The 208,545-nt window shown below is 71.9% G+C and carries 173 protein-coding genes, 1 other RNA gene and 2 pseudogenes (1 of these 176 running past the window's edge); 97 read left to right on the top strand and 79 right to left on the bottom strand.

The window, feature by feature from the left end; all coding sequences use genetic code 11:
- Positions 1-343: cbb3-type cytochrome c oxidase subunit I (locus tag ACIRPU_RS04530; protein ID WP_403861504.1), on the bottom strand; the 343-nt coding region annotated here is incomplete at its 3' end.
- On the bottom strand, positions 340-1,299 hold the full coding sequence (coxB, locus tag ACIRPU_RS04525; RefSeq protein ID WP_403861501.1) for a cytochrome c oxidase subunit II: 960 nt from the start codon (positions 1,297-1,299) through the stop codon (positions 340-342). The genes coxB and ACIRPU_RS04530, both read right to left, overlap by 4 nt.
- A gap of 319 nt (positions 1,300-1,618) precedes the next feature.
- Here coxB and ACIRPU_RS04520 point away from each other — a divergent pair, with 319 nt between their 5' ends.
- The gene (locus ACIRPU_RS04520) at positions 1,619-3,001 is read left to right on the top strand and encodes a cysteine desulfurase/sulfurtransferase TusA family protein (RefSeq protein WP_403861498.1); all 1,383 of its coding nucleotides are present in this window, start codon (positions 1,619-1,621) and stop codon (positions 2,999-3,001) included.
- Between the two features lies 1 nt (position 3,002).
- On the opposite strand, the gene ACIRPU_RS04515 is transcribed toward ACIRPU_RS04520, so the two are convergent.
- On the bottom strand, positions 3,003-3,977 hold the full coding sequence (locus tag ACIRPU_RS04515; RefSeq protein WP_020130005.1) for a carbohydrate kinase family protein: 975 nt from the start codon (positions 3,975-3,977) through the stop codon (positions 3,003-3,005).
- Between the two features lie 130 nt (positions 3,978-4,107).
- Between ACIRPU_RS04515 and ACIRPU_RS04510 the strand changes: the two genes are divergently transcribed.
- A complete protein-coding gene (locus ACIRPU_RS04510) occupies positions 4,108-4,317 on the top strand; it encodes a hypothetical protein (protein WP_355703231.1) in 210 nt (69 codons plus the stop codon).
- 129 nt (positions 4,318-4,446) lie between these two features.
- Positions 4,447-6,270 carry a hypothetical protein gene (locus ACIRPU_RS04505; protein ID WP_403861494.1) on the top strand — a complete coding sequence of 608 codons (1,824 nt, stop codon included), beginning with the start codon at positions 4,447-4,449 and terminating at the stop codon, positions 6,268-6,270.
- A 100-nt stretch (positions 6,271-6,370) separates the two neighbouring features.
- On the opposite strand, the gene ACIRPU_RS04500 is transcribed toward ACIRPU_RS04505, so the two are convergent.
- The gene (locus ACIRPU_RS04500; RefSeq protein WP_351752758.1) at positions 6,371-6,727 is read right to left on the bottom strand and encodes an iron-sulfur cluster assembly accessory protein; all 357 of its coding nucleotides are present in this window, start codon (positions 6,725-6,727) and stop codon (positions 6,371-6,373) included.
- 277 nt (positions 6,728-7,004) lie between these two features.
- Between ACIRPU_RS04500 and nadA the strand changes: the two genes are divergently transcribed.
- Entirely contained in the window at positions 7,005-8,189 is a 1,185-nt protein-coding gene (gene nadA / locus ACIRPU_RS04495; protein ID WP_355703229.1) for a quinolinate synthase NadA, read from the top strand.
- 48 nt (positions 8,190-8,237) lie between these two features.
- Here the strand turns inward: nadA and ACIRPU_RS04490 are convergent, their stop codons facing one another.
- The 6 genes from ACIRPU_RS04490 to ACIRPU_RS04465 all read right to left on the bottom strand — a co-directional run bounded on the left by ACIRPU_RS04490 (position 8,238) and on the right by ACIRPU_RS04465 (position 17,073).
- The gene (locus ACIRPU_RS04490; protein ID WP_403861490.1) at positions 8,238-10,475 is read right to left on the bottom strand and encodes a PQQ-binding-like beta-propeller repeat protein; all 2,238 of its coding nucleotides are present in this window, start codon (positions 10,473-10,475) and stop codon (positions 8,238-8,240) included.
- 94 nt (positions 10,476-10,569) lie between these two features.
- The gene (locus tag ACIRPU_RS04485; protein WP_403861487.1) at positions 10,570-13,674 is read right to left on the bottom strand and encodes an efflux RND transporter permease subunit; all 3,105 of its coding nucleotides are present in this window, start codon (positions 13,672-13,674) and stop codon (positions 10,570-10,572) included.
- A gap of 202 nt (positions 13,675-13,876) precedes the next feature.
- A complete protein-coding gene (locus ACIRPU_RS04480) occupies positions 13,877-14,560 on the bottom strand; it encodes a response regulator (RefSeq protein WP_403861484.1) in 684 nt (227 codons plus the stop codon).
- Positions 14,557-15,780 (bottom strand): sensor histidine kinase, encoded by a 1,224-nt coding sequence (locus ACIRPU_RS04475; RefSeq protein WP_403861481.1) that lies wholly within the window; start codon positions 15,778-15,780, stop codon positions 14,557-14,559. The genes ACIRPU_RS04480 and ACIRPU_RS04475 overlap by 4 nt, the downstream gene beginning before the upstream one ends.
- Before the next feature lie 203 nt (positions 15,781-15,983).
- Positions 15,984-16,262, bottom strand: a complete 279-nt coding sequence (locus ACIRPU_RS04470) for a hypothetical protein (RefSeq protein ID WP_355703225.1) — start codon at positions 16,260-16,262, stop codon at positions 15,984-15,986.
- Positions 16,263-16,296: 34 nt separating this feature from the next.
- Complete coding sequence (locus ACIRPU_RS04465) at positions 16,297-17,073, bottom strand: PspA/IM30 family protein (RefSeq protein ID WP_384122541.1); 777 nt, start codon at positions 17,071-17,073, stop codon at positions 16,297-16,299.
- A gap of 318 nt (positions 17,074-17,391) precedes the next feature.
- On the opposite strand from ACIRPU_RS04465, the gene ACIRPU_RS04460 reads away from it, so the two are divergent.
- Positions 17,392-17,988, top strand: coding sequence for a DUF3043 domain-containing protein (locus ACIRPU_RS04460; RefSeq protein WP_384122514.1), 597 nt, complete (start codon positions 17,392-17,394; stop codon positions 17,986-17,988).
- Positions 17,989-18,071: 83 nt separating this feature from the next.
- The gene (locus ACIRPU_RS04455) at positions 18,072-18,782 is read left to right on the top strand and encodes a class I SAM-dependent methyltransferase (protein ID WP_403861621.1); all 711 of its coding nucleotides are present in this window, start codon (positions 18,072-18,074) and stop codon (positions 18,780-18,782) included.
- A gap of 87 nt (positions 18,783-18,869) precedes the next feature.
- Here ACIRPU_RS04455 and ACIRPU_RS04450 read toward each other — a convergent pair whose 3' ends face one another.
- Complete coding sequence (locus tag ACIRPU_RS04450; protein WP_351752783.1) at positions 18,870-19,082, bottom strand: hypothetical protein; 213 nt, start codon at positions 19,080-19,082, stop codon at positions 18,870-18,872.
- 114 nt (positions 19,083-19,196) lie between these two features.
- Between ACIRPU_RS04450 and ACIRPU_RS04445 the strand changes: the two genes are divergently transcribed.
- A complete protein-coding gene (locus tag ACIRPU_RS04445) occupies positions 19,197-20,423 on the top strand; it encodes a bifunctional adenosylcobinamide kinase/adenosylcobinamide-phosphate guanylyltransferase (protein WP_403861476.1) in 1,227 nt (408 codons plus the stop codon).
- A gap of 3 nt (positions 20,424-20,426) precedes the next feature.
- Here ACIRPU_RS04445 and ACIRPU_RS04440 read toward each other — a convergent pair whose 3' ends face one another.
- Positions 20,427-21,326 (bottom strand): class I SAM-dependent methyltransferase, encoded by a 900-nt coding sequence (locus ACIRPU_RS04440; RefSeq protein WP_403861473.1) that lies wholly within the window; start codon positions 21,324-21,326, stop codon positions 20,427-20,429.
- A gap of 149 nt (positions 21,327-21,475) precedes the next feature.
- Between ACIRPU_RS04440 and cobT the strand changes: the two genes are divergently transcribed.
- The 3 genes from cobT to ACIRPU_RS04425 all read left to right on the top strand — a co-directional run bounded on the left by cobT (position 21,476) and on the right by ACIRPU_RS04425 (position 25,338).
- The gene (gene cobT, locus ACIRPU_RS04435) at positions 21,476-22,642 is read left to right on the top strand and encodes a nicotinate-nucleotide--dimethylbenzimidazole phosphoribosyltransferase (RefSeq protein ID WP_403861470.1); all 1,167 of its coding nucleotides are present in this window, start codon (positions 21,476-21,478) and stop codon (positions 22,640-22,642) included.
- Positions 22,643-22,714: 72 nt separating this feature from the next.
- Entirely contained in the window at positions 22,715-24,505 is a 1,791-nt protein-coding gene (locus tag ACIRPU_RS04430) for a phosphatidylglycerol lysyltransferase domain-containing protein (protein ID WP_403861467.1), read from the top strand.
- Complete coding sequence (locus tag ACIRPU_RS04425) at positions 24,502-25,338, top strand: hypothetical protein (protein ID WP_403861464.1); 837 nt, start codon at positions 24,502-24,504, stop codon at positions 25,336-25,338. Before ACIRPU_RS04430 ends, ACIRPU_RS04425 begins: the two co-directional genes overlap by 4 nt.
- Here ACIRPU_RS04425 and ACIRPU_RS04420 read toward each other — a convergent pair.
- Entirely contained in the window at positions 25,317-26,081 is a 765-nt protein-coding gene (locus ACIRPU_RS04420) for a hypothetical protein (protein WP_403861461.1), read from the bottom strand. The two genes, ACIRPU_RS04425 and ACIRPU_RS04420, sit on opposite strands and share 22 nt — an antisense overlap.
- Before the next feature lie 67 nt (positions 26,082-26,148).
- Between ACIRPU_RS04420 and ACIRPU_RS04415 the strand changes: the two genes are divergently transcribed.
- Positions 26,149-26,994 carry an adenosylcobinamide-GDP ribazoletransferase gene (locus tag ACIRPU_RS04415; protein WP_403861458.1) on the top strand — a complete coding sequence of 282 codons (846 nt, stop codon included), beginning with the start codon at positions 26,149-26,151 and terminating at the stop codon, positions 26,992-26,994.
- 4 nt (positions 26,995-26,998) lie between these two features.
- Here the strand turns inward: ACIRPU_RS04415 and ACIRPU_RS04410 are convergent, their stop codons facing one another.
- Positions 26,999-27,820: an endo alpha-1,4 polygalactosaminidase gene (locus ACIRPU_RS04410; RefSeq protein ID WP_403861455.1), complete on the bottom strand. Its 822-nt coding sequence runs from the start codon at positions 27,818-27,820 to the stop codon at positions 26,999-27,001.
- 344 nt (positions 27,821-28,164) lie between these two features.
- Here ACIRPU_RS04410 and ACIRPU_RS04405 point away from each other — a divergent pair, with 344 nt between their 5' ends.
- The 7 genes from ACIRPU_RS04405 (at position 28,165) to ACIRPU_RS04375 (ending at position 38,895) form a co-directional block, all read left to right on the top strand.
- Positions 28,165-29,691, top strand: a complete 1,527-nt coding sequence (locus ACIRPU_RS04405; RefSeq protein ID WP_403861452.1) for a leucyl aminopeptidase — start codon at positions 28,165-28,167, stop codon at positions 29,689-29,691.
- Between the two features lie 304 nt (positions 29,692-29,995).
- Positions 29,996-31,384, top strand: coding sequence for a dihydrolipoyl dehydrogenase (gene lpdA, locus ACIRPU_RS04400; protein WP_020130028.1), 1,389 nt, complete (start codon positions 29,996-29,998; stop codon positions 31,382-31,384).
- 59 nt (positions 31,385-31,443) lie between these two features.
- Complete coding sequence (gene sucB, locus ACIRPU_RS04395) at positions 31,444-33,237, top strand: 2-oxoglutarate dehydrogenase, E2 component, dihydrolipoamide succinyltransferase (RefSeq protein ID WP_403861449.1); 1,794 nt, start codon at positions 31,444-31,446, stop codon at positions 33,235-33,237.
- A 245-nt stretch (positions 33,238-33,482) separates the two neighbouring features.
- Positions 33,483-34,106 carry a GntR family transcriptional regulator gene (locus ACIRPU_RS04390; protein WP_355703212.1) on the top strand — a complete coding sequence of 208 codons (624 nt, stop codon included), beginning with the start codon at positions 33,483-33,485 and terminating at the stop codon, positions 34,104-34,106.
- A gap of 306 nt (positions 34,107-34,412) precedes the next feature.
- Positions 34,413-37,118, top strand: coding sequence for a pyruvate dehydrogenase (acetyl-transferring), homodimeric type (gene aceE / locus ACIRPU_RS04385; RefSeq protein ID WP_403861446.1), 2,706 nt, complete (start codon positions 34,413-34,415; stop codon positions 37,116-37,118).
- 144 nt (positions 37,119-37,262) lie between these two features.
- Positions 37,263-38,306, top strand: a complete 1,044-nt coding sequence (locus tag ACIRPU_RS04380; RefSeq protein ID WP_403861443.1) for a helix-turn-helix transcriptional regulator — start codon at positions 37,263-37,265, stop codon at positions 38,304-38,306.
- Between the two features lie 67 nt (positions 38,307-38,373).
- Complete coding sequence (locus ACIRPU_RS04375) at positions 38,374-38,895, top strand: DUF4240 domain-containing protein (protein ID WP_355703290.1); 522 nt, start codon at positions 38,374-38,376, stop codon at positions 38,893-38,895.
- A gap of 28 nt (positions 38,896-38,923) precedes the next feature.
- Here ACIRPU_RS04375 and ACIRPU_RS04370 read toward each other — a convergent pair whose 3' ends face one another.
- Positions 38,924-39,217, bottom strand: a complete 294-nt coding sequence (locus ACIRPU_RS04370) for a hypothetical protein (RefSeq protein WP_403861624.1) — start codon at positions 39,215-39,217, stop codon at positions 38,924-38,926.
- Positions 39,218-39,291: 74 nt separating this feature from the next.
- Positions 39,292-40,110 (bottom strand): peptidoglycan recognition protein, encoded by an 819-nt coding sequence (locus ACIRPU_RS04365; protein ID WP_403861618.1) that lies wholly within the window; start codon positions 40,108-40,110, stop codon positions 39,292-39,294.
- A gap of 287 nt (positions 40,111-40,397) precedes the next feature.
- Between ACIRPU_RS04365 and ACIRPU_RS04360 the strand changes: the two genes are divergently transcribed.
- A complete protein-coding gene (locus tag ACIRPU_RS04360) occupies positions 40,398-41,582 on the top strand; it encodes a MarP family serine protease (RefSeq protein ID WP_403861440.1) in 1,185 nt (394 codons plus the stop codon).
- 15 nt (positions 41,583-41,597) lie between these two features.
- Here ACIRPU_RS04360 and ACIRPU_RS04355 read toward each other — a convergent pair whose 3' ends face one another.
- Positions 41,598-42,095: a GNAT family N-acetyltransferase gene (locus ACIRPU_RS04355; RefSeq protein ID WP_403861437.1), complete on the bottom strand. Its 498-nt coding sequence runs from the start codon at positions 42,093-42,095 to the stop codon at positions 41,598-41,600.
- A gap of 71 nt (positions 42,096-42,166) precedes the next feature.
- Here ACIRPU_RS04355 and ACIRPU_RS04350 point away from each other — a divergent pair, with 71 nt between their 5' ends.
- Positions 42,167-43,060: a TIGR01777 family oxidoreductase gene (locus ACIRPU_RS04350; RefSeq protein ID WP_384125305.1), complete on the top strand. Its 894-nt coding sequence runs from the start codon at positions 42,167-42,169 to the stop codon at positions 43,058-43,060.
- Positions 43,061-43,221: 161 nt separating this feature from the next.
- The gene (locus ACIRPU_RS04345; protein ID WP_403861434.1) at positions 43,222-44,640 is read left to right on the top strand and encodes an NAD(P)/FAD-dependent oxidoreductase; all 1,419 of its coding nucleotides are present in this window, start codon (positions 43,222-43,224) and stop codon (positions 44,638-44,640) included.
- 132 nt (positions 44,641-44,772) lie between these two features.
- Here ACIRPU_RS04345 and ACIRPU_RS04340 read toward each other — a convergent pair whose 3' ends face one another.
- Entirely contained in the window at positions 44,773-46,293 is a 1,521-nt protein-coding gene (locus tag ACIRPU_RS04340; RefSeq protein WP_403861431.1) for a regulator, read from the bottom strand.
- Positions 46,294-46,493: 200 nt separating this feature from the next.
- Between ACIRPU_RS04340 and lipB the strand changes: the two genes are divergently transcribed.
- The 4 genes from lipB to ACIRPU_RS04320 all read left to right on the top strand — a co-directional run bounded on the left by lipB (position 46,494) and on the right by ACIRPU_RS04320 (position 49,688).
- Positions 46,494-47,336 (top strand): lipoyl(octanoyl) transferase LipB, encoded by an 843-nt coding sequence (gene lipB, locus ACIRPU_RS04335; RefSeq protein ID WP_403861428.1) that lies wholly within the window; start codon positions 46,494-46,496, stop codon positions 47,334-47,336.
- A 116-nt stretch (positions 47,337-47,452) separates the two neighbouring features.
- Positions 47,453-48,418 carry a lipoyl synthase gene (gene lipA, locus ACIRPU_RS04330; protein ID WP_403861425.1) on the top strand — a complete coding sequence of 322 codons (966 nt, stop codon included), beginning with the start codon at positions 47,453-47,455 and terminating at the stop codon, positions 48,416-48,418.
- 289 nt (positions 48,419-48,707) lie between these two features.
- Positions 48,708-48,908: a hypothetical protein gene (locus ACIRPU_RS04325; RefSeq protein WP_171396819.1), complete on the top strand. Its 201-nt coding sequence runs from the start codon at positions 48,708-48,710 to the stop codon at positions 48,906-48,908.
- Between the two features lie 78 nt (positions 48,909-48,986).
- Positions 48,987-49,688 carry a DUF4191 domain-containing protein gene (locus tag ACIRPU_RS04320; RefSeq protein WP_355703201.1) on the top strand — a complete coding sequence of 234 codons (702 nt, stop codon included), beginning with the start codon at positions 48,987-48,989 and terminating at the stop codon, positions 49,686-49,688.
- A 100-nt stretch (positions 49,689-49,788) separates the two neighbouring features.
- Here ACIRPU_RS04320 and ACIRPU_RS04315 read toward each other — a convergent pair whose 3' ends face one another.
- Entirely contained in the window at positions 49,789-50,256 is a 468-nt protein-coding gene (locus tag ACIRPU_RS04315) for an RDD family protein (protein ID WP_355703200.1), read from the bottom strand.
- Positions 50,257-50,453: 197 nt separating this feature from the next.
- Here ACIRPU_RS04315 and glnA point away from each other — a divergent pair, with 197 nt between their 5' ends.
- From glnA to ACIRPU_RS04290, 5 genes are all read left to right on the top strand, one after another.
- Positions 50,454-51,863, top strand: coding sequence for a type I glutamate--ammonia ligase (gene glnA / locus ACIRPU_RS04310; protein ID WP_355703199.1), 1,410 nt, complete (start codon positions 50,454-50,456; stop codon positions 51,861-51,863).
- A gap of 153 nt (positions 51,864-52,016) precedes the next feature.
- Positions 52,017-52,274, top strand: coding sequence for a hypothetical protein (locus tag ACIRPU_RS04305; protein ID WP_355703198.1), 258 nt, complete (start codon positions 52,017-52,019; stop codon positions 52,272-52,274).
- Between the two features lie 10 nt (positions 52,275-52,284).
- Complete coding sequence (locus tag ACIRPU_RS04300; RefSeq protein ID WP_403861419.1) at positions 52,285-53,604, top strand: hypothetical protein; 1,320 nt, start codon at positions 52,285-52,287, stop codon at positions 53,602-53,604.
- A 171-nt stretch (positions 53,605-53,775) separates the two neighbouring features.
- The gene (htpX, locus tag ACIRPU_RS04295) at positions 53,776-54,696 is read left to right on the top strand and encodes a zinc metalloprotease HtpX (protein ID WP_384123313.1); all 921 of its coding nucleotides are present in this window, start codon (positions 53,776-53,778) and stop codon (positions 54,694-54,696) included.
- A 2-nt stretch (positions 54,697-54,698) separates the two neighbouring features.
- Positions 54,699-55,304 carry a hypothetical protein gene (locus ACIRPU_RS04290; protein WP_403861416.1) on the top strand — a complete coding sequence of 202 codons (606 nt, stop codon included), beginning with the start codon at positions 54,699-54,701 and terminating at the stop codon, positions 55,302-55,304.
- A 16-nt stretch (positions 55,305-55,320) separates the two neighbouring features.
- On the opposite strand, the gene ACIRPU_RS04285 is transcribed toward ACIRPU_RS04290, so the two are convergent.
- A complete protein-coding gene (locus tag ACIRPU_RS04285) occupies positions 55,321-55,602 on the bottom strand; it encodes a hypothetical protein (RefSeq protein ID WP_355703123.1) in 282 nt (93 codons plus the stop codon).
- 157 nt (positions 55,603-55,759) lie between these two features.
- On the opposite strand from ACIRPU_RS04285, the pseudogene ACIRPU_RS04280 reads away from it, so the two are divergent.
- Positions 55,760-56,509 (top strand): annotated as a pseudogene (locus ACIRPU_RS04280) (alpha/beta fold hydrolase); the annotation flags it as partial.
- A gap of 25 nt (positions 56,510-56,534) precedes the next feature.
- Here ACIRPU_RS04280 and ACIRPU_RS04275 read toward each other — a convergent pair.
- Positions 56,535-57,875 carry a DUF2252 domain-containing protein gene (locus tag ACIRPU_RS04275; protein ID WP_403861412.1) on the bottom strand — a complete coding sequence of 447 codons (1,341 nt, stop codon included), beginning with the start codon at positions 57,873-57,875 and terminating at the stop codon, positions 56,535-56,537.
- A gap of 255 nt (positions 57,876-58,130) precedes the next feature.
- Here ACIRPU_RS04275 and ACIRPU_RS04270 point away from each other — a divergent pair, with 255 nt between their 5' ends.
- Positions 58,131-59,345, top strand: a complete 1,215-nt coding sequence (locus ACIRPU_RS04270) for a winged helix DNA-binding domain-containing protein (protein ID WP_403861409.1) — start codon at positions 58,131-58,133, stop codon at positions 59,343-59,345.
- A gap of 130 nt (positions 59,346-59,475) precedes the next feature.
- Here the strand turns inward: ACIRPU_RS04270 and ACIRPU_RS04265 are convergent, their stop codons facing one another.
- Positions 59,476-59,790 (bottom strand): hypothetical protein, encoded by a 315-nt coding sequence (locus ACIRPU_RS04265; protein ID WP_384123321.1) that lies wholly within the window; start codon positions 59,788-59,790, stop codon positions 59,476-59,478.
- Positions 59,791-59,931: 141 nt separating this feature from the next.
- Here ACIRPU_RS04265 and ACIRPU_RS04260 point away from each other — a divergent pair, with 141 nt between their 5' ends.
- The 9 genes from ACIRPU_RS04260 (at position 59,932) to ACIRPU_RS04220 (ending at position 69,245) form a co-directional block, all read left to right on the top strand.
- Positions 59,932-60,291: an arsenate reductase family protein gene (locus ACIRPU_RS04260; protein ID WP_403861406.1), complete on the top strand. Its 360-nt coding sequence runs from the start codon at positions 59,932-59,934 to the stop codon at positions 60,289-60,291.
- 78 nt (positions 60,292-60,369) lie between these two features.
- Positions 60,370-61,191, top strand: coding sequence for a hypothetical protein (locus tag ACIRPU_RS04255; protein ID WP_403861403.1), 822 nt, complete (start codon positions 60,370-60,372; stop codon positions 61,189-61,191).
- Positions 61,192-61,318: 127 nt separating this feature from the next.
- Positions 61,319-62,014, top strand: a complete 696-nt coding sequence (locus tag ACIRPU_RS04250; protein WP_355703116.1) for a hypothetical protein — start codon at positions 61,319-61,321, stop codon at positions 62,012-62,014.
- A gap of 360 nt (positions 62,015-62,374) precedes the next feature.
- Entirely contained in the window at positions 62,375-63,406 is a 1,032-nt protein-coding gene (gene glnII / locus ACIRPU_RS04245; RefSeq protein ID WP_403861400.1) for a glutamine synthetase, read from the top strand.
- Positions 63,407-63,837: 431 nt separating this feature from the next.
- Positions 63,838-64,431 carry a winged helix-turn-helix domain-containing protein gene (locus tag ACIRPU_RS04240; RefSeq protein WP_355703114.1) on the top strand — a complete coding sequence of 198 codons (594 nt, stop codon included), beginning with the start codon at positions 63,838-63,840 and terminating at the stop codon, positions 64,429-64,431.
- Positions 64,432-64,497: 66 nt separating this feature from the next.
- Positions 64,498-65,499 (top strand): NAD-dependent epimerase/dehydratase family protein, encoded by a 1,002-nt coding sequence (locus tag ACIRPU_RS04235; RefSeq protein ID WP_403861397.1) that lies wholly within the window; start codon positions 64,498-64,500, stop codon positions 65,497-65,499.
- Between the two features lie 90 nt (positions 65,500-65,589).
- Entirely contained in the window at positions 65,590-66,870 is a 1,281-nt protein-coding gene (locus ACIRPU_RS04230) for a sensor histidine kinase (RefSeq protein WP_403861394.1), read from the top strand.
- Positions 66,855-67,511, top strand: coding sequence for a LuxR C-terminal-related transcriptional regulator (locus ACIRPU_RS04225; protein ID WP_384125353.1), 657 nt, complete (start codon positions 66,855-66,857; stop codon positions 67,509-67,511). The genes ACIRPU_RS04230 and ACIRPU_RS04225 overlap by 16 nt, the downstream gene beginning before the upstream one ends.
- 177 nt (positions 67,512-67,688) lie before the next feature.
- The gene (locus ACIRPU_RS04220; protein ID WP_403861391.1) at positions 67,689-69,245 is read left to right on the top strand and encodes a DUF1996 domain-containing protein; all 1,557 of its coding nucleotides are present in this window, start codon (positions 67,689-67,691) and stop codon (positions 69,243-69,245) included.
- Between the two features lie 126 nt (positions 69,246-69,371).
- Here ACIRPU_RS04220 and ACIRPU_RS04215 read toward each other — a convergent pair whose 3' ends face one another.
- Entirely contained in the window at positions 69,372-69,812 is a 441-nt protein-coding gene (locus ACIRPU_RS04215; RefSeq protein ID WP_403861388.1) for a hypothetical protein, read from the bottom strand.
- 124 nt (positions 69,813-69,936) lie between these two features.
- On the opposite strand from ACIRPU_RS04215, the gene ACIRPU_RS04210 reads away from it, so the two are divergent.
- The 5 genes from ACIRPU_RS04210 to ACIRPU_RS04190 all read left to right on the top strand — a co-directional run bounded on the left by ACIRPU_RS04210 (position 69,937) and on the right by ACIRPU_RS04190 (position 75,265).
- On the top strand, positions 69,937-70,416 hold the full coding sequence (locus ACIRPU_RS04210; protein ID WP_403861385.1) for a tetratricopeptide repeat protein: 480 nt from the start codon (positions 69,937-69,939) through the stop codon (positions 70,414-70,416).
- 44 nt (positions 70,417-70,460) lie between these two features.
- Positions 70,461-72,404, top strand: a complete 1,944-nt coding sequence (locus ACIRPU_RS04205) for a hypothetical protein (protein ID WP_403861382.1) — start codon at positions 70,461-70,463, stop codon at positions 72,402-72,404.
- Between the two features lie 78 nt (positions 72,405-72,482).
- Positions 72,483-73,385, top strand: coding sequence for a metal-dependent hydrolase (locus ACIRPU_RS04200; protein WP_403861379.1), 903 nt, complete (start codon positions 72,483-72,485; stop codon positions 73,383-73,385).
- On the top strand, positions 73,385-74,413 hold the full coding sequence (locus ACIRPU_RS04195; protein ID WP_403861376.1) for a PDR/VanB family oxidoreductase: 1,029 nt from the start codon (positions 73,385-73,387) through the stop codon (positions 74,411-74,413). Before ACIRPU_RS04200 ends, ACIRPU_RS04195 begins: the two co-directional genes overlap by 1 nt.
- Before the next feature lie 162 nt (positions 74,414-74,575).
- Positions 74,576-75,265 carry a TetR/AcrR family transcriptional regulator gene (locus ACIRPU_RS04190; RefSeq protein WP_355703104.1) on the top strand — a complete coding sequence of 230 codons (690 nt, stop codon included), beginning with the start codon at positions 74,576-74,578 and terminating at the stop codon, positions 75,263-75,265.
- Between the two features lie 18 nt (positions 75,266-75,283).
- On the opposite strand, the gene ACIRPU_RS04185 is transcribed toward ACIRPU_RS04190, so the two are convergent.
- From ACIRPU_RS04185 to ACIRPU_RS04125, 13 genes are all read right to left on the bottom strand, one after another.
- On the bottom strand, positions 75,284-75,643 hold the full coding sequence (locus tag ACIRPU_RS04185; protein WP_403861373.1) for a 5-carboxymethyl-2-hydroxymuconate Delta-isomerase: 360 nt from the start codon (positions 75,641-75,643) through the stop codon (positions 75,284-75,286).
- A 36-nt stretch (positions 75,644-75,679) separates the two neighbouring features.
- Positions 75,680-77,308: a SpoIIE family protein phosphatase gene (locus ACIRPU_RS04180; protein WP_403861370.1), complete on the bottom strand. Its 1,629-nt coding sequence runs from the start codon at positions 77,306-77,308 to the stop codon at positions 75,680-75,682.
- A 74-nt stretch (positions 77,309-77,382) separates the two neighbouring features.
- A complete protein-coding gene (pulA, locus tag ACIRPU_RS04175) occupies positions 77,383-82,827 on the bottom strand; it encodes a pullulanase-type alpha-1,6-glucosidase (RefSeq protein WP_403861367.1) in 5,445 nt (1,814 codons plus the stop codon).
- A gap of 317 nt (positions 82,828-83,144) precedes the next feature.
- Positions 83,145-84,521, bottom strand: coding sequence for an alpha-amylase family protein (locus ACIRPU_RS04170; protein WP_403861364.1), 1,377 nt, complete (start codon positions 84,519-84,521; stop codon positions 83,145-83,147).
- A 213-nt stretch (positions 84,522-84,734) separates the two neighbouring features.
- On the bottom strand, positions 84,735-87,113 hold the full coding sequence (locus ACIRPU_RS04165; RefSeq protein WP_403861361.1) for an ATP-binding protein: 2,379 nt from the start codon (positions 87,111-87,113) through the stop codon (positions 84,735-84,737).
- Entirely contained in the window at positions 87,110-90,325 is a 3,216-nt protein-coding gene (locus ACIRPU_RS04160; RefSeq protein WP_403861358.1) for a hypothetical protein, read from the bottom strand. Before ACIRPU_RS04160 ends, ACIRPU_RS04165 begins: the two co-directional genes overlap by 4 nt.
- Positions 90,325-94,014, bottom strand: coding sequence for an AAA domain-containing protein (locus tag ACIRPU_RS04155; RefSeq protein WP_403861355.1), 3,690 nt, complete (start codon positions 94,012-94,014; stop codon positions 90,325-90,327). Before ACIRPU_RS04155 ends, ACIRPU_RS04160 begins: the two co-directional genes overlap by 1 nt.
- A 45-nt stretch (positions 94,015-94,059) precedes the next feature.
- On the bottom strand, positions 94,060-98,319 hold the full coding sequence (locus ACIRPU_RS04150; protein WP_403861352.1) for a hypothetical protein: 4,260 nt from the start codon (positions 98,317-98,319) through the stop codon (positions 94,060-94,062).
- Positions 98,320-98,361: 42 nt separating this feature from the next.
- Complete coding sequence (locus ACIRPU_RS04145) at positions 98,362-99,801, bottom strand: esterase/lipase family protein (RefSeq protein WP_403861348.1); 1,440 nt, start codon at positions 99,799-99,801, stop codon at positions 98,362-98,364.
- Positions 99,802-99,929: 128 nt separating this feature from the next.
- Positions 99,930-101,621: a glycoside hydrolase family 13 protein gene (locus ACIRPU_RS04140; protein WP_403861345.1), complete on the bottom strand. Its 1,692-nt coding sequence runs from the start codon at positions 101,619-101,621 to the stop codon at positions 99,930-99,932.
- A 226-nt stretch (positions 101,622-101,847) separates the two neighbouring features.
- Complete coding sequence (locus tag ACIRPU_RS04135) at positions 101,848-102,753, bottom strand: sugar ABC transporter permease (RefSeq protein ID WP_355703099.1); 906 nt, start codon at positions 102,751-102,753, stop codon at positions 101,848-101,850.
- A 13-nt stretch (positions 102,754-102,766) separates the two neighbouring features.
- Positions 102,767-103,771, bottom strand: coding sequence for a carbohydrate ABC transporter permease (locus ACIRPU_RS04130; RefSeq protein WP_403861342.1), 1,005 nt, complete (start codon positions 103,769-103,771; stop codon positions 102,767-102,769).
- Between the two features lie 114 nt (positions 103,772-103,885).
- Positions 103,886-105,160 (bottom strand): extracellular solute-binding protein, encoded by a 1,275-nt coding sequence (locus ACIRPU_RS04125; protein WP_384123267.1) that lies wholly within the window; start codon positions 105,158-105,160, stop codon positions 103,886-103,888.
- A 398-nt stretch (positions 105,161-105,558) separates the two neighbouring features.
- On the opposite strand from ACIRPU_RS04125, the gene ACIRPU_RS04120 reads away from it, so the two are divergent.
- Together ACIRPU_RS04120 and ACIRPU_RS04115 are read left to right on the top strand one after the other, a co-directional pair.
- Positions 105,559-106,593 (top strand): LacI family DNA-binding transcriptional regulator, encoded by a 1,035-nt coding sequence (locus ACIRPU_RS04120; protein WP_403861339.1) that lies wholly within the window; start codon positions 105,559-105,561, stop codon positions 106,591-106,593.
- 155 nt (positions 106,594-106,748) lie between these two features.
- On the top strand, positions 106,749-107,609 hold the full coding sequence (locus ACIRPU_RS04115; protein WP_403861336.1) for a phosphatase PAP2 family protein: 861 nt from the start codon (positions 106,749-106,751) through the stop codon (positions 107,607-107,609).
- A 61-nt stretch (positions 107,610-107,670) separates the two neighbouring features.
- On the opposite strand, the gene ACIRPU_RS04110 is transcribed toward ACIRPU_RS04115, so the two are convergent.
- Positions 107,671-108,567 (bottom strand): LysR family transcriptional regulator, encoded by an 897-nt coding sequence (locus tag ACIRPU_RS04110; RefSeq protein ID WP_403861333.1) that lies wholly within the window; start codon positions 108,565-108,567, stop codon positions 107,671-107,673.
- Positions 108,568-108,638: 71 nt separating this feature from the next.
- On the opposite strand from ACIRPU_RS04110, the gene ACIRPU_RS04105 reads away from it, so the two are divergent.
- Positions 108,639-109,664, top strand: coding sequence for a DMT family transporter (locus ACIRPU_RS04105; protein ID WP_403861330.1), 1,026 nt, complete (start codon positions 108,639-108,641; stop codon positions 109,662-109,664).
- Positions 109,665-109,713: 49 nt separating this feature from the next.
- Here ACIRPU_RS04105 and ACIRPU_RS04100 read toward each other — a convergent pair whose 3' ends face one another.
- A complete protein-coding gene (locus ACIRPU_RS04100) occupies positions 109,714-112,710 on the bottom strand; it encodes a bifunctional [glutamine synthetase] adenylyltransferase/[glutamine synthetase]-adenylyl-L-tyrosine phosphorylase (RefSeq protein WP_403861327.1) in 2,997 nt (998 codons plus the stop codon).
- 161 nt (positions 112,711-112,871) lie between these two features.
- Here ACIRPU_RS04100 and ACIRPU_RS04095 point away from each other — a divergent pair, with 161 nt between their 5' ends.
- Positions 112,872-113,303, top strand: a complete 432-nt coding sequence (locus ACIRPU_RS04095) for a VOC family protein (protein ID WP_403861324.1) — start codon at positions 112,872-112,874, stop codon at positions 113,301-113,303.
- Positions 113,304-113,345: 42 nt separating this feature from the next.
- On the opposite strand, the gene ACIRPU_RS04090 is transcribed toward ACIRPU_RS04095, so the two are convergent.
- Both ACIRPU_RS04090 and ACIRPU_RS04085 read right to left on the bottom strand, forming a co-directional pair.
- On the bottom strand, positions 113,346-113,576 hold the full coding sequence (locus tag ACIRPU_RS04090) for a hypothetical protein (protein WP_403861321.1): 231 nt from the start codon (positions 113,574-113,576) through the stop codon (positions 113,346-113,348).
- A 333-nt stretch (positions 113,577-113,909) separates the two neighbouring features.
- On the bottom strand, positions 113,910-115,271 hold the full coding sequence (locus ACIRPU_RS04085) for a glutamine synthetase family protein (RefSeq protein ID WP_020126756.1): 1,362 nt from the start codon (positions 115,269-115,271) through the stop codon (positions 113,910-113,912).
- 328 nt (positions 115,272-115,599) lie between these two features.
- Between ACIRPU_RS04085 and ACIRPU_RS04080 the strand changes: the two genes are divergently transcribed.
- Complete coding sequence (locus tag ACIRPU_RS04080) at positions 115,600-116,823, top strand: globin domain-containing protein (protein WP_403861318.1); 1,224 nt, start codon at positions 115,600-115,602, stop codon at positions 116,821-116,823.
- 229 nt (positions 116,824-117,052) lie between these two features.
- Here ACIRPU_RS04080 and ACIRPU_RS04075 read toward each other — a convergent pair whose 3' ends face one another.
- Entirely contained in the window at positions 117,053-117,319 is a 267-nt protein-coding gene (locus ACIRPU_RS04075) for a DUF6959 family protein (protein ID WP_384123246.1), read from the bottom strand.
- Between the two features lie 127 nt (positions 117,320-117,446).
- Positions 117,447-117,890 (bottom strand): RrF2 family transcriptional regulator, encoded by a 444-nt coding sequence (locus ACIRPU_RS04070; RefSeq protein ID WP_403861314.1) that lies wholly within the window; start codon positions 117,888-117,890, stop codon positions 117,447-117,449.
- Positions 117,891-118,043: 153 nt separating this feature from the next.
- On the opposite strand from ACIRPU_RS04070, the gene ACIRPU_RS04065 reads away from it, so the two are divergent.
- From ACIRPU_RS04065 to ACIRPU_RS04050, 4 genes are all read left to right on the top strand, one after another.
- Positions 118,044-118,712, top strand: a complete 669-nt coding sequence (locus tag ACIRPU_RS04065) for a DUF3105 domain-containing protein (protein WP_403861311.1) — start codon at positions 118,044-118,046, stop codon at positions 118,710-118,712.
- An 11-nt stretch (positions 118,713-118,723) separates the two neighbouring features.
- A complete protein-coding gene (locus ACIRPU_RS04060; RefSeq protein WP_403861308.1) occupies positions 118,724-119,323 on the top strand; it encodes a DUF305 domain-containing protein in 600 nt (199 codons plus the stop codon).
- Positions 119,324-119,509: 186 nt separating this feature from the next.
- On the top strand, positions 119,510-121,450 hold the full coding sequence (locus ACIRPU_RS04055) for a protease pro-enzyme activation domain-containing protein (protein WP_403861305.1): 1,941 nt from the start codon (positions 119,510-119,512) through the stop codon (positions 121,448-121,450).
- Between the two features lie 105 nt (positions 121,451-121,555).
- Entirely contained in the window at positions 121,556-123,310 is a 1,755-nt protein-coding gene (locus tag ACIRPU_RS04050; protein WP_403861302.1) for an NAD+ synthase, read from the top strand.
- A gap of 76 nt (positions 123,311-123,386) precedes the next feature.
- On the opposite strand, the gene ACIRPU_RS04045 is transcribed toward ACIRPU_RS04050, so the two are convergent.
- The 6 genes from ACIRPU_RS04045 to ACIRPU_RS04020 all read right to left on the bottom strand — a co-directional run bounded on the left by ACIRPU_RS04045 (position 123,387) and on the right by ACIRPU_RS04020 (position 130,551).
- The gene (locus ACIRPU_RS04045) at positions 123,387-124,454 is read right to left on the bottom strand and encodes a chitinase (RefSeq protein WP_403861299.1); all 1,068 of its coding nucleotides are present in this window, start codon (positions 124,452-124,454) and stop codon (positions 123,387-123,389) included.
- Positions 124,455-124,671: 217 nt separating this feature from the next.
- Positions 124,672-125,280: a DJ-1/PfpI family protein gene (locus ACIRPU_RS04040; RefSeq protein WP_403861296.1), complete on the bottom strand. Its 609-nt coding sequence runs from the start codon at positions 125,278-125,280 to the stop codon at positions 124,672-124,674.
- 361 nt (positions 125,281-125,641) lie between these two features.
- A complete protein-coding gene (locus ACIRPU_RS04035) occupies positions 125,642-126,868 on the bottom strand; it encodes an MFS transporter (RefSeq protein WP_403861293.1) in 1,227 nt (408 codons plus the stop codon).
- Positions 126,869-126,976: 108 nt separating this feature from the next.
- A complete protein-coding gene (locus ACIRPU_RS04030; RefSeq protein WP_403861290.1) occupies positions 126,977-128,038 on the bottom strand; it encodes an endonuclease/exonuclease/phosphatase family protein in 1,062 nt (353 codons plus the stop codon).
- A gap of 181 nt (positions 128,039-128,219) precedes the next feature.
- On the bottom strand, positions 128,220-128,870 hold the full coding sequence (locus ACIRPU_RS04025) for a TetR/AcrR family transcriptional regulator (protein ID WP_403861287.1): 651 nt from the start codon (positions 128,868-128,870) through the stop codon (positions 128,220-128,222).
- A gap of 85 nt (positions 128,871-128,955) precedes the next feature.
- Complete coding sequence (locus tag ACIRPU_RS04020; protein ID WP_403861284.1) at positions 128,956-130,551, bottom strand: MFS transporter; 1,596 nt, start codon at positions 130,549-130,551, stop codon at positions 128,956-128,958.
- A gap of 180 nt (positions 130,552-130,731) precedes the next feature.
- Between ACIRPU_RS04020 and panB the strand changes: the two genes are divergently transcribed.
- The 3 genes from panB to ACIRPU_RS04005 all read left to right on the top strand — a co-directional run bounded on the left by panB (position 130,732) and on the right by ACIRPU_RS04005 (position 133,585).
- On the top strand, positions 130,732-131,598 hold the full coding sequence (gene panB / locus ACIRPU_RS04015) for a 3-methyl-2-oxobutanoate hydroxymethyltransferase (RefSeq protein WP_403861282.1): 867 nt from the start codon (positions 130,732-130,734) through the stop codon (positions 131,596-131,598).
- Between the two features lie 146 nt (positions 131,599-131,744).
- The gene (locus ACIRPU_RS04010) at positions 131,745-132,770 is read left to right on the top strand and encodes an ATP-binding cassette domain-containing protein (RefSeq protein WP_403861280.1); all 1,026 of its coding nucleotides are present in this window, start codon (positions 131,745-131,747) and stop codon (positions 132,768-132,770) included.
- Complete coding sequence (locus ACIRPU_RS04005) at positions 132,767-133,585, top strand: ABC transporter permease (protein WP_403861277.1); 819 nt, start codon at positions 132,767-132,769, stop codon at positions 133,583-133,585. Before ACIRPU_RS04010 ends, ACIRPU_RS04005 begins: the two co-directional genes overlap by 4 nt.
- A gap of 64 nt (positions 133,586-133,649) precedes the next feature.
- On the opposite strand, the gene ACIRPU_RS04000 is transcribed toward ACIRPU_RS04005, so the two are convergent.
- Complete coding sequence (locus ACIRPU_RS04000; protein WP_403861274.1) at positions 133,650-137,030, bottom strand: ATP-binding protein; 3,381 nt, start codon at positions 137,028-137,030, stop codon at positions 133,650-133,652.
- Positions 137,031-137,204: 174 nt separating this feature from the next.
- Between ACIRPU_RS04000 and ACIRPU_RS03995 the strand changes: the two genes are divergently transcribed.
- On the top strand, positions 137,205-138,005 hold the full coding sequence (locus ACIRPU_RS03995; protein WP_403861271.1) for a site-2 protease family protein: 801 nt from the start codon (positions 137,205-137,207) through the stop codon (positions 138,003-138,005).
- Here the strand turns inward: ACIRPU_RS03995 and ACIRPU_RS03990 are convergent.
- Positions 137,995-138,213, bottom strand: coding sequence for a hypothetical protein (locus tag ACIRPU_RS03990; RefSeq protein ID WP_403861268.1), 219 nt, complete (start codon positions 138,211-138,213; stop codon positions 137,995-137,997). The two genes, ACIRPU_RS03995 and ACIRPU_RS03990, sit on opposite strands and share 11 nt — an antisense overlap.
- A gap of 63 nt (positions 138,214-138,276) precedes the next feature.
- Complete coding sequence (gene npdG / locus ACIRPU_RS03985) at positions 138,277-139,005, bottom strand: NADPH-dependent F420 reductase (RefSeq protein ID WP_403861265.1); 729 nt, start codon at positions 139,003-139,005, stop codon at positions 138,277-138,279.
- Positions 139,006-139,108: 103 nt separating this feature from the next.
- Here npdG and ACIRPU_RS03980 point away from each other — a divergent pair, with 103 nt between their 5' ends.
- On the top strand, positions 139,109-139,705 hold the full coding sequence (locus ACIRPU_RS03980; protein ID WP_403861262.1) for a hypothetical protein: 597 nt from the start codon (positions 139,109-139,111) through the stop codon (positions 139,703-139,705).
- Between the two features lie 81 nt (positions 139,706-139,786).
- Positions 139,787-141,109 (top strand): MFS transporter, encoded by a 1,323-nt coding sequence (locus ACIRPU_RS03975; protein ID WP_403861615.1) that lies wholly within the window; start codon positions 139,787-139,789, stop codon positions 141,107-141,109.
- Positions 141,110-141,145: 36 nt separating this feature from the next.
- Here ACIRPU_RS03975 and ACIRPU_RS03970 read toward each other — a convergent pair whose 3' ends face one another.
- Positions 141,146-141,379 carry a hypothetical protein gene (locus tag ACIRPU_RS03970; RefSeq protein ID WP_403861259.1) on the bottom strand — a complete coding sequence of 78 codons (234 nt, stop codon included), beginning with the start codon at positions 141,377-141,379 and terminating at the stop codon, positions 141,146-141,148.
- Positions 141,380-141,436: 57 nt separating this feature from the next.
- Between ACIRPU_RS03970 and map the strand changes: the two genes are divergently transcribed.
- Both map and ACIRPU_RS03960 read left to right on the top strand, forming a co-directional pair.
- Positions 141,437-142,294, top strand: coding sequence for a type I methionyl aminopeptidase (gene map / locus ACIRPU_RS03965; protein WP_384117821.1), 858 nt, complete (start codon positions 141,437-141,439; stop codon positions 142,292-142,294).
- Between the two features lie 122 nt (positions 142,295-142,416).
- Positions 142,417-143,064 carry a heme oxygenase (biliverdin-producing) gene (locus tag ACIRPU_RS03960; protein ID WP_403861256.1) on the top strand — a complete coding sequence of 216 codons (648 nt, stop codon included), beginning with the start codon at positions 142,417-142,419 and terminating at the stop codon, positions 143,062-143,064.
- A 74-nt stretch (positions 143,065-143,138) separates the two neighbouring features.
- Here ACIRPU_RS03960 and ACIRPU_RS03955 read toward each other — a convergent pair whose 3' ends face one another.
- Both ACIRPU_RS03955 and ACIRPU_RS03950 read right to left on the bottom strand, forming a co-directional pair.
- Positions 143,139-143,363 (bottom strand): hypothetical protein, encoded by a 225-nt coding sequence (locus tag ACIRPU_RS03955; RefSeq protein WP_403861253.1) that lies wholly within the window; start codon positions 143,361-143,363, stop codon positions 143,139-143,141.
- A 123-nt stretch (positions 143,364-143,486) separates the two neighbouring features.
- A complete protein-coding gene (locus tag ACIRPU_RS03950; protein ID WP_385565454.1) occupies positions 143,487-144,131 on the bottom strand; it encodes a PhzF family phenazine biosynthesis protein in 645 nt (214 codons plus the stop codon).
- A 43-nt stretch (positions 144,132-144,174) separates the two neighbouring features.
- On the opposite strand from ACIRPU_RS03950, the gene ACIRPU_RS03945 reads away from it, so the two are divergent.
- The 5 genes from ACIRPU_RS03945 (at position 144,175) to ACIRPU_RS03925 (ending at position 148,825) form a co-directional block, all read left to right on the top strand.
- Entirely contained in the window at positions 144,175-144,372 is a 198-nt protein-coding gene (locus ACIRPU_RS03945; RefSeq protein ID WP_403861249.1) for a hypothetical protein, read from the top strand.
- 189 nt (positions 144,373-144,561) lie between these two features.
- Positions 144,562-145,701, top strand: coding sequence for an iron uptake system protein EfeO (efeO, locus tag ACIRPU_RS03940; protein ID WP_403861246.1), 1,140 nt, complete (start codon positions 144,562-144,564; stop codon positions 145,699-145,701).
- 15 nt (positions 145,702-145,716) lie between these two features.
- On the top strand, positions 145,717-146,964 hold the full coding sequence (gene efeB, locus ACIRPU_RS03935) for an iron uptake transporter deferrochelatase/peroxidase subunit (RefSeq protein ID WP_403861243.1): 1,248 nt from the start codon (positions 145,717-145,719) through the stop codon (positions 146,962-146,964).
- A gap of 3 nt (positions 146,965-146,967) precedes the next feature.
- Positions 146,968-147,861 (top strand): iron uptake transporter permease EfeU, encoded by an 894-nt coding sequence (gene efeU, locus ACIRPU_RS03930; protein WP_403861240.1) that lies wholly within the window; start codon positions 146,968-146,970, stop codon positions 147,859-147,861.
- On the top strand, positions 147,800-148,825 hold the full coding sequence (locus tag ACIRPU_RS03925; RefSeq protein ID WP_403861237.1) for a hypothetical protein: 1,026 nt from the start codon (positions 147,800-147,802) through the stop codon (positions 148,823-148,825). The genes efeU and ACIRPU_RS03925 overlap by 62 nt, the downstream gene beginning before the upstream one ends.
- Before the next feature lie 131 nt (positions 148,826-148,956).
- Here ACIRPU_RS03925 and ACIRPU_RS03920 read toward each other — a convergent pair whose 3' ends face one another.
- The 3 genes from ACIRPU_RS03920 to ACIRPU_RS03910 all read right to left on the bottom strand — a co-directional run bounded on the left by ACIRPU_RS03920 (position 148,957) and on the right by ACIRPU_RS03910 (position 151,504).
- A complete protein-coding gene (locus ACIRPU_RS03920; RefSeq protein ID WP_355703058.1) occupies positions 148,957-149,694 on the bottom strand; it encodes a bifunctional DNA primase/polymerase in 738 nt (245 codons plus the stop codon).
- A 130-nt stretch (positions 149,695-149,824) separates the two neighbouring features.
- The gene (locus ACIRPU_RS03915; RefSeq protein ID WP_403861234.1) at positions 149,825-150,457 is read right to left on the bottom strand and encodes a TetR/AcrR family transcriptional regulator; all 633 of its coding nucleotides are present in this window, start codon (positions 150,455-150,457) and stop codon (positions 149,825-149,827) included.
- Between the two features lie 45 nt (positions 150,458-150,502).
- Positions 150,503-151,504 (bottom strand): Gfo/Idh/MocA family oxidoreductase, encoded by a 1,002-nt coding sequence (locus tag ACIRPU_RS03910; protein ID WP_355703056.1) that lies wholly within the window; start codon positions 151,502-151,504, stop codon positions 150,503-150,505.
- Positions 151,505-151,591: 87 nt separating this feature from the next.
- On the opposite strand from ACIRPU_RS03910, the gene ACIRPU_RS03905 reads away from it, so the two are divergent.
- The 3 genes from ACIRPU_RS03905 (at position 151,592) to ACIRPU_RS03895 (ending at position 155,092) form a co-directional block, all read left to right on the top strand.
- On the top strand, positions 151,592-152,911 hold the full coding sequence (locus ACIRPU_RS03905; RefSeq protein WP_403861230.1) for a multidrug effflux MFS transporter: 1,320 nt from the start codon (positions 151,592-151,594) through the stop codon (positions 152,909-152,911).
- The gene (locus tag ACIRPU_RS03900; protein WP_403861227.1) at positions 152,866-154,032 is read left to right on the top strand and encodes a serine hydrolase domain-containing protein; all 1,167 of its coding nucleotides are present in this window, start codon (positions 152,866-152,868) and stop codon (positions 154,030-154,032) included. Before ACIRPU_RS03905 ends, ACIRPU_RS03900 begins: the two co-directional genes overlap by 46 nt.
- 73 nt (positions 154,033-154,105) lie before the next feature.
- Positions 154,106-155,092, top strand: coding sequence for a small ribosomal subunit Rsm22 family protein (locus tag ACIRPU_RS03895; RefSeq protein ID WP_403861224.1), 987 nt, complete (start codon positions 154,106-154,108; stop codon positions 155,090-155,092).
- 24 nt (positions 155,093-155,116) lie between these two features.
- Here the strand turns inward: ACIRPU_RS03895 and ACIRPU_RS03890 are convergent, their stop codons facing one another.
- Positions 155,117-156,757: an alkaline phosphatase D family protein gene (locus ACIRPU_RS03890; protein ID WP_403861221.1), complete on the bottom strand. Its 1,641-nt coding sequence runs from the start codon at positions 156,755-156,757 to the stop codon at positions 155,117-155,119.
- A 158-nt stretch (positions 156,758-156,915) separates the two neighbouring features.
- Here ACIRPU_RS03890 and ACIRPU_RS03885 point away from each other — a divergent pair, with 158 nt between their 5' ends.
- Positions 156,916-157,758: an SDR family oxidoreductase gene (locus tag ACIRPU_RS03885; protein ID WP_403861218.1), complete on the top strand. Its 843-nt coding sequence runs from the start codon at positions 156,916-156,918 to the stop codon at positions 157,756-157,758.
- A 344-nt stretch (positions 157,759-158,102) separates the two neighbouring features.
- On the opposite strand, the gene ACIRPU_RS03880 is transcribed toward ACIRPU_RS03885, so the two are convergent.
- Positions 158,103-159,299, bottom strand: a complete 1,197-nt coding sequence (locus tag ACIRPU_RS03880; protein WP_403861215.1) for a D-alanyl-D-alanine carboxypeptidase family protein — start codon at positions 159,297-159,299, stop codon at positions 158,103-158,105.
- Between the two features lie 223 nt (positions 159,300-159,522).
- Between ACIRPU_RS03880 and ACIRPU_RS03875 the strand changes: the two genes are divergently transcribed.
- Positions 159,523-161,001: an ABC transporter permease gene (locus tag ACIRPU_RS03875; RefSeq protein WP_403861212.1), complete on the top strand. Its 1,479-nt coding sequence runs from the start codon at positions 159,523-159,525 to the stop codon at positions 160,999-161,001.
- A gap of 102 nt (positions 161,002-161,103) precedes the next feature.
- Positions 161,104-161,796, top strand: coding sequence for an ABC transporter ATP-binding protein (locus ACIRPU_RS03870; protein ID WP_384117782.1), 693 nt, complete (start codon positions 161,104-161,106; stop codon positions 161,794-161,796).
- A 184-nt stretch (positions 161,797-161,980) separates the two neighbouring features.
- Here ACIRPU_RS03870 and ACIRPU_RS03865 read toward each other — a convergent pair whose 3' ends face one another.
- Complete coding sequence (locus ACIRPU_RS03865) at positions 161,981-162,307, bottom strand: nuclear transport factor 2 family protein (RefSeq protein ID WP_403861209.1); 327 nt, start codon at positions 162,305-162,307, stop codon at positions 161,981-161,983.
- Between the two features lie 273 nt (positions 162,308-162,580).
- On the opposite strand from ACIRPU_RS03865, the gene ACIRPU_RS03860 reads away from it, so the two are divergent.
- From ACIRPU_RS03860 to ACIRPU_RS03840, 5 genes are all read left to right on the top strand, one after another.
- Positions 162,581-163,126, top strand: a complete 546-nt coding sequence (locus tag ACIRPU_RS03860) for a DoxX family membrane protein (protein ID WP_403861206.1) — start codon at positions 162,581-162,583, stop codon at positions 163,124-163,126.
- A gap of 71 nt (positions 163,127-163,197) precedes the next feature.
- Positions 163,198-163,626: a MazG-like family protein gene (locus ACIRPU_RS03855; protein ID WP_403861203.1), complete on the top strand. Its 429-nt coding sequence runs from the start codon at positions 163,198-163,200 to the stop codon at positions 163,624-163,626.
- Between the two features lie 102 nt (positions 163,627-163,728).
- Positions 163,729-164,592 (top strand): hypothetical protein, encoded by an 864-nt coding sequence (locus ACIRPU_RS03850; RefSeq protein WP_403861200.1) that lies wholly within the window; start codon positions 163,729-163,731, stop codon positions 164,590-164,592.
- Positions 164,592-166,919 carry an ABC transporter substrate-binding protein gene (locus ACIRPU_RS03845; protein ID WP_403861197.1) on the top strand — a complete coding sequence of 776 codons (2,328 nt, stop codon included), beginning with the start codon at positions 164,592-164,594 and terminating at the stop codon, positions 166,917-166,919. The genes ACIRPU_RS03850 and ACIRPU_RS03845 overlap by 1 nt, the downstream gene beginning before the upstream one ends.
- Positions 166,919-169,141, top strand: coding sequence for a bifunctional serine/threonine-protein kinase/ABC transporter substrate-binding protein (locus ACIRPU_RS03840; protein WP_403861194.1), 2,223 nt, complete (start codon positions 166,919-166,921; stop codon positions 169,139-169,141). The genes ACIRPU_RS03845 and ACIRPU_RS03840 overlap by 1 nt, the downstream gene beginning before the upstream one ends.
- A gap of 79 nt (positions 169,142-169,220) precedes the next feature.
- Here the strand turns inward: ACIRPU_RS03840 and ACIRPU_RS03835 are convergent, their stop codons facing one another.
- Complete coding sequence (locus tag ACIRPU_RS03835; RefSeq protein WP_403861191.1) at positions 169,221-170,690, bottom strand: APC family permease; 1,470 nt, start codon at positions 170,688-170,690, stop codon at positions 169,221-169,223.
- Between the two features lie 87 nt (positions 170,691-170,777).
- Entirely contained in the window at positions 170,778-171,479 is a 702-nt protein-coding gene (locus tag ACIRPU_RS03830; protein ID WP_403861188.1) for a FadR/GntR family transcriptional regulator, read from the bottom strand.
- Between the two features lie 185 nt (positions 171,480-171,664).
- Between ACIRPU_RS03830 and ACIRPU_RS03825 the strand changes: the two genes are divergently transcribed.
- Positions 171,665-173,122, top strand: coding sequence for an amino acid permease (locus ACIRPU_RS03825; protein WP_403861185.1), 1,458 nt, complete (start codon positions 171,665-171,667; stop codon positions 173,120-173,122).
- Positions 173,123-173,414: 292 nt separating this feature from the next.
- On the opposite strand, the gene rnpB is transcribed toward ACIRPU_RS03825, so the two are convergent.
- The 3 genes and pseudogenes from rnpB to ACIRPU_RS03810 all read right to left on the bottom strand — a co-directional run bounded on the left by rnpB (position 173,415) and on the right by ACIRPU_RS03810 (position 175,581).
- Positions 173,415-173,821: RNase P RNA component class A (gene rnpB, locus ACIRPU_RS03820), an RNA gene on the bottom strand.
- 151 nt (positions 173,822-173,972) lie between these two features.
- Positions 173,973-174,752 (bottom strand): annotated as a pseudogene (locus ACIRPU_RS03815) (DMT family transporter); the annotation flags it as partial.
- A 25-nt stretch (positions 174,753-174,777) separates the two neighbouring features.
- Positions 174,778-175,581 carry a helix-turn-helix domain-containing protein gene (locus tag ACIRPU_RS03810; RefSeq protein WP_403861182.1) on the bottom strand — a complete coding sequence of 268 codons (804 nt, stop codon included), beginning with the start codon at positions 175,579-175,581 and terminating at the stop codon, positions 174,778-174,780.
- A gap of 329 nt (positions 175,582-175,910) precedes the next feature.
- On the opposite strand from ACIRPU_RS03810, the gene yaaA reads away from it, so the two are divergent.
- A complete protein-coding gene (yaaA, locus tag ACIRPU_RS03805; RefSeq protein WP_403861179.1) occupies positions 175,911-176,702 on the top strand; it encodes a peroxide stress protein YaaA in 792 nt (263 codons plus the stop codon).
- A gap of 133 nt (positions 176,703-176,835) precedes the next feature.
- On the top strand, positions 176,836-177,498 hold the full coding sequence (gene eda, locus ACIRPU_RS03800) for a bifunctional 4-hydroxy-2-oxoglutarate aldolase/2-dehydro-3-deoxy-phosphogluconate aldolase (RefSeq protein ID WP_403861176.1): 663 nt from the start codon (positions 176,836-176,838) through the stop codon (positions 177,496-177,498).
- On the opposite strand, the gene ACIRPU_RS03795 is transcribed toward eda, so the two are convergent.
- The 3 genes from ACIRPU_RS03795 to ACIRPU_RS03785 all read right to left on the bottom strand — a co-directional run bounded on the left by ACIRPU_RS03795 (position 177,470) and on the right by ACIRPU_RS03785 (position 180,829).
- The gene (locus ACIRPU_RS03795; RefSeq protein ID WP_403861173.1) at positions 177,470-178,930 is read right to left on the bottom strand and encodes a bifunctional RNase H/acid phosphatase; all 1,461 of its coding nucleotides are present in this window, start codon (positions 178,928-178,930) and stop codon (positions 177,470-177,472) included. The two genes, eda and ACIRPU_RS03795, sit on opposite strands and share 29 nt — an antisense overlap.
- A gap of 283 nt (positions 178,931-179,213) precedes the next feature.
- Positions 179,214-179,957 (bottom strand): zinc ribbon domain-containing protein, encoded by a 744-nt coding sequence (locus ACIRPU_RS03790; protein ID WP_385569756.1) that lies wholly within the window; start codon positions 179,955-179,957, stop codon positions 179,214-179,216.
- On the bottom strand, positions 179,954-180,829 hold the full coding sequence (locus tag ACIRPU_RS03785) for a Nif3-like dinuclear metal center hexameric protein (protein ID WP_403861170.1): 876 nt from the start codon (positions 180,827-180,829) through the stop codon (positions 179,954-179,956). The genes ACIRPU_RS03790 and ACIRPU_RS03785 overlap by 4 nt, the downstream gene beginning before the upstream one ends.
- Before the next feature lie 653 nt (positions 180,830-181,482).
- Here ACIRPU_RS03785 and ACIRPU_RS03780 point away from each other — a divergent pair.
- Positions 181,483-182,640, top strand: a complete 1,158-nt coding sequence (locus ACIRPU_RS03780; protein ID WP_403861612.1) for a hypothetical protein — start codon at positions 181,483-181,485, stop codon at positions 182,638-182,640.
- A gap of 97 nt (positions 182,641-182,737) precedes the next feature.
- A complete protein-coding gene (locus ACIRPU_RS03775) occupies positions 182,738-182,932 on the top strand; it encodes a hypothetical protein (protein ID WP_384123364.1) in 195 nt (64 codons plus the stop codon).
- 117 nt (positions 182,933-183,049) lie between these two features.
- Here the strand turns inward: ACIRPU_RS03775 and ACIRPU_RS03770 are convergent, their stop codons facing one another.
- The 3 genes from ACIRPU_RS03770 to ACIRPU_RS03760 form a co-directional block, all read right to left on the bottom strand.
- A complete protein-coding gene (locus ACIRPU_RS03770) occupies positions 183,050-183,997 on the bottom strand; it encodes a 3-oxoacyl-ACP reductase (protein ID WP_403861167.1) in 948 nt (315 codons plus the stop codon).
- Positions 183,998-184,012: 15 nt separating this feature from the next.
- On the bottom strand, positions 184,013-185,089 hold the full coding sequence (locus ACIRPU_RS03765; protein WP_403861164.1) for a Zn-dependent alcohol dehydrogenase: 1,077 nt from the start codon (positions 185,087-185,089) through the stop codon (positions 184,013-184,015).
- 151 nt (positions 185,090-185,240) lie between these two features.
- On the bottom strand, positions 185,241-186,098 hold the full coding sequence (locus ACIRPU_RS03760; RefSeq protein ID WP_384116111.1) for a MaoC/PaaZ C-terminal domain-containing protein: 858 nt from the start codon (positions 186,096-186,098) through the stop codon (positions 185,241-185,243).
- Between the two features lie 332 nt (positions 186,099-186,430).
- Between ACIRPU_RS03760 and ACIRPU_RS03755 the strand changes: the two genes are divergently transcribed.
- Genes ACIRPU_RS03755 through ACIRPU_RS03745 form a run of 3 tightly spaced genes read left to right on the top strand, consistent with a single transcriptional unit; the run spans position 186,431 to position 190,186 of the window.
- Entirely contained in the window at positions 186,431-187,975 is a 1,545-nt protein-coding gene (locus ACIRPU_RS03755; RefSeq protein ID WP_403861159.1) for a sensor histidine kinase, read from the top strand.
- Positions 187,976-188,004: 29 nt separating this feature from the next.
- On the top strand, positions 188,005-188,637 hold the full coding sequence (locus tag ACIRPU_RS03750) for a response regulator (RefSeq protein WP_403861609.1): 633 nt from the start codon (positions 188,005-188,007) through the stop codon (positions 188,635-188,637).
- A 31-nt stretch (positions 188,638-188,668) separates the two neighbouring features.
- Positions 188,669-190,186 carry a hypothetical protein gene (locus ACIRPU_RS03745; RefSeq protein WP_403861156.1) on the top strand — a complete coding sequence of 506 codons (1,518 nt, stop codon included), beginning with the start codon at positions 188,669-188,671 and terminating at the stop codon, positions 190,184-190,186.
- A gap of 90 nt (positions 190,187-190,276) precedes the next feature.
- Here ACIRPU_RS03745 and ACIRPU_RS03740 read toward each other — a convergent pair whose 3' ends face one another.
- From ACIRPU_RS03740 to ACIRPU_RS03730, 3 genes are all read right to left on the bottom strand, one after another.
- Entirely contained in the window at positions 190,277-190,927 is a 651-nt protein-coding gene (locus ACIRPU_RS03740) for a class I SAM-dependent methyltransferase (RefSeq protein WP_403861153.1), read from the bottom strand.
- Between the two features lie 191 nt (positions 190,928-191,118).
- A complete protein-coding gene (locus ACIRPU_RS03735) occupies positions 191,119-192,861 on the bottom strand; it encodes an MFS transporter (protein WP_403861150.1) in 1,743 nt (580 codons plus the stop codon).
- Positions 192,862-193,031: 170 nt separating this feature from the next.
- On the bottom strand, positions 193,032-193,697 hold the full coding sequence (locus ACIRPU_RS03730; protein WP_403861147.1) for a TetR/AcrR family transcriptional regulator: 666 nt from the start codon (positions 193,695-193,697) through the stop codon (positions 193,032-193,034).
- A 253-nt stretch (positions 193,698-193,950) separates the two neighbouring features.
- On the opposite strand from ACIRPU_RS03730, the gene ACIRPU_RS03725 reads away from it, so the two are divergent.
- From ACIRPU_RS03725 to ACIRPU_RS03700, 6 genes are all read left to right on the top strand, one after another.
- On the top strand, positions 193,951-194,805 hold the full coding sequence (locus ACIRPU_RS03725; protein ID WP_403861144.1) for an NAD(P)H-binding protein: 855 nt from the start codon (positions 193,951-193,953) through the stop codon (positions 194,803-194,805).
- A 105-nt stretch (positions 194,806-194,910) separates the two neighbouring features.
- On the top strand, positions 194,911-196,344 hold the full coding sequence (locus ACIRPU_RS03720) for an MFS transporter (RefSeq protein ID WP_403861141.1): 1,434 nt from the start codon (positions 194,911-194,913) through the stop codon (positions 196,342-196,344).
- Between the two features lie 221 nt (positions 196,345-196,565).
- On the top strand, positions 196,566-197,600 hold the full coding sequence (locus ACIRPU_RS03715; RefSeq protein ID WP_403861138.1) for an N-acetylmuramoyl-L-alanine amidase: 1,035 nt from the start codon (positions 196,566-196,568) through the stop codon (positions 197,598-197,600).
- 175 nt (positions 197,601-197,775) lie between these two features.
- On the top strand, positions 197,776-198,582 hold the full coding sequence (locus ACIRPU_RS03710) for a DUF5336 domain-containing protein (RefSeq protein ID WP_403861135.1): 807 nt from the start codon (positions 197,776-197,778) through the stop codon (positions 198,580-198,582).
- A 111-nt stretch (positions 198,583-198,693) separates the two neighbouring features.
- Complete coding sequence (locus ACIRPU_RS03705; protein ID WP_403861132.1) at positions 198,694-199,704, top strand: LLM class F420-dependent oxidoreductase; 1,011 nt, start codon at positions 198,694-198,696, stop codon at positions 199,702-199,704.
- Between the two features lie 64 nt (positions 199,705-199,768).
- Positions 199,769-200,059, top strand: coding sequence for a hypothetical protein (locus ACIRPU_RS03700; RefSeq protein ID WP_054238057.1), 291 nt, complete (start codon positions 199,769-199,771; stop codon positions 200,057-200,059).
- A gap of 42 nt (positions 200,060-200,101) precedes the next feature.
- Here the strand turns inward: ACIRPU_RS03700 and ACIRPU_RS03695 are convergent, their stop codons facing one another.
- From ACIRPU_RS03695 to ACIRPU_RS03685, 3 genes are read right to left on the bottom strand one after another with little or no spacing between them, the layout of a single operon-like run.
- Entirely contained in the window at positions 200,102-201,181 is a 1,080-nt protein-coding gene (locus tag ACIRPU_RS03695; RefSeq protein ID WP_403861129.1) for a prenyltransferase, read from the bottom strand.
- The gene (locus ACIRPU_RS03690; RefSeq protein WP_403861126.1) at positions 201,178-201,993 is read right to left on the bottom strand and encodes a class I SAM-dependent methyltransferase; all 816 of its coding nucleotides are present in this window, start codon (positions 201,991-201,993) and stop codon (positions 201,178-201,180) included. Before ACIRPU_RS03690 ends, ACIRPU_RS03695 begins: the two co-directional genes overlap by 4 nt.
- Positions 201,987-203,432, bottom strand: a complete 1,446-nt coding sequence (locus ACIRPU_RS03685) for a glycosyltransferase family 4 protein (RefSeq protein WP_403861123.1) — start codon at positions 203,430-203,432, stop codon at positions 201,987-201,989. The genes ACIRPU_RS03690 and ACIRPU_RS03685 overlap by 7 nt, the downstream gene beginning before the upstream one ends.
- A 209-nt stretch (positions 203,433-203,641) precedes the next feature.
- Here ACIRPU_RS03685 and ACIRPU_RS03680 point away from each other — a divergent pair, with 209 nt between their 5' ends.
- Entirely contained in the window at positions 203,642-204,262 is a 621-nt protein-coding gene (locus tag ACIRPU_RS03680; protein ID WP_355703019.1) for a TetR family transcriptional regulator, read from the top strand.
- Between the two features lie 204 nt (positions 204,263-204,466).
- Here the strand turns inward: ACIRPU_RS03680 and ACIRPU_RS03675 are convergent, their stop codons facing one another.
- Both ACIRPU_RS03675 and ACIRPU_RS03670 read right to left on the bottom strand, forming a co-directional pair.
- Entirely contained in the window at positions 204,467-204,748 is a 282-nt protein-coding gene (locus ACIRPU_RS03675; protein WP_403861120.1) for a ferredoxin, read from the bottom strand.
- Positions 204,745-206,202 (bottom strand): aldehyde dehydrogenase, encoded by a 1,458-nt coding sequence (locus ACIRPU_RS03670; protein ID WP_384116145.1) that lies wholly within the window; start codon positions 206,200-206,202, stop codon positions 204,745-204,747. The genes ACIRPU_RS03675 and ACIRPU_RS03670 overlap by 4 nt, the downstream gene beginning before the upstream one ends.
- Positions 206,203-206,299: 97 nt before the next feature.
- On the opposite strand from ACIRPU_RS03670, the gene ACIRPU_RS03665 reads away from it, so the two are divergent.
- From ACIRPU_RS03665 to ACIRPU_RS03655, 3 genes are all read left to right on the top strand, one after another.
- Positions 206,300-207,346: an MBL fold metallo-hydrolase gene (locus ACIRPU_RS03665; RefSeq protein WP_403861117.1), complete on the top strand. Its 1,047-nt coding sequence runs from the start codon at positions 206,300-206,302 to the stop codon at positions 207,344-207,346.
- Positions 207,347-207,388: 42 nt separating this feature from the next.
- Positions 207,389-207,835: a nuclear transport factor 2 family protein gene (locus ACIRPU_RS03660; protein WP_403861114.1), complete on the top strand. Its 447-nt coding sequence runs from the start codon at positions 207,389-207,391 to the stop codon at positions 207,833-207,835.
- A gap of 132 nt (positions 207,836-207,967) precedes the next feature.
- On the top strand, positions 207,968-208,545 hold the beginning of the coding sequence (locus ACIRPU_RS03655) for a serine/threonine-protein kinase (RefSeq protein ID WP_403861111.1). 1,135 nt of this gene lie beyond the right edge of the window; only the first 578 of its 1,713 coding nucleotides appear in the window; it begins with the start codon at positions 207,968-207,970; its stop codon lies off the right edge, out of view.

Below are 208,545 nucleotides of genomic sequence, written 5' to 3'. Positions count from 1 at the left end.
TCTGGAGCGGCATGATCCAGTTCGTGAAGCCGGCGAACAGCGGCGTCGCGAACATCAGCAGCATGATCGTGCCGTGCATCGTGAACGCCTGGTTGAACTGCTCGTTCGACATGATCTGCAAGCCCGGTCGGGCGAGCTCGGCGCGCATGAGGAGCGCCATCACGCCACCGATGCAGAAGAACGCGAACGACGTGACCAGGTACAACGTACCGATGGTCTTGTGGTCCGTGGTCGTCAGCCACTTCACCACGACATTGCCGGGTTGCTTGCGCCTGACCGGCAGCTCGTTCTCGTACGAGTCCTCAGCTGCGGCGGCACCCTGGGGTTCGTTGAGGATGCTCACAGGTTGTTCGTCTCCCGGTTCTTCTCGTGGCTCGTCTGCTCGATGCCCGCGGGAACGTAACCGGTCTGCCCCTTCTTCACGAGGTCCTTGAGGTGCTGCTCGTAGCGCTCCTGGGAGACGACCTTCACGTTGAAGAGCATCCGGGAGTGGTCGACGCCGCAGAGCTCGGCGCACTTGCCCAGGTAGGTGCCCTCCTTGTTGGGGGTCACCTGGAAGGAGTTGGTGTGGCCCGGGATGACGTCCTGCTTCATCAGGAACGGCACCACCCAGAAGGAGTGGATGACGTCACGCGAGGTGAGGACGAACCGGACCGTCTTGCCCTCAGGGAGCCAGAGGGTCGGGCCGGGGTTGTTGGTCTGCGGGTTCCGCTCACCGGGAGTACCGCAGGTGTAGACGCCGCCGGCGTTGTCGGGGAAGTCCGTCTTGAACCGGTCCGGGATCGCGGCCAGGTTCTTGTCGGTCTTCGCGTCCCCGTCGGAACCGTCGACGCTCTCGATGTAGTTGAAGCACCAGCTCCACTGGAAGCCGACCACGTTCACCGTGACATCGGGCCTCTTGTCGAGGCTGAGCAGCTTCGACTCGTCACGGGCTGTGAAGTAGAACAGCACCGAGACGATGATGATCGGAACCACCGTGTACAGCGCCTCGATGGGCATGTTGTACCGGGTCTGCGGAGGAACTTCGACCTTTGTGCGGCTGCGCCGGTGGAAGAAAGCACTCCACAGGATCAGGCCCCACACCAGCACGCCGGTGGCCAGCGCGGCTGCCCAGGAGCCCTGCCACAGGGAGAGGATCCGCGGAGCCTCTTCTGTGACGGGGGTGGGCATACCAAGGCGGGGGAAGTCCTTGTATGTGCAACCGGTGGCGGTCGCCAGGACCAGGCCCGCGGTCATTGCCTGGAGCAGCTTCCGCCGCATCGGGCGCCGCGGCGAGCGGTCGGAGCCGTTGGGACTCACGTAGCGCCTTCCCGAGAGTCTCGCCCGCGCGGTTGGCTGCGGCCTGCCTTCTCGCGGGTCGGTCGCCGCCCTGCGTCGGGCAGGGGTTTGGATGTTTATGCGGACCAAACCCTAGCCGACGCCCTCCGGGGGTTCGCGGGGAGGGTGGCATACGCGCCGCCGGTCACTCCGAAGGGGTGGGGACGGGCGCCTAATAGGTCGTCAATGCGGGTTGTGTGGCGACTCCGGGCCGGTGGGGGCCGCTCCCGCCCCGCGCCGGAGCCGCGTACCGGCACAGTCCCGCGCCCCGGACAGCCGGCCCACGTTCTACCGTTGACCCGTGTCCTACTTCGACGCCGCTTCGGCCGCTCCCCTGCATCCCGTCGCCCGTCAGGCGCTGTTGGCCTCGCTCGACGAGGGGTGGGCCGATCCCGGTCGGCTGTACCGGGAGGGGCGGCGGGCACGGATGCTGCTGGACGCCGCCCGGGAGGCGGCCGCCGATGCGGTGGGTTGCCGACCGGACGAACTGGTCTTCACCTCCTCGGGGACGCGAGCCGTGCACTCCGGGATCGCGGGCGCGCTGGCCGGACGTCGGCGGATCGGACGTCACCTGATCGTGTCAGCCGTCGAACACTCCTCGGTACTCCATTCGGCCGAGGCGTTCGAGGCGGAGGGCGGGACGGTGACCCGGGCGCCGGTCGCCCGGACCGGCGCGGTCACCGTCGAGTCGTACGCCGACGCCCTGCGGCCGGACACCGCGCTCGCCTGTCTCCAGTCGGCCAACCACGAGGTGGGGACCGAGCAGCCGGTGGCCGCCGTGGCCGAGCTGTGCCGGGAGGCGGGAGTGCCGTTGCTGGTGGACGCCACCCAGTCGCTGGGGTGGGGGGCCGTGGAGGGCCCCTGGTCGCTGCTGGCGGCCTCCGCCCACAAGTGGGGCGGGCCGGCCGGTGTCGGTCTGCTCGCGGTGCGCAAGGGGGTGCGGTTCGCCGTCCAAGGGCCGGTGGACGAGCGGGAGTCGGGACGCGCGGCCGGGTTCGAGAACATTCCGGCGATCGTGGCCGCGGCGGCCTCGCTGCGGGCGGTGCGGGCGGAGGCGGCGGCCGAGGCGGTACGGCTGCGGGAGCTGACGGCGCGGATCCGGGCGCGGGTGGGGACCGTCGTACCGGATGTGGAGGTCGTCGGGGATCCGCTGCGCCGGCTGCCGGGGATCGTCACCTTCTCCTGTCTGTACGTCGACGGGGAGGCGCTGCTGCACGAGTTGGACCGGGAGGGGTTCTCCGTCTCCTCCGGGTCGTCCTGCACCAGCAGCACGCTGACGCCCAGCCATGTGCTGAAGGCGATGGGGGTGCTGAGTGAGGGGAACGTGCGGGTCTCGTTGCCGACGGGCGTGGCCGAGGAGGACGTCGAGCGGTTCCTCGCCGTGCTGCCGGGGGCGGTGGCGGGGGTGCGGGAGAAGCTCGGGGCGCCCGCCGCCGCGGCCGACGCCGCCGTACGCGGCGACGTGCTCGTCGTGGACGCGCTGGGCAAGCGCTGTCCGATTCCCGTCATCGAGCTGGCGAAGGTCATCGGGGAGGTGCCGGTCGGGGGCACGGTGCGAGTGCTGTCCGACGACGAGGCGGCCCGCCTGGACATCCCCGCCTGGTGCGAGATGCGGGAGCAGGAGTACGTGGGTGAGGAGCCGGCGGACCGGGGCTCGGCCTATGTGGTCCGCCGACTGTCCTGAGTCACGCCAGGTGCTTGCGGACCTCGGTGGCGGCCTCGTCTCCGTAGGCCTTGGTGAAGCGGTCCATGAAGTGGGCGCGGCGCAGCTGGTACTCCTGGGTGCCGACCGTCTCGATCACGAGGGTGGCGAGCATGCAGCCGATCTGCGCGGCGCGCTCGTGGGAGACGCCCCAGGCCAGGCCGGAGAGGAAGCCGGCGCGGAAGGCGTCGCCGACGCCCGTGGGCTCGACCTTGGCCTCCTCCTCCGGGCAGCCGACCTCGATCGGGTCCTCGCCGGCCCGCTCGATACGGACGCCGCGCGAGCCGAGGGTGGTGACGCGGTGGCCGACCTTGGAGAGGATCTCGGCGTCCGTCCAGCCCGTCTTGGACTCGATGAGGCCCTTCTCGTACTCGTTGGAGAACAGGTACGTCGCGCCCTCCAGCAGTATCCGGATCTCGTCGCCGTTCATCCGGGCGATCTGCTGGGAGAAGTCGGCCGCGAAGGGGATCGACCGGGTACGGCACTCCTCGGTGTGGCGGAGCATCGCCTCCGGGTCGTCGGCGCCGATCAGGACCAGGTCCAGGCCGCCCACCCGGTCGGCGACGGTCTTCAGCTCGATGAGGCGGGCCTCGCTCATCGCGCCGGTGTAGAAGGAGCCGATCTGGTTGTGGTCGGCGTCGGTGGTGCACACGAAGCGGGCCGTGTGCAGGGTCTCGGAGATGCGGACCGACCCGGTGTCGACGCCGTGCCGGTCCAGCCAGGCCCGGTACTCGTCGAAGTCCGCGCCCGCGGCGCCGACCAGGATCGGGTCGGTTCCCAGCTGTCCCATGCCGAAGGCGATGTTCGCGCCCACCCCGCCCCGGCGCACGTCCAGGTTGTCGACCAGGAAGGAGAGCGAGACCGTGTGCAGCTGGTCCGCGACGAGCTGGTCGGCGAAGCGGCCGGGGAACGTCATGAGGTGGTCGGTGGCGATGGAGCCGGTGACTGCGATGCGCACGGCGTGGACTCTCCTGAGGGGAGGGGGATTGACAGTTCACGCTACCCGGTCGACCCGCGCCACTGAAGCAGCCGAAACTACCCGATAGTAGATCTTTCTTCACGGGCTCAGGCGTGCATACGGTTCGGCTATGACGAACCTCAAGGTCCACGCCCCCTCTCCGGCCGACCTCGACGGCGACCTGGCGTCGCTGCGCGGTGACGGCGCCCGGACGGCTCGGCACTGGGCCGCCCCGGAGAAGATCGCTTCCCGTCCGGTCTCCCCGTCACTCATCCTCGGCGTGACCGTTCCGGCCACGTCGGCGCGGCTGCTGGAGGCGATGCCGGACTACGGCAACTAGGGGTAATCCCTCGATTTCCTTCGGAACGGCGTGCGGAAGGGAACCGTGCGCTCCTCCGTCGCGTCCCATCGCCGTCCCCCGTAAAGGGGATGGGGGGTACGCCAGCAGGGCAGCCGAAGGAGCGATGCGGTGAACACCGAGCGACCCGAGAACGACGACGCCGCGCGCGAGCCGGAAGAGACGGGTTCGGAGACGACCGAGGCCGAGGAGGCCGAGGTCCGGGAGGCGCGGGCCGAGACCGAGGAGGCCGAGGTCCCGGAGGCGCGGGCCGCCGAGGACGCGCCCGCCGAGGTCCCCGAGGCGCGGGCCGAGGACGCGCCCGCCGAGGAGTCCGGCGTCCCGGAGAAGGAGGCCGGCCTTCCCGGCGCGCCCGCCGGCTCCGATGCCGAAGCTCCCGCCGTCTCCGGGACCGACGCCTCCGGCGACGCCGACGAGGCGGCCGTCGGGCCCGGCTCCGGTGCGGACGAGCATCTCGTCGGGCCGGTGGCCGAGAACGCGCCCCCGGCCGGCCCGCGGCGCCGCTCCCCCGTCCTCATCGCCTCCGTGGCGGCCGCCGTGCTGCTGGTGGGCGGGGGCGGGGCCTATCTGACCTCCAGTGCGGTCGGCGGCTCCGGTGGGGACGCCGGCTCCGGGTCGCCGTCCGGGGACGGCACGCCCGCGGCGCTGCTCCTGGACGACTACGCCGGGGGTACGGGTACCGGTGCCGATACCCCCGAGGGCGGGACGAGCGGCATCGCGCCCGGTGAGCCGAACCCCTACGGGGTGACCTACAAGGCCGACGGCACCCTTCCCGACGGCCCCGGCTCCGCGCCCGTCTACTGGGCGAAGGGCGAGGTCACGAAGGACGAGGTGGCCCGGCTGGCGAAGGCGCTGGGAGCAGAGGGGACGCCGGTCGTCGACGGGGATGCCTGGAAGGTCGGCGCGGGAAACGACGGTTCGGGCCCGGTGCTGCGGGTGAACCGGCAGGCGCCGGGGATGTGGACGTTCGCCCGGTACGCGCCCGGCACCGACAACTGCACCGCCGGCACCGACAAGTGCACCGTGACACCCTCTGCCGAGTCCGTCGCCCCGGTGAGCGAGGCGGCGGCGAAGAAGGCGGCGGCGCCGGTCCTGAAGGCCGTCGGACAAGGCGGCGCCGAGGTGGACGCGAGCCAGGTCATGGGCAGCCAACGGGTGGTGAACGCCGACCCGGTGTTCGGCGATCTGCCCACCTACGGCTGGACGACCGGGATCAGCGTCAGCGCCCAGGGCGAGGTGGTCGGCGGGAACGGGCAGCTCGAAACGCCGGTGAAGGGCGACACGTACCCGCTGCTGAGCGCGCGGGAGGCGCTGGACGCGTTGAACGCGGCGCCGGGGACGGACCACCGGATGGGCATCGGCGGCTGTGCCAGTCCGGTGCCGCTGAAGGACCGGCTGGAGAGTCCCTGCGGTGCGTCGACGGCCGCTCCCCAGGCGCAGACGGCGACGGTCGAGGACGCGGTGCTCGGACTCGCCCCGCACACCTCGGGCGGACAGCAGGTGCTCGTACCGTCCTGGCTGTTCGACGTGAAGGGCTCGGGGGCCGCGGACGGCTACACGGTGACGCAGCCGGCCGTCGAGCCTGCCTATCTGAAGTCCGCCACGACGCCCTCACCGGCGCCCACGCCGAGCGCCTCCTCGGGCACGCGGGACGTGAAGGTGGACGGCTACACCGCCGAGGGCGACGACCTGGTCGTGAGCTTCACCGGCGGGGTCTGCGGCGACTACGAGGCCACGGCGACCGAGAGCGGTGACGAGGTGAAGGTCACCGTGACCGAGACGCCCTGGAAGGACAAGGTCTGCATCCTGATCGCCAAGGAGTACCACCAGACCGTGCATCTGAACGAGTCGCTGGGCAGCCGGAAGGTCGTCGGGTCGGACGGCGGCGCGATCCCGCTGGAGAAGACGGGCGCGCGGCTGCCGCAGGTCCAGTAGCGCCCGGCGGCAGCGGTTCGCGCGGCGCGAACGCGAAGGCGGCAGCCCCGTTGGAGGGGGCCGCCGCCTTCGCGTTCGTTCAGCGGTGCGAACGGGCGACCTAGCTGAAGGAGTCGCCGCAGGCGCAGGAGCCCGTCGCGTTCGGGTTGTCGATCGTGAAGCCCTGCTTCTCGATGGTGTCGACGAAGTCGATGGAGGCGCCGCCCAGGTACGGGGCGCTCATGCGGTCGGTGACGACCTTGACGCCGTCGAAGTCCTTCAGCACGTCACCGTCGAGCGAACGCTCGTCGAAGAAGAGCTGGTAGCGCAGGCCGGAGCAGCCGCCGGGCTGAACGGCGACGCGCAGTGCCAGGTCCTCGCGGCCTTCCTGGTCGAGCAGGGCCTTGACCTTCGCCGCGGCGGCGTCGGACAGGAGGATGCCGTCGCTGACAGTGGTCTTCTCGTCCGATACGGACATCTACATCTCTCCCGGGTTGTACGGAGACTGCTTGCCGACGTTTCCAACCGTCGGGGCCGCGGATTCATTCCGGGCCGAGGAGTCGTGTTTCCACTTCTTTCCTCTTCTTGCCTTTCATGCTCGCACACGTGCGGTGCGGCGGACAGCGGCCCGCGGAGCGGCGCCGGCCGGGCCGCGGGATTCACGTCACATCGACGCGATGACCATCGTCAAAGTGACATGAAGCGGGTTATGATAGATAACGTCAGATCGACGAAAAGTAGAAAGGGTGCGTGTCGTGACCACCGCCCAGACCACGGAGCTCGACGTACAGCCGACTCCGCTCGCCCTGTTGCTGCTCGGCCGTGAGGCCGACCCGAGGAGCGAGCGGGGCGTCGAGTGCCCCGGCGACCTGCCCTCGCCCTCGGACCCGGACCTGGTCGCGCGGGCCCGCGCCGCCAAGGAGAAGCTCGGTGACAAGGTCTTCGTGCTCGGCCACCACTACCAGCGCGACGAGGTCATCCAGTTCGCCGACGTCACGGGCGACTCCTTCAAGCTGGCCAAGGACGCGGCCGCCCGCCCGGAGGCCGAGTACATCGTGTTCTGCGGTGTGCACTTCATGGCCGAGTCCGCGGACATCCTGACGTCCGATGACCAGAAGGTGGTCCTCCCCGACCTCGCCGCCGGGTGCTCGATGGCCGACATGGCCACCGCCGAGCAGGTAGCCGAGTGCTGGGACGTGCTGACCGAGGCCGGCATAGCCGAGCAGGTCGTGCCCGTCTCGTACATGAACTCGTCCGCGGACATCAAGGCGTTCACGGGCAAGCACGGCGGCACGATCTGCACCTCCTCCAACGCCCAGCGGGCCCTGGAGTGGGCCTTCGAGCAGGGCGAGAAGATCCTTTTCCTGCCCGACCAGCACCTCGGCCGCAACACCGCCGTCCGGGACATGGGCCTGTCCCTGGAGGACTGCGTCCTGTACAACCCGCACAAGCCCAACGGCGGGCTGACCGCCGAGCAGCTGCGCGACGCGAAGATGATCCTGTGGCGGGGCCACTGCTCGGTGCACGGCCGCTTCAGCCTGGAGTCGGTCGAGGACGTCCGCGCCCGGATCCCCGGCGTGAACGTGCTCGTGCACCCCGAGTGCCGGCACGAGGTCGTGGCCGCGGCGGACTACGTCGGCTCGACCGAGTACATCATCAAGGCGCTGGAGGCGGCCCCGGCCGGCTCGAAGTGGGCCATCGGCACGGAGCTGAACCTGGTGCGCCGGCTGGCGAACCGTTTCGCGCCCGAGGGCAAGGAGATCGTCTTCCTCGACAAGACGGTCTGCTTCTGCTCGACGATGAACCGGATCGATCTGCCCCACCTGGTCTGGACCCTGGAGTCCCTCGCCGAGGGCAAGCTGGTCAACCGGATCCAGGTCGACCAGGAGACCGAGACGTTCGCGAAGCTGGCGCTGGAGCGGATGCTGGCGCTGCCGTAGCCGCACCGCCCCGGCTCCCCCGACGTCGCCGGACGCCGTGGGCCCGGTTCACCCCGCCGACGGATCCTGGTCGGGGTGGGCCGGGTCCAGCGTGAAGACCGTCCCGTCGGGGCTGAGCACCACCAGGGCGCCCTCGACGAGGAACACCCGTGCCGTGGCATAGCCGACCCCGACGACCTGCTCGGCCCGCGCGGGCGACTCCCACAGCAGGTCGCCCGTCCCGATGTCGAGGGCGGCGACCCGTCCGGAGGCGCTGGCCGCGAACACCGCCTGCCCCTGCCCGTCGGCGACGGGTGTGCCGGGCTGCTGAAGGGTCGTCGAGGTCTGCCACAGCTGCTCGCCCGTCTCGGGCGAGTGGGCGGTCATCTGGCCGCTGGAGGAGGCGAAGCAGAGCACTCCGCCCACCAGCGCCACCTCGCCGCGCGGGTCGCCCGCCAGCTTCCTCGTGCGTACGGCCCCGGTGCCCGGGTCGATCAGCAGAACCTCGCGGTACGCCGACTCCGCGGAACGCCCGGCGTCCCGCGGGGTGTACATCACGAACGCCAGATCGCCGCCGACGGTGCCGACGTACTCGACGTCGCCGTCCGGCACGCTCACCTTCCGGGTCGAGCCGTCGGCCGGGTCGACGGCGTAGAACACGGTGCGCGACGGGGTACCCGCGTCGGAGCAGCCGGCGTACGGGACGCTGTCGACGTCGTAGAAGCGGCATCCGTAGCTGGACGCGACGGGCAGGGTGGCCGTCCAGCGCTCTCTGCCGTCGCGCAGCTCGCGGGCGGTCACGCGGTAGCCGTCCGCGGTCATCAGCAGATCGCCCACGACCGCGGGGTCGACACGGCCCGTCTGGTTCAACGTGCGCGACCAGATCCGCTTGCCGGTGGCGGAGTCGAGGGCTACGACGGTGCCGGTCGTGTCGTCGCCCGCGCTGTTCACGACCAACTGGGTCATGAGCAGCACGCCCTTGTGCACCCCGAGGAGCGCGCTGCCGTACTTCTCCTGTGTCACGCCCGAGGGCAGGGAGTCGGCCCGCCAGGCGAGCCGGCCCGTCGTCCCGTCGACCCTGACCGGGAGGGTGTCATTGCCGCCGCAGTACAGGGCCCCCTCGCCCATGACGCAGGACAACAAGGTGTTGCTGTCGGAGGCGCCGCTGCCCAGCGGCTTCGCCACCCCGCTGACGGCGGTGCCGTAGACCGACGTCCGCCAGGGCTTCCAGCCGTTGGGCAGGGGGTCCCAGGCCGTGGACTCGGAGCCCGTGCTGTCGGACTGCCCCGACCTCCCGCTGCCGGCGAACGGACCGAGGTCGAGCAGATAGCCGGTGAGGGTCACGGTCAGCAGGCCCGCCACTCCGGCGAGGACCGGCCACCGGCGCAGCCGGGAGCGCCGGCCGGTGCGGGGCGCGGCGACGGCCGGGCCCGGCTCCTCGTCCGCCGCGGGCGCGGGCGGCAGCCGCAGGGTCACCGTCTCCATGTCACCCGCCGCTGGTTCGGGCAGCGCCTCCGCGAACTCCCCGGCCAGCTCCTCGAGTCCGGGCCGGTCGGCGGCCTCCTTGGCCAGACAGCGGGTCAGGATCGCGCGCAGCGGCTCGGCGACCGCGTCCACCGTCGGTTCCTCGTGCATCACCCGCCACGCCGTCAGATACGGGCTGTCGGCGTCGAAGGGACCGCGACCGGTCACGGCGAACACCAGCAGCGCGCCGAGGGAGAAGACGTCCGAGGCGGGGCCGACCGACCGGGCGTCCTTGAACTGCTCCGGGGACATGAACGGCGGGGTGCCGATCGCGTGACCGGTCTCGGTGAGGGTCTGGTTCTCGGCGGCCCGGGAGATGCCGAAGTCGATGACCCGGGGGCCGTCCCCGGCCATCAGGACGTTGGAGGGCTTGAGGTCGCGGTGGACGACCCCGGCCCGGTGGATGTCCCGCAGCGCCTCCACCAGGCCCAGGGCCAGCAGGCGCAGCTCCGCTCCCTTCAGCGGGCCGTTGCTCCGGATCCGGGCGGAGAGCGCGGGTCCGGGCACGTACTGGGTGGCCATCCAGGGCCGTACGGCCTCCGCGTCGGCGTCCACGACCGGGGCGGTGAAGGCGCCGCTCACCTTGCGGACGGCGTCGATCTCCTGCCGGAAGCGGGCCCGGAAGACCTTGTCCTCCGCGTACTGGGCGTGCACCACCTTGACGGCGACCTCACGCCCCGAACGGGACCGGCCCAGGTAGACGACGCCCATGCCACCGGTTCCGATCCGGTCGACGATCCGGTATCCGCCGAGCGCCTTCGGGTCGTCCTTGTGCAGCGGCAACGCCCCGGTCCCCTTCCCCCGTCGAGCAGTGCGAGCAGTGCGAGCTCACAGGATATGTAACCCGTACGGAGGAAGGGGGTTCGGCGCGGCGCTGTCAGACCCCGGCCGGTTCCGGGGTCTTCTCGGGCTGCGCCGGCTGCCGCTTCGCGGCACGCTTCGTCGCCCGGCGCTCCTTGCGGAGCTCGAGCATCGCGTACAGCGTCGGGACGAGCAACAGGGTGAGCAGCGTCGAGGTGATCAGACCGCCGATCACGACCACCGCCAGCGGCTGGGCGATGAATCCGCCCTCGCCGGTGACGCCCAGGGCCATCGGGAGCAGGGCGAAGATGGTCGCCAGCGCCGTCATGAGGATCGGGCGCAGCCGGTGCCGGCCGCCCTCGATCACGGCCTCGACCACGCCGTACCCCTGCGTGCGGTACTGGTTGACGAGGTCGATCAGGACGATCGCGTTGGTCACCACGATGCCGATGAGCATCAGCATGCCGATCATCGCCGGGACGCCCATCGGGGTGCCGGTGACGAGCAGCAGGCCGATCGCGCCGGTCGCCGCGAAGGGGATGGAGACCAGCAGGATCAGCGGCTGGGCCAGCGACCGGAAGGTCGCCACCAGCAGCATGAAGACGATCGCGATCGCCGCGAGCATCGCCAGGGCGAGGTTCTTGAACGCGTCGTCCTGGTCCTGCGAGACCCCGCCGATCTCGGCCGTGGCGCCCGCCGGGAGCTTCAGCGCGTCGAGCTTCGAGGTGAGGTCGGCGCTGACCGCACCGGTGTTGTCGCCGGTCGGCTTCGCGGTGATGGTGGCCGCGCGCCGGCCGTCGATGCGGGTCATCGAGACCGGGCCGTCGACCAGTTCCACGGTGGCGATGTCACCGAGCTTCACCGCGCCCAGGGGCAGGGCCTTGAGCTGGGCGAGCGTCGCGGCGGGCTTCGCCGAGGTGATGACGACATCGCGCTCGGTGTCGTCCAGGACCGCCTTCGCGGCCGTCGTCCCGCGGACCGCCTGGGCGACCGCCGCGCCCAGCGTCTGGTCGTCGAAGCCGGCCGCGGCGGCCTTGGCGTTCGCCCTGACCGAGATGCGCGGCACGCTCTGCGAGAGGTCGCTGGTCACGTCGGTGACGTCGTCGAGGCCGGCCACGGCCCCGCGGACCTGCTCGGCGGCCGTGCGCAGCACATCCGCGTCGGCCGCCTTCACGACCACGCTCAGGTCCTGGCTGCCGAAGCCGTCGCCGGCGGCGACGGTGGTCGTGCCGATGCCGTCGAGCTTCTTCAGCCCGTCCTCGATCCGCTTCTGGACGTCCTTGTACGAGACGGAGTCCTTGAGCATCACCTGGTAGGAGGCCTGGTTGGTGTCGGTGCCGCCGCCGAAGGCCGCCATGAAGCCGGAGGAGCCGATGGTGACCTGATAGTCCTTCACGCCGTCGGTGCCGGCGAGCAGCCGCTCGACCTTCTTGGCCTGGGCGTCGGTCGCGGCCAGGCTCGTGCCCGGCTTCAGCTCCTGCTTGACCGTCAGGACCTGCTGCTCGCCCTGGTCGAAGAAGTTGGTCTTCAGCAGGGGCGCCATGGCGAAGGTGGCGATCAGCACGACTGCCGCGATCGCCACGCTGGTGAGGCGGCGCCGGGTGGCGAAGCGCAGCACGGGGACGTAGAAGCGCTGGAGGCGGCTCTTCGCCTCCTTCTCCTCGGCCGCGCGGCGGGCTTCCTCGGCGTCCTCGGGGGTGCCCTTGGGGGCGCGCAGGAACCAGTACGACAGGACCGGGACGACCGTCAGCGAGACCAGCAGGGAGGCCAGCAGAGCCGCCGTCACGGTGAGGGAGAACGCGCCGAACAGGGCGCCCACCATGCCGCCGACCAGGCCGATCGGCAGGAACACGGCGACCGTGGTGAGGGTGGAGGAGGTGACCGCCCCGGCCACCTCGCGGACGGCCGCGATGATCGCGGACTGCCGCTCCTCGCCGTAGCCGAGGTGGCGCTTGATGTTCTCCAGGACGACGATCGAGTCGTCGACGACCCGGCCGATCGCGATGGTCAGCGCGCCCAGCGTCAGCATGTTCAGCGAGAGGTCCCGCGTCCACAGGACGATCAGCGCCAGCACCACGGAGAGCGGGATGCTGACCGCCGTCACCAGCGTCGAGCGGATCGACGCCAGGAAGACCAGGATGACGAGGACGGCGAAGAGCAGACCGAGCGCGCCCTCCGTGGTCAGGCCCTCGATGGCCTTCGCGACGGCCGGACCGCTGTCGCTGACGACGGTGATCGTCGCGCCCGAGCCGAGGTCCTGGCGCAGGTCGGCCAGCTTGGCGTCGACGGCGTCGGAGATGGCGACCGCGCTGCCGTCGTGGTCCATGGTGACCATGACGGCGAGGCTGGGCCTGCCGTCGGTGCGGGTGAGGGAGTCGGCCGGGGCCTCCTCCTGCCGCACCGCGGCCACGTCACCGAGCCGGACCGGCTTCCGGCCGGCGAGCCCCACGATCCGCAGGTCCTCGATCTGGGCGACGGAGGTGTAGCCGCCGCCGACCCGGACCGTGCGGTTGCTGCCCGCCTCGTCGAAGGAGCCGGCCGGGACGGTCGCGCCGCCCGCCTGGAGCGCCTGGGCGAGGGACTGCGTGCTCAGTCCGGCCTTCGCCAGCTTCGCGTCGTCCGGGGTGACGGAGACCTGGAGATCCCGGACCCCGGTGACGGTGACCTGACCGACGCCGTCGATGTCCCGCAGCGCCGGGACGACGCTCCGGTCGAGCTGATCGGCGAGGGCCTGCTGGTCCTTGTCGGAGGTGACCGCGAGGACGACGGTCGGCATGTCGTCCGTGGAACCGGCGACGACCTGCGGGTCCACGGCGTCGGGGAGCTGGGCGCGGGCCCGGTTGACGGCCTGCTGGACGTCGGCGACGAGCTGCTTGGTGTCGTTGCCGTAGTCGAAGGACGCCACGATCAGGGCGTTGCCCTCGCTCGCCGTGGAGGTGACACCGGTGATGCCGTCGACACCCTCGAGGTTGTCCTCGATCGGCTCGATGACCTGCTTCTCGACGACGTCCGGGGAGGCGCCCTGGTAGGGCGCGAGGACGGAGACCATCGGGAGTTCGATGGTGGGCAGGAGCTGCTGTTTCAGTTGCGGGATCGCGATCGCGCCGAAGGCGATCGCGACGATGGACATGAGGCCTATCAGGGCCCGTTGCGCGAGGCTGAAGCGGGACAGCCAGGACATGGGTACGGGTCTCGTCTCTGTGAGCGGCAGAAGCGGTGCCAGGCGTGGCGGGTGTGGACCACGCGTGACAGGCGTGACACGCGTGACGGGTGTGACACGTGTGGCCTCTTCACCCTGGGCCATGCCGGTACGGCGATCCGTACGCTCCAGGTCTATTTACTTATCCCGCGCATACTCCGGGCGCAGTACGGGTGGGCCGGGCTCACTCCACCCTCGGACGTACCAGCCCCGACTCGTACGCGATCACCACGAGCTGTGCCCGGTCGCGGGCGCCCAGTTTGGCCATGGCCCGGTTGACGTGCGTCTTCACGGTGAGCGGGCTGACCTCGAGGCGTTCGGCGATCTCGTCGTTGGAGTGGCCGCCGGCGACCTGCACGAGGACCTCGCGCTCGCGCACGGTGAGCGCGTCCAGCCGGGCCGAGCGGGCCGGGTCGTGGTCGTCGTCCAGCGCGCCGCCCTGGGCCAGGAAGCGGGCGATCAGGCCCTTGGTGGCGGTCGGCGAGAGCAATGCCTCCCCGCCGGCGGCGACCCGTATCGCGCTCAGCAGCTCCTCCGGCTCACTGCCCTTGCCGAGGAAGCCGGAGGCGCCGGCCCGCAGCGACTGCACCACGTAGTCGTCGACCTCGAAGGTCGTCAGGATGACCACCCTGACGTGCGCGAGAGAGGGATCGGCGCTGATCAGCCGGGTCGCGGCGAGGCCGTCCGTGCCGGGCATGCGGATGTCCATCAGGACGACGTCGGCGCGCTCCTCCCTCGCCAGCCGGACCGCCTCGGCGCCGTCGGACGCCTCGCCGACCACTTCCATGTCGGACTCCGAGTCGACGAGCACGCGGAACGCGCTGCGCAGCAGTGCCTGGTCGTCGGCGAGCAGGACACGGATGGTCATGCGTTCTCCCCCGTGGTGGCCGTGCGGGTCTTGACCGGCAGGATCGCATGGACGCGGAAGCCGCCTCCGTAGCGGGGACCGGTGGTGAGGGTGCCGCGCAGGGCGGTGACGCGCTCGCGCATGCCGAGCAGGCCGTGGCCGCCACCGGCCGCCGGGGGCTCGTCGTCCGCGGGATGCCCGTCGTCGAGGACCGTGACCTCGATGTTCGGTCCCACGCGCACGACGCTGACCTCGGCCTTCGCCTCGGATCCCGCGTGCTTCTGGACGTTGGTGAGGGCTTCCTGGATGACCCGGTAGGCGGCCAGGTCGACGGCGGCCGGGAGCTTGGTCCCGTGGTCGGTGCGGGCCACCTCGACCTGGAGGCCCGCACTGCGGAACGTGCCGGCCAGTTCGTCGAGCCGGTCCAGGCCGGGTGCGGGTTCGGTGGGGGCCTCGGGGTCGCCGGACTGGCGCAGCAGGCCGACGGTGGCCCGCAGTTCGTTGAGCGCGGAGCGGCTGGCATCGCGGACGTGCGCGAGGGCCTCCTTGGCCTGGTCCGGCCTCTTGTCCATGACGTGCGCGGCGACTCCGGCCTGCACGTTGACCAGGGCGATGTGGTGGGCGACGACGTCGTGCAGGTCGCGGGCGATGCGCAGGCGCTCCTCGGCGACCCGGCGGCGGGCCTCCTCCTCCCGGGTGCGTTCCGCGCGCTCCGCGCGGTCCCGGATGGCCTGGACGACGGCCCGGCGGCTGCGGACCGCGTCGCCCGCGGTGGCGCCGATGCCGGTCCAGGCGAGGATCCCCAGGTTCTCCTGGGCGTACCAGGGCAGCGGTCCGGCGAGCATGGCCGCGCCGGTGAGGACCGTCATGGTGAGCAGGCCGGCGCGCAGGGTGGTGGAGCGGTCGGTGCTCGCGGCGACGGTGAAGAGGGCGATCACGGCGGACATGGCGACGGGGGCCCGGGGGTCGCCGGTGACGGACTCGGCCACGGAGGCGGCGCCGGTGAGGGCGAGGACCGTCATGGGGGCGCTGCGGCGGAAGACGAGGGCGACGGCGGAGAGGGTCATCAGCAGCAGGCTGAGCGGGTCCGGGCTGCGGATGCTCCAGCTGACGCTTTGCTCTCCGTGCGGGTCGACGAAGGAGCCGGCCAGCATGCAGAGCAGTACGCCTGCGGCGAGCGTCGCGTCCAGGGCCAGTGGGTGGGCCTTGAGCCGGCACTCGGCCCGGGAAAGGAGGGTCACTTTGTAGTTGCCGTCGCTTTCCTTGCCGTAGCTGGGGGCTGCCGCCCCCAGACCCCGCTATCGGCCCTGAACGGGCCTCGTCCTCAATCGCCGGACGGGCTGAAGTGACCGTGACCGGCACTGACAAGCCGCCGGCCTCAAGCCCCCGCCATCGGCCCAGAACAAAAATGACCGTGATCGGCGCTGCGGGGTCGGCTGAGGTCTCAGCCTGGGATCAGGCCGTCGTCGCTGAGCATGTCCCGGACCTCGTCCAGGCTCGCTTCCGGGGCCGGGAGGATCAGTTCCGACGGTTCCAGGGCGTCGTCCGGCAGGGGCTCGCCGAGGCGGCGGACCGCGTCCAGGAGGGCGCCGAGGGTGCGGTGGAAGCCGTCCTCGTCGCCGCTCTCCATCTCCGCGAGCAGTTCGTCGTCCAGCTTGTTCAGTTCGACGAGATGGGAGTCGGCCAGCGTCCACTGGCCCTCCCCCATGATCCGAACGATCATGTCGCCCTCCTCGGCTCCGGTCCCCGGCGCCGGGCTACTGCTTGTCGAAGCGCGGGGTGTCCTGCGGCTGCTGCTGGGACTGCGGCTGGTTCGTGCCGCCTTCGATGGCCTGCTGCCCGGCCGAGCTGCCTCCGGCGAGCTCGGCCTTCATGCGCTGCAGTTCCAGCTCTACATCCGTACCACCGGAGAGCCGGTCCAGCTCGGCCTGGAGGTCGTCCTTCGCGATGCCCGTCGGGTCGTCCAGGGCGCCGGACGCCATGAGCTCGTCGAGGGCGCCCGCGCGGGCCTGGAGCTGGGCGGTCTTGTCCTCGGCGCGCTGGATGGCGAGGCCGACGTCGCCCATCTCCTCGGAGATGCCGGAGAAGGCCTCGCCGATGCGGGTCTGGGCCTGGGCGGCGGTGTAGGTGGCCTTGATGGTCTCCTTCTTCGTACGGAAGGCGTCCACCTTGGCCTGGAGGCGCTGGGCCGCGAGGGTGAGCTTCTCCTCCTCGCCCTGGAGCGTGGAGTGCTGCGTCTCGAGGTCGGTGACCTGCTGCTGGAGGGCCGCACGGCGGGAGAGCGCCTCGCGGGCGAGGTCCTCACGGCCGAGCGCGAGCGCCTTGCGGCCCTGGTCCTCCAGCTTGGAGGACTGCGACTGCAACTGGTTCAGCTGGAGTTCCAGGCGCTTGCGCGAGGTCGCGACGTCGGCGACGCCGCGGCGGACCTTCTGGAGGAGCTCCAGTTGCTTCTGGTACGAGTAGTCGAGGGTTTCGCGCGGGTCCTCGGCCCGGTCAAGGGCCTTGTTCGCCTTCGCGCGGAAGATCATCCCCATACGCTTCATGACACCGCTCATGGGCTTCGCGCGCCCCCTTCTGACGTCCAGCTCCAGCTCTGCGACAGAACCCACAGTACGGGCCCTGCATCCATTGACGCACTGTTCGGGGACGGATGCGCTCATCCCCAAGGACGACTGACCAAGACCTTGCTCCGGCGTAGGGAGTAGGTGACCTTCAGGGTGAGCGATAGGTCACCCTGCGCCCACTCTTCCCCGCTCCTGTCCCGGTCTGTCCCCTGTACAGACGTCTGGTGTTGCCGGATCGTTCCCGTCCGGGCTGGGGTCCATGCCCGCGAGCGCTTACCCTTGGGTTTTGTGTTCCGTAGCCGTGCCAAGGAAGAGAAGGCCCCCGCCGACAAGGCCGTGGTGACCGACTCCATGCAGCCCCGTGACCCGCAGGCCAAGAAGGGCAGGCCCACGCCCAAGCGCAGTGAGGCCCAGTCCCAGCGCCGCAGCGTCGCCAACACCTCGACGTCCCGCAAGGACGCCGCCAAGCGTCAGCGCAGCGAGCGCCGTGCCCAGATGGACAGGCAGCGCCAGGCGCTGGCCGGCGGGGACGAGCGGTATCTGCCGGTCCGTGACAAGGGCCCCGTCCGCAAGTTCGCGCGCGAGTTCATCGACTCCCGGTTCAACGTGGCGGAGTTCTTCCTGCCGATGGCCGTGGTCATCCTCGTGCTGAGCATGGTGCGGGTGGGCTCGCTCCAGACCATCGCGTTGCTGCTGTGGCTGGTCGTGATCGTGCTGATCGTGCTGGACTCGTTCGTCACGAGCTTCCGGCTGCGCAAGCAGCTCGCCGAGCGCTTCCCCGACCAGAACAGGCGGGGCGCGGTGGCCTACGCGCTGATGCGTTCCCTCCAGATGCGTCGGCTCCGGCTGCCCAAGCCGCAGATCAAGCGCGGAGCGCGGCCCTGAGCACTGCTGCTTTCTCCGGGGGTGCGGCCGAGGCCTGGCTCAACAGGCTGGGTGGGCTGCGTGACGTGGTGCGACAAGAGCTGGTGGCCCGGCAGCTCGACGAGCAGATAACGGGGCGCTACCCGGTCGGGCAGCGGCTGCGGGTGCTGGACGTGGGGATGGGCCAGGGCACGCAGGCGCTGCGGCTGGCCCGGCTCGGGCATCAGGTCACCGGGCTGGAGCGGGACGCGACGATGATCGCCGCGGCCCGTGACGCCCTGTGCGGCGAGCCCGAGGGCATCCGGGAGCGGATGCGGATCATCGAGGGCGACGGCCGGGACACCGGTGTGCACTTCCTGCCCGGCAGTTTCGACGTGGTGCTGTGCCACGGCGTGCTCATGTACGTCGAGGAGCCGGACGCGCTGCTCGCGGGGCTCGGGCGGATGCTGGCCCCGGGCGGCCTGCTGTCGCTGCTGGTGCGCAACGCGGACGCGCTGGCCATGCGGCCGGGACTGTCCGGCGACTGGACGGGCGCGCTCGGCGCCTTCGACACCGTCGCCTACCGCAACCGGCTGGGGCTCGACGTACGGGCGGACCGGCTGGCGAGCCTGACCGGCGCGCTGGCCGGGATCGGGGCGCCGCTCCAGGCCTGGTACGGCGTGCGGGTCTTCACGGACACAGCGGCGGACGGGGCGGAGATCCCGCAGGACCCGCAGCAGCGGGAGAGCCTGCTGTCCGCCGAGGAGCGGGCCGGGCGGACCGACCCCTACCGGCAGGTGGCGGCGCTGCTGCACCTGTGCGGGGTGCGCGGCTGAGTACGGGGTAGGGCCGGACCGGCGTTCTTCACTCGTCCGGGTGAGCGGTGGCCGGGGTGGCCGTGCGGCGACCACCCCGACGGAGGGCTACGCCTCGTTCGCCTGCAGACTCATCGGGCCGTAGATCTCGGTGGAGTCCTCGAAGAGCCGCACCTGGTCCGCGCCGCCTTCGAGGAGGTCCTTCCACACTTCCCCGATCCAGGACTCGGCGTCCCCCTGCGTGGTGAACTCCTCGGGCTCTACCGCTGGTTGGACCTCCGTCCCGTCGGCCTTCTCGAACCGCCACGTCCATGCCGCCATGTACGCCTCCCAGCTGTGACCACGTGCAGAGCAGAAGCCGGATCTTGGTCCGGCTTCTGCTGTGCAGCCTAGCCGGGTGCGCAAGACCTGCTCGGACACGCGAAAATCAGCTCCGTGGAAGTCACTCTGCTCGGTACCGGCGCCCCCGCGGGACTGCCCCGCCCCGACTGCTCCTGCGCCGTGTGCGCGACCTCGCTCGGGGCTGACGCGCGGGCGGCGACCGCGCTGCTCGTCGACGGGGCCCTGTTGCTCGATCTGACGCCGGGTGCGGCGTTCGCGGCCGCGCGGGCCGGCCATTCGCTGGGCGGGGTGCGGCAGGTGCTGTTGACGCATCCGCACGACGGGCCCCCGGTGGAGGTGCCGGCCGGGTTGCCGCAGCCCGGCCGGGGGGTTCCGGACGGGCCGGAGTCGACGCTGCCGACGGGGCATCGGGTACGGGCGGTGGCGATGGACTCGCCCGGTACCGGGTACGCGGTGACCGGCCCGGACGGGCAGCGGCTGCTGTATCTGCCGCCCGGGGGCGCGCCGGCCGGGCTGGAGGAGGGGTCGGGGTCAGCCGAGCGGTACGACATGGTCCTGGCGGATCTGGTGGGGCGCCCGGACGCGCTGGCGAAGCTGCGGGCGGTGGGTGCGGTGGGCCCGACGACCGACGTGGTCGCCGTCCACCTGGACCATGACGTGCCGCCGGGCGCGGAGTTGCGCCGACGGCTCGCGGCGGCCGGCGCGCGGGCGGTGCCGGACGGTTCGACCCTGGTCGTGGGGGTGTACGAGGACGTGCCGGACGTGTCGCGGCGGACGCTGGTGCTGGGCGGGGCCCGGTCGGGGAAGTCGGTGGAGGCGGAGCGGCGGCTGGAGTCCTTCCCGGACGTGCTGTACGTCGCGACCGGCGGGACCCGGGGCGGCGACACCGAGTGGGCGTCCCGGGTCTCGGCGCACCGCGACCGGCGGCCGGGGTCGTGGCGGACCGTGGAGACCTGCGATCTGGTGCCGCTGTTGGCGCAGGACGGCGCCCCGCTGCTGATCGACTGTCTGTCGCTGTGGCTGACGGACGTCATGGACGCCGTCGGGGCGTGGGACGACGCGCAGTGGGCGGACGGCGGCGAACGGGCGCTGCGCGCCCGGGTGGTGGAACTGGCGGAGGCGGTGCGCTCGGCCCGGCGGACCGTCGTGCTGGTCTCCAACGAGGTGGGGTCGGGGATCGTGCCGGCCACGGCGTCGGGCCGGCGGTACCGGGACGAGCTGGGGCGGCTGAACGCGGCCGTCGCCGCCGAGTGCGAGGAGGTGGTCCTGGTGGTGGCGGGCCAGGCACTGGTGTTGCGGGGACCGGCGGCCGGCGTCTGACGGTCAGTTCCTGCGCGCGACGACCTGGTAGGCGTTCGAGAAGCGGGTACGGCGCAGGGCGGGGGCCAGCAGGTGGTCGAGTACGGCGGCCAGGGCGGTCAGGGGCGCGGCCGTCCGGCGCAGCCGGGTCCTGTTCAGGTAGAGCGAGGCGGCCGTCGCCAGGTCGTGCGGGGTGTGCGGGGTCCTGCGGTCCGTCATGACGATCTCGCAGCCCTGGGACTCCAGTTCGGCCCGGAGGTTGGCCGGCGGGATCAGATGGAGGTGGCGGGGCTGGTCGTAGGAGGGCCACCACTTGCCCAGCACGGCCGCGGACGCGCTGGCGGGGTCCGGGAGCTGCACGAGGAGGTGTCCGCCCGGCCGCAGGGCCGTGAGCGCCGCCGCGAGTTCCCGCTTCGGGTCCCGGGTGTGTTCCAGGTGGTGGAGCATGCTGACCACGTCGTAGCGGCCGCGCAGGCGGGACAGGACCTCCGGTGCCGTCAGCGGGCCCAGGTGGGCCTCGTCGAGCCGGCCGGCCGCTCGCGCGCGCTCCACTCTCGGGGTCGGGTCCACCCCGTCGAACGCCGTGTAGGCGAACAGCTCCTTCGCCGCCTCGGGGAAGAACGCGTCCCCCGTGCCGACGTCCAGCCAGCTCTCCGGCTCGGGGAAGGGCAGCATCGCGCGGGCCGTCGCCCTGAGGTGCCCGCGGTCGGACCGTTCCTCACCCTCGGCGCCGTACAGCGCCAGGCCCTCTGCGGTCAGGCGGGGGTTCTGGAAGGCGTGCGCGCAGTCCCGGCACTCGTCGACGACGAAGGTGCCCGGCCTGCGGTGGCGCAGGTCGGGTGCGCGCAGCCGGGTGCGCAGGCGCTTCGAGCCGCACCAGGGGCAGTCGTCTCGGCGCGGCTCGTGGACGGGCCTGGGGGGCATGAGCGGCTCCGGGGATGACATCGAGAGCGAACGACAATTAGCTGCAAAACGGAACGTATGGGATCCCGATCTTGGGTGCAATGACGTCACGCGGGTGTGGTGGCGATGTGGCGCGGAACCGTTCGATCGGTGCCGGTACTGTTCGGCGAATGAGCTCGCTTAATCTCGACGACTTCACCGATCTGATCGAGCGCCCCGACGGTGGGGTGCGCCGCGACGCGGAGGCGCGTCGGGAGCGTCAGATCGTGCCGCCCGGATCGCTGGGGCGCCTGGACGACCTGGGCGAGTGGCTGGCGGCGGCGCAGGGCTCGGCGCCCGTGCGGCCGGTCGAGCGGCCGCGGGTGGTGCTGTTCGCCGGCGACCACGGCATCGCCGAGCTCGGCGTCTCCGCCCGACCGGCGGGCAGCGCCTCGGAGTTGGTGCGCGAGGTCATCGAGGGCGGCCGTCCGGTCTCCGTGCTCGCCCGCCGCCTCGGCGTGCCCGTGCGCGTCGTGGACATGTCGCTGGACTGCGATCCGGACCTGTTCCCCGAGGACGTCGTACGGCACCGGGTGCGGCGCGGCAGCGGCCGTATCGACATCGAGGACGCGCTGACGCTCGAGGAGGCCGAGGCGGCCTTCCGGGCGGGCGTGGCCGTCGCGGACGAGGAGGCCGACTCCGGCACGGACCTGGTCGTGCTCGGCGACGTCAGCGTCGGCGGGACGACGGCCGCGGGCGTGCTGGTGGCCGCGCTGTGCGGGACCGACGCGTCCGTGGTGACCGGGCGGGGCGGCGAGGCGATCGACGACCTGGCGTGGATGCGCAAGTGCGCGGCCGTCCGGGACGCGCTCAGACGGGCGCGGCCGGTGCTCGGGGAGCAGTTGCAGCTGCTGGCGACGGTGGGCGGCGCCGACCTCGCGGCCATGACGGGCTTTCTGCTCCAGTGCGCGGTACGGAAGTTGCCCGTCGTGCTGGACGGCGTGGTGGCGGCCGCCTGCGCGCTCGTCGGGCAGCGGGTCGCGTTCCGGGCGCCGGACTGGTGGCTGGCCGCGCACAAGAGCGGGGAACCGGGACAGGCGAAGGCACTCGACCGGATGGCCCTGGAACCGCTGCTGGACCAGGGCGTGAAGGTCGGAGAGGGCGCCGGGGCCCTGCTCGCGCTCCCGTTGGTGCAGGCCGCCGCCGCACTGGCGGCGGAACTCCCCGAGAAGCCCGAAAAGCCGGAAGAGCCCGCGGAGGCCGCGGAGCCGGAAGCGTCCGAGGCGTCCGCCGCTGCCGGTGTCTCCGAAGTTTCCGAAGTTTCCGAAGTTTCCGACGAGAAGCGGGAAACGGAGTAACCAAGCGGCTTAAAGGGACAGGCGGCACCAAAAGAGCGGATTCCCTGAAGTGCACCCATATGATCACCACTCATGGGCAACACCCGGGGCGCCGCCGCCTTCGCCGTCTGGTACCTGCGTGCCGTCGCGTTCGTCAACTTCCTCAGTGCGGTGTGGGTCTCCCTGGGGCAGGACGTCCGGCGGCACAACCAGGAGAACCTCTTCACGCCGTATCTGCTGACGGCCGGCTTCGCCTCCGGGGTCTTCACCGCGTTCCTGGCCGTCACGATGCGGCGGCGCAAACGGGCCGCGTGGATCCTGAACCTCGGTCTGAGCGGGGCGTTCCTGGGGCTGTTCACGCTGGCGATGGCGTTCCCGGAGATCCGGCGGCACCCGCAGAACTGGGTCTCGCTCGTGCTGACCGCCGTCTTCGTCGTGGCGCTGGTCGCCGGTCGGCGGGAGTTCTACGCGAAGGGCGACCGGTCCAATCCGAGGCTCGCCGCGGCCGTCGGCGCCGGCGGGCTGCTGGGCGCCTCGCTGCTGGCCGCGCTGCTGGTGACGGTCACCAACCGGGCGTCCGCCCCCTCCACCTTCCTCGAACGCTGGCGCTACGGTACGCTCCGGCTGGTCTCCGTGGCCGCCGACGAGTACCGCGTCCCCGGGATCGCCCCGCCCACCTGGGTCGACGTCGCCGTCAACGTGCTGAGCACGGCGCTCGTCCTCGCCGTCCTGTACGCCGCCTTCCGATCCCGGCGGGCCGTCGACCCGCTCACCGAGGACGACGAGAAACGGCTGCGGGAGCTCCTCGACCGGCACGGTGAGCGGGACTCGCTCGGCTACTTCGCGCTGCGGCGGGAGAAGAGCGTGTGCTGGTCGCCGACCGGTAAGGCGGCCGTCGCCTACCGCGTCGTCGGCGGGGTGTCGCTGGCCTCCGGGGACCCGCTCGGGGATCCGGAGGCCTGGCCGGGGGCGATCGGGCCGTGGCTCGCCGAGGCGCGGGCGCACGGCTGGATCCCGGCGGTGATGGGCGCGAGCGAGGAGGCCGGGACCGTCTACGCCCGGCACGGACTGGACGCGCTGGAGCTCGGGGACGAAGCCTTGGTCGAGGTCGCGGATTTCACCCTCGAGGGGCGGGCCATGCGGACCGTCCGGCAGGCCTACAACCGGGTCCGGCGGGCCGGTTACACGGTGCGGGTACGACGGCACGAGGACATCCCGGCCGACGAGATGGCGGCGCTGCTCCGGCGCGCCGACGACTGGCGCGACGGGGCCACCGAGCGCGGGTTCAGCATGGCTCTGGGGCGGCTCGGGGACCCGGAGGACGGGCGCTGCGTGATGCTGGAGTGCGCCGACGCCGGCGGTGAGCTGCGGGGCCTGCTCTCCTTCGTTCCCTGGGGACCGCACGGGCTGTCCCTCGACCTGATGCGGCGGGACCGCGACTGCGACAACGGGCTGATGGAGTACATGGTCATCGAACTGCTCCGGCACGCCCGGGAGGAGGGGGAGGAGGGGGACGACCGGCTGGACCCCGGGAGCCCGGCGGGCCCGGCGGACCCGGAGAACAGGGCGGTCCGGATCACACAGGTCTCGCTGAACTTCGCCGTGTTCCGCTCGGTCTTCGAACGGGGCGCGCGGCTCGGCGCCGGCCCCGTGCTGAGGCTGTGGCGGTCGCTGCTCTGCTTCTTCTCCCGCTGGTGGCAGATCGAGTCGCTGTACCGCGCCAACGCCAAGTACCGGCCCATCTGGGAGCCCCGTTTCCTGCTCTTCGAGAAGAGCGCGGACCTGCCCCGCATCGGTGTCGCGTCGGCGCGCGCGGAGGGGTTCCTGGAGGCGCCGGGGCTGCCCGGGTGGCTGCGCCGGGGGCGCCTGGAGACCCACCGGTGAACGCGGTCGCCCGCCGGGCCCGCGCCGAATGGGGGCCGCTGTACGAGGCCGTACGCGCGCCCTTGGTGCGGCGGCGGTGGCGGGCGGTCCCGCTGACCCTCGGGGCGGTGTGCCTGACGTCGGTGACCCAGGTCGCGCAGAACCGACCGTGGGGCTACGGGCCGGTCCAGGCGGTCGGAGCGGTACGAGCCGAGGACCCCTTGTGGCTCGCCCTGCTGCGCACCCCCCTCTCCCTGTTCGTGCCCGCGCTGGATCTGCCGGTCTGGGGCGCCCTCGCGCAGATCCTGCTGGTGTTCGGGATCGCGGAGCTCTGCCTGGGCTGGTGGCGGACCCTCGTCATCGCCTACGCCGCCACGCTCGCCGGCACGCTGTACGCGCGCGTGGGCATCGCCCTCGGCCCCGGCAGCCCGCTCGGCCTGCCCGCCGCCGACGCCCGGATCGTGGACACCGGCCCGTCGGCGGCCGTGGTCGGCCTCGCGGTGTTCCTGGGCTGGCGCTACCGCGCCTATGCGACGGCGGGGGCGGTGATCGTCGCGATGGTGGTGGAGGTACTGCTGAAGGACAACCTGGCGGGCAAGGAGCACCTGGCGGCGATCGCGGCGGTGCTGGTGCTGTGCGCGGTGGCGGAGACCCGCGGGCGCCCCCGGGGGCCAGGACGGCCCACCCGGGGGACACGGGGCGGCACCGGTGCACGGCTCCGCCGGGGGACGCGGGGCGGTACCGCTTCGCGGCTGCGCCACGGGGCGCGACCCGCCACGAAGCCCCGCAGCCGTCGTACGGACCACGCGTCCTCAGGCCCGGACCGGGTGCCTCAGCTTCGCTCCTCGGACTGAGCGAGCTCGGCGGTCGTCTTCCCGCCCAGCCAGTCCCCCACCATCCGGCGCGGCCCCGCCCAGCGGCGGTCGTGGCGGTAGGCCCGCAGCAGCGCCTTCGCCCGGGCCCGCGGCCGCCGCCGGTAGAGCCGGCGGGCCCACGGCGAGCCGGGCCTGGCCACCCGGACCAGGGCCAGCAGACCCAGGAACGGGATGAAGACGCTGAACACGGCCATCTTGGCCTTGCCCTTGCTCAGCACGGCCAGGGAGAACAGGAAGTTGAGCACGACGGTCGAGATGACGCTGCCCCGGTCCTGGAGCTCGTCCTGGCTCATGTCGTTGACACCGAACGGCGAGAAGCCCACCAGCAGCAGTCCGCCCAGCGCCGCCGTGAGGACCACGGCCTCCACGCTCTTGCGGCCCGCCTCGGTCCAGTACACGTCGTCGAGATGCAGGATCAGCGCGAACTCGTCGAGGACCAGGCCGGTGCCGATGCCGAAGACCACCGCGAAGGCGCCCGCCCCGAAGCCGTGCCGGCCGCTGGCCACCGCGCCGAAGCCGCCCGCGACGGTCAGGACGATGCCGGGGACCACGTGGTGGATGTGCACCCCGCCGGAGCTGATGTTGCCGAAGGGGCCCTTGCCCGCCCGGATGAGGCGCGTGATGACCCGGGTGATCAGAAAGGTGAGGACGAACGCGGTCAGGGCGAGGAGCAGCGGGACCTTGCCCGGTTCGACGATGTTGCGCTGCACCCACTGGCCCATGCCACCAGTCTCCCGGGGCGGGGGGCGGGCTGCCTCGCGGGCGGGGCGTCCGGGCTAGTCTGCCGCCGTGTCCACGACCTCGCCCTTCGACGGCCTCCGCTTCGCCTTCGGCACCCTCACCGCGCTCCCGGTCAGGGTGACCCGCTGGGACCGGGAGGCCGCGCGCGGGGGCATGCTCACCGCCCCCGTGGTCGGGCTGGTCGTCGGCGGCTGCGCGGCCGGGCTCGGAGTGCTGCTGCTGTACCTGGGCGCGAGCCCGCTGCTGGCCGCCGTCGCCTCCGCCGCCGTGCCCGCCGTCCTCACCCGCGGTCTGCACCTCGACGGGCTGGCCGACACCGCGGACGGGCTCGGCAGCGGCAAGCCCGCCGAGGACGCGCTGCGGATCATGAAGCAGTCCGACATCGGCCCGTTCGGCGTGCTCACGCTCGTCCTCGTGCTGCTCGCCCAGGTGGCCGCGCTGACGCAGCTCTACGACACCTCGTGGGCGCTGGGCGCGGTGGCCGCCGTCGTCTCGGCCGCCGCCGCCCGGCTGGCGCTGACCCTGGCGGCCCGCGCCGGGGTGCCGCCCGCGCGGCCGGAGGGGCTGGGGGCGGCGGTCGCCGGGGTGGTCCCGGTGCGGGGCGCGGTGCTCACCGCCGTCGCCGTCACGCTGGCGGCGGCGGTCGCGGGCGCGTGGTGCGGACCGTACGAGGGCGGGGTGGTCGTCCTGATCGGGCCCGTCGAGCCGGGCGCCCTCTTCGAGCCGTACGACGCCGTCCGGCCGGCGCTCGCGGTCCTCGCCGCCCTCGCCGTCGCCGAACTGCTGCTGCGGCACTGCGCGCGGCGCTTCGGCGGAGTCACCGGGGACGTCTTCGGCGGCCTGGCGGAGACGGCGGCCACCACCGCGCTCGTGATGTTCTGCCTGGGCGGTTGACCGGCTAGCAGGCTTCCCGCCACACCCCCAGCTCGTACTTCTTCAGCAGTGAACTCAGGCGCAGCCGACGGGAGTCGGCGCAGAACGCCCTCGTGGGGAGTTCGTACTCGACGTGGAAGACGGCCTTGCCCGCCTCGATGAAGGGGGTCAGGTCCGCGCACTCGTCGTACTGGGCGCACTGTTCGTTGACCGCGAAGTCGAAGTCGTCGACGAGTTCGGGGATCTGGTCGAGGTCGTTCTTCAGTCCGACCGACATCCCCCGGTCGTGGGCGAGTTCGGCGACGAGGCGGTTGTAGCGGAGCTGGTCGGCGGCGGTGACCGGGAAGCCCGTGGTGTTCTTGTAGCCGTCCATGTTGTCCGGCTCGACCGCGTCGAAGCCCTTCTCCCGGCACATGTCGAGGCGGGCCGCGATCAGGGGCTCCAGGACGTCCAACGCGCGGATGTCGAGCCAGCGTTCGCCCTCCCAGCCGTTGCCCTTGCCGATCACGGCCGCGGGGAAGTCCGCCGCGTCGGGGCGCCAGTCCTCCCAGGCGCCGGTGGAGAGGTAGCAGATGACCTTGCGGCCGTCGTCGTGCAGGCCGGCGACCGTGGCCGCGGTCTGGTCGAAGCCGTCGATGTCGTAGACGGCCACGTCCACGGCGGTGTCCAGACGGCCACTCAGCTGCCACTGCCAGTCGATGCCGGGGGCCGGCTGCCAGAGCTTCCCGTCCGCCGTCCCGACGCCCGCCTCGCCGCTCCGCTCGTCGTCCCGTGCGTCGTCCGGCGCGGCGGCGCAACCCGCCAGCAGCAGGGCCAGCAGCGGCAGCAGCAGGTTCGGGCGTCTCACGCGGCGGGCTCCAGGATGGGGGGCGAGTTACCCGACGATGATCGCCCATGACTCCCGTGCGCCGCCTCCCCACCCCGACCCGAAGGGTGTGACCCGGCCCATGGAATGCGAGGATCGGGAAGTGGCTACGACGCCACCGACAGGTGAACACGCGCGTGCATGAGCGACCGCACACGCACGCGTACGCTCATTCCGGGATTCGCCACGCCGGTTCGCCGCGCCGGTGGGGCACACCCCCGGATACGACCGCACCCACGGCCCGGATCTAGGGTCGGCTGTCGGGCCCGGTCGACCCACACATTCCGGCCACCGCAACTCCACATCGGAAGCGAGATTTCACCACCGTGACTGCTCTCACTCTCAGCACCGCCGCGGCGCCCGGCCTCCGGGCCGACGCGATCGTGATCGGTGTCGCCAAGGGCGCGAAAGGCCCGATCGTTGCCCCAGGCGCCGAAGCCGTCGACAACGCCTACGACGGCCGGCTCGCCGGCATCCTGGAAACCCTCGGCGCCTCCGGGGCCGAGGGCGAGCTGACCAAGCTGCCCGCCCCGGCCGGTTTCAAGGCACCGCTCGTGCTCGCGGTGGGGCTCGGCCAGGAGCCCGAGGCGGACGCCGGCTTCGACCTCGAGGCGTTGCGCAAGGCGGCCGGCGCGGCCGCCCGCACCCTCACCGGCGCCAAGAAGGCCGCCTTCGCCCTGCCGGTGACCGACGCCGCGGACATCGGCGCGATCGGCGAGGGCGTGGTGCTCGGCGCGTACTCCTTCGACACGTACAAGCACAGCGGCAACGATGCCAAGGCCAAGAACGGCAAGGCGCCGCTCGCCGAGGCCGCCCTGCTCGGCGGGAAGCCGCGCGACGCCGCCCACAAGGCCGCGCTGCTGCGTGCCGCCGCCGTCGGCGAGGAGCTCAACCGCGCCCGCGACCTGATCAACATGCCGCCGAACGACCTCGACCCCGAGGCGTTCGCCGCTCTCGCCCAGACGGCGGCCAAGGAGCACGGCATCAAGGTGCAGGTGCTCGACGAGAAGGCCCTCGCCAAGGGCGGCTACGGCGGCATCCTCGGTGTGGGCGCCGGCTCGGCCGCGGCCCCGCGTCTGGTGAAGCTGTCCTACACCTCCTCCAAGGCCAAGAAGAGCCTCGCCTTCGTCGGCAAGGGCATCACCTACGACTCGGGCGGCATCTCGCTGAAGCCGGCCGGGCACAACGAGACGATGAAGTGCGACATGAGCGGGGCGGCGGCGGTCTTCGCCGCGGTCGTCGCCGCCGCGCGGCTCGGGCTCGAGGTGAACGTCACCGGGTGGCTGGCGCTGGCCGAGAACATGCCGTCCGGCTCCGCCACCCGCCCGGGCGACGTGCTGCGCATGTACAGCGGCAAGACCGTCGAGGTCCTCAACACGGACGCCGAGGGCCGGCTGGTCCTCGCGGACGCGCTGTGGGCGGCCTCCGCGGAGAAGCCGGACGCGATCGTCGACGTCGCGACCCTGACCGGCGCGATGATGCTGGCGCTGGGCAGCCGGACCTTCGGGATCATGGCGAACGACGACGCGTTCCGCTCCGTGCTGCACGAGGCCGCCGAGGAGGTCGGTGAGCCGGCGTGGCCGATGCCGCTGCCGGAGCACCTGCGCAAGGGCATGGACTCCACGGTCGCCGACATCGCGAACATGGGTGAGCGGATGGGTGGCGGGCTGGTGGCCGGTCTCTTCCTGCGCGAGTTCGTGGGCGAGGGGATCACCTGGGCGCACCTGGACATCGCCGGGCCGGCGTTCAACGAGGGCGGGCCCTTCGGGTACACGCCGAAGGGCGGCACCGGCACCGCGGTGCGGACGCTGGTGCGGCTGGCCGAGCTGACCGCCTCCGGCGACCTGGGCTAGTCCTCCGGGAGGAGGGGACTGTGCGCCTGATCACTCGGGTCCGTCCGTCATGTGACGGATGCGGGCCGAATGTGGCCGGTCGCGCAGTTCCCCGCGCCCCCGGGCGGGGCCCGTCCCCCATGTCACAGGTGAGCGTGGGGTGTCTCACACCCCGGCCCCGCGTCTCGTTCGCCTCCCGCAAGTGCGAAGATGGGCCTCGGCAGGACAGGGCCCCCACCACAGGGCCGGAGAAAGAGCGGCCGGACACCAGCCGCCGGCGGTCAGCGACGACCGGCGCACGGCACACATGCATGGAGGACGTGACGTGGCGAACGACGCCAGCACCGTTTTCGACCTAGTGATCCTCGGCGGTGGTAGTGGCGGTTACGCCGCGGCCCTGCGCGGGGCGCAGCTGGGCCTGGACGTCGCCCTGATCGAGAAGGACAAGGTCGGCGGCACCTGCCTGCACCGGGGTTGCATCCCCACCAAGGCCCTGCTGCACGCGGGCGAGATCGCCGACCAGGCCCGCGAGAGCGAGCAGTTCGGCGTCAAGGCCACCTTCGAGGGCATCGACGTCCCCGCCGTCCACAAGTACAAGGACGGCGTCATCTCGGGTCTGTACAAGGGCCTTCAGGGGCTGATCGCCTCCCGCAAGGTGACGTACATCGAGGGTGAGGGCCGCCTGTCCTCCCCGACCTCCGTCGACGTCGGCGGACAGCGCGTCCAGGGCCGCCATGTGCTGCTCGCGACCGGCTCCGTGCCGAAGTCGCTGCCGGGCCTGGAGATCGACGGCAACCGGATCATCTCCTCGGACCACGCGCTCGTCCTGGACCGCGTGCCGAAGTCCGCGATCATCCTGGGCGGCGGCGTCATCGGCGTCGAGTTCGCCTCGGCGTGGAAGTCCTTCGGCTCCGACGTGACGGTGATCGAGGGCCTGAAGCACCTCGTCCCGGTCGAGGACGAGAACTCCTCCAAGCTTCTTGAGCGCGCGTTCCGCAAGCGCGGCATCAAGTTCAACCTGGGCACCTTCTTCTCGAAGGCCGAGTACACCGCCGACGGCGTCAAGGTCACGCTGGCCGACGGCAAGGAGTTCGAGGCCGAGGTCCTGCTGGTCGCGGTGGGCCGCGGGCCCGTCTCCGCCGGTCTCGGCTACGAGGAGCAGGGCGTCGCCACGGACCGCGGTTACGTCCTGGTCGACGAGTACATGCGGACGAACGTCCCGACCATCTCCGCCGTCGGCGACCTGGTCCCGACCCTCCAGCTCGCGCACGTCGGCTTCGCCGAGGGCATGCTGGTGGCGGAGCGTCTGGCCGGTCAGAAGGTCGTCCCGATCGACTACGACGGTGTCCCCCGGGTGACGTACTGCCACCCCGAGGTCGCCTCCGTGGGCATCACCGAGGCCAAGGCCAAGGAGATCTACGGCGCGGACAAGGTCGTCGCTCTGAAGTACAACCTCGCGGGCAACGGCAAGAGCAAGATCCTCAACACCGCGGGCGAGATCAAGCTCGTCCAGGTGAAGGACGGTGCCGTGGTCGGCGTCCACATGGTCGGCGACCGCATGGGCGAGCAGGTCGGCGAAGCCCAGCTGATCTACAACTGGGAGGCGCTGCCCGCCGAGGTCGCGCAGCTCATCCACGCCCACCCGACGCAGAACGAGGCGCTCGGCGAGGCCCACCTGGCCCTGGCGGGCAAGCCGCTGCACTCGCACGACTGACCCTCGGTCGACTAAGCGACGACTCAGACTTCCGCAATTCGTAAGGAGCAACCGAAACCATGGCGGTTTCCGTAACCCTTCCGGCGCTCGGCGAGAGCGTCACCGAGGGCACTGTCACCCGCTGGCTGAAGGCCGAGGGTGAGCGCGTCGAGGCCGACGAGCCCCTGCTCGAGGTCTCGACCGACAAGGTCGACACCGAGATCCCCTCCCCCGCCGCCGGCATCCTGGCCTCCATCAAGGTCGCCGAGGACGAGACGGTCGAGGTCGGCGCCGAGCTGGCCGTCATCGACGACGGCACCGGCGCTCCGGCGGCCGCTCCGGCTCCGGCCGCCGAGCCGGTCGCCGAGCCCGCACCGGAGCCGGCCGCTGCCGCGCCGTCCACCGAGCAGGCGGCCCCGGCCCCGGCTCCCACCGCCGAGGCCGCCACCGGCGCCGGCTCCGCCGAGGGCACGGACGTCGTCCTGCCCGCGCTCGGCGAGTCCGTCACCGAGGGCACCGTCACCCGCTGGCTGAAGCAGGTCGGCGAGGAGGTCACGGAGGACGAGCCGCTGCTCGAGGTCTCGACCGACAAGGTCGACACCGAGATCCCGGCGCCCGTCTCCGGCGTGCTGCTCGAGATCACGGTCGGTGAGGACGAGACCGCCGAGGTCGGCGCCAAGCTCGCCGTCATCGGCGCCCCGGGCGCGGCTCCGGCCGCCGCCCCGGCCCCCGCAGCTCCGGCCCCGGCTCCCGCTGCCGCCCCGGCTCCGGCTCCGGCTCCCGCCGCCCCGGCCGCTCCGGCACCGGCTCCGGCCGCCCCGGCGCCCGCCCCGGTCGCCGCCGCCCCGGCTCCGGCCGCCCCGGCCCCCGCGCCGGTCGCTCCGGCTCCGGTCGCCCCGGCCGCCCCCGCGCCCGCCGCCCCCGCGCCCGCCGCCCCCGCGGGTGACGACGGCGCCTACGTGACCCCGCTGGTGCGCAAGCTCGCCGCCGAGAACGGCGTCGACCTGGCCGCCGTCAAGGGCACCGGCGTCGGCGGTCGTATCCGCAAGCAGGACGTCCTCGCCGCCGCCGAGGCCGCGAAGGCCGCCGCTCCGGCTCCGGCCGCCGCGGCTCCTGCCGCCGCGAAGAAGACCCCGGCGCTCGAGGTCTCCCCGCTGCGTGGCCAGACCGTCAAGATGCCCCGCATCCGCAAGGTCATCGGCGACAACATGGTCAAGGCGCTGCACGAGCAGGCGCAGCTGTCCTCGGTCGTCGAGGTCGACATCACCCGGCTGATGAAGCTCCGCGCGCAGGCGAAGGACTCCTTCGCGGCCCGTGAGGGCGTCAAGCTCTCCCCGATGCCGTTCTTCGTGAAGGCGGCGGCCCAGGCGCTGAAGGCCCACCCGGCCGTCAACGCCCGGATCAACGTGGACGAGGGCACGATCACCTACTTCGACACCGAGAGCATCGGTATCGCGGTGGACTCGGAGAAGGGCCTGATGACCCCGGTCATCAAGCACGCGGGCGACCTCAACATCGCCGGCATCGCCAAGGCCACGGCCGACCTGGCGGGCAAGGTCCGCGCGAACAAGATCACCCCGGACGAGCTGTCCGGCGCGACCTTCACCATCAGCAACACCGGTTCGCGCGGCGCGCTGTTCGACACGATCATCGTGCCGCCGAACCAGGTCGCGATCCTCGGCATCGGCGCCACGGTCAAGCGTCCGGCCGTCATCGAGACGGAGGAGGGCACGGTCATCGGTGTCCGCGACATGACGTACCTGACCCTGTCCTACGACCACCGTCTGGTCGACGGCGCCGACGCGGCCCGTTACCTGACCGCGGTCAAGGCGATCCTGGAGGCCGGCGAGTTCGAGGTCGAACTCGGCCTCTGACCTCCCAGGGCTCGACAGCGGTGCCCCCGTCCGGAACTCTCCGGGCGGGGGCTTCCGTCTGTCGGCTCCGGGCGGCAGCTGTCCGGTACTGGTCTTTACAGGCGAGTGCCGCTGTGAACGTGTAAGTCTCGTCTCACCTGCTCGAAAGCGCCCCCGTGCGCCTCTCCTGCGCGGGTCCCCGGCCGTATTGTCTAAACGGCAAACGCCCCCGGAGGCCCGTGCGGCCCCTCCTCGAAGGAGCCCTCATGACCGCGCCCGTCGTCCACTCGCTGCGCGAACAGATCCGCGAGCACATCGTGGAGGGGATCGTCAGCGGGCGCTGGAAGCCGGGCGAGCGGATCGTGGAGCGCCGGATCGCGACCGAGCTGGAGGTCAGCCAGACCCCGGTGCGGGAGGCGCTGCGCGAGCTGGAGTCGCTGCGGTTGATCGAGTCCGCGCCGAACAAGGGCGTGCGGGTGCGCAACCTCACGGCCGCGGACCTGGAGGAGAGCTACCCCGTCCGGGCCGGGCTGGAGGCGATCGCGGCGGAGCTGGCCGCGCAGCGGCTGGCCGAGGACTGCTCGGCCCTCGAACCGCATGTCGCCGCGCTGTACGAGGCGGACCGCGACGCGGACGGCACCGCCCAGGTGCGGCACACCGTCGGTTTCCACCGGGAGATGGTCCGGGCGGCCGGCAACTCGGTGCTGCTGCACACCTGGGAGGGCCTCGGCATCGAGGTGTTCACGGCGCTGTCGATCCGCTGGCTGGGGACCGTGCAGCAGTCGTACGCGGAGGAGCACGACGAGCTCGTCCAGGCGTTCCGGCGGCGGGACCCGAGGATCGCCGAGCTGGTGAAGGCGCATGTCCTCGGATGTGCTCCCCGGCCGTAGGGCCTGCCCTGGTTCAGTGGAGCGCACACGCGCTCATACGTGGGCTCCGACCTGCGAAAACCCCTGATCGACGCGGCACGGGGTGCCTGTCCGAAAGGCACGCCGTGCCTACTTTCTCGCAATCGAGAGGTTTTGCCCTTCAACCCTTTGATCGATCATCGATCAGGGGGTTACAGTCGCCGACGGGCCACGGACGGAGCCACCCATGGCATCGCGCCGGAGCCCACGCCCTGTCCTGCCAAAGACCAAGGGCACCCCCAGGATCACCCTCACAGGGAACCCCCTTCGACTGAGGAAGGCGGCGACATGACCGACCCCCAGGCCATCCAGCCGAGCGCGCTCGACCAGCTCCCCGACCGGGACCCGGAGGAGACCGCCGAATGGCAGGCCTCCCTGGACGCGGTCGCCAAGGCGGCCGGGCCGCACCGTGCCGCATACCTGATGCGCCGCACGCTGGAGCGTGCCGAGGGCAACGGCATCGCGCTGCCCAAGCTGCTCGAGACGGACTACGTCAACACCATCCCCACCGCCGCCGAGCCGTCCGCGCCCGGTGACGAGGAGATGGAGCGCCGGATCACCGCGTGGAACCGCTGGAACGCGGCCGCGATGGTGACCCGAGGCAGCAAACACGGCGTCGGCGGCCACATCGCCACCTTCGCCTCCGCCGCCTGGCTCTACGAGACCGGCTTCAACCACTTCTTCAAGGGCAAGGAGGCCGACGGCTCGGGCGACCAGCTCTACATCCAGGGCCACGCCTCCCCCGGCATCTACGCCCGCGCCTTCCTCGACGGCCGGCTGACCGAGCAGCACCTCGACAACTTCCGCCAGGAGGCGGGCGGCGAAGGCCTCCCGTCGTACCCGCACCCGCGCCGGCTGCCCTGGCTGTGGGAGTTCCCGACGGTGTCGATGGGCCTCGGCCCGCTCTCCGCCATCTACCAGGCGCGCTTCAACCGCTATCTCACCAACCGCGGCATCAAGGACGTCTCCGCGTCCCACGTGTGGGCGTTCCTCGGTGACGGCGAGATGGACGAGCCCGAGTCGACGGCGGCACTCGCACTCGCCTCCCGCGAAGGTCTCGACAACCTCACCTTCGTCATCAACTGCAACCTCCAGCGCCTCGACGGCCCGGTCCGCGCGAACTTCAAGATCGTGCAGGAGTTGGAGGCCCAGTTCCGCGGCGCGGGCTGGAACGTGGTCAAGTCGCTGTGGGGCTCCGCCTGGGACGAGCTGTTCCAGCTCGACACCACGGGCGCGCTCGTGCGCCGGCTGCGCGAGGTACCGGACGCCCAGGTGCAGACGTACCAGACGCGTGGCGCCGCCTACATCCGCGAGGACTTCTTCGGCAAGGACCCGGCGCTCGTCGAACTGGCGAAGCTGCTGAGCGACGACAAGATCCTCGAGTGTTTCCACCTCTCCCGCGGTGGTCATGAGGCGCGCAAGGTGTTCGCGGCCTACAAGGCGGCCGTGGAGTTCAAGGGCGCCCCGACGGTCATCCTGGCCCAGACGGTCAAGGGCCACACCCTCGGTGAGGGCTTCGCGTCGAAGAACGCCAACCACCAGATGAAGAAGCTCTCGGTGGACGAGTTCAAGACGATGCGCGACCTGCTGGAGCTGCCGATCTCGGACAGCCGGTTCGTCGACGGCGTGGTCCCCTACGGCCACCCGGGCGCCGACTCCCCCGAGGTCCGCTACCTCCAGGAGCGCCGCGCGGCCCTCGGCGGCCCGGCCCCGGCCCGCCGTACGCACGCCCTCGCCCCGCTGCCGGCCCCCGCCGACAAGGCGTTCGCCTCCTTCGACAAGGGCTCCGGCGCCCAGAACATCGCCACCACCATGGCCTTCGTCCGCCTGGTCAAGGACCTGGTCCGCGACAAGGAGACCGGCAAGCGCTGGGTGCCGATCGTCCCCGACGAGGCGCGCACCTTCGGCATGGAGAGCCTGTTCCCGTCGCTCGGGATCTACTCCCCCAAGGGCCAGACGTACGAGCCGGTCGACCGCGACCAGCTGATGTACTACAAGGAGGCCAAGAACGGCCAGATCCTCAACGAGGGGATCACCGAGGCCGGTTCGATGGCCGACTTCATCGCCGCGTCCACCGCGTACTCCACGCACGGTGAGGCGATGATCCCGTTCTACATCTTCTACTCGATGTTCGGCTGGCAGCGCACGGCCGACCAGATGTGGCAGCTCGGCGACCAGCTCGGCCGCGGCTTCCTCGTCGGCGCCACGGCCGGCCGTACGACCCTGACGGGCGAGGGCCTCCAGCATGCCGACGGCCACTCCCCGGTCATCGCCGCGACCAACCCGGCCGCCCTCAGCTACGACCCGGCGTTCGCGTACGAGATCGCGGCGATCGTCAAGGACGGTCTGCGCCGGATGTACGGCGAGGCGGCCCCGGGCGAGGACCAGAACGTCTTCTACTACCTGACGGTCTACAACGAGCCGATGCCGCAGCCGGCCAAGCCGTCCGCCCCCGGTGTCGACGAGGGCATCCTCAAGGGCCTGTACCGCTTCAACACGGCGGAGTCGGCGGGCGTGGAGGTGGCGGCGGCCAACGCCCCCCGCATCCAGCTCCTCGGCTCCGGAACGGCGATCCACTGGGTCCTGAAGGCACAGCGGCTGCTCGCCGAGGAGTGGGGTGTGGCCTCCGACGTGTGGTCCGCGACCTCCTGGACCGAGCTGCGCCGTGACGCGCTGGAGGCCGACGCGGCCCTCCTGCGCGGCGAGGAGCGCCTGCCGTACGTCCGTCAGGCCCTCCAGGGCGCCGAGGGCCCGGTCCTCGCGGTCTCCGACTACATGCGCCAGGTCCCGGACCAGATCGCGCAGTGGGTCGAGCAGGACTGGTCCTCGCTGGGCGCGGACGGCTTCGGCCTCTCCGACACCCGTGAGGCGGCCCGCCGCCACTTCGGCGTCGACGCGCAGTCGATCGTCGTCGCGGCCCTGGCCCAGCTCGCCCGCCGCGGCGAGGTCAAGGCCACCGCGGTGAAGGAAGCGCGCGAGCGTTACGGGCTGTAGGCCCGGGGTTCTCGGTGAAACGGTGAAACGGTGAAACGGTGAAACGGTGAAGGGGCCCGGCGGCTGAAGCTCGCCGGGCCCCTTCGCCGTATCGCCGTATCGTCTTCTTCCCGGTGGGCGCCGACGACCCGGCAAGATGAGCGCATGCGCGCTGCCCGCCTCATCAAAATGGTGCTCCTGCTCCAGTCCCGGCCCACCATGACCGCGTCCGAACTGGCCCGGGAACTGGAGGTGTCGGAGCGGACCGTCACGCGGGACGCGCATGCGCTGTCCGAGGCGGGCGTGCCGGTGTACGCGGAGCGGGGGCGGGCCGGGGGTTACCGGCTCGTCGGGGGATATCGGACGCGGCTCACGGGGCTGGGGCGCGGTGAGGCCGAGGCGCTGTTCCTGAGCGGGGTGCCGGGGGCGCTGCGGGAGATGGGACTCGAGGACATCGCGTCGGCCGCGCGGCTGAAGGTGTCGGCGGCCCTGCTGCCCTCCCTGCGGGACGCCCCGCGTACGGCGGCGCAGCGGTTCCATCTGGACGCGCCCGCCTGGTTCCGGGAGCCGGCGGCGCCGACCCTGCTGCCGGTGATCGCGGAGGCGGTGTGGGACGACCGGTGCCTGCGGGCCCGCTACCGGCGCGGGGAGAGTGAGGTGGTGCGGGAGCTGGAGCCGTACGGGCTCGTGCTCAAGGCGGGGGTCTGGTATCTGTGCGCCCGGGTCGGCGGGGCGGGAGCGGGGACGGGGACAGGAACGGGGACGGGGGCGGGGGCGGGGACAGGAACGGGGACGGGGGCGTTCCGGACCTACCGCATCGACCGGTTCGTCGGGGCCGACGTCCAGGAGGATCGTTTCAGCAGGGACGAGGGCTTCGATCTGCCCGGGTTCTGGGGTGCGCAGGCCGAGCGGTTCGCTCGCTCGATCCTGCGGGCCGAGGTGGTCCTGCGGCTCTCCGCGGCGGGGGTGCGCGACCTGCCGTACGCCGTGGATCCGGTGGCCGCCCGGGACGCGCTGGCGGGTGCCCCGGAGCCGGACGGGACGGGCCGGGTGACGGTCACCCTGCGGGTCGAGTCGGAGGAAGTGGCGCACACGCAGCTCGCGGCGCTGGGGCCGGAGGCCGAGGTGCTCTCCCCGGCCACGCTCCGGGAGCGGTTCGCCGCGGACGCGATACGGCTGACGGAGCTCTACGGGCGTCGGGAAGGGTGAGGATCCCGCCGGAATCCCCGGCACTCCGGGTGCGTGGCGCACTGCGAGGCACGATGCTGGACGCGTGATGGACGAGACGGAGTTCTGGGAGCTGGTCGACGCCTCCCGCGAGGCCGCCGGGGGCGACCCGGAGGAGCAGGCGGATCTGCTCGTGGAGCGGCTGCTCCGGCTGGACCCGGAGTCCGTGCTCGACTTCGCCCGGCACTTCGAGTCCCGCTACAACCGCGCCTACCGCTGGGACCTGTGGGGCGCGGCCTGGCTGCTGCTGGACGGGGCCAGCGACGACGCCTTCGACTTCTTCCGGTGCTGGCTGATCGGACAGGGCCGCGAGGTCTTCGAGGGGGCCCTGCACGGCGACCCGGACTCGCTCGCCGATCTGCTGGACGACTTCGACGAGGAGATCGACGGGGACGCCGAGGAACTCGGCTACGCGGCCGACGAGGCCTACGAGCAGCTCACCGGGACCGTCGCCCCGGACCTGGGCATCCCGCCCGCGCCCGCCGAACCCGAGGGCACGCCGGTCGCCTTCGAGAACGAGGGGGCGCTGGCCGAGCGGTATCCCCGGCTGTGGCAGCGCTTCAAGGAGTGACGCTCCACGGAGTGACCCGCGTCGGCCCTCACACGGCGAGCTTGCGGCGGGTGCTGTCCGTCGGGATGTACGCCTGCGACTGATCGACCCGCACCGCGTGGTGCATCGGCGCCCTGTTGGCCTGCTCCAGGGCGGAGGCGGTGGTCGCGGCCGGGCCCAGGACGACCGCTGCGACGGCGCAGAGCACGGTCCAGGGGCTGCGGGCGGCCCTGCTCCAGCCCGGGCTCTGCTCCGCGGGCCGCGCGTCGGCCGTGGTTCCCGCGTCGGCCGTGGTTCCCGCGTCGGCCGTGATCTCCGTGGACCGGTTACGACTGCTGTTCATGATCCCCACCCCTCCGGTCGGTTTGTGTTGTGCATGACCGTAGAACGCGGGAATGGGAGAACCCTGAACGTCGCCTAAGGCGTTCCTGTGAGAGTTCCGGCTGCCGTTCCGGCGGTGGTTCCGGCGGTGGTTTTGGCGGTGGTTCCGGCGGCTGTTCTGCCCTGGAGGCGGGCCGCCGTCGCGCGGATCTCCGGAAGGCGGGCGGTGAGGGCGGCGCCGGGGCAGCTGGTCATGTAGCCGTCCCGGTGCCCGGCCAGGGCGGGCAGGGTGGCGCTGGTGCCGGAGGCGTACCGGCTGCGGCTGTTGCTGGAGGTGAGCCGGACGTCCGTGCGCGGGTCGACGTCGGACAGCCCGAGTTTCCACGCGGCCAGGGCGGCGATCGAGTCGACCATCGCCTGCGGCACCGGCACCCCGGCGGTGAACGTGCCGAGCGCGGCGATGCCGGCCGTGCGGTGGTTGAAGCCCTGGGTGTGAGCGCCGGTGACGGCCCGGTCGACGCCGCCCGCGCGGCCCTCGTAGATCGTGCCGCAGCGGTCGACGAGGAAGTTGTAGCCGATGTCGTCCCAGTCCCGGGCGCCGGTCTGGCCCGCGTACAGGTAGCGGATGATCCGGGGCGCGTCGGCGCAGGCGTAGCCGTTGGGCGAGTCGGTGTGGTGCACGAAGACGGCGACGACCTTGTCGTCGTAGCGCGGGGGCGGCTGCGCGTGCCGGGCGAGGCCGTCCAGCCAGGCGGCGCGGGGCACGATGGGCGGCCGGAGCGCCGGATGGGCGGTGGCGGGCCGGGCGGCGGGCGGGCGGGCGCCCGACGCGGCCGTGGTCGCGTGGTCGACGCCGCCCGCGCACAGCCCCAGGGCGGCCACCGCGGCGAGCCCGGGCAGGCAGCCCAGGAGCACGAGGAGCGGGCCCGGTATCCGCGCCGGGCGCCGTCCCCGCGTTCCCCGCGCGCCGCGGGCGGCCGGTCGGAGCGCACACATGAACCCACTGTCGACCGGTTCCGGCCCGTCCGCGATGTGTGCTGTGCCACCTGGTGGAACCATCCTCCCGGTCCACGACGTTTTTCGGGGTACACGCACGCGTGGCCGATTCGGACGGTCACACGCGCGTGATCGATGGGTAGCTGATCACTGGGCCCTTCCCGCACGTACTCACCGACCGGGGGTTCCAAAAGAAAGGCGGCCGTGTGGACCTGCTCGACATCCTGCTGGTGCTGGTGATCCTGGCCTACGCCGGATCCGGCTACCGGCGTGGACTGGTGGCCGGCTGTGTCTCGCTCGCCGGGTTCGTGGGCGGCGCGGTGATCGGCGTGTGGGTCCTGCCGTGGCTGATGGACCTGGTGACGCCGGGCACGACGGCGTCGACGGTGACGGCGGTGGTCACGGTCCTCCTCCCCGCGGTGGCCGGGCACGAGCTGGCGGGGCGGCTGGCGCTGCGGTTGCGGCGGGAGCTGGACCGCGGTCCTCTCAGGGTGGCCGACGGGGTCGGCGGGGCGGCGGCGAACGCGGTGGCGGTGCTGATCGTGGCGTGGGTCGCGGCGAGCGTGCTGGGCGCGTCCTCGTCCCCGGTGGTCACGTCGTCCATACGGGACTCCCGGCTGCTGGGGGCCGTGCAGGACGCCATGCCCGACACCACGCCCAACTGGTTCGCGCGGGCCACCTCGGCGCTGACCCAGGCGGGCTTCCCGCAGGTCTTCAACCCGTTCGAGAACGAGTCGACGGCCGAGGTCGCCAAGCCCACCGGCGACAGCGTCACACCGAGCGCGACGGAGGCGGCCAAGCTGAGCACGGTGAAGATCGAGGGCGTCTCGGGCGACCAGGGCCGCGAGGGCAGCGGCTTCGTGTACGCGAGCGAGCATGTGATGACCAACGCGCACGTGGTGGCGGGCATCGACGACCCGACCGTGCGGATCGGCGGCGTGGGCCGGTCGTACGACGCGCGCGTGGTGCTCTTCGACCCGGACAAGGACGTGGCCGTGCTGTACGTGCCGGACCTGAGGGCCCCGGTCCTGAGCTTCGACGACGACGCCTCGCGCGGGGACTCCGCCGTCGTCGCCGGCTATCCGCAGGACGGCGACCTGAACCTCCAGGCGGCGACGGTCGCGAACCGGGTGAAGGCGACCGGCCGGAACATCTACAACGACGAGATCGTCACCCGGGAGATCTACTCGATCCGCTCCACCGTCCGCCCCGGCAACTCCGGCGGCCCGCTGCTGACCACCGCGGGCCGGGTCTACGGCGTCGTCTTCGCCCGCTCCACCTCCGACGACGAGACGGGGTACGTGCTGACGGCGGCCGAGGTGGCCGGCGACGCCGAGCGGGCGGCGAAGGCGACCGAGCCGGTGGACACGGGCAAGCTGGCGACCTCCTGAGCCGTGCGCGGCACCCTACAGCGGGCGCCCCATGAACACGTCGTCCACGTACTCCCCGGCCAGCAGGAACTCCTCCGGCAGGACGCCCTCCACCACGAACCCCTCGGACTCGTAGAGCTTGCGGGCCGGGGTGTTGTGGCCGAGGACGCGCAGGGTGATCCGGCGGGCGCCCTGTCGGCGGGCCTCCTCGAAGGCGGCCCGGATCAGCGCCCGTCCGACGCCCCGGCCGCGCCCCTCGTCGAGGACGGCGAGGCCCTGTATCTGCCGCACGTGTGCGTTGCAGGCGAGCGGGGTGGGCGGGGCGAGGCGGACGTAACCGATGACACGGTCGTCGAGTTCGGCGACCAGATAGTCCTCGGGGACGTGGCGCTCGTCGAAGAAGGGGGCGTACGGCGGCTCCGGCTCGGGCATGACCGCGTGCAGAGGGGACCAGGTCAGACGGTCGACGAGGGCCAGCGACTCGGCGTCGGCGGGCCGTGCGGTGCGGATACGGGGCGCGGAAGGTTCGGGCATGGCCGTCACCCTATGGCGGGGAGCCGACGACCGGACCGGGGTTTTGTCCGGCCACCGGGCAGGATGGCCGCATGGAACGTGAGCGAATCGCGGTGGCCGGTGCGTCCGGCCTGATCGGCAGTGCCCTGGTGCGGTCCCTGACCGCGGACGGACACCAGGTGGTACGGCTCGTGCGCCATGCGCCCCGGGGCGCGGACGAGGTGCGCTGGGATCCCGAACGGGGGCGGGTGGACACGGCCGGGCTCGCCGGGTGCGCCGCCGTGGTCAATCTGGCCGGGGCGGGGGTCGGCGACCGGCGCTGGAGCGACGCGTACAAGAAGCGGATCCACGACAGCCGGGTGCACGGTACGACGGCGCTGGCGAAGGCCGTCGCCTCGCTCGACGAACGGCCGCGGGTCTTCGTGAACGGCAGCGCGATGGGTCTGTACGGCGAGACGGGCGAGCGGGTGGTGGACGAGGACTCACCCGCCGGGAGCGGCTTCCTGCCGGAGCTGTGCGTGGAGTGGGAGGCCGCCGCGGGGCCCGCCCGGGAGGCGGGCGTCCGTACGGTCCTCACCCGGACCGGGCTGGTCGTGGCGCGCGGCGGGGGGGCCTGGGGCAAGCTGTTCCCCCTCTTCACGGCCGGGCTCGGCGGGCGGATGGGCGACGGCCGGCAGTACTGGTCGTACATCGCGCTGCACGACGAGGTGGCGGCGATCCGGCATCTGCTCGACCGGGACGACCTGTCGGGACCGTTCAACCTGACCGCGCCCGAGCCGTTGACGAACCGGGAGATCACCGAGGCGATGGGGCGGGTGTTGCGTCGGCCGACGCTGTTCGCGGTCCCGGCGCCGGTGCTGCGCTCGGTGCTGGGCGAGATGGCGGGGGACGTGCTGGGCAGCGCGCGGGTGGTGCCGAAGCGGCTGCTGGAGTCCGGGTTCACCTTCGCGTTCCCCGGGATCGAGGACGCCATCCGGGCAGCCTGATCCTTCACGTGACCATATGCGACCGCCGTGCGACCGTGCCCTGTCCATGCGCGACTGTTCCTGACCGATCACGGCCCTAACCTCGACCCGAACTCGGGTATCCGGGACGGCTGTTGGGGGCATGACGTCTCCACCGGCCGCGCAACCTCGAGGAGGGGCACGTGCTTGAGCCCGCGTACCAGGCAGACGTCGTCGTAGTGGGAGCCGGTGTCGCCGGACTCTCCGCCGCGCACCGGCTGGCCAGCGCAGGAGTAACGACCGCAGTCCTGGAGGCCGCTCCTTACGTAGGCGGCCGCATGTCGACGGAGAAGGTCGACGGGTTCCGGCTCGACCGCATCGGGCAGCTGCTGTCCACGGCGTATCCGGAACTGGCCCGGACACCGGGGCTGGACGCGCTCGTCCTGCGTCCGTTCGCGCCGGGGGTCCTGCTGCACAGCGACGGGCGCCATCACCGCGCGGGCGCGCAGGCGGGCGCGGGGAGCGCAAGGGGCGCATTGCACGCCGTGCGCGCCCTGGCGAGCGTTCCCCGGTCGGGCGCGCTGCCCAGGCCGCGCGCCGGCGGCTCCCCGGCCGCGCAGCTCCGGCCGGCGCCCCCGCCCAGGGTGCGGGCGGGGGCGCCGCTGGGCACCGCCGTGGACCAGGCCCGGCTGGGCGCCGCGCTCACCCGGCTCGCGGCGACCCCCGCCGAACGGCTGATGCGCCGCCCGGAGTCGCCGGCCGCCCAGGCCCTCGCGGCCCGGGGTCTGCCCGCCCGCACGATCGACGGCTTCCTGCGTCCGCTGCTCGCGGCTCTGCTCTGCGACCCGGACCTCACCACCTCCAGCCGGTGCGCCGACCTCGCGCTGCGCGCCTTCGCGGCCGGCCGGCTGTCGCTGCCGGAGGGCGGGGCCGAGGTGCTGCCCGAGCTGCTCGCCCGGACGCTGCCGCCGGGCACCGTGCACACCGGGGTGCGGGTCACCTCGGTCTCCACGACCTCGGTGACCACCGCCGAACACGGCGAGTTCCGCTGCCGCGCCGTGCTGGTCGCCACCGACGCGCGCACCGCGGCGGAGCTGCTGCCCGGCCTGCGGGTGCCCGACTTCCATCCGGTGACGGTCGTCCACCACACGACGGACGACCCGCCCGCGACCGGCGCGTCGCTGCTCCTCGACGCCGACCGGAGCGGGCCCGTCGCGCACACCGCCGTGGTCAGCCGGGTCGACCCCAGCCGCGCGCCCGCGGGACGCGCGCTGATCTCGTCCACGGTCCTCGGCACACCGCCGCCGGGCGTCGACACCGCCGTACGCATGCATCTGTCCCGGCTGTACGGCACCTCGACCGCGCGCTGGGAGACGCTGGCCGTGCATCACACCGCCGAGGCCGTGCCCGCGATGCGGGCGCCGCACGATCTGCGGCGGGCGGTGCGCTTGCTGGCGGGCCTGTACGTGTGCGGCGACCATCGGGACACCAGCACCGTGCAGGGCGCGCTGCACTCGGCGTACCGGGCCGCGGCGGCGATCGTCTCCGATCTGGGCGCCGCCGGTTCACTGCACGCCGCCGAACCGTTGCCGACGGTCCAGCGGGAGCAGGCAGCGGCCTGAGCGGTGGCCGGCGCCCCCCTCCTGGGGCTCCGCCCCCAGACCCCGGCCTGTGCCACCCACCACCCGTCTCGGTCAGTGGAAAGGCGAACGGCCAGGGGCCGAGGGTCTGGAGGCGGAGCCCCGGGGTGGGGGTCAGCCCAGGGCCGCGACCTTGTCGCGGTAGGTGCGGGCCGGGGCCGCGTCCTTGTACGGCTCCAGCCTGCGTTCGAAGTCCCGGACGTACTCCAGGGCGCGTACGGACCGCATCTCCGCCGCCTGCCCGGCGGCCTCCGCGGCCAGCTGGCAGGCCTGGTCGAGTTCGCCGAGGCCGAGCCGGGCGGAGGCGAGGACGACCCGGCAGAACAGCCGGCTGCGGGCGTGCGCGGCGGGACGCAGCTGGAGGGAGCGTTCGGCGTGCTGGGCCGCCGCCCTGAACTGCTGGAGGTCGCGGTGGCAGTGCCCGAACTCGTCGGCGAGCTGCGCCTCGTCGAAGAAGCGCGCCCAGTGCGGCACCTCGTCGCCGGACTTGGCCGCCTCCAGCGCGCGTTCGGCGCGGACGAGGGCGGCGGTCGAGGCACGCACCTCGCCGAGCACCCCGTGCCCGCGCGCCTCCGCCGCGTGCAGCAGCGCCTGCACGACGGCCGGGGCGCCCGTGCCGACCCCCTGCTGGGCCACCCGCGCGAGCTGCACGGCCTCGCGCCCGTGGCCGAGATAGACGGCCTGGCGGCTCATGGTGACGAGGACGAAGGAGCCGTACGCCCGGTCCCCGGCCGCCTGGGAGAGGCGCAGGGCCTGGACGAAGTAGCGCTGGGCCAGGCCGTGCGCGGCGATGTCGAAGGAGGTCCAGCCCGCGAGGCGGGTCAGGTCGGCGGCCGCGCCGAACAGCCGCCGGCCGGTCTGCTCGCCGTAGGCGCCGCGCAGCATCGGCTCGCACTCGTGCTCCAGGTAGCGCACGAGGGCCTGGCGGGCGTGGCCGCCGCCGTACCGGTCGTCGAGGGTGCGGAAGAGCTCGCCCACCGAGCGGAGCGCGGAGATGTCGCCGCCGGTGACCCGTTGGCCGAGGTTCCGCTCGCTGCCCCCGCCTCGCTGCCGGGGGACGGCAGCCGTACCCGCAGGCACCTGGGCCGGCGCCACCATGGGCGGCGCGGACGCGAGCTGCTGGGACGCGGGGGGCCGGAGCGCGGGACGGCTCTGGACGGGTACCCGGGCGGGCGGCTCGCTGCGGGCGACCTTCTCGTCGGCCCGCCCGATCAGCCAGTCCCGGCTCGGCACGACGAGCCCGGCCGGGGTGAAGGAGATCTTGCGCAGCTCGGCGTGGCTGCCGGAGTCCTTGCGCCAGAGTCCGCCGACGATGTCGATGGCCTCCTCCGGGGTGCCGGCGAACTCCAGGCCCGCGTAGACGGGGGCGCAGGCGTCCAGGCCGAGATCCTGGGCGGTGAGGCGGCGGCCCAGGCGCCGGGTGAAGACCTCGGCGATGAGCGCGGGGGTGGTGCCCCGGGGCTGCTGCCCGCGCAGCCACCGGGTGACGGACGTCTTGTCGTATCTGAGGTCCAGCCCGTGTTCGAGGCCGAGCTGATCGACGCGACGGGCCAGTCCCGCGTTGGAGAAGCCCGCTTCTGCGATGAGCGCGGCGAGCTGACGGTTGGGAGTGCGCTGGGCGGGTCGTTCCGTCATCTGCGGTGCGGTCTCCTGCCTCCCGGGCCTTTGACGTGCCCGGATGAAGTGCCCTGCTGCGGTGAGCAGCCCTTTTGGCCTCGTGAACGGCGCGAATGTAGCGGAGCGTAAGCAGCCGGTCGCACATATCGACGTTCATTCATCCGATCGTGTGAGGATTGACCCCAGGGCTGACGCGGAGCGCGCGGACGTACAGTGGCGTGGGCGCGGTTCGTGCCTTACGACTTTCCAGGGAGGCGCTTGCCGTGAGCGAGCTGCGGTTCGTCCGGATGGGGTTCGGCGGGGACGCTGTCGAGTACCAGGAGGCGTGGGACGAGCAACGCCGCGTGCACGCGGCGCGGTTCACCGACGAGGTACCGGACACCGTGCTGCTCCTGGAGCATCCCCCCGTGTACACGGCGGGCCGGCGCACCGCCGATGACGAGCGCCCCCTGGACGGCACCCCGGTCGTGGACGTGGACCGCGGCGGCAAGATCACCTGGCACGGGCCGGGCCAGCTGGTGGGCTACCCGATCCTCAAGCTGCCGCGGCCGGTGGACGTCGTCGCCCATGTGCGGCGCCTGGAGGACGCCCTGATCCGGGTGTGCGCGGAGTTCGGCCTCGAGACCTCCCGGGTCGAGGGCCGCAGCGGGGTGTGGGTGCTCGGCGATCCGGTGGAGCGGCGCCCTTCGCTCGGCGGCCTGGCGCTGGACTTCGACCCCCGGCTCACCGACGAGGAGTTCGACCCGCGGCTCAACGGCCCGGAGTACGCCCCCTCGAACGCGGGCCAGCGGCGCGAGGACCGCAAGATCGCGGCGATCGGGATCCGGGTCGCCAAGGGCGTCACGATGCACGGTTTCTCGTTCAACGTGAACCCGGACAACAAGTGGTTCGACCGGATCATCCCGTGCGGGATCCGGGACGCGGGGGTCGCCTCGCTGGCGAACGAGCTGGGCCGGGACGTCACGATCGACGAGGTGCTGCCGGTGGTGGAGCGGCATCTGAAGGACGTCCTCGAAACCGCGGAACCGAAGCCGCGGGAGATCGAGAAGGCGACCGCCTGACCGGGAATGGGCCCCTCGGCTCTGAGGTTGGCCTCACAGCAGAACCCGCTAAACACGGGCGTACCCTGGTGTACGCCGAAGAATCGAAAGTCTACGCAGACAGGCAGGGAGCCGACGTGTCCGCAGTCGCACCCGACGGACGCAAGATGCTGCGCCTGGAGGTCCGCAACAGCCAGACCCCCATCGAGCGCAAGCCCGAGTGGATCAAGACCCGGGCGAAAATGGGTCCCGAGTACACCAAGATGCAGAACCTCGTGAAGAGCGAGGGGCTGCACACCGTGTGCCAGGAAGCCGGCTGTCCCAACATCTACGAGTGCTGGGAAGACCGTGAGGCGACCTTCCTGATCGGCGGCGACCAGTGCACGCGGCGCTGCGATTTCTGCCAGATCGACACCGGCAAGCCCGAGGCGCTGGACCGTGACGAGCCGCGGCGCGTCGGCGAGTCCGTCGTCACGATGGACCTGAACTACGCCACCATCACCGGCGTCGCCCGCGACGACCTGGAGGACGGCGGGGCCTGGCTGTACGCCGAGACGGTCCGGCAGATCCACGCGCAGACCGCCGAGCGGGAGGCCGGGCGCACGAAGGTGGAGCTGCTCGCCCCCGACTTCAACGCCGTTCCGGAGCAGCTGGCGGAGGTCTTCTCCTCGCGGCCCGAGGTGTTCGCACACAATGTCGAGACCGTGCCGCGGATCTTCAAGCGGATCCGGCCCGGCTTCCGTTACGAGCGTTCGCTGAACGTCATCACCGCGGCCCGCGACTACGGGCTCGTCACCAAGTCGAACCTGATCCTCGGGATGGGCGAGACCCGCGAGGAGGTCAGTGACGCGCTCCGGCAGCTGCACGAGGCCGGCTGCGAGCTGGTCACCATCACTCAGTACCTGCGGCCCTCCGTGCGGCACCACCCGGTGGAGCGCTGGGTCAAGCCGCACGAGTTCGTGGAGCTGAAGGAGGAGGCCGAGCAGATCGGCTTCTCCGGCGTGATGTCGGGCCCGCTGGTACGGTCCTCCTACCGTGCCGGGCGCCTGTACCGGATGGCCGTCGAGAAGCGTGGTGCGTTCATCGCCTCGCAGGCCGTCTGACGCGACGTCAGTCCTCTTGCGCCGTACGGCCGCAGGCCGAGTGTGTGAATTCACGCACAAGCTGCTACTCGCCAGTAGTGACCGATTTGACGCGGCTCCGGCCGTCCTCGCAGCTGAGGGCGTACGCCGGGGCCGCGTCAGCGTTTCGGCCCTGCGCATCAAGGTTTCATTCGTGTTTGACCGGTCGGTCACGCCCTGGTAACACCGAACAGTGACGCTGGTATCACGTCACGTAGAACACAGCCCCGAAAAACCCCGTACCCGAAGCCGTCCGAGGGGGACACCCACCATGCAGGCCGCGCCCGTTCGCGCCACCGCGATCCCGACCTTCAGCACCGCACTGCGCGCCGTCGAGTCGCTGCTCATGAGCAGCGGCCAGCGCACCGCCCGACGTAACGCGTGGACCTCCGTGCTGGAGGACCGCCGTCGCGCCAAGGACCGGGTCGAGGCGCAGCGCGTCCTCGAGGCGGTCACCTCCGCCCGTCCCTGACCCGCCCTCCTCCCCACACTCCCCACACCTCCCCTCCTGCCGTCGTAGGCGCTTCCGGGGCCACGTAGACTTTGCGGCATGGCGAGAAGTGACAGCGCGGCGGACGCCGCTAACCCCGGGCGACTGAAGCAGATCGCCCTGACGTTCAAGATGACCCATAAGGCCGACAAGACGATCAGTTTTGTCCTTGCGGGTGTCTTCCTCATCACCTTCGGCGTCTTTCTCGCGATCGGTTTCCTGATCGGCCACCCGGTCTACCTGGGCATCCTGGGCTTCCTGCTCGCCTTCCTCGCGACGGCGATCGTGTTCGGACGCCGGGCCGAGCGGGCCGCCTTCGGTCAGATGGAGGGCCAGCCGGGCGCCGCCGCGGCCGTCCTCGACAACATCGGCCGGGGCTGGACGACCACCCCCGCGGTGGCGATGAACCGCAGCCAGGACGTGGTGCACCGGGCCGTCGGCAAGGCCGGCATCGTCCTGGTCGCCGAGGGCAACCCGAACCGGGTGAAGAGCCTGCTGGCCGCCGAGAAGAAGAAGATGAACCGCATCGTCGCGGACGTGCCGGTGCACGACGTGATCGTCGGTACGGGCGAGGGCCAGGTCGCGCTGAAGAAGCTGCGCACCACCCTGCTGAAGTACCCGCGGGTCCTGGCCGGCCCGCAGGTGACGGCCACCAACGACCGGCTGCGCGCCATGGGCGACCTGATGAGCAACATGCCGCTGCCGAAGGGTCCGATGCCCAAGGGCATGCGCCTACCGAAGGGCGGCGGCAAGGCCCGCTGAGTCACCTTCTCCACGTCACGAAGGGGGCGCCCGGATGATTCCGGGCGCCCCCTTCGTCGTGGCGGAGACCCACTCCGTACCTCTTCGTCGTGGCGGAGACTCAGATCCGGACTTCCACCGTGCGGGCCAGGCGGTCGTGCAGGCCGCGGCCGTCCCGGTCCCAGACCAGGGCGGGGACGGCCAGGCAGAGCAGGATCGTGCGCGCCACGGCGCGCAGCGGGTTGACCGTGCCGGTCTCGACGGACACCACGCGCAGGCCGAACAGACGCTTGCCCGGGGTGGAGCCGACCGTACCGACCGTCAGGACGCTCAGCACGAAGAAGACGAGCAGAGCCCAGTTGCTCGTCGCCGGGCGGTAGCCGTCCGTGATCAAGCTGTATGCGATCAAGACACCGAAGCCCCAGTCCACGGCCAGCGCTCCGAGCCGACGGCCGGGGCGGGCGATCGAGCCCGGCCCGTGCTCCGGCAGACCGAGCTGCTCGCCCCTGTATCCGAAGTCGACACCGGCTTCCTCAGCGGCCGCGCGGGGGCCCGAGAGCCACGAGCCGATTGCATCCCTGTTGTCCACCCGACCACGGTACTGCGCCCGTTTCGCGATACGGACAGGTGGGGTACACCGGGCAGGCTCCGGTTAACTTGTGCGAAACAAATGGGTCACGCCCGAGAAATCACCCGTCCCTAGGGTCGATGACAGCGTGTGCCACCGCACTGGCCGCACGAACGAACTACCACCCCGGCTCGACGGCCGGGAGTAGGAGGAGCTGGATGTTCCAGAACGCCGACGAGGCCAAGAAGTTCATCGCGGACGAGGACGTCAAGTTCGTCGACGTCCGCTTCTGCGACCTGCCGGGCGTCATGCAGCACTTCACGCTGCCGGTCGAGGCGTTCGACCCGGACGAGGAGCTGGCCTTCGACGGCTCGTCGATCCGCGGTTTCCAGGCCATCCACGAGTCCGACATGGCGCTGCGCGCCGACCTGTCGACCTCGCGCGTGGACCCCTTCCGCCGTGACAAGACGCTGAACATCAACTTCTTCATCCACGACCCGATCACGGGCGAGCAGTACTCCCGCGACCCGCGCAACGTGGCGAAGAAGGCGGAGGCGTACCTGGCGTCGACCGGCATCGCCGACACCGCGTACTTCGGCCCCGAGGCCGAGTTCTACGTCTTCGACAGCGTGCGCTTCCAGACCTCGGCGAACGAGTCCTTCTACCACATCGACTCCGAGGCCGGCGCCTGGAACACCGGTGCGGTCGAGAACAACCGCGGTTACAAGGTCCGCTACAAGGGCGGCTACTTCCCGACCCCGCCGGTCGACCACTTCGCCGACCTGCGTGCGGAGATCTCCCTGGAGCTGGCCGCGTCCGGCCTCCAGGTCGAGCGCCAGCACCACGAGGTGGGCACCGCCGGCCAGGCCGAGATCAACTACAAGTTCAACACGCTGCTCGCCGCGGCCGACGACCTCCAGCTCTTCAAGTACATCGTGAAGAACGTCGCCTGGCGCAACGGCAAGACCGCGACCTTCATGCCGAAGCCGATCTTCGGCGACAACGGCTCGGGCATGCACGTCCACCAGTCGCTGTGGACCGGCGGCTCCCCGCTCTTCTACGACGAGGCCGGTTACGCGGGCCTGTCGGACATGGCCCGCTACTACATCGGCGGCATCCTCAAGCACGCCCCGTCGCTGCTGGCCTTCACCAACCCGACGGTGAACTCCTACCACCGTCTGGTCCCGGGCTTCGAGGCTCCGGTCAACCTGGTGTACTCGCAGCGCAACCGCTCCGCGGCCATGCGTATCCCGATCACGGGCTCCAACCCGAAGGCCAAGCGCGTCGAGTTCCGCGCGCCCGACTCCTCCGGCAACCCGTACCTGGCGTTCTCCGCCCTGCTGCTCGCGGGCCTGGACGGCATCAAGAACAAGATCGAGCCGGCCGAGCCGATCGACAAGGACCTCTACGAGCTGGCCCCCGAGGAGCACGCGGGCGTCGCGCAGGTCCCGACCTCGCTCCCGGCCGTTCTGGACCGCCTCGAGGCGGACCACGAGTTCCTGCTCGCCGGTGACGTCTTCACGTCCGACCTGATCGAGACGTGGATCGACTACAAGCGCACCAACGAGATCGCCCCGCTCCAGCTGCGCCCGCACCCGCACGAGTTCGAGCTGTACTTCGACGTGTGATCGGACCCGGGCCGACAGGCCCGTGCGTCTTCTGCCCTCCGCGCTGTGCCGACGCCCCCGTTCCTGTTTCTCAGGGACGGGGGCGTCGTCGTATGGTTTCTGGCACTGCTGTTCGAAGAAGACCTCGACAGAGGTGACGGGGGAGATACGGGAATGCCCGAACAGGACGATGTGGAGCGGGAGTTCGACCTCAAGTGGGCGGACGACGCGGCGCACAAGGAGCCCTCGGCGCGGGCCAGGATGCTGGCCGCCCGCTGGAAGGAGAACCCACCCGAGCCGGTCCCGTTCCGCGGCGACCCGGACCGGGTGGCATCGCCCCGGTCGTCATGGCTGTCGACGGCACTCGTGCTGGGCTGCGTGGCCGCGGTGATCCTCCTGCTGGGGTACACGCGGTTCCGGGCGCAGTACTGAGGTGCGGGGGGTGCGGGAGGACATCACGGGCGGGTCGGCGACGGCGGTGCGGCTCGCCGGGGGCACGCCCCTGCGGGAGGCGCTCGACTGCGGCGCCCCGGCCGCCTGGACGGCACTGGACGCGGGCGTCCGCCCGCTCCACTGGAACGCGCACTATCTGCCGGAATGGGAGTGGAACGAGGCCGGGCGCACGCTGACCGCCGCCATGCAGGCAGGCGAGCCGCTCAGCGAGTCGCAGCTCGCCCTCGCACTGTGCCACCGGGACGGCCGGATCCGGGCGGCGGCACTGTGGCGGATGGACGGGCACCCCGATCTGCTGCCGCTGCTGGTCGTGCGGTGCGCCGACTGGGTGGAACCCGTACGGAGACAGGCTCGCCTGCGGCTGGGCGAGGAGCTCGACGCCGGGCGGGCCGTGGCCCTCCTGCCCCTGATCCTGCGCGTCGGGCGTCGGGAGCGGGGCGAATTCGCCCTCGGCCTGGCCGACAGACGGCTGCGCGAGGCACCTCGTGAGGTCCTTACGACGCTGTTCACCGACTCCGATCGCACCGTACGCCGGTTCGCGTACCGGCTCGCGGTCGAGCAGCGGCTCCTCTCCCCCGGCGAGCTGGCCCGCGTCGCCGCGCAGGACGACGACACCGTCGTCCAGAACCTGTGCGCGGACGCCGCCCTGGCCGCCATGACGGACGAGGACCACGACGACGTACTCGAGCCGCTGCTCGCCGCGCGCGACCCGCGGGTCCGTTCCGCCGGGGTGACCGCGCTGCGGCGGGCCGGGCGGGCGGAGCGGGCCGTGGGGTTCCTGGCCGACCGGGCGGGACTCGTGCGGGCCTGCGCGCGCTACGTCGTACGGCAGCACGGGGGCGATCCGTCGGCCTGGTACCGGGAGCGGTGCGCGGAGCGGGGCGATGCCACCCTGCCGCCGGGCGCCGTCATCGGGCTCGCGGAGTGCGGGGAGCGGAGTGACGGGGAGGCGCTGTGGTCGCTGGTCCGGCATCCGGCCGCGGGCGTGCGGGCGGGGGCCGTGGCCGGGCTGCGCGTGCTGGACGCGGCCGACGCGCGGCGGCTGTTGCCGTTGCTCGACGACCCGGCGCCGCGCGTGGTGCGGGAGGTGACCGCGGCGGTGCTGCCCTCGGCGGGACTGGTGCCGCAGGAGTGGCTCGTCGAAAGGCTCGGCGCCGCCTGGCCCCGGCAGGTGCGGATCGCCGCCTTCCGGCTGGCCGTGGAGCGAGGTGGGGCCGTGGGGCGGCGTGCCCTGATCCCGCTGCGGGACGATCCCGACGACGAGCTGAGGCAGCGGGCGGCGCGGGCAGCACGGGCCGCACGAAGCTGAGGCCGGCCGGGGCGGATCCGCGTCGGCGTTCGCGCCGGCATTCGCGCCGGCGTTCGCGCCGGTTGTTCACAGGGAGCTTTTGCTCCGCCTAGGTTCGTTCGGGGACCGTTCATGGGCGTGGCACGGTGCACACTGGCAGTGGGACGAGTGCCTGACTGCGGGGTGATGCAGATGCAGAGCCGTTTCCGGAGCGACCGGCGGCTGACCGTGCGGATGACGGTCACGTTGTTCCTGCTCGGGCTGTTGTACGTGGCGTTCGTCGCCGCGTTGATCGTGTTGCTGAAGTCATGGGTGCTGGTCGCGGTCGTCGCGGTGGCGATGCTGGGCGCGCAGTACTGGTTCTCCGACCGGGTCGCGCTGTTCGCGATGCGTGGGCGGGTCGTGGAGCGCGAGGAGTATCCCGAACTGCATGCCGTGATCGACCGGCTGTGCGCGATCGCGGACATGCCGAAGCCGGTGGTCGCCGTCTCCCAGATGGGCATGCCGAACGCGTTCGCGACCGGGCGGAATCCCGACCACGCGGTGGTGTGCGTGACGACGGGGCTGCTGGGGCGGCTGGAGCCGGCCGAGCTGGAGGGCGTGCTCGCGCACGAGCTGTCGCATGTGGCGCACAAGGACGTGGCGGTGATCACGGTCGCGTCGTTCCTGGGCGTGATCGCGGGGCTGATCGTGCGGTTCGCGTTCTACTCGCAGGTGTTCGGCGGCGCGCGCAGGGACCAGAACGCCGCGGTCGTGTTCGCCGCCGTGATGGGTGTCTCGGCGGCCGTGTACGCGATCAGTTTCCTGCTCATCCGGGCCCTGTCCCGGTACCGGGAGCTGGCGGCGGACCGGGCGGCGGCACAGCTGACCGGCCGGCCCTCGGCGCTGGCCTCCGCGCTGACGAAGGTCTCCGGCGACCTGGCCCGTATCCCCACCAAGGACCTGCGGACGGTCCAGGCCTTCAACGCCTTCTACTTCACCCCGGCACTGGGCGCCGAGCCCGGTCTGGCGGGGCTGTTCTCGACCCACCCGAGCCTGGAGCAGCGGCTCGCGCAGCTGGGGCGGATCTCCGCCGAGCTGGGCGAGGCGGCCGCTCCGGGGAAGGCGGGCTGATCATGGGGCTGCTGGACATCCTGCTCGGCCGCACCAAACCGGTCGTGCCCGACCTGGACCAGCTGTTCGCGCTGCCTTCGGCTGCGGTGACGCTGGAGGCGGCGGCCGGGTTCACCCCGACCGGGCAGGGTGCCGTGTGCTTCGCGACCGTCGAGGGCTCGGCCTTCGAGCAGACGCACCGCGAGGTCCAGGCGCTCCTCGACGCGGACACCGAGCGCACCGGTCCCCCGGTGCGGCTCGTGCGGGACGACTACGGGTACTCCTGGCTGGTCTCGCAGCGCGCCCCCGACCAGCTGCCGCTCCTGGTCAACGACCTGCACGCGGTGAACAGCGCGATGGAGGTCAACGGCTTCGGGCCGCAGCTGCTGTGCTCACTGGCCGGGTTCGAGGAGCAGCGGGGAGCGGCGCGGGAGGCGGACGGTCGCCGACTGGCGCTCGTGTACCTGTACAAGCGGGGTTCCTTCTACCCGTTCGCGCCGCTGCCCGGTACGGGACAGCGGCGCGACGGCGCACTGGAGCTGCAGGTGCAGGCCACCCTCGCGAGCGACCTGCGGATCGAGCAGGACCTGGGCCGTTGGTTCCCGGTGTGGGGAGCCCCCGGCCTGTAGAGGGGCGTCGGGCGGCCTACTTGCTGCGCTCGCGCTCCTGACGGCGGGACTCCAGGGGGCGCTCGCGACGGTAGCGGCGCTCCCACTTGGCCTGCTTGTCACGGCGGTCGCGGTAGGCCTTGTACGACGTCGGCGCGGTTCCCGCGCTCGGCGCGGGGCCGGGCGCGGACGGCGCGGACGAGCCGAGCCCGTACCGCACGTACAGGAACAGCACGCCCGCCGCGGCGAGCCAGTAGAGCGGGTTTCCGAATCCCAGGACCACCAGGACGACGGCCCCGGAGAGAACGACGGTGCCCATGGTGTACCTCCTTCCTGGGCAAGGATGGTGACTGAGCGTGGTGAGAGGGGTGGGTGGGTGCCTTCAGCGTACGGACTCCGTCACTCAACGTGCATCTGCTTTTCTGCCCGAGCCCCGTAATGAGCGGGGCCCATGACTGAGCCGGGCCCATGAATGAATGGGGCCCATGAGCGAACTGTCTCCTTTCACGCACGAGTACGACGGCGAACGGCTCAGCGGGGTGCGCGGCGGGGGGCCGGGAACGGTCACCGTCGTTCTGCTGCACGGCGCCGGCAACGGCAGCAAGGAGCGACTCCTGCCGCTGGCCCACGAGTTCGCCGTCCGCGGCTGCCGCGCCCTCGCCCTCGACTTCTCCGGGCACGGCGAAAGCAGCGGCGAACTGCGGGAGTTGAGCCTGCGTCGGCGCTTCGAGCAGGCGGTCTCCGTGATCGACGCGTACGTCCCGGCGGACGGGGCGCTGGTGCTCGTCGGCTTCAGCATGAGCGGGCAGACGGTGGCCGACCTGGCCGCGTTCTACCGGGACCGGGTGACGGCCCTGGGCCTGTGCGCGCCCGCCGTGTACGCGGCGCGGGCGTGGGACGTCCCCTTCGGCGAGGGCGACGGGGAGTTCAGCGCGATCATCCGCAGGCCCGGGAGCTGGCGGGAGGCGCCCGCGTTCGACGTGCTGCGCGCCTACGAGGGCCGGGCGGTGCTCGCCGTGCCGGGCACGGACACGGTGATCCCGCCGCAGGTGACCGAGGCGATCCAGGACGCGCTCGCCACCCGCGCCCGGTACACGAGGTTCGAACTGCCCGCCGCGGGGCACCGGTTGGGCCAATGGTTCCAGGACCACGCGGACGACCGGCGCGCGTTCGTGACCGCCGTGCTGGCCGGGCCGGGCGGGCGCGGGTGGACGGCGACGCGTTCCTGACCGGCCGGGCGGCCGGCGCCGCTCAGACGCCCGGCGCCGCGCTCACCACGCCCGCCGCGATCGCCGTGCCCAGGATCGCGTGGTCGGCGGCGGTCCGGTCGGCGTAGGCCAGGGCGAAGTCGGCGACGGCGCGGTCGAAGGACTCGGCGCCGCCGAGGTAGCCGGCGATGGCGATCCGGTCGCCGGACCGGGCGTGGGCGCGGGCCAGGGCGGTCCCGCAGAGCCGGGCGTACGCGGCGAGGTCGGCCGGGGACATCCCGGCGACGCCGGCGGTGCCCTTCGGGTCGCGCAGCTGACGCCAGTAGAAGGCGCGGCTCTGCGGCCCGGTCATCCAGCCCAGGAAGACGTCCCCCGCGGCCTGGAGCAGCCGTTGCCCCGCGACGACCCGGTGGCCGGGATGCGCGTAGGGGCCGCTGGGCAGATGCTCCTCCAGGACGGACGCGCGGGCCTCCTTGATCTGGAGGAACAGGGGGTCGTCGGTGTCGCGCCCGGCGAGCAGCACGATGAAGCAGCGGGTGCCGACGCTGCCTATGCCGACGACCTTGCGGGCCGCGTCGACGAAGCGGTAGCGGTCCAGCAGCAGGCGGCGCTCCTCGGTGAGGGTGGAGCGGTAGTCGCTGAAGATCTTGCGCAGGGCGGCGCTGTCGGAGGCGCCGGCGGGTTCGATCAGCGGCGGGTCGTGGATGATGCGGCGGCGTCCGTCGACGACCTCGGTGAGTTTGCCGAGGGCCTGGAGGCTGGTGCGGCGGCGGGCGCGGGTGAGGCTGCCCTCGGTCCGTCCGCGGCGCCGGGCGGAGCGCAGCAGGGGCAGCAGCCGTTCGGCGTCGATGCGCTCGTACCAGACGGCGAGCTCGTCGAGCCGGGACAGCCGCCGGATGGCCGTGCGGTAGGCGGCCACGGCCTCCAGGGCGGCGCGGTGCACCTTCGGCTCGGGGTGGCCGTTCTCGCGGGCGGCCACCGCGACGGAGGCGGCGAGCCGTTTGACGTCCCACTCGAAGGGGCCGGGGAACGTCTCGTCGAAGTCGTTGAGGTCGAAGAGCAGCCCCCGCTCCGGGGAGGCGTACAACCCGAAGTTCAGCAGGTGGGCGTCGCCGCACAGCTGGACCGTCAGCCCGGTGTGCGGCTGGGACGCCAGGTCGGCGGCCATGACGGCGGCCGAGCCGCGCAGGAAGGCGAAGGGCGAGGCGGCCATCCGCCCGTACCGGATCGGCAGCAGTTCGGGCAGCCGGTCGCGGCCCTGCCGCTCCAGCACGGCGACGGGGTCGGGCCGGTCGACGGACGGGAGCCAGAGGGCGTGGGTGGAACGGGAGACGCGCTTACGGGCGTCCCGGCCGCGCCGGGCGCGGTCGGTGGGGGTGGTCATCCGCGTCGCCTTCGCACCACATCCGCCTCCCGGTCCACGACACTTCCCGGTTCACGACACTTCCGGCCTCCTGTTCGCAGTGAAGGCCGTGAGGGGAGCGTCCGCATGTCGGGTACGTCGAACGGGTGACACGGGCGGCGGACCCGATTGTCAGTGGTCTCGGGAAGGATGACGGACAGGGACGAGTGACGGACAGGGACGAGCGCCGGACGGCGACAGCGCCGATGGCGGGGCGACGACGGGTGGAGGCCGGTAATGGGTGACGCGCTGCGGTACATCGGTGTGGCGGAACGGCGGGCGCGGCTGGCCCTGCGGCACCGGCTGGCCCCCGAGGCGCGGGTCGCGACGCCCGAGGCGGTGGCCGACGCGCTTCTCGCCCTGCACGGCTCGGACCCGGCGACGGTGTACCTGGCGGTCGGCGCCCGCCTCGCCGACCCCGAGACGACGGTGGCGGAGACCGACAGGGCGCTGTACGCGGACCGGACCCTCGTCCGGATGCACGGCATGCGGCACACCGTCTTCGTGTTCCCGACGGAGTCGACGGCGGTCGTGCACGCCTCGACCGGCCTCGCGGTCGCCGCGCGGGAGCGGGCCTCCCTGGTGAAGGACATGGCGAAGGCCGGCGCTCCGGACGCGGCCTGGCTGCAGGAGGTCGAGGAGTCGGCGCTGGCCGCGCTGGCCCGGCTCGGCCAGGCGACCGCGGCCGAGCTGGCCCGCGAGGAGCCGCGTCTGCGGGAGCAGTTCGTGTACGCGGCGGGGAAGCCGTACGAGGGCGTCCACACCGTCGTGACGCGGCTGCTGAGGGTGCTGGGGGTGGAGGGCAAGGTGGTCAGGGGGCGCCCCCTCGGCTCGTGGACGTCGAGCCAGTTCCGCTGGGCCCTCGCCCCCGCGCATGCCGAACTGCCGGTGGCGCAGGCCCAGTCGGAGCTGCTGCGGCGCTGGTTGACGGCGTGCGGCCCGGCCACGGAGGCCGATCTGAAGTGGTGGACGGGCTGGAAGGTGACGGACGTCCGCCGGGCGCTGACGGCGATCGGGGCGCGGGCGGTCACACTGGACGAGGGGACGGGGTACGTCGTCGAGGACGACGTGGAGGCCGTGCCCACTCCCGGCGAACCGTGGGCGGCCCTGCTGCCCGGCCTCGACCCGACGGCGATGGGCTGGCAGGGCCGGGACTGGTATCTGGCCCCGGAACTGCGTCCCGGCCTGTTCGACTACAGCGGGAACGTGGGCCCGACGGTGTGGTGGAACGGCCGGGTGGTGGGGAGTTGGGCCCAGCGGGCCGACGGCGAGATCGTGTGGCGGATCCTGGCCGGCGAAGGCGAGGGGGAGCGCGACGGCAAGGGTGAGGGCGTGGGCGGCGAGGCGAAGGCGGCGATCGAGGCGGCGGCGGCGCGGCTGGAGGCGTGGTTGGGGGCGACCCGGGTGACGCCCAGGTTCCGCACGCCGGTGGAGAAGGAACTGGTGAGCTGACTCCCTGCCCCGACCCCCGGCCCAACTCCTGCCCCCGGCCCCCTCCCCCTCCTCGTCCCCCTCGTCCACGCCCTCGTCCACGGACGCCGACGCCGGGTGCCGCCACCAGGGACGGCACGCGGCGCCCGGTTCAGCGTGAGTACCGCAGCAGCGCCCGCACCATGTGGCACGTCGTGTCCGACGGCGAATGAACGCCGATCAGCTCCGCCGTGCTGCGGATCTTCTCGTTGCGGGCCTGGTTCGGCATATACACGCCCAGGTCGAGCAGGGCGATGGCGAGGCGCATCGCCTTGAGGCGACGGTTGTGCGTGGCATACCACTCGCGCGGACGCCCGGGCGGCAACGGCCGCTTCTCGACGGGCACATAGGGCAGATCGAGCTGGACGGAACGCTTGGCGGTGGACTGGGTCGGCAACGGCTTCGGCTTCAGTGCGGCAGCGGGCACAGGCATCCTCCTGTCGCGGTCAGGGCCCGGTCCGGAACCTCCGGCGAACCCTCGAACACTGCTTCTATTCTACCGCCCACCACTGACAAACGCCCCTGATCACAGGGGTTTTCGCCGCCTCGGACCGCTACCGTGTGCCGCATGGAGATCTGGATCAACCCCGCCTGTTCCAAGTGTCGCAGCGCCCTCACGCTCCTCGACGCGGAGGGCGCCGACTACACCGTCCGCCGCTACCTGGAGGACGTGCCGAGCCAGGACGAGATCGCGGCCGTGCTCGACCGGCTCGGTCTGGAACCCTGGGACATCGCCCGCACCCAGGAGGCCGTGGCCGAGGAGCTCGGCCTGAAGGACTGGGCGCGGGAGGCGAGCACGCGCGAGCGCTGGATCACCGCGCTCGCCGCGCACCCCCGGCTCATCCAGCGCCCCATCATCACGGCGGACGACGGCACCGCGCTGGTGGCCCGCACCGACGAGGCCGTACGGGACGCGTTGTCCCGGTAGGACCCGTCCTGGCCGGACAGCCGACGGTTCGTCCGGCGGCGGGAGTCGGCGCGCCGCGCACTGCTACCCTCCGCCGCCATGACCTTCGGTGATCAAGGACTCGGGTTCCCTCCGGAGCAGCGGCGCATACGACGGCGTCGGCGGACCCGGCGCTCGGCGACCGTCGGGTCCTGCGCGGCCCTCGTCGCCGCCGTCGCCGCCGGCACCGCGCTGATCGCGGACGAGGACGACGGCGACCGGCCCACGTCCGCTCCCCCGGCGACGGCGTCCATGACCGCCTCGGGCCTCGCGGCCGTGCCGTCGCTGGGCGCGGGCCTCCCCTACGACACCCCGAGCGTGCCGCGCTCCCTGCTCGACCGCCCGGTCGTCCGGCCGGAACAGGCGTTCCCCTCGACGAGCGTCCGGCTGGAGGACGGCTCCCGGTACGCCCGCGTCGACCTGGTCACCACCGTGGACTGCGCACAGCGCACGTCGCCCGAACTCGCCCGGCTGATCCAACAGGGCGGCGGGTGCTCCCGGTTGACGGCGGCCCTGTTCACGGACGCCGAACGACGCTCGCAGGTGACGGTCACCGTGCTGAGTTTCGAGCGGGTGGAGGACGCCTCCCGGGTGTTCACGACGACCTCGAAGGACCCGGTGACGTATCGGGCGGTCTCGCTGGACCCGCCCCCGGGGGCCGGTCTGCCGACGGTCCCGCCGGGTTCGGCCGGGGTCCTCAGGCGGGCGATGACCGTCCGGTCGGTGGTGTTCGCGAACGGGCGGTGGGTCGACGGCACGAAGACCGGGGAGGCCGAACTCGTCGCCCGGACCGAGGGGTTGCTCCAGCGTGCCGACGACACGGTGGCGGCGTACGAGGAAGGGGGGAACGACGAGGGGAGGAACGGGGAGGGGAGGAATTGATGCCGGCTCCTCGCCCCGACTCGGGTGTGACGAACGCCACTTCGATTGTCTCCCGTAACCGCTGAGTAACCTCGTTCGGTATCTCGTACATAGCGGCGTACGCTCCCCTACCCCTCAGGAGGCGCGCATGTCGCGCAGGAGAAGTCTCGGCCCGAAGAAGAAGATCGCGCTGCTGGTCAGCGCCGCGGCCGTGGCGGGCGCCGGGGCCTTCGTCATGGCGTCCACCTCGAACGCCTCGCAGGACCCGCAGAACGCCAAGACGTTGTCCGCCGGGGACTCGACCGTCTGCGCGGGACTGGCCACGGCCCTCGGCAACAACGAGAAGTTCATCGAGGGCCAGAAGACCAGCCCGGACGCGCAGTCCGCGGCCCGGATCGCCAACCGCGAGGCGGTCATCGCGCAGATCAAGGTCCAGCAGCAGGCGTCGGGCTGCGTCGTTGGGGAGTCGGCTCAGGACTCCCAGGCGACACAGCCTTCGCAGGCCGCTTCCGCCCCGGCCGCTTCCGCCCCGGCCGGGAACACGGGTAACGCCGGGAACACGGGCAACGCGGGAAACGGCGGCGGTGCCGCCTCCGGCCAGCAGGTCTGCAACGGTTCCACGGTGACGCTCTCCGGCGAGGGCGGTGCCCCGGCCGCGTCGAGTAACCAGTTCCCGGCGGGGACCAAGCTGAAGGTCACCAACCTGGACAACAACAAGTCCACGACCGTCGAGGTGACCTCGGTCTCCGGCAGCTGTGCCCTGCTCAACAACGCGGCCTTCGAACTGGTCCGTGAGCCCGGCAAGTTCCTGATCCGCCGGGCCCTGATCGAGAAGGTGGGGTGAGGCTCCGCCGCCGGGCACCTCGGTGAACCGGCGGCGGCCCTTCCGGGGCATCCCGTAAGGGTGTACGTGTCATCGGTCCTGCTGCTCGCGGCCACGAGCAGCAGGACCGGCGCGTTTCCGGATCCGCGACGCCTCCTCGCACACGAACCACCGAAACGCCGAACCACCGACCGCCGAACCACCGAAACGCGGCTCACACCGTGAGCCGCACCACAGAACCACCAGGTAACACGGGGTTCACATTCGAGCAATGATCGGGAAATCGCCTGTTGACAAGCTGCCGGGCAAACAGGCGGCGCCCCAGTGCCGCAGCGCCGCAGCACCCGCAGTGCGTCAGACACACCCCGAAGGAAGTGGCCCGTGACCTTCAAGGCTGAGTACATCTGGATCGACGGCACCCAGCCGACGGCGAAGCTCCGTTCCAAGACGAAGATCATCGCGGGCGAGCCCGCCGGTCTCGAGTCGCTGGGAATCTGGGGCTTCGACGGGTCCTCCACGAACCAGGCCGAGGGCCACTCCTCGGACCGTGTCCTCAAGCCCGTGTTCACCTGCCCCGACCCGATCCGCGGCGGCGACGACATCCTCGTCCTGTGCGAGGTCCTCAACATCGACATGACGCCGCACGAGTCCAACACGCGTGCCGCGCTCACCGAGGTGTCCGACAAGTTCGCGTCGCAGGAGCCGATCTTCGGCATCGAGCAGGAGTACACCTTCTTCCAGGACGGTTACCCGCTCGGCTTCCCCAAGGGCGGCTTCCCGGCCCCGCAGGGCGGCTACTACTGCGGCGTCGGCGCGGACGAGATCTTCGGCCGTGAGGTCGTCGAGGCGCACCTGGACAACTGCCTGGCCGCCGGTCTCGCGATCTCCGGCATCAACGCCGAGGTCATGCCCGGCCAGTGGGAGTTCCAGGTCGGCCCGGTCTCCCCGCTCGAGGTCTCCGACCACCTGTGGGTGGCCCGCTGGCTGCTCTACCGCACCGCCGAGGACTTCGGCATCTCCGCCACCCTCGACCCCAAGCCGGTCAAGGGCGACTGGAACGGCGCCGGCGCGCACACCAACTTCTCCACGAGGGCGATGCGCGAGGGCTACGACGCGATCATCACCGCGTGCGAGTCGCTCGGTGAGGGCTCGAAGCCGCTCGACCACGTCAAGCACTACGGCGCCGGCATCGACGACCGTCTGACGGGTCTGCACGAGACCGCCCCGTGGAACGAGTACTCCTACGGCGTCTCCAACCGTGGCGCCTCGGTCCGTATCCCGTGGCAGGTCGAGCAGGACGCCAAGGGCTACATCGAGGACCGCCGTCCGAACGCCAACGTCGACCCGTACCTGGTGACGCGTCTGATCGTCGACACCTGCTGCTCGGCGCTGGAGAAGGCCGGCCAGGTCTGATCCGGTCCGAACCCCGGTTCTCCCCGGAATTCCCGGAAGGGGCGCCCGCCGACTCGGCGGGCGCCCCTTCCGCGTGTCCGAAGCCCCTCGCGACCGCCCAAGGCGTGGACCGACGACGACTTCACGCCAGGAAACGTCCAAGCTGTGAGAGGAGGCTCCTGTAACGGGCGGGTGTCTGCTTCAATGGGGCCATGGCCAGATTTCAGAAGTGCACCGCGACAGGTCGCCACGACCTCGAGCCCTTCTGGCCGTCCCGTCAGCACCATGACTTCGACCGGGTGTGTTGCCGCGCGATGAACGCGCCGGCCCTCTAAAGCCGTACACCCCGGCCTTCGGCCAGCGCGCACGACGTACGTCCTCGACGAGCCCGACCACGAATCGCGGCCGTCGTCCTCTCCGTCGAACTTCTCGCGCGAAAGAGCTGACCTCTCATGGCGAACACCCGTTCCCTCTCCTCCGCTCCCAGCCTCACCGCCGCCACCCCGAACGGCACCGCCCGCCACCGACTGCGGGCCGTCGACCGGGACGAGGTGGTCGACGTCGCCGACTTCCTGCCGCCGGGCGCGACCTGGCTGCCCGCTCCCGCGCACACCCTGCCCACCCTGCCGGGCCAGCCGCCGATGGTCGGCTACCTGGTGCTCGTCCCGGCCGACCAGCAGCCGCCGTTCCTGCCGGTGGCGGTGCCGGACCGGCCCGCGGCCGACGAGGCCGTCGAGGCCGAGGGCGCCGGACGTCCGCTCGTACGGATCGACCCCGTACAGCGCACGGCCGCCGTGGACGGACAGCAACTCGACCTCACCTACCTGGAGTTCGAGCTGCTCGCGCACCTGGTCGCGCACCCGAACCGGGTGCACACCCGCGACCAGCTGGTCACCACCGTGTGGGGCTATGGCCACGTGGGCGACGGCCGCACGGTCGACGTCCACATCGCCCGGCTGCGCCGCAAGCTGGGCGCACAGCACCGCCAGTCGATCCAGACGGTGCGGCGGGTCGGCTACAAGTACACCCCGCCGACCGGCCACTGACCCGCTTCGTCTGCCGACGGCAGAGCGCGGTTCCGTACCGTGTCCGGACCGGGCACAGTCACCGGCATGAGACTTCTGGTGCTGGGTGGTACGGAGTTCGCGGGACGGGCCGTCGTCGAGGCGGCCCTCGGGCGCGGCTGGGACGTGACGGTCTTCAACCGGGGGCGGCACACGACCGCCCCCGGCACCCGGTCGCTGACCGGGGACCGCGGCGCGCCCGGCGGTCTCGACGCCCTGGCCGAAGGCGAGTGGGACGCCGTCGTCGACACCTGGTCGGCGGCGCCCCGCGCGGTGCACGACGCGGCGCGGCTGCTGCGGGGCCGCGCCCGCCGGTATGTGTACGTGTCGAGCTGCTCGGTGTACGCCTGGGCCCCGCCCGCCGGGTACGCGGAGGACGCGCCCGTCGTCGAGGGCGCCGAACCCGACGCCGGGCAGAGCGACTACGCCCGGGACAAGCGCGGCGGCGAGCTGGCCGTCGTCGACGCCTTCGGCGCGGAGGCTTCCGTCCTCGTACGGGCCGGGCTGATCCTCGGCCCGTACGAGAACGTCGGCCGGCTGCCCTGGTGGCTGACCCGGATCGCCGACGGCGGCCCGGTCCTCGCGCCCGGCCCGCGCGATCTGCCCCTGCAGTACGTGGACGTCCGCGATCTCGCCGAGTGGATCCTCGGCGCGGTCGAGCAGGAACTGAGCGGGCCGTACAACCTGATGAGCCCGCAGGGACACGCGACCATGGGCGAGCTGCTGGAGGCGTGCGTACGGGCCACCGGCTCGGACGCCGAACTGCGCTGGACGGCACCGGAGATCATCCTCGACGCGGGCATCGAACCGTGGACCGAGCTGCCCGTGTGGGTGCCGCCGGGCACCGACATGCACGACGCCCTGCACGCGGCCGACGTCTCGCGGGCGATGGCGGCGGGGCTGGTCTGCCGTCCCGTCGAGGAGACCGTCGCCGATACCTGGGCCTGGCTGACCTCGATCGGCGGTAGGGCGCCCCAGCGCCCCGACCGCACCCGCAAGGGCCTCGACCCGGAGGTGGAGGCGAAGGTCCTCGCGGCGGGATCCGGCTGACCGGACCCCCTCAGGTGTACCTGGCACCACCCCCCGACCGGGGGCGTCGGGCCAGTGACCACCGGCCCGCGGCTCGGCCAGACTGACGCCATGAACACCAACACGAAGAGCGGCCAGGGCGGTTCGAGGGCACGCGGGACGGTGCTCGCCGCCGGGCGGGGGCTCGCGCTGGCCGTCGGGTCGCTGCCGCTGAGCATCCTGGGCTTCTGCCTCTCCCTCGTGTCCATGGCGCTGATACCGATCGGGGTCGGGGCGCTCACCACGCCCTACGTGGTGAAGGGTGTGCGCGCCTACGCCGGGTGGCGGCGGGCGCTCGTCGAGCGGTGGGGCGGGGTGCGCGTCCCGTCGGCGTACCGGCCGGTCCCGGAGACCGCCAACCCGTGGAAGCTGACCTATGCGCTGCTGCGCGACCCGGCGACCTGGCGGGACCTGCGCTGGCTCCAGGTGGACATGACGGCGGGGTTCGTGACCGCGCTGCTGCCGGCCGTCCTGGTCGTCTATCCGGTGGAGGGGCTGGCGCTGCCGGCCGGGCTGTGGCGGGTGTACGTCGAGACGCCCGGCGTCGCGTACTGGTACGGCTTCGTACCGGTCACCGGCCAGGCGTCCGCGTTCGGCGCCGCGGCCCTGGGCGCGGTCCTCCTCGTCGTCGCCCATCGGTACGCCGTGAGCGTCCTCCAGGTCCACTTCCGGCTCACCCAGGCCATGCTCACCCCGAGCCAGGCCGAACTGGCCGAGCGGGTACGGGTGTTGACGGAGACCAGGCAGGACGCCGTGGACACCTCGGCCGCCGAACTGCGCCGCATCGAGCGGGATCTGCACGACGGCGCCCAGGCCCGGCTGGTGGCGATGGGCATGGACCTCGGCACCGTCGAGATGCTCGTCGACAAAGACCCGGAGAAGGCCAAGGCCCTGCTCGCGCAGGCCCGTCAGTCGTCCGCCGAGGCGCTCTCCGAGCTGCGCGACCTGGTGCGCGGCATCCACCCGCCGGTGCTGGCCGAACGCGGACTCGGCGACGCCGTACGGGCGTTGGCCCTGCGGCTGCCGGTCGCCACCGAGGTGAGCGTCGAGCTCGAGGGCGGCCGGGTGGAGGCGCCCGTGGAGTCGGCGGCCTACTTCGCGGTGAGCGAGCTGCTCACCAACGCGGTCAAGCACTCCGGCGCCGGCCGGGTCTGGGTCGACCTCCATCACGGGTCGGGCCGGCTGCGGATCTCGGTCACCGACGACGGCGCGGGCGGCGCGGCGATCGGGGCGGGCTCGGGCCTCGCCGGCGTCGAGCGGCGACTGGGTACATTCGACGGCGTCCTGGCCGTCAGCTCTCCCGCGGGCGGTCCCACCATGGTGACCATGGAGATCCCTTGCGTGTTGTCCTAGCCGAGGACCTCTTCCTGTTGCGGGACGGTCTCGTCCGGCTGCTGGAGGCCTACGACTTCGAGATCGCCGCCGCCGTCGAGAGCGGGCCCGAACTGGAGCGGGCGCTCGCCGAACTGGAGCCGGACGTCGCCGTGGTCGACGTCCGGCTCCCGCCCACGCACACGGACGAGGGCCTCCAGTGCGCGCTCCAGGCCCGCCGCAGGAGGCCCGGACTGCCGGTGCTCGTCCTCTCCCAGCACGTCGAGCAGCTGTACGCGCGCGAGCTGCTCGCCGACGGCACCGGCGGGATCGGCTATCTGCTGAAGGACCGGGTGTTCGACGCGGAGCAGTTCGTGGACGCCGTACGGCGGGTCGCGTCCGGCGGTACGGCGATGGACCCGCAGGTGATCCAGCAGCTGCTGGCCCGGCGCTCGGGTGACGGTCGGGGGCCGGTGGACCGGCTCACCCCGCGCGAGCGGGAGGTGATGGAGCTGATGGCGCAGGGCCGGTCGAACGCGGCGATCGCGGGCAAACTGGTCGTCACCGAACGGGCCGTGGCCAAGCACACCGCGAACATCTTCGTGAAGCTGGGTTTGGAGGTCGCCGGTGACGACAACCGCAGGGTGCTGGCGGTGCTGGCCTATCTGGACCGGGATCGCTGACCGTGCCAACTGGTGGGTTGTGTGAGGGTGTTGGGGTTGTTTTGTCATACGGAGCTCTCATCAATTTCTGAGCGGGCTGAACACCTATGAGGCGACGTGCGTAAAGGAGGGGGCAGCTTCAGCTTCACTCCTGTCGGGCGCCTCGATGCTGCCCCGCAAGGAAGTCAGAGGAGTTCCATGGGACGCAACATACGTAAACGCCGTTCGTCGATGGCCACGAAGGCCGTGGCAGCATCGGCGGCCCTAGCGCTCGGCGGGGGCGGGCTGATCTGGGCGAACTTCTACGCTTCGGCGCACGAGTCGAACTCGGGCCAGAACTCGACCAAGGCCGCCACGGCGGCCGCTCAGGTCGCCACCATCTCCTGCCCGGACGTGGGGCAGAAGCTGACGAACGTACCCAACGGGGCGAAACAAGGCGTCGCGACCGAGCTGGCCAACCTCGACAAGCAGATCACCGAGGCCTACACCCGGCTCGCCTCCACGCGTCAGGCCCAGGCGAACGACGCCAGCTTCGTGCAGAACGCGATCACCGGCCCTCTCAAGGAGAAGCGCGCCGCCACGATCGACCGGATCCGGATCAACATCCAGCGCTCCGGTGGCCAGTTCAACAGCTCGCTGAGCCAGTTGGCGGCCTGCACCACGCAGGCGGCGAACACCAACGCCGGCCAGGCGGGCAACGGCCAGCAGCAGAACGGCGGCCAGCAGCAGAACGGCGGCCAGCAGAACAATGGCGGCCAGCAGCAGAACGGCGGCCAGCAGAACGGCGGCAACGCCGGCCAGGCGCAGAACGGCCAGGGCGGCAACGGCCCCGTCGCCGCGGACTTCGTCGACATCACGAAGGTCCAGGCCAACGCGCAGCTGGGCGTGGGCGCGAACGGCGCCGCCGCCAACGGCAACAGCGGCTCCCGGGGCACCTTCACCTCGAGCTGCGGCACCAACGGCAACGACAACCACAACACGGACAACGTGATCGTCGCCCCCGGTGTCACCAACGGCGCGCACCACCTGCACGACTACGTCGGCAACCAGAACAACGACGCGTTCGCGAGCGACCAGGAACTGGCCGGCGCCGGTACCAGCTGCCAGAACCAGGGCGACAAGTCCTCGTACTTCTGGCCGGTGCTGCGTGTCCAGGACGGCAGCCAGGACTTCGACCAGAACAACGACGGCGGTGGCAAGGAAGGCAACGTCGGCAAGATCCTCCAGCCCGCCCAGGCGCAGATCAAGTTCGTCGGCAACAAGAAGGGCAAGGTCGTCGCGATGCCGACGGCCCTGCGCATCATCACCGGTGACGCGAAGGCCTTCGTCAACGGCAACGCCAACGCGAACGTGAACTGGAGCTGCACCGGCTTCGAGAACAAGGTGCAGCTGGAGACCCAGTACCCGATCTGCCCGCAGGGCAGCCAGGTGGTGCGGACGACCAACTTCCAGAGCTGCTGGGACGGTCAGAACATCGACAGCGCCAACCACCGCACGCACGTGGCATTCGCCCAGGCCGACGGCACCTGCGCCAACGGCTTCAAGGCGATCCCCCAGCTCCAGGTCCGGCTGGTCTACAACGTTCCGGCCCCGAAGCTCCAGAACGGGACGGTCGTGAACCCGTACGCGGTGGACACCTTCCCGGAGAACCTGCACAAGCCGATCACCGACCACAACGACTTCATCAACTTCTTCTCCACGAACCTGATGAACAAGATGGTCAACTGCATCAACACCGGCAAGAAGTGCAAGTGACCCGCTGAGCGGGACACCCGGTAGGACCGACTGAGAAGGCCGGCGGTGAGGATTCCTCACCGCCGGCCTTCTGGTGTGCGCCGGGTGCGCGGGGCGCGCAGCGTGCGCCGGGTGCGCGGGGTCCGGTCAGTGACCGGAGTGCGAAGCGCCTTCGGAGGGCTCGCCCGACACGTGCGCGGAGTGGTCCGTGCCCTCCTCGATGTCACCGCCGAGCGTCTTCCGCAGCGCCGTCACGGTGGTGGTCTCCTCACCCACGACCACCCACTTGCGGCCGACCAGGTAGTGGCCGCCGTAGTCCTTGGCCCCGTTGATCCACTCGCGCTGACCGCGGTCGGTGGCGAAGGTCAGCAGGATGAACTTGCCGTCGGCGTTCTTGCACAGGGCCTGGCGGAGTTCGTCGGCGTCGGTCTGCATGTCGGGCGTGCACTTCACCTCGGCGGCCAGGTGCTCCAGGCTGCCGGTCGCCGTCACCGGGACGGTCTCCTCGGCCCCGTCGGAACCGCAGCCCGTCAGCACCAGCGCCGCGGCGGCGGCGGCCACCGCGAGCATCGGTCGGGTCATCTTCATCCGTTCCTCCCTGCAAGAGCCTCGCCCTGGATACGGCTCTCACGTGCGGTGCGCTCAAAATACCCGTGCCCGGTGGGGACACCCGTGCGAGAGTGTGCCGGTGAACCAAGAGTGGGAAGATCGCGTGACCGCCGCCTGGGCCGGCTTCGACGAGTATCCGGAGGAGCGTGCGGCGGAGTTCCGGGCCGTGATCGACAAGCTGACAGCCGAACTGCCCGAGGACAGTCCGCTGGGCTCGTTCGAGCGGGCCTGCGCCTGGGACTCGACCGGCCACTCGGACCGGGCCGCCCCGCTGTACCGGGAGGCGCTCGCGCGCGGGCTGAGCGAGGTGAGCGGCTACAAGGGCAGGCGGGCCAAGATCCAACTGTCCAGCTCCCTGCGCAACATCGGACAGGCGGAGGAGGGCGTCAAGCTGCTGACCCCCGAACTGGACGCCCCGTCGGACGAGTTGGACGACGCCGTACGCGCCTGTCTGGCCCTGTGCCTGTCGAGCCTGGGCCGCGACCGCGAGGGCCTGTCCCTGGTGCTCGGCGCCCTGGCCCCCCATCTGCCGCGCTACCAGCGGTCGATGGCCAACTACGCGAAGGCGCTCCGGGCGGACTGACCCGCCCGGGGTGACCATCCACCGGCTCGCTCGTTCTGCTGGACGTGCAGTCACAGGATGTCGCCCCGCGCCCCGCACCCCGATCCTCCGCCGACCGGATCGTCGACGTCGAGCAGGCCGAGGCCGCGCTCGTCGAGCACTACCCGCGGCTCGTCCGGCTCGCCTATCTGGTGCTGCCGCCGGGCCTCGGCCGCAGTCGGCGCGTCCTGACCGCCCACGCCCTCGCCCAGCGCGCCCTGCCCCGCGGCAGCGCGTCGACCCCCGTCATCCCGGCCCAGAACGGGGGCGCGGGGGACGGCCGTGACGGCGACCCCGGGTACGCCTACATCCGCCTTCAGGTGGTGCGTACGGCGTTGGAGGCGGGGCTGCCGCTGAGGCTCCTGGCCCGGCCCAGGCGCGCGCAGCTCCCGCCGCTGCTCCCCCAGGTCTGGGGCCTGCGGCTCTTCCCCCGCTCCGGCGGCGCCGACGAGCTCGCCCTGGACCAGCGCCTGGCCGCCCTGTCGGGTCCGGCCCGGGCCGCCTACGTGCTGCGCGGTCTGGAGCGGCTCCCCGACGGCGACGTCCGCGAGGTGCTGACCGGGTCGGGCGTCGCGGCCGCCGAGGTGACGGCGGCCCTGCGTGAGGCGGGCCGGATCCCCGCCGCCCAGTACGCCCTGCTCGACTCCTCCGAGTTCGACGCCTGCTCGCTCCAGGCCCGGCCCACCGACCTCATGCGCCGCCGCCGGTACACCAGGGCCGCGCTGGCCGCCGCGGCCGCGCTCGCCGTGTGCGGCACCCTGGTCGCGCTGCCCGGCGGCGGCTGGGGACCCGACGGCGCGGCCGCCCCGCCGTACGCGCAGAACCCGGCCGCCGAGGCCGCCCTCGACCCCGGGCGGCTGGTGAAGGTGTCCCCCGCCGCCTGGAAGACCTCCGCGCGCACCGACTTCTCCGTCTGGCCCGCACGCGGCCCCCTCGTCCGCGACAGCGCGCTGCTGCGTCGCGCCCTCGCCGTCTGGGCCCGCCCCGGGAAGGCCGTGCACGTCTCCGCCACCCCGGACACCCCGTTCGGCGGCCCCGCCGGACCGCCCCAGCTCCTCTACGCGGGCGAGGTCGACAACGCGCGCGTGGTGATCCTCTACGACGGTATGCGCATCGCCCGCTACGCCGAGCCGCAGGACGGCACCGCCGGGGCGGCCCTCGACTTCGCGCGGGTCGACGGCGCGACCGGCCCCGAGGCGGCCGCGCTGGTGCTGGGCCGGGCCGACGGCAACGTCCGCTATCTGACGGCGCCCTGGGTGACGAAGGCCGGCGAGCGGGACCTGTCGAAGCCGGGCGCCGGGGTGATGGACCTGACGCTGACCGACGGGATCACCTCGCCGCTGGCCAGCCCGGCCACCCACACCGGCACGTGCACGACGTGGAACGTGCTCCAGCTGACGGACGCCTCCGGCACCCACCTGCTCAGCGACCTCGGCGAGCTCGTCCCGGCCCGCCTCACCGCGGGGCGCCCGGCCGCCCCCAAGGAGGCGAGCGGTGCGACGGCGCTGCGGACCTGGGCGCCGTTCGCCTGCTCGCTGGCCGACGCCCGCGGACAGGGCGTGCGCACGGTCAACGCGTGGGGGTACACCCGGCAGCGGCTGCCCGACGCGAGCGGTGCGGCGACCTGGGTGTGCACCCGGGCCGAGACCTGGCGGGGCGACGGGAGCAGGGTGCTGGCCCAGTTCCACACGCCGGGCGGGCTGTGGGGGGCGGCCGTGGCGAAGGCCGGGGACGTTCCGGCGTGCGGGCCGCGCGATCCGCATGTGCTGGCCGGGGTGCTGTGGAAGTCGAAGGGCGGCGACTGGTACCTCCTGGCCGCGGGCGACAAGGCGACGGCGTCCATCCGGGCGACCGGCGGGGTGACCGGGTCCGGGCAGGGCAACCTGCTGGCGCTGCCGACGAAGCAGGGCGCGCAGGCCGGCCTGGAGGGCAGGCTGAAGGACGGGCGGTCGATCAGCGGGCTGCGCTGACCCGTCGGCGGGCACATCGGGCGGGCGAGTTGTCGCACAGGGGTTCACCCCCGCCCTACCCGTCAGTACATTGACACCATGTCTAACAAGCCCGAGGGGCGGCCGGACGAGCGTGTCACGCTCAAGGCACGCAAGGTGTCCTTCTCCTGGGAGGGCACCCCGCTGCACTGGGTGCCGGGGGACCCGTTCGCCACGCACACCATCAACGTGCTGCATCTGCTGCTGCCGGCCGGCGAACGCTGGTTCGTGCACGTCTACCGGCAGGTGCTGCCGTACATCCGGGACGAGCGGCTGCGCGAGGACGTCATCGGGTTCATCGGGCAGGAGGCGACGCACTCCCAGGCCCACGACGAGGTGCTGCCGCATCTGCGGGAGCAGGGGCTCGACCCGACGCCGTACACCGCGCAGGTCGACTGGTTCTTCGAGAAGCTCCTCGGTGACCGGACCCTGCCGCCGGGCCGGGCCCGGCGCTGGTGGCTGATGGAACGGGTGGCACTGATCGCGGCCATCGAGCACTACACCGCGTTCCTCGGCGACTGGGTGCTGAACGCGCAGGAGCTCGACCGGCGGGGCGCCGACCCCACCATGCTGGACCTGCTGCGCTGGCACGGGGCCGAGGAGGTCGAGCACCGGTCCGTCGCCTTCGACCTCTTCACCCACGTCGACGGCGGCTACCGCCGGCGGGTGCGGACCTGGGCGACGGCGTTCGCGGCGCTGGTGTTCCTGTGGCAGCGCGGGATCCGCTTCTTCATGGAGAACGACCCGACCCTGACCGACGGCCGCGCCTCCTTCAAGGACTTCTACGTCCGCGGCAGACGGGGCACGCTGCCCGCGACCGGCGACCTGCTGAGGTCGGTCCCGCGCTATCTGAGCCGCGCGTACCACCCCTCGCAGGAGGGTTCCACCCAGCAGGCGGTCGCCTACCTCGCCTCCTCCCCCGCCGCGCTGGCCGCGCTCGCCGCGGAAGAGAGGGCCTCGTGATGCCGAAGTCGCTGACCGCCGTGGCCGTCGCGGGCGCGGCGCTGCTCGTCCGGCGGGCGATGCGCCGCCGGATCCAGGCCTCGCCGCTGTGGCCGATGCCCGCGCTGGCGGAACCGGTCTCCGGCCGGCCCCGGTCGCGGGCACTGCGGCTGCTGGTCGCCGCACGGCGGACGGTCGCCGAGGGGGTCGTCGAACTACGCCTCGAAGGGCGCGAGTTGCCGCGCTGGGAGCCGGGGGCCCATCTCGACCTGGTGCTGCCGTCCGGGCTGGTGCGGCAGTACTCGCTGTGCGGGGACCCGGAGGACACCTCCTCCTACACCGTCGCCACGCGGCTCGTCACCGACGGGCGGGGCGGCTCGCGCGAGGTGCACGAACAGCTGCGGGAGGGGACGGAGGTCGAGGTGCGGGGACCGCGGAACCGTTTTCCGCTCGTCGAGGCGCCCTCGTACGTCTTCGTCGCCGGGGGCATCAGCATCACGCCGATCCTGCCCATGCTGCGGGCTCTCGCCGAAGGCGCCGAGTGGCGGCTGCTCTACGCCGGTCGGACACGGGCCTCGATGCCGTTCCTGGAGGAGGTCGCCGAGCTCGGCGGCCAGGACCGGGTGACGGTGGTCGACGGACGGCCCGAGCTCGACGCGCTGCTCACGGACCTGCCCGAGGGGACGGCCGTCTACTGCTGCGGCCCAAAGGGGCTCATGGCGGCGGTGGAGGAGCGCGTCCCGCACGTCCGTCTCGAGCGGTTCACGGCGCGTACCGTCCGCGACGGCGACCCCTTCGAGGTCGAACTCAGGCGCACCGGGCGGGTGGTGACGGTCGCGGCCGACTCGACCGTACTGGCCGCCGTGCGCGCCGAACTGCCGGACACCCTCTACTCGTGCGAGCAGGGCTTCTGCGGGACCTGCCAACAGCGGGTGCTGGCGGGCGAGGTGGAGCACCGGGACGAGTTGCTCACCGACGCGGAGCGTGACGACTCGATGCTGATCTGTGTCTCGCGGTCGCGCGGCGAACGACTGGTGCTGGACATGTGAGACGGCACGCGACCCGCCATACGACCCGACGCCTGACGCGAAAGGTGACGCGAAAATTGACTGACATGTGACCGGACAAGTCGCCGGATACGTGATGGATCGGGTGAACGTCTGCGCCGGTCCGGTCCGTTCTGGGCCGGAACCAATCGGTAAGGTGTTCGCATGACTACCGGGGTTCGTCGCAGAATGGGAGTCGAGGAGCGTCGGCAGCAGTTGATCGGCGTCGCCCTCGAACTGTTCGCCCAGCGCTCGCCCGACGAGGTCTCCATCGACGAGATAGCCGCGGCCGCGGGCATCTCGCGCCCCCTCGTCTACCACTACTTCCCCGGCAAACTCAGCCTGTACGAAGCCGCGTTGAAGCGGGCCTCGGAGGATCTGGCGGGCCGGTTCGCCGAGCCGCACGAAGGACCGCTCGGCTCCCGGCTGCTCCGCGTGATGCGCCGCTACTTCGACTTCGTCGACGCGCACGGCCCGGGTTTCTCCGCCCTCATGCGCGGCGGCCCGGCGGTCGGCTCCTCGACCACGAACGCCCTCATCGACTCCGTACGCCAGAACGCCTACGAGCAGATCCTGTCGCACCTGGGAATCGCCGACGCGCCCCCGCGCCTGGAGCTGATCGTCCGCTCCTGGGTCTCGCTCGCCGAGTCGACCGCGCTGATCTGGCTGGACGGGCGGCGCATCCCGCGCGAGGAGCTGGAGGTCCAGCTCGTGCAGGACTTCGCCGCGCTGACGGCCGTCGGCGCCGCCCACGACGACGAGCTGCGCGCGCTGCTGCGCCCCGTACTCGGCGGCGAGCCGGCCGACGGCCCCTTCGGCGACCTGGTCACCCGGCTCATCGCCCTCGCGTCCTGAGGCCGTCCGGGCCCTGGCTCAGCTCTCGTACTTGCGGTACGACGGGTCGAGGTCGCGCACCTCGGCGGAGGCGTGCACCGACGTGACGCCGTCCGTAGGACCGACGTGCTTGCGCAGCAGGTCCAGTACGGCTTCGGTGAGCTCGGCCTTGGTCTCGTCGGAGCGGCCGGCCAGCAGCGCGAGCGTGACGTGCACGATGGCGGGACCGCTCGATCCCGTCGCCCCCACCACTTCGTCCTCGGTCCGCAGGACCCGCGTCTTGCACGCTTCGAGCCGCGCGGCCGCCACCTCGACGACCACCGGGTGCAGCGCGAGCGCGAACGCGTTCCAGTCGACGTGGTCGAGCCCTGGGGAGCGTTCGACGGTGATCTGCGGCATGGGAACTCCTGTTCTGGGGCGGCAACGGGACTCACCCTAATTCGTCAGCCGCAGGACCAGCATCGCGATGTCGTCCTCCCGGTCGTGACCGAAACTGGTGAGGAGCGTGTCGCACAGCGCGTCCAGGCCCGGCATGGAGCCGATGGCCGCCGCGCGCAGGTGCTCCATCGAGACCGCGAGGTCGGTGCCCCGGGTCTCGATCAGACCGTCGGTGACCATGAGGAGCCGGTCGGTGGGCTCGAGGAACAACTCGGTGGGCGGCGGGTGGGGCACGCCGAGGCCGAGCAGCGGGCCGGCCGCCTTGGCGTAGTCGGCGCTCTGGTTGTCCCGGACGATCAGCGGCGGGATGTGCCCCGCGTTGGCGATCCGGGTACGCCCGGTGGCGGGGTCGATCAGGACCAGACAGACGGTGGTCGTGACCTCGGGGTGGTAAAGCTGGAGCATCCGGTCGAGGCGCTCGACGAGCACGGCCGGGTCGCTCTCGTCGACGCAGTAGGCGCGCAGCGCGTGCCGTATCTCGACCATGACGGTGGCCGCCTCGAGCGAGTGCCCGACGACGTCCCCGACCGCGGCCAGCACCCCTTCCCCGGTGCGCAGGGCGGCGTAGAAGTCGCCGCCGATCTCCGTCTCCCGGGACGCGGGCACGTACCGGACGGCGACGTCGACGCCCGGCAGGTCGGGCAGCTCGTGCGGCCGTGGGAGGAAGCTGTGCTGAAGGGTGAGCGCGACATGCCGCTCGGCCTGGTACATGAGCAGCGGCTCGGCGGCGAGCGCGGTGGCCTGGGCGAGCCGGGCCAGCCGGGACTCGCTCTCGGGGTCCACCCGGCGGACCCCGCGGGTGGGGGTGGCCAGACACACCGAGGATCTGCCGTCCTGGGTGGGGATCAGCACCAGTCGGGCGTCGTGCGCCGCCCCGGGCCGGAAGAACCCGGCCGGCCACAGCGGCGCGGGCACCGTGGTGATCCGCACGCCCGCCTGGCCGTGGGTGAGCCGTCGCAGCAGTGCCACGACGGCCTGGTGGGCGTCGTGGTCCGGCAGCGCGAGCGAGGTGCGGTTCCTGGAGGTGCCGCGGTGCAGCGCGTCGTCCGGGCCGAGGACGAAGGCGGCGGAGGGCGCGCCGGTGAGCCGTGCGGTGCCCTCGGCGGCGGCGTCGGCGAGTTCCTGCGGGGAGCGCGCCGCCTGGATGCCGACGATCGCCTCCGACAGCAGGGACAGCCGCCGTGCCGCCGCCTGGTCGTCGGCGCGCAGCCGTGCGGCCCGTACGGCCGCCCGGACCACCGCGTCGATCTCCTCGGGCTCGGCGGGCATCGCCAGGTGCGCCTCAGCACCGGCGTCCAGCCCCTGCCCGCGGTCGCCCGGGGCCACGTCACCGGCCGAGAAGTGCACGACGGGCAGCCCGGCCATGTGCGGCCGGGCCTTGAGCCGGCGGCAGAGCTCGAAGCCGCTCATGTCCGGCAGCTCCACGTCGACGAGGGCCACGTCGGGCAGGGCGCCCTTGCGCCGCCGTACGTCCAGTTCGACGAGCGCCTCGTGACCGGTGCCGACCGCGACGACCTGGTGACCGGCGCGGCGCAGCACCACGCCCAGGGCGAACCGGCCGGCTGCCGTGCGGTCCACGACCAGCACGGTCGTGTCGGTCCGTCTGTCGCTGACGTCGGCGTTCATCTGTGGTCGACCCTCGGACTCACCGGTGGAGCAGACCGGATGGAAGGCCTGCTCCACCAAGGTAATGCCCCTGTCTAGGGGGTCGTCCGGGAGAACACCGCGACGGTCCGGCCCGGCACGGCGAACGTGCCGGTCCCCGTCGCGTACGACGCGGCCCTGACGGTGGGGTCCGACCCCGCCGCCTGCACCGGGTGCAGCCGGTATCCCGTCCCGGCGAGCGCGTCGACGGTCTGCTTCGTCGCGGTCGGCGTCGCGTTGAACACGACGACCAGGTCACCGAGTTCCATGGTGATCACCCCGGGCGTCTCGTCCTTCCCCGACAGCGGGAAGGAGAGCGCCGACTGCACCCGCTCGGTCGTCCCGAGGGAGAACGCCTGCTCGGTGGTACGGATCCGCAGCAGATCCCGGTAGGCCGCGGAGGCCGAGGTGATCTGCGGGCAGCCGACCCCTACGGCGGTCAACAGGGGCTTGGCGTAAGGCCATTTGGAGGCGTTGTCGACGGCCGGCGGCAGTCCCCGGCCGAAGCCGTTGCCGGCGGCGCAGTTCCAGTGGATCGCGTTGAACCAGTCCCCGCTGTCGTAGGAGTTGCGGTCCAGGGACTTGGAGCGCAGCAGGTCGGTGCCGGCCTGGGACAGGGCCGGGCCCTGGGAGAGCGCGGCGGTGGCCATGGCGAGGACCTGCATGCGGGAGCGGTCGGCCGCCGAGGTGTCCCCCGGCAGCTTGTACGCCAGCGCGTCGAACAGCGACTCGTTGTCGTGCGCGTCGACATAGGCGAGGGCGTCGCCGGGCGCGTCCGCGTATCCGGCCGGGGCGCCGTTGTAGTCGACCTCGGCGCCGGTGACCTCCTCGCCGTCGGTGTCCGTGAAGCCGTACGAGGCGAGGTTGCCGCTCAGCCCGACCTTGATCAGGTCCTGGTAGTGCAGCAGCCGGGCCTTCTGCTCGGCCGAAGTGCCGTTGTTCTTCGACGAGTTGGGGTCGGTGTAGAGCCCGGACGCGAAGCCCTGGACGCCCGGGTCCTCGTCGAACGGCCCGCCGCCGCGCACGGCGTCACGCGCCCGGTCGGAGAAGGTCGCGACGCCCGTGCCCGCCATGTTCTTCTGGGTGGCCTGGACGAACCGGGCGTCGTCGGCGACCTCGCCGAAGTTCCAGCCCTCGCCGTAGAGGATGATCTTCTTGCCGTCGACGCCGTCCTTGGCGAGGGTCAGCGCGTCCAGCGCCTTGCGCACCGCCAGGATGTTGGCCTTGGGGTGGTGTCCCATGAGGTCGAAGCGGAAGCCGTCGACCTTGTACTCCTTGGCCCAGGTGACGATCGAGTCGACGACCAGCTTGCCCATCATCGCGTTCTCGGTCGCGGTGTTCGCACAGCAGGTGCTGTTCGCCACCGAGCCGTCGGCGAGCAGCCGCTGGTAGTAGCCGGGGACGATCCGGTCGAGGACGCTGGTCGCCGCCTGGCCGCTCGCCGCCGTGTGGTTGTAGACGACGTCCATGACGACCCTGAGGCCCTCCTGGTTCAGCGACTTCACCATCCGGCGGAACTCGACGGTGCGGGCGGTCCCGTCCGGGTCACCGGCGTACGACCCCTCGGGGACCGTGTAGTGGTACGGGTCGTACCCCCAGTTGTAGGCGTCCTTCGCGGCGGTCGCGGCCACGCACTCCTGCTGCTTGTCGGAGTCGGCAGCGTAGGAGGCCAGGTCGCAGTCGGGCGTCGACTGCGCCGCCTTGTCCTCGGCGATGGTGGCGATGTCGAAGACGGGCAGCAGATGGACGTACGACGTGCCCGCCGCCGCCAGCTCCCGCAGATGCTTCGAGCCGTCGCTGTCCCGGTCCGCGAAGGCCAGGTAGGTGCCCCGGTCCTGGGCGGGGACGGTCGGGTCCGCGACGGAGAAGTCCCGGACGTGCAGCTCCTGGATCTGGGCGTCCTTCAGCGGGACGGCCTTCGGCTTGGTGAGCGTGGACCAGCCGCCGGGGGCGAGGGCCTTGTCGTCGAGGTCGACGACGAGACTGCGGGCGGAGTCGGTGGTGAGGGCGACCGAGTAGGGGTCGGTGACCTTGTTGGTGACGACCTTGCCGACGCTGGGCGCCCACACCGTCACCACGTACCGGTAGGGCTTGTTCTTCCAGGAGCGGGGGCCGGTGACGGACCAGACGCCGGTGGTGTCGTCGCGCCTCATCCGCACGGTGGAGCCGTCGAGCTCCAGGGAGACCTGCTGGGCCGTCGGGGCCCAGACGGCCAGGGTGGGACGGCCGTTGTGGAACGTGGGTCCCAGGCGGGCCTTGGTCGCACCGCTGTACAGGTCGTCCAGCACGCCCGCGATCTGGACGCCCGTGGCCGCCAGTACCGCGCCGTTGACGGCCCGCTGGGAGGCGACGACCTGACCGCTCAGTGCCTCACGTACCCGGTTCCGGTCGCGCGGGTCGACGGACCAGGCGGTGTAGGCCTTGAGGTGTGGGTACGCGGCCTTCTGGGCGTCGGTGAGGGTGGTCCTCGTCAGCCGCAGCCACTTGGCGGCCCCGGTGAGCGTGCCGTTCTCGACCGCGATCGAGCCCTTCGCGCTGTACAGCAGCTGGGTCGAGGCGGCAGCCTCGGAGCCGTTCCAGGCGACCGTGTTCCGGTCGATCCAGACCGCCTTGGAGGTGGTCAGGTCGAGGGCCGCCGCGGAGCCGGCCGGCTGCGGGAGCAGGTACTTCTCCTGGCCGCTCAGCAGCCACACCTCGTGGCCGTTCGCGGTGAGGTCCAGCGACTGGTCGGACGGGAGGTCCTTCTCGTCGCCCTTGTGGAGGATGTAACTCAGACTGGTGGCGCCGGCGGTGAGCGGCACCTCGAAGACCGCGCCGTACGCGTCGGTCGTGGTCGGCTTCATCGGGTTCGACCACTCGGTGGGGTTCGCGGCGCCGGTCCAGGTGTGCAGACCCCAGCCGGTGTAGTCGCCGTCGGCGCGGTGGTAGTGCAGCACGGCCTTGGCGGCGTCCTGGGCCGGGTAGTCGGGCCTCTCCGTGCGGACGCCGTCCTTGCCCTGCTCGATCCAGACCTCGCCGGTCTTGGTGACGTCGATCGTGCGGTCGGCGGAGACGTCCTTGTTCCCGTCCTTGTCGATGACGAGGAACCCGACGGACGAGGCGCCCGGCTTCAGCTTGACGTAGGCGAAAGCGCCGTACGCGTCCCGGCCGACGAAGGGATGGCTGTCCGGCCAGGTGGTCGACTCGCCGTCGGCCAGGTCGCCCCAGGCGTACAGGCCCCAGTCGGCGTAGTCGTCGTCGGTGCGCTGGTAGTGGACGATCGCGTAGTCGCGCGAGGAGGCGGTGGGAATCTCCTCGGCGGGCGGGGCGCCCGTGACGGAGGACCCGGTGGCGCTCGCCGTGCGTCCGGCCGAGTCGACGACGACCGCCTTGTAGCGCAGGGCCGTGCCCGCGGGCACGTCCGCGCCGACGGTCTGCGTGACCCGGTAGGGGGCGTGGTCGGCGGAGCCGAGGGTCTGCCACGTGCCGTTGCCGGTCTGGGCGGCGAAGACGACCCGGTTCAGCTGACCGCCCGCCACGTCGGCGCTCAGCTCGACGGTGCCGGTGGCGCCGGCGACGGGAGCGTGCAGGGTGACGGTCGGCCTGGCGGCCGGGGCGGGCAGCTTGCGAGCCGCCTTGAGAACGACGGCCGAGCCCGCGGGAACGGTTACCGTGATTTTCTTGTCGGCGCCGGCGGCAACCGTCTTGTCGGTGCCGTAGATCCCGCGGAACGCGGTGTTCGCGGAACCGGTTTCGAAGGTCGCTTCCTGCGCCGTGCCGGCGTTGTTGAAGGCGACGACGTACTCGGTGGTGTCCTTGCCGGTGCCGTTGCGGGAGAAGGCGTAGACGCCGGCGCCGTCGGCCGCGTAGCGCTCGGTCTGGACGCCGTCGGTGAGGGCGGGGTTCGCCCTGCGCAGCTGGGACAGGGCGCTGATCTGCCGGTACAGCGGCGCGCCGGTGTCGTACGCGTCGCTCGCGTGGGTGCGGTCGGTGCCGATCTCGTCGTCGTCGAGGTAGTCGGCCGTCTTCGACGCGAACATCGTCTGGCGGGCGTCCTTGTCGCCGCCGGAGCCGGTGAAGCCCTGCTCGTCGCCGTAGTAGACGACCGGGTTGCCGCGGCTGAGGAACATCAGCTCGTTGGCGAGCCTGTCCTTGGCGAGGAGTTCGGCGTCGGTGGCCTTGGGGTTGTCCTGGTTCAGGAAGTACCCGACGCGGCCCATGTCGTGGTTGCCGAGGAAGGTGACCTGCTCGTAGGCGTTGGCCTTGTCGGTCGTGTACTTGTAGTCGTCGGCGAAGACCGAGGCGAGCTTCTGCGCGCTGCCGCCCTGGGAGGCGTACTGGCGGGCCGCCTCCTGGAAGGGGAAGTCGAGCGTGGCGTCGAGGCGGCCCTGGGTGACGTACGGGGACGTGATCGAGGTGTCGGCGGAGTAGACCTCGCCGAACATGAAGAAGTCGTCCCGGCCGTGCCGGGCCGCGTAGGCGTCGAGGGCCGTCGCCCACTGGGTCCAGAACTCCATGTTCACGTGCTTCACGGTGTCGATCCGGAAGCCGTCGATGTCGAAGTCCCGCACCCAGCGCTGGTAGATCTTCTCCATCCCGCTGACGACCTCGGGGCGCTCGGTCCACAGGTCGTCGAGCCCGGAGAAGTCTCCGTACGTGGTCGACTCACCGGCATAGGTCGAGTCGCCGCGGTTGTGGTACATCGTCGGGTCGTTGAGCCAGGACGGCACCTTCACGTTCTGCTGCGCGGCGGCGACCGTCGGGGTGCGCGGGAAGGAGCCGGCGTCCACGGCCGGGAACTTCGTGTCGCCGTCCGCGTAGTCGGCGTCGTCGAAGGGCTCGCCGTCCTTCGTCAGGTACGGGAAGGCGCCCTTGGACAGGTAGTCGTAGGACTTCTCCTCGTAGTCGACGACATCGGCCGTGTGGTTGGTGATGACGTCGAAGAAGACCTTCATGCCCTTGGCGTGCGCCTTGGAGATGAGGGTCTCCAGGTCCTTGTTGGTGCCGAAGTGCGGGTCGACCTGGGTGAAGTCGGTGATCCAGTAGCCGTGGTAACCGGCAGAGGCTCCCCCAGAGCCAATGGCCTGGGAGGTACCCCCACTGCCGGCGCCCTGCACGGGACGGTTCTTGAAGATCGGCGCCATCCAGATGGAGGTGGTGCCGAGGCCCTTGATGTAGTCGAGCCGCTGGGTCAGGCCCTTGAGGTCGCCGCCCTGGTAGAAGCCCTTGTCGGTGGGGTCGTAGCCGGTGGTGAGGCGTGAGCCGGTCAGTCCGCCCTTGTCGTTGGCGGTGCTGCCGTTGGCGAAGCGGTCCGGCATGACGAAGTAGAACTGTTCACGGGTGTCGTCGTGGCGGGCCGGGGCGGCGGCCAGCTTCGTGTCGGACGGCGGTGCGGGCGGGCTGTCCGCGTGCGCCGCGAGGGGCTGCACGAGGGCTGCGGCCAGTGCGGCCACGGCGACGGCCGCGACCCGTCGGGCAGGTGGCGCGGTGCGGCGCGTGGGGGGCGCCCATCTCGGTATCACAGGCGGGAACTCCTCGCGATTGCGGCTCTCTTGGGTCCGACCCCAACGCCGCGGGACGGCTTCGTCGCCGGGCGCCCGCGTGGACCGTATCGCTGAGGAAAGGGTTGCAGCAAGAGGCTTGCAACTCACAGCAAGAACTTTCACCAGCACCTTGAGGCGCCCTTCCCGACCGTGCTTCGGTACGCCAGGAAGGAGGGTCTGGTCGGCGCCGGCGCGGAACGTAGAGCCCTGTCACGAAAAACCGTCGACCCTGCGCGCACCACTACCGCGTACCGCGCACCGCCTGTGGCGACGGTGCGCGGTCGCGTGGGGGCGGCTCAGCAGCTCGACTTGCCCGCGTAGACCGCCAGCGCCGTGTTCGCGCCGAGGGTCGCCGTGAACTGGCCCGATCCGTTCACGGTCACGGTCGTGTTGCTCTGCACGTTGCAGTACGTGCCGGCGGCGAGGGACGTCTGGTACGTCCGGCTGAGGGAACCGCTCTCATGGTTGATCGCGACGTACCCCTTGCTTCCCCGCCCGAAGGCGATCGCGTCGCCCCCGTTGTCCCACCAGTCGCTCATCGCCGCGCCCCGCGTGGCGTTGCGGAAGGCCACCATGCGGAGGATCTCCGGCCAGGCGTGCTGGCATTTCCAGCCGCCCTGCCAACAGGCGCTCACCGCACCGCCGTCGGGCGGCCCGGCGTCCGCGTCCGACCACTCGTATCCGGAGTCGACGTCCGGGGCGCCGTACGGATACGCGAGCATGAAGACGTTGGCCAGCGTGTAGTTCGCGCCGTCCTTGTAGGTGAGGGTCGATCCGTTGCGCTCGGTGTCGTGGTTGTCGACGAACACACCCGCGACGGAACTGCTCAGATACCCCCAGCCCTCGCCGTAGTTCTTCAGGTAGGCGAGGTTCTCGTTGTTGAAGACCCGCTTGAGGTCGTAGGCGTACCAGAACTCCTGGACGTCGCCGTTGCCGGTGTACTCGGTCGGTTGGACGGCCTCTCCGCTGCCGTAGATGACCTCCTGCTTCCAGTACACGCCCGGGTTCGTCAGCCGCGACTTGATGTTGGCGAGGTCGGCGGTGTCGATGTGCTTGGCCGCGTCGATGCGGAAGCCGTCGACCCCGAGGGTGAGCAGGTCGTTCATGTACCCGGCGACGGTCTTGCGGACGTACTCCTCGCCGGTGTCCAGGTCGGCGAGGCCGACCAGCTCGCAGTGCTGGACGTTCCAGCGGTCGGCGTAGTTGCTGATCTGGGAGGTGCAGTCGTCGAAGTCGTACGAGGAGTACAGGCCCGGGTAGTTGTACTTCGTGTACGACGAGCCGCCGGTGCCGGTGCCGCTGCCCGCGGCCATGTGGTTGACGACCGCGTCGACGACGACCTTCACACCGGCCGCGTGGCAGGTGTTCACCATGCTCTGGAACGCCGCCCGGTCGCCGAGCCGGCCCGCGATCTTGTAGCTGACGGGCTGGTACGACGTCCACCACTGCGCGCCCTGTATGTGCTCGGCGGGCGGGGAGACCTGCACGTAGCCGTATCCGGCCGGGCCGAGGGTGTTGGTGCACTCCCTGGCGACCGAGGCGAAGTTCCACTCGAAGAGGACGGCGGTGACGTCCTTGGTGCCGGGCGGGGCGGCGGACACGGCGGTGGGGGCCATGACGACAGCCGCGGCGGCCAGGGCGAGGGCGCCCGAAAGGGGTCTGCTGCTTGCCATGTGGGGAAGTCCTTCTCCGTTGAAGGCTCTTGCTGAAATATTTCAGCAAACTTGCGGTGACGGAGATGTTAAAGGCCCGCTGCCTGAAAAGGCAGCGGGCCGTGTGAAGTTGATGCAAGAACTTTCAGGGGTGCTTCGGGCGGTCGTGAACCACGCGCCCCTCCCCCGAGATCACCCTCGGGCGGCAACCACGCTTCGCTCCCGGCGGCGCGTTCAACCCACCTGAAGAATCAGTCGGAAGTGTGCGCCCTTCAGGATGGGGTGCCCATGGGAGCGTGCGGCCAGCACGAGGGCGCCATCCGCCGCCTCGGCAATGCGTCGGGCTCGGTGCAGGCCGTCTCCTCGGCCCTCCCCCCTGGTGGAACGGGCCGCGCGAAACACGAGATCCTCACGTCCTTCGGGATACGAGATTCCGGGGCCGCTGTCGCGGACTTCCACGAGCCAGTCCTCGCCGGACTGTTCGACCTCGACCGAGACGCGCCCGCCGTCCGAGTCGGCAAGCGCCTCACCCGCGTTCGCCAGCAACTCGTGCAGGACGACCTGGGCGGCCCGGCCACTGATCCTCGCGACAGCCTTGGGTGGCGCGCTGAGATCCATCTGCCGGCCTCGAAGGGCCTGCTGCCACAGACCCCGCATCTCACGGAGCAGGGGTACCAGGTCAGTGGCTCCGGCGACCTGCTGCGGGTCCACCGCGACCTCAGCGGTGTGTCGCGCCAACCGGGCAAGCCTGTCGTCGAGGTCGGCGGCCGGGACGGAGTCGGCCAAGGCGGCCAGGTACTCCTCGTATCCCGGGCTGAGCCCGTACCGACGGGCCTCCCACTCGCGTACGGCCTGGCTCTCCTCCTCGGGCGCGTCCTGCTCCGCGCGCTCCGCCCAGTCCCGCAGGGCCTCCTCCAGTCGCTGCCCCGCCCGGTCCCGCAGGGCGATGAGCACCCCGCACTGCCGGAGCCGGACGCGATCCGCGGAGGCTTCCTCGGCCAACCGAAGCCGGCCGAGGCCCACCATGGCCGCACCGAGTGCGGCGGCGTCGGGGACCAGATCGGCCGCGTACTGGGTCTCCCGCATCAGCTCGTCCGCCGTGACGTCCTCGCCGGCCGGCGCCGCCGAGAGCGCGGCCCAGAACGCGATCCGGGCACCGACGGACGGTCCCAGCGGCCTGAGTACCGTGTCCTCGACGGCCGCCGTGAACTGTCGGTGCTGACTCCACCGCGGCAGCCATCCCGGGCCGCCCGCGGGCAGGGCCTGCCGCTCGGCCAACGCCTGGAGGAACAGCGTGAGCAGCGCCGGATCCCAGCCGGTCGCGGAGGCGAGGGCGTCGGCGACGGTGATGCCGCCAAGGCCGGTCAGGTCGAGAATCCAGCGCAGCGTCATCCACCACGCGCCCTCGTCCGGCCCCAGGAGCTCCGCCAGTTCGTCCGCCGTGGCACCGGCGAACATCGCCAGCGGCCACTGCGGTCCCAGCACCCGCAGCAGCGCGGTGGACCGCCCCGTACGCAGGGTGGCCAGTTGCAGCAGGGATCGCAGGTCGAGCACCGAGCACCGGCCGCGATCCGCCCGGGGCTCCAGACACGGGCCGACCGCGGCGAACGGAGGCACCTTGCCCATGCCTTCCGGCTCGCGGGTGTCGGGCCCGCCGATGAACAGATCCAGATTGTCCCGCGGCCGGAAACGGGCGGTCTCCGGGTCGGCGAAGACCCGTGACACGGTCGCGAGATATCCGCCCTGGACCTCGTCGGGTCTCGTCTCCTCCGTGTCGTCGGGAAACAGGAAGGCGTTGAGCGCCGTCGTGAAGCCCTGCGCGGCGACGAAACCGCCGTCGGAGAGGGAGTAGTACGCCTCGAGCAGATGTCTGGCCGAGTCGTCGGCCGGCGCCCAGTCGCGGTAACGCACCTGCCGCTGCTGCTGAACGGGGTCGAGGTGCCACTCCAGGAGCCGCTCCGGGGAGACCTCCAGATTCCAGGCGGGCAGGGCGGGTACGCGTTCCGGGCCGGGGCTCCACGTCCCGTCGTCGATCTGGCGAGCCGCGGCCCGCAGCAGCCCTTCCTTGATCAGCGCACGGCTCGACTGCGCCCACGCGGGATCGGTCGCCCCCTGGGCCTCCTTCTCCGCCAGCCTGGTGCTGAGGCGCTCCCGGCCGGCGTCCAGCCCGGTCTCGATCGTCATCCTGGCGGTGTCCAGCAGCTCCTCGGTCTCAGGCCAGGACACGGCGCATCGCCGTTCCAGCTCCGCCTGGTCCAACTCGGGCGGGAGGGGCAGGTCGGCCGCCTCCGCCAGCTGCTTCAGGACGGCGAAGCGGGATCTGAGCTCTTCCTGAAGCTCATGTTGGCGCGCCGTGATCCGGTGCCTGTTGTGGGCGGGTTCGCTGAGCGGGCCGTTCTCCAGAAGGTACTCGGCGGCTTCCAGCCGCCCCTCGCGCAGGAGGCTGTCGAAGACCGACTGTTCGTCGTCGTCCTCGGCGATGCCGCGCAGTACGGCGTCGGTCAGGAACGCGTCGTCCAGCCCCTCGGGGTCGCGCAGCGCCACGGCCAGCCGACCGAACCGGAAACGGCCCGGCCAGCGGGCCAGCAGGTCGTGCAGGGGGTCGGCGGTCATGTGCGCACCCTCGCCCACTGGGCCACCGGCTCCAGTCGCTGCAACAGCGCCAGTGCCGGATACCGGTACGGCGGCGGGAGGACGTCCGCCTCACTGAACAGGCCGTCCCAGAGGTGGGCCGTCAGCAGGGCGTAGCCCCTCGTGGCATCAGGGACCCTCTCGTCGGAGTGGGCTCGGCTCACGGCGGCGGCGGACAGCAAGCGGGCCTCCCGGACCAGTTCCTCGATGCGGTGCAGATGTGACATCTGCTTGCGCCACTGAATGGGTTCCTCGCCGGCCTGTGCGACCAGCTTGTCCACATGACGCCGGACGTTCGCCGGAAGGCCGGGCCCCAGATCGTGGCGCAGATCGGGGTTTCCGGTCGCCGCGTCGATGCGGGTGAGGATGCCGTCCGGCGCGAACATCCCGTCATGCCATGCCTGTCCCGCGTCGAAGTTGAAGCGCTGGCGGCGCCGCCGGATCTCGTCGATCGTCCGGGTCAGCCGCGCCCAGCCCTCCTCCACATCGGCGGCGCTCATGACCGTGGCCAGCTGAGCGGCGAACGTGTCGAGCGGCAGACCTCGCCCGTCAGGGAGCGGCAAATCGTATGTGGCGTCGGCCAGTTCACCCCAATGCGGCGACAGGATCCCCCGGTGCAGGTCGATCAGTTGCCGCCCTGAGGGGCCACCCCACAGGAGCAGTTCGGCGAACCCCCCGACGGCCGCGACCGCTTGGTCCCGCTCGTCCTCGACTTCCAGGGCGCAGGTCTCCAAAGTGCTCCCCACCGGGCCGCATTCGAGCGGCAGGGCCACCGTGCACACCGCCGTCGTCAGGGCCGAATCGCCGTTCGGCAGCAAGCGCCCGACCAGCGCCGCCTCGAAGAACGCGTGCCGTCTCCAGGCGTCCCCGACCAGCCAGCGGCACCAGCGCTCGCGATGCTCCGACGGCACTCGGTCGCCGAAGCGCAGCAGCGTGGCGGCGCCCCGGCGGAGATCGGTGGCGGAGACGTTGCGCTGTTCCCAGACCTCCAGGACCCGCCAGGGGTCGTCGAGATCACGCAGAATCGTCCGCAGCACCTCGCCGTGCCGACCCTCGCCGTGTGCCTGGCGTGCCGTCACCAAGGCTCCGTACGCGACGGTGGCGCCGTCCGTGACCGGCGGATCGGTTGGCGCGTCCGGCCCGGGCACATGCGGCTCCTGCTCGACACCGAGACGGCAGAGCAAGTCGGTGACGAACCGGGCGCCGTGCACCCGTACCCCCAGCTGGCTGGCGGTTCCGATGCCCTCGGCGCGAGTCGATGTCCGCCCCAACGGAGCGAAACTGCCCAGTTGGACGGTGTCGTCGCAGGCGACCAGTCGCACGCCGGAGCGCCGTCGGTGCACGATGACGCCCTGCGTCCCGTCGATCAGCTTGGTGAATGCCTTGACGGCGTCGGAGTCACGGGCCGGGGTGGGCTGCACCAGGTGAACCGCGACGCCGTGCTCGGCGCGCTCCCGCAGGGCGGCGGCGACACGTTCGGTGGCCGCCCGGGGGCTGATGCGATCGTCGGCGAGAACCAGTCGGCCGACCGCGCCGTGCAGCGTCTGCCAGAGGAACTCCTCGTGGACGCGGTCCTCCACCACCTCCACGCTGGGCGCCTCGTCCGTGGCCTGCCGTACGACCCGGGCGAGCGCGATCCGGTGCTCGCGCCAGCTCGCGGCCCAGATCTGCAGCATCTCCGGAGTGTCGTCGGCGGGCCCCGGCGGCAGCGGGGTCTCGGCGATCTGGAAGATGTCGGGTTCGACGTCGTCGACCGCGGGGAAGTCGTCATGGCGGGCCAGGACGCCCAGCCGCTCGGGGGCGGCGAACGCAGCCCGGCGGACCCACAACAGCAGGTCCACGACGCATTCGGGCGCGCCGGGACCGTACTTCGACGGTTCGATCAGCAGTCCCGTCATCCGGCCGCCGACACCGCCGACGAGGTCGAGGGGACCGTACGCGCCGACGTAGACCCTTACGTTGTCCTGGATCACCAGGCAGGCCGCGGTGCGCACGCTGGACGAGGAGAGCATGACCCGCTTGGGGTACTTGGCGGCCAGCTCGCTCAGGGCGGTACGCACCGCGGGATCGAGCGAGTCGTTGATCGTCCGGCCCCAGGAGACGACCAGCCGGACCCCCCGTTTGAGCATCGCGTGCAGGGCAGGCAGTAGCCCGCTGAGGGTGGAGTAGCGAATCGACGGGGAGACGATGACGACCTGCTTGCGCGCCTGGGACAGCAGGTCCTTCAGCACCCACTCGTGCCCCTGGGCGTTCTCGATCGGCTCCAGCTGGGCCCGCGCCTGGAGCAGCCCCCGCAGCCGCTGCTGGATCTGCCGGCCGACGTCTTCCATGCCCTTTTGTGCCTGCGCGGTGTTCTTGGCCTCGACCCGTGACAGTTTCTCGGCCTGGGCCGCGAGACGGGCCAGGAGCTGCGGGACGCCCTCGGGTTCGAGCAGGCCCCGACTCGCCTTCCCGCGCAGTGCCCGCACCAGACCGCTGTCGGGCTGTTCGTCGCCGAGTCGGGCGAAGTACTCCTGGAAGCGGGCCTCCGCACGAGCGTTCCAGAACCGCTTGCCGGGATCGGCGACAGCCACGGTCAGCCGGCCACTGTCCTCGTCGGACCGGACCTGGACGCCGACGGTGTACCAGCGGATGTCGTCGGGCGGCGCGAGGAGCGGGTTGCCGAAGCCGACGTTGAGGATGCGGCGCCGGTAGCCGGGGCCGCCGCCGAACCGGGTGGCCGCGCGGACCGCGGCGAGCAGATCGCGCGGCGGCAGGTCCGCCGCCTTCAGCCGGTGGTCGACAGGGGCGCGCAGGGCACCGGCCGGCGCCTTGGCGCTGCCCTCCCGCTCGACGAAGAAGCTGCCGGTGATGGGCTCGTAGAGATATTGCCGGGTCTCCGACATCCCGCTCTCCACGGCCGCCGAGGTGCCGGCCTCGGCCCCGAGGCCGTCGCGGCCACCGTCGCTCAGTTCGAGGTCGCCGCTGTGCAGGTCGATGGAGACCAGCCCTCGTCCCCACAGCGACGCCACCACGTCGAGCACTACGCGGTACGGCAGGACGAACAGGTCGGCCAGGTCCTGCACCTTGGTCAGTCCGGTGCCGATGGCCTTGGTGACGAGCGTCTCGAGTCGGGTCGCACCGTCCTCGGGGCCGACCTCCATCTTCAGCGTCAGCACCCGGCAGGGGAGCGCCAGTTGGATGACTTCGTTCATCACGACCCCACCTCGTCGGCGGAGACCACGGTGCCGTAGTGGCGCAGTACCTTGGCGACGGTCGCCCAGTGCTCACCGCCGTACGTGGTGAAGTGCTGGAGGTTGCCCACCACGATCAGCAGGCGTTGGGCCCGGGACATCATGACGTTGATCAGCTCGCGGCGGCCGACGTGGCCCATGTTGCGTTCGATGCTGCCGCCCGGCACGGCCGTGCTGCGCACCAGCGAGACGATCACGCGATCGGCCTCCCTGCCCTGGAAGGCGTGCACGGTGTACTCGCGGCCGCGCAACGCGTCCCGGCCTCCGAGCAGTTCCAGCTGTGCCTTGTACGGGGTCAGGATCGCGAGACTGCCGTCGGCGTCGAGTTGGTCGGGCGGGGCGGAGAACGGCTCCAGCAACTGGGCCAGCCGGTCCACCAGCTCCACCTCGCCCGGGTTGCGCCAGCGCGGTTCGTCGCCGAATCCCTCGCAGCCGCTGGTGTCGACCCACACGAGCGGGCGGCCGAGGAGGAACCTGGGCGCGGTCAGCCCGTGCGGCTTGTGTTTCTCGGTGTTGAGGAAGCTGACGGGCAGCCCGATCTCCTCGACGGCCGGTACCCGTGGGTAGAAGGCACGGCTGACCGGCTCGGCGATGGTCTTGTCCATGCGGAACTGGTTCTCGATGCGCCCCACCGCGGAGTCGGCCTGTTGGTAGTCCTTCGCGGTCTTGCCCACGAAGACCTGCTTGAACAGCCGCAGGGCGCCGAGATGCCCGTCCTTCTGCTCGTACTCCATGGCGACCAGCGGGTCGGGGTGGGTGCGCAGGGAGGTCAGGAAGGACTCCAGCTCCTCCTCGCGGTGCGGGCCGAGCTGGAAGTGGTCGCCGATGAGGGTCCAGCGCACGCCGAGGACCAGCGGGACGATGATCTCGGTGGACCAGGCCTTGGCGGCCTCCTCGACGATCACCCAGTCGAACAGGTCCTTGGGGTCCCAGCGGCCGTCGTTGACGATCGCGGCGATGGAGCAGGTGGCGAGGATGACGCTGGCCCCGCTGCGGATCCGGTCGCCGAGTTCGATCTGGTCGGAGGTGATGTGCTCCAGCCACTGCGTGGCCAGCTCGCGGCGCGCCTCGTCCTCCTTCAGCGGGAGCAGGTGTTTGAGGTCGATGCCCCATTCCTCGGCGAGCTTGAGGAGCTCCTCGGTGTAGGGCCTGTCGGCGTAGGGCGGCTGTTCGTACTCCTTCCGGTCGAGCCGGGCCTTCAGCAGCCGGGTGGATGCGTCGCGGACGGTTCTGGTCAGGTGGGTGAGCGTGTGCGCCCGCACCAGGGGGTCACGGACCTCGTCCTCCTTGCCCGCCGCGGTCTCGCGCAGGATGAGCGTGCGCGGCCCCTGCTGCTGGATCAGCTTGCGGGCCAGGCCGTCGAGGGTGTGGTTGGACTGCGAGGTGACGAGGATCCGCGCGCCCTGCTCCACGGCCAGGTTGCGCCGTACGGCGGCGGCCGTCAGCGTCGACTTTCCGGAGCCGGGCGGTCCCTGGAGGGCGAAGAAGGGGTGCGTGCCCAGCAACCGCTCGATGAGTTTGCGGGAGGCGCCGTCGAACTTCACTTCGCCCGGGAACGGGTGGCTGTCGATCCAGCGGCCACGCCCCAGGTCGAACGAGAAGGGGGCCCGCAGGGACTCGATCAGCAGCGGCTGGACCCGCAACTGTTTCAGGGCGCGTTCCTGCCGGTCGAGTTGGGGGCCGGTGCCGGCGTCGTCGGTGTGCCGGATCCAGCCCGTCTGCGGGATGGATCCGCCGCCCTGCACGGTGACGCGGATGGTTTCGGCGTCGACCTGCTCCCGGAAGACGGCCGTGACGCCCGTACCGCCGAAGTACGGTTCGCGGCTGGAGCCGCGGCGCACGACGTTCAGCACCGTGGCCTTGCCCTCCCGCTCACTGTGCAGGGAGGTGAAGAAATCCCCGAACCGGGGCCGACGCCGCTCGTCGAGGGCGTAGGCCGACAGCATGGGGGAGGCATGCCGGCGTTCGGCGTCGGCCGCCTCGTCGAACTCGATGGTGACCGTGCCCTGGCGCTGTCCTACCGTCCGGAAGGGATAGGAGCGTGACTTGAGCACGACGTGCTGGTAGCCGAGAAGGAACTGCAGGGAGCGCAGGTACATCTCGTTGAGCGTGTCGATCTTGGCGCCCGCGCGCACCCCCTCCTGGAGGTCGGTCCATGGGCGGTGTCCGCGGACGGCTCCGGAGAGGTCCTGTCCGGGCCGGAAGGGGATGACCTTGAGGCCGCCCTCGATCTTGCGTCTCCGCTGGTTCGTCACCAGTTCCAGGGTGATGTCCTTGTCCCGCAGGTACTTGATGAGGAGGACCTCTTCGAAGTGCTTGCGCTCCGTCGACATGGGGACGGGGTCGAAGAGGACGGCACAGAACCAGACGGCACGCTGCCCGATCAGCACCCACTCGGCTTCCTTGAGGGTGTCGTCCGGCCCGGTGGCGTAGCCCAGGGCGCCACGCGGGGAGTGGACCAGCTCGGCCTCGGCGAGTTCCTGCTCCAGGAAGAACCGCAGTTCCTCCTGTCCGGCCTGGGTGGCCGGGGAGTGCTGGATCCACTTGCGGTCCTCGTGGAGCATCTGCACGCTCCAGTCCGGCAGGAAGGCCACCAGTCGGGGGGTCTTCTGGTCCGGTGCCGCCCAGTGGCCGCGGATGTCCTGCCAGTGGGTCTCCAGGTGCTTGGCCGCCTCGTAGGCGGTCCACCGGCTCTTCGGGTGGGGCTCCAGCATGCGGCGTAGGGCCTGGGCCAGTTCCGCGGGCAGATCGGCCGAGGGCAGGTGGGAGACCATCGCGCGCTGGAGCCGGCCCAAGGCGGTCTTGCGATCCGTCGGCAGGGCCTGCTTCACCTGGGCGTACTGCTCGGGCAGGACGTCGGGTACGGGTCCGCAGAACCACTCCCACACGGTGGCCGCCAGCCCGAAGATGTCCGTACTCACCCAGTCCCGTCGCACGCTGGTGTGCTCGTCGAACAGGTACGAATGCAACTCGGGTGCCAGGAAGGCGAGATGACGCTCGGGCTCGATGCCGACGGGTGCCGTGTAGAACTGGCGGACCTCGTCGGCGTTGTCGGGCCCGCTGCCCGCGCCCACGGTCCGGATGACGTTGCCGATCAACGTGCTCATCTCGAACCGGGAGAGGATTATGGCGACCTCGTCCGGATCCTTCTCCACGTCGATGACATGGGTGGTGAGCGAGCCCGCGGTGAGGTTGCGGTGGATGATGCCCGCCGCGTGCAACTCCTTGAGGGCGTCGAGCAGGATGCTGAAGTGCTCGAAGGCCCTGACGGGGTTGCGCTCGGCCCAGGCGACGGTGCGGTCGATGTCGATCGGTCTGCCGCGCTCGCGGGTGAGGGTGAAGGCGATGTCCTCGCTCGGGACGAACTTGCCCATGGCGATCTGCGGCAGCGCGGGATGGTTGAGCGCACCCACCCGCAGCAGGTTGCGGGCGGTGTGCTCCCACAACTCGCCCGCGAGGCCCGTGATGTGGCGGAAGACCGTGAGCTCGTACGTGTCGTGCCGATCGTCGGCGTCCGTACGGCGGTTCAGGGTCGCGCGGACCAGGCGCTCCGGAACCACGACCTCCGGTTCCCCTTCGAGGGTGTAGCCCTCGAACTGGGCGTTGTCACTACAGAAAAGCCGGTCTATGAGTGCTTTGCACTCTTCCACCTCATTCACCACGTCCCGCCCCCGTTCGTCGTCGGATCAGCATTCTCAGGCGACACCCGACGGTCTGTCAGCCCATTCGGCAAACGGCACCCGGGCCTCGTCCGCCAGGTCCGCGTCCGGTGGCCCGGTGCCGGTCCACGTGTGCGGGTCGAGGTCGAGGGCGAGGACTCCCTCCTGGGTGCCCACCGCCACTCCGGTCGTGTCCAGGGCGGCCAGGGCGTGGCAGCGCAGCCCCAGCCGCACGGTGTGCAGGAGCCTGGTGCCGGTGGTGTCCCAGACCTGGAAGACGCCGTCCGGGCTCACGGAGACCAGCGTCCCCTGTCCGGTCCCGGAGCCCCCGACGGCCGCCAGCGCGGCCACCCGCCCCGGCTCGTTCGTGAGCATCTGGGTCCACGGCCCCTCGGGGGCGCCGGACCACCAGACGCGATGGCCGCCGTCGCCCACGACGGCCAGGGCCGTCGTGTCACCGCGGGGAATCGCCGTCATCGTGGTGAACGGCCCGGTCAGCCCGGTGCCGACGCACCATAGCGGGGTTCCGGTGCGCGCGTCCCAGGCGCACAGGTCGCCGGCGGCGGTGAGCGCGGCGAAGGCGGGCTGTCCGCCGGTGAGTCGGAGCCCGGCCATGAACTGCACCCGCGACCCGGCTGTGAGGGCCACATCGAGCTGCGTCCAGCGGCCGGTGGCGCCCCGGATGCCGACGCTCCCGTCGACATGTGCCGTCGCCAGCAGATGTGCGCCGTCCGCGAGGGCGAGCGACGCCATGGCCACGACGGGGCTGTCCGGCTTCGGTCCGGCGTGGCGGGCGTCTTCGGTCGCTCCGAAACCGGCGACGCCGCCGTCGGCATACGCCACACACAGGGTGCCGCCGGTCTCCGTGAGAGCGCGCACCGCGGACGACAGGCCGACCGCGTATCCGTCCGCACATCGTCCCAGCGGGTCCCACAGCCGTACGGTGCCGTCCTGACCCGCCGTCGCCAACACCACCCCGCTCTCCTCGTCGGAGTACGCGGCCACCGCGTACACCGGCCCGTCGTGCCCGGTCAACCGACCCAACTCCGCCTTCGCACACGGATCCCACAGCCGTACGGTGCCGTCCTGACCCGCCGTCGCCAACACCACCCCGCTCTGCGCGTCGGAGTACGCGGCCACCGCGTACACCGGCCCGTCGTGCCCGGTCAACCGGCCCAACTCCGCCTCCGCACACGGATCCCACAGCCGTACGGTGCCGTCCTGACCCGCCGTCGCCAACACCACCCCGTTCTCCCCATCGGAGTACGCGGCCACCGCGTACACACCGGACGCGTGGCCCTGCCAGCTGGCGACCGGCCGGCGGCGCCCCGGCCGCCACACCAGTACCCACCCCTTGCCGTCGACGGTGACGAGCCGTTCGGACTCGCCGTCCGCCTCAGTCCGCGCGTAGACACTCATGCCGTGTACCGGCCCGTGGTGGCCGGTCAGGACAAGGGGGGACTCGCGGCCCTCGGCGGGGTCGAAGAGCCGCACCCGGCCCTGGAGATCACCGACCGCCAGTTTCCCCGCGAACGGCGCCATGGCCCGTACGGCATCCCCCTCCAGCGAGTACGCCCTGGCCGCCGGGCGTCCGGTCGCCACGTCCCACAGTCGCAGGGTGCGGTCGTCCCCGGCCGCGGCGAGCCAGTCCGTGCCGTCCGTGCCGCGCAGCGGGGCGAGCACCCACTGCGAACCGTCCTGCGGACCGCCGCGCAACGCGGGTGCCGTCTCCAGACCGGTGCTCAGGTCCCAGGCGCGCACCACACCGGCGTCCCCGGCGCCTACGAGCAACTGGCGGCCGTCGTCCCTGCGGGGCAGCACCCGCAGCGCCCGCATCGGAACCTGGAGGTCGGCGAGGGTCACGTGCGGAGCCTGGGGCGTGAGGGCGGCCCACCGGACCGTCCAGGCCGCCGCCGGCCCCTGATGGCCGGCCGGGGGCGCGGCCGGCGCGGCGCCGGTGGTGCGCCACGTCCCGAGCTCGCGCAGCCCCTTGCGATCCTCCGGTCCCGAGGTGACGCCCAGATGCGCGGTGGCCAGTGCCCCGGTGATGGCGGAGGGAAGCGCGGCGAGTTCCGCGCCGGACCGCAGCACGGCGCTGGTCAGCGCCGCCGGGTCGAGGTGGTCCAGCACCCCCGTGTGAGCGGCCAACGCCCGCCATCCCTCGGCGCCCGCCTCGGCGGCGTGATCGGCCAGGTGACTCACGAGATAGGGATGCGGCCGTGGAAGGGCTGTCATCCCCCCGTCCTTCGCCGCGGCCAGGCCGGTCAGTGCGGTGACGACGCGCAGCCGGTCGCCCGTCGGCCGCGTCGAGGGCGCCTCGGGCGCTCCGGCGCTCTCGAGGAGGAAGTCGCGAAAGCTACGGTGCGCCAGCCGGTAGACGGCCTGGCCGTCCTCGGCGTCCATCATCACGTACGGTGCCGCGGCCTGTGCCACGACCTCCAGGAGTCCGGCGTCCACGACCGTGTCGTTGAGGGCCGACGCGACCGTGGCCCAGATCCGTTCGGCTCGGGGCAGCCCGTGGCCCCGGGCGAAGGCCAGCGCGCGCAGGACCGCGATACTTCCCGGCAGCGTGACCCGCAGCCGTGCGACGACGGCGGCGAACAGCCGCCGGTGGTCCTTGCCGAGCAGACCGGCCAGGTCCTCCCGTCTGCTGTCGAGCAGCAGCGAGGGATCGGCGATGATCTCGTGCACGGCCAGCGACGCGTAGAGGAAGTCGTGCTCGGTCCCCGGACGCGGGGCGCAGACCAGGGCGCCGACGCGCTGCACGGCCGCCTCCAGGTCGAGGTCGAGGTGCTGGAACGCCACTCGTTCGGACAGCAGGGCCTCACGCACGTAGATCGAGAGGTCCTGCGGATCCGGGGTCAGGCGGAGCGTGCTCTCCTCGTCGGTCGCGCATCCCAAGGCGTTGAGCAGGTCCTCGGTCACGGCCCTCGGTACGTCGAGGGTGTCCGCGGACGAGGGTCTGGTGCCGACCACGACCCGGACGCCGGGGAGCGCGCCCAGGGCCCGTAACAGGTCGGCCAGCCGGTTCGGGTCGGACGACGCGTCCAGTGCGTCGGCGAACAGGGTCCGGGGCTCGTGTGGCGTGCCGACGTCGTCCAGGAAGGCACGGATTCGCTCGTCGTCATGGGCGGTGTCCGGCGGGACCGGAACGGCGAACACCTGGGCCAGTTGCCGGACGATCTGCCGGACCGAAGCACCGGTCAGGTTGAGGAAGGCATCGGCCCGAGGCCGCGGAACGTCGTCGGGCCAGGGCTCGTGTCGCGGTGCGCGGCCGGCCGGAGGCGGTACGTCGGGTCGGCCGGCCTGCAAGAGGATGTGCCCCAGAAGCGCGGACTTGCCGCAACCGGGCGGCCCGGTCACCGCCAGCACCCCGTGGTCGGCGGACGCCAGCCAGTCGGCGATCCGGTCACGCGCCTGGGCCCGGCCCACGAAGAACCACGAAAGCTCACCGCCGGGGGATCCGGTCTCCAGCGGAGTGGGCGGGGTGGGCGTGGTGGGCGGGGTGGAGACGGCCCGGCCGACAGTCACCTCCGGCGGCCGGGGCGACGGCAGCTCCCGCCGCGGTCTGGCGTAGTCCTCCAGGGTCATGATGACGGGGCCGGCCGCCCGGCCCCGGCGGACCACGTGTTCGTCCCCCTTGAGAAGGCACAACACCTGGCCGGGTGACAGCAGGTCCTGGATGCGCTGCGCCAGGTCTCTGAGCCGGATGTGGCTGTAGTTGTCGGAGAACTCGGCCAGCACCGTGGTGAGCACTTGGCGGATCGAGGCGACGTAGCCCCTGCCCTGGTCGGCGCCCGACCCGACCAGCAGGAGGCGGACGGCGGCCCGACGCCGCAGCACGTACGAGAGCAGGAGGTCGACGAACCGGGCGGCACCGCAGGCTTCGACGACCACCACCGCCCAGCAGCCCTCCTCCCGCGCCCGGCCTCGGAACTGGCTCACGAGGTACCGGCCCAGCTCCTCGGGCGTGATGTGGTCGTCCTCGCCGTCGGCGCCGTCGCCGCGCACGGCGAGCAGCGCGTCGTCCTGGTTGGACTCGCCGTGGCCGAACCACAGAAGCATGGAATTGCGCGGAGGACTCGCCCTGGACCACTGCCGCAGGCGGACCTGGGTGGCGGCGAGACCACGGTCCTCGCCCTCCCAGGCCTGGTGCTCCCCGCCCCACCTGCCGAGCAGCTCGGCCACGGCGTCCGCCTCCGCCACGACCTCGCCCACCTCACCGAAGCGGCGAGCGTCCACGTACTGGTCCATCGGCAGGGTGACGATGGAGAAGCCCTCGTCCTGTTCGTCCATGCGGCCGGCCCCCGTGTTCGTCCGATCTCTTCGCCCCGCCCGTCAGCCCACCATGACCAGCCGGGTGACCGGGTCACTGCCGCCGCCCACCTTCACCCGGTACAGACCGGCCTCGTCGAGCAGCACCCGGTCGCCGAGCAGGCCCTCCGAGCCCGGTAGCGGGGTCAGCAGCGGTCGGCGCACCGGCTCTTGCGGGCCGACGGTCTCGGCGTCCTCCACCACACAGCTGACCCACGCCGGATCCTGCTCGGTGCGCACCACCACGTCGAACGCGGTGCCCAACGGAACCCGGTCAGGGGTGTCGAGTCCCACGTCGGTGCCGCCGAGCCGGGCACCGCGCCGTCCCTCGACGAGCAGCCCGTGCGCGAAGTCCAGGACCGACGTGGTGACGGCGAGGGCGGCGTGCTGCTGGGCCACGGGGTAGGTGTCCACCTCCCCGTGCGTGGTCGAGTAGCGGTACACCGTTCCGTCGCCACCGTGGTCGATCTCGACGAGCCGTCCGATCTCGTCACGGAGGAGTTCGTCGTCGTCGTGCCGGTCGAAGCCGAGGTGAAGGGCCTCGACCATCCCGTCGCGGATACGGAGCGACTGTGTGGTGCTCTGTGCGGTGCCCTCCACGATCCGGTGGCCGGGCAGCACGGCCCGCTCAAGGCTCGCGTGCAACGCGAAGGAATCCCGGGCCAGTTCACGGTCCCCTCCGATGCTCTCCACGTCGCCCGGCGTCAGGGCGACCACGTCGTCCCCCGAGACGAGACAGCGGTAGCTGGGGAGCAGGTCGTGCAGGCCGGGCAGGGTACGCGCCAGCCGGGACAGGTTCTTCGCGGGCAACCCCAGCATGCCGCGCCCGGTGTTGAGCATCTCCGTCGCCTTGACGGCGCCGTGGAACGGCGTGCCGATCGTGAGGACGGCGCGGACGTCGTCCAGGGCACCGGGGATCAGCGACAGCGCCGCGGTCAGCAGACCGCCCATGGAGTGCGCGACGAGGACGATGCGCGCGGGCCGTTGGTCGGGGGCTCCGGCACGCGCACGGACACAGTCCGGGTGCGCCTGCCAGGCGGTGAGGTGCCGGTCCACCTTCTCGGCCAGCAACTTCGCGTTGTGCGCGACGGGAAGACGCCAGTCGTAGCCGAACTCGGCGACGGCGTCGGGGTGGACGACCGCCGTGCGCAGGCTCTTGACGAGCGGCGTGTACGGCTCGAATCCGTCGGTCAGCGGCATCCAGGCCGGAGTCCGAAGCAGTCGGCCGGGCACCACGCGGCCCAGGCGACCCGCCCGCTCCTCCTCGGTGAGCGCGAGCGCGTCCATGCCCTTCTCGAGGTCCCAGCGGGCCACGTACTCAGCCGCTTTGGACATGCCCCAGAGCAGGCGCCCCGTCTCCGCTTCGTACAACTCCGTGCCCATGATGCCCGGTACGACCAGAACGGCGTCGTGCGTGCGTCCCGGCCGCACCGGGGGCCTGCCCCAGGCGATCGCTGAACTCATGACACGAAGTTACTGGACGAACGTACAACGAGATGCGGACTTGCTCAGGTCTCGTACCCCGGCGCAAGGACCGCCCCCGTACGAAGGCCCGCCGCTCGGCCATCGAGCGGCGGGCCTTGCGACCGTCGTCAGGCGGTCGTGAACCACACCGTCGTGTCCGCCGGGAGCTTGGCCTCGCCGTCGTTCGTCTCGGTCACCTCACCGCTCGCGAGCAGCACCCGTCCGTGGGCCGGGGTCGTCACCGACTCCCCCGTCGTGTTCGCCACGCACACGAACTCCCCGCGCCGGAAGGCCAGTACGCCCGCCGGGGCCTTCAGCCACTCCACCGAGTCGCCCGCGCCCAGGTCGGGCCGCGCGCGGCGGATGCCGAGCGCGGAGCGGTACAGCTCCAGCGTCGAACCGGGCACCCCCTGTTGCGCCTCCACGCTCAACTCGCCCCAGCCGGACGGCTGGGGCAGCCAGCTGCCGCCCTCGCCGAAGCCGTACGACGAGCCCCCGCGCGTCCACGGGATCGGGACGCGGCAGCCGTCACGGAAGCCGTCCTGGCCGGCGCCGCGGAAGTACGCCGGGTCCTGACGCACCTCGTCGGGCAGGTCGACGACGTCCGGCAGGCCGAGCTCCTCGCCCTGGTAGACGTACGCCGAGCCGGGCAGCGCCAGCAGCAGCAGCGTGGCCGCCCGCGCCCGCCGCAGACCGACCTCGCGGTCGCCCGCCGTACGGATCTGGGTGCCGAGGCCGGGCGGGTTGGCGAAGCGGGTGGCGTGCCGTGTCACGTCATGGTTGGACAGCACCCAGGTGGCGGGGGCGCCGACCGGGCGCATCGCCTCCAGGGTGCGGTCGACGACCTCGCGCAGCTGCTCCGCTTCCCACTCGGTGGCCAGGTACTGGAAGTTGAAGGCCTGGTGGAGTTCGTCGGGGCGGACGTAGTTCGCGGTGCGCTCGACGGTCGGGGTCCAGGCCTCGGCGACGAAGATGCGCTCGCCCGAGTACTCGTCGAGGATGAGCCGCCACTGGCGGTAGATCTCGTGCACGCCGTCCTGGTCGAAGAACGGCATGACATCGTTGCCCAGCAGCTTGAGTTGGTCGTGGGCGCCGAGGTCCGGCAGGCCCGGCGCCTTGACCAGGCCGTGGGCCACGTCGATACGGAAGCCGTCGACGCCCATGTCCAGCCAGAAGCGCAGGACGGAGCGGAACTCGTCCCCCACCGCCGGGTGTTCCCAGTTGAAGTCGGGCTGCTCGGGGGCGAAGAGGTGCAGGTACCACTCGCCGGGGGTGCCGTCCGGCTCCGTGACCCGGGTCCAGGCGGGGCCGCCGAAGATCGACTCCCAGTCGTTGGGCGGGAGTTCGCCGTCCGCGCCCTTGCCGGGCCGGAAGTGGTAGCGGTCCCGGAGGGAGGAGCCGGGGCCTTCCCTGAGCGCCCGCTTGAACCACTCGTGCTGGTCGGAGGAGTGGTTGGGGACCAGGTCGACGATGATCCTCAGGCCCAGTTCACGGGCGTCCCGGATGAGCGCGTCGGCGTCCAGGAGGTTGCCGAACATGGGGTCGACCGCGCGGTAGTCGGCGACGTCGTAACCGGCGTCCGCCTGCGGGGAGGCGTAGAAGGGGCTGAGCCACACGGCGTCCACGCCGAGGTCGCGCAGGTACGGGAGACGGGAGCGTACGCCTTCCAGGTCGCCCATGCCGTCGCCGTTGCTGTCGGCGAAGCTGCGCGGGTACACCTGGTAGATCACCGCGTCCCGCCACCAGTCACGGCGCTTGGCGACGGTGGCGACAGCCGAGGTGGGGGTGGGGGCCGGGGCTGCGGAGGGCTGCTGGCTCATGGCTTCCTTGATACGTAACGGAGTCATTTGGTCAGGGGTAGGCGACGGGTGACGAGGCGGCCGCGATCACAGCGGGGTCGGATGGTGACCGCGACCGCCTCGGGTCTGCGGGGGCTGAGCGGGTCCGGCGAAGTCACCGCGGTTCGGCCGCCCCCCGCAGGGGCGCGACCGGCCACGTTGGCGCCGCGGACGGCCGACGGCCCAGCGCGGTCCTCCCGGCGGAGCGTCACCCCTTGGTGCCGCCCGCCGTGAGGCCGGTCACCAGGTTCTTCTGCACGAGGTAGAAGAACACGGCGGCGGGTATCGCGATCAGCACCGCGGTGGCGGCCATGAGGTTGCGCTGGGCGTCGTGCTCGCTGACGAAGGACTGGAGACCGACGGCAAGGGTGTACTTGTCGTCGCTCAGCATGAACGTCGAGGCGAAGGCGACCTCGCTGAAGGCGGTGAGGAAGTTGTAGAAGGCGGCCACCGCGAGACCGGGCTTGGCGAGCGGCAGGATCAGCCGGAAGAAGGTGCCGAACGGGGTGAGCCCGTCCACGCGTCCCGCCTCGTCGATCTCGAAGGGGATGGTGTCGAAGTACCCCTTGAGCAGCCAGGCGCTGTACGGGATGACCGTCGTGCAGTAGACGAGGATCAGGCCGAAGTAGTTGTCGATGAGCTGCAGGTCCGAGAGGATCTGGTACATCGGCACCATCAGCACGGCGACGGGGAACATCTGGGTGACCAGCAGCACCCACATGAACTTCTTGTAGCCGGGGAAGCGCATCCGGGAGACGGCGTAGCCGGTGGTGGCGGCGATGAGCACGCCGATGGCCGTGGTGCCCAGCGTGACGATGAGCGAGCTCTTCAACCAGTCGAAGAACTGGGTGTGCTGCAGGACGAACGTGTAGTTGTCGAACGTCATCTTGTCCCAGATGCCGCCCGGGTGCAGATAGTCGTCCGTGTCCGGGCCGAGGGACAGATAGACCAGCCACCCGATCGGGAAGAGCGCGATGACGCTCGCGACGATCAGGACGCCGTGGGAGGCGAGGGAGCCGGCGAGGCTGTTCTCGCCGCGGCGCCGGGGCCGGCGCGGGGTCTTGGAGCGCTGCTCGCTCACGGGGGCGGAGGTCTCGGCGGTGGTGCTACTCATGGGAACTCCTGCCTCAGATCGCGAGCTGCTGCTCGTTGCGGTTCAGCCAGCGGCGGTAGAACGAGGTGAAGACGATCAGGATGGCCAGCAGCAGGATGCCGTAGGCGGCGGACTGGGCGAAGTCACGTGGCTGCTGTCCGAAGCCGAGGTAGTACGCCCAGGTGACGAGGATCTGCGCGTCGGGGGCGGTGTTGCCGAACAGCAGGAAGATCACGGCGAACTGGTTGAAGGTCCAGATGATGCCCAGCAGGACGACGGTGGAGCTGACGGACCGCAGCCCCGGCAGGGTGACGAACCGGAAGCGCTGCCAGGCACTGGCGCCGTCCATCTCGGCGGCCTCGTAGAGAGAGGCGTCGATGGCCTGGAGGCCGCCGAGCAGCGAGATCATCATGAACGGCACACCGCACCAGGTGTTGACCATGATCGCGGCGAACCGCTGCCAGAAGGTGTCCTCGAGCCACAGGGGCGAGGGCAGGTGCAGGGCGTCGAGCGCGGAGTTGATGACGCCGCCGTCGGCGAGCATGAACCGCCAGCCGAAGACGGTGACGAAGGTGGGCACCGCCCACGGCAGCACCAGGATCAGCCGGTACAGGGTCCGCCCGCGCAGCTTCTGGTTGAGCAGGAGCGCGAGGCCCAGTCCGATGCCGTAGTGCAGGGCGACGCAGGCCGCCGTCCACGCGATCGTCCAGATGAAGTGCGACCAGAAGCGGTCGTACGCCGTCGGGCCCCAGAGGATGTCGGCGTAGTTGTCGAGGCCGATGAACTTGTAGGTGGCGTCGATGTGGTTGACGCCGATCGTGCGCGCGGTGTTCAGGCTGTTGGCGTCGGTCAGCGTCAGGTACAGGCCGTACACCAGCGGGTACAGCACGAGCACGCCGAGGACGACCGCCACCGGGGCGATCATGACGTACGCGTACCAGTGCTTCTGGTACGCGCGCCTCAGGCGCCCGGCCGGCCCGGGCTTCGGCTCACGTTCACCGCGGCGCTTGCCGGTCGCGCGGTCGATGGCGACTGTCATGGTTCGACACCTTCTGGATCTTCACGCTGGATCGTCGAGGGGGGTACGGCTCACAGGCCGGTGGCCGCCGGATCTCCCGCCCCGCCGAGCGGGAGATCCGGCGGCCACGCGGGCTCACTTGCTGAAGTCCGGCACCAGCTTGGCGATGGCGAGTTCAGCGGCGCTCAGGCCCTTGTCGAGGGTCTCCTTGCCACCCGCGATCTTGGGCAGTTCGGTGTCGAGCGGACCCCAGAGGGAGCTGTACTCCGGCAGCGCCGGGCGCGGCTGGGCGGCGGACAGGACCGTCTGGTAGCCGGCGATGCCCGGGTCGGCCTTGACGGCGGCGGTGTAGGCGTCGTCGCGCGTCGGCAGCGTCGAGTTCTTCTGGGCGATGGTCGCCTGGCTCGTCGCGGAGGTCATGAAGTTGACGAACTTCAGCGCGGCGGCCTGGTGGGCCTTGTCCGAGCCGGCGTAGACCGAGAGGTTGTGGCCGCCGGTCGGAGCGCCGGCCGTACCGGCGGAGCCGGCCGGGACGGTCGCGATGCCGAGGTTGGCCTTGTCCTTGAAGGCGCTGCCCTTGTAGAAGTTCGTGATCTCCCAGGGCCCCTGGACGATCGCGGCGACCTTGCCGTTGACGAACGCGTCCTGGATGTGGGCGTACGCGTCGGCGGTGGTGTCGGCCTTGTGCAGGCCCTTGCCGTCGAAGAGGCCCAGCCAGGTGCCGTACGCCTTCTTCGCCTCCGCCGAGTTGACGGTGATCTTCTTGGCGTCGGCGTCGACGGTGTCGGTGCCCTCGCCGTAGAGGAAGGACTGGGCGTAGTAGGCCTGGGTGGAGCCCCAGTAGCCGTCGACGCCGGTCTTGGCCTTGACGGTGGCGGCGGCGGTCTTCAGGTCGTCCCAGGTCTTGGGGGCCTCGGCGATGCCGGCCTTCGTGAAGAGGGCCTTGTTGTAGACCAGCGCGAGCGTGTCGGTGACGATCGGCACGCCGTACGTCTTGCCCTCGTACTTGGCCTGCTCGATCAGGTTCGACTTGAACTTGGCCTGGTCCTTGAGCGCCTCGGTGCCGTCCAGCGGCAGGAAGAAGCCCTTCTTGGCGAAGGCGGGGGTCCAGCCGACCTCGGAGCGCAGCACGTCCGGGGCGCCGGAGGCGCCGGCGGCCGTGTCGAACTTGTTCTGCGCCTGGTCGAAGGGCACGTTGACGTACTTGACCTTGACGTCCTTGTTGGCGGCCTCGAACTGCTTGACCAGGGCCTGGTACGTCGGCGCCTCATTGGTGGCGTTGGAGGTGTCCCACCAGGTGATGGTGACCGGCCCGGACGAGTTGTCGCTGCCGCTGTCGTCTCCGCCGCAGGCCGTCGCCGCGAGGGCGAAGGACGCCACCAGCGCGGTGGCCGCTATGCCACGCCGCATGAGTTTCTCCTTGAGGGTGAGAGCCCGTTTAGCTACAGGAAGCGGTCCCGTCCGCTGTCCTGCCGACTCCGACCGCGCCGTTGCTGCCGTCGGGCGACGTGAACGTAACAGCGATGTAAGCGGCACGAAAGACCTTGCAGAAAAAAAGTGCAAGAGAACTCCGAAGTTATCCGTGCGTGACTCGTGCGTGACCTCCCCTCGACCGCTGTGAGACCGTAGTTGTCGCGGTTGAGGGGCCTACCAGCAAGGCACAGGGCCGCTGTGCAAGACTCTGCAAGCTCTTGCCATCACTTTCATGAGGGAGCGCGATGACGCAGCAGCCCGCGGGCCGTTCAACAGGTCGCCCACGGCGTCCGATTGGTGTGCAAGTCAGCACCCGACCGGTACAGTCCACCCCTGTGACCACACGGCTTGCCGACATCGCTGCGCAGGCGGGGGTGAGCGAAGCGACCGTCAGCCGCGTTCTCAACGGCAAGCCCGGCGTCGCCGCCACCACCCGTCAGTCCGTGCTCGCCGCTCTGGACGTCCTGGGCTACGAGCGCCCCGTCCGCCTGCGCCAGCGCAGCGCGGGTCTGGTCGGCCTCATCACGCCGGAGCTGGAGAACCCGATATTCCCGGCCCTGGCCCAGGTCATCGGCCAGGCGCTGACCCGCCAGGGCTACACCCCGGTCCTCGCCACCCAGACCCCGGGCGGTTCCACGGAGGACGAGCTGACCGAGATGCTGGTCGACCGCGGGGTCGCCGGCATCATCTACGTCTCGGGTCTGCACGCGGACACCACGGCCGACATGCAGCGCTACGAGCAGCTACGGGCGCAGGGCGTCCCCTTCGTGCTGGTGGACGGCTTCTCGCCGAAGGTCCAGGCGCCGTTCATCTCCCCCGACGACCGGGCGGCGATGACCCTGGCGGTCACCCACCTCGTCTCGCTCGGCCACACCCGGGTGGGACTGGCGCTCGGCCCCAAGCGTTTCGTGCCGGTCCAGCGCAAGATCGAGGGCTTCGTCCGGGCGGTCCAGGAACAGCTGGGCCTCAACCCCGCGACGATCGAGACCGACCTGGTCCAGCACTCCCTCTACACCCTCGAGGGCGGCCAGGCGGCGACCACGGCCCTGATCGACCGGGGCTGCACGGCGATCGTGTGCGCCAGCGACATGATGGCGCTGGGCGCGATACGGGCGGCCAGGCAGCGCGGTCTGGCGGTGCCCCAGGACATCTCGGTGGTCGGCTTCGACGACTCCCCGCTGATCGCCTTCACGGACCCGCCCCTGACGACCGTCCGCAAGCCGGTCCCGGCGATGGGCCAGGCCGCGGTCCGCACCCTGCTGGAGGAGATCGGCGGCACTCCGGCGCCCCACAGCGAGTTCGTGTTCATGCCGGAACTGGTGGTGCGGGGTTCGACCGCTTCGGCGCCCGGGGACCGGAATCGTCCGTAGCCCGGGGACCGGAATCGTCCGCAGGGCGGAGACGTCCGGGTGCCACCCCGTGCGCCGGCAGTAGACGAAGAGGTCCCGTCGGCGTAGAAAGTGCGCGTCGAACCCGACCGAGGGATGATCGGGCGAAGAGGTCTTTTCTGGCAGACTTTGTGTCCATGGGTGAATCGACTGTGACGCCATTGGAAGGCCGTGACCAGGCCCTTCCAGACCCCGTCACGGCCGCGCCCCGGCAGCGCCGCCTCCACCGGCTGCGCAGCCCCCGCCGCCCCCGCCTCTGGTTCGAGATCCTCCTCATCGCGGTGAGCTACTGGACGTACTCACTGGTGCGCAACGCGGTCCCGGAACAACGCTCCGAGGCGCTGCGCAACACGGACTGGATCTGGCGCGCCGAGCACAGCCTCGGCATCGCCGTGGAGGGGTCGGTCAACCACGGGGTGAACTCGGTGACCTGGCTCATCGTGGGCATGAACTACTACTACGCGACGCTGCACTTCATCATCACGCTGACCGTCCTGGTCTGGCTCTACCGCAGCCACCCGGGGCGCTACGCGGCGACGCGCCTGGTGCTCTTCGCCACCACGGCCGTGGCCCTGGTGGGCTACTACCTGTATCCACTGGCGCCCCCGCGCCTGATGCCGGGCGGCGGCTTCGTCGACACGGTGATGATCCACCAGACCTGGGGTTCGATGGCGTCCGGCGACCTCAAGCACATGTCGAACCAGTACGCGGCGATGCCGTCCATGCACATCGGCTGGTCCCTGTGGTGCGGTCTGACGGTGTTCGCGCTGGCCGAGCTGCCCTGGGTGCGCATCCTGGGCCTGCTCTACCCGACGGCGACCCTGGTGGTGATCGTCGCGACGGCCAACCACTTCTGGCTGGACGCCGTGGGCGGCCTCCTCTGCCTGGCGTTCGGCTTCGCGGTGGCCCGTGTCTGGTACGGGACCATGCCGTACGCCCTGCCGAGACGGGTGCCGCCGAAGGGGCAGGGCAGGCCCCTGCTCCCCACGAAGGCCTGACCCTCGGCACGAAGGCCTGACCCTCGGCGGCGCAAGGCCCGACCCGTGCCGTACGGGACGGTCACGACGCCCCCGCCGCTCCCTTCAGCGCGTCGATGAACGCGTCCAGGGCGGGTTGCGCGGGCGCCGTCTCCCTGACCACCGCCTGAATGGCGCGCACCGGCACCGGATCACGCACCTCCCGGACGACGACCCCCGGATGCCGGCTGCCGAGCCCCAGCCGTGGTACCAGGCTCACGCCGAGCCCGGCGGCGACGAACCCCTGGGCGGTCACGTAGTCCTCGCTGTGCACCGCGAACCGGGGCCGGAACCCGACCGCCGCGCACGCGTCCAGCTGAGCGTCGAGACAGGGCCCCGGCCACTCGCTCCCCACGAACGCCTCCTCGGCCAGCTCCGCCAGCCGCACACTCCGCCGCCCGGCGAGCCGGTGCCCGCGCGGCAGGACGGCGAGATAGGGATCGTCGAGCAGGTGCAGCAGCCGTACGCCACTGGCCTCCCGCCCCGCCCAGCTCACCAGCAGCGCCAGATCGGCCCGCCCCTCCCGGACCTCCGCCAGCGGGTCCTCGCGATCGACCGTCAGCTTCAGCTCGATCCGGACGCCGGGATGCGCCTCCCGCATCCGCGCCACGGCCGGCGCCACCAGCCCGGCCCCCGCGGTGGCGAAGTACCGCACCCCCAGCCGCCCGGTCCGCCCGGCGAGCAGGTCGGCGAGCGCCGTCTCGGCCTCGGCGACCTGCCGCCCGATGACATCCGCGTACTCGGTGAGCAGCAGTCCGGCGGCCGTGGGCCGTACGCCCCGCCCGACCCGCTCCAGCAACGCGGCCCCCGCCTCCTTCTCCAGGGCGGCGATCTGCTGACTGACGGCGGACGGCGTGTACCCCAGCACGGCCGCGGCCCCCGTCACGGACCCGTTCCCCACGACCGCCCGCAACACCTGCATCCGCCGCATATCAAGCATGCAGTACAGCTTAACGAATCATCCAGAACATTTCACTTGTCCTCATAGGTCGGACGGCCGACCGTAGGAACATGCCCCTCGCCTCCACGCTCCGCATGGCCGCGCTCGCCCTCTTCTGGGGTTCCGGCTTCCTCTGGATCAAGCTGGCCCTGACCCACGGCCTGACCCCCGCCCAGATCACCATCGTCCGGTGCGCCCTGGGCACGACCGTCCTGCTGCTCCTGGCCCGCCGGGCGGGCCAGCGCCTCCCCCGGTCCCGGACCGCCTGGGGCCATCTCGCCGTGGCCGCCCTGTTCTGCAACGCGCTGCCCTTCGCCCTCTTCGCACTGGGCGAGCAGCACCTCGACTCGGGCATCGCGGGCGTCCTCAACGCCACGACCCCGCTCTGGTCGCTCCTCATCGGCATCGGCCTCGGCACGGACCGGGCCCTGGGCCCCGTACGCCTGACCGGTCTCGTCCTGGGCTTCGCCGGCACGGTCCTGATCTTCGCTCCCTGGCACCACGAGGGCCTGCTCAGCCTGCCCGCCCTGTACCTGCTGGCCGCGGCCGCCAGCTACGCCGTGGCCTTCGCCTACATGGCCCGGCACCTGACGGCCTCCGAGACGCCCATGGCCATGTCGGCGGCCCAACTCCTCGCCGCCACGGCCTGGAGCACCCTGGCCCTCCCCGCGGCCGGCCCCTTCCGTCCGGACGTCACCGCCCTGCTCGCCGTCGCCGCGCTGGGCGTCCTCGGCACGGGCCTGACCTTCTATCTCAACTACCGCCTGATAGCGGACGAGGGCCCCACCACGGCGGCGACGGTCGGCTACCTGCTCCCGGTCGTGTCGGTCGCGCTGGGCGCGGCGGTCCTGGACGAGCAGATCGGCGTACGCGTTCTCGCGGGCATGGCGGTGGTACTGGTGGGCGTGGGACTGACCCGCCGGAACACGGCGTCGCGTACGGGCGGTTCGGCCGGTGCGACGCGGGACGGAGCGACGCGGGACGGGGCGACGCGCGACGGCGCCACGCGGGACGGGGCGACGCGCGACGGCGCCACGCGGGACGGGGTGACGCGCGACGGCGCCACGCGGGACGGGGTGACACAGCCCGCCGCCTAGCCCCGCCTGCGGAGCCAGGCGGAGCCGGGGAACGGTCGCGGTGGGTGACCTAGCCGCTGTAGAACAGCTCGTCCACCACGCCACGAGCCCGGCGTGCGATCCGGCGGTAGTCGTCGAGCATGTCGCCCACCCGGCCGGGCCCGTAGCCCAAGTACCGCCCCACCGCGACCAGTTCCCGGGGGTCGGACGGGAAGGTGTCCCCGGCCCGCCCGCGCACCAGCATCACCGCGTTGCGCACCCGGGTCGCCAGCACCCACGCCTCGTCCAGCGTCGCCACGTCCTCGCCCGGGATGAGCGCGGCGTCGCGCGCGGCGGCGAGGGCCTCACGGGTGCGGGTGGTCCGCAGCCCCGGATGCGTCGAACCGTGCCGCATCTGGACCAGTTGCACGGTCCACTCGACGTCGGACAGGCCGCCCGGCCCGAGCTTGGTGTGCAGCTTCGGATCGGCGCCCCGGGGCAACCGCTCGGACTCCATCCGGGCCTTCAGCCGCCGGATCTCCCGCACGGCCTCCTCGCCGAGCCCGTCCGCCGGATACCGCAGCGGGTCGATCAGTTCGATGAACCGCCGCCCCAACTCCTCGTCCCCGGCGACGACTTCGGCCCGCAGCAGCGCCTGCGACTCCCAACCGAGCGACCAGCGCCGGTAGTAGGCCTCGTACGACTTCAACGTGCGGACGAGCGGCCCGGACTTGCCCTCCGGACGCAGGTCGGCGTCGATGAGCAGCGGCGGATCGGCACTCGGGAGCTGGAGCAGTCGGCGCATCTCGGAGACGACCTTGTTCGCGGCCTCCCCGGCCTCGCGCTCGTCGACGCCGTCCCGGGGCTCGTGCACGAACAGGACGTCGGCGTCGGAGCCGTAGCCCAGTTCATGACCGCCGAAGCGGCCCATGCCGATGACGGCGAAACGCGTCGGAAGGGTGTCGCCCCAGCCGTCCCGCACGACCGCGCGCAGTGTGCCGGCCAGTGTGGCCGCCGTGAGGTCGGACACGGCCCCGCCCACCAGGTCCACGAGCGCGCCCTGATCCGCCTCGACCGGCTGCGCCTCGGTGCCGTAGGAGGCGACGATGTCGGCGGCGGACGTGCGGAACAGCTCACGCCGACGGACCCCACGCGCCGCGGTGACCGCCTGCACCACTCCGTCGGCCCGTCGCACCGCGGCGAGTATCTCCTGCTCCAACTGCGCCCGTCCGCGCGGCTCGAGCCCTCCGCCGTCCCCGTCGCCGAGCAGCGCCACCGCCTCCGGCGCGCGCATCAGCAGGTCGGGGGCGAGCCGCCCGGCGGACAGGACGCGCGCGAGGTTCTCCGCCGCCGCCCCCTCGTCCCGCAGCAACCGCAGATACCAGGGCGTCTTGCCGAGCGCGTCCGACACCTTGCGGAAGTTGAGCAGGCCCGCGTCAGGGTCGGCGGAGTCCGCGAACCAGCCCAGCAGAACCGGCAGCAGGGTGCGCTGGATGGCCGCCTTGCGCGTGACGCCCGAGGCCAGCGCCTCCAGGTGGCGCAGCGCGGACGCGGGGTCGGCGTACCCGAGCGCGACCAGCCGCTCCCGGGCCGCCTTCGGGCTCAACCGGGTCTCGCCGGAGGCGAGTTGGGCGACGGCGTCGAGCAGCGGCCGGTAGAACAGCTTCTCGTGCAGCCGACGCACCACGGCCGCGTGCCGCTTCCACTCCTGGCCGAGCTCGGCGACCGGGTCGGTGCGCAGTCCGAGTGAGCGGCCCAGCCGCCGCAGGTCGGCCTCGGCCTCGGGGACCAGATGGGTCCGCCGCAGCCGGTAGAGCTGGATCCGATGCTCCATGGACCGCAGGAACCGGTACGCGGCGTCCAGTTGCTCGGCGTCGGCGCGTCCGACGTATCCCCCCGCGGCGAGCGCCTGGAGGGCGTCGAGGGTGGTGCCGCTCCGCAACGACGCGTCGGCCCGCCCGTGCACCAGCTGCAACAGCTGCACGGCGAACTCGACGTCCCGCAGGCCCCCGGGCCCGAGCTTCAGTTCCCGCTCGACCTCGGCGACCGGGATGTTCTCGACGACCCGCCGCCGCATCTTCTGCACGTCGACGACGAAGTTCTCCCGCTCGGCGGCCTGCCAGACCAGGGGCCCCACGGCGGCGACGTACTCGGCCCCGAGTGCCAGGTCGCCGGCCACCGGGCGGGCCTTCAACAGGGCCTGGAACTCCCAGGTCTTGGCCCACCGCTGGTAGTAGGCGAGATGGCTGGACAGCGTCCGCACCAGCGGTCCGTTGCGCCCCTCGGGCCGCAGATTGGCGTCGACGGGCCAGATGGACCCTTCCACGGTGGTCTCGGAACAGATCCGCATCAGGTGCGCGGCCAGTTTGGCGGCGGCCCGCAGCGCCTTGCCCTCGTCGGCCCCGTCGACGGCCTCGCCCACGAAGATCACGTCGACGTCGGACACGTAGTTCAGCTCGTGCCCGCCGCACTTGCCCATCGCGATGACGGCGAGCCGGCACAGGGCGGCGTCGTCGGGCGCGGCGGCCCGGGCGAGGCCCAGGGCGGCCCGCAGTGTGGCGGTGGCCAGATCGGCGAGCTCGGCGGCGGTCTCGGCGAGGTCGGTCGTCCCGCACACGTCACGCGCCGCGATGGACAGCAGGCAGCGCCGGTAGGCGACGCGCAGCGACACCGGGTCCGTGGCCTCGGCCAGGCCCCGCTCGAACTCCTCCACCCCGGGATGCAGGTCCCGCGGCTCGTACGTGACCAGCGCCTCCCAGTCCCGCGGATGCCGGGCGAGGTGGTCGGCGAGGGCGGCGGACGCCCCCAGCACCCCCAGCAGCCGGTCACGCAGGGGCTTGGCCGCTATCAGCGTGTCGAGCAGTTCCCGGCGGGCGGCGGGGCCGGGCTGGGCCTCCAGCAGCAGGACGAGACCGTGCAGGGCGAGATCGGGATCGGCGGTGCCGCCCAGTGCCTCCAGCAGAAAGGGATCGTTGCGCACCGGCGACAGCTCGGGCCCGTCCAGGAGCCGCTCGGCGGCGGACGGGTCGGTGAAGCCGTGCCGCAGCAGCCGTGTGAAGGTGCTGCTCCTGCGCCCCGGCGCCATCATCCCCGGCCCTCCCTCGGATCAAGGTCGTACGCACCTGAGCGTAACCTGCGCGTTTCGGTGGCGCCCCGGCCCGGTTTCCGGTTCTGTGGTACTTCGGGTTCTGCGGGACTTGGTCGGGTGAAGAACGACGGCCGCGACGATGGAGTCAAGGGAGTCAAGCCATGGACATGACCCTAGAGGTGATCCTGCTGCCGGTGTCCGACGTGGACCGGGCCAAGGAGTTCTACCGCGACAAGGTCGGCTTCCACGTCGACCTCGACGGCGAGGTCATGGAGGGCGTACGCATCGTCCAGCTCACCCCGCCCGGCTCCGGCTGTTCGATCGCCCTGGTCGACGGCCTCCAGGTCCCGACGGGAACCCCGCAACCGGGCACCTACCACGGCATGCAGCTCTGCGTGACGGACGCGAAGGCCGCGTACGAGGAACTGACGGCCCGCGGCCTGGACGTCAGTGAACCCCAGCAGTTCGCCCCGCAGGACGGCGCGACCTTCATGTACTTCAAGGACCCCGACGGCAACGGCTGGGCGATCCAGGAGTACCGCCGCCGAGCAACAGAACCCCTCCACCAGGTCCTGGCGAAACTCAAGGCGTAGGGGGCTGCGGCAGGGGCCCGGGGGTTCAAGCACACTCCACGGTTAGAGTTCCGCGCCCAGGTCGGAGCGCATCGCTACCGAGGCCTGCGTCTCGCGTGCCATCAGGCTGCACGCGTGCCGCGCCCTGGCCAGGGCCGCCAGGTATGAGCCGTACAAGGCGCGGCGGGCCTCCGTGCGCTGCTCGCCGCGCTCCCGCCGCCAGCGTCGGCGCTCCATCACACCGGCCGACATGGTGGCGATCCCGCCGCCCACCACGGTGCTGGCCAATGCCACCCACTCCACAGGCGTCCCCCTCCCCGCAGACCACGTAGCCGCAGAGCAAGGCACGCGCGGCCCCTCCGCCGAGACCGGGGCGCGCCCGGCGAGTGCCAGGCGCTCTGCGGTCCCTGGCGGGTCCTGGGCGGCCCGCTGCTTCTTGCCGCGCCCAGGGTGCCGTCGCCGCCCTGTGCGGGCAAGGGGCGGTCTCGGCCAGGTCTGTGGCGGGGACGCCGTCGCCGCTCCGACGGCCCACAGCCGGGCCAGGGGCGGTGAGACGCCGAGGGGCCGGCGGTCGATGACCGTCGGCCCCCTGAGTCGTCGCTGCGGGAAACCCGCTCCGACCAGCGCTTACAGCACCGGCAGGTTCTTGCGGAGTTCGAAGGCGGTGACCTCGGAGCGGTACTCCTCCCACTCCGCCTTCTTGTTGCGCAGGAAGAAGTCGAAGACGTGCTCGCCGAGGGTCTCGGCGACGAGGTCGCTGCGCTCCATCAGGCCCAGGGCCTCGCCGAGGTTCTGCGGGAGGGGCTCGATGCCCATCGCGCGGCGCTCGGCGTCGGACAGCGCCCAGACGTCGTCCTCGGCGCCCGGCGGAAGCTCGTAGCCCTCCTCGACGCCCTTGAGGCCGGCGGCGAGGAGCATGGCGTACGCCAGGTACGGGTTGGTGCCGGAGTCGAGGGAGCGGACCTCGATGCGCGCGGAGCCCGTCTTGCCGGGCTTGTACATCGGCACGCGGACCAGCGCGGAGCGGTTGTTGTGGCCCCAGCAGATGTACGACGGCGCCTCGCCGCCCGCGCCGGCCGTGCGCTCGGAGCCGCCCCAGATGCGCTTGTAGGAGTTGACCCACTGGTTGGTGACGGCGGCGATCTCGGCGGCGTGCTTCAGCAGACCGGCGATGAAGGACCGGCCGACCTTGGAGAGCTGGTACTCCGCGCCCGACTCGTAGAACGCGTTGCGGTCGCCCTCGAAGAGGGAGAGGTGCGTGTGCATACCGCTGCCCGGGTGCTCGGAGAACGGCTTCGGCATGAAGGTCGCCTGGACCCCCTGCTCCAGCGCGACCTGCTTCATGACCAGGCGGAAGGTCATGATGTTGTCGGCCGTGGACAGCGCGTCGGCGTAGCGCAGGTCGATCTCCTGCTGGCCGGGGGCGCCCTCGTGGTGGGAGAACTCGACCGAGATGCCCATCGACTCGAGCATGGTGATCGCCTGGCGGCGGAAGTCCATGCCGACGTTCTGCGGGGTGTGGTCGAAGTAGCCGGAGTTGTCGGCCGGGGTCGGGCGGGAGCCGTCGGTCGGCTTGTTCTTCAGCAGGAAGAACTCGATCTCGGGGTGGGTGTAGAAGGTGAAGCCCAGGTCGGAGGCGCGCGCCAGGGCGCGCTTCAGCACGTACCTCGGGTCGGCGAAGGAGGGGGAGCCGTCCGGCATGAGGATGTCGCAGAACATGCGGGCGGTACCGGGGGCCTCCGCCCGCCAGGGCAGGACCTGGAAGGTGGACGGATCCGGCTTGGCGATCATGTCGGACTCGTAGACCCGGGCGAAGCCCTCGATCGCGGAGCCGTCGAAGCCGATGCCCTCGTCGAAGGCCTGTTCGAGCTCGGCCGGGGCCACGGCGACGGACTTGAGGAAGCCCAGCACGTCCGTGAACCACAGCCGTACGAACCGGATGTCGCGCTCCTCCAACGTCCGGAGCACGAACTCCTGCTGCTTGTCCATCTTGCGCTTCCCCATCCTTGCTGGTCAGGCCGCCTGTTTCCCGTCCCACGGAGAGGCGGTCGGGCACCTGAGCATCACACCACAACACCGTTTCGTGCGCGTTGCCGACCATGATCGCCTCGGCGACCCGGGTCTGAACACCTCACGTCCGGGAGATGCACTGCCGTCCGGCAGGTGTACTGCTCCACCGCCCATCTTGCCTGCTCGCACCGACATCCGTAATGCCCCACCCCCTCCATCCCCCCTCACCCATTTAATTTGCATCTCAGATGCAAGTTTAACTAGCGTGCCGGACAGCAGAACACCGAGTGAGCTTTGAGGAGCCCCGATGCTGTCCGAACAGTCCGCTGCCACCGTCCGCGCGACCCTCCCCGCCGTGGGCGCGGCCATCGGTGAGATCACCGAGCGCTTCTACGCCGGCCTCTTCGCGGCGCATCCGGAACTCCTCCGCGACCTGTTCAACCGCGGCAACCAGGCGGCGGGCACCCAGCGCCAGGCGTTGGCCGGGTCCATCGCCGCCTTCGCCACGCGTCTCGTCGAGGACGCACCGGATCACCCTCGGGACGACGCCGGCAGCCGCCCGCAGGACCGCCCCGACGCGATGCTCACCCGGATCGCCCACAAGCACGCCTCCCTCGGCATCGCGCCCGAGCAGTACGAGGTCGTCCATGAGCACCTCTTCGCCGCCATCGCCGACGTCCTGGACGAGGCGGTCACCCCCGAGGTCGCCGCGGCCTGGGACGAGGTCTACTGGCTGATGGCGAACGCGCTGATCGCGATCGAGCGCCGCCTGTACGAGGAGAGCGGGGGCGACGCGTGGCGCGAGTGGGAGGTCGCGGAACGCGTCCGGGAGACCGACGACGTCGTCACCTTCGGCCTGCGCCCGGTCGACGGCGCGCCGGTACGGGACTTCCGCGCCGGCCAGTACGTGTCCGTCCGCGCGCAACTGCCCGACGGCGCCCGCCAGATACGGCAGTACAGCCTCTCCGGCGCACCGGGGGCCGACGTGCGCCGGATCAGCGTCAAGCGGGTGTCCGGCGGGGCGACGACACCGGAGGGCGAGGTCTCGAACCACCTCTACGCGCGCGTGCGTGCGGGCAGCGTGCTGGAGCTCTCCGAGCCGTACGGCGACCTCGTCCTCGACGACGCGGCGGGAACCCCTCTGCTCCTCGCGTCGGCCGGCATCGGCGTCACCCCGATCGTGGCGATGCTCGCCGACCTCGCCGCCCACGGCCACGACGCGCCGGTCACGGTCGTCCACGCCGACCGCTCCCCCGCCGACCACGCCCTGCGCACGGACCACGAGGCGTACGCGGCGAAACTGCCGGACGCCTCCGTGCACCTCTGGTACGAGCGGGAGGCCCCGGCGCACGCCCGAACGGGTCTGGCCGACCTCACGGACGTACCCGTGGCGCCGGGCACGCGCGCGTACCTGTGCGGTCCGCTGCCGTTCATGCGGGCCGTGCGGGCGCAGCTGATCGAGAAGGGGGTCGCCCCGGCGGACGTGCACTACGAGGTGTTCGGCCCGGACCTGTGGCTGGCCCGGACCTGAGCCATGCGACCGGCTCCCCGACGACGCTCTGCGGGGCGGGGCGGGGCGGTCGGGCGGGGCGAGCCGGATCACGTCCGCCGACGTACTCCGTGACCGTCCGGCGGCCCGGCCCGTCGCCCGGAGCCGCGGAGCACTCCTCCGGGGGCAGCCGTACGCACCCGGTTCGGGGTGCGGGCGCCGGCCGGGGCGTCGAGCGGGCGACGGCCGGGCGTGGCACGGGCGGCCCGGCTCAGTACGGCCGCCGGATCTCGTGCTCGTCCAGCGCGGTGCCGTAGCGCTCCAGCATGGCGTCGAGTCCGGCCAGGAGAAGCCCGGCGGCGTCGCGGGCGTCGCCCAGGTCACCTCGGTCGCACGCCTCCACCAGCTCGGCCATGTCGGTGCGGAGGATGTGCAGGGAGTCGCCCTGGACCAGAACTCCGGGGAAGCGTCGGCCGGGCAGGCGGACTACGGCGTTGTTGCCGCCATCAGTGAAGAGCTCTGCTTCGATGCGTTCCATCGGGCCATCCAATCCGGCCCGGCGACGTCGCTACAAGCGCATTGCCGGGGGGAAGCGTGAAGGATGAGCCGCGCGAGGCCCGGAAACCGTGGCTGACGTGGGGTGGAGTCACGGGGTCCCGCTCCGGTCAGGCGAGCCTCGAGATCCCCAGCAGCAGCGGCCCCGTGGGTTCCGCCACGATGTCCGCGACCGTGATCGGGTCCAGGGACGCGAAGAACGCCTCCTGGGCCTGCCGCAGGGCGCCGCGCAGGCGGCAGGCCGAGGCCAGGGGGCAGGGGGTGGCGCCTTCGCAGTCGACGACGTCGCCGTCTCCCTCGAAGGAGCGGACCACCGTGCCGACGGACGCCGCGCGGCCCCGGTCGGTGAGCGCCAGGCCGCCGCCCCTGCCACGACGGGCCTCCAGCAGGCCCATGTGCTGGAGCTCGGCCACGACCTTGGCCGCGTGGGTGTAGGGCACCTCCATGGCCTCCGCCACGTCACGGGTCGTGGGGGTGGCCTCCGGGGTGTCGCCCGCCACCGCGAGTCGCATGAGGACGCGCAGTGCCAGGTCGGTGGATCGCAACAGCCGCATGGGAGGAAGCGTAGATAATGCGCATCTCCGGTTCAAATTATCCGCTCTCTTCTTGGCTGTGACCTGTCTACGACTTTCCCCATCGCCCCCATTACGATCAGCGGACTCGAGCACCCCGACCGTCCCGCCCCTTTTCCCCGAAGGACAGGCCTCATGGGTTCCGCCAACCAGACCGGCAGCGCGGCGCGCAAGGCGCGCATAGAGGAGATGCGGCGGGCCGAGCAGGTCCGGGATCGGCGTAACCGGTTTCTCGTGATCGGCGGCAGTGTCGTCGCCGTGGTCGCGCTGGTCGCCGGTGGGGTGTTCGTCGTGAAGTCGCAGTCCGGCGACGACAAGGACACCGCCGCCGACGGCAAGGCGGCCTCCGGCCACTTCGTCACCGGTGCGGACGGGGTCAAGACGTGGAAGGGCACGCTCGGGCGCACCCATGTCACCAAGACCGTGAAGTACCCGACCGAGCCCCCCGTCGGCGGGGACCACAACCAGGTCTGGATGAACTGCGACGGCGAGGTCTACACCAAGGCCCTCGACAACATGAACGCCGTGCACTCGCTCGAGCACGGCGCGGTCTGGGTGACGTACAACAGCAAGGCGAGCAAGGCGGACGTCGACGCCCTCGCCGCCAAGGTCAAGAAGACGCCCTACACGCTCATGAGCCCGGACGACGCCCAGCCCGACCCCATCATGCTCACCGCGTGGGGGCACCAGCGCACGGTGACGGGCGCGAGCGACGCGAACGTGGACACGTTCTTCGAGAAGTTCGTGCAGGGCGAGCAGACGCCCGAGCCGGGCGCCGCGTGCACGGGTGGTCTGGCGAAGTGAGGTACGCGGGGGTGGCGGTCGCCGTGGCCGGAGTGCTCGTCGCCGCCGGGGCCGTCACCTACTCCGTCGCCGAGGACGGCGCGGCGGGCGCCGCGCCGCCCGCCGCCGACTCCGCCGACGCCGGGTTCGCCCGGGACATGGCGGTGCACCACCAGCAGGCCGTCGAGATGTCGTACATCGTGCGGGACCGGACCGCCGACGAGGACGTCCGGCGGCTCGCCTACGACATCGCGCAGACGCAGGCCAACCAGCGCGGCATGCTGCTCGGTTGGCTGGATCTCTGGGGCCTGCCGAAGGTGTCGTCCGACGGACCCATGTCCTGGATGGGCATGGGCAAAATGACCGACGGCGAGGACGGTGCGCTCATGCCCGGCATGGCCACCGACACCGAGCTGAAGAAGCTCGGCACGCTCGACGGCAGGCAGGCCGAGGTCCTCTACCTCCAGCTCATGACCGACCACCACAAGGGCGGCATCCACATGGCCGAGGGGTGTGTCGCCAAGTGCGCGGTGGGGGTGGAGAAGCGGCTCGCGCAGGGCATGGTCGAGGCGCAGCAGTCGGAGATCGACCTGATGACGGACATGCTGAAGGCCCGCGGGGCCAAGCCGTAGCCGACGCCCCCGGTCCAACCCATAGGGTTTTCCCTCGATTTCACGGACGTTTCCGTCAAATCAGCCCAGCAAGCGGTCACTTGGGCGCTTCTTGGTTTACGCATTCCCCTGGCATGAAGCGTTCGTCGCAAGAGTGGCCCGCACGTCGAGTGATCTACTCGCGTCGAACCACATACAGGGGGTCCTATGAGATCCAACCGCGCCGCGCTGCGCGCCGGAGCGAGCATGGCAGCGACACTGCCCATGATCGCCGGCGCGCTGGCGCTCGGCATACCCGCCGCGCACGCCGCGGACGGCCCGACCCGTGACACGCTGGCCGGGACCAGGCCCGCGTGGGCCACGGCCAAGGCGGACAAGGGCTCGACCTCGGACAGCGCCCAGGTCTCCGCCCGCGTCTACCTCGCGGGACGGGACGCCGCCGGCCTCGCCGCCTACGCGAAGGCCGTGTCCGACCCCGCCTCGCCCGTCTACGGCAAGTACCTCTCCGCCGCGCAGTCCCAGGCCCGCTTCGGCGCGACGGCGGCCCAGGTGGCGGCCGTCAAGTCGTGGCTGACGGCGGCCGGTCTGAAGGTCACCGGCACGACCGAGCACTATGTGTCGGTCAGCGGCGCTGTCGCCGCCGTCGAGAAGGCGTTCGGCACCCAGCTGCACAACTACACCAAGGGCAGCAGGACTTACCGCGCGCCGTCGAAGGCGGCCTCGGCTCCCGCCAGCCTGGACGGCGCCGTCCTGACCGTAACCGGCCTGGACAACGCACCGCACAAGGCCGCGTCCAAGGACCAACTTCCGGGTCCGGACGCGGTGTTCAAGAACTCCGGGCCGTTCTCCTCGTACTACGGCTCCAACACCGCGAGCACCCTCCCCTCGGCGTACGGCAAGAAGATCCCGTACGCCGTGCAGGGGTACACCGGCAAGCAGCTGCGGGCCGCGTACGGCGCGGGCGGCTACACGGGCAAGGGGGTGCGCATCGCCATCACCGACGCGTACGCCTCGCCGACGATCGCCTACGACGCGGCCACCTACGCGAAGGCGCACGGCGACGCGCGCTGGAAGACCGGGCAGCTGACCCAGGTCCTCCCCTCGGACTACACCAGGACCGAGGAGTGCGGGGCGGCCGGCTGGTACGGCGAGGAGACCCTCGACGTCGAGGCCGTGCACGCGGTCGCACCGGCCGCGAACGTCACGTACGTGGGCGCGGCGTCCTGCTACGACGACGATCTGCTCGACTCGCTCAGCAAGATCGTCGACAACCACCTGGCCGACATCGTCTCCAACTCGTGGGGCGACATCGAGGCCAACCAGACGCCGGACCTCGCGGCCGCCTACGACCAGGTCTTCCAGTTCGGCGCGGTCGAGGGAATCGGTTTCTACTTCTCCTCCGGCGACAACGGTGACGAGGTCGCCAACACCGGCACGAAGCAGGTCGACACCCCGGCCAACTCCGCGTGGGTGACGGCGGTCGGCGGTACCTCGCTGGCGGTCGGCAAGAACGACAAGTACCTGTGGGAGACCGGCTGGGGCACCGACAAGGCCTCGCTGTCGGCCGACGGCAAGAGCTGGACGGACTTCCCGGGCGCGTACACCTCGGGTGCGGGCGGCGGCACCAGCAAGACGGTCGCCGAGCCGTACTACCAGAAGGGTGTCGTCCCGAAGGCGCTCGCCACGGCGAACAGCGCCGCCGGCAACCGCGTCGTCCCGGACATCTCGGCGATCGCCGACCCGAACACCGGCTTCAAGGTCGGGCAGACCCAGACCTTCCCGGACGGGACCGAGCAGTACAGCGAGTACCGCATCGGCGGCACCTCGCTGGCCGCGCCGGTCATCGCGGCCGTGCAGGCGCTGGGCCAGGAGGCGCGCGGCGGCAAGGCGATCGGTTTCGCCAACCCGTCGATCTACTCCAAGTACGGCTCGCGGGTCTACCACGACGTCACGGACAACCCGACCGGGTCCGGGCTCGCGGTCGCGCGCGTCGACTTCGCCAACGGCTACGACGCGACGGACGGGCTGCTGACCTCCGTCCGCAGCCTCGGCAAGGACAGCTCGCTGTCCGCCGTGAAGGGCTATGACGACGTCACCGGTGTGGGTACGCCCGCAAGCGGTTACGTCGAGTCGTACCGGCGGCGCTGAGCAGATCGTCCGCGTGCTGCGCGGATGACGCGAACGATGAGGGGCGTGGGGTATCCAACACCCCACGCCCCCCATCGCGTCGCATTGACGATTACACTGATGCGCGTGCCTCAACTTCGTCTCGCTCTGAACCAGATCGACTCGCGCGTCGGCGACCTCGTCGGCAACACCGAAACGATCCTCCGCTGGACCCGGCACTCCGCCGAGCAGGGAGCGCATCTCGTGGCGTTCCCGGAGATGGCGCTGACCGGGTATCCCGTCGAGGACCTCGCCCTGCGCTCCTCCTTCGTCGAAGCCTCCCGCACGGCCCTGCGCGAGCTCGCCGTCCGCCTCGCCGACGAGGGCTTCGGCGAACTGCCGGTGGTCGTCGGCTTCCTCGACCGGTCCGAGGGCGGCCGGCCCAAGTTCGGCCGCCCGGCCGGCTCGCCGCGCAACGCGGCGGCGGTGCTGTTCGACGGCGAGGTGGTCCTCTCCTTCGCCAAGCACCACCTGCCCAACTACGGCGTCTTCGACGAGTTCCGCTACTTCGTGCCGGGCGACACCATGCCGGTGCTGCGGGTGCGTGGCGTCGACGTGGCCCTCGCGATCTGCGAGGACCTCTGGCAGGACGGCGGCCGAGTCCCCGCGGCGCACTCCGCCGGGGCCGGTCTGCTGCTCTCCATCAACGCCTCCCCCTACGAGCGCGACAAGGACGACACCCGGCTGGAGCTGGTCCGCAAGCGGGCCCAGGAGGCCGGCTGCACCACCGCCTACCTCGCGATGATCGGCGGGCAGGACGAGCTGGTCTTCGACGGCGACTCGATCGTCGTCGACCGCGACGGCGAGGTCGTGGCGCGGGCGCCGCAGTTCTCCGAAGGCTGTGTGGTCCTGGACCTCGACCTGCCCGCGGCCTCGGCCGACGCGCCCACGGGCGTCGTGGACGACGGTCTGCGCATCGACCGCGTCGTGGTGTCGCAGGAGCCCGTCCCGGCGTACGAGCCCGAGCTGAGCGGCGGGTACGCGGAGCGGCTGGACGACGCCGAGGAGATCTACTCGGCGCTGGTCGTGGGCCTGCGCGCGTACGTCGCGAAGAACGGCTTCCGCTCGGTCCTCATCGGCCTGTCGGGCGGTATCGACTCGGCGCTCGTCGCGGCGATCGCGTGCGACGCGCTGGGCGCGCAGAACGTGTACGGCGTGTCGATGCCGTCGAAGTACTCCTCCGAGCACTCCAAGGGCGACGCGGCGGAACTGGCGCGCCGGACGGGCCTGAACTTCCGCACGGTCCCGATCGAGCCGATGTTCGACGCGTACATGGGCTCGCTGGGCCTGACGGGCCTCGCCGAGGAGAACCTCCAGTCGCGTCTGCGCGGCACGCTCCTGATGGCGATCTCCAACCAGGAGGGCCACATCGTCCTCGCCCCCGGCAACAAGTCGGAGCTGGCGGTCGGCTACTCGACGCTGTACGGCGACTCGGTGGGCGCGTACGGCCCCATCAAGGACGTCTACAAGACGTGGATCTTCCGGCTCGCGGAGTGGCGCAACCGCGCCGCGGCGGAGCGGGGCCAGACCCCGCCGATCCCCGAGAACTCGATCACCAAGCCGCCGAGCGCGGAGCTGCGCCCCGGCCAGGTCGACACCGACTCGCTCCCGGACTATCCCGTCCTGGACGCGATCCTCGAGCTGTACGTCGACCGGGACCAGGGCGCGGACGCGATCGTCGCGGCGGGCTACGACCGTGAGCTGGTCGTCAAGACCCTGCGCATGGTGGACACCGCCGAGTACAAGCGGCGCCAGTACCCGCCGGGCACGAAGATCTCGGCGAAGGGCTTCGGCAAGGACCGCCGCCTGCCGATCACGAACGGCTGGCGCGAGTCGGTCTGACCGCTCCGAGCCCCGTACCGTGGCCGGGCCCAGTCGCGCGATGCGACCGGGCCCGGCCGCGATGGTGCGGTGCGTGTTACCGCAGGCCGCTCTTGGTGAACGGTTCGAAGGCGTGGCTGAAGGCCCAGGTGTCCTGGGCGATCCCGGAGCACGAGTCGGAGCCGCCGGTGCCCGGGCAGCCGCCGTTGTCGCGCTGAAGCGCCCAGAAGGAGAGCGTGTTGATCTTCTTGGCCTCGGCCCACTTCTCCACGGCGACCGCGTCCTTCGTGGTGAAGGTCTCCTCGGGGCCGTAGTCGTCGATGCCGGGCATCTCGATGACGCCGATCATGCTCCACAGCTTCGCGGGGCTCTTCTTCGGGTAGAGCGCGGCCAGTTGGTCGTGCAGCCCCTGGGCCGCCGTGGCCGTGTCGGCCGCCATGTCGTGGGTCGCGCCGTCGTAGTAGTCGAAGGTCATGAGGTTGACGACGTCCACCCGCGCGCCGTTGGCGACGGCGTTCTTCAGCAGGGCCAGGCCGCCTGCTTCGAGGCCGGTGACGGAGGTCGGCAGGGTGTAGGAGAACTGCACACTGCGGCCGGTGCGATCGGCCCAGCGCTGGACCTGTGCGATCGCCTTGTTGCGGCGGTCGACGCCGGCGGCGTTGTCGATGGAGTCACCCTCGACGTCGAGGTCGATCCGGGTGATGCCGTACGTCGTGACGAGGCTCTCGTACACCTTGGCGATGGCGTCGACGCTGGTGCAGCTGTCCGCCAGTTCGGTGCCGGTGGTGTCCGCGGACCAGCCGCCGAAGGACGGGACGGCGTTGCCGCCGCGTGCCTGGATCGTGGCGATGTCGCGGCCGAAGACCGCTTGGGAGACCGGCTGGTCGACCGCGCCGTTCCAGTACGCGGTGCACGAGCCCGCCGCGGCGGTCTGGAGGAAGGCCAGGGTGAGGTACTTGTTGCCGGAGGCGGCGGCGAGCGCGGCCGGGCTCTCGCCGGTCCACGCCTCGAAGTAGGGAGCCGCCACATGGCTCGGCATGGACTTGCCGGCGTCCGGGAGCGGCGCGGCGAGCGCGTTCCCTCCTCCGAGTGCGAGGAGCCCGGTGGACAGAGCGCCGGCGCTCAGACAGGACAGCAGTGCGCGAAGGTGACCAGGTCGTCTCACTGACGCTCCCAGGGGAAAAGGGCATGCGGGGACAGCGGAAGGACAGAACCGCGGAGGCGAGCAGTGACCATGTTTGGACTAGACCAGTTAACTGTCAAGGTTCTTTACAGTTAACTGACCATGGCCCGGCCAACCGATCGACAAGGACCCGACAAGGGACCCGACACGGCCCGACAGCGTTGCCGCCAGGCATCAGCGAGGGCGTCGGCGCAGGACGTCAGCGCAGGGCGGACTCGCCCGCCCGGACGGCACGCACGGCGCGCTCGACGGTCTCCTGGTTCTCGCCGACCGGAGCCACGTAGTCGAGGACGTCACGCGCGGCGTCCTCCCCGAGCGTCCGGGTGATCACCCACGTGGCGAGGTATTGCGACGCCAGGCAGCCACCCGCCGTGGCGATGTTCCCCTCGGCGTGGAACGGCGCGTCCAGCACGGTGACGCCGCAGGCTTCGACGAAGGGCCGGCTCGTCCTGTCCGTGCTGACCGGCATGTCACCCAGCAGCCCGAGCCGGGCGAGCACCAGCGCTCCGGAGCACTGCGCGCCGATCAGCTGGCGCGAAGGGTCGAGCGGCAGCCGGGAGATCAGCCGGTCGTCGGCGACCACGTCCCGTGTCCTCACCCCGCTGCCGATCAGCACGACATCGGCCTCGGTCACGAACTCCATCGGGCGCTGCCCGGTCACCTCGACACCGTTCATCGACGTCACCACCGGCGTCGGCGTCGTGACGAAGGCCTCCAGGCCGTCCTTGCGGCACCGGTTGATCAGTGCGGAGGCGATGAAGCTGTCGAGCTCGTTGAACCCGTCGAAGGTGACCACGGCTACCTGCATCGCAAACTCCCCAACCCCCGGCAACGGACCGCCAGTCTCCCGGCCGGAACCCCAACCGGTCGAGAGCCAATCAGCGGCTGGTGGCACGGCTCTCCCTTCTGGCCGTGACGACACGACGAGCCTGCCCGCCCGACCCGCGTGGATCCGGGCCTCCTGGACGACGTGGAGGACGCCCTCACAACCTGGCAGGACGCGGGATCACCTCCACAGTCGGAGTTCGGCATGACCGTGGAGGCCGGCGGCACGCAACGCGTCCGGGCGGGGAATCCCGGTGGGCCCTCATGGGAGCTGCCGGTCTGAGCACGCGCGGTCCGAAGGTCCGTATGCGTCGTCGACGCCACGTTCGGACCCGCCGCCGACGTCAGTGACCTACCCCCGCCTCCGCCCGCTGCGGGACGTGGGTGGCGACGATCCGCTCGCGGCCGGTCGGGGTCGTGGTCGTCCTGCGGCGGTCCACCGCGTAGGCCACCGAGGCCACGCCCAGACCGAGCACTGCCAGCGCCGCTCCCACCACCGCGGGTGAGGTCGCGCCGAAGCCGGCCGCGAGGGCCAGGCCGCCGAGCCAGGCGCCGCCGGCGTTGGCCATGTTGAACGCGGCCTGGTTGGCGGAGGAGGCCAGCGACGGGCCCGCGGCCGCCTTCTCCATCACCATCAGGTTGAGCGGCGAACCCGTCACGAACGCCGCCACGCCGAGCAGGACCACGGCCAGCGCGCCGCCCCACGCGGTCGTCATCAGCAGCGGGAACAGGGCCAGGACGACGACCAGGGACGTCAGGCCGGCGAACAGGGTCGGGCGCATCGCGTGGTCGGCGAGGCGGCCGCCCAGCAGGTTGCCGATCGTCGCGCCGACGCCGAAGAGCGCGAGCAGCAGCGTCACGCTGGAGTCGGCGTAGCCGGCGGAGTCCGTCAGCATGGGGGTGATGTAGCTGTAGGCGGAGAACAGGGCGCCGAAGCCGGCCACCGTCGTGCCGAGGGCCAGCCACACCGGCAGCGAGCGCAGGGCCGCCAGCTCGCGGCGCAGCCCGACGGCGGGCGCGTGGGTGTGGTCGCGCGGGATCAGCAGGGCCAGGGAGGCGATCGCCGCCAGGCCGATCACGCTGACGCCGAGGAAGGTGGCGCGCCAGCCCAGCTGCTGTCCCATGAGGGTGGCGACGGGGACGCCCGCGATGTTGGCGACGGTCAGGCCGAGGAACATCAGCGACACCGAGCGGGCCTTGCGCTCGGGGGCGACCAGGTTGGTGGCGACCACCGCGCCGACGCCGAAGAACGCGCCGTGCGGGAGACCGCTGAGGAAGCGGGCGGCCAGCAGGGAGTCGTAGCCGGGGGCGAGGGCCGACAGGGCGTTGCCCACGACGAACAGGCCCATCAGGGAGATCAGGACGGTACGGCGGGACATCCGTGCCGTGACCGCGGCCAGCAGCGGGGCGCCGATGACGACGCCGAGCGCGTATGCCGAGACCAGATGTCCGGCGGTCGGGATCGAGACATGCAGGTCGTCCGCGACGTCGGGCAGCAGGCCCATCATCACGAACTCCGTGGTGCCGATTCCGAAGGCACCCACGGCCAGGGCGAGCAGGGCCAGGGGCATGGAGAACTTGCCTTTCAGGGAGAGTGGGTTCCGTTCATCATACGTTTCGTATGTTCAAGTACGGAACAAAGTCTCCCCGGGCCGCTATTCCAGCGGGTGACCCCCTGATTAAGGTGTGGTGACCTTCACACGCGCCGCCACCGGCAGATGGTCGCTGCCCGTCTGCGGCAGCGTCCAGGAGGTGACCGGCTCCACGCCCTTCACCATGATCTGGTCGATCCGCGCCATCGGGAACGACGCGGGCCAGCTGAAGCCGAAGCCGCTGCCCGCCGCGCCCTGCGTGGAGCGCATCTGGGAGGTCACGGCGTTGAGCGAGCGGTCGTTCATGGTGCCGTTGAGGTCGCCGAGCAGGATCACCCGGGTCAGCTTCTCGTCGGCGATCGCCTCGCCCAGCGCGTCCGCGCTCTTGTCGCGCTGCCGGGCGGTGAACCCGGCCTGGAGCTTCACCCGCACCGACGGGAGGTGGGCGACGTAGACGGCGACCTCCCCCTCCGGCGTCGTGACCGTCGCCCGCATCGCGCGCGTCCAGCCCAGCTTGATGTCGACGGGCTTCACCCCGCCCAGCGGATACCTGCTCCACAGGCCGACCGTGCCCTGCACCGAGTGGTACTTGTACGTCGCCGCCAGCGCCTTCTCGTACACCGGCACCGCCGTGGCGGTCAGCTCCTCCAGGGCCAGCACATCCGCCTCGGACGCGGCCACGTCACGGGCGGTGCCGGCCGGGTCCGGATTCTCCGCGTTGACGTTGTGGGTGGCGACGGTGAGGTCGCCGCCGCTGCCGGTCCGGTCGACGAGGAGCCCGCCGAAGAGGTTCAGCCAGACCACGGCCGGGAGGACGACGGCGATCAGCGCGGTCGCCGACTTGCGCACCAGCGCCAGCACCAGCAGCACCGGCACGAACAGGCCGATCCAGGGCAGGAACGTCTCCGTGAGACTGCCGAGGTTGCCGTAGCGGTTGGGGATGCGCGAGTGCAGTCCCAACACCAGGGCGAACGCCAACGCGAACCCGGTGAGGACCAGGCCCCGCCGCCAGATGCGCGGATCACCGCGCCAGCCCGCGCCGATCCGGCCGAGCAGAGTGCCGATCAGGCGCCGGAGCCGAACTCCCCGAGGCTCGGGACCCGAGCCTCCGTTGTCGTCCGTCTCCGTCATGTACGCCTGCTGCGCCATACCGTCGCCTCACTGCCTGCCTTGCACACCGTCCGTCCCCCGGGTACGACCCTAGGGGATGATCGGCTTTGATCTCGCCGTCCCGTGACGGCCGTACGGGCACGAGGACGACCGGGGCGGTCTCACGGGTTCCGGTCCCGGGGCGCGGGGCCCGGTCTGTGACGAAACGCGCACATTCGGGTTACCGGGTCGCGGAACTGACGGGGCGTAGCCCTTCGAGCAGCGTGTCGACGATGCGCGCGGGGAGTTCCTCGGGGAGGTCGGCGTCAGGGCGCATGATCGCGCGAAGGAGCATGGGACCCGTGAAGATGTCGTTCATCAGTTCCACATCCAGGTCGGCGCGCAGTTCGCCGTTCTCCTGACCCCGGCGCAGGACCTCGACGGCCATCCTGCGCCGGGGTTCTATCGCCGTGTTGTGGTAAGCCGCCCAGATCTTCGGGCTGCTCTTCATCTGCGCGTGGACGTTGTGCAGGATCGCCGAGGAACGGTTGGCGAGGCCGCGCCGCCGCAACGCCTCGAGGAGCACGATCAGGTCGTCGCGCATGGACGTGCCGGGGAGTTCGGGATCCTGCGGTTCGGCGGCCCGCAACACGTCGACGAAGAGCTCCTCCTTGCCGCTCCACCGGCGGTAGATGGCGGCCTTGCCGACGCCGGCGGTACGGGCGATGCGTTCGATGGAGATCTCGGCGAGCGACACGCCGTCCTCCAGCAGCTTCATCGTGCCCTCGATGATGGCCCGTTCCACGGCCTCGCTCCGGGGGCGTCCCCGGACGGGCTGCTCCCCGCTCACGCCGGTGTCCCCGACGGCGGTCCCCCTGTCGGCGAGGCTCACGTGTTCGATCCTTTCGTCACAGTGCGGGAATTGTCGCCCGAGGGGCGGGTGGGGCGGCGATTCCCGGCCGCCCCCGCCACCACCCCTAAGGCTTCGTCCGCACCAACTCCCCCTCTTCCGTCGCGCCCTCGGGTGCGGGCTTCGGCCGGCCCGGCAGGAACACGGCCACCACGACCGCGCCCACGGCCGCGACCCCGGCCCCGCACAGGGCGGTGACGTGCATGGCGTGCAGGAAGGCGTCGTTGGCGGGGGTGACCAGCACCCTGCCCTGGTCGCCGAGTTTCGCGGCGATCCCGAGAGTCGCCTCGATGGACTCGCCCGCCGTGTCGCGCAGGGCCGCCGGCAGCGTGCCGAGATGGCCCTCGATGCCGTTGCGGTACGACGCCGACAGCACCGAGCCGAGGACGGCGATGCCGAGCGCGCCGCCGAGCTGGCGGAAGGTGTTGCTGAGCGCGGAGGCGGAGCCGGCCTTCTCGCGGGGCAGAGCCTGCATGATGACCACACTGGTGGGGGTCATGACGTGGGCCATTCCGGTGCCCATGAAGAAGAAGACGATCTCCAGGAGCCAGATCGGCGTGTCGGCGTCCAGCGTGGCGAACGCGACCAGGGTCGCCGCGAGGACGACCATCGCCGCGGTGGTCGTGGCCCGGACCCCGAAGCGGTCGACGACCAGCCGGGCGCGCGGCGCGAAGATCAGCTGGGCGGCGGCCAGCGGCAGCAGGAGCAGACCGGACTGCAGCGGGGAGTAGCCGCGCACGCTCTGGGTGTAGAAGACCGAGAAGAAGGTGACGCCCATCAGCGCGAAGAAGACCAGCGTGATGACGGCCATCGCGGCCGAGAACACCTTGTTCTTGAAGTAGTCCATGTCGACGGACGGGTGGTCGCTGCGCTTCTCGAACACCACGAACGCGACGAGGACGAGCAGACCGGCCCCTATGGTCGCCAGCACGGTCGGGTCCGTGAAGTCGGCCAGTTCGCCGCCCTTGATGATGCCGTAGACGAGCAGCACCAGGCCGACGACCGACAGGACGACGCCGACGAGGTCGACGCGGCCGGGGTTCGGGTCGCGGGACTCGGGCACCAGCCACAGCATCAGCCCGAACGCGAGCAGCACGATCGGCACGTTGATCAGGAAGACCGAGCCCCACCAGAAGTGGTCGAGGAGGAGACCGCCGGTGATGGGTCCGATGGCGATGGCCAGCCCGACGCCGCCCGCCCAGATGCCGATCGCCTTGGGCTGCTCCTCGCGCTCGAAGACGTTCATCAGGACGGCGAGGGTCGCGGGCATCACGAAGGCGGCCCCGAGGGCCATCACCGCGCGGAAGGCGATGAGCTGGGCGGGCGAGCCGGATTCCGCGGCGAGCGCGGAGCCGATGCCGAAGACGGCGAGTCCGCCGAGCAGGACCTTCTTGCGGCCGATCCGGTCACCGAGCAGACCGGCGGTGAACAGCAGTCCCGCGAAGACGAGCGTGTAGGAGTTGATCGCCCACTCCAGCTCGCTCTGGGTGGCGCCGAGGCCGGTGGGGGCGGGTGTCGAGATCGTCTTGATCGCGACGTTCAGGATCGAGTTGTCGAGCACCACGATCAGCAGGCTCAGCATCAGGACACCGAGGATCGCCCAACGACGCCGGTGCACCGCTTCCGGTATCCGCGGAGCGGTGGGGACGGCAGGAGTAGTCATGGCGTCGAGCGTAAGGCACTTCCGATACGAGACCGTCTCGTATCGATTCCTCTTACCGTTTTTCTTACTGAGGCTTTACCCACAGGGGGCGCTCTGGCTCTCCCTGGCACGAGGTGCCACCATGGGTGGTGGTCCGGGGACGCCGTGAGGGCGCCTCGAGATGACAAAGGAGCCGTTGCAATGACGCAGCTTTCGGCTGCCCACACCAATGCCCCCGACGGCAGCAAGGCGCTGTACGGAGGCAAGGGCACACGCCGCATCACCGTCCGCGACATCGCTCTCGCCAAGGAACGCGGCGAGAAGTGGCCCATGCTCACCGCCTACGACGCGATGACCGCCTCCGTCTTCGACGAGGCCGGGATCCCCGTGATGCTGGTGGGCGACTCGGCGGGCAACTGCCATCTGGGCTACGAGACGACCGTGCCCGTCACCCTCGACGAGATGACCATGCTGTCGGCGGCCGTCGTACGGGGCACCACCCGTGCGCTGATCGTCGGCGACCTGCCCTTCGGCTCCTACCAGGAGGGACCGGTGCAGGCGCTGCGCTCGGCGACCCGTCTGGTGAAGGAGGCCGGGGTCGGTGCCGTGAAGCTGGAGGGCGGCGAGCGCTCGCACCGCCAGATCGAGCTCCTCGTCGAGTCCGGCATCCCGGTCATGGCGCACATCGGCCTCACCCCGCAGTCCGTGAACGCGATGGGTTACCGCGTGCAGGGCCGCGGCGAGGAGGCGGCCCAGCAGCTGCTGCGGGACGCGAAGGCCGTGCAGGACGCGGGCGCGTTCGCGGTGGTGCTGGAGCTGGTCCCGGCCGAGCTGGCCGCCGAGGTCACCCGGGTGCTGCACATCCCCACCGTCGGCATCGGCGCCGGGCCGGAGACGGACGCCCAGGTACTGGTGTGGACCGACATGCTCGGGCTGACCGGGGGCCGGGTGCCGAAGTTCGTCAAGCAGTACGCGAACCTGCGCGAGGTCATGGGCGACGCGGCGAAGGCGTTCGCCGAGGACGTCGTCGGCGGAACGTTCCCGCTGGACGAGCACAGCGTTCACTGAGCCATTTCCGCACCACCGCAGCCCGCCGGTCTTCCCCCAGTCGGCGGGCTGCGCCCATTGTGCGCGTCGGGGGGATGTCGGTGCCGGCAGGTCGCTGTCGGCGGTCTGTCGGTGCTTTGTCGGTGGGGGGCGGCACAGTTCCTGTCATGACGCGAATCGACAAGAACCCCAGTGGCGCGGACAGCGCCGTGACCGTTCGGGGGCTGGTCAAGCACTACGGCGAGACCAAGGCGCTGGACGGGGTCGACCTGGACGTACGGGCGGGAACCGTGATGGGGGTGCTCGGGCCGAACGGCGCCGGGAAGACGACCCTCGTGCGGATCCTGTCCACCCTGCTCGCCGCCGACAGCGGGCGGGCGACCGTCGCCGGCTACGACGTGATGCGCCAGCCCCGGCAGCTGCGCCGGGTGATCGGCCTCACCGGTCAGTACGCCTCCGTGGACGAGAAGCTCCCCGGGTGGGAGAACCTGTACCTCATCGGACGGCTGCTCGACCTGCCCCGCAAGGAGGCCCGGACCCGCGCCGACGAGCTGCTGGAGCGGTTCTCGCTCACCGAGGCGGCCAAGCGGCCCGTGAGCACGTACTCCGGCGGTATGCGGCGCCGACTCGACCTCGCCGCGTCGATGATCGGCCGGCCGCAGGTGCTGTTCCTGGACGAGCCGACGACCGGCCTCGACCCGCGCACCCGCAACGAGGTGTGGACCGAGGTCAAGGCGATGGTCGGGGACGGGGTCACCGTGCTGCTGACCACCCAGTACATGGAGGAGGCCGAGCAGCTCGCCTCCGAGCTGACCGTCGTCGACCGGGGCAAGGTCATCGCCGGCGGCGGCATCGAGGAGCTGAAGGCCCGGGTCGGCGGCCGGACGCTGCGGGTGCGGCCCGCCGACCCGCTTCAGCTGCGGCCGCTGGCGAGCTGGCTCGACGGGCTCGGCATCACCGGGCTCGCCACCACCGTCGTGGACGCCGAGCGCGGTTCCGTGCTGGTGCCGGTGCTCAGCGACGAGCAGCTCACCGCCGTGATCGGCGCGGTCAGCGCGCGCGGCATCACGCTCACCTCCCTCACCACCGAACTGCCCAGCCTGGACGAGGTCTTCCTGTCCCTCACCGGCCACCGCGCGAGTGCCCCGCAGGACGCCCGACCCACCGAGACCCGCGAGGAGGTCGCCGTATGAGCGCGGCCACGATCGACGTCAGCACCACCGCCGATTCGCGCATCCCGTTGCGCAGCCACCTCCGGCACACCGGCGCCCTGATCCGCCGCAACCTGCTGTGGATCCGGCAGGACCCGGAGTCGATGTTCGACGCGGTCCTCTTCCCGGTGATCTTCACCCTGCTGTTCGTGTACGTCTTCGGCGGCTCGATCGGGCAGTCGCTGGGCGGCGGGCAGGAGGCGTACGTGCAGTACGTCATTCCCGGGCTGCTGGCCATGATGGGGATGAACATGGCGCAGGGCGTGGGCACCGGCTTCAACACGGACTTCAACTCCGGGGTCATGGACCGCTTCCGGTCGCTGCCCATCGGACGGGGCTCGGTGCTCTTCGCCAAGATAGTCGTCGAGCTGATGCGCATGCTGGTCGCCTGCGTGATCCTCATGGTGGTGGCCGTGCTGGTGGGCTTCGACATCACCCACTGGGCCGGTCTGTTCGCCGCCGTGGGGCTGGCCACGGTGTTCGGCTCGGCGCTGATGTGGGTGTTCCTCACCCTCGGCGTGGTGATGAAGAGCGCGCAGTCCGTGCAGGCGATGGGCTTCCTGGTGCTGATGCCGCTCCAGTTCGGCTCGTCGATCTTCGCCCCGACGCAGTCGATGCCCGGCTGGCTCCAGAACTTCACCGAGTACAACCCGCTGTCCTCGCTCGCGGACGCGGCGCGCGGACTGATGGTGGGCGGGCCGGTCGCACACGGACTGTGGGTGACGCTGGCCTGGTCGATAGGGCTCACGGCGGTGATGGCGCCGGTCGCGATCCACAAGTTCCGCACGAAGACCTGAGCCGGGGCGCCGGACGGTCACGCCAGGACGCGGCGGTACGCGTCCTGCCGCGTCAGGACGATCCTCACACCAGGGCGGTGGCCTCCTCGTAGGAGAGGCCGCCGCCCTCGGCGTACGCCCTCTCGAACTCCGCGTCGCCGAGCGCGCCGCGCGTGCGGGCCATGGCCAGGTCGCGCGCCTCGCGCTCCAGGCGCGGGAACACATGGCTCGGCGGCAGCAGGGTGTCGGCGGCGCCCAGGCAGCGGGCGGCGACAGCGGCGCGGCTGCCGCCGTCCACGCCGGACAGGGAGGTCGCCGCGATGAAGAGGTAGAAGGAACGCATGTGCGGGGCCATGGCCACGGAGAGCGGGTCCGTGGCCCGTTCCAGGGCGGTCCGGACACCGGTCAGGGCCTGGGTGAACCGGCCGTCGATCGCGTCCAGCCATGACTCCGCGCCCAGGATGAAGGCGTCGAAGACCGCGAAGTGACCGAAGTCGAACTGCTCGCGGAGGAGACGCAGTTGCTCGCGCGCTTCGGCGTGACGCCCGGTGACGCCGAGCCAGCCGGCCAGGAAGAGACGGGCGATGTGCATCGCCTCGTTGACCGTGCGCTCCTCGCCGACGATCACCTCACGGAGCATCCGCTCGCCCCGCTCCTCGTCGCCCGCCTCCAGCAGCACGCTGCCGAGCCGGGCCGCGAGGACCGCCGACTGGGAGCGGGCGCCGAGCCGTTCGGCGTACTCGATGGCGCCCTCGTAGTCGGCGGCGGCCTCGCGGTAGGCCCCCATGCGTTCATGGGCCTCGGCGCGGGCGGAGAGGGACTCCGCGGTGCCCCAGGCATCGCCCAGGCGCCGGAAGATCTCCAGGGCCTCGGCCGCGTCCCGGAACGCGCTTCCGGCCCAGTCGGAGCGGTTGGCGAGGATGTTGGCCCGCATCTGGAGGCAGGAGGCGAGCTCCCACTCGTAGCCGGGCGTCCGACGGCAGGTGTCGACGTTGGCGTCGACGATGGCGCGGATGCGCTCCGGGTCACCGGTCATCATCACCGCGAAGAACCAGAGCAGGCCGGGTGCGCGGCAGGTCTGGGGCATGCCGGGCTCGTAGGCCGCGGCGATCAGGCGCAGCTTGGTCTGCGAGGTCTGGGTCTGCCAGGCCTCCAACTCGGTGTCCATACAGGCGAGATGGGCCAGGTGGACGCCGCGCCGGGCCTCCGCGAGGATCTCGCCGGTCATCGGCGGCGGGGCATCGATGCAGGACTTCCACACCGGCGCGGCCCGGCGCAGGGGTTCGGCGAACGGGTCGGGACCGAGGGCCATGACCTCGACGCACCAGGTGCGGGCCTCGATGCGCAGGTCGCGCATCTGCCAGTACCAGACGAGGGACAGGGTCAGGCAGAGCGCCTCCTGCTCGTCACGTGCCGCGACGGCGCGGCCCAGCGCGGTGCGCAGGTTCTCGTACTCCAGCTGCAAGCGGTCGATGGCGTCCCGCTGGCCGGGTCCGCGCAGCAACGGATCGATGGTGCGGGCGAGTTCGCGGTAGTACGTCAGATGCGCGCGCTCGGCCGCCGCCCGCCGCCCCGACTCGTCCAGCCGCTCGCCCGCGTACTCGGCGACGGTCTCCAGAAGCCGGTAGCGCATGTCGCCCCGGGGCCCCGGGGCGGCGACGACGAGCGACTTGTCGACGAGCGAGGCGAGCAGGTCGAGCGCGGCGAGGGAGTCGTGGCCCGCGCGTGAGTCACGGGAGTCGGCGGTGGCCGGGCCGCACACCGCTTCGACGGCGGCGAGGTCGCAACCGCGGGCGAAGACCGACAGGCGGGCCAGGACGTCGCGTTCGTCCTCGTCGAGGAGGTCCCAGGACCAGTCGACGACGGCCCGCAGGGTCTGCTGGCGGGGCAGGACGGTCCGGCTGCCGGAGGTCAGCAGCCGGAACCGGTCGTCGAGCCGGTCGGCTATCTGGCGGGGCGTCAGCATCCGTAGCCGGGCGGCGGCGAGCTCGATGGCGAGCGGCAGACCGTCGAGCCGACGGCAGATCTCCGCGCAGGCCGCCGCGGTCTCGTCGTCGGCGTCGGGCCGGAAGCCGGGACGGGCGGCCGCGCCCCGGTCGGCGAGCAGCCGCAGCGCCACCCGCTCCGGCAACGGAGCCAGCGGACGCAGCACCTCCCCGGGCACCCCGAGCGGCTCCCGGCTGGTGGCCAGCACCGTCACCTCGGGGCAGCGCGCCAGCAGCTCCTCGACGAGCCGGGCGGCGGCCTCGACCACGTGCTCGCAGTTGTCGAGGACGATCAGCATGCGGCGTCGGGCGCAGTGTTCGACCAGACGCTCCAGGGGGTCGTCGTGGCGCTCGGCGGCGACCCGCATCTCCTCGGCGCCGGCGCCGTACAGCACGGTCTCGCGAGCTCCCACGGCGGTGAGGACGGCCTGCGGCACGGCGTCCGGGTCGGCGACGGGCGCGAGCTCGGCCAGCCAGACGCCGTCGCGCGCGGTGTCCCGTACGGTCTCGGCGGTCTCCTGCGACAGCCGGGTCTTGCCGGCCCCGCCGGGCCCGAGCAGCGTCACGAGCCGCGCGCTCGCGAGGTCCCCCCGGATGGCCGCGATGTCGGCCTCGCGGCCGACGAAGGAGGTGAGGCGGGCCCGGAGGTTGCCGAGGGGCGGGGGCGACGGGGCGGGGGATGCCGGTGCGGGCGCCCGGCCCGGGTCCGCGGGCCCGACGGGACGGGACGGTTCCCCAGGGCTCGCCGGATCGCCGGGGCCGAGCAGCTCCGTGTGCAGGGCGCGCAGTTCGGGGCCGGGGTCGGTGCCGAGGCGGTCCGCCAGCAGCCGGCGGACCTCGTCGTACGCGGCCAGCGCCTGAGCGGTGCGGCCCGCCTCCCGCAGGGCGCGCAGCCGCAGGACCTGGAGGGGCTCGTCCAGCGGGTGGGCGTCGCACAGGGCGGTGAGTTCGGGCAGCGACCGCTCGGCCTGGCCGAGGGCGATCGCCGCGGTGTGCCGGGCGCGCACCGCGTCGAGGCGGCGGGCCTCCCAGCGGGCCGCCTCGGCGGCACGGTCGGGCAGGTCGGCGAGGGCCGGGCCCTGCCACAGGGCGAGGGCGTCGTCGAGGACGACGGCCGCCTTGGCGGGGTCCCCGTCGGTGAGGGCGCGGACGCCGTCGGCGGTCAGCCGCTCGAAGCGGTGCAGGTCGACGTCGTCCGGGGCGGCGGCCAGCCGGTAACCGCCGTCGGCGGAGTCGATCGCGCCCGCCCCGAGGGCCCGGCGCAGCCGGCCGACCAGCGCCTGGAGCGCCCCCGGCGCGTCGGCGGGCGGATCGCCGGCCCACACCTCCTCCACCAGCAGCCCGGCGGGAACGCTCCGGCCGGCCCGCAGCGCCAGCACGGCCAGCAGGGCGCGCAGCCGCGCTCCGCCGACGGCGACGGGGACGCCGTCCGGACGGAGTGCCTGGGTGGTGCCGAGAATGCGGTAGCGCACGGGGTCCATTCTCTCCGGTGGGATCGAGGTCGGTCACGGGGTTGCGGCGGGGTGGCGCGAGCCGGATGCCCTCACCTTCCGCCCGTCCGCGGAACCGGCGGCCGGTCGCGAGACGTTCTCCCGGTGCGCCGGGCCGGGTACGGTCGGGCAGTTCCACACCCGCGTACGAGCTCAGGGGGCCCCATGACCACCGCCACCACCCGCAGCGCCGAGCGGAGGATCAGCCCCGTCTTCCTCGGGATCCTGGCCGTGACGGCGGTCACCGGCTGGGCGACCTGGACGGGGTTCGCCGAGCGGCCGGGGGTGGCGGTGTTCCTGTTCGTGACGGCCGCCTGGATCGTCTCCCTGTGTCTGCACGAGTACGCACACGCGCGTACCGCCCTGCACAGCGGCGACATCTCGGTCGGCGCCAAGGGATATCTCACGCTCAACCCACTGAAGTACACGCACGCCCTGCTCAGCGTGGTGCTGCCGGTGCTGTTCGTGATCATGGGCGGGATCGGTCTGCCGGGCGGTGCGGTCTTCATCGAGCGGGCGCGGATCCGGGGGCGGTGGCGGCACAGTCTGATCTCGGCGGCCGGTCCGCTGACGAACGTGCTGTTCGCGGTGGTGTGCACGGCGCCGTTCTGGCTGGGCGCGCTGGACGGCGTGCCGGCCGACTTCCGGTTCGCGCTCGCCTTCCTCGCCCTGCTCCAGGTCACGGCGGCGATCCTGAACTTCCTTCCGGTGCCCGGGCTGGACGGCTACGGGGTCGTCGAGCCCTGGCTTTCGTACAACATCAAGCGGCAGGTGGAGCCGTTCGCGCCGTTCGGCCTGCTGTTCGTGTTCGCGCTGTTGTGGGTGCCGGCGGTCAACGGGGTCTTCTTCGACATGATCGACGCGGTGCTGCGCGTTCTCGGGATCGGCGACCTCGAGACGTACTGCGGTCAGTCCCTGTACCGCTTCTGGGAGGGCACGAACGAGTTCTGCGCGGTCAACGGCTGACGTCCGCCCCCGCGGCCCCGCGCGCCTTCTCCCGCTTCACGTAGTACCAGGTCATGTTGGAGGACAGGCCAGCGAGCAGCACCCACACGACGCCCAGGAAGCTGCCCTGGACGAAGGAGACGACCGCCGCGGCCACGGCGAGTACGCAGACGACGAGGGTGTAGAGGGCGAGCCGCCGGCTCGGGCTGGGCGCGGGCAGGGGGGACATGGGTCCGGCTTCTCCTGTCGGGGGGACACTGCTGGGCTGCTCCGACCAGTGTCCCCCATGCGCTCACACGTCCGTGACGCGCAGCCCGGCGTGGGCCTTGTAGCGGCGGTTGACGGAGATCAGGTTGGCGACCAGGGACTCCACCTGGTGGGCGTTGCGCAGCCGCCCGGCGAAGACGCCGCGCATCCCGGGGATCCGGCCGGCCAGCGCCTGGACGAGCTCGACGTCGGCCCGCTCCTCGCCCAGCACCATCACGTCGGTGTCGATCTCGTCGATCTCCGGGTCCTGGAGGAGGACCGCCGAGAGGTGGTGGAAGGCCGCGGCGACGCGGGAGTCCGGCAGCAGGGCGGCGGCCTGCTCGGCGGCGCTGCCCTCCTCCGGCTTCAGCGCGTAGGCGCCCTGCTTGTCGAAGCCGAGCGGGTTGACGCAGTCGACGACCAGCTTGCCGGCCAGTTCCTCGCGCAGGGACTCCAGGGTCTTGCCGTGGCCGTCCCACGGCACGGCGACGATCACGATGTCGCTGCGGCGCGCGGTCTCGGCGTTGTCGGCGCCCTCGACCCCGTGCCCGAGCTCGTCGGCGGCGGCCCGGGCGCGGTCGGCGGCCCGCGAACCGATGATCACCTTCTGGCCGGCCTTGGCGAGCCGGTAGGCGAGACCCTTGCCCTGCGGGCCGGTCCCGCCGAGCACGCCGACGACCAGTCCGGAGACGTCGGGGAGGTCCCACGGGTCCTTGGCGGGGGCCTTCGCCGGGGCGGCCGCGGCGGCGTTCTGTGCACTGTCGGTAGAGGTCATGGGCCGACTTTACGTGGGCGTGCGGAGCGGTCCTTCGTCATGTCGGGTGAACGAGGGGCGAACCCCGGGCGGGCGGCGGCCGGTTGCGGCACGATGCGGCCGCATGGACGCCGTACGGGTCGCGCTGCTGCGTGAGGTGCTCGCCGGGACCGAGTGGCTGGGGGCCACCCGGCGGTTCGGCGCGCTGCTGCGCGGGTCGGTCGTGTCGCACGGCGGCGGGCTGCTGCTGGTGGGCTCGGCGGCGTACGAGCCCTGGCACCTCGCGGCGCATCTGGTGGACGAGGCCGCCTGGTCGGGTACGCCGGAGCTGGCGCCGACCCTCGTACGGCATGACGCGCGTCCTTCCGACCCGGCGCATCTCGCGGTCGGCCTGGGCCGGATCGAGGCGGCCCGGCGGGGCGAGACGCTGCTGGTGGCGTCGCCGTCGGGGGACGCGCCGCTCCTCGACCGGGTGTCGGACGCCCGGCGGGCCGGCGTCATGATCCTGGCCCTCGGTCCGGGCGAGGGGGAGCTGACGGCCCTGGCCCACGAGACGCTGGCCGTGCCGGACGGCTCCGAGCTGGACCTGGACACCGTGCAGCACCTGGTGAGCGCGGCCGCCGGCGAGACGCCGCCCCCGACGCGAGGGCGCCGACGTTTCGCCGACCGGCTCTCCCACCTCGCCGAACGACTGACGGCACCGCCCCCTCCCCCCTGGTGACCCGCCCACCCGGCTGCCCCTCGGTGTCGTCGAAAAGCAGTTGCCCGACGCTCCGCTCCCGCCCGAGCATGGCCCTTCGTGATCGACGACGACGTCCCCTCCCCCGTGCCTCCCGCTCCCTCGGGTCTGCGGGCCCTGCTCCCCGATCTCGCCCCCTGGCGCGCCTCGCGGGACTTCCGGCGGCTCTGGGTCTCGGGCACGGTGTCGACCTTCGGCAGCTTCCTGACCTTCGTGGCGCTGCCGGTGCAGTTGAAGGAGCTGACCGGGTCGGCCGCGGCGGTGGGGGCGATCGGGGCCGTGGAGCTGGTGCCGCTCGTGGTGTTCGGCCTGTACGGCGGGGCCCTCGCGGACGCGTGGGACAAGCGCAGGCTCATCGTGTGGACGGAGGCCGGGCAGGGGCTGCTCAGCGCGGTGCTGCTGGTCAACGCGCTGCTGCCGGGGCCCGCGATCTGGCCGCTGTACCTCGTCGCCGCGCTGTCCTCCGCCCTCGTCTCCGTGCAGCGGCCCGCGCTGGACTCGCTGTGGCCGCGGATCGTCGCCCATGAGCAACTGCCGGCGGCGAGCGCTCTGAACGCGCTGCGGTGGACCGTGGGCGGGGTCGCGGGGCCGGCCGTCGCCGGTGTCGTCGTCGCGTACGCGGGCCTCGGCTGGGCCTACGCCGCCGACCTCCTCACCTTCGTCGTGTCGGTGGCCCTCGTCGTCCGCATCGCCGCCTCCCCCGCCGCGCACGAGGCGGCGAAGCCGTCCCTCAAGGCCATCGCCGAGGGGGCCCGGTACGCCTGGGGCCGCAAGGAGCTCCTCGGCACGTACGCCGTCGACCTCGCCGCGATGTTCCTGGCCATGCCGCTGGCCGTCCTGCCGTTCCTCGCGGACGAACTGGACGCCGAGTGGTCGCTGGGGCTGATGTACGCCTCCGTGCCGGCCGGGGCGCTGCTGGTGAGCCTGACCAGCGGCTGGACCTCGCGGGTGCATCGGCACGGGCGGATGGTGGTGCTGTCGGCCGCGCTGTGGGGCGGGGCGATCGCCGCCGCCGGACTCGCCGGGAACGTCTGGCTGGTGCTGCTCTGCCTCGCCCTGGCGGGCGCCTTCGACATGGTCAGCGGCATCTTCCGCGGGGTCATGTGGAACCAGACGATCCCGGACGAGCTGCGCGGACGGCTCGCCGGGATCGAGTTGCTGTCCTACTCCGTGGGGCCGACGGTCGGCCAGGTGCGCAGCGGTGGTCTGGCGGCCTGGCTGGGGGTGCGGACGTCAGTCTGGTCGGGCGGGGTGCTGTGCGTGGGCGCGGTGGGGCTGCTGGCGCTGTGCCTGCCGGGACTGATGAGGTACGACGTGCGCACGGACGACCATGCGGCGCGGCTGCGCGCCAAGAGGTCGGCAGCCGCACCGGCGGTGGACGTGTGACCGGCCGTGCGCTCGGCCGGGTGATCGCTCGGGTGGTCAGTCGTCGTCGGCGGCGCCGGCCGCCGGGGCGTCGTGCCACTTGGGGTCGTTCTCCCACTCGAGGTTGCGCTCGCGGGCGGTCTGCATCGCGTGCTCGGCCTCCGCGCGGGTGGCGTACGGGCCGAAACGGTCCTTGGCCGGGCACTCCGGCCCCTCCTCGACCTTCTTGTGCTCCAGGCAGTAGTACCACTCGCCCGGTTTCCCGACGGTCCGCTTCTTGAACAGGGGCATGACGGCTCCTCTCGCCATCGACATGTTCCCCCATGGCCGCTCGTTAGACTCACTGGCATGTCTGGCCAGTCGCTGCTCGTCCCGGGGGAGCTGTCCCCCCTCCGTTCGGTGCCCGGAAACATCCGCCGCCCCGAATACGTAGGCAAGCCCGCCCCGACGCCGTACACCGGGCCGGAGGTGCAGACGCCCGAGACGATCGAGGCGATGCGCCGCGCCGGCCGGATCGCCGCGCAGGCGATGGCTGAGGCCGCGAAGCTGATCTCGCCGGGGGTCACCACCGACGAACTGGACAAGGTGGCGCACGAGTACATGTGCGACCACGGCGCCTATCCGTCGACCCTGGGCTACCGCGGCTTCCCGAAGTCCCTGTGCACGAGCGTCAACGAGGTCATCTGCCACGGCATCCCGGACTCGACGGTCCTGCGCGACGGCGACATCGTCAATCTCGACGTGACGGCGTACATCGGCGGGGTGCACGGCGACAACAACGCCACGTACCTGGTCGGGGACGTCGACGAGGAGTCGCGGCTGCTGGTGGAGCGGACCCGGGAGTCCCTCGAGCGGGCGATCAAGGCGGTCCGGCCCGGCCGGCAGATCAACATCATCGGGCGGGTCATCGAGTCGTACGCCAAGCGGTTCGGGTACGGCGTGGTGCGGGACTTCACGGGGCACGGGATCAACTCGTCGTTCCACTCCGGGCTGATCATCCCGCACTACGACAGCCCGCACGCGACGACCGTCATCCAGCCCGGGATGACGTTCACGATCGAGCCGATGCTGACGCTCGGCACGCACGAGTACGACATGTGGGACGACGGCTGGACGGTGCTGACGAAGGACCGCAAGCGGACGGCCCAGTTCGAGCACACGTTGGTGGTGACCGAGACGGGGGCGGAGATCCTCACGCTGCCGTAACGGAACCGGAGGCCCGTCCCCTGCTGGGGGCGGGTCTTTTCTTGTACGCTTTTACCGACAGACCGTCGGCAAACCCATCGAACCCATTGACTTAGGTAAGCCTTACCTCAAAGGATGTGGGCATGGACTCGTTCTCGACACTCATCCGCACGGCGTCCCACGAGCAGCACATGGAGGCCGAGACCTCGACCTTCATGAGCGACCTCCTCGGTGGCCGGCTCGGCGTCGAGGCGTACACGCGCTACACCGAGCAGCTCTGGTTCGTCTACGAGGCGCTGGAGGCCGGCGCCGGGCGGCTGGCCGCGGACCCGGCGGCCGGGCCCTTCATCCGGCCCGAGCTGTTCCGGCTGCCGGCCCTGGAACGGGACCTCGCGCACCTTCGGGGCGCCGGATGGCGGTCGGGCATGTCGGCACTGCCGGCGACCGAGGCGTACGCGGCGCGGGTGCGGGAGTGTGCCGAGCGGTGGCCGGCCGGGTACGTGGCCCACCACTACACGCGCTATCTGGGCGATCTCTCCGGCGGGCAGATCATCCGCGACAAGGCGGAGCGGACCTGGGGCTTCGAGCGCAAGGGCGACGGCGTCCGCTTCTACGTCTTCGAGGAGATCGGCAACCCGGCGGCGTTCAAGCGGGGTTACCGGGAGCTGCTGGACGGGGTCCGCGCGGACGTCCTGGAGAAGCGGCGGATCGTGAGCGAGTGCAAGCGCGCCTTCGCGCTCAACACCGACGTCTTCCGGGCCCTGGGCGAGGAGTTCCCGCTCTCGGCGTGAGCCGGCCTCGCGGGCGGACGGAGACGGGAGCGGGCCCCCTCGCCGCACTCACGGCGAGGAGGCCCGGCGCCTGATCAGAAACGGTCGCAGTGCTTGCCGGCCCAGAAGATGTCGGCCGAGACCGTGTCGATCGCGCCGATGTACGGGCTGCAGACACCCTCGTCCCCACCGAAGTGGTGGTGCTCGCGAGGCTCCTCGTGGTGCTGGCGGGGACCCTCGTCGGCGGTGGCGGTCGTCGCGCCGGTGGCGGCGAGGGCGATACCCAGGACGGTTGCGGCCAGAACTGAACGGATACGCATGGCGTTCCTCTCACGGGGCTCAGTGGTCACGCCCAGAGGTCCCCGTTCGTCTCCTCCCGCACACGCCAGACCACCCGTACGGCCGCGTAAAAGTACGCGGACGCCCGCGATCGGCCCTAGGGTTCAGCGCTCCAGGAACACCCGGCCGCCCACCTCCACCCACCCGTACGGCTGCGGGGCCGTCAGGATCTGGGAGCCCGCGCCCTGGGTGATGTTCAGGGCACGGCCGAGCCGCTCGGTGAGCAGCAGCGCCGGCGCGCCCGCCGCCTCGACCTCGTCGATGCCGTCGCCGCGGCCGGGGAAGCCGCGGGCGCGGATCCGGCCGGCGGGCTCGTCCTCCCAGGCCCAGGCGTAGATCCAGTCGCCGGCCGGCGGCACGGGCAGGTCGTCGACCTCGGCGGCGGTGGCGTACCGGTGGAACACGCACGGCGGGACCCACTCCGCGCGCGCCTCGATCCAGGTGAACTCCCCGTCCAGGCGGGTGCCCACGGTGCCGGCCGGCGTGACGAGCTCGGGCACGTCGAGCAGCCAGGCGACGCCCACGCACGAGTGGTCCGCGAAGGACAGGCGCCGGGTGGGCGTGTAGACGTCGATGATCCCGCGCTCGGGGTCGTCGACGAACACCGTCTCGCCGAAGCCGAGTTTCGCCGCGAGGTCCTGCCGGTCCTCGCGGTCCGGCAGCACCGAACCTTCGCGGACCACGCCCAGTTCATTGCCGTAGCCGCCGTTCGGCGCGCAGAAGACGCGGAGCACGTCGTAATCAGTCACCGGGGAATTGAAGCACCGCCGGACGACCTCTCCACGGGTCGTCGTGCCGCACGATCCGGGGCTCGCCGCCGCCCGCGCGCACCGGGTCGTGATCCTGTGCGCCGGGCAGGTGGCGGCGGACGGTCCGGCGGGCGAGGTGTTCACCGGGCGAAGGCTCTCGGAGGTCCACGACCAGCCGGTCGAGGTGCTTCCGCGCCCCCGGACGGGAGCCGTGCCGGTGAGCCCGAAGCGGAATCTTTGAATCTCTTTTGACCAATTCATGGGGTCCGTTTTGAGTCACCGTGATCCGCTCGTGCTCTTACGGCGTCTATGAGAGCTGAATCACTGCACGGGCGGGTATTACGCAGGTAAGCCTTGGATAAGTTAGGCGAGGCTCACCAACCCTTGTGAGCCGCGTCACGACACTATTCAGCCATCGCTGGGAGCCCGAATGCGAGCCGCCAGACTGTCCGTCGTCACCGCCCTCACCGCCGTGACCGCACTGACCGCCGTCACCGGCTGCACCTCGAAGAGCGACGCGAAAGACGGCGACCGGGTCATCGGGGTGACCGCCACCGACGCCAAGTGCGTGACCTCCAAGAAGGAGATCTCCGCCGGACACGTCGAGCTCGCCATCGAGAACAAGGGTTCCAAGGTCACCGAGGTCTACATCCTCTTCCCGGACGACCGGATCGTCAGCGAGCGGGAGAACATCGGCCCCGGCACCAAGCAGCGGGTCACCGCCGAGGTGAAGGCCGGCGACTACCAGATCGCCTGCAAGCCCGGCATGAAGGGCACCGGCATCCGCCAGGACCTCAAGGTCACCGGCGGCTCGGTCGCCAAGCGTGACCCGCGCCTGGACAAGGCGGTCGCCGCCTACCGCGAGTACGCGCAGGAGCAGGCCGACGCCACGCTGCCGCTCGTCGCGACCTTCGTGAAGGCCGTCAAGGCCGGCGACCTCGAAGCGGCCAAGGCGGCCTACGCGCCCTCCCGCATCGGCTGGGAGCGCACCGAGCCGGTCGCGGAGTCCTTCGGCGACATCGACCCGAAGGTCGACGTCCGCGCGGACGGCCTGGAGGCCGGGCAGACCTGGACCGGCTGGCACCGGCTGGAGAAGGCCCTCTGGCAGGACAAGAAGATCACCGCCGCCGAGAAGACCCTCGCCGACCAGCTCACCACCGACCTGACCGACTGGCAGAAGCGGGTCGGCAAGGCCGAGATCACCCCGACCTCCATGGCCAACGGCGCCAAGGAGCTCCTCGACGAGGTCGCCACCGGCAAGGTCACCGGCGAGGAGGAGCGCTACTCGCACACCGACCTCGTCGACTTCAAGGCCAACGTCGAGGGCGCCGAGAAGTCGTACGAACTGCTCAAGCCGGTCGCCGAGGAGAACGACGCGGCCCTGGTCACCGAGCTGGACAAGCAGTTCGCCGCGCTGAACACGCTGCTGGACAAGTACCGCCCGAACACGTCCTCGTACGCGTTCACCGCGTACGACAAGGTCGGCGCCGCCGATCGCAAGGAACTGTCCGACGCGGTCAACGCGCTCGCCGAGCCGCTGTCCAAGCTCGCCGCCGCCGTCGCGAAGTAAACGAGGGGCCAGGACATGACCGAGACCCAGGGCAGCAGTCCGACGCGACGCTCGCTGATCGGCTGGGGCGGTGCCGGGCTCGCGCTCGGCGCCGCCGCGGCCGGCGGCGCGGTCGCCATGACCCGCACCGGCGACGACGTCGAACCGACGGCCGCCGACGCGGGCGCCGCGGTCGGCTTCCACGGCGCGAACCAGGCCGGCATCGCCACGCCCGTGCAGGACCGGCTGCACTTCGCCGCGTTCGACGTGACGACCACGGACCGCGCCGAGTTCGTCCAGCTGCTGAAGGACTGGACGGAGGCGGCCCGCCGGATGACGGCCGGGAAGGCGGTCGGCGAGGGCGCGTTCGGCGGGCTCGCCGAGGCGCCGCCGGACGACACCGGCGAGGCCCTGGGGCTCAAGCCGTCCCGGCTGACCCTGACGGTCGGCTTCGGGCCGTCGATGTTCGGCAAACTCGGCCTCACCGACCGGCGGCCCGACGCGCTGATCGCGCTGCCCACGTTCGCCGGGGACGCGCTCGACGCGGCCCGCAGCAACGGCGACCTGTGCATCCAGGCCTGCGCGGACGATCCGCAGGTCGCCGTGCACGCGATCCGCAACCTGGCCCGGATCGGCATGGGCAAGGTCGTCATCCGCTGGTCGCAGCTCGGCTTCGGCAAGACCTCGTCCACGACGCCCGACGCGCAGACCCCGCGCAACCTGATGGGCTTCAAGGACGGCACCCGCAACATCGCGGGGACCGAGACCGACCGGCTGAAGAAGTTCGTGTGGGTCGACGAGAAGGACGGCCCCGACTGGATGGTGGGCGGCTCCTACCTCGTCGCCCGCCGGATCCGCATGCACATCGAGACCTGGGACCGCACCTCGCTCCAGGAGCAGGAGGACATCTTCGGCCGCGACAAGGGCGAGGGCGCCCCGGTCGGCAAGGCGAAGGAGCGCGACGAGCCGTTCCTGAAGGCGATGAAGCCCGACGCGCACGTACGGCTCGCGCACCCGGACTCCAACCACGGGGCGACGATCCTGCGCCGCGGCTACTCCTTCACCGACGGCACCGACGGTCTGGGGCGGCTCGAGGCCGGCCTGTTCTTCCTCGCCTACCAGCGCGACGTGCGCGAGGGGTTCGTCCGCGTCCAGCGCAACCTCGCGTCCGACGCGCTCAACGAGTACATCCAGCACGTGGGTTCGGCCGTCTTCGCCGTCCCGCCGGGCGTCCGCGACACGGACGACTGGTGGGGCCGGACGCTGTTCTCCAAGGAGGCGTAGCCCGTGTTCTCCAACTACCTGATCGGACTGCGCGAGGGCCTGGAGGCCAGCCTCGTCGTCTGCATCCTCATCGCCTACCTGGTGAAGACGGACCGCAGGGACGCGCTGAAGCCCATCTGGATCGGCATCGGCGTCGCGGTGCTGCTCGCGCTCGGTTTCGGCTGCGTCCTCGAATTCGGCTCCCAGGAACTGACGTTCCAGGCGCAGGAGGCCCTCGGCGGCTCCCTGTCGATCCTCGCGGTCGGCCTGGTGACGTGGATGGTGTTCTGGATGCGGCGCACCGCCCGGCATCTGAAGTCGGAACTGCACGGCAAGCTGGACGCTGCCCTCGCGATGGGCACCGGCGCCCTGGTCGCCACCGCCTTCCTCGCGGTCGGCCGGGAGGGCCTGGAGACGGCCCTGTTCGTGTGGGCGTCGGTGCACGCGGCCGGCGACGGCACCCCGCGTCCGCTGATCGGCGTGGCCCTGGGCCTGGCGACGGCCATCCTGCTGGGCTGGCTGTTCTACCGCGGGGCGCTGAAGATCAACCTCGCCAAGTTCTTCACCTGGACCGGCGGCATGCTCGTCGTGGTCGCCGCGGGCGTGCTGGCGTACGGCGTCCACGACCTCCAGGAGGCCGACCTGATTCCGGGCCTGAACAGCCTGGCCTTCGACATCAGCGGCACCGTCCCGCCGGACAGCTGGTACGGCACGCTGCTGAAGGGCGTGTTCAACTTCCAGCCCGATCCGACGGTCCTCCAGGTCACGGTGTGGCTGCTGTACCTGGTCCCGACACTCGCGCTGTTCCTCGCCCCGGTAGGGTTCGCCTCCGGGAAGGGGAAGGTGAAGTCGCCTGATGAGCAGGGAACGCAGCCTGACGACCGGAGTTCCGCGCAGTCGAAGGCTCCGCGCACGTGACCGGTACGCACTCGTAGCGGCTTCGCTCACCGCCGTCTCGCTCACGGCGAGCGGCTGCGTGGTGGTCCACGGGGAGCTCGAACTGCTCCCCGCGGCCACGAAGGCGGAGGCCGTGAAGGCGGTCGAACAGTTCACGGCCGCGTACAACAAGGCGGACGCGGCGTACGACAGTTCCCTGGACGCCGACTACACCACCGGCGCCCTCGGGATCATCGACGAGGCGCGGCTGAAGGCGGGCCGGGTCAACAACCCGGGCGGCAACCCCCAGCACACACCGCTCGTGCTGTCGGACGTGAAGTACACGATCGTCGAGAAGGCGGGCTGGCCGCGCTGGTTCGTCGCCGACGCGAAGGGCAACAAGGGCGGCGACTCACGCTGGTTGATGGTCTTCACCCGGGGCGAGCGGGCGCAGCCGTGGCAGGCGACGTATCTGACGCTGGTGGCGCCCGGCTCGGTACCGGAGTTCAAGCAGACGGGCGAGGACGGCCACGCCGAGGCCCTGCCGGCCGACTCCGCCGAACTGGCCGTCGCTCCCGGGGACTTGAGCAAGGACTACACGGCGTACCTGCGGAGCGGCAAGGGCGCCTTCGCGGCCGGCGCGTACACCGATGCGCTGCGCTCCACCCGGACGAAGAACGCGACCAGGCCGGGCCTGGCCACGCAGTACGTCGACGAGCCGCTGACCGATGGCGACTTCGCGCCGCTGGCGCTGCGCACCGCGGACGGCGGGGCGCTGGTCTTCTTCACCACGCACCACTACATGAAGCAGACGGCCGCGACGGGCGCCGCCGTGCCCACCCCGAACAAGAACGTGGCCGCGCTGACGACCGGTGAGATCAAGCAGTCCCTGACGATGGAGTTCGTCGCCAACGAGGTCGCCCTGGCCCCGGCGAAGGGCTCGGGGACCGGCAAGGTGTCGATGCTCAGCCGTCTGGAAGGCCTGACGGCGGCGAAGGGCGCGTAGCGCTCCGCGGGGAGCCTGGCAAGCCACCTGCGGGTGCGTCGTGCGCTGCGGGTGCGTCGTGGCTGGGCGCGCAGTTCCCCGCGCCCCCTTGCGGGGCGGGGGCGCGGACGGGCTCGGTGGCTTCGTGCTTCTTACGGGTGCGAGGGCCAGGCCGTGGTCGCGTGGTCGGACTCCTGGCCGGCGTGGCGGGCGCAGGCGTCCGTGAGCGTTTCGAGGAGGGTCAGCGGGTCGGGCAGCTCGTGCTCGGGTCCGCGCAGCCAGTGCACGGAACGGCCGTCGTCGCCGGGGAGCCGGGCGGGCGGTACCAGGACGTAGGAGCCTCGGCAGTGCCAGCGCAGACCGGGATGCTCGTCCATGGTCTCGGGGTGGCAGTCCAGCTCGCACGGCCACCACTCGTCCTCGTCCTCGGGGGTGCCGCGGGTGAGGGTGAAGAACAGCATGCGGCCGTCGTCGCTCTCGGCGACCGGGCCGACCTCGACGCCGGAGCCGAGCAGCCGCTCCAGGGCCTGCCGGCCCGCCTCCAGCGGCACGTCGAGGACGTCGTGCGTCATGCCGGTGGCGGTGATGAAGTTGGCCTGCGGCTGGTGGCGGGCCCAGCGCTCGATCTGCGCGCGGTCGGTGGTGGCCTGCGTCTGCCAGGCGAAGGACACCGGGTGCCGGGCGGGGGTCGGACAGCCGACCCGGTCGCAGGAGCAGCCGTAGCCGGGGGCCGGGTGCGCGGCGGGCGCGAGCGGCAGTCCCGCGCCGGCGGCGGCCACCAGCAGGGCCTCACGGTCACCGCCGTCGGCGGCCTCCGTCGGGCCGCTCGTGCGCAGCCACTCCGAGATCTTGCCCCACAGGCCGGTCCGGCCGCCGAACTCCGCGCTCATCTGTCCCCTCGCCTCGCTGTGGTGCGGACAGCATGCCTCATGGTCCCACCATCCTGCGCATCGGGGGGCCCTAGCCGTGAATCGGGGCAGGGCGGACGGGTGGGGCCAGAGTGGCCCATGTGGTGCGGGGTCAACGCGGGGCGAGGCCGTGGAGGGCGTAGTCGACGAGGGTGTCGGTGTACTCGTACGAGATCGGACCCGTGTACTGGAGCCAGCGCTGGGCGAGCGGGGAGATGAAGAACTCGAGGGCGATGCGCGGGTCGAGGTCGGCGCGGACCTGGCCGGCCTCCTGGGCGGCGCGCAGCCGGTCGACGTACAGCTGGATGGAGGGTTCCATCAGCTTGGCCGTGAACTCGCGGCCGACCTGTTCGTTGACCACGCCCTCGGCGGCCAGGGCCCGGGAGGGCGCCTCGAACCGGGGGTCGGTGAGCTGGTCGACGGTGGCCCGCAGGACGGCCTTGATGTCGGCGGCCAGGTCGCCGGTGTCGGGGATGACGTACGGCTCCTCCTGCGACGCCCCCGCGTCCCGCGCCGCCTGTTCGCTGAGGTCGAGGAAGGCCTCCAGCAGGACGTCGGCCTTGGACCCCCACCAGCGGTAGATGGTCTGCTTGCCGACGCCCGCGCGGGCGGCGATCCCCTCGATGGTGGTCTTCGCGTAGCCGATCTCCGCGACGAGGGCGAGCGCGGCGTCGTAGATGGCCCGCCGGGACCGCTCGCTGCGGCGGGTGGTGTCGGGGGCCGGCTTACCGGGCTGGGTGACCATGGGTCGACGGTACCAAGCGGATGAGACGGGACGTCTCGTGAGCTGTCACGCGTCCTCGCCGGGGTAGCGCACGCCGATCCGCTCACGGACCGTGTCGAGGGTCCGCATGACCGCGAGGCTGCCGTCGAGCGGGACCAGCGGGGACTCGGTCTCGCCGGCCCGCAGCGCCCGCATGACCTCACGGGCCTCGTGCCGGAACGTCGTACGGGGTCCGTCGGCCGGGTCGGCTGCGAACTCCTCGGGGTCACGCCCGTCGCGGTGCAGGACGAGGCGGTCGGGGTGGAAGAAGCCGGACGGGATGTCGATCCGGCCGCGTGAACCGGTGACGGAGGCGGTGGTGCCCGTACCGCCGACGACGGAGCAGTGCAGGGCGGCGAGCGCGCCCGAGTCCCAGGACAGGGCCAGGACCGTCTGGAGGTCGACGCCCTCGGCGGACAGGACGGCCTGGGCGGCGATGCCCGAGGGCGCGCCCAGCAGGAGGTGGGCGAAGGAGACCGGGTAGACGCCGAGGTCGAGGAGGGCGCCCCCGCCCTGCGCGGGGTCGCGCAGCCGGTGCGAGGGCGGGAAGGGGCCTTCGAGGCCGAAGTCGGCCTGCACGGTGCGGACCTCACCGATCGCGCCGTCGTCGACGAGGGCCTTGAGGCGGCGGACGACCGGGTTGCAGTACATCCACATGGCTTCCATGAGGAAGCGGTCGTGCTGCCGGGCCAGCGCGACCAGTTCCTCGGCCTCGCGCAGGTTCAGGGTGAACGCCTTCTCGCACAGCACGTTCCGCCCGGCCTCCAGGCAGAGGCCGGCGGCGGTGCGGTGGGCGGCGTGCGGGGTGGCGACGTAGACGACATCGATGTCCTCGTCGGCGGCGAGCGCCGCCCAGTCGCCGTAGGCGCGGGGTATGCCGAACCGGTCGGCGAACGCCTTCGCGGCGGGCTCGGTGCGCGAGGCGACCGCGACGACCTCCGCGTCGGGCAGGTCGATCAGGTCCGCCGTGAACGCGGCGGCGATCCCGCCGGTCGCCAGGATCCCCCACCGCACCGTGTCCGTCGTCATACCCTGCCCCGCCCTCGTGCCGTCCCAGCAGTGTGTTCGAGCTGAGAGCATAGGTGGCACAGATGTCCGAGAGGGAGGGGCGGCCGGATGCCGGAGGGCGGGGCCATGTCCGACGCGGCGGCGAAGGCGGCGACGGACCGGGGCACGAACACGGGCACGGGCGAGGGAGCGGGGCCGACGCTTGCCGTCCGGCGCCGGGCGGGGCTGCTCGTCACCCTCGTCCTGGGCGGGCTGACCGCCACTCCCCCGCTCTCGATGGACATGTACCTCCCGGCGCTCCCGGAGGTGACCCGCACCCTGCACGCGCCGGCCGCGACCGTGCAGCTCACGCTGACCGCGTGTCTGGCCGGCATGGCGCTGGGGCAGCTGGTGGTCGGCCCGATGAGCGACCGGTGGGGGCGCAGGCGCCCGCTGCTGGCCGGACTCGTCGCCTACGTCGTGGCGACCGCCCTGTGCGCCCTCGCGCCCACCGTCGAGCTGCTGGTCGCCTGCCGGCTGGTGCAGGGGCTCGCGGGCGCGGCCGGGATCGTGATCGCGCGGGCCGTCGTACGCGATCTGTACGACGGCGTGGCGATGGCCCGGTTCTTCTCCACCCTGATGCTGATCTCCGGGGTCGCCCCGGTCGTGGCGCCGCTGATCGGCGCGCAGATCCTGCGGGCGACGGACTGGCGGGGCGTGTTCGTGCTCCTCACGGGCGTGGGGCTGCTGCTGGCCGGGGTGGTGTGGACCCGGCTGCCGGAGACGCTGCCCGCCGCCGAGCGGCACACGGGCGGGGTCGGCGAGGCCCTGCGCTCGATGCGCCGACTGCTCGGCGACCTGCCCTTCACCGGGTACATGCTCACGGGCGGATTCGCCTTCGCCGCGCTGTTCGCGTACATCAGCGCCTCGCCGTTCGTGGTGCAGGAGATCTACGGCGCCTCCCCGCAGACGTTCGGCCTGCTGTTCGGCGTGAACTCGGTCGGACTGGTGCTGATCGGCCAGCTCAACGGCCGGGTGCTGGTGGGCCGCGTCCGGCTGGACCGGGTCCTGGCCGCCGGTCTCGCCGTGGTCGTGCTGGCCGCGACCGCCCTGCTGCTCATGACGACGGGTGTGTTCGGCGAGGTCGGGCTGGCGCCGGTGGCCGCCGCGCTGTTCGTCCTGATGTCCGCGATGGGCGTCACGCTGCCCAACGCGCAGACCCTCGCCCTGACGCGGGTCCGGCACTCCGCCGGTTCCGCCTCCGCGCTTCTCGGTACGTCCTCCTTCCTCATCGGCGCGATCGCCTCGCCGCTCGTCGGGATCGCCGGCGAGCGCACGGCCGTCCCGATGGCCGTCGTCCAGTTGGCCGCCGCACTGGTGGCGTCGGCCTGCTTCGTGGGAATGTGCCGTCCCTGGACAAAGGCGGGCGCGGAAGGAGCAGCGAACTGAGCGCACCGAAACTGCGCGTCGACACACCGGAACGGGCCGGGCTCGACCCGGCGGAGACGCGGCTCCTCGTCCGTGACGTCGTGGACCTCACCACCGGCGACCGGCCCTGGGCGGCGGGCGCCGTCGTGCTGGCCGGACGCGGCCCGGTGATCGCCGTGCGGGAGGCGGTGGGCTGGGCGGTGCGGTACTCGGCGTACGACCCGGCGGCCGACGCGGGGGTGGAGCTGCCGGCCGGGGCACGGATCCCGATGACCGTCGACACCCCCTTCGACCTGGCGTCCCTCACCAAACTGTTCACCTCGGTGGCGGCGGTGCAGCAGATCGAGCGCGGCACCCTGGGCATCGACGCGCGGGTGGGCGCCTATCTGCCCGACTTCCACGCGGCCGCCGCCCATGGCATCACCGTCCGCCAGCTCCTCACCCACACCTCCGGGCTGCGCCCCGAGCTGCCCCTGTACGACTGCGCGGACGACGCCCGGCGCTGGGCGCTGCTACGCGCGGAGACGCCGGTCGGCGCACCGGGCACGTACATGTACTCGGACCTGAACATGCTGCTGCTCCAGCGGCTCCTGGAGCGTCTGACCGGCCGCACCCTCGACGTCCTCGTGCGGGAGGGGATCACCCGGCCGCTGGGCATGACCTCGACCGACTTCGGCCCGTGCCCCGGCGCGGCGGCGACCGAGGACCAGCGGCGGCCGTGGGCGAAGGCGGACCGGGGGATGCTGCGGGGCGTGGTGCACGACGAGAACGCCTGGGCGCTGGGCGGGGTGGCCGGTCACGCCGGGCTGTTCTCCACCGGCGATGACCTCGCGGTGTTCTGCCGCACCCTGCTGGCGGGCGGTTCGTACGGTCCCGCCCGCATCCTCGGCCCCGACTTCGTGGAACTCCTGCTGACCCCGCCGGGGCTGGGCTTCGCGGTGGACCAGTCGTGGTTCATGGGCGAGCTGGCGGGCGAGGGCGCGGCGGGGCACACGGGGTTCACGGGGACCTCGCTGGTGCTGGATCCGGCGACGGACACGTTCGTGGTGCTGCTGGCGAACACGGTGCATCCGAGGCGACGGGTGCCGGACAGCGGGCCACGGGCTCTGGTGGGGACGCGGCTGGCGATGGCGGTGCGGTGAGGGTGGGCGGCTAGGGCAGTGCGGTGAGGGCCGTGCGGTGAGGGCAGTGGCCCGGACCTGAGAAAATCCGGGGGTGAACGTCTCCGTATCCGTTTCCGAGACCCTCCGCGGTGCCCTGACGGACCTGCTCGACGGGCTGCCGCCCAAGCAGGCCGGGCAGGCCGTCGAGCGGCTCATCGCCAACTACCGGGGCGCCACCCCCACCGACGCCCCCATCCTGCGCGACCGCGCGGACGTGGCCGCGTACGCCGCGTACCGGATGCCGGCGACCTTCGAGGCGGTGCGGTCCGCGCTGGAAGCGTTCGCGGACGCCGTGCCGCAGTGGTCGCCGGGCGGTCATGTGGACGTCGGCGGCGGCACCGGCGCGGCGACCTGGGCGGTGACTTCCACCTGGGACGGGACCCGCCCGGTGACCGTGCTCGACTGGGCGGAGCCCGCCCTGGCCCTCGGCCGCGAGATCGCCGCCGCGAACCCGGCGCTGCGCGACGCCCGCTGGCAGCGCGCCCGCATCGGCACGGCCCTCGCCCTGGACCCCACGGACCTGGTCACCGTCTCCTACGTCCTCAACGAGCTGGCCGCCCCCGACCGGGCCGTGCTGGTGGACGCCGCCGCGTCGGCCGCGCAGGCCGTGGTGATCGTCGAGCCGGGCACCCCGGACGGCTACGCCCGGGTGATCGAGGCCCGGGACCGGCTGATCGCCGCCGGGTTCCGGGTCGCCGCGCCCTGCCCGCACAGCGCGGCCTGTCCGATCGTGCCCGGCACGAACTGGTGCCACTTCTCGGCGCGGGTCAGCCGCTCCTCCCTGCACCGGCAGGTCAAGGGCGGCTCGCTGCCCTACGAGGACGAGAAGTTCAGCTATGTCGCGGCCGCCCGCTTCCCCGTCTCCCCCGTCCCCTCCCGGGTGGTCCGGCGGCCGCAGATCCGCAAGGGCCAGGTGCTCCTCGACCTGTGCGAGACCGAGGAGCGGCTGAGCCGTACGACGGTGACGAAGAAGCACGGCGACCTGTACCGGGCGGCCCGGGACGCCGACTGGGGCGACGCCTGGCCGCCGGCCCCGTGAGCCCGGTGACCCGGTCGTCGTGTCCTAGGCGGGCTTGAGCCCCTGGTCGCCGACCTCGGTCACGAACGACGCGGCCGTGGTGAGGGGCGCGCCCTGCGTGGTGACGTAGGGGACGGTCTTGAAGTCGGCGCGGGCGAGGTCGCGGCCGAGCGAGACGGTCGCGTAGCCGCGCAGGCCGTTGTAGAACCTCAGGTGCGGGTTGGCGGCCATGAAGGTGGCCCAGTTGGCGGGCTTCGCCGAGCCGTTGCCGCCGCTGGAGATCGACGAGGTGACGATCTCCGTGCCGACCGTCTTCGACGTCTGGTCGGCGAAGTCCCGCTTGATGTCGAAGCCGTAGTGCACATGGACGTCGCCGGTGAGGACCATCAGGTTCTCGACGCCGGCGGCCTGCGCGCCGGTCAGGATCCGCTCGCGGGAGGCCGGGTAGCCGTCCCAGGAGTCCATGGAGACCTGGGAGGGCGCGGTGGTGGAGTTGTACCGCTGGGCGAAGGTGACCTGCTGCGGGACCACGTTCCACAGGGCGCGCGAGCGGTGCCAGCCGTCGATCAGCCACCGCTCCTGGGTGTCACCGGTGAGGGTGCGGGCCGGGTCCTGCGACTCGGGTCCCGGGACCTTCCAGCCGTCGCCGTACGCCTGGTCGGAGCGGTACTGGCGGGTGTCGAGGACGTCGAACTGGGCGAGCCGGCCCCAGTGCAGGCGCCGGTAGAGCCTGAGGTCGGGGCCGTCGGGGAGCTGTGGGCGACGCAGCGGCTGGTTCTCCCAGTAGGCGCGGTAGGCGGCGGCCCGGCGGATGAGGAACTCCTCGGCGGGGTCGTCGTTCTCCGAGACCGCGCCCGCGTAGTTGTTCTCGGTCTCGTGGTCGTCCCAGGTGACGACGAACGGGTGGGCGGCGTGCGCGGCCAGCAGGTCGGGGTCCGACTTGTACAGCGCGTACTTGAGGCGGTAGTCGTCCAGCGTCACCATCTCGTGGTTGTAGACGGTCGGCACGGTCCCGGCCGGGTAGGCGCGGGCGCCGCCGACGCCGCTGACGGCGTACTCGTAGAGGTAGTCGCCGAGGTGCAGGACGAGGTCCACGTCCTCCTCGGCGAGGTGCTTGTACGCGGTGAAGTAGCCCTGGTCGTAGCGCTGGCAGGAGACCACGCCGACGGTCAGGGCGCTCGCCTTGGCACCGGGCGCGGGGGCGGTGCGGGTGCGGCCGGTGCGGCTGAGCCAGGTGCCCGCCTTGAAGCGGTAGTAGTACACGCGGTCGTTCTCGAGGCCGTCGACCTGGACGTGCACGCTGTGGCCGAACTCCGGGTGCGCGACGCCGGTGCCGCGCCTGACGGGCCGCCGGAAGGTCTCGTCGCGGGCCAGTTCCCAGTGCACGGTGATCCGCTCGGCGGGCAGTCCGCCGTCCGCCTGGTACGGGAGGGGCGCGAGGCGGGTCCACAGGAGGACGGAGCCGGGCAGCGGGTCGCCGGAGGCGACGCCGAGGGTGAAGGGGTCGTCGGTGAGCCGTGCCGGGTCGAGTTCGGCGGCGGCGGCGGTGCCGGCGGCGGGCAGGTTCACCGTGAAGGCGAGCGCGGCGGCGGCCGCGGTGCCGGTGAGGAAGCGGCGGCGCCCCACGTGGCGGGCGGTGGCGCGGAGTTCGGGGGTGTGTTGGGACTGGTGGGCTGCGGGTGTCATTCCGGTCCTCCCCAGAAAAATGGCGACAGGAGGCATTGGAGTGGCCGGAGACGGCTCGGGAGCGTCGCCAGGTTGGCGCGTACACAACAGTCGGATGTCGGACGCGTGAGTTCCGCATTCCGGATCCGAGGTGCGGGGCTCCCGTACGCTGCGGGCCCATGAATGCCGAGAACGCCCAGAACGCCGAGATCCCCCAGGACACCCAGGCCGGCCAAGCCCCCAGGCCCCCCCAGGCCGCCGGCCGGTCCGCCGGGCGGACGAAGATCGCGATCGTCACCGGCGCCGGTTCCGGGATCGGACGCGCGGTGTCCGTGGAACTGCTGCGCGCGGGCTGGTCGGTGGCGCTGGCCGGGCGGCGCGCCGAGACCCTGGAGGCGACGGCCGCGCTGGCGCCCGAGGGCCCGAGTCTCGCCGTACGGACGGACGTCTCACGCCCGGAGGAGGTGACGGCCCTCTTCGACGCCGTGCGGGACCGCTTCGGGCGGCTGGACCTGCTGTTCAACAACGCGGGCACGTTCGGGCCGGGTGGCGTGCCGTTCGAGGAACTCCCCTACGACGCCTGGCGGCACGTGGTGGACACCAACCTCAACGGGGCGTTCCTGTGCGCGCAGGGGGCGTACCGGCAGATGAAGGAGCAGGATCCCCGGGGCGGCCGGATCATCAACAACGGGTCCGTCTCGGCGCACACGCCCCGCCCGCAGTCGGCGCCCTACACGGCGACCAAGCACGCCCTCACCGGCCTGACGAAGTCCCTTTCGCTGGACGGCCGGGCGTACGGCATCGCGGTCGGACAGATCGACATCGGCAACGCGGCCACCGACATGACGGCACGGATGGGGACGGGCGCGTTGCAGGCCAGCGGCGACACCGCGCCGGAACCGGTGATGGACGTCGCCGACGTGGCGCGCACGGTGCGGCACATGGCGGAGCTGCCGCTGGAGGCGAACGTGCAGTTCGCGACGGTGCTGGCGACGGCGATGCCGTACGTGGGGCGGGGCTGAGGGCGCGCATCCAAGACGGGCCGAGGGCGCGCCGCGGGTGGGCCGCGGGTGGGCGATGGGCAGGCGATGGGCGGCACACCGGCCGCCCACAGGTCGTCAACTCCTCAACCTGCACAAGCGGAGTTTCTCCGTCCGCACCATTGCGGCCGGTGGCGGACTTATGCTCAACTCTTCTCCACGAGAACTTCACACTTGAGGCACGACAGTTCCGCACCCTGGCTCCACGCGGGACGACCACAGGCCACATCGAGGGGGAGGGGCAGCCGTCCCATGGCACCGGGTGGGGGTGGACCTCGCCGGGACCGCGAGGTACGCACCGGGGCCGTGGGACGGCTGTCGCACCATCAACTCGCGGGCGGCGCCTCGCCGGAACGTCGCCGACGTCGGCGCAGCGCGTACGTCCCGCCCGCCAGCAGCGCCACCGCACTCGCGGCCCCGCCGAGCACGCCCCAGCCGTCCGGACCGCCGCCGTCCCCCGCCGACGAGGCCTTCGCCCCGGCATGCGGCGCCCCGTCCGCGGACGACCCGCTCGCCCTGGTCCCGCCCTCGCTCAACGCCTCGACCAGCGTGCCCACCGCGCGCGCCGAACTCCCCTGCGCGAAGCCCCAGTCGAGCAGCGCGGCCGTCTCCTCGTAGACGGCGTTGTGACCGCTCTTCGGATGCAGCACGGTGACGACGAGGGTGCGCCCCGCGCGGGTCGCGGCGCCGGTGAAGGTGTTGCCCGCGTTACTGGTGAAACCGTTCTTCACGCCGATCATGCCCGGGTACGGCGTCACCCCGTACGTGCCCGACAGCAGCCGGTCGGTGTTCTCGATCCGGAGGGTCCTCCCGCCCTCGGCCGGGAACCTGGCGGCCTTGGTGCCGCAGTAGGCGCGGAAGTCGGCGTGGCGCAGACCGTGCCGGGCGAAGAGGGCGAGGTCGTAGGCGGAGGACAGCTGGCCCTCGTGGTCGTAGCCGTCGGGGCTGACGACATGGGTGTCCAGCGCCTGGAGGTCGACCGCTCGCGCCTGCATCTCGGCGACCGTCTTCGCGACCCCGCCGTTCATCCGGGCGAGCACCTGCACGGCGTCGTTGCCCGAGCGCAGGAACACGCCCTGCCACAACTGCTCGACGGTGTAGGCGACCCCGGCCCTGACGCCGACGAGGCTGGAGCCGGACGGGATGCCGGCCAGGTCCGCGTCGGTCACCAGGTAGCGCTCGGTGCGCTCGAACCTGTCCAGCAGGGTGTCCGCGAACAGCATCTTCAGCGTGGAGGCGGGCGCGACCCGCAGATGCGCGCGGTAGGAGGCGAGCACCTCGCCGCTGTCCTGGTCGGCGAGCAGCCAGGCCCGGGCGGTGAGCTTCCCCGGCAGGGCGCCGCCCCCGTTCACCTGGACGCCGTCGGCGACGAGCCGCGCGCCGCCGACCACCACGTCGGACGCGGCCGCGGCGGGTGTCGCGGCGAGCGGTGCGGCGGTCAGGGGCGCGGTGGCCGCGGCGCCCGCGAGGGCCAGCAGGGAGCGCCGGGACAGGCGCGGGGAAGGGCGCGAGAATGCGTGCACTGCGGGACCGTACAAGGGGATTCGGGGAAAAAGGAAATCCCCACTCAACCGCTGCCACCTGGGAAAAGCCCCTCCACAGCCTAGGAATCAGCTGTCTCAAGGAATTCTGATCCGGCCGCCCGCATTCTCAGTTCTTACACATCCTTTACTCAGGACGACTCAAAGGTTTCTCCCTAGGTTGTGGCCGCGCCCACAGCGGGCGCCAAGAACCTTAGGGAACGGGATGTTTGGCATCTATCTCAAGCGTGAACTGGGCCGGCGCAAGAAGGCCGCCCTGGTCATCGCACTGGGTCTGGCGCTCGGAATCGCGCTGGTCATCACCGTCAACTCGGTGTCGGCCGGCATGACACAGGCGCAGGACAAGGTCCTGCAGTCGCTGTACGGACTCGGCACCGACATGACCGTCACCAAGGCCCGTACGGCGCCCACGGCCAACAGTTCCGGCGGCCCCAGATTCGAGTTCGACGCGAAGGGCGAGGACGACGACGACACCGAGCAGAGCTCGGACCGGGTGTCGACGCAGGGCGGTCAGGTCCTGAAGGCCGCGCTCGTCACCCAGGTCGCGGACCAGAAGGGCGTGGCGGCCGCGGTCGGCGCGCTCACCCTGAACGTCACCAAGGTCGACGGCTCCTTCACCCAGGGCAAGGCGCAGAGCTCCAGCGGAACCAGCGGCAACAGCGGCCAGGGCGGCGCTCCCGGCGGCGGCAGTGGCGGCGGGTCCACCGCGGCCCCGCAGGTGCAGGGCGGCGGCGCCTCCTTCGACGTCAACTCGTACGCGGTGGCCGGCGTCGACGTCACCAACCAGGACCTCGGCCCGCTGGCGAGCTCGAAGATCTCCTCGGGCGTGACGTTCACTTCGGCGCAGGCGAACGCCAAGGTCGCCGTCGTCAGCAAGTCGTACGCCAAGGAGAACTCGTACAAGGTCGGTTCGACGCTGACGATCTCCAGCACCAAGTACAAGGTCATCGGCATCGCCACGCCCGACAGCAGCGACTCCACCACGGACGTCTACCTGCCGCTGAAGCAGGCGCAGACCCTCGGCGACGCGGCGAGCCAGGTCACCACGATCTACGTCAAGGCGACCGACTCCCAGCAGATCGACACCGTCAAGGCGACGATCCAGAAGAACATCTCCGGCACGACCGTGACGACCTCCGCCGACCTCGCGGAGACCGTCTCCGGCTCCCTCTCCACCGCCTCCAACCTGGCGACCAGCGTCGGCAAGTGGCTGTCGATCGCCGTCCTCATCGCCGCGTTCCTGGTGGCCGCGCTGCTCACCTCCTCGGCCGTGTCCCGCCGGGTGCGCGAGTTCGGCACCCTGAAGGCGCTCGGCTGGCCGAGCCGTCGGGTGACCCGGCAGGTCGTCGGCGAGTCCATGGTCAACGGCCTCCTCGGCGGCGCCCTCGGCATCGGCCTGGGCCTGGCGGCCGCCTACACGGTGACCGCGATCAGCCCGAAGCTGACCGCCGAGCTCGGCAGCACCGGCGGCGGTGGCGGCATGGGCGGCGGCCCCGGCGGCGGCGGCCCCGGTCAGCAGTCCGCGTCGAACACGATGGAGATCGCCCTCTCGGCCCCCGTCTCCGTCACCACCATCGCGCTCGCGGTGGGCCTGGCGGTCGCCGGCGGTCTGATCGCCGGCGCGATGGGCGGCTGGCGCGCCTCCCGGATGCGCCCGGCGGACGCCCTGCGCAGCGTCTCCTAGCCCGCGCGTCGCGACCGGTCGTCACCCCCGTCGCATCCCCTCGCACCCCCCGTCGCATCCCGTCACATCCCTCACGGAGAACACGGAGAACCCGGAGATCCCATGTACAACCTCACCGGCGTCACCAAGCGCTACACGCGCGGCAAGGAGACGGTCGAGGCGCTGCGCGGCATCGACCTCACGATCGCGGACGGCGACCAGCTCGTCATCCAGGGCCCCACGGGCGGCGGCAAGTCGACGCTGCTCCAGATGATCGGCGGCCTCGACCGGCCGACCGAGGGCAGCGTCGAGCTGGACGGCGTCGACCTCGCGCGCATCAGCGAGGCGAAGCTGACCCGCCTGCGCGCCGAGAAGATCGGCATCATCTTCCAGTCGTTCAACCTCATCCCGACACTGACCGCGCAGGAGAACGTCGAGACGGCGCTCGTCCCGCTCGGGGTGAAGCCCGCGGAGCGGCGCGAGCGGGCGGCGGAGGCCCTGCGCTCGGTCGGCCTGGGCGAACGCCTCACACACGCCCCGGCGGAGCTCTCCGGCGGCCAGCAGCAGCGCGTCGCGATCGCCCGCGCGCTGGTCAAGAAGCCGAAGGTGCTGCTCGCCGACGAGCCCACCGGCAACCTCGACGAGGGCATGCGCGACGAGATCATGGAGGTCCTCGAAGGCCTCTGGCACGAGTACGGGCTGACGTTCATCATGGTCACCCACGACTCGTCGATCGCCCGCCGAGCCCCGCGCCTGGCCACCATCAAGGCGGGCCAGCTCACCCTGACGGAACAGGCGACCGCCCGCTCCTGGTGAACACCCGCAGCCCGAGGGGCCGTTGACCGCCTACCCGGCGGTGAACGGCCCTTCGCCGTCGGCGGCCGCGGGCGGCTGGTGCCGGCGACCGGCGGCTGACGGCCGCTCGCCGGTCGCCGGTCGCCGCCGGTGTCTGATGGCCGGTGGCCGGTCGCCGGTGGCCGCTCGCCGCCGGCGGCTGGTGCTACGCCTGGCCGGTCTCGAAACGGGAGATCCGGCCGTCCTCCTCGACGACGAAGCTCCACCTGGTGCGCATCTCGCCCCAGGTGTCGTTGCGGTAGTCGGCGATGAGGGCGCGCCCGCCGGCCGACTCCTTGGTGACGTCCATGTGGCCGTGGGAGGAGAAGATCTCCCGGTCGATCCACTGGGCGAGGTCACGGTCCGAGCCGTCGTCCGCCATGGTCGCGTCGGGGGTGAGCAGGCTGCGGAACGCCCTCTCGTCATGGGCGTTGACGGCGGCGACGAAGGCCCGCACGGCCGGGTCGCTGAGTCTGTCGATCTGGATCGCCATACGGGTCACCCTCACACCGCGGTCCGGGGCCCGCCACCCGAACGGCGTCCAGGACGGGCCGGACGGGTGTGAAGGATGCGACGGTGGAAACGCGGAGGGGGCTGTTCCTGCTCCTCCTCCTGTCCCTGCTCCTCCTCCTGTCCCTGCTCCTGTTCCACCTCCTGTTTCTGCTCCTGTTTTCTGCTCCTGTTCCTGCTCCGCTTTCTGTTGCCGATCTGTTCCTGATCTGCTCCTGCTCTCCTACGTCCGCCGTTCTCTGCTCAGGGAGTCACCGTGACCTGTTACGACCGTCGTGATCTGGGACTGCTGCTGCTCCGGCTGGGCACCGGCGGAGTGCTGGCGGCCCACGGCGCGCAGAAGCTGTTCGGCTGGTTCGGCGGACACGGCCTGAAGGGCACCGGCCAGTTCATGGAGTCCGTCGGCTACGCCCCCGGCAAGGCCAGTGCCACGGCGGCGGGCCTGGCGGAGACCGGCGGCGGCGCGCTGCTGGCACTGGGCCTGGCCACCCCGGCGGCGGGCGCGGCGGCGGCCGGCGCGATGGCGGGCGCGTCCGCCGTGCACGTCCCCAACGGGTTCTTCGCGCAGAGCGGCGGCTACGAGCACGCGGCCTCCCTGGGACTGGCCGCCGCGGGCCTCGCCATCACCGGCCCGGGCCGCCTCTCCCTCGACCACGCCCTCGGCCACACGGTCGACCGCAACTGGATGGTCCCGGCGGCCCTCGGCGCGACGGCGGCGGTCACGGCGGTGGTCGTCGGCATGCGGAACAAGCGGCTGCGCAGGCAGGAGCAGGGCGAGCAGGAGGCGCTGTTCGAGGAGTGAGCCCCCGGGGAGCTGCCGAGGAGCCGCCCGGCAGCTGTCGGGTGCCGGGCCCGACCTGACACGCTTCCTCCATGAGCACCCAGCCCCGGCCCCTCGCCCCCAGGTCCGTGCCCACCGAACCCGAGGCCGCCGCACCCACCGAACCCGAGGCCGCCGGCCCCAACGATCTCTGGGCCACCGTCGACGCCCTGTGGGCCTGGCTTGACGCCGACGCGGCGCACAGCGGCCGCGAGGGCCTGCTGCTGCGCGTGCTGAAGCTGTCGGAGGAGGTCGGCGAGGTCGCCCAGGCGGTCATCGGCGCGACCGGCCAGAACCCTCGCAAGGGCGTCACCCACACGTGGGAGGACGTGCAGGGCGAGCTGTGCGACGTGGCCATCACGGCGCTGGTGGCGCTGCGCACGCTCACCCCTGAGGCGGAGGGGGTGTTCGCCGGACATCTGGCGCGGGTGGCGGAGCGGTCGGTGGGGCGCGTGGGAGAGGACGGGGCAGGCGCGCGCTGATCCCGACCGGCCCCTCTCTTCCGCGAACCGTCCGGCCACCGCCCGCGTCCCTCTGTACGATCACCGCACGCGAGGCGGGGGCCGTAGGCGGAGGGGGCGGGGATGGACGACAACACCGGTGGACGCAGGGTGGCTTGGCCATGGCGGGTCGCCGCGTCGGTCGCCGGGGTGGCCGTGGTGCTCGGCGGCTGCGGTTCCGGGGACAACGACGACGACAAGGCGGGCGAGCCGACCCCTTCGGCGTCCGCGGGGTCTGCGGGGTCCGCGGCTCCGGCCTCGTCCGGCTCTCCCTCGGCATCCGCGACGGGTGGTGACGCGTCGACGCTGACGCCGTTCCAGGCGGACCCCGCCCGGGTGCCCAGGACGAAGCCGCGGGCCGAGGCGCTGGCCAAGGCGGTCGCGCTCGGGCCGGAGGCGTGGGGCCCGGGCTTCCGAGCCCAGCAGCCGGCCGCGAGCACCCCCGGCACCGCCGCCGTGCTCGACGAACAGTGCCGGTGGGAGCGGCGGGCGCTCCCCCAGGGCGTCCTGGCCTCCCTGTCCCGCTACAGCGAGATTCCCGCCGCCGACGGCAAGGGCGAGATCAAGGTGACCGCGGCGGTCACCGTGCACGCCACCGTGCTCGACGCCGACGACCAGCTGTCCACCACGCTGGAGGAGCCGTTGCGCTGTCGGGAGCAGCAGGTCCGCACCGACGAGCGGATCTCCGGGCTCATGTCGACCGGCACTCCCTACGGTGAGGGCAACAACACCTACTCCGACGACCAGGTCGTGGAGATAGGTTCCTATGTCACCGAGGTGGGCAAGCAGACCTACTTCTGGTTCGTCACCCGGCTCGGCACGGTGACCCTGGCGGTGTCGGTGAAGGGCGCCAAGGGTTACACCGACAGCGAGTTGAACAAGTACGCATCGCAGGCCACCAGCACGATGCTCACCCGCGTGGAGTTCGAGCTCGGAGGGAAGAGCTGATGGAGCCACTGCGTTCGTCGGATCCCGCGCGTATCGCGGACCATCGTCTGCTCGGACGGCTCGGCGCCGGCGGCATGGGCGTGGTGTACCTGGCCCGCACGCCGGGCGGAGCGCTGGTGGCACTGAAGGTGCTGCTCGCCGAGTACGCCGAGGAGCCGGACTTCAGGGAGCGGTTCCGCCGGGAGGTCGAGGTCGCCCGGCGGGTCGACAGCCAGTGGGCGGTGCCGCTGGTGGACGCCGACCCGGACGCCGAGGCGCCCTGGCTGACGACGGCGTTCGTCCCGGCACCGTCGCTGGGCGAGGCGGTGGCCGCGTACGGGCCGCTGGCGGAGCACGGGGTACGGCTGCTCGGCGTCCGGCTGGCCGAGGCGCTGGGCGCGGTGCACCGGGTCGGTCTGGTCCACCGGGACCTCAAGCCGGGCAATGTGCTGATCGCCCACGACGGACCCCGGCTCATCGACTTCGGCATAGCCCGGGCGCCGCAGGACACGGCGCTCACGGCGACCGGTCTGGTGGTCGGCACTCCCGGCTATCTGTCGCCCGAGCAGGCCCAGGACGGCGGGGACGGCATCGGCCCGGCGAGCGACGTGTTCTCCCTCGGCTGTGTCCTGGCGTTCGCGGCGACCGGCCGGGCGCCGTTCGGCAGCGGGCCGGTGGACGCCCTGCTGTACCGGGCCGTGCACGATCCGGCGGACCTCGACGGGGTGCCCACGGAGCTGCTGGCGGTGCTGGAGCGCTGCCTGGAGAAGGATCCGGCCCGGCGGCCGGACGCCGGGGAACTGGTGCGGGAGCTGGCGGCCGAGGGCACGCCACTGGATGAGGAGCGGGGCGCGGCGACGGCCGACTGGCTGCCCGAGCCGGTGACCCGGCTGATCGCCGAGCGCTCGGCCGCCGCGCTCGCGCTGCCGGACATCGAGCACACGCAGGTGCCGTCGGCCGCGTCGGCCACCTCGGTGCCGGCGGTTTCCGGGCGGGCCGATCCAGGGCCCACGGATTCCGTGCCCGCCGACTCGGACCCGGCTGATGCGACCACGGCTGACGCGGACCCGACCGACGCGGACCCGGCGGACGCCGACACGCACGGGACGTCCCCGTCACCGCAGGACGCCCGTCCGGTCGGCCGGCGTCGCTTCCTCCTGCTCGCCGGTGGGGCCGTGGCGCTGGCGGCGGGCGCGGGCGGGACCTGGTGGGCGGCCGGCCGGGACGGTGACGCGGGAGACGACAGCCCGGCCGCCGCCGCGTCCTCGAACCGCCCGGTGCACACCGTCGCACTGCACGGTGACCTCAGCGGCCCGCATGCGGAGACGGGCCGGGCCCAGGAGCGCGGACTGCGGCAGGCCGTGGCGGAGTTCAACGCGCGCGGCGACGCCCCGTTCACCGTGAAGGTCAGGGCCGTCGACGACGGCGGCGATCCGACGGTCTCGGCCCGGCTCGCCGCGGAACTCACGGAGGACCCCGCGGTCCTCGCCGTGGTCGGCCCGACCACGGACGCCACGGCGCTGACGGCGCTCGCGAAGTACGACGCCGGGCTGCTGCCGGTCGTCGGTGTGTCCCCCGGCGCGACCAACCTCACCTACCTGGGGTTCCGGTCGTTCCTCCACGCCCGGCTGCCCGACTCCGTACTGCCCTTCTTCGTCAGCAACTACCTGCGGGGGACGGCGCGTTCACGCAAGGTCGGCATCGTCCTGGACCGCCCGTCCGGCACGTACGGGACGGAGCTGGGCAGCACCTTGAGCAGGTCCCTCACCGACGTGAAGCAGCCCTCGGTGCCGGAGGTGGTCAGCGCGATGCGCCGCGACTTCGGGAACACGGTGGACGCGCTGCTCGCCGCCGACGCCGACTCCGTCTTCTTCGCCGGTCTGCCCGACCGTGGGGCGTTGATCGCCGCGACGCTGCGGGAACGCGCCTTCGAGGGGGCGCGGGTGTCCGGCCCCGCGTTGCTCGACGGGCAGTTCCTGACGGCTGCTCAAGAGGCGGCCGAGGGCTGGGTGATGGTGGCCCCGGTCATCGACGCGACCCGCAAGCCCGAGGCGAAGAAGTTCGCCGCCGCCTACCGCGAACGCTTCAAGGAGGCGCCGCCCCGGTACGCGGCGGAGGCGTACGACGTGACCGGGATGCTCCTGAAGGCCCTGGCGGGGCTGCCCGCGAAGAGCCGGACCCGGGAGAGCCTGCTCGCGGCGGTGCGGGCGGGGAAGTACCAGGGCATCACGAAGACATTCGCCTTCGAGAAGACCGGCACGTTGGTGATCGACGGCACCGGTGGCTTCCTCTGGCGGGTCGAGCAGGGCGACTTCGTGTACGGCGGCCCCGCGCCGATCACCGTCTGATGGAACCGCTGCGCACCGGCGACCCGTCCCGGATCGGCCGCTACCGGCTGCTGCGGCGACTGGGCGCCGGCGGCATGGGGGTGGTCTTCCTGGCCCGCGCGCCGGGCGGGGCGGTGGCCGCGGTGAAGGTGGTCCGGTCCTCGTACGCCGACGAGACGGGCTTCCGGACCCGTTTCCGCCGCGAGATCGAGGCCGCCCGGCAGGTGCGCAGCCCGTGGGTGGTCCCGTTGCTGGACGCGGACGCCGACGCGGAGACGCCGTGGCTGGCGACCTCGTACGTGCCGGGGCCCTCGCTCGCCGAGACGGTGGACACCTTCGGGCCGCTGTCGCTCGCCTCCGTGCGGGTGCTGGGCCTGCGGCTCGCCGAGGCGCTCGACGCGGTGCACGGGGCGGGTCTCGTGCACCGCGACGTGAAGCCGGGCAACATCCTGCTGGCCCCGGACGGGCCCCGGCTCATCGACTTCGGCATCGCCCGCGCGCCGGAGGCCACCGCGCTCACCTCCAGCGGCGTGATCGTCGGCTCGCCCGGCTTCCTGTCGCCCGAGCAGGCGCGGGCCCGGGGCGGGGAGATCGGCCCGCCCAGCGACGTGTTCTCACTGGGCTGCGTGCTGGCGTTCGCCGCGACCGGCGTCCGGCCGTTCGGCGGCGGCGGGGCGGCGGGCATGCTGCTGCGCACGGTCTACGAGGATCCGGACCCGGCCGCGATCCCGGACGGCCTGGCGCCCCTGCTCAGGGGCTGCCTGCACAAGGATCCGCCCGGCCGCCCGAGTCTCGCGCGACTCCGCGAGGAGCTCGGGGACGGCACGGAGACCGACTCCGCCGAGCGGTCGGACTGGCTGCCCGCGTCGGTCACCCGGCTGATCAACGACCGGGCCGCCGCCGTGCTCACCCTCGGCTCGATCGAGCCGACCCGGCTGTCCGCGCCCGCGAGCACGGTGCCCACGGTGTCACCGGAGGCCGCGACGATGACAGCCGTCACGGCTGCTCCGCCCCCCGCCCGCGCCGTCGGCCGCCGGAACTTCCTGCGCCTCGGCTCGACGGCCGGAGTCCTGGCGGCCGGCGGTGGCGGGGCCTGGTGGTGGAGCACCCGTCCGAACCCGGGGACGACACCCCCGTCCGGAGCGGGCCCGCGTCCCGAACTGGTCGTGGCGTTCCACGGCGATCTGACCGGGGCCCGGAAGGAGAACGGGAACGCCCAGCTGAACGGCGCCCGACTGGCCGTCGAGCAGGTCAACGCCAAGGACACCCACCCCTTCCGGCTGACGCTGCGGACGTCCGACGACGGCGGCGACCCGAAACGGGCCGACTCGGTCGCCGCACGGCTGGTGAAGGACACCGCGGTACGCGCCGTGCTGGGTCCCACCACCGATGCCTGCTTCCTGGCGAGCGAGGCCACCTACACCAGGGCGGCGATGCCCGTCGTGTCCGTCTCGGTGGGCACCGACACACAGAGCAGGACGATCGACGACTACCAGTCCCACCACTCCCACGCGGCGCTGCGCGTCGCGGACCCGCTCCTCGCCGCCCCCTGCAGCCGCTACCTCAGCAACCACGTCGACGCGCAGAGGGTGTTCCTCGTGGACGACCGGGCCCAGGGCGACTTCGCCTGGTCCCTGTGCGACCAGACCCAGCGGGCGATGCGGCAGGCCGCGAGGGACGCCACGATGACCGAGGTCGCCGCCGGGAAGATCGACTACGCGTCCCTCGCCGCCCAGGTGATGTCCGCCCGCGCGGACGCGGTCCTCTTCACCGGCGACGCGGCCCGGGCCGCCGGACTCGCGTCGGCCCTGAAGAACGCCCGGTTCACCGGCGCCCGGATGGCGACGGAACGCGCCCTTGCCCCGACGTTCCTCACCTCGGCCGGCGCGGCCGCGACCGACTGGGTCTTCGCCACCTCCTTCACCGACCCGACAGTCCGCCCCTCGGCCCGCGCCTTCACCAAGGCCTACCGCGCCCGCTTCGGCACCGCCCCCGGCTGGTACGCAGCGGAGGCCTACGACGCCGTGATGTTCCTGGCCGAGGCCTGCGCCAAGGACGGCTCGGCGGTGACGGAACGGGGCGCGATCGCCCGCCGGATGCCCGAGATCACGTACTCCGGCATCACCAGGACCGTCAAGTACGAGCAGGGCTACGGCTACAACCACGACGCGATGTTCCTGTTCCGGGCCACGGGGGGCGCGTTCCGGTACCTGGGGCAGTACGAGGAGAAGGCGGTCTCCTGAGGGGTGCGCCGGGGCCTCTCCCGCCTGCTCGGCGAAACGGCCGGTCGCCGTCAACGGCCGGTCGCCGTCACCATCGCGTTCACTCCACGTCCGCGACGACCGACCCGACCCGGTCGGCCAGGCCCGGGTCGCGTCGGACCAGGAGGGCCGCGTAGCAGACGGCCGCGAGGAGGGTGGCCAGAGCCGCGTACGGGAACCAGCTGTACGGGGCGGGCTGGCCGGGCTTGGCGAGGTAGTAGAGCGGGACCAGGACGGCCAGGGCGCCGACCGCGGGCAGCACCAGATGCCGTACGGTCCGGAACTCCTGCGGACGGTATCTGCGGTAGTACAGCGGCAGCGCGATGTTGGACGCCAGGTACACCAGCAGGATCAGGATGGCGCCCAGACTGGAGGACTCGGCGAAGAAGACCACCGGGTTCATCTGGCCGCCGTCCCCGAGCACATGCCCGAGACCCCAGCCCGCGATGATCAGCAGCGCGGTGGCGGTGAAGGTGACGATCGCGTTGGTCGGCGTACGGCGCGTGGGATGGACGTAGCCGAAGAAGGACGGGAGCAGCCCTTCGCGTCCGGCGTTGAACACCAGCCTCGCCTGGGAGTTGATGCCCGCGATCAGCACGCCGAGGGTGGAGGTCAGGCCGCCGACGTAGGCGAGGATCGCCAGCGCCCCCAGCGTGTGCTGGGCGACGTCGATGAAGGGGATCGGGGAGTCGCCGAGCCGCCGCACGTCGTAGCCGAAGCCGGTCACCGTGGCGTAGGAGAAGAGGATGTAGCTCACCGTCATGATCGCCACGGAGGAGAACACGGCGCGGCCGACGTTGCGCCGCGGGTTCTCCGTCTCCTCGGCCAGTGCCGCCGAGTTCTCCCAGCCGATGAACAGGTAGACCGCCAGCGGGAAGCCCGCCGCGAGGCCCTTGATGCCGTGGGTGAGGTGGGAGGGCAGGAACGGGGCCGCGGAGAGGTCGCCCCGGTGCTCGACGATCGCCGCGACCGAGACCACGACCAGCACGAGCATCTCCACGCCGAAGAAGTAGCCGGCCCACTTGGTGGACACCACGATCCCGCGCAGCATCAGCACCACCGACAGCCCGGTCAGCAGCAGCGTCCAGAGGATCCACGGCAGGTCGACGCCGGTGTAGTGGTGCAGGGTGATCTGCATGAACCCGCCCGAGATCGCGATGACGGAGGCCATCGCGATGATGTAGCCGAGTCCGGCGAGCAGAGCCGTGGTCACCGCGCTGACCGGCCCGAAGGTCTTGCCCACGAAGGTGATGAAGCTGCCCGCCGAGGGGTGCGCGCGGGAGAACTCGGCCAGTGTGTTGCCGAACAGCGCGACCGCCACCCCCGCGGCCACGATGGTCAGCGGGGACGCGACGCCCGAGGTGGCGGCCAGGAAGGCGAAGCCGAAGAAGAAGCTCATGGCCGGGCCGACGTTGGCCATCGTGGCGGCGGCGATGTCCGCCATGCCGAGGACACCACCGCGCAGCCTCTGGGGCGTGCCGTCGGCGTGGCCCGACGTCGACGACGGTCCGACGGGTCCGGACTCAGGCATGGCGACAGCTCCTTCTGAGAGGTGACGGCCTTGAGAGGGGTGGGGGCGAGGGGAGGGAGGAGCGAAGGGGAGGGAAGGGGGGGCGGGTCAGTCCGGCGGGCCGGCGTTCCGGTGTGCCTTCACCGCTCGTACCGCCGGGTCCATCGCGCCACGGGCGAGTTCGTCGAGCAGGTCGGCGTGGCAACGGTTTCGGGCCTGTACGACCGCGGTGTCCGGCGCGGGCCGCAGCAGGCACTGTTTGCCGAGCAGGTCGGCGGCGAACTCCCGGATCCCGGCGCCGCCGAGTGTCTCGGCGAGGTCGAGGTGGAAGCGGGTCTCGAGTTCGAGCAGCCGTGCCGGGTCGCCGGGCAGGTCCATCTCCTCGACCAGCGCCCGCAGCCCGTCGAGCCGGCCCTGCGGGAGCTCGCCCGCGCTGTGCGCCACGAGCCCGCACTCGAGCAGCAGATGGAAGGAGTCCAGTGCGGCCGCCTCGTCGGCGTCGTGCAGGACGGCGACTACCGCTTCCCAGTCCGCCGCGACGAAGGTTCCGCCCGCCCGGCCCCGACGGCGGTCGAGCAGGCCGTCCTGGCACATGACCTCCAGTGCGCGGCGCACGGTGATCTCACTGATCCCGAGCTCCTCGGCGAGGACGCCCGCGTCCGGCAGCCGGTCTCCCGGCGACACGGACCTCAGCCGCACCCGCAGGGCGATCCGGGACCGGACGAGCTCCGCCCCCGTGGGGCCCCGGCCGGCCAGGACCCGCGTGTCCCAGCCGCTGTAGGGGCCGAACTTGCCCGCTGCATTCACCACGGCGCCACCTTAACGGCCTGCTGAGCGGGGTCACGGTGTGGTCCACAGAGGGCTCCCGGAAGAGAAGGTTCCGCGCTGCACGAAAAATAGAGCAAGGTGAACAGTTAAACAAGTCTTGTTCTTTTCGATCGTACTGAACTAATTTCCAGACACCCCTGGTCCGCACTCCCTCCATGGATGTCGAGATGACCACAACCGTCCCCAAAACCCCTCCCACCGAGTCCGGTGAGCCCGGCGAGTCCGGCGGCCTGAAAGCCGGACTGAAGAACCGCCACCTGTCGATGATCGCGATCGGCGGTGTCATCGGCGCCGGACTGTTCGTCGGCTCCGGCTCCGGCATCGCCGCCGCCGGCCCCGGCATCCTCGTCTCGTACGCGCTCGTCGGCGTCCTCGTCGTCCTCGTGATGCGCATGCTCGGCGAGATGGCCGCGGCCAACCCCACCTCCGGTTCGTTCTCGGCCTACGCGGACCGCGCGCTGGGTCGCTGGGCCGGCTTCACCATCGGCTGGCTGTACTGGTTCTTCTGGGTCGTGGTGCTCGCCGTCGAGGCGACCGCCGGAGCCAAGATCCTGGCCGGCTGGATCCCCGCGGTGCCCCAGTGGGGCTGGGCCCTGCTCGTCATGATCGTCCTCACCGCCACCAACCTGGTCTCGGTCAGCTCCTACGGCGAGTTCGAGTTCTGGTTCGCCGGCATCAAGGTCGTCGCCATCGCCGCGTTCATCGTGCTCGGCGGGCTCGCGCTCTTCGGACTGCTGCCGGGCTCCGACCACCCGGCGAGCGGCTTCTCCAACCTGACCGCGCACGGCGGCTTCCTGCCGAACGGGCCGGGCGCCATCCTCACCGGCGTCCTGATGGTCGTCTTCTCCTTCATGGGCAGCGAGATCGTCACCCTGGCGGCGGGCGAGACCGCCGACCCGCGGGCCGCCGTCACCAAGGCCACCAACAGCGTGATCTGGCGGATCGCGGTGTTCTACCTGGGCTCGATCCTGGTCGTGGTGTCACTGCTGCGCTGGGACGACCCGGCCATCCTCAAGGACGGCTCGTACGTCGCCGCCCTGAGCTCCATCGGCATCCCGCACGCCGCGCAGATCATGAACACCATCGTGCTGACCTCGGTGCTGTCCTGTCTCAACTCCGGCCTGTACACCGCCTCGCGCATGGCCTTCTCGCTCGGCCGCCGCAACGACGCCCCGGCCGCCTTCGGGCGGACCACCGGACGCGGCGTCCCCCGCGCGGCCATCCTCGCCTCGGTGGTCTTCGGTTTCGTCGCGGTCGCCTTCAACTACCTCTGGCCCGACACGGTCTTCCAGTTCCTGCTCAACGCCTCCGGCGCGATCGCCCTGTTCGTCTGGCTGGTGATCTGCTTCTCCCAGCTGCGGATGCGCAAGATCATCCAGCGGGAGTCGCCCGAGAAGCTGGTCGTCCGGATGTGGCTCTACCCCTACCTGACCTGGGCGACCATCGCCCTCATCACCTTCGTCCTGGGCTACATGCTGACCGACACGGCCGACGGCGGCGGCCGCGACCAGGTGGTCCTGTCCACGGTGGTGGCCGCGGGCGTGGTGGCCTTCGCGGTGGTGCGGGGGCGCCTGACCGGCAGGAACAGGGCGCGGGAAACGACTGACCACGCTCCCCTGTCCTGACGATCACGAGTGAGACGGCCCGGGCCGACGCCCACAGCGACACAGACGTCGGTTCGGGCCGCCCCGCGGAACAGGTGCGGTGGCCGACCGAGCAACGTGTAAGAAGTGCGCAGGGACGCCGTCTGCACCAAGCCACGCCGACGCCGCCGTCGATCTCCAGCCCCGCTATTCGTGGCTACGCTCGTAGCCGCGCGGTCCGGCTTGAACCGTGTGGAACGGGTTCAGGCTTGCCCTTCGATCTACGAAAAAAGAGTCCCTGACCTGCGATTTAGCTGGTCGGGGCCCTGAACGGCAGACGAGTCGGGCTGTACGCCGGGTTCTGTCGCCCGGGCGCCTCGCGGCGGCCGGGGAGACGGCCATCCATCTAGGGCCGGCGTTGCCGCCGGCCTCGTGCGGTCTACCCGCGGACTCGGGCGGGCAGCCCTCGAACGTCCGCGCAGAGCGCGCCTTTTACAGCGGCTCCTTTTGACCTTGCTCCAGGTGGGGTTTACCTAGCTGCCCAGGTCGCCCTGGGCACTGGTGGTCTCTTACACCACCGTTTCACCCTTACCCGGCGCCGAGGCGCCGGGCGGTCTGTTTTCTGTGGCACTGTCCCGCGGGTCACCCCGGGTGGCCGTTAGCCATCACCTTGCCCTGTGGAGCCCGGACGTTCCTCGGGAAGTCCCGTGAGGGACTCCACGCGGCCGTCCGCCCGGCTCGTCTGCCGTAGCGACCATGTTACCGGGCGCGGGCGCTGCCCCTTCCCGGCGGCCGGTCCCGCGGCCGGTCCCGCGGCCGGTCCCGCGGCGGTCGCCAGCACCGAGCCCGCGAGGATCAGCGTGAAGGCGGCCAGGACACCGGCGGTGAGAGGCTCGTCCAGGAACAGCGCGCCCGCCGCGACCGCGACCGCCGGGTTGACGTAGGTGATGACCGTCGAGCGGGTCGGGCCGATCTCCTTGATCAGCTCCAGGAACGCCACGAAGGCGACGGCCGTGCAGACGACCCCCAGGGCCGCCAGCGCCCCCAGGACGGAGGTGCTGGGCACCTCCGGCGGCCAGGTCGCGGCGGCCGCGGGTGCGTAGACGAGTGCCGCCAGGGTCAGGCAGGGGACGATGAGGTGGAGGGTGGGGACGTCCTTGAGGCGGCGGGCCGCGATCAGCGGGGCCGTCGCGTAGCCGACGACCGTCAGCAGGACCTCGCCCAGGGACTTCGCGTCCCCTCCCGTCAGGTGCGGGACCGTCAGGACCGCCACCCCGGCGAGGCCCACGGCCAGGCCCGCCACCCGCCGTATGCCCAGCACCTCCGTGTCGCCGAGGAAGCGGGCCGCCAGCACGCCGACGATCGGGACGCCCGCGACCAGCAGGCCGGCGGTGGAGCTGGAGAGGTGCCGCTCGGCATCCGTGAGGGTGAACCACGGGCCGATGATCTCGATGACCGCGAAGGCCAGCATGGGCTTCCAGTACGCCCGTACCGTCCGGGTCAGGCCCCGTTGCCGTAGCGCGAAGGGAAGCAGGAGGGCCGCCCCCAGCGCACATCGGGTGAACACGACCATGGACGGGGAGAGGTCCTCCACCGCCACTTTGATCATCAGGTAGGGGATGCCCCACACCACTCCCATCAGGGAGAACAGGAACCAGCCGCGTGCAGTCATACGGGGAGTGTCGACCGGGCCCCGGTCAGGTGTCTTGAACGCTGTTGCGGTACGCCGCCGGGGTCACGCCCAGGACGCGGCGGAACCAGCGGGTCAGGTGGGCCTGGTCCGCGAAGCCGACCAGAGCGGCCACCTCGGCGGGACGCAGCCCGGACTCCAGCAGACCGCGGGCCCGGGCCACCCGGTACTGGGCCAGCCAGGCGTACGGCGGCATGCCGGTCGTCGTGCGGAAGGCGCGCAGGAGCTGGTAGCGGGACAGGCCCAGGTCCGCCGCGAGGTCGGCCAGGGAGGGCGGGGCGAGGAGTTCGTCGGCGAGACGGGTACGGACGGCTTGGGTGAGGTGTTCGGCGCCGGGGATCGTGTCGCACACCGGCCGGGCCGTGGAGTGGCGTCGGGCGAGGGCCGTCAGCAGCCAGGGGAAGCGGGACTCGGCCTCCAGCGGGTCGGGACAGGCGGCCAGTTCCGTGTGCGTCCGGCGCAGGGCGGCGGCCAGTTCCGGGTCGTCGAGGAGGGGCTCGCGGAAGTGCGGCACACCGCCGAGGGTGCCCTCGGTGAGGAGGGCGGGGCCGGCGTACAGGGCGCGGTAGGCGTAGCCGTCGGTGTCGTTGCCCGGACCGCCGGTGTGCGTCTCGCCGGGGGCCAGCACGACGATGGAGCCGGGGCCGGTACGGATGTGGCCGCCGCGGTAGTCGATGATCTCCGAGCCGCCCACGCAGACGCCCACGGTGAACTCCTCGTGGGCGTGCGGAGCGTAGACGTGCCGGTCGAAGCGCGCGGTGAGGAGGTCGACGGGCGGACCGCAGCGCCCCAGTCGGGCTCTGGTCCACAACGCCTGTTCACGGCTTTCACCGCTTATACGGCTTTGCCCGCGTTCCCCGTGTTCCCCGCTTTTCCGGCTTTCCCGGCTTCCACGGCTTCTACGATCCACTCGCCACCCCCATGTGACCCCCGTTCGTGCTGCTACGGGGGTGCAACGCCGTCGGTCCCCGGTTCATGCCGCCGGGCGGGGCGGGGCAGCGGACGGGCGGTGGAATGGGGGGCGCGGGACGGGTGCGGGGCGGTTGTGGGACGGGTGCGGGGCGGGTGCGGACCTCGGCCGGGCCGTCTCGTGGCACGTCGTACGCTGGCGCAGCTGAGCTCTATTGAAGGAGATGTCCCGTGCTTGTCCTGCTGCCGCCCTCCGAAGGCAAGGCGTCCTCTGGGCGTGGGGCCCCGCTCAAGCCGGAGGCGCTCTCCCTGCCGGGGCTCGGCGCCGCCCGCGAGGCCGTCCTCGACGAGCTGGTCGAGCTGTGCGCGGCCGACGAGGACAAGGCGCGCGAGGTGCTCGGGCTGAGCGAGGGGCTGCGCGGCGAGGTCGCGAAGAACACGGAGCTGCGCACGGCGGGTGCCCGGCCCGCCGGGGAGATCTACACGGGCGTTCTCTACGACGCTCTCGACCTGGCTTCCCTCGACGCGGCCGCGAAGAGGCGCGCGGCCCGGTCGCTGCTCGTCTTCTCGGGGTTGTGGGGCGCCGTCCGGGTGACGGACCGGATCCCCTCGTACCGCTGCTCGATGGGCGTGAAGTTGCCCGGGCTGGGGGCGTTGGGCGCGTACTGGCGTGTTCCGATGGCGTCCGTGCTGCCCGAGGCGGCTGGGAACGGGCTGGTGCTGGACCTGCGGTCGGCGGCGTATGCGGCGCCCTGGAAGCCGAAGGGCGAGGTCGCGGGGCGGACGGCGAGCGTGCGGGTGCTGCACGCGCCGACCCGGAAGGTCGTCAGCCACTTCAACAAGGCGACCAAGGGACGGATCGTACGGAGTCTGCTGACGGCGGGGATCGCTCCCTCGGGTCCCGCCGAGCTGGTGGAGGCGCTGCGGGACCTCGGCTACGTGGTGGAGGAGAAGGCGCCGGCGAAGGCGAAGGCCGGGACCACCGCCTGGACCCTGGACGTGCTGGTGGACGAGGTGCACTGAGCACCAGCACCACTTCCGTGCCGGTGCCAGCACCACTTCGGCGCCGGTACCGGCGCCAGTGGCAGTGGCAGTGCCGTTGCAGTGTGCGCAATGGCCTTTGCGCGTGCTGCACGCCGGGGGCAGGATGAGGCGCATGACCTCACCCGTGCCCTCCTCTTCGGCTGCCTCGGTACTGGATCTGGCCCCGGTCGTGCCCGTGGTGGTCGTCGAGGACGCCGCCGACGCCGTGCCGCTGGCGCGGGCGCTGGTGGCGGGCGGGCTGCCCGCGATCGAGGTGACCCTGCGGACGCCGGCCGCGCTCGACGCGATCCGGGAGATCTCCGGGTCGGTCCCGGAGGCGGTCGTCGGAGCCGGGACCGTGATCACCCCGGAGCAGGTGACGGCGTGCGGGGAGGCCGGGGCGCGGTTCCTGGTGAGCCCCGGCTGGACGGACGCCCTGCTGACGGCGATGCGGGCGTCCGGGATGCCCTTCCTGCCCGGGGTGTCGACCACGTCGGAGGTCGTGGCGCTGCTGGAACGCGGGGTGCGGGAGATGAAGTTCTTCCCGGCGCAGGCCGCGGGCGGCACCGCCTACCTCAGGTCACTGGCCGGACCGCTCCCCCAAGCCCGGTTCTGCCCGACCGGCGGGATCGGCCCGGACAACGCGCCGGAATACCTCTCCCTGCCCAACGTCGGTTGCGTGGGCGGGAGTTGGATGGTCCCGGCGGACGCGGTCGCGGCGCGGGACTGGCAGCGGATCGAGGGGCTCGCGCGGACCGCCTCGCGGCTCAGGGCCGCAGGTGGGACGTGTCGTTGAGCAGGCGGACGCTGGCGTTGCCGTCCGCGAAGTAGGCCACCGCCGACAGTGAGGCCGCCGACAGTTCCATGCGGAACAGCGACTCGGGCGGAGCGCCCAGGGCGAGCCGTACGAACGTCTTGATCGGGGTCACATGGGTGACCAGCAGGACCGTGCGGCCCGCGTACGCCGCGACCAGCCGGTCCCGGGTGGCCGCGATCCGGGTGGCGGTCGCCGCGAAACTCTCGCCGCCGCCGGTCGGCTCGGCCTCCGGGTCGGCCAGCCAGGCGTTCAGGTCGTCGGGGTGACGCTCGCGGACCTCGCCGAAGGTCAGCCCCTCCCAGGCGCCGAAGTCGGTCTCGATCAGTCCGTCCTCGACGGTGACCTCGAGGCCGAGACGGGCGGCCACGGCCCCGGCCGTCTCGCGGGTGCGGGCGAGCGGGGAGGCGAGGATGTGCTGGACGGTCCCGCGCCGGGCGAGCGCGGCGGCGACCCGCTCGGCCTGCTCCCGGCCGACGTCCGAGAGGGAGGGGTCGGTGCCGCCGCTGCCGGAGAACCGCTTCTGCGGCGTGAGCGGCGTCTCGCCGTGCCGCAACAGCACGAAGGTGGCGGGCGCTCCGAGATCGGGCGCAGAACCCCAGCCGACGGAAGGGGTGGCGGCGGGCGTCCCGGCGGCGGAGCCGACGGTCGAGGCCGACGCCGCATCGGCCTTCGCATCCGCACCGGCCTTCGTGTCCGCAGCAGCCTTCGTGTCCGCAGCGGCATTCGCAGCCGCCGCAGCCCGAGCCGCATTCGCAGCCGGAGCTGCAGCCGGGGTGGCGACCGTGCGGGCGGCGCGGAGATCGGCGTCGGTCTTCGTCGGCTTCTCGCGGGCGGTGTCCGCGGTCGGGTCGGCGGCCGGGCGGGACCGGGCCAGGGCCTCGCGGGCCTTCGCCGCGCCCGCGGTGGCGTCGCCGGGCGGGCCGGAGGGCTCGCGTGCGACCCGGGTCGCGGAGGCACGGGCGTCGAGCTCGGCCCGTGACGCGCCGGCGTCCCACTGCTCGCCACGCTTGCCCGCGTCCATCGCCTCGTTCGCCAGGCGGTCGGCGTGCTTGTTCCGCTCGCGCGGCATCCACTCGTAGGTGACCTGCCCGGGCGGGAGGATCCGGGCCGCCTCCGCGGCCAGCGGCTTCATGTCGGGGTGCTTGATCTTCCAGCGGCCCGACATCTGCTCGACGACCAGCTTGGAGTCCATGCGCACCCGCACGGTGGCCGACGGGTCGAGCTCGCGGGCGGCGCGCAGGCCTGCCACCAGCCCCCGGTACTCGGCCACGTTGTTGGTGGCGACGCCGATGTACTCGGCACGCTCGACGAGCGTCTCCCCCGTCGCCGCGTCGATCACCACGCTGCCGTAGCCCGCGGGCCCCGGGTTGCCCCGCGACCCGCCGTCGGCCTCGACGATGAACTCCCGCACGACGTACGCCCCTTATCGACTCCGACTGCTGACTACCGACCCCGACCCCGCCCCGCCGACCCCCGACCGTCGTCGGTCGACCGCCGACCGCCGACCCCCGACTGCCGACCCCCGACCGCCGACCCCCGACTGCCGACTGCCGACTGCCGACTGCCGACCCCCGACTGCCGACTGCCGACTGCCGACTGCCGACTGCCGACTGCCGACTGCCGACTGCCGATCATCGACGGCCGACTGTCGGCGGTCGATCGCTGACTGTCGACTGTCGACAGTCAGCCGTCGACTACAGGCCGGACTCGGACGTACGCACGAGGATGCGACGACAGTTCTCGCACCGTACGACCGTGTCGGACGGGGCCTTGCGGATCTCGGCCAGCTCGGTGATGGCGAGCTCCTGGCGGCAGCCCTGGCAGGTCCGCTGGTAGAGCCTGGCCGCGCCGACGCCACCCTGCTGCACGCGCAGCTTCTCGTAGAGCTTGAGCAGATCGGCGGGCACGGTGGCCGCGATGACCTCGCGCTCCTTCGTGACGGTGGCGGCCTCGCCGTCGAACTCCTCCAGGGCCGCGTCGCGGCGCGCGATGGCGTCGTCGATCTTCCCCTGGACGGAGCCGACCCGCTCGGTCAGCTCGGCGGCCCGCTCCTGCGCGCTCTCGCGGCGCTCCATGACCTCCAGGACGATGTCCTCGAGGTCGCCCTGGCGCTTGGCGAGGGAGACGATCTCCCTCTGGAGGTTCTCCAGGTCCTTGGAGGAGGTGACGGCCCCGGAGTCGAGCCGCTGCTGGTCGCGGGCGGCGCGCTGACGGACCTGGTCGACGTCCTGCTCGGCCTTGGTCTGCTCGCGGGCGGTGTCGCTCTCCTCGGTCTGCGCCGCGACGAGGAGGTCGCGCAACTGCGTGAGGTCCTTGTTCAGCGACTCGATCTCGGTGTGCTCGGGCAGGGACCTCCGCTTGTGCGCGAGCTGCTGGAGTCGGGCGTCGAGGGACTGGACGTCGAGGAGTCGGATCTGGTCGGCGGGCGCGGCGTTCAGTTGGGGGCTCCCATTGAGCTAGAGGTGGCGTTGGACGCCGCGTGGGCCGTCCAGGGGTCGGTGACCGTACGGGAGACGTGGACCCGCAGGCCCCACCCCCGCCGGTCGGAGATCTCGTCGAGCTGGGTGGCGGCCAGCTCGCACCAGGGCCATTCGGTGGCCCAGTGCGCCGCGTCGAGCAGCGCGAGAGGTGAGTGGGCGCCGTGGGCGCGGTCCGCGATGAACTCCGACGCCGGGTGGTGGCGCAGGTCCGCGGTGAGGAAGGCGTCGACGCCGGCCGCACGGACATGGTCGAACAGGCTGTCCCCGGATCCTCCGCTGACGGCGACGGTCCGCACGAGCGCCTCCGGGTCCCCCGCCGCCCGGATGCCCTGCGCGGTGGCGGGCAGCCGCTCGGCGGCGCGGGCGGCGAACTCACGGACGGTGAGCGGGTGGTCGAGCTCGCAGACGCGCCCGAGGCCGCGTCGCCCCTCGGGGTCGCTCGGGTCCGGCACGAGAGGACGTACGACCCGCAGGTCGAGCGCACCGGCGAGGGCGTCGCTCACTCCGGGATCGGCGGTGTCGGCGTTGGTGTGCGCGACGTGCAGGGCGATGTCGTTCTTGATGAGGGTGTGCACGACGCGGCCCTTGAAGGTGGAGGCCGCGACCGTCGTCGTCCCGCGCAGATACAGCGGATGGTGGGTGACCAGCAGATCGGCGCCGAGCCGCACGGCTTCCTCGACGATCTCCTGGACGGGATCGACGGCGAACAGAACCCGGGAGACCTCCTGCTCGGGGTCGCCCACGACCGTGCCGACCGCGTCCCAGGACTCGGCCCGCTCGGCGGGCCACAGGTTCTCCAGCGCGGCGATGACTTCAGACAGACGGGGCACGGGGAAAGGCTACCTGGCCGTCTCACCGGCCCGTACCCGTGCCGCCGATGCCGCCACGGCCACCGCGGTCGCCGGAGGGAGTGAGCGGGAGGCGGATGCACACGCCACCCACCACCCTCAGGCGAATCGCTTCTGCACCACTCTTATGAGGGAGAAGGCCGCCCGGCGGTCCCACGTCCGTGCGTACGAAAACTAGCTTCGTCGCCGGAGGTGACCGAACGATGACGATGCCGGCCTGTGCGATCGAGTCCACCGCCGCGAACGGGGACGACCCCGAGGACGGCGCCGCCGAGCCCACGCCCCCCGCGGAGGAGCACGCGGAGCGGCCCGTGGAGCGGCACGTGGATCAGCCCGTGGATCAGCCCATGGGGGAGCCCCTGAGCCGCCCTCCCACGGCCGACCACTCGACCACGGGACACCACGGGGGCGCGCCGGCGTTCACGGCGGACCCGGAGATCACGGCGGACCCGGCGCTCACGGGCAACCACAGGATCACGACGGACTACGCGATCACGACGGACTACGCGATCACGGATGTCCCCGGGTTCACGGGAAGCCAAGAGGCCGTCGCGCATCACGTGATCACGGTCGTCCGCGATGAGGCCGTCGCGCATCACGTGATCGCGACCGCCCGTGAGAGCGAGGGTGACCGCGTGACCACAGCCGGGCGTGGGAGTGGGCATGGGAACGGGAGTGGGGCGGGCTGTGTGATCACGGCCGGTGGGGCCTATGCCGCGCGGCTCGCGCGGGCCGGCGACTCCTGGTTCCCCGAGCGCTGGACCCTGGACGGCCCCGAGCCGTACGCCGTGCCGCTGCCCGGCAACCAGCCGGAGGAGCCCGGCACGGAGGTGCAGCCGATGGCCGACGGCCGGGTCCTGATCCGGCGGCCGATCGAGGGACGGCACGCCTTCTCGCTGCTGTATCCGACCGGCCCCGGCACGGGCGAGCTGCCGCTGGGCGCCGTCGAGTGCCCGGACGACGGCACCCGGCTGCACCTGCTCCCACCGGCCCCCTGCGGCGAACGCGCGTACGCCCTCGCCGTCGGCCGCCGCACGACGACCGTGTGGCTGGTCGCGGGCGGCGCCTTCGGCCCCGAGTACCTCGCCGAGATCCCCGGCCGCTGCTCGGGCGGCGTCTGGCTGGACCGTACGGGCCGCATGCTCGCGCTGGACCGGGAGGTCGGCGGCCGCACCAAGACGATCGTCGTGGACCTGGAGCGCGGTGGCGAGGTGTCGCCCCTGTTGCAGATCGCCGCTGACAGCGACGACCGTCTGCTGCTCGCCGACCCCGACAGCGGCCTGCTGCTCATCCGCTCGGACGCGCCCTCGCCGGGCGAGGGCCGCCTGGGCTGGGGAGTCCTCGGCAGCACGCTGCCGGTCCGGTTCCCGGAGTCCCTGCACCCGCCGGACCTCGTTCTCACCCCCTTCGCGAGCCAGCCTGGCCAGGCGCTGCTCCCCGAGGCCTGCGCGGTGGCGCTCCGCATCGACGGCCCCTTCGGCACCTGGGTGGGCGTATGGCGTCCGGCCGATCGTCGGTTGCATCAACTCCGGGCACCTGACGGGTGGTTGGCGGGCAGTGGGCTGTGGACACCGGAGGGCGTTCTCCGTCTGCCGTACGCCACGGAGGCCGAGCCCTGCGGGGTGGCACCGCTGACGGCACCGCTCACCGCACCGCCGTCGTCTGCGTCGTCACCCTCGCCGTCGCCGTCCGGAGAGGCCTCGACACTCGTGGAACCGCCGAGGCCGGCGCCGACCACCCCCCGTCCGGTCCCCCTTCAACAAGCCCCACTGGGCCGACTTGTAACGAAGTAGCAGCAGTTGGCGTGGCCGCCTGGATCAGCCCCTCGGTGTGCCGGATAAAATCGCCCGGCTGTAAAGAAAGATCATGTTGACGGGGTGAATTCTTCCGATGAGCGACACAAGCACCAGGCAGCCGCTGTCCGCCGACTTCCAGGAGGCGGCCGGACACGGCCGTCACCGGGGCCCGGTCTCGTCCCAGGACGGTGACTCGGCCCCGCACGGTCGGCACCGCAAGCCGGCCGAGAACAGGGCCGACAGCTGGGCCGACAAGTGGACCGGGGACAGGGCCGAGGCAACTGTCTGACGGTACGCCGCACACCGAAGGGGCTCCGGTCGTCGTCCATGGACGACGACCGGAGCCCCTTCGCACGCACACCCGCGCTTACCCTCGCCCTTGCCCTGCCCTCTTCTGTCCCCGCCCCTATTCCTGTCCTCGCCGTAGTCCCAGCACCTCCGCCGCGGCGAACGTCTCTCCCCGGGGCCGGTCCGCGAAGTGCGCGCCGAGGACGGCGTCCAGCTCCTCGTAGCCGAACACGTCCTCCTTGCTGTCGAACTTCGCCCGCACCCGCGGCCGTTCGACGACGGCGACCATGCCACCGTGCGCGACGAGCAGTTGCCCGTTGATCCGGGCGGCGGCCGGTGAGGCCAAGTAGCCGACGAGCGGGGCCACATGCTCGGGCGCGAGCGGGTCGAGGCCGCCCTCGTCCGGCTGCGCGAACCCGGCGAAGACGTCCTCCGTCATCCGGGTACGGGCGCGCGGGCAGATGGCGTTGGCCGTCACCCCGTACTTGGCGAGCGCGAGCGCCGTGGAGGTCGTCAGCCCGACGACTCCCCCTTTGGCCGCCGCGTAGTTGGGCTGTCCGGCCGAGCCCGCCAGGAACGCCTCCGAGGAGGTGTTCACGATCCGCCCGTACACCGGAGCGCCCGCCGCCTTGGACCGGTCGCGCCAGTGGGCGGCGGCGAAACGGGTCGTGTTGAAGTGCCCCTTGAGGTGGACCCGGACGACCGCGTCCCACTCGTCCTCGGCCATCGAGAAGACCATTCGGTCGCGCAGGATGCCCGCGTTGTTGACCAGCACGTCCAGCTTGCCGAACTCGCTGATCGCCAACTCGACCAGCGCACGGGCCTGTTGGAAGTCGGCGACGTCCCCGGTGTGGGCGAGCGCGGTGCCGCCGGCCGACCGGATCTCCCGCGCCACCTCCTCGGCGGGACCGGCCGACGCCTCGCCCGACCCGTCCCGGCCGGGCTGACCGTAGTCGTTGACGACGACGGCCGCGCCCAGCCTCGCCAGCTCCAGCGCCTCGGCCCGGCCGAGCCCGCGCCCGGCGCCGGTGACGATCGCGGCCAGCCCCTCAAGTGGCAGTGCCATCCGGACGGTCACCCCTCAGATCTCTATGCACGTACGGAGCGCCGCCCCGGTACGCATCTGGTCCAGTGCCTCGTTGATCTCGGTGAGCGCCACGCGGTGGGTGATCAGGCCGGACAGGTCGATCCGGCCGGCCCGCCACAGGCCGATCGTGCGCTCGTAGGAGCGCAGGACGTCTCCGCCGCCGTACATCGAGGGCAGGATCCGCTTCTCGTCGAAGAACAGCTCGAACATGTTGAGCTGGAGGAAATCGTCCAGGGCGCCCGCGCCGACGACGACGAGGGTGCCGCCGCGCCGGGTGTTGTCGTACGCGGTGCGGGCGGTGGCGGAGCGGCCGACGACCTCGAAGACGTAGTCGAACCCCTCGCCGCCGGTGACCAGTTGCTTCGCTCCGGGCAGTTCGTCCGGTGAGACGGCCTTCGTGGCGCCGAACGCGAGGGCGGCCTCCCGGCGCGAGGCGACCGGGTCCACGGCGACGATCTCTGCGGCGCCCTTGAGCCGCGCCCCCTGGATCGCGGAGATGCCGACGCCTCCGCAGCCGATGACGGCGACCGACGAACCGGCTTCCACGTCGGCCGTGTTGAGGGCGGCGCCCAGGCCCGTGGTCACTCCGCAGCCGATGAGCGCGGCGATGTCGAAGGGGACGTCGTCGGGGATCGGGACCGCGCAGCCCGCGTCGACCACGACCTCCTCGGCGAAGGTTCCGGTGCCGGCGAAGCCGAAGACGTCCCCGCCGGGGCGGCGGAAGTTGGGTGTGCCCGCGTTCATGAACCCGGCCAGGCACAGTTCGGTCTGGCCGCGCTTGCACGCGGGACACGCCCCGCAGGCCGGCAGCCAGCAGACGACGACCCGGTCACCGGGCTTCACCCGGGTGACGCCCTCCCCCACCTCCAGGACCTCGCCCGCACCCTCGTGACCGGGCACGAAGGGCGCGGGCTGCGGGAGCACCCCGCCCATCGCGGACAGGTCCGAGTGGCACAGGCCCGTGGCCCGTACCCGGATCCTGACCCGTCCGGGGCCGAAGCCCACCGCCTCGACGTCGTCGAGGACCTCCAGCTTGTCCTGGCCGATCTCGTGCAGTACGGCTGCGCGCATGGTGCGGCTCCCCTCGGGTCCCCTCGGATGCTGGGCGGTTCTGGAGGTGAATTCAGCTGCTGCTGGAGGTGGTGCGAGTGGTGACACCGGTGGTGGTGACACCGCGCGGATGGTGGTGCAGGGGGTGATGCCGGTGGTGGTTGCGGGTGGTTCAGGAGTGTTCGACGAGCGTGTCGGCGAGGACGGGCGCGTCGGCCCGTTGTACGGCGCTCACGGCCACCCGGACGGCTCCTTCTCCGCGCCACATGCGGATGCGCAGGGTCTCTCCCGGGAACACCACCCCGGCGAACCGCGTGGCGTACACGCGCACCCGGCTCACATCGCCGTCGAGCAGCGTGTCGACGACCGCCTTGAGCGTGATGCCGTAGGTGCACAGGCCGTGCAGGATGGGCCGGTCGTACCCGGCGAGTTTCGCGAACTCCGGGTCGGCGTGCAGCGGGTTGTAGTCGCCGGAGAGCCGGTAGAGCAGGGCCTGGTCCTCGCGGACGGTCCGCTCGACCACCTTGTCGGGCTCACCGGCGGGCGGCTCGAGCCGGGCGGAGGGGCCCCGGTCGCCGCCCCAGCCGCCTTCTCCCTTGACGAAGATCTGGGCGTCGTTGGTCCACAGCGGCCCGTCCTCGTCGGCGACCTCGGTGCGCATGACGAGGACGGCGGCCTTGCCCTTGTCGTAGACGGCGGCGATGCGTCCGGTGGCGGTCGCCCGGCCCGCCACCGGGAGAGGACGGTGGATCTCCAGGCGCTGGCCGCCGTGCAGGACGCGGGCGAGGTCGACGTCGACGCCGGGCATGGACAGTCCGCTGATCACGCCGGGCGAGCCGGAGCCCGCGACGGTGGCGAAGCTCGGCAGGACGTGGAGCCGGGACTCCAGCGTGTAGCGGAGTTCGTCGGGGTCGGTGGCCGGGACGCCCGCGCCGATGCCGAGGTGGTACAGCTGGACGTCCCGGCGGTCCCAGGTGATCTCGCCGGTCCGGGGTTCGGCGGCGAGCGCCTTGGCTGCGTCGATGGGCATGGAGCTCCTGATCGCTCGGATCGACGGATCGATCGCATCGTTCAGAGACCTCGGCACGGCCGTCCGCACCGATCGGCCGCACCGAGGCCGTCACGGGGCCGCGGAACCCGCCCTACCCAGAACGGACCTAGAACGCGTTCCAGTGCGGCGACCCCCTGTATAGCCCAGGCCCCGGAAGTTGTGAAGACGCCTGACGGTATGTCAGAAACGGGTGCCGATGACATTTGTCCTGCCGGACCGCGTACATCTGGCACTGCCGCGAGCGGGCCCGGAAACGTAGCGTCGAAGACAGGCACACCGCCGTGGAACACGCAGGAACGGGGGACGGACAGATGACCAGGACATTCGAGGACCGACACCGCGCGGCGGGCTGCCGCCGGGACGGCTGGCGCTCGGCGTTCCGTACGGCACGGGAGCACCGGCGGCACTGGAGAGCGGACATGGAGCAGTTCAAGGCCGAGCGCCGCAGCGCCCGCCGGGCCGGGCGGATTCCCGAGGACCCGGGTCCGCCGGCCAGCGGCTTCACGCTGCTGCCGTGGCTGCTCATGGGGATGGGCGCGTTATCCAACCTCTTCCAGGGCGACGCCAACCCGTGGGTCGGCAGCCTGGGCCTGCTGACGTTCAACTCGCTCTACATCTACGTCGCTTTCCGCGCCTTCGTGAAGGAGGCCCGCGAGGCGACCTCCACGCGCGTGGCGCTGGTGGTGCTGGGCCTCGTGACCTGCGGGCTCGCCCTCGGCTACGGCGACAGCTGGCTGCTCTTCCTGCCGCTGTTCGGTCTCGCGACGGGCGCGGTGCTGCGCGGCAACCAGCTACGGACCATCGGTACCGCCGTCGCCGTCCTGGCGGGCGCGGTCGCCTGCGTCCGCGACGGCTGGGACGGCCTCACCATCGCCTACGCCACCTGGATATCGACGATGGTGACGGCCGCGATCCTCTCCCTCTCCGAAGCCGTACGGGAGCTGCGCGCCGCCCGTGAGGAACTCGCCCGCCGCGCGGTGGAGGAGGAGCGGCTGCGCTTCTCCCGCGATCTGCACGACCTGCTCGGCCACACCCTCTCGGTGATCGTGGTGAAGTCGGAGGCGGCCCGGCGACTGGCCCCGCGCGACATGGACGCGGCCCTCTCCCAGGTCACCGACATCGAGGCGGTGGGCCGCCAGGCGCTGACCGAGATCCGCGAGGCGGTCACCGGCTACCGCGAGGGCAGCCTGGCCGGCGAGCTGGACCGGGCCCGCTCGGCCCTGACGGCGGCGGGCGTCGAACCGTCGGTGAGCCGGTCGGGACCGCCGCCGGATCCGAAGACCTCGGCCCTGCTCGGCTGGGTGGTGCGCGAGGCGGTCACCAACGTCGTCCGGCACAGCGACGCGAGCCACTGCGGGATCACGGTGTCGGGCACACCGGAACGCGTCCGACTGACGGTGACGGACGACGGCAGCATCAGCGGAGGAGGAGGCATTGGCAGCGGCAACGGCAACGGCAACGGCAACGGCAACGGCAACGGCAACGGCGAGACGGACGGCGACGGTTGCTGCGCACCGGGCGGCGGCACCGGACTCACCGGCCTGCGCGAACGCCTGTCGGCGGCGGGCGGCACCCTGACGGCGGGCCCGGGACCACGCGGCGGCTTCACGGTCACGGCGGAACTGCCGGTGGAACTCCCGATGTCGCAGGCGGGCACCGGCATCGGCACCGCAACCACCACAACCTCCACGTGCTCCACCTCCACGTGCTCCACCTCCACCGAACCGGAAGGGATACCGGCCCCCGCGGCAGCGCGGCCCTCCGCGACGCGGCCCCAAGCAGCGCAGCCCGCGGACACCGTGCCGTCCGCCGACACCGTGCCGTCCGTGGCCTCCGGCCCTAACCTGGGCCCGTGACCGAGATGCCGGGTTGGCCCGTGAACGAGATGCCCCGCGACCACCGCCCCACCAAGTCGATCAGAGTGCTGCTCGCGGAGGACCAGGGCATGATGCGCGGGGCGCTGGCCCTGCTGCTGGGGCTGGAGGCCGACATCGAGGTCGTCGCGCAGGTGGGCACCGGGGACGCGATCGTGGACGCGGCGCTTCTCCACCGGCCGGACGTCGCGCTCCTCGACATCGAACTCCCCGGCATCAGCGGCCTGGACGCGGCAGCCGAGCTGCGCGACCAGGCGCCCGGCTGCCGGGTGCTGATCCTGACCACGTTCGGCCGGCCCGGCTATCTGCGCCGGGCCATGGAGGCCGGGGCCTCCGGGTTCCTGGTCAAGGACGGCCCGGTGGAGGAGCTGGCGGAGGCGATCCGCCGGGTGCTGGCCGGCGAGACGGTCGTGGACCCGGCACTGGCCACGGCCGCGCTCAGCGCCGGCCCGAACCCGCTCACCGTCCGCGAGTGCGACGTTCTGAAGGCCTCCGTGGACGGCGCGACCGTCTCCGACATCGCCGCCAGGCTGCACCTCTCGGAGTCCACGGTCCGCAACTACCTGTCCTCCGCGATCGGCAAGACGGGCACCCGCAACCGCATGGAGGCCATGCGGGAGGCTCGGCAACAGGGCTGGCTGTAGAGGTACGGACCGCCGCTGGCATAGTGCCCGCATGTCCTTACCGCTACGGCTCCTCAGGCGTCCGGCCGCCCCGGCGGCGAGTGTCGCGACGTTGTTCGCCACGGCACTGCTCGCCGTGGCACTGCTCGCCGTGGCACTGCTCGGCACGGCGGTGGCCCCTGCCTCGGCCGACGGCTCGAAGCAGGTCGTGATGCGGTTCGAGACCGTGCAGACGTACGTCATGTACAACGCCGACGAGGGGGCCAGGGCCTCGAACGACGGTTTCGTGGTCCCGGTCTACGTCGACGCGAGCAAGGGCGGCGAACCGGCCCGCAACGTCCGGGTGGTCGTGGACGCGTCGGGGCTGGAGGGCGTCGCCCGGCTGGGCGACAAGGACATGTGCACGGCCGACGGCCCGGTCTACACGTGCGAGTACGGCAACCTTCAGAACGGCGACGGCGAGAGTTACACGCCCCTCTCCCTCCTCGGGGTGGACGGCGTCGAGCCGGGGGACAGCGGGACGGTGACGTACACCGCGACCGCCGACAACGCGCCCACCATCACCGGCACCACCCGGATGACCGTCGGCGGTCCGACGCTCTCCGCGCCCGGGCAGGAGAAGGACGTGAGCGGACTGGCACCGGGGAAGTCCGCGAACGTGACCGCACGGTTGGCCAACAACACCCGCTTCCCCACGAAGCAGGGCGTCGCCCTCCAGGTCAACGTGTCGGAGGGGGTGACGCTGACGGCCCTGCACAGCAATTGCTTCTACGCGGGGCCCGCGCCCACCTCCGCCTGGTGCACGTTCCCCACGAAGGCCGCGGCGGGCGCCGCCTACCGCACCAGCGCGCCGCTGGTCTACACGGTCACGCCGCCCGGGAAACTGAGCGGCGAGGTGACCTACACGTGGTCGTCGCCCGCGTCCCGCCCGGCCGACCACACCGTGCGCGGCACCGGCTCGCCGCTCACCCTGGTCCGGACGGCGGCCCAGGACTTCGACGACAGTCACGGCAGGCTCGGGATCACCACCACCGTGCAGGCCGACTACCGTCCGGTCACCGCGACCGTGCGGGGCCGGGTCGGCGACACGGTGAAGGTGCGGCTCGGGCTGGAGGACCTCGGCCCCGGCCGGATACAGGGCGACGAGGAGACGGGCCGCTTCGAGGTGGTCCCGCCGGAGGGCACCACGGTCACCTCGATCCCGTACACCTTCGAGGGGGACAGCGCGAAGTGGGCCTGCGAACGGCCGGAGAAGCCGGGTGGGGCGTTCGTCTGCCGGATCGGCTACGACGGTTTCTACGAGGCGCGGCACGAAGGGGGCATGACCACCATCGACTTCCACATCCGTATCGACCGTCAGGTCCCGGGCGCGAAGGGCACCATCCGCACGTACAACCCGTTCGACCGCACCCCGGGCAACGACATCGCCGTCATCCCGCTCGACGCCTCGCCCGCTCCGTCCTACCGCCGCTTCTTCGGTCACCCCTGGGCATGGACCGCGGGCGCCCTGGCCATCGTCCTCCTGGCAGCGGTGCACCGCCGTCGCCGCCGGACCGCGAAAGCATCGTGAGCGCCGCCCCGGTCCTGAGCGGGCCCCCGGGCCCGAGTACGCCCCCGGTCCTGAGTGCGGCCCCGCTCGGCGGTACGGCCTGCCCGCGTCCTAGATGCCGGCGCCCGTCCGTCGCAGCACCCGCAGCGAGCCGGTGTCCGAGACCTCGGTGAAGGCCCCGGACTCCCGGGCGCGCAGGTATACGCGGTAGGGGGCCTGGCCGGTGAACTCGTCGACCGGGTCGGGGAACACGTCGTGGATGACGAGGAGCCCGCCCTCGGCGACGTGCGGCGCCCAGCCCTCGTAGTCGAGGGTGGCGTGCTCGTCGGTGTGGCCGCCGTCGACGAAGACGAGGCCGAGGGGCGAGTTCCAGAACGCGGCGATGCGCGGCGACCGTCCGACCAGCGCGACCACGTGCTCCTCCAGGCCCGCGCGGTGCAGGGTCCGGCGGAAGGTGGGCAGGGTGTCCATCAGGCCGACCTCGGGGTCGACGGTCTCCGGGTCGTGGTACTCCCAGCCCGGCTGCTGCTCCTCGCTGCCCCGGTGGTGATCGAGCGTGAGCGCGCTGACGCCGGCCTGTCGGGCCGCGTCCGCGAGCAGGATCGTGGAGCGCCCGCAGTAGGTACCGACCTCGAGCAGCGGCAGCCCGAGCGCACCCGCCTCGGCGGCGGCCGCGTACAGCGCGAGTCCCTCGTCGACCGGCATGAACCCCTTCGCCGCCTCGAACGCGGCCAGGATCTCGGGCTTGGGTGCCGCGGGCATGGGGTCCTCCGGTGGTGCGTGCGTATCGGGGTGCTTCGGGGCGCGCGCATGGGTGCGCCGTGCGTATGGCCGCCCATGCTGCCGCACCCCCCGCCGCCGAGGCGACAGGGGGTGCGGAACGGGGGGTGCGGTACAGGGGTGCGGTGACGACGGGCCGGGCGCGCGCAGTGCGCGGGGCCCGGCCCGTCGGGTCAGGCGTTGACCGTCTCGCCCGGCAGGGCCAGGTCCAGGTCGACCGCACGCTCGTCGCCCGCGTGGGTCGCGGAGCTCGCCAACGGGCCGTGGCCGGTGGCCTTCGCGGCGAGGACGTAGGCCCCCTGGGCGGGGACGGCGAGGGCGTAGCTGCCGTCCTCCTGGGACAGCGTGGCGCCGGCCTGGCGGCCTCGGCGGTCGATGAGCGTGACCTTGGCGCGGGCGACCGGGACGCCGTCGGCGTCCAGGACCCGGCCGCGGAAGCCCCGCAGGACCTCCTCGGCGCGCTCGAGGTTGGCGTCCTCCTCGCTGCTGGCGCGCAGCTGCGTCACAGCGGACGGGCGCTGCTGCCGGGGCAGGAAGAGGGCGAGGACCAGGCCGACCGCGACGGCGGCGGTGGCGATCAGGAAGGAGACGCGGAAGCCGTGCATGGTCGGCACGGCGACGCCGCCGACGTCGTTCGCGGTGTTGGCCAGCACCATGCCGATGACGGCGCTGGACACCGAGGTGCCGATGGACCGCATCAGGGTGTTGAGGCCGTTGGCCGCGCCGGTCTCCGAGGCCGGGACCGCGCCGACGATCAGCGCGGGCAGGGAGGAGTACGCGAGGCCGATGCCGGCGCCGAGGACGACGGCGATGACGAGGCTCTGCCAGGCGGCGCTCATCAGGCCGAGGCCGGCGCCGTAGCCGATCGCGATGATCAGCATGCCGAGGATCAGGGTGAACTTGGGGCCGTACTTGGCGGACAGCCTGGCGTAGACGGGCGCGGTGAACATCATCGTCAGGCCGAGCGGCGCGACGAGCAGACCGGCGGTCACCATCGACTGGCCGAGGCCGTAGCCGGTGGCCTTGGGCAGCTGGAGCAGCTGCGGCAGGACCAGGGAGACGACGTAGAACGAGACGCCGACCATGATCGAGGCGAGGTTGGTGAAGAGGACCGCGGGGCGGGCCGTGGTGCGCAGGTCGACGAGCGGGGCCTTCAGCCGCAGCTCCATCACGCCCCACAGGACGAGGACGACGGCCGCGGCGGCGAAGAGGCCGAGGGTGGTGCCGGAGGTCCAGCCCCAGTCGCTGCCCTTGGTGATCGGCAGCAGGAAGAGCACCAGTCCGGTGGAGAGGCCGATCGCGCCCGCGACGTCGAAGGTGCCCTCGGCGCGCGCCGGGGACTCGGGGACGACGAGGAGGGTGAGGACGATGGCGAGGGCGCCGAGGGCGGCGGCGCCGTAGAACAGGGCGTGCCAGTCCGCATGCTGGGCGATCAGGGCCGCGAGCGGCAGGGCGAGGCCTCCGCCGACGCCGATCGAGGAGCTCATCAGGGCCATCGCCGAGCCGAGCTTCTCGCGCGGCAGCATGTCCCGCATCAGGCCGATGCCGAGCGGGATCGCGCCCATCGCGAAGCCCTGGAGGGCGCGGCCGGCGATCATCGTGATCAGATCGCTGGTCAGGGCACTGACCAGTGCGCCGACGACCATCACCGCGAGGCTGACTATCAGCATGCGCCGCTTGCCGTACAGGTCGCCGAGGCGGCCCATGATCGGGGTGGCCACGGCGCCCGACAGCAGCGTCGAGGTCAGGACCCAGGTGGCGTTGCTCGGCTCGGTGCCCAGCAGCTGGGGCAGGTCCTTGATCACCGGGACGAGCAGGGTCTGCATCACCGCGACCACGATGCCCGCGAAGGCGAGGACCGGGACGACGGCTCCACTCGCTTCGCGGGTGGGCCGGCCGGTCGTCGTGTGCGTCATGGGGTGGGGCCTCCGGGACAGGTCGTTCGGGGATTACATGGGAACTGAACCTGTATGCATGGGCAACTATTCCGATGCTTTGGCGTACTAACGATTTCTTTATCTTCTCTTGAAGAAAGCGGCCGGAGGACGCGAGGCCGCCGGACGAACCGGGTGCGGTAGCGGGCTGGTCAGCGGGCGGGGGTCTGGAGGATGCCGCTGAGCAGCACGTCCAGGCCCCAGGTGTCGCGGTCGCCGGACGAGAACAGGGCCGGCCGCAGCGCGGTGATCATCGGGTAGCGGTCGGCGGGCAGCGCCGCGTAGATGCGGTCGGCGTCCGCGACGACGGTCTCCTCCTCGCCCCCCTTCGTGAGGTAGGCGCTCTGTTCGGCGGCGGCCGCGGCGCTGTGGAGATGGAGCAGGTCGACGGCCCAGGCGGCGGTGACGTCGTCGAGGCCGCCCTGCTTGAGCAGCGCGAGCATGCGGTCGAGGACGAGCAGGGCGTTGGCGCCGGTGGGGATCGCGCCGAGGGCGACGGCGGCCAGCCCCTCGTGCCGGCTCATGGCTTCGACGCTCGCCGCGACCAGGGCGTGCAGCTGTTCCCGCCAGGTGCCCTCCGCGGTGAGCGGGACCTGAGCGAGCGCCTCGTCCAGCATCGCGGCCATCAGGTCGTCGCGGTTGGCGACGTAGACGTAGAGCGAGGCCGGTCCGGTGTCGAGCTCCTTGGCGACGCGGCGCATGGTCAGCGCGTCCAGCCCGTCGCGGTCGAGGATGGCCAGCCCGGCACGCACGATCGCCTCGCGGCTGAGGGGGGCCTTGGCGGGCCGCGCGCGGCGGCTGATCGGCTCGGGGGTCACGGGGAGAGGGTAACCGGGAACGAACGCCGGTCGACACGAACGACGACCGTGACGAACGGCGACCGTGACGAACGACAGACGTGACGAACAGCGTTTGACACGAACAGTGTTCGCTCATACTGTCACGACCACAATCGAACGAACAGCGTTCGCCACGAACGCTGTTCGCAGCTCCATGGCTCCCAGCTCGTAACCCCCCGCCGGCAGCCCGCAGTTCGCAGCCCGCAGCCCGCAGCCCAGCGAAGGAACCGTCATGATCCTGATCACCGGAGGCCGCGGCGCGGTCGCCGCCCGCTTGCTCGCCCTCCTGCACGCCGACGGCCTACCCGTGCGCGTCGGCTCCGCCGCTCCCGCCGGCCTCACCCCGCCCCCCGGCGTCGAGGCGGTCACCCTCGACCTCACCGACCCCTCGACCTTCCCCGCCGCCCTGGCCGGGGTGACCTCCGTCTTCCTCTACGCGAACCCCGCCCGCATCACCGACTTCGTCGACCACGCCCACCGGGCCGGCGTCGCCCACGTCGTGGTGCTGTCCAGCTCGAGCGTCCTGGGCGCAGTCGCGGTCGGGTCGGAGCCGAAGGACGACCCCCTGGCCGGCTCCCATCTGGCCGTGGAGCGGGCACTGCTCGCCTCCCCGATCCCCACCACCCTCCTGCGGCCGGGATCCTTCGCCTCCAACGCCGCGTCCTGGGCCTGGCCCGTCAGGGCCGGCCTGCCCGTCAGTCTGCCCTTCCCCGGCGCCCACACCGACCCCCTCCATGAGACGGACCTGGCCGAGGCCGCCCACGCCGTCCTCACCGACCCCCGGCACCGCGGCGGAAGGTTCACCCTCACCGGACCCGAGTCGCTGACGTTCGCCGAGCAGATCGACCGGCTCGCCGCCGTCACCGGGCGCCCCATCGCGGTCAAGCACGTCACCGCCGAGGAGTGGAAGGCGGAGACCGACGGGCACATCCCCGCCGTCTACGCCGACGCCCTCCTCGCGTGGTGGGCGTCCACGGACGGCAGGCCCGTCGCCCTCACCCGCACCGTCGAGGAACTCACCGGCCACCCCGCCCGCTCCTTCACCGTCTGGGCCACCGACCACATCGCCGACTTCACCGCCCCCTGAACCACCGGCGGCCCACCGCGCCCTGAGCCACCGGCGGCCGAGGACGGCCCCGCCCCACGCCCTAGGTCCAAATCCCGATGCAAGGGGCGCAACCGGGTTGAGACCATGACGCCCATGCTGGAAACCGCCGACACCACCCGCGCCCCGAGATCCCGCCGTCCCGCCGCTCCCGCCTGGCTGCTCGTGGCACTCGCCTGCGCCGGGCAGTTCCTCGTCGTGCTCGACGTGTCCGTGGTGAACGTGGCGCTGCCGTCGATCCGGGCGGATCTCGCGATGAGCGCCCCGGGCCTGCACTGGGTGGTGAACGCGTACTCGATCGCCTTCGCCGGGTTCATGCTGCTCGGCGGCCGTGCGGGCGACCTCTACGGCCGCAAGCGGATGTTCCTCACCGGCCTCGCCCTGTTCACGCTGGCCTCGCTGGCCGGCGGCATCGCGCAGGACGGCCGGCAACTGCTGCTCGCGCGAGCCGTGCAGGGGCTGGGCGCGGCGATCCTCGCGCCCGCGACGCTGACGATCGTCACCTCCGCCGTGCCGGAGGGCGCCGCGCGGGCGCGGGCCATCGCCACGTGGACGGCGGTCGGCGCGGGTGGCGGGGCCGCGGGCGGACTGGTCGGCGGGGCGCTGGTGGACCTCATGTCCTGGCGCTGGGTCCTGTTGATCAACGTCCCGGTCGGTGCGGTGCTGCTGGCCGGCTCGCTGAGGTGGCTGTCCGAGAGCCGGGCCGGCGACGGCCGCCGCCCGGACCTGCCGGGCGCGCTGCTGGTCACGGCCGGCCTCGCCACGCTGGCGTACGGCATCTCGCGGACGGAGGCCGAGGGCTGGACGGCGCCGGCCACGCTCGTCCCGCTGGCCGCCGGGCTCGCGTCGATCGGCCTGTTCCTCGCCGTCCAGGCCCGGACGGCGGACCCGTTGATGCCGCTCGGACTGTTCCGACTGCGGGCGGTGTCGGCGGCGAACGCGGCGATGTTCGTGAACGGCTCGGCCCTGTTCTCCATGTGGTTCTTCATGACGCTGTACGCGCAGAACGTCCTGGGCTACACCCCGCTGGAGGCGGGCCTGGCGCTGATGCCGAGCTCGCTGGCCATCGTCGTCGCCTCGAAACTCGCCCCCCGTTTCATGCGCACGGCCGGGGCCCGCACCGTTGCCACGCTGGGCACGCTGCTCGCGGCGGCGGGGTTCGCCTGGCAGTCGACGATGAGCGCGGACGCCGGGTACGTCACCGGGATCATGCTGCCGGGCGTCCTGATGATGCTGGGCGCGGGCCTGGCCTCGACCCCGCTCGCCTCGCTGGCCATCTCGGGCGCGGCGCCGGGCGAGGCGGGTCTGGTGTCCGGCCTGGTCAACACCTCCCGCACGATGGGCGGCGCGCTGGGCCTGGCGGTGCTGTCGACGATCGCCTCCGCGCGCACGGCGGGACGCGGCACACCGGAAGCCCTCACCGAGGGATACGCGCTGGCGTTCCGCACCGGCACGGGCGTCCTGCTGGCGGGGGCGGTCCTGATGCTGGTGTGGCTGCCGCGCCGAGCCTCCGCCGCTTGACGACCGGGCGGGGCGACCGCCGAGCCGCCCGTCGTCCGACCACCCAGCCGTCCGTCCGTCGTCCGACCGGCCAGCCGCCCGTCCGTCGTCCGACCGGCCAGCCGCCCGTCCGTCGTCCGCCCGCCCGCCCGTCGCCCGCCCGCCCGACGTCCGTCCGCCCGTCATCCGTCCGGCCGCCGTCCCCGTGAGACCTCGCCAGGGTGGCCGTTAGGGTGGCAGGCGTGTCGTACGCAGGCTCGAACCCCGGTCCCTTCGATCCCTCCGACCCCTTCGGTCCCCCGCGGCCGCGCCGCTCACCGCTGCGCCGCCCGCTGACCGTGACGCTCGCCGCGCTCGTGCCCGGGGCGTTGCTGGGCTGGCTGGCGTACGAGGCGCTGGGCGGGACCGGGAGCGGCGGGGCGGACGGTCCCGGGGCGGGCGCGGGGGCGGCGCCGAGCGTACTGAGCTCCCCCGCGAACGGCGCGGACAGTGGGCACGGTGCGGACGGTGCGGACGGTGCGGGCGGCGTGAGCGGTGACGGGAAGACGGGCGTCGGTACGAGCACCGCGTCCGCCTCCGCGCCGGCCGGTTCCGGCGCGACCTCGCTCCAGGGCAGGGTCGTCGTCATCGACCCCGGCCACAACCCCACCAACTACCGGCACACCGCCGACATCAACCGCAAAGTGGACATCGGCACCAACCTGAAGGAGTGCGACACGACGGGCACGTCCACGAACTCCGGTTACAGCGAGGCGGAGTTCACGCTGGACGTGGCCCACCGGTTGCGCGCGCTGCTCCAGCAGCAGGGCGCAACGGTGCGGCTGACGCAGGACGCGGACCGGCCGTACGGTCCGTGCGTCGACGAGCGCGCCCGGATCGGGAACGCGGCGCACGCCGACGCGGTCGTCTCGATCCACGCCGACGGCGCCGGGGCCGGGCAGCGCGGCTTCCATGTGATCCTGCCGGGCACGGTGCACGAGGGGGCCGCCGACACCCGTGCCATCGTCGCCCCGTCGAAGGACCTCGGGAAGCTGATCGCGGGCGACTTCAGCCGGGCGACGGGCACTTCACCGTCCAACTACGTCGGCGACGGCACCGGTCTCGTCACGCGTGAGGACCTGGGCGGTCTCAATCTGTCAACGGTTCCCAAGGTGTTCATCGAGTGCGGCAACATGCGCGATACCAAGGACGCGGCGCTGCTGACCAGTGGCGCCTGGCGGCAGAAGGCGGCGCAGGGGATCTCTGAGGGAATCGTGAGTTTCCTGCACGGGTCGTGATCAGGGCCCTCATCCCGGCGGACAGCGCGATCGTGGTGACGATAGTGTCGTCCCCACGATGAGGGGCCACCCCCGCGCTTCACAAAGGGGCCTGACGGCGACATGGTGACAGCGACGCCTCTACCGATATGTGTATGCGTGTACCGATGACGAGACGACAGACGAAGGACCTGAAGTGAATATCCGCTCCCTCACTCGAGGCGACGGCGTGGTGATCGGAGCAGCGGTATTGCTGTTCATCGCGTCGTTCCTGGACACGTTCGACGGCTCCGGCAGTGACGTCCCGAACGCCTGGGACAACCTCGGCCTCGTAATGAGCATGTATCTCGGCGGAATCATCGGTGCCGCCCTGATCGTCGTGGCCCGCGCGCTTCCGCAGCCGCGCAAGGTGGCCGGCATCGACCTGGGGCAGTTCGGCGTCGCGCTGACGGTCTTCGCCGCGTGGACGGCGTTCTGGACGATCATCGACCCGCTCGGCGCGTTCAGCGACACCTTCGGCAGCACCGGGGTCGACACGGGCTCCGGTCTGATCCTGGGCCTGATCGCCACGCTGCTGCTGGCCGGCGGCGCGATCGCCACCCCGCTGGTGCCCGCCCTCCAGGCCGCCCTCATCCCGGCGCCCAAGCCCGCGGCCCCGCAGCCCTACGGCGCGCAGCCGCCCGCCGGTTACGGTTACCCGGGCGCGCCGCAGCAGCCGTCGGCGTTCGGCGGCCCGCCGCAGCAGGGCCAGCCGGGTCAGCCGCCGTTCGGCGCCCAGCCGGGTCCGGCGCAGCCGTCGGGCGGGGACTTCTCCCCGTTCTGGTTCGCCGTGCCGGTGCCGCGTCCGCTGTACGCGGAGGACGGCGCGCCGATGCCGATCGCCGAACTGGCGCCGGGCACCTGGTACCTCGCGGTCGAGCAGGGCGCCCAGGGTCTGGTCGCCCAGACCCAGGACGGCCGCCGCGGCGTCCTGCGGGACGCCTCCGGCATCCAGCGCGGCTGAGCCCCGGCTCCCCCGGACAGCTTCACGCACGGCCCCTCGCCCTTCCGGGCGGGGGGCCGTTGTCGTACAGTCGCAGCCTTCCCTTGTCTGACACACCGTCAGGAGGCGGGCATGCGGCTCGGTCTGGCGCTCGGCTACTGGGGTCGCGGCCCCTCCCCCGACCATGTGGAGCTGGCGCGTGAGGCGGAACGGCTCGGTTACGACTCCGTGTGGACGGCGGAGTCCTGGGGCTCGGACGCCTTCACCCCCCTCACCTGGATCGCCGCCCGCACGTCGACGATCAAACTGGGCACGGCGGTGGCGCAGATGGCGGCCCGCTCCCCCACCACGACGGCGATGCACGCCCTGACCCTGGACCATCTCTCCGGCGGCCGGATGATGCTCGGGCTCGGCCTGTCGGGCCCCCAGGTGGTGGAGGGCTGGTACGGCAGGCCGTTCCCCAAGTCCCCCCTGACCGCGACCCGGGAGTACGTGGACGTGGTGCGCCAGGTGCTGCGCCGCCGGGCGCCGGTGGAACTGGACGGCCGCTTCCACTCGCACCCCTACCGCGGCCCGGACGCGACCGGCCTGGGCAGACCGCTCAGGTCCATCACCCATCCCCTGCGCCCCGAACTGCCGTTGCTGCTGGGCGCGGAGGGTCCGCGCAACGTCGCCCAGACGATCCGTATCGCCGACGGCTGGCTGCCCCTGTACTGGTCGCCGAACCGGCCGGACGCGTACGGCCCGGCGGTGGCGGAGCTGCCCGAGGGCTTCCGGGTCGCGCCCCTCGCCCAGGCGCGGATCTGTGACGACGTCACCGAGGGCCTGCTTCCCGTGAAGACCATGCTCGGCTTCTACATCGGCGGCATGGGCCACGCCACCCGCAACTTCCACGCCGACCTGATGGCCCGCATGGGGTACGAGGAGGAGGCCCGGCGCATCCAGGAGCTCTTCCTGGCGGGGCGGCGCGAGGAGGCGGTGCGGGCCGTCCCGGACGCGTTCGCCGACGAGATCTCCCTGGTCGGCCCGCGCGAACGCGTCGCCGAGCGGCTGGAGTCCTGGCGCAAGGGGCCGGTGACGGACCTGCTTCTCGTCGCCCCGGACCGGACGACCCTTCGGACGCTGGCGGAACTCAACTCATAGCCACGGGAGCACGGAGAGCGAACACTCCACGTTTCAACCGGGATTCCGGGGCCAGACGGAAGTCATGTCTCGATATCGCAGTGGTTCCAACTCCGCCGGAACGGTCATAGCGGTCGTCGCGGACGTCATGGCCGTCATCCTCGGGCTGTGGATCCTCATGTACCTGCTGGACGCCAACCGGGGTAACGACCTGGTCCAGTTCGTGCATGACGCGGCCAACTGGCTGGCCGGCTGGTCACGTGACCTGTTCACGTTCGACGAGGCCTGGGCGCGCGTGGTGGCAGGGTACGGCCTGGCAGCGGTCGTCTACCTGTTCATCGGTCACGCCATCGCCAACCGGGTCCACCGCCACTGAGGCGTTCCCGGGGCGGGTCCTGGAACCCGCCCCGGGAACGGGTCAGGCGCAGCAGTCCGCCTCGAGCCCGGACAGCCCGGTCGGCAGCAGCTCCCCGCCGAACACGGCGCAGGTGGCCTCATGACCACCGAGGGCCGCCACGGCGAGGAGCAGCGACCCCGCGGTCCAGGTGGTCAGCTCCCGGGGCCAGATCGCCTCGTCCTCGAACACGAACCCCGTCCAGTACAGGCCCGACTCCTCGTCGCGCAGATGCTGGATCGACTGAAGGATCTCCAGCGCCCGGTCGGACTCGCCCATCGCCCACAGGGCCAGGGCGAGTTCGGCCGACTCGCCGCCCGTCACCCACGGGTTGGGGACGACGCAGCGCACACCCAGCCCCGGGACCACGAACCGCTCCCAGTCCGCCTCGATCCGGGCCTTGGCCTCCGCGCCGGTCAACGCGCCGCCCAGCACCGGGTAGTACCAGTCCATCGAGTAGCGGTCCTTGTCGAGGAACCGCTCGGGATGCCGGCGGATGGCGTGCCGCAGCGCTCCCACCGCCAACTCCCAGTCGGGCTGCGGCTCTTCGCGCTGCTCGGCGATCGCCAGCGCGCAGCGCAGCGCCTGGTGGATGGAGGAGGAGCCGGTGAGCAGCGCGTCGGCGGTCGGGGTGCCGTCGTCGTCACGACGCCAGCCGATCTGCCCGCCGGGCTGCTGGAGCCGCAGCACGTACTCGACGGCCGCGAAGACGGCCGGCCACATGCGGTCCAGGAAGGTGTCGTCGCCGGTGGACAGGTAGTGGTGCCAGACGCCCACGGCGATGTAGGCGACGAAGTTCGTCTCGCGCCCTCGGTCGGTGACGTCGTCGAAGGCGCCGTCCGCGTACGCGGCGAACCAGGAACCGTCGTCGTTCTGGTGCCGGGCCAGCCAGAGGTACGCCCGCTCGGCGGCCTCGTGTTCGCCCGCCGCGTCCAGCGCCATCGCCGCCTCGGTGTGGTCCCACGGGTCGAGGTGGTGGCCTCGGAACCACGGGATCGCGCCGTCCTCACGCTGCGCGGCGAGGATGCCGGTGACGGTCACGGCGGCCTGCTCGGCGGTGAGGACCCCGGGCAGGACGAGGTGTTCTGTCCGGGGGGTGGTCACTTGGCGCCCGCCCCGGTCTTCTCGCCCTGCTCGGTCCTGTCCGCCTGCTCGGTCCTGTCCGCCTGCTCGGCGTTCTCCGCCTGCTCGGGGAGTCGCGGCAGGTGCGGCTTGGTCGCGTACGCGACGAAGCTCTTGCCGATGAGCGGGTTCAGCGCCTGCTCGGCGACCCGGGTGGCGAGGGGCTTCTTCATGATGTCCCAGACCAGCAGCTTGTGGTACGCCCGCACCGGCAGCGCCTTGTCGTTGTCGACGCCGAACGCGCACTTCAGCCACCAGTACGGCGAGTGCAGCGCGTGGGCGTGGTGGGTGCCGTAGGGCTTCAGGCCCGCCTCGCGGATCTTCGTGAGCAGTTCGTCCGCCCGGTAGATGCGGATGTGGCCGCCCTCGACCTCGTGGTAGGCGTCGGAGAGGGTCCAGCAGACCTTCTCGGGGCCGTAGCGCGGGACGGTGATCGCTATCCGGCCGCCCGGCCTGAGCACGCGCACCATCTCCGCGAGGACGCCCTTGTCGTCCGGGATGTGCTCCATGACCTCGGAGATGATCACGACGTCGAAGGACTCGTCGGGGAAGGGCAGGGCGAGCGCGTCGCCCTCCATGGCGGTGGCGGTGGCGCCCTCGGGGGCCTCGCCGGCCTCCTTCATCGCCGCGAACCACTTGGCGACCTCGCGGATCTCCTCGGCGTTCTGGTCGAGGGCCACGACCTGCGCGCCGCGCCGGTAACACTCGAAGGCGTGCCGGCCGGCACCGCAGCCCAGGTCCAGGACTCGGTCGCCCGGGGCGAGCGGGAACCGGGAGAAGTCGACGGTCAGCACGTGGCCCTGCTTTCGCGATCGCAATCGGATGCTTCGGATACGGCGTCGATGTCGGCCCCGGCGCCGACGGCCTCCACGGCCGTGGGGGCGGCGGGGGTCTCGACGGCCGCGGGAGCCTCGGCGCCCCGTGGGCGACCGCCGTCGGCCATCGCCTCGCGGTACCGGGCCACGGTCCCCTCGGCGGCCCGCGCCCAGGTGAACCGCTCGAGCACTCGCTGCCGTCCGGCCGCGCCGAGCCGGGCCCGTAGCTCCGGATCGCCCAGCAGCCGTCCTAGACCCGAGGCCAGCGCGCCGGAGTCGCCCGGCGGCACGGCCAGGCAGGTCTCGCCGTCGCGCCCGGCGACCTCGGGGATCGCCCCGCCGGTCGTGGCGAGCAGCGGGGTGCCCGTGGCCATGGCCTCGGCGGCCGGCAGGGAGAAGCCCTCGTACAGCGACGGCACGCAGGCGACCTCCGCCGAGCGGACCAGGTCGACCAGTTCGGCGTCGGAGATGCCCTTGACGAACTCGACGGCGCCCTCGAGGCCGTACCGCTCGATCGCCTGGGCGACCGGCCCCTCCTGCGGACGCTTGCCCACGACGACGAGATGGGCGTGCGGGTGCTCGGTGCGCACCTTGGCCAGCGCCTCGACGAGGAAGACCAGGCCCTTGAGCGGGACGTCCGCGCTGGACGTGGTCACGATCCGGCCCGGCACGACGGCCACGGCGGGGTTCGGCGAGAACAGGTCGGTGTCGGCGCCTATGTGGACGACGTGGATGCGGTCGTCGCGGACGCCGAGGTGCTCGACGATCTCCTGGCGGGAGGTGCCGGAGACGGTGAGCACGGACGGCAGCCGGCGCGCGACCCGCTTCTGCATCCGGGTGAAGGCGTACCAGCGGCGCACGGAGTACCGCCGCCGCCATCCCTCGGCGGCGTCCAGCTCCAACTGCCGGTCGACGGTGATGGGGTGGTGGATGGTGGTGACGAGGGGCGCGCCGACGTCCCCCAACAGTCCGTATCCCAGGGTCTGGTTGTCGTGCACGATGTCGAACTCGCCGCTGCGCGCGCGCAGGTGGCGGCGGGCCCGCAGCGAGAACGTCAGCGGCTCGGGAAAGCCGCCGGTCCACATCGTGGCGACCTCGAGGGCGTCGACCCAGTCGCGGTACTCGCCGCGCTTCGGGGTGCGGAAGGGATCCGGCTGACGGTAGAGGTCGAGGCTGGGCAGCTCGGTGAGGGAGAGGCGGTCGTCGTGACCCGGGTCCAGCACCGGATAGGGCTGGGAGCCGATCACCTCGACGCGGTGCCCGAGACGGGCCAGCTCGCGCGAGAGGTGCCGTACGTAGACACCCTGGCCCCCGCAGAACGGGTTCCCCTTATACGTGAGGAGCGCGATGGTGAGCGGTCGCCCTCCGTCGGCGGCGAGGTCCTGCCGGGGCCCTGCCTGACTGGCCTCAGCGGTCACTCCGGGCCCCCTTCTGCCTGCATTGTCCCGCGAGACTACGACGGGACGCTAATCTAGAACAAGTTTCAGACTTGATCGTTCGGGAGGCTCTGAATCTACCGGCAGGTAGGAGAGCTGTGAGCAGTGGATCAGGTGATTCACGCCACGGCCTACCGCCCCGTCGAGCTGTGTGCCCACTGAGCCTCACCGACTGTCACGGAACGGGACCCATGTCTGCGGAAGCCAGCTCTCAGCGCCCTGCGCACTCCCCGCTCACCGAGCGGCAGGAGGCGCGCCGTCGCCGCATCCTGCACGCGAGCGCGCAGTTGGCCAGCCGGGGCGGTTTCGACGCGGTGCAGATGCGGGAGGTCGCGGAGTCCTCGCAGGTCGCCCTGGGCACGCTCTACCGCTACTTCCCCTCCAAGGTGCATCTGCTGGTCGCCACGATGCAGGACCAGCTGGAGCACATGCACGGCACGCTGAGGAAGAAGCCCCCGACGGGCGAGCGGGCGGCGGACCGCGTCGCGGAGACCCTGATGCGTGCCTTCCGCGCCCTGCAGCGTGAGCCGCACCTGGCGGACGCGATGGTCCGCGCGCTGACCTTCGCCGACCGCAGCGTCTCACCGGAGGTCGACCAGGTCTCCCGTCAGACGACGGCGATCATCCTCGACTCGATGGGCCTGACCGATCCCACCCCGGAGCAGCTCTCGGCGGTCCGCGTCATCGAGCACACCTGGCACTCGGCGCTCATCACCTGGCTGTCGGGCCGCGCGTCCATCGCCCAGGTTCGGATAGACATCGAGACGGTGTGCCGGCTGATCGACGTGACGGACCCCCGGACACACGAATAGGACCTACGAGACGACGAGGGCTTCCTTCAGATCCTGTCCCGCGACCTTCAGGTCCCTCGGTCCGTCCGTCGACGTCGGCCTCTGCGGATGCCTTCGCGTCTCGCAGAAGTCGGCTACTCCGGTCGGACCCCCTCATTCGCCTCGTAGGCCACTACCAGGATAAAACGTCCTAAACGTGACGCAATACCCTGGCGGGAAATTTCTTCACTCCTCCGGCGGGAACACCGCCTCCCCGCTGCCCGCCAGCGTGATCATGATCGCCTCGACCGGGCAGCTCTCCGCCGCCGCCAGCACCCGCTCGTTGGCGTCCATGTCCGGGTCGACCGGATGGGACTGGCGCGCGGTGTCGAGCCGGAAGCCGTCAGGCGCGTGGTGGACGCACTGGGCGGAGCCGATGCACAGGGACCGGTCCACCTCGACGTGCCACCGGTCCCCCGCCCCCACGCTCGAATGCGCTCGCGCGGGAGGCGTCCCCACCCGGCTCATCCCTCCCATCCCGCCGGCAGATGGATCATCTTGTGCTCGAGGTACTCGCCGAAGCCCTCGGGCCCGAACTCCCGCCCCAGCCCGGAGTTCTTGTAGCCGCCGAACGGGCCGAGCATGTCGAGGCTGAAGGTGTTCACCGAGTACGTCCCGGTACGGACCTGCCGGGCGACCTCGATGCCGTGCTCGACGTCGGCCGTCCACACGCTGCCGCTGAGCCCGTAGTCGGAGTCGTTCGCGATCCGCAGCGCCTCGGACTCGTCGCCGTAGGGGAGCAGACAGATCACCGGCCCGAAGATCTCCTCGCGGGCGATCCGCATGGAGTTGTCGACGTCGCCGAACAGGGTCGGCTCGACGTACCAGCCGCGGTCCAGGCCGGCCGGACGTCCGCCGCCCGTGAGGATCTTCGCGCCCTCCTCCTGCCCGATCCGGATGTAGTCGAGGTTCCTGCGCTGCTGCCGCTCCGCGACCAGCGGGCCGACCTGGGTCGCCGGGTCCAGCGGGTCGCCGACGACCAACGCGGCCGCCGCGGCGGCGAAGGCGTCCGCGAACTCGTCGTAGCGCGAGCGCGGCAGGAGGATGCGGGTCTGGGCCACACAGGCCTGCCCGTTGTTCATGAAGGCGGCGGAGACGATCCCGGGGACGGACGTGGCGATGTCCGCGTCCGGCAGGACGACCGCCGCCGACTTCCCGCCGAGCTCCAGCGTCACCCGCGTCAGGTTCCTGGACGCCACCTCCATGACCCGCCTGCCGGCCGCGACCGAGCCGGTGAACGACACCTTGTCGACGCCCGGATGCCCCACCAGGTACTCGCTGACCTCGCGGTCCGCCGGCAGGATCGACAGCACGCCCTCCGGCAGCCCCGCCTCCCGCGCGATCTCGGCCAGCAGATACGCGTCCAGCGGCGACTCCGGCGACGGCTTCAGCACCACCGTGCAGCCGGTGAGCAGCGCGGGCGCGAGCTTCGCGGCGGCGACGAACTGCGGCACGTTCCAGGGGACGACGGCCGCGACCACTCCCACCGGCTCGCGCCGCACGAGGATCTTCCCCAGCACGCCGTCGCGCCGCTCCTCGTAGGTGAAGCCGCGTGCGACGGTGATCGCCGCGTCCCACACCATCATCGCGCCGAGCGCCTGCGCAAGGACGCTCCAGGAGTACGGGGAGCCGTTCTCGGAGGAGATCACCCGGGCGATCTCCTCGTGACGCAGGGCGATGCCGTCCTTGATCCGGGTGACGACGGCGATCCGCTCGTCGAGCGACAACCGGGGCCAGGGCCCCTCGTCGAAGGCCCGCCGCGCCGCGGCGACCGCCCGGTCCACGTCACCCGTCGACGCGTGCGGCACCCGCCCGATGACCTCCTCGGTGTGCGGCGAGACCACCTCGATGACGTCCTTGCCCAGGGGATCGGTCAGTTCCCCGCCGATGAACAGCTGTCCGTGTTCCACGAGCTCGGCCATGGCCACTGCCTTCGTCTGCGTATCCGTTCCTGACGGTGTATCAGGAACTGATACCAGTTCCAGTTATAGTCAGCAATGGCCGTGTGACGGAGGGCAGATGAAGAGCAGCCAGGACGGACCCACCACGTACGACCATGGCGGCGGAGTCCGCTCCCTGCGGGTGCCGATCCCGGACAACCCGTTGGGCCACACCCTGGTGTACGTCGTCGACACCGACCGTGGACCGGTCCTGATCGACACGGGCTGGGACGACCCGGCGTCCTGGGAGACGCTGACCGCCGGGCTGGCCGCGTGCGGCACCTCCGTCACGGAACTGGTCGGAGTCGTGATCACCCACCACCACCCCGACCACCACGGTCTGTCCGGCCAGGTGCGGGAGGCCTCCGGGGCGTGGCTGGCGATGCACGCGGCGGACACCTCGATCGTGCGGCGGACCCGCGAGACGCGCCCCGAGCGCTGGTACACGTACATGGCGGCCAAGCTCACCGCCGCCGGCGCCCCCGAGGAGCACATCGCCCCGCTCCGCACGCCTCCCGCCCGCCGCCCCTTCCCCGGTCTGGCGCCCGCCCTGCCCGACCGCGAGATCGTCCCCGGCGAGTTCCTCGACCTGCCCGGCCGCCGGCTGCGCGCGATTTGGACGCCGGGCCACACCCCGGGCCATGTCTGCCTCCACCTGGAGGAGGACCATCCCGCTCGACTCCCGGGCCACGGACGCCTGTTCTCCGGCGACCACCTGCTGCCGGAGATCACCCCGCACATCGGCCTGTACGAGGATCCCGACGACGCCACCGTCACCGACCCCCTCGGCGACTACCTCGACTCCCTCGAACGCGTCGGCCGGCTCGCCCCCGCCGAGATCCTCCCCGCCCACCAGTACGCATTCACCGACGCGCCCTTCCGCGTCGAGGAGTTGCTCACCCACCACGAGGACCGCCTGACCGGCCTCCTCGCCCTCCTCGCCACCCCCCTCACCCCCTGGCAGCTCGCGGAACGCATGGAGTGGAACCGCCCCTGGCAGCAGATCCCCCACGGCTCACGGAACATCGCGGTCTCGGAGGCCGAGGCCCATCTGCGGCGACTGGTGAAGCAGGGGCGCGCGGAGGCGGTCGTCGGGAGCGATCCGGTGACGTACGTGGCGGCGTAAATCGCTCGCGGCGGGCGAGGGCGCCTTGATACCAACGCCCTTATGGACCCCTTGCAGCGGCTGCTCGCCGAACGCGCCTGCGAGCGCCTCGTCGTCGACTTCGTCCACCGGCTGGACCTCGGCGAACCCGCCTCGGTGGCCGAGCTGTTCGCCGAGGACGGCACCTGGGAGTGGCCGGAGGGCGGACGGCTGATCAAGGGGCGGGCGGCGCTGCGGGAGTACTTCGGTTCGCGTCCCGCCGAACGCCTCTCGCGCCGCCTCATGTCGAACATCCTCGTCACGGCGACCGCGCCGGACACCGCCCTGGCCACCTCGTACTTCTCGACGTACCGGGTCGACGGCTACACAGGCGGCATCGTCCCGGCCGGACCGCCCGTCCAAGTGGGGCATTATCAGGACGCGTTCCGCCAGGTCGACGGGTTGTGGCTGCTGGAGACCCGGGTGCTGTTCCTCCCCTTCGGCGGACCGACACCCCGCGTAGGCTGCTGACTTGATCGAAGCGCCGGACCTTCGAAGCGCCGGACCTTCGGAGCGTCGGATCTTCGAAGCGTGGGAGCGTCGGATCACGGGGACCGGCGGGGCCGGGGCCGGGGGCCAGGGTCATTAGGGGGATGAGGGCCGATGAATCATGCGACTGAGGCGTTCCAGCCACTCCAGGCGGACGATCCGCCCGTGGTGGCCGGTTACCGTCTCGCCGCCCGGCTCGGGGCGGGCGGCATGGGACGGGTCTACCTGTCGCACACGCAGGGCGGCCGACCGCTGGCGATCAAGGTGGTACGCCCGGAGCTCGCCGACGACCCGGCCTTCCGGCGGCGGTTCCGCAGGGAGATCAAAGCCGCCCGGCGGGTCCGCGGCGCGTACACCGCCGAGCTGATCGACGCCGACGCGGACGGCGTACCCCCCTGGCTGGCCACCCTGTACGTGCCCGGTCCCTCGCTGGCGGAGGCCGTCGCCCGGCGCGGGCCGCTGCCGGTGCCCGCGGTGCTGTGGCTGATGGCGGGGGTGGCGGAGGCGCTCCAGGCCATCCACGGCGCGGGAATCGTGCACCGGGACCTGAAGCCCTCGAACGTGCTGCTGGCCGCCGACGGACCGCGCGTGATCGACTTCGGCATCTCGCTGGCCTCCGACGTCACCTCGAACACCGCCACCGGCCTCGCCGTCGGCACACCGCAGTTCATGGCTCCCGAGCAGGCGACCGC

Origin of the sequence: Streptomyces sp. NPDC102259 (assembly GCF_044766465.1) — a bacterium.
Lineage (GTDB): Bacteria > Actinomycetota > Actinomycetes > Streptomycetales > Streptomycetaceae > Streptomyces.
Note: the sequence above shows the minus strand (reverse complement) of the source record. Positions and strands in the feature narration are given on the sequence as shown.

Coding starts and splice junctions, on each gene's coding strand:
- ACIRPU_RS03960 (WP_403861256.1), top strand. CDS start 142,417: ATGGACTCGTTCTCGACACTCATCCGCACGGCGTCCCACGAGCAGCAC.
- ACIRPU_RS03865 (WP_403861209.1), bottom strand. CDS start 162,307: ATGGCGATCCAGATCGACAGACTCAGCGACCCGGCCGTGCGGGCCTTC.
- ACIRPU_RS04195 (WP_403861376.1), top strand. CDS start 73,385: ATGCCGAAGTCGCTGACCGCCGTGGCCGTCGCGGGCGCGGCGCTGCTC.
- npdG (WP_403861265.1), bottom strand. CDS start 139,005: ATGACCTCTACCGACAGTGCACAGAACGCCGCCGCGGCCGCCCCGGCG.
- panB (WP_403861282.1), top strand. CDS start 130,732: ATGACGCAGCTTTCGGCTGCCCACACCAATGCCCCCGACGGCAGCAAG.
- ACIRPU_RS04030 (WP_403861290.1), bottom strand. CDS start 128,038: ATGGCGCAGCAGGCGTACATGACGGAGACGGACGACAACGGAGGCTCG.
- ACIRPU_RS03720 (WP_403861141.1), top strand. CDS start 194,911: ATGACGCCCATGCTGGAAACCGCCGACACCACCCGCGCCCCGAGATCC.
- ACIRPU_RS04260 (WP_403861406.1), top strand. CDS start 59,932: ATGGAGATCTGGATCAACCCCGCCTGTTCCAAGTGTCGCAGCGCCCTC.
- ACIRPU_RS04200 (WP_403861379.1), top strand. CDS start 72,483: ATGTCTAACAAGCCCGAGGGGCGGCCGGACGAGCGTGTCACGCTCAAG.
- ACIRPU_RS04255 (WP_403861403.1), top strand. CDS start 60,370: ATGACCTTCGGTGATCAAGGACTCGGGTTCCCTCCGGAGCAGCGGCGC.
- ACIRPU_RS03980 (WP_403861262.1), top strand. CDS start 139,109: ATGGACGCCGTACGGGTCGCGCTGCTGCGTGAGGTGCTCGCCGGGACC.
- ACIRPU_RS04340 (WP_403861431.1), bottom strand. CDS start 46,293: ATGACGGAACGACCCGCCCAGCGCACTCCCAACCGTCAGCTCGCCGCG.
- ACIRPU_RS03955 (WP_403861253.1), bottom strand. CDS start 143,363: ATGCGTATCCGTTCAGTTCTGGCCGCAACCGTCCTGGGTATCGCCCTC.
- ACIRPU_RS03845 (WP_403861197.1), top strand. CDS start 164,592: ATGGAGCCACTGCGTTCGTCGGATCCCGCGCGTATCGCGGACCATCGT.
- ACIRPU_RS04100 (WP_403861327.1), bottom strand. CDS start 112,710: ATGATGGCGCCGGGGCGCAGGAGCAGCACCTTCACACGGCTGCTGCGG.
- ACIRPU_RS03885 (WP_403861218.1), top strand. CDS start 156,916: ATGAATGCCGAGAACGCCCAGAACGCCGAGATCCCCCAGGACACCCAG.
- ACIRPU_RS03995 (WP_403861271.1), top strand. CDS start 137,205: ATGACCACCGCCACCACCCGCAGCGCCGAGCGGAGGATCAGCCCCGTC.
- ACIRPU_RS04420 (WP_403861461.1), bottom strand. CDS start 26,081: ATGGGCCAGTGGGTGCAGCGCAACATCGTCGAACCGGGCAAGGTCCCG.
- ACIRPU_RS03765 (WP_403861164.1), bottom strand. CDS start 185,089: ATGCGCGCAGCCGTACTGCACGAGATCGGCCAGGACAAGCTGGAGGTC.
- ACIRPU_RS04305 (WP_355703198.1), top strand. CDS start 52,017: ATGCCCGAACAGGACGATGTGGAGCGGGAGTTCGACCTCAAGTGGGCG.
- ACIRPU_RS04285 (WP_355703123.1), bottom strand. CDS start 55,602: ATGGGCACCGTCGTTCTCTCCGGGGCCGTCGTCCTGGTGGTCCTGGGA.
- ACIRPU_RS03990 (WP_403861268.1), bottom strand. CDS start 138,213: ATGTCCCCCCTGCCCGCGCCCAGCCCGAGCCGGCGGCTCGCCCTCTAC.
- ACIRPU_RS03905 (WP_403861230.1), top strand. CDS start 151,592: ATGCCGGAGGGCGGGGCCATGTCCGACGCGGCGGCGAAGGCGGCGACG.
- ACIRPU_RS04450 (WP_351752783.1), bottom strand. CDS start 19,082: ATGGCGGCATGGACGTGGCGGTTCGAGAAGGCCGACGGGACGGAGGTC.
- glnA (WP_355703199.1), top strand. CDS start 50,454: ATGTTCCAGAACGCCGACGAGGCCAAGAAGTTCATCGCGGACGAGGAC.
- ACIRPU_RS03675 (WP_403861120.1), bottom strand. CDS start 204,748: ATGAGCCGGGTGGGGACGCCTCCCGCGCGAGCGCATTCGAGCGTGGGG.
- ACIRPU_RS04020 (WP_403861284.1), bottom strand. CDS start 130,551: ATGACTACTCCTGCCGTCCCCACCGCTCCGCGGATACCGGAAGCGGTG.
- ACIRPU_RS04080 (WP_403861318.1), top strand. CDS start 115,600: ATGCTGTCCGAACAGTCCGCTGCCACCGTCCGCGCGACCCTCCCCGCC.
- ACIRPU_RS03680 (WP_355703019.1), top strand. CDS start 203,642: ATGTCTGCGGAAGCCAGCTCTCAGCGCCCTGCGCACTCCCCGCTCACC.
- ACIRPU_RS04035 (WP_403861293.1), bottom strand. CDS start 126,868: ATGCCCCTGGCCCTGCTCGCCCTGGCCGTGGGTGCCTTCGGAATCGGC.
- ACIRPU_RS04275 (WP_403861412.1), bottom strand. CDS start 57,875: ATGACCACCCCCACCGACCGCGCCCGGCGCGGCCGGGACGCCCGTAAG.
- ACIRPU_RS04220 (WP_403861391.1), top strand. CDS start 67,689: ATGGGACGCAACATACGTAAACGCCGTTCGTCGATGGCCACGAAGGCC.
- ACIRPU_RS04070 (WP_403861314.1), bottom strand. CDS start 117,890: ATGCGGCTGTTGCGATCCACCGACCTGGCACTGCGCGTCCTCATGCGA.
- ACIRPU_RS04085 (WP_020126756.1), bottom strand. CDS start 115,271: ATGGACAAGCAGCAGGAGTTCGTGCTCCGGACGTTGGAGGAGCGCGAC.
- ACIRPU_RS04165 (WP_403861361.1), bottom strand. CDS start 87,113: ATGACCGCCGACCCCCTGCACGACCTGCTGGCCCGCTGGCCGGGCCGT.
- ACIRPU_RS03735 (WP_403861150.1), bottom strand. CDS start 192,861: ATGACGCACACGACGACCGGCCGGCCCACCCGCGAAGCGAGTGGAGCC.
- ACIRPU_RS04140 (WP_403861345.1), bottom strand. CDS start 101,621: ATGAGCCAGCAGCCCTCCGCAGCCCCGGCCCCCACCCCCACCTCGGCT.
- ACIRPU_RS04095 (WP_403861324.1), top strand. CDS start 112,872: ATGGACATGACCCTAGAGGTGATCCTGCTGCCGGTGTCCGACGTGGAC.
- ACIRPU_RS04470 (WP_355703225.1), bottom strand. CDS start 16,262: ATGATCGTTCGGATCATGGGGGAGGGCCAGTGGACGCTGGCCGACTCC.
- ACIRPU_RS03840 (WP_403861194.1), top strand. CDS start 166,919: ATGGAACCGCTGCGCACCGGCGACCCGTCCCGGATCGGCCGCTACCGG.
- efeO (WP_403861246.1), top strand. CDS start 144,562: ATGCGAGCCGCCAGACTGTCCGTCGTCACCGCCCTCACCGCCGTGACC.
- ACIRPU_RS04465 (WP_384122541.1), bottom strand. CDS start 17,073: ATGGGGATGATCTTCCGCGCGAAGGCGAACAAGGCCCTTGACCGGGCC.
- ACIRPU_RS03670 (WP_384116145.1), bottom strand. CDS start 206,202: ATGGCCGAGCTCGTGGAACACGGACAGCTGTTCATCGGCGGGGAACTG.
- ACIRPU_RS04320 (WP_355703201.1), top strand. CDS start 48,987: ATGGCGAGAAGTGACAGCGCGGCGGACGCCGCTAACCCCGGGCGACTG.
- ACIRPU_RS03725 (WP_403861144.1), top strand. CDS start 193,951: ATGATCCTGATCACCGGAGGCCGCGGCGCGGTCGCCGCCCGCTTGCTC.
- ACIRPU_RS04010 (WP_403861280.1), top strand. CDS start 131,745: ATGACGCGAATCGACAAGAACCCCAGTGGCGCGGACAGCGCCGTGACC.
- ACIRPU_RS03870 (WP_384117782.1), top strand. CDS start 161,104: ATGTACAACCTCACCGGCGTCACCAAGCGCTACACGCGCGGCAAGGAG.
- cobT (WP_403861470.1), top strand. CDS start 21,476: ATGAGCTCGCTTAATCTCGACGACTTCACCGATCTGATCGAGCGCCCC.
- ACIRPU_RS04485 (WP_403861487.1), bottom strand. CDS start 13,674: ATGTCCTGGCTGTCCCGCTTCAGCCTCGCGCAACGGGCCCTGATAGGC.
- aceE (WP_403861446.1), top strand. CDS start 34,413: ATGACCGACCCCCAGGCCATCCAGCCGAGCGCGCTCGACCAGCTCCCC.
- ACIRPU_RS04355 (WP_403861437.1), bottom strand. CDS start 42,095: ATGCCCGAACCTTCCGCGCCCCGTATCCGCACCGCACGGCCCGCCGAC.
- ACIRPU_RS03660 (WP_403861114.1), top strand. CDS start 207,389: ATGGACCCCTTGCAGCGGCTGCTCGCCGAACGCGCCTGCGAGCGCCTC.
- ACIRPU_RS04390 (WP_355703212.1), top strand. CDS start 33,483: ATGACCGCGCCCGTCGTCCACTCGCTGCGCGAACAGATCCGCGAGCAC.
- ACIRPU_RS04380 (WP_403861443.1), top strand. CDS start 37,263: ATGCGCGCTGCCCGCCTCATCAAAATGGTGCTCCTGCTCCAGTCCCGG.
- ACIRPU_RS03915 (WP_403861234.1), bottom strand. CDS start 150,457: ATGGTCACCCAGCCCGGTAAGCCGGCCCCCGACACCACCCGCCGCAGC.
- ACIRPU_RS04000 (WP_403861274.1), bottom strand. CDS start 137,030: ATGGACCCCGTGCGCTACCGCATTCTCGGCACCACCCAGGCACTCCGT.
- ACIRPU_RS03705 (WP_403861132.1), top strand. CDS start 198,694: ATGCGGCTCGGTCTGGCGCTCGGCTACTGGGGTCGCGGCCCCTCCCCC.
- htpX (WP_384123313.1), top strand. CDS start 53,776: ATGCAGAGCCGTTTCCGGAGCGACCGGCGGCTGACCGTGCGGATGACG.
- ACIRPU_RS03925 (WP_403861237.1), top strand. CDS start 147,800: ATGAGCAGGGAACGCAGCCTGACGACCGGAGTTCCGCGCAGTCGAAGG.
- ACIRPU_RS03700 (WP_054238057.1), top strand. CDS start 199,769: ATGTCTCGATATCGCAGTGGTTCCAACTCCGCCGGAACGGTCATAGCG.
- ACIRPU_RS04130 (WP_403861342.1), bottom strand. CDS start 103,771: ATGACAGTCGCCATCGACCGCGCGACCGGCAAGCGCCGCGGTGAACGT.
- ACIRPU_RS04170 (WP_403861364.1), bottom strand. CDS start 84,521: ATGGCAAGCAGCAGACCCCTTTCGGGCGCCCTCGCCCTGGCCGCCGCG.
- efeB (WP_403861243.1), top strand. CDS start 145,717: ATGACCGAGACCCAGGGCAGCAGTCCGACGCGACGCTCGCTGATCGGC.
- ACIRPU_RS04125 (WP_384123267.1), bottom strand. CDS start 105,160: ATGCGGCGTGGCATAGCGGCCACCGCGCTGGTGGCGTCCTTCGCCCTC.
- ACIRPU_RS04160 (WP_403861358.1), bottom strand. CDS start 90,325: ATGAACGAAGTCATCCAACTGGCGCTCCCCTGCCGGGTGCTGACGCTG.
- ACIRPU_RS04440 (WP_403861473.1), bottom strand. CDS start 21,326: ATGCCCCCCAGGCCCGTCCACGAGCCGCGCCGAGACGACTGCCCCTGG.
- ACIRPU_RS04055 (WP_403861305.1), top strand. CDS start 119,510: ATGAGATCCAACCGCGCCGCGCTGCGCGCCGGAGCGAGCATGGCAGCG.
- ACIRPU_RS03755 (WP_403861159.1), top strand. CDS start 186,431: ATGACCAGGACATTCGAGGACCGACACCGCGCGGCGGGCTGCCGCCGG.
- ACIRPU_RS04215 (WP_403861388.1), bottom strand. CDS start 69,812: ATGAAGATGACCCGACCGATGCTCGCGGTGGCCGCCGCCGCCGCGGCG.
- ACIRPU_RS04370 (WP_403861624.1), bottom strand. CDS start 39,217: ATGAACAGCAGTCGTAACCGGTCCACGGAGATCACGGCCGACGCGGGA.
- ACIRPU_RS03855 (WP_403861203.1), top strand. CDS start 163,198: ATGAGCACCCAGCCCCGGCCCCTCGCCCCCAGGTCCGTGCCCACCGAA.
- ACIRPU_RS03825 (WP_403861185.1), top strand. CDS start 171,665: ATGACCACAACCGTCCCCAAAACCCCTCCCACCGAGTCCGGTGAGCCC.
- ACIRPU_RS03665 (WP_403861117.1), top strand. CDS start 206,300: ATGAAGAGCAGCCAGGACGGACCCACCACGTACGACCATGGCGGCGGA.
- ACIRPU_RS03890 (WP_403861221.1), bottom strand. CDS start 156,757: ATGACACCCGCAGCCCACCAGTCCCAACACACCCCCGAACTCCGCGCC.
- ACIRPU_RS04110 (WP_403861333.1), bottom strand. CDS start 108,567: ATGCTTGATATGCGGCGGATGCAGGTGTTGCGGGCGGTCGTGGGGAAC.
- ACIRPU_RS04230 (WP_403861394.1), top strand. CDS start 65,590: ATGAACACCAACACGAAGAGCGGCCAGGGCGGTTCGAGGGCACGCGGG.
- ACIRPU_RS04040 (WP_403861296.1), bottom strand. CDS start 125,280: ATGCAGGTAGCCGTGGTCACCTTCGACGGGTTCAACGAGCTCGACAGC.
- ACIRPU_RS04480 (WP_403861484.1), bottom strand. CDS start 14,560: ATGACCATCCGTGTCCTGCTCGCCGACGACCAGGCACTGCTGCGCAGC.
- ACIRPU_RS04350 (WP_384125305.1), top strand. CDS start 42,167: ATGGAACGTGAGCGAATCGCGGTGGCCGGTGCGTCCGGCCTGATCGGC.
- ACIRPU_RS03745 (WP_403861156.1), top strand. CDS start 188,669: ATGTCCTTACCGCTACGGCTCCTCAGGCGTCCGGCCGCCCCGGCGGCG.
- ACIRPU_RS04150 (WP_403861352.1), bottom strand. CDS start 98,319: ATGGACGAACAGGACGAGGGCTTCTCCATCGTCACCCTGCCGATGGAC.
- ACIRPU_RS03775 (WP_384123364.1), top strand. CDS start 182,738: ATGAGCGACACAAGCACCAGGCAGCCGCTGTCCGCCGACTTCCAGGAG.
- ACIRPU_RS04075 (WP_384123246.1), bottom strand. CDS start 117,319: ATGGAACGCATCGAAGCAGAGCTCTTCACTGATGGCGGCAACAACGCC.
- ACIRPU_RS04250 (WP_355703116.1), top strand. CDS start 61,319: ATGTCGCGCAGGAGAAGTCTCGGCCCGAAGAAGAAGATCGCGCTGCTG.
- ACIRPU_RS03910 (WP_355703056.1), bottom strand. CDS start 151,504: ATGACGACGGACACGGTGCGGTGGGGGATCCTGGCGACCGGCGGGATC.
- sucB (WP_403861449.1), top strand. CDS start 31,444: ATGGCGGTTTCCGTAACCCTTCCGGCGCTCGGCGAGAGCGTCACCGAG.
- ACIRPU_RS04270 (WP_403861409.1), top strand. CDS start 58,131: ATGGGTGACGCGCTGCGGTACATCGGTGTGGCGGAACGGCGGGCGCGG.
- ACIRPU_RS03750 (WP_403861609.1), top strand. CDS start 188,005: ATGCCCCGCGACCACCGCCCCACCAAGTCGATCAGAGTGCTGCTCGCG.
- ACIRPU_RS04005 (WP_403861277.1), top strand. CDS start 132,767: ATGAGCGCGGCCACGATCGACGTCAGCACCACCGCCGATTCGCGCATC.
- ACIRPU_RS03970 (WP_403861259.1), bottom strand. CDS start 141,379: ATGCCCCTGTTCAAGAAGCGGACCGTCGGGAAACCGGGCGAGTGGTAC.
- ACIRPU_RS04500 (WP_351752758.1), bottom strand. CDS start 6,727: ATGTCCGTATCGGACGAGAAGACCACTGTCAGCGACGGCATCCTCCTG.
- ACIRPU_RS04240 (WP_355703114.1), top strand. CDS start 63,838: ATGGCGAACACCCGTTCCCTCTCCTCCGCTCCCAGCCTCACCGCCGCC.
- ACIRPU_RS04180 (WP_403861370.1), bottom strand. CDS start 77,308: ATGAACGCCGACGTCAGCGACAGACGGACCGACACGACCGTGCTGGTC.
- ACIRPU_RS03760 (WP_384116111.1), bottom strand. CDS start 186,098: ATGCCCATCGACGCAGCCAAGGCGCTCGCCGCCGAACCCCGGACCGGC.
- ACIRPU_RS04510 (WP_355703231.1), top strand. CDS start 4,108: ATGACGAACCTCAAGGTCCACGCCCCCTCTCCGGCCGACCTCGACGGC.
- ACIRPU_RS04145 (WP_403861348.1), bottom strand. CDS start 99,801: ATGAGTTCAGCGATCGCCTGGGGCAGGCCCCCGGTGCGGCCGGGACGC.
- ACIRPU_RS04290 (WP_403861416.1), top strand. CDS start 54,699: ATGGGGCTGCTGGACATCCTGCTCGGCCGCACCAAACCGGTCGTGCCC.
- ACIRPU_RS04325 (WP_171396819.1), top strand. CDS start 48,708: ATGCAGGCCGCGCCCGTTCGCGCCACCGCGATCCCGACCTTCAGCACC.
- ACIRPU_RS04190 (WP_355703104.1), top strand. CDS start 74,576: ATGACTACCGGGGTTCGTCGCAGAATGGGAGTCGAGGAGCGTCGGCAG.
- ACIRPU_RS03875 (WP_403861212.1), top strand. CDS start 159,523: ATGTTTGGCATCTATCTCAAGCGTGAACTGGGCCGGCGCAAGAAGGCC.
- map (WP_384117821.1), top strand. CDS start 141,437: ATGTCTGGCCAGTCGCTGCTCGTCCCGGGGGAGCTGTCCCCCCTCCGT.
- ACIRPU_RS04115 (WP_403861336.1), top strand. CDS start 106,749: ATGGGTGAATCGACTGTGACGCCATTGGAAGGCCGTGACCAGGCCCTT.
- ACIRPU_RS04065 (WP_403861311.1), top strand. CDS start 118,044: ATGGGTTCCGCCAACCAGACCGGCAGCGCGGCGCGCAAGGCGCGCATA.
- ACIRPU_RS04235 (WP_403861397.1), top strand. CDS start 64,498: ATGAGACTTCTGGTGCTGGGTGGTACGGAGTTCGCGGGACGGGCCGTC.
- ACIRPU_RS04135 (WP_355703099.1), bottom strand. CDS start 102,753: ATGAGTAGCACCACCGCCGAGACCTCCGCCCCCGTGAGCGAGCAGCGC.
- ACIRPU_RS04430 (WP_403861467.1), top strand. CDS start 22,715: ATGGGCAACACCCGGGGCGCCGCCGCCTTCGCCGTCTGGTACCTGCGT.
- ACIRPU_RS03740 (WP_403861153.1), bottom strand. CDS start 190,927: ATGCCCGCGGCACCCAAGCCCGAGATCCTGGCCGCGTTCGAGGCGGCG.
- ACIRPU_RS03920 (WP_355703058.1), bottom strand. CDS start 149,694: ATGAGCGCGGAGTTCGGCGGCCGGACCGGCCTGTGGGGCAAGATCTCG.
- ACIRPU_RS04375 (WP_355703290.1), top strand. CDS start 38,374: ATGGACGAGACGGAGTTCTGGGAGCTGGTCGACGCCTCCCGCGAGGCC.
- ACIRPU_RS03770 (WP_403861167.1), bottom strand. CDS start 183,997: ATGGCACTGCCACTTGAGGGGCTGGCCGCGATCGTCACCGGCGCCGGG.
- ACIRPU_RS03850 (WP_403861200.1), top strand. CDS start 163,729: ATGGACGACAACACCGGTGGACGCAGGGTGGCTTGGCCATGGCGGGTC.
- ACIRPU_RS04105 (WP_403861330.1), top strand. CDS start 108,639: ATGCCCCTCGCCTCCACGCTCCGCATGGCCGCGCTCGCCCTCTTCTGG.
- ACIRPU_RS04185 (WP_403861373.1), bottom strand. CDS start 75,643: ATGCCGCAGATCACCGTCGAACGCTCCCCAGGGCTCGACCACGTCGAC.
- eda (WP_403861176.1), top strand. CDS start 176,836: ATGACCTCACCCGTGCCCTCCTCTTCGGCTGCCTCGGTACTGGATCTG.
- ACIRPU_RS03835 (WP_403861191.1), bottom strand. CDS start 170,690: ATGCCTGAGTCCGGACCCGTCGGACCGTCGTCGACGTCGGGCCACGCC.